Origin of the sequence: Salinivibrio sp. EAGSL, assembly GCF_013366455.1 — a bacterium.
In the GTDB taxonomy this organism is placed as follows: domain Bacteria; phylum Pseudomonadota; class Gammaproteobacteria; order Enterobacterales; family Vibrionaceae; genus Salinivibrio; species Salinivibrio costicola.
Window position 1 is genome coordinate 1 of the sequence record NZ_JABWMG010000003.1, and the last position, 190,941, is coordinate 190,941.

Here is a 190,941-nt window from a genome sequence, read left to right on the forward strand (position 1 = left end):
AAGCCCCGGGACATTGTTGGATAAGTGCACATTGTCAACGGGCGCCTGTCACGATCGGTACCAAATTTGACATCGAGGTTAATCTTTGGCTTTGATGTCGGATGGCGCGCGGCCCATATCGTGATAATGATTGGCACCGCACTGGCGCTTATGCCGACCTACGCCTGGTTTATATATCGGTGGTGCCATTGGCGACGATTACACAAGCCCCGGCTCGAGGATGGATATGTGCACATTGCCAACGGGCGCGCCGGCTACACCGAGTGACAAGATTAACATCGTCCCGGCGCTTATGCCGACCTACACCTGATTTGTATACTAATGCGCCTGTTTATCAAACGTCTGTATAGACGATGGCGCGTTACCCCAACAAGATCTGCAAATCATGAGTCGCTTGGTCGAGATCACCAATGTGCTCGCGTACCCAATCAGGGTTGTAATAGGTGTCTAGGTAGCGCTCGCCGCTGTCACACAGCAAGGTGACGATAGAGCCTTTCTCGCCGTTGGCGCGCATTTCATCCGCCAGCATCAAGACGCCGTACAGGTTGGTACCCGTGGACGCACCGGCTTTGCGGCCAAGCTGGCTTTCTAGCCAGTGAATGGTAGCGATACTGTGAGTGTCCGGTACTGTGGTCATTCTATCAATCACGCCGGGAATAAAGCTGGGCTCGACACGTGGCCGTCCAATCCCTTCAATCCGACTGCTCTCATTCGTCGTTAAGTTTTTATCGCCGGTGAGGAAGTAATCGTGAAATACCGAGTGCTCAGCATCGGCCACCATCAGTTGAGTGGGTTGGCAGCGATAGCGAATGTAGCGGCCAATGGTCGCCGAGGTACCGCCGGTGCCTGGGCTCATCACAATCCAGCGAGGGATCGGAAAGCGCTCGTACTGCATTTGCTCAAAAATACGGTTGGCAATGTTGTTATTGCTCCGCCAGTCCGTCGCTCGCTCGGCATAGGTAAACTGGTCCATGTAATGGCCATTAAGCGCTTTAGCAAGGCGGCGAGACTCGGCATAGATCTGGTCTGACCGCTCGACAAAGTGCGCTTCACCGCCATAAAAACGGATTTGCTCAATCTTCTTACACGCAGTGTTTTTGGGCACCACAGCAATAAACCGTAAGCCAAGTAGGCGAGCAAAATACGCTTCGGAAATGGCAGTACTGCCTGATGAGCTTTCAATGATGGTGGTGTGTTCATCAATCCAACCATTACATAAGCCGTACAAAAACAAAGAGCGCGCCAAGCGGTGCTTTAGGCTACCGGTTGGGTGGGTGCTTTCGTCTTTCAGGTAGATATCGATCTCCGCGAAGCTAGGGAGGTCGAGCTTGATTAAATGGGTATCTGCAGAGCGTTTAAAGTCCGCTTCAATGAGGCGAATCGCGTTACCGACCCAAGTATGGCAAGGATGTGGGGTTGTCATCATGCGTCTCCGAATACGTGATTAGTACCAGTTTACGCAAAGCGCAGGATAAAAACCTTGCTATTTTTACTCTATAATGACACTAAAATAGAAAATAAAACTCATATAAAACGATTAAAGAGAATATATTTTTATGGTTGTCACATTAGATGAGATAGATCGCACTTTACTCGCGGCGCTGCAGGAAGATGCCAACTGGTCTGTGTCCGCGCTGGCCGAACGGGTGAATTTAACCACGACTCCCTGTTGGAAGCGGCTGAAACGGCTGGAATCACAAGGCGTGATCCGTGGTCGGGTGGCATTGCTTGACCCCGAAACCGTTGGCCTCGCGTTTACCGCCTTCGTCCACATCAAAACTAATGATCACAGTGAGCAGTGGTACAAAACCTTTACGGAGGTGGTGACTGAGTTTCCTGAAGTGATGGAATTCTATCGCATGGCAGGTGAGTATGATTACATGATGAAGGTGCAGGTGGCTGATATGACTCGATTTGATCATTTTTATAAAAAGCTGGTCAATTCTGTGCCAAGTCTGAATAATGTGACATCAACGTTCGCAATGGAAGCACTTAAATACACCACCGCCCTACCGATCGGATAGGTCAGATAAATAATAAAAGGCGGGGAGAATAAGGAGCCCTCATGAAGGTGTTTTGGCAGTTAGGCTGGTTTTTTAAACGTGAATGGCGTCGCTATGTCGGCGCCATGATTATTTTGGTATTTGTCTCTGTCTTCGAGCTGATCCCACCGATGGCCGTGGGCCATGTGGTCGACGGCGTGGTTGCGGGGGATATTTCTACGCAAACACTGTTATGGCTATTAGCGGGCATGCTGGCTATCTGGGGGGTGGTGTATCTGCTGCGCATTGTTTGGCGAGTGTGGCTTTTCGGTGCGGCGGCGGAGCTTGGCTCTGTGCTGCGTAATCGGCTTTATGATCACTTTACTCGCCAATCTCCGCATTTTTTCCGTCGCTATCCGAGTGGCGATATCATGGCGCGCTCCACTAATGATGTGAAAGCGGTGGTGATGACCGCCGGAGAGGGAGTCCTGACCGCGGGTGATTCCATTATCACAGGTGCGGCGGTATTGATTGTGATGGTCAGCCAAATCAGTTGGCAACTGACGATTTTAGCGCTGTTGCCGATGCCGATGATGGCCTTTTTAGTCAATCGGTTTGGGCGCCGTTTACATCATACCTTCACCGAGTCACAAGCGGCGTTTTCTGAGCTGTCAGAGGTGAGTCAGTCCTCACTGTCTGCGGTTAGAATGGTACGTGCCTTTGGTCTAGAGCAGCACCAAATGAATCAGTTCGACCAGGTTGCGGATCGTACTGGGGAGAAAAACCTCGCCGTAGCGCGGGTCGATGCGCTGTTTTCGCCGGTGATTCAAGGCACCATTGGCGCGTCGTTTTTCTTTACCGTTTCCGGTGGTGGCTATTTGGTTGCTAACGGTGAGATTTCGTTAGGCGATCTGACGGCGTTTACCTTGTACCAAGGTTTGATGATTTGGCCGATGCTCGCGATCGCCTGGCTGTTCAATATTATCGAACGGGGCCGAGCGGCGTGGACCCGTATTGATGCGCTGATGCAAGAGCAGCCAGACATTGTTGGTGGTGACACACCGCTGCCTGACACCATGCAGCCGTTGACGCTGGCCATTGAGCAGTTTAAGTGGCAACCGGATGACAGTTTTGCCCTCAAAGATATCCATGTGATCCTCCCGCCTGGGGCAATGCTGGGGATTGCGGGCCCGGTTGGCAGTGGCAAATCCACCTTGTTACAACTTCTATTGCATCTGACTACGTTGGAAAAAGGCGATATTCGTTATGGTGATGTATCGATTGCGAACGCTGATTTGTCGTCGTGGCGACAACGTTTTGCGGTGGTGACGCAAACACCGTTTTTGTTCTCGCGCTCGATTGCGGAAAACATCGCCCTCGGTCGTCCCGACGCAACTCAAACGGAGATTGAACACGCGGCCCATTTGGCTTGTATTGACGAGGATATTCGTCAGTTGCCGCAGGGCTATCAAACGGCTGTTGGAGAAAAGGGGATTACTCTGTCCGGTGGGCAAAAGCAGCGGATTTCGATTGCTCGCGCATTATTGGTGGGTGCCGAGTGTTTGATTTTGGATGATGCCTTGTCGGCGGTTGATGGTGACACTGAGCATCGGATTTTGCAGAATCTACAACAACATCAACAAACGCGTACCACGATCGTGATTGCTCACCGCTTATCGGCCTTGGAAAGCGCCGACGAAATCGTGGTGCTTAGTCATGGCCAAATACGCGAGCGCGGTCAGCATCGTCAATTGATTCAACAGCCAGGATGGTATCAAGAAATGCATCAATATCAGCAGCTGGAAGCTGCACTGGATGCCGATGAGGAGCCGCGCAATGACTAAGCGAGAGATTTTATATCGGCTATTAAGCTATATGCGTCGCGATCGTCGCCAGTTTGTGATTGCCGCCATTTTCTTATTGGTAGCCGCGGTGGCGGAAGTGACCGGCCCTTATTTGGTGCAAATCTTTCTTGATAGCTATGTTGCCAAAGACCATTATCCGGCGATGATCATGTGGGCGCTTGCGGTGGGGTACATTGTATCCACCATTGTTTCGGCCGGCTTCCAGTATCAGTACGAGTTACGCTTTAACACCATGGCGGTGGCGATTATTCAGCGGATTCGAAAAACCGTGTTTGCCAACGTTATCAAACAGCCGTTATCCGCGTTTGACTATGTGCCGATGGGGCGGATTGTCTCGCGCTTAACCAATGATACCGAATCCTTGAAAGAGCTGTATGTGTCGGTGCTTTCGACTTTTTTACGCAACATCGCCTTGATTAGCGTGATGCTGGTGGCGATGCTGCTGCTCAGTATTGAACTGACGCTAGTCGTGCTGGTGTTATTGCCCTGTGTCATCTTGGTAATGGTACGGTATCAAAAACGCTCAGCGCCCGCCTATCGCCGAGCGCGAGACCGACTTGCTGATATCAACGGGGTGATGAACGAGTCGGTACAGGGCATGAATCTTATCCAATTGATGCAGCAAGAGCAGGCGTTTTCTTCCCGCTTTCAAACGATGACCGCGGATCACTTGGATGCCATGGTCACGATTCAGCGTCTCAATGGTATTTATTTGCGTCCCTTGATTGATTTGCTCTCCGGAGCCGCCTTGCTGTCCTTAGTGGCAATTTTCGGCGTCAGTGGAATGGAAGTGATTGGCGTCGGGGTGCTCTATGCTTTTTTGAGTTACCTGGGTCGAATCACTGAGCCGCTGATTGAGATGATGCAACAATTATCACTGTTGCAGCAGGCGATTTCAGCGGGAGAGAGATTGTTTGAGATGATGGATACGCCGCCTGAGCAATATGGTCATGACAGTACACCAATTCCTGACGGTGCCATTGCACTGCGTGATATATCCTTCTCTTATGATGGCGAAACGCCGGTATTGTCAGAGGTGAATGTCAATGTACCTGCTGGCGGCTTTCTGGCGTTGGTCGGTCATACGGGGAGCGGTAAATCAACCTTAGCGTCATTACTCATGGGGTTTTATCGCCCAGGAGAAGGCACGTTAACGCTGGGTGGTTTGCCGATTGAAACCTTAAGCCATCAAAGTTTGCGCGAGGGCGTGGCGATGGTGCAACAAGATCCGCACATGTTAACCGGCAGCTTAAAAGAAAACATCGCGCTGGGACAGACACTGGACGATGCTGTGATTTGGCATGCATTAGAGCAAGTAGCATTGGCAGAGTACGTGAAAGGCTTACCTGCTGGTTTAGAGACTCCATTGGGCGAGGGGGGAATGACGTTCTCAGCTGGGCAACGTCAGCTATTGGCTCTAGCGCGGGTGTTAGTCCGTCAGCCTAAAATATTGATCCTTGATGAAGCCACCGCCAATATCGATTCCGGTACCGAAGAGCTTGTTCAGCAAGCATTAAATAGGTTACGTCAGCAGATGACAGTGGTAGTGATTGCGCACCGTTTATCGACTATTGCCGAGGCCGATAACATCTTGGTCTTGCATCGCGCCGCGTGATTGAGCAAGGGCGTCATCAAAGCCTGCTACGCCAGCAAGGGCGTTACTGGCAGATGTACCAGCTTCAGCAAGCCAGCGCTCACTTGGCGGCGCTTGAGGAAGAAGCGCAGGCTTAGTCGTGTCATAGGTAAGAAAATTAAAAAGGGGCTCAGGCCCCTTGTTTGCAGCGAATAGCGTCGCTGAGCGCTAGGGGAGCTTACGCATTAACCCTTCTTGAGTAGCAGAAGCCACTAGGTCACCTTGTTGGTTAAAAAGCTCTCCGCGAACAAACCCACGTGCACCACTGGCCGAGGGGCTTTCAATTGCAAACAGCAACCACTCATCCATTCTAAACGGACGGTGAAACCACATGGAGTGATCAATGGTGGCCACTTTCATGCCTGGGGTCAGTAATGTTACCCCGTGAGGTTGTAGAGCAGTGACTAAAAACCCCCAATCCGCCGCGTAGCCCAGCAAGTATTGGTGGACATGGTAGTCATCGCCGACTTCACCGATAGCACGGATCCAGAGATATTGCTTCGCTGGGGCCGTCTCTGGCTTCAGTGGATTGATCACAGTCGCAGGGCGAACTTCTATTGGTTTATCACTGCCAAACGCTTTGACAACATTGGCGGGCAGTTTATGGGCAATATCTGCGACCAGTGATTGCTCCGAGCGCAAAGTTTCCGGAGCGGGTACGTCTGTCGGCATTGAGTTTTGATGCTCGAAACTTTCCTCTTCCTCTTGATACGATGCGGTAAGATAGAAAATCGGTTTGCCGTACTGTACGGCTTTTATTCGTCGAGTACTGAAACTTTTTCCATCTCTGAGTATCTCAACATCATAGATGATCGGTTGTTCCGGGTCGCCTGGACGCAGGAAGTAGCTGTGAAATGAGTGCAAAAAGCGATCGGCTTCGATGGATGTTTTCGCGGCAGAGAGCGCTTGACCAATCACTTGCCCGCCATACACTTGTGGCAGTCCAAGATTCTCACTTTGGCCGCGATATAGGCCGGTGTCTAATCGCTCAAGCTGCAGCAGTTGTAAGAGTTCTGTCAGTGGTTGGCTCATAAGTCCTTGATTCATGCTATGCTTCCATTGTTATTGTTCAAGCTATCATAACCTTAGCGTTTTTGCCGCATTCAAACGCGTTTCGGTGAGGATTCTTTAATGAAGAAACTAACGTTTCTGTTGTTCGCCTTATTTACTGCTCTAGTGTTTACCGCTTGCTCTGGTAATAGCCAACCCAATGATTTAGCGAATATTTCTGGTACTTTGGTCTATCGTGAGCGCCTTGCTTTACCCGAGACTGCCAGTGTCACTGTGCGTTTGGTAGAAATAAAAAAAATGGACTCGCCGGGTAAAGTGATTAGCCGACAGTCTTTTGTGACTGAAGGTCAGCAAGTGCCCCTCCACTTCGCGCTAAATTACGATCCAAGCCAAATTTCTGCTTCTCATGATTATGTGATCACCGCGCAAATTGATGTCAGTGAACGCCCGTTATTTATCACCAATACGGTTAATAAAGTGATCACGGATACGAATCACACCTATGATCCAACCATTACGCTGGTACGATCCGACAACTAGTCGCTACACTGGGAATCATGACCACAGCACAAGGAGTGTGCATGCGGATTTCCTCATTAGTTTGGCCCGCGATCGTGCTAGCGATTGCTATTGCTGCGAGTATCAGTGCCGGCGATGCCTTACATGGGTTAGCGATCATGGCGCCTACGTTGTTTTTCTTCTACCCAGACAAATTGGCGAGTTGGTTATTGCTGTTGGGAATGGCGGCCTTGGCCCTTTCTTTACCGCAGTTACCTGCTTTGCTTGCGGCAAGTACTTTGCTGATCTTGCCAGCGTTATCTTTATGGTTTAATCCTGACCGACATCCCCATGTTAAGTGGTTACTTGGGGCTGTGATGCTCGCTATTTTCGCAGGGATAATGGCTTTGCAGTCGGAAGCAAAATTAGGCGGGGCTCCCTGGTTTTTGGCTCTTCAACTTGCGGCGTTATGCGGGTTATGGCTATCGATGCAATATTGGCCGGGCTACCAACCACCTCGCCGTGGCGCTTGGCTAGTGCTTCCCATTCTGGCCGCGGCGGTTGGGTGGCCATCCGCGCTGTGGAGCGTGGCAGTGGTTGCGATGATTGGGCTGTTACAGTGGGTGGCGCTTACACCGCGTTTAGCCGCTTCACGTCACCTTGCGATGCACATTTTGCCGTGCGTGCCGTTTTTAGTTATTGCTTGGCGTGTTCCCTATCAATTAACGATGTCGTTACTGGTGGCGTGGGCCACTATGCTGGCGGCTATCTGGGTAGGTGAGTATTTACTCTTGGAAGACTCAGACGATAATTAAGTGATAATTGCTCATAAGATCAACAGTTAATCGGTAAGAAAACGAATCCTCCTTGCATTGCATCCAGCCTTGCCACATAATGCCCCGCAGTTAAGCAAGCTTAACGACATATCGATGGAGGCCTCCTTGGTTCTCCCGCAACACTATCTTGTGTACTGGGTCAGGTCCGGAAGGAAGCAGCCCGCGCTTGGGACGTGTGTGCCGGGATGTAGCTGGGGAGGTCTCCGCCCTTTCTGCTCCCCCCTAAAATCAAATGCTTCCCGAACAATACACCATCATTTTCCTGTGAATTCCACCGCCTATTTACACAACAAACTGATATGTGCACAACCAACTGATTTTTTGGGATGATATGAGAGTCTGTCTTCTATTATCGTCTGTTGACACCTGGGTGACACAGCCTGGCATGACTCGACTATGATCATTAAATATACAGGCAGCAGTGGGCCCAATGGAGGCGTGACGTGGTGATAAGGCGAATGTGGGTGGCATGGATAGCTATCTTGGTGAGTAGCCAAGTGATGGCGAGCGATCTACAAACGCAGCTTAAGGGGTTTTACGATGAAGCGTGGCAAGCAGGGACCCTGATGGTCGCTCAGCCGGCTTTAAACGCTTATCCTCAAGCGCTTTTAGTGAGCCAGGCACAATATCCAGATTTTGAACATTTTGATTGGCAAGATCTGAGCGCTCTCTACCAGGTCGTTCAAACCTGCCAACCTAATCCGCGCATTGTGGTACCAAGGCTGTTAGTTGCTCAGCGCTTCGAGCTTGCGCTTTGTCGAGAACAGCCTTTACCGGTTGAATGGTTTGAAAAAAATCCGCTGCTTCATCCTGCTGGGGGGAGTTACGCCGAGCGTTATTTAAGCCATTACGCAATAAAGACACCACCGCCTGAACTGGTAGAGCGTGTGACTCTCGCCAATAAAAATCACCCTTTGCATGACGCACTGGCCGCGCTTAGTCAGTCAGGGCGTGATGCCTTGCTTAACGGTTACCGTGCCTATTTGGATGGAGACCGTCTGTGGTTAAATGGGGAAGAAGGGTGGAAAGCGTTACCTCGTACACAATGGATGTCGATCGCCGATAATTATCGTTTGAGCCTATCGACCCACTCAACGGGCTGTGACTACCGATATGGTAATATTTGTAATCAGTTACATCCCGCTTATCGAGGCGTCATGATTGCTATTTTGGTGGCTATTTTTGGGGCGCTAGTGCTGGGGTTAGCGCGCAGTGTTTATGATAGGTACCAACAGCGGCGCGAGCGCCAGTTTATCCTCCAGTTACTCACCCATGAACTGCGAACACCCATTGCCAGTTTGGGTCTGACGGTTGAGATGTTGCGCAATCAATTCGATAAGCTGGATGACTGTACGCAAGATGTGTTGTGGCGTTTATTGGCCGACCATCAACGGCTCAACCAACTGACGGAAACCAGCAAGGGATATTTAAGTACCGATAAAAGCGAGCAGTTTAAAACCCAAACAGCCTCGTTATCCGAGTGGTTAGATAACGTGTGTGACTGCTATGACATTGACTACACGTTAAACCAAGACAAGACATTAACATTGCCTTTCTACTGGCTCTCTATTTGTTTGAAAAATCTGATACAAAATGCGCACCAACACGGTGGCAATAAAGTTTGGATCCGAGTACATGTCGGCAAGCGAATTCGAGTGTGTGTCTATGATGATGGCGCTTTTCCTTCATGGTGGCAACGCGTTTGGCGCCGCTGTAAAGCACCAAAGTCTGAGCACAATATGGGGATTGGATTATTTTTAGTCGCGCGGTTAATGCGGCAAATGGGGGGTAAACTTTTGATTAGACGTCATCCTACTTGCTGCATGTTGGAGTTACCCCAATGAGCCATTTGCTATTGATTGAAGATGACACCTTGTTGGGTGAGGGCCTACGTCAATTTTTTGAGAGCTACGGTTTCCAATGTACTTGGTTAGTTGATAGCCACAAGGTAGAGAAGCACTGGTATCACGCCGATCTCGTTATCTTAGACCGGCAACTGACCGACGGTGATAGCTTGATTCAGCTTCCTCACTGGCTTTCCTTAAAAGCGCTCCCTGTTATTGTACTGACCGCGAAAATTGAAGTAGAACAACGAGTTGAAGGGCTCATGGCAGGAGCAAAAGACTATGTGGTTAAACCTTTTTCACATCAAGAGTTGCTCGCGCGAATTTATGCCCAGCTTCGACCTTTGGGCGAGAGCCAGCTTTTGTATGGACCGATCAAGGTTGAGCCGGGATCGCGGAATGTTTATTGGCAGAATGAATCCGTGATGTTGAAACCGAAAGAATTTGACCTGTTATTATTGTTAATACAAAACCCAGGGCGAGTTTTTCATCGTGAAGAATTACTCAACAAGATTTGGGGTTATCAAGCGTTTCCCACCACTCGTACTGTGGATAATCATGTGTTGCGGTTACGACAAAAATTGCCCGATTTAGCAATAGAGACGCATCGTGGAGTGGGCTATCGATTGGTGATGCTATGACACGATGGGGACGCTTGCTGGTTCTCGGATTCGCGATGCTAAGCGTAAAAGTAAACGCTGAGCAAGCCTGGTTTGGTGATACGCCCATGCAACAGACCTACCAGGCATTAGCCGCCGACCGACCTACTGTTGCTTGGCAGGAGCTTATTTTTGCACTATCGCAAGAACAGATTGCTACCCAGCATTGGGCCGCGCTCAAACATGCGATCATCAATCAAACAGATTGTGGTCAACGCCTGACTGAGCCGAATGGAAAGGATATTCCACAAGGGCTTACCATTTCTTTTGTGCGACGCGCAGGAGCATCAAGCCTAGGTTATGAAATCAAACTATCGGCTGAGCATGTATCGCGTGCAACTTTGGTTACGCTCACTGATCCCAATGGTCAGACGGTGATCAGTGAAATATTAGGCGCTCAAACTGGATTTCAAGAAATTGAATCAGGACAACTTTTTACCCAAGTGGATCCAGGTGTTTACGAACTGCGTTTAGGTGGGCAGCACTACAGCTTGGTCGTTTACGGATTACCGCGGCGCCCTTGGGTGAAACTAATCGGCCATCCTGATCAACAATTAACGGTGGATTTGCCCAACACGCCAACCAGTTGCGCGCCGGCAGCCGCTTATTGGCTATGGCTAGATGATGCGTACCGATGGATCGAGCAAACGCCAATTTATGTGACAAGTAGCGCGGAAAACACACCGAGCCCGGTGAAGGTCTCGCTTCCCGTTAAACGTCCCGCTAAATCGGAACACTTGAGCGCGATCGTGACGCATTTTGAGTACCAAGGCGCTATCAAAGTGAATTACGTCGAACGGCTAGCTTTGCCTTTACCAGAAACACCTTACACCGCTGAATCAGTTAACGCCAGGCGAGTTAAATGACGCTAGGCGAGCGATCTATCAAACGTGTTTAAAGGCGAGAGACATAAAAAAATAGCCCGACAAAGCGGGCTATTTTTACGTTATCGAACAGGTGATTAGTTCAAGTATGCGTTGAACATCCAGAGTAGTTTTTCTTGTTCGCGGATGTAATCGCTCATTAGTGCTGATGTGCCTTCGTCGTCAGCTTCACCAGCGAGGCTCATAATGTCACGTTGTAGGCTAATTAATACACTAAACCCATCAACAATGGCGCGTAGACCGGCTTGACCGTTCGCCTCTGGTGCATGCTCTTTGATTTCACTGATTTTCAAATATTCACTGAAGCGGTGTTCAGCGGTACCACCAATAGTAAGAATGCGCTCGGCTACTTCATCGATCTTAGTTTGTAGATCGGTATAGATCTCTTCGAATTTTACGTGTAGCTCAAAGAAGTCGCCGCCTTTGATGTTCCAGTGAAAACCACGCACATTGGTGTACAGCACTTGGTAGTTTGCTAATAGCGTATCTAGGCGAGCTGCTAAATCTGCAGCTTTGGTGCTGTCCAATCCGATCAATGCTGATTGTTTACTCATCTAATGCCTCCTTAGTGGCAAAATCAATGTGTTAAATCGTCGCGCTATCGCGAAAATTGAACACTGGAAACTGTGTTGTTTCGATTGATGAAAATAGAATAACGTCCCGAATTAAAAAAGGAAAATGGAGTTAACCTATATACCTGATAGGTTAAGCCTATGATGTGATCGATGTATCGTCATGAACAATAAAATGCTCAGGAAGACGCTCGAGACCTGCGATTAACGCTTGTAGGCAGCGCGCGTCGATTGCCGTGCCAGTTTCTTCTTTCATGATGGATAAGGCTTTGTTCATTGGGATAGGGCCACGATAGGGACGCTCAGCAGTGATAGCATCAAAAATATCTGCGGTGGTAATAATGCGAGTGAGCAGGGAAATGTCATCGCCCTGCATGCCGTCTGGATACCCTGAGCCATCGAGCTTTTCATGATGGGCGCTAGCGAACTTGGCGAGGTGATCGAATTGGTGGATTTTCGATAAGATGGTTTTACTCAGTGCAGCATGGCGTTTAACGTGCTCCCATTCCTCGTCATCCAGTTTTCCCGGCTTATCGAGCACATTATTGCTTACGCCGAGTTTGCCAATATCGTGCAGTAACGCGCCACGCTTTAGCCATTTTTTATCATGTTCACTGATGTTTAACTCGTCAGCAATTAAGCTAGCGTATACGGAGACACGTTCACTGTGACCCGAGGTGAAAGGGCTTTTGGCATCAACAATACGCCCAAAGGCAGCTGCAATGTCATCCATATAATCATCATCGACCCAAATGCATGTGTTGGCAGGCGTCATCGACAGGACTTCTTCTTTTAATGTGGGGCTATCCAGTTGCTGCCAAAATTGCGGTTCGTGAGCCAGCTGTAAAAAGGTATCGACGAGGTCGGGGTCAAACCAAGTGCCGCGACGGTTTTTCAGCTCGCGGAGTGCGGCGTCGACACCGGACTCGGTTCGGAAGACATCAATGACTTGCGTCATCAATGCGATGCGCGAAAACAAGGGGATCTGATCGGCCTTTAACTGATCAGGACGCCCACCACCATCATAGTGTTCATCCAGCGCGTAGATGGCTTCAGCAACGCTTTCACTAAAACGTAAATCGCGTGCGACATCGGCACCACGGGTACATCGCGTTTCGATCAGCTCTTGCGCATACATGTCGCCATGACGAATGATATCGAGTGTGGTCGAGAGCTTCTGCATAAACCCACGCTTTACGCCGGTATTTTTTAGTACGAAATTCAGTACGCTGGATAAGCTACCGTCCACTACCTTGTAGCTTTGTTTAAATGCTAAATCATTGGTGAGGTACAGTTCGCAGATCCGTGCCGCATTGCTGCTGCAGCCCGCATCTTTTAGCAGCAACGTATAGAAAAGATCATGACGTTGTTGATCATCGAGCGCTAAGGCGTCAGCGAGTTTCATTCCTAACCACGTGCAGCGCATACAATGTTCGGGTGGCTGTCCTTCAGTCATATCGAGCGCCGTACTCAAGGCTAGGATTAGCTCTGACAACTTTAACGAAGTCACGTCATTTATATGGGGTTGCATCTTATTTTCTCATCCACTTTATTGGTCCATTACGCGTTGGTGGTGAAGGTCTACTTTTAATGTGTGAGACCGCGAACGGTTGCCGACACTTCTTCTGCACCTGCGTGAATATCACTCATCACGTTATCGGCTGCGGTGACTTTTTCTTGCCCCATGGTTGATTGTTCAGTGACTCTTTCCATTGCCTCACTCACCCCTTTGATCAGTTGTAGGTTTTCATCGACGACATCGGCAATTTCTGTGGTGGACTTGCTGGTGCGTTGTGATAAACCTCGAACTTCGTCGGCAACAACCGCGAATCCACGGCCTTGATCACCCGCGCGCGCTGCTTCTATCGCTGCATTGAGTGCGAGCAAGTTAGTTTGTTCGGCGATTTGTTTGATCGTGGTGACGATGTTTTCAATGCTCTGTGCATGCTCACTGAGCTGATTTACCTGATTAGCGGCTTCGACAGCTTGGTCGGTGACGTTTTGCGATAGCTGAACGGCTTCTTGTAGTAAGGCGCTACCGTTTTCACTATGCTTGAGTGTTTGTTCTGATGATGCTTGAGCAAGCTCTGCCGCCTGATTAACGGCTTGATTTTTCTTCACTGTATCAGTGATTGCAGTCGCGAACTTGATCACGCGATAGACTTTACCATTGACATCAAAAACGGGGTTATACGTTGCTTCGAGCCAAACTTCATTACCATGTTTATCACGACGCAAGTATTGGCCAGACGTGAATTGGCCGCTGGCTAGTGATGCCCAGAAGTTTGGGTTATCTTCATAAAACGCGTGATCACAAAATATCTCATGATGCTGGCCTGCAATTTCTCGTGCTTGGTAGCCCACCGCGGCCAGGAAATTATCATTTGCACGAACAATTGTGCCGTCAGGTTCAAATTCAATCACCGCCAATGAACGATCGATAGCAGCCAGAATAGATTGTTGTCGTAAGCTCTCTTTGTGCTGTTTAGTGACATCCGCTGCCAATTTTCGAACGCTGACTACTTTGCCGCTGGTATCTTTGATCGGTACATAAGTCGCTTCCATCCAAATTTCTTGTCCATGCTGATGGCGGCGACGAAATATGCCTTTCTGTGGTTTACCTTGCGCGAGTGATTGCCAAAATTGTTGGTAACTTGGGTCATTAACGGTTTCTTCGAAACAAACCGCGCGGTGATGCTGGCCGATAACCTCATCACGACCGTAACCAATAATACTTAGGAGTTTATCGTTTACACTAGTAATGGTGCCGTCAGGCGAGAAGGTAATAGTCGCAATATGTGTATTGATGGCATCGAGCTCAGCTTGGAGTGCGGCTTTTTCCGTTTGGCAGGTATCCAATTCTCGCTGTGTCTTTTTGAACATGACAGCAAACTTCCTTCTGTTCATTGGTTAGGTATGAGCGTATTCAACTTGTTGTGCAAAAAGTTTACGCACATGTGCTTATTATAGAGTGCAACGTTTGTTGCGTTTGATCTTTTCTCTCATGTCATCATGGAATCTAGCGTAGCCTGTGATTTTTGCTGTTTTGAGTCATGTTTAGAAACACAATAATTATGTGTATCTATGCGTCGCCGTGCTTCCTTTTCCCTGCGTTCTTACGTATTCTTTGTGATTAAGATCATGTTCACATATCAGCCTATGTAACATTTTCATAAAGCATCCTTACAGTTTGTAACTAAAGCCCTTTTCTATTTTCAATAATTTCTGAAAATTCCAAATTTTCATTGATCTCACGCAAAGAAACTCCGTATTATCCCTCAGACGCATTGTGAGGGAGATCAAAATGGAGTTGTCACAAGAATTACGCAACGTCGTGATGCACTTTGGTGAGATGGGAAGCCGTTGGGGCTTTAATCGCTCAGTCGGTGAAATGCTAGCGCTGATTGTGCTAAGCGAACATCCTTTAAGCGCTGACGACATTGTGTCTGCACTCAACATTTCTCGCGGCAACGTCAGTATGGCAACCAAAGAGTTGCAAGGCTGGAATTTAATCCGTTCACAGCGTACCCCCGGAGATAGAAAGGATTACTTCGTGCCCAATGGCACTATCTGGGAGTTGGCGCAGCAGGTGCTTGCTGAAAGGAAAAAGCGAGAAGTCGACCCCACCTTATCGATGTTGCGTTCACATTTTATGCGAAGCGAAGACGACGCAGACAGTCACGCGGTGACGCAGTTACATGAGATCCACGATCTTTTGGAGCTGTTCAACCATTGGTTTGATGATGTGCAGCAAATGAAACCTGAACATCTGAAAAATTTGATGAAGCTGGGTAGCAGTGTCGGTCGGCTTCTTGAGCTGTCGGGCAAGTTGTTTCACAGCAAGTCCAACGAAGAATCGGGTAAGTAACGTCCTGAGGGTAATGTCATGTTAGATACATTAATGTTGTCGCGAATGCAGTTTGCGGCCAACATCAGCTTCCATATTCTTTTTCCCACCATCACGATTGCACTCGGATGGATGCTGGTGTTTTTCAAATTCAGACACAATCGCACGGGTGAGCAAATTTGGCTCGACACCTATTATTTCTGGGTCAAAGTGTTTGCGCTGACCTTTGCGCTTGGGGTGGTCTCTGGTATCACCATGAGTTTTCAGTTTGGCACCAATTGGCCGGGCTTCATGGAAAAAGTGGGCAACATTGCGGGTCCTTTATTGGGCTATGAGGTGATGACGGCGTTTTTCATGGAAGCGACCTTCCTCGGTGTGATGTTATTCGGTAAAAACCGGGTGCCTAACTGGGTGCATACGCTGGCAACTTTGCTGGTGGCGATTGGTACCACGATTTCTGCTTTTTGGATCCTGGTACTCAATAGCTGGATGCACACACCAACCGGCTTTGAGATCATTGAAGGGGTGGTCCACCCAACCAGCTGGTTCGAGGTTATTTTTAACCCATCAATGCCGTATCGCTTAAGCCATATGCTATTAGCGTCAGGGCTGACCGCGTCTTTCTTAATTGCCGGTATTTCCGCCTATCAGAAATTGAAATCACCCACGTCCGGTGTATCAGACAAGCCACTGAAAGTGGGGATTACGGCGGCCGCTATTTTGATCCCACTGCAAATCTTTATCGGCGACATGCACGGGTTAAACACCCTAGAACATCAACCGCAGAAAATTGCGGCGATGGAAGGGGTCTGGGAGACCGAGCAAGGCGCGCCATTACTGCTTTTTGCGGTACCTAACGAACAAACACGTTCAAACGACTATGAAATCGGTATTCCGAATCTGGCCAGTTTGATTCTGACTCACAAACTCGATGGTGAAATCAAAGGCTTGGAAAGCTTTGAGTATCATCCACCGGTGAAACCACTCTTCTTTGGTTTTCGAATCATGGTAGGCGTAGGTGTGCTCATGTTGCTGGTGAGCTGGTACACCGCGTACCGTGTATGGCGAAACCAGCCAATGCCTAAGTGGCATCTGATGGGGCTTGTGGCGATGACCTTCTCAGGCTGGGTCGCTACCTTATCGGGATGGTATGTCACTGAGATTGGTCGTCAGCCTTGGCTTGTTCAAGGTGTATTGAAGACGGCGGATGCGGTGACGACAGTCGCCAGTTCTAATGTAGGGATTTCATTAACCATCTATCTCACCCTCTATGCCGTGTTGATGGTGGCCTATATTCGAACCCTGTTCTTCTTGGCGAAAAAACGTTTGCCAGAGTATCAATCTGACGACGCAAACACCGCGCAGTCAACTAAAGAGGTGAACGTATGACCATCACACCACATTTACCTGAAATCTATCTATTGCTCTTTGGGTTTACGGTATTTATGTATGCCGTATTAGATGGCTACGATCTCGGGGTTGGCATGTTGCTCCCGAGCTGTAACCAAGCACAGCGCGATCGCATGATTGCATCGATTGGCCCTTTTTGGGATGCCAACGAAACGTGGTTAGTGTTGGCGGTTGGTATTTTGTTGATTGCATTCCCAACCGCACATAGCTTGATTTTGACTGAGCTATACTTGCCGACCTCAGTGATGTTAGCGGGATTAATCTTGCGCGGGGTCTCCTTCGATTTCCGTGCCAAGGTGCGGCCTGAACGCAAAGATCTCTGGGATCGTTGCTTTAAAGCCGGCTCTTTTATTGCAGCGATGACCCAAGGCTACATGATAGGCCGTTATGTGTTGGCATTTGATGAAAGCATCGGGGCGTACTTGTTTGCCTTATTAAGTGGCCTTTGTGTGACCGCAGCTTACATCTATATCGGCGGAACCTGGCTGGTGATGAAGACTGAAGGCGATTTACAAAAGCGAGCGGCTAAATGGTCGCGTCGTGGTGGTTGGTTAGCCGCGCTAGGCGTCTTAGCCATTAGCATTGTGAACCCACTGGTAAGTGAAACGGTTGCCGCGCGTTGGTTTGGCTTCCCTGAGATCTTGCTGCTCGCCCCCGTTCCATTAGTGTGTCTGGCGATTATGGTGCTGGTCGACCGATATTTACGCCATGTACCGGTTGAAAATGACGTGGGATACCAATTCCCATTCATTGGCGCGATATTCTTGTTCGCATTAAGCTTTTTTGGCTTGGCCTATAGTTTCTTTCCGGACATCGTCCCAGGAGTAATGACAGCACAAGAGGCAGCGAGTGCACCAGGTACCTTATTGATTGTGGGTTATGGTGCCATGTTTGTGTTGCCGATGATCTTCTTGTACACCGTGTTTGTCTATCGTGTGTTCTCCGGTAAAGCAACGGATCTTAACTACGAGTAATCTCTCTCACCGTTAGCCGTTTAACTGTTTTATGAGCGCCCAGTCCATCTTGTGATGGCCTGGGCGCTTTTTTATCCCTACATATTTGTCATTAACGCAAAAAAAGATAGTCACCCTAAACATTGGCTGCGTTAAATATTACATCTCGCTGGATTAGCCCTCCTTTCTATCAAGCAAAGACTTGATTTTTTCTGAGACCATTACGTTAGAGCTTGGTGCTCGATTCCATTTTTGTCTTATTTTATCTGATGATCGGCGATATGAGCGGATTTTCGTTATTTTTTTACGCTTTTTAGCGTTTTTGATGATGATGTCGCTGGTAATGAGTCAGGCTAAATCATAGCGCTTCTCTTGTTTATGACCCTTAATAATCGCTTGTGATAGTTGTATTTGCGGTCATTTATTGAGCGATTTGGTGATAAATACTGCTATCAGTACAAACAATTAGGTGACAAAAGAGTGAAGTTAAAATTGACTTAAATCATTGTTTTTGCTTTATCTAGCTGTTTTTTCGTGGGGTGGGGTGTAGCGAATTGGTTAAAAATAATGTTTGAGATCTAATGATTAGCGTGTAAGATTATCTTTAACTAATCGTTCAATTAAAAAAACGAATGGAGACGTAATGCCTAAGGTAGGGATGCCGGAAGTACGGAAACCGCAGCTGGTTAAGGCCACGATGACGGTCATCGGTCGAGTAGGGCTGCATGCAGCCACGATTTCTTTGATCAGTAAGGAAGCCGGCGTATCAACAGGCATTATTAACCACTATTTTGGTGGTAAGCATGGCTTGCTAGAAGAAACCATGCGCGTGGTTCTACGTGAGCTATCGGCAACGGTGATTAGCGCATTGCGCGAAACCCCACGCCACCACCATCAGGCGCGCATCAACGCGATCATTAACGCCAACTTTGAAGGGTTTCAGGCCAAATCTGATGTGGTTAAAACGTGGTTAGCGTTCTGGTCGTATGCCATGCATGACGATGAATTATACCGTTTACAACGCGTGAACGAAAAGCGCCTACTGTCGCATTTGCGCATTGAGCTACGTGCATTATTGCCGCTTGATCAGGCGGTGATGGTCGCTCAGGGGATTGCGGCGTTGATCGATGGTATTTGGTTGCGCGGTGCATTGAACCCTAAAGGTATTGATGCCAACAACGCTCGGACCATCATCAATGATTATTTGGATAAGCAATTGACCTTTTATGGTCGTCCTCAGAGCTAAGGCCGCAAACGCCTGACATATACACTCGAACACAAAAGAATTCAGGATTAATTATGGACGCGAAAACGCTATTTATTAATGGGCAACTGACCGCTGCAACCAGTGGTGAGCACTTTGCAACCGTCAACCCGGCCACGGGTGAAACGCTTGCACAAATTGATCAAGCTTCGGCAGACGATGTACAAGCGGCTGTCGATGCTGCCAAACAAGGCTTTGCAGTTTGGTCGCGTATGACAGCGATGGAGCGTAGCCGTATTCTACTAAAAGCCGTTGCCCTGTTACGTGAGCGTAATGATGAATTAGCGAAGCTCGAAGTACTCGACACCGGTAAGCCGATGCAAGAAGCGGTCGAGGTTGACGTGGTCACCGGTGCGGATGCGATTGAGTATTTCGCCAATCTTGTCCCGTCCATGCAGGGCGAGCAACAACCGCTTTCTGAAAACCAATTCTTCTATACCCGTCGTGAGCCACTTGGCGTGTGTGCAGGCATTGGTGCATGGAACTATCCGATCCAGATTGCGATGTGGAAGTCAGCACCAGCATTGGCAGCGGGAAACGCTATGGTGTTTAAACCGTCCGAAGAAACACCGCTAACCGCCTTAAAACTGGCAGAAATTTTTGCCGAAGCAGGGATGCCAGCCGGTGTGTTTAATGTGGTTCAAGGTGACTACCGTGTGGGCCAAATGCTGACTGCACACCCTGAGATTGCCAAAGTCTCGTTCACGGGTGAAGTCGGAACCGGTAAAACGGTCATGGGTGACGCGGCTAAAACACTCAAGTCGGTCACTATGGAGCTAGGCGGTAAATCACCTTGTATCGTGTTTGATGATGCAGACCTTGATAATGCGGTATCGGCAGCTATGGTCGCGAACTTCTATACCCAAGGCGAAGTGTGTACACACGGCACCCGTGTATTTGTTCACGACAGCATTTACGACGCCTTCGTTGAGCAACTGAAAGCGCGTACAGAAAAGCTCGTTATCGGTGACCCAACCGATATGAACACCCAGGTCGGTGCGCTGATCTCGACTGAACACCTTAATAAAGTGATGACGGCGATTGAAACGGCAAAAGCAAGCGGTGCAACCTTGCTGACCGGTGGCTACCGCGTCACTGAGAACGGGCTTGATAAGGGTAACTTTGTCGCGCCAACCATCTTTACAGACTGTGATGACAACATGGCGCACGTGCGTGAAGAGATCTTTGGCCCCGTGATGTCGGTATTGCGTTTTTCTGATGAGGAAGAAGTCGTTGCCCGTGCCAACAATACCCATTATGGCTTAGCGGCAGGTATCTTTACGCAGAATCTATCGCGTGCTCACCGCATTATTCATCAGCTTGAAGCCGGTATTTGCTGGGTCAACACCTGGGGTGACTCACCCGCAGAAATGCCAGTTGGTGGCTACAAACACTCAGGTGTCGGTCGTGAGAATGGTGTCGAAACCCTCACACATTATACCCAAACCAAGAGTGTCCTGATTGAGCTTGGCGACTTCGCCAGCCCTTACGCCTAATTTCTAACGGAGCGACCAATATGTCACAACGCTACGATTATATTATCGTCGGCGCGGGTTCGGCCGGCTGCGCATTGGCCGATCGGCTGACCGAATCTGGCCAACATCAAGTGCTACTGCTTGAAGCGGGCGGTACCGATAAGAGTATTTTTATCCAAATGCCGACGGCTTTGTCGATTCCTATGAACACCAAGCGCTATGCCTGGCAGTTCGAAACATTGCCAGAGCCAGGCCTTGATGGACGTGAACTTCATTGTCCCCGCGGTAAAGTGCTCGGTGGCAGCTCATCGATTAATGGCATGGTGTATGTCCGTGGTCACGCTTGTGACTATGAAGAGTGGGTTGAGCACGGTGCCAATGGCTGGGATTACGCTAGCTGCTTGCCGTACTTTAAGCGTGCTGAAAGTTGGTCAGGCGGGGCAGATACCTACCGTGGTGGTAACGGTCCTGTCGGCACTTGCAACGGTAACGACATGAAATTAAACCCATTGTATCAGGCTTTTATTGATGCAGGGGTGGAAGCTGGGTATCCAGAAACCAAAGATTACAACGGTTATCAGCAAGAAGGCTTTGGCCCAATGCACATGACCGTCGATAAAGGTGTGCGTGCCTCAACATCAAACGCCTATCTGCGCCGTGCCTTGAAGCGTAGCAACCTCACCTTGAAAAAAGGCGTGGTGACGCGCCGTATCTTGCTAGAAGGCAAGCGTGCTGTCGGTGTGGAATTTGAAAAAGGCGGCAACATTGAGCATGTGATGGCGGATAAAGAAGTGATCTCCAGTGCCGGCTCTGTTGGGTCGCCTCAGCTTTTACAGCTATCCGGTATTGGTGCGCGTGACGTGCTCGAAAGTGCAGGTGTTGATGTTCAGCACGAGCTGCCGGGCGTCGGTGAAAATTTGCAAGACCACCTCGAGGTGTATTTTCAATTCCATTGTAAGCAACCCATCACGCTGAACAGCAAACTGGGCCTTATTAGCAAAGGCATGATTGGTACCGAGTGGATCCTGACCCGTAAAGGCTTGGGTGCCACCAACCATTTTGAATCTTGCGCCTTTATTCGCTCACGCGAAGGACTGAAGTGGCCAAACGTGCAGTATCACTTTTTGCCTGCTGCTATGCGTTATGACGGTAAAGCGGCATTTGATGGCCATGGCTTCCAGGTGCATGTTGGCCCTAATAAACCAGAAAGTCGCGGCCATGTTCGGATTCAGTCTGCCGATCCGCATGCTAAGCCGGCAATTTTATTTAATTACATTACGACTGAGCAAGACCGCCAAGATTGGCGCGACACCATTCGTTTAACCCGCGAAATTATGGATCAAAACGCGATGAACGCATTCCGTGGTGATGAGATCCAGCCGGGTAAGGATGTTCAGTCGGATGAAGCGATCGATCGTTGGGTGAAAGAGAATGTGGAAAGTGCTTATCACCCATCGTGTACTTGCAAAATGGGAGCCGAAGACGACGCAATGGCGGTGCTCGATGAGCAATGCCGTGTGCGTGGAATTCAAGGGTTGCGCGTGGTGGACTCCTCTGTCTTCCCGACGATTCCTAATGGCAACCTGAATGCCCCAACCATCATGGTAGCGGAGCGCGCCGCTGACATGATCCTTGAGAAGCCACTCTTACCTGCCGAGCAGGTGCCAGTATGGATTGCGGCTGAGTGGCAAGACAAGCAACGCAATCAAAACGCGCAGAGTGACGATGCCACCCAAGGGTGAGCACACACTAGAAACTAATTAGTAAGCATTACAAGGAAACTAATATGTCAATGAATAAACGTAACACCACCAAAACGCTAATGACTGCCGTTGGCCTGAGCTCAATGATGGCGTTCGGCGCTGCAGCGAATCAGTGTGAAACCGTGCGTTTCTCGGATATCGGTTGGACAGACGTCACTTCAACGACGGCTATCACCACGGAAGTGCTTAAAGGCATGGGTTACACCACAGAGACAGATTTACTGTCACTGCCTGTGACCTTCTCATCACTGGCGTCGGGCGACATCGACGTATTCCTCGGTAACTGGATGCCAACACAGACAGGCGATATTAAGAAGTACATTGATAACGGCACTGTCGATAGCGTTCGCGCTAACCTAACGGGGGCAAAATACACCTTAGCTGTGCCTAAATATGTGTACGATGCCGGTGTGACTAGTGTTGCAGATATCGCGGAATATGCTGACAAATTTGATTCACGCATTTATGGCATTGAACCCGGTAACGATGGCAACACGCAAATTCAAAAAATGATCGACACCAACGACTTTGATCTGGGTGATTTCCGCCTAATCGAGTCCAGTGAAGCGGGCATGATTTCGCAAGTCTCACGTGCCGTTCGTCGTGACAAATGGGTTGCCTTCCTCGGCTGGGCCCCGCACCCAATGAACAGCAATTTTGATATGAAATATCTATCTGGTGCCGATGAGTACTTCGGCCCGAACTATGGTGGTGCCACGGTTCATACCAACGTACGTAGCGGCTATGTCGAGCAGTGCGCAAACGTGGGTCAAATGCTCGAGAATCTTGAGTTTAGTCTCAAGATGGAAAACGAAATGATGGGCAAAATCCTCAACGACGGTGAGAAGCCACAAATGGCTGCACGTGAATGGCTACGCAACAACCCAAGTGTGTTGAACAAGTGGCTAGACGGTGTCACCACAGTTGATGGTAAAGACGCTGTTGAAGCGGTCACTGAATACCTAAAAAAGACTGAAGCGTAACTATAAAAGTGTAGAAGGAGAGGGCGGTGTTAACGCCGCCCCTAAGGTTTTATTGTGAATATTATTACAGATAACAAGATCCCACTCGGTCAATGGATGGAAAGCGGTGTTGATTGGTTGACCATGAATGCCGCCGGTTTTTTTGATGCGATTTCAATTGGGTTAGATACTAGCATCACACTATTGGTCGATATTTTTAAATGGATGCCAGCAGCTGGTCCGATTCTTATGACCGCGGCCCTTGCTTGGTACCTGCAACGTCGAATTTCTATCGTGATCTTTGTTGTGAGTGCGCTCTTGTTGATCCTCAACCTGGGCTACTGGCAAGAGATGCTGGAAACCTTTGTTCTGGTTTTTGCCGCGACAACGATTTCCGTATTAATTGGCATACCGCTGGGGATAATGGCGGCGCACCGGCCTTTGGTATACACCTTTATGCGGCCATTGCTCGATTTAATGCAAACTGTACCACCGTTTGTGTATCTCATCCCAACGCTGGTGTTGTTTGGTTTAGGGATTGTTCCGGGCCTTATTTCGACCATTATCTTTGCTATCGCATCGCCAATCCGCCTGACGTATCTAGGGATCACGCGGGTGCCTGAAGAATTGGTCGAGGCGGGACGTGCATTTGGTGCCACTCGTATGAAGTTGTTGTTTAAAGTGGAATTGCCGGCGGCATTGCCAAGCATTATGACAGGTGTGACTCAGTGTATTATGTTGTCGCTGTCGATGGTGGTTATTGCTGCGCTGGTGGGGGCTGATGGCCTGGGTAAACCGGTTGTCCGTGCACTGAATACAGTGAACATTTCTCAAGGGTTTGAAGCGGGTCTTGCGATTGTATTGGTCGCCATCATTCTTGACCGCTTGTGTAAAGCACCCAACCAAGGCAACGAATAAGAGGTAACCATGGACGCAATCGCAATTAAAAATTTAGATGTCGTGTTTGGCGATAACGTACAGCCAGCACTTGATCTGTTGGATAAAGGCCTTTCTCGGTCAGAAATTATTGAACAAACTGGACAAGTTGTCGGTGTCGATAATGTATCGCTCAATGTTAAAGAAGGCGAAATCTGTGTGCTCATGGGCCTTTCAGGCTCAGGTAAATCGAGCTTACTCCGTGCAGTTAACGGCTTAAACCCTATTAGTCGTGGTAGCCTCGAAGTCCGCGACGGCGATCAAATGGTCGATATGGCGACTGTTGATTCGCAGACATTGCGTCACTTGCGCACCAGTCGTGCTTCTATGGTGTTCCAAAAATTTGCCTTGATGCCTTGGATGACGGTTGTCGACAATGTGGCGTTTGGCTTGGAAATGAAGGGGATCAGCAAAAAAGAGCGCCGCAAGCAAGCGCTTGAGAAATTGGAGCTCGTTGGTCTAGATGAGTGGGCTAACCAATATCCTCATGAACTGTCTGGTGGTATGCAGCAGCGTGTTGGTTTAGCAAGGGCCTTTGCCATGGACAGCGATATATTGCTGATGGATGAGCCTTTCTCTGCGCTTGACCCACTGATCCGAGCCCAGTTGCAAGATGAGCTGTTAGAAATACAGAAAAAACTCAATAAAACCATTCTGTTCGTCAGTCACGACTTGGATGAAGCGTTGAAGATTGGTAACAACATTGCGATTATGGAATCGGGCCAATTGATTCAGCATGGCAAGCCGGAAGACATTGTATTACGTCCAGAAACTGACTACGTCCGTGACTTTGTGGCTCATACTAACCCATTGAATGTCTTAAAAGGACGCTCAATGATGAAAACGGCTGATAACTTAACGCGCGTTGAGAATCGTTGGAAAATCTGTGATCGACGTGAAATCTGGGTCACGGCTGAGCAAGGTGGCACTTTCTCTGCAACCGCGGGCAATCAACCATTGCGTGTGGTTGCGTGGGACAAAGACACGCTCGATTTCTCACAAGTTGGCGATAACACCATTGTTGTGGCCTCACCCGATATTGAGATGCGTGACGCGATTGAAATTCGCTATAACACCAATACGCCTGTATTGCTGGTAGAAAATGGTGAATTGCTCGGTACCTTGTCTGATCATGACTTCTATCATGCTTTATTGGGTAAATTTCAGAAAAAAGACACAGACCAAGCGGCATAACTCACCACGAGTCAGCTCCATGTCTAGCCATACAAAAGGCCTGCTCTTGAGCAGGCCTTTTCTGATCATTGCGAAGTTTGTTGATAACCGAATTAATACTACGGCATGATCACGGTATCAATCACGTGAATGACGCCGTTGGACGCCATGACATCAGGTTTCACCACAGTCGCGTTGTCCACTTTCACATCACCGTAAGAGACTTTGATCATCACATCGCTACCTTGCACCGTGGTTGCTGATGACATACCCATAACTTGCTCGGCTGTGACCTTACCGGGGACAACATGGTAAGTGAGGATATCGGTTAGTTTGTCTTTATTCTCTGGCTTCAGCAGTGTTTCTACGGTGCCATCTGGGAGCTTATCAAAGGCCGCATTGGTCGGCGCAAACACTGTAAATGGACCATCACCTTTCAATGTATCAACCAGATCAGCGGCTTTTACTGCTGCGACCAACGTTGAAAAGTCATCATTTTTCATCGCAGTATCAACAATATCATGATTACCCTTATGGTGAGCAGCGACCGCGGAGCCCATGCTTGCGAGGAACGTGGCAGTGACTGCAAATTTGGTCATTGTGTGTTTTAACATCATTGTTCTCCCTTTCATTTTTTACTCCCCACCATGACGGCGATGCAACATTGCAAACGCTTGGTGACTTCCTGGGAATGATTAATTGACTGCCTTGTAGAAAACGAAGAGAGAGATGAAGCCGATCACAGCGCCAAAAATATTCCTGGCCACGATTCCTTCTTTTACGCCTGATTACCTTGATATTCACGTGAAATTTTTCGAACAACTCATTCGCATAATTGTGATTGTCCGCACACTTTTATCGGCGTAATCTCGTGCTCGTTCCAACGCAATAACGCGAACATGCTGTCGATTCTAGGGAGTATGCTTTGTGAGCAAGTTTCTGCGAAAAATAGCATTTTCAAAAAATAGCCATTTTTCAAAATAGAGACAGTGAGGTGACAAAGCATCCGCGTTATTGGCGTTTAATAGCAGTCAACCCGATACGAAAGAGGAAATAACCATGAAAAAACTTGCAGCAATTTTCGCCCTGACGCTCGCTTCAACCTCTGTAATGGCTGGTGGTTTAAACCTCGATGTCACCCCAGCTGAAGGCGGCGCTTGGGTAACCGTTACCGAGCAAGGCCAAGCGGTTGAAGGTGCGAAAGTGACTAGCGAATCCGGTCTGGATGCGAAAGTCACTGACGAGTCTGGTCGTGTATTTATTCATGCACAAAACCAGAACAGCCGTTCAGTCAACTATGTCGCTAACACAGATCAAGGCCAGCACGCTGAAAAAGCAGCCTTTGTACGTGGCGACCATAGCTAAGCATTGTTCGTGAGCCATCGTGGACAAATCTTGTCCACGAGTCATTGAGCATAAAAAAGAGAGCATTACGCTCTCTTTTTTTATGCCTTTCGGTTAACCACAACCACGTTTTCAGATCAACCATGCTTTTAGATCAAAAAGTGACTCGACTTGATGGGTTGGCGTAATGCCTGCTGGTGACGGTGTGTTATCGCTATTAAGCCAGCATGTATCAATCCCTGCACGCATGCCACCCAGCACATCAGAATGTGGATTATCGCCAACCATTAAGATTTTGTCCTTGGGGGGATTTCCCATTTTTTCAAAGGCATGTTCAAAGATCCGAGGGTCCGGCTTGGCGATGCCCACTTGCTCGGATATCACTAAGGTTGAAATCGCAGACTTCAACCCGGTTCTTTCCAGGCGGATATCTTGGAGAGCGGTAAATCCGTTAGTAATGATACCAATATGTGCATGTGGCTTGATCGCACTAATAAGATCGCGCGCGCCTGGCAATGGTTCGCAAATCTCAGCCATTGCATCTAAAAAACCCTGGTTCAATGTTGCAGGCGCCACGTTAAGACGCTCTCCCCAACGCGTAAAACGCTCGGTTTGTAGCGTATGAGCATCAATTTCACCATCTTGATATTGTACCCACAAAGGCTTGTTTAGCTCTGAGTATTCCGCAAACGCGTGATGGTCAAAATTGACATTGTAGCGCGAAAACATACGTTGTAGTCCCGCAAACGCATCGAAGTGAAACAGGGTTTCATCCGCATCAAAAAGCACCCAAGGATATCGCATCGATTTAACTCTCTTAATGTAAAGTGAAAGAGTGTAACAGACCCAGAGGTTTGCTAGCGAGCCTCCACAAGCGACTCACCGTCCATGGTGATAAATAACGAAAACACAAAGTAATGTTGCTATTAAAGGGAGAGGTATAGCCCTGCCAAGGTGGCACTCATGAGGTTGGCTAAGGTTGCGGCAAGAATGGCGCGCATGCCTAATTTGGCGATATCACCGCGGCGCTCTGGGACAATGCCGCCCAAGCCACCCATTAACATTGCTATTGAGGTGAGGTTGGCAAAGCCACATAACGCAAACGTAACAATGGCTTGGCTATGGGGAGAGAGCGCTTCTTTTAGGTTCATAAAATCCGCAAACGCCACAAATTCATTCACAGCAATTTTCTTACCAATCAAGGTGCCTGCTGTCATCGCCTCTTGCCAGGGAATGCCAATCAGCCAAGCCACTGGTGCAAATAGGTAGCCGAATAGCCACTCAAGGCTTAGTTGCGGCAAGTTTAAAATAGGCCCCAGTTTCCCTAACCCACCATTAATCAGCGCAATCATACTGATCACGGCGAGTAAGCTGGCCCCCACGGCCATCGCAATTTGTAAGCCACTCAAGGCGCCTTGCGTGCCAGCATCAATCACATTCACTGGTTTATCTTGATCGTCTTCGAGCGCTTGGTGTTGAGCATGATTCATGGGGGATTCGGTCTGCGGTACCATTATTTTGGCCATCATTAACCCAGCAGGTGCCGACATAAACGCAGCCGCGATCAGGTATTTCATCTCTACCCCCAAGCCTGCGTAACCCACCATGGTGCCGCCGGCGACTGAGGCGAGCCCGCCTACCATAACAGCAAACAGCTCGGAGCGAGTCATGGTAGAAAGAAAAGGTTTTACAACCAACGGCGCTTCAACGGAGCCAACAAAGATATTGGCCGTGGCAGACATGGACTCAGTGCGAGAAGTGCCAAGTACGCGGCGCAATAAGCCACCAATGAGGCGAATGATCCAAGTCATGACCCCAATGTGGTAAAGCACAGCGATCAGTGCAGAGAAAAAAACGATGGTGGGAAGTACATTAAAAGCGAAAATAAAACCAAGTTTAAACTTAGCCAGATCACCAAACAGAAATTCAGCGCCAATATCGCCAAAACTAATAATCGCCGACACGGCTTCTGATGCGTTAGCTAGAATACGCTGACCAAGCGGAACAGAGATGATAAAGCCAGCAAAGACGATTTGTATTAGGAACGCACCTCCCACTGTGCGCCAATTAATCGCGGAGCGATTTTCCGAAAAGACAACCGCGATAAGGAAGAGGACACTAATCCCCAAAAGGCCAATGCCAAACTGCATGATGTTGCTCCGCAAACGTTAAACTTAGGATGGAAAACGATTGCGGCGGTATTGTACGCGATTTTAATAATGTGACAAGAGTCACTTTTTGTCCTCTTTGTGTTCATTTAATTGCACTTGTGTCTATATTGATAAAAGGTGTGTTGTAGCTCGTAAATGATGCGTGACATCTTGGTTATAAAAGGTGTCGAGACGGGTTCTTCCTATCAGCATTGTGAGTGAAGATTGCGTTGCATCAAAAGTGTTGATGGTGACTGTGTCTATTTTTCATGGGCATCTAGAATAAAACCCGGCTATGATTCGAATAGGCCAAGGATAGTGCTATTTCCTTAGCGACACGATTATTTATAGTTCTGAAATAAAGAGTTCAAATAACTCGCTGAGCGAGTAAGGACGCGGGATTCGGGCTGATTTTTTCTTAGTAGGTGGTCACAAAATGAACATTTGGTTAGGCCCCTAATTAAAAAATTTTCGAGATGTGTTAATGTAGCCGACTGTGTGGTGATGACTGATCTTTTATTGATGTTAAAGATGGCTTAAACATCAATAAATAATGAGCTCGCTACCAACACTCACAGGCTTCCGAATAAACGGACTAAGGAGTTAACTCGTGAGCGATAAAAGCCATGAAGATATGATGACACCAGACGGGAAGGTTAACCCGATCGATACTGACTATCAGGTCGGTCAGGATAACGTAGCGCTGAAACTCGGCCCGTTTGGTTTTGATATTCATAACCGAGTATTTATGATTTCCGGGCTGTCGATTTTGGCCTTCATTTTTGTCACCTTGGCATTTCAAAACCAAATCGGTCCTGTTTTTGGGGATTTGCGTGGATGGCTAACCTCAAATCTAGACTGGTTCTTCCTTTCTGCAGGTAATATTTTTGTTGTTGCTTGTCTAGTGCTGGTTGTGTCACCACTGGGTAAAGTCCGATTGGGTGGTACAGAGGCCAAACCGGATTACGGCTATGCGGGCTGGTTCGCGATGCTTTTTGCGGCCGGTATGGGCATTGGCTTGATGTTCTATGGCGTGTCTGAACCATTGACGCACTTCCAAACCGCGTTAGGTGGGACGGCAACCGGTGCTGACGGCCTTCGCACTGACTGGGCGCCTTTGGGGGCGGCAGCCGGGGATACGGAAGCTGCTCGTCGCTTAGGTATGTCTGCGACTATTTTCCACTGGGGTTTACACCCATGGGCGATTTACGCGGTATTGGCTCTAGGCTTGGCACTGTTTGCGTATAACAAAGGCTTGCCTTTGACCATGCGTTCTGTGTTCTACCCACTGTTCGGTGAACGTGTTTGGGGTTGGACAGGGCACGTGATTGACATTCTCGCGATCATTGCGACCTTGTTTGGTCTTGCCACCTCGCTAGGCTTGGGGGCATCACAAGCATCCGCCGGTCTGCACTATCTGTTTGACACGCCCCTGGGTAATACCACCGAAGTCATGCTGGTGATGGGTATTACGGGCGCGGCGATCCTTTCGGTTGTTGCAGGGGTAGACAAAGGGGTCAAACGCCTGTCTGAAATCAACATGATTTTGGCACTGTTGCTGCTAATCTTTGTTATTGCCGTGGGTCCAACGATTGCCATCTTAACCGGCTTCTTTGGAAACCTAGGGGCATATCTACAAAATCTGCCTGCGCTGTCTATGCCATTTGGCCGTGAAGATGCGAACTTTACCCAAGGCTGGACTTCCTTCTATTGGGCATGGTGGATTTCTTGGTCCCCATTTGTGGGTATGTTTATTGCGCGTGTTTCACGCGGTCGTACTGTGCGTGAATTTATCACCTGTGTGCTTATCATCCCTTCAGCGGCCTGTGTGCTTTGGATGACCGCCTTTGGTGGCACGGCGATTGGTCAGTTCGTTAATGAAGGCTATACCGCTGTTGCTGATGCGGAGCTTTCACTCAAGCTGTTTGCGATGTTGGATGACTTGCCGTTGGCATCAATCACCTCGTTTATCGGGATTATCCTGGTTATGGTATTCTTTGTGACCTCGTCTGACTCGGGCTCATTGGTTATTGATACCATTTCAGCGGGCGGTAAAGTGAATGTGCCTGTACCACAGCGTGTTTTCTGGGCGTCTTTCGAGGGCTTGGTTGCGGTTGCGCTGATCCTTGGCGGTGGCTTGGTTGCCCTGCAAGCGATGGCGGTATCAACCGGTTTCCCATTCACGATTGTGCTGTTGGTCGCGACGGTCTCCTTGTTTAAAGGCTTGATGTCAGAGCCGCGAGGCTAGTTAGCGAAATAGCGTTAATCTAGTCAATGATGAAAGAGGCAGCGCACCATGCGTTGCCTCTTTTTATTAGCGCTGTTTTATTGCCCTTTTTTTCAGCCCTCCTTTGCCGCTAATGTTCGTCTCTCGAGACGGAGCGTTATGGAGTGGTTAAATATTGACCAAGCTCGCCAGCCCTTTATTCACCTATTCATCTTGTGTGATATTCTTGCTGACTTTTCTGTCATTGCTTCTTTTTGCGTGCTGACGTTTACCTCGATATCGAGTGTCGTCCAGGCAGCGTTTAGCAATAATGACAGGTTGCCGAGTAGACGGAGTAAGGAGTTTACGTGTGAGCGATAAAAGCCATGAAGATATGATGACACCAGACGGGAAGGTGAACCCGATCGACACCGATTATCAGGTCGGTCAGGACAACGTTGCCCTCAAGTTTGGCCCGTTTGGCTTTGATATTCATAACCGTGTATTTATGGTCGCGGGTTTGGTGATTATGGCCTTTGTGTTTGTGACGTTGGCTTTCCAAAACCAAATGGCCCCGATTTTTGAGCAGATGCGCGCTTGGTTAACCGCAAATCTCGACTGGTTCTTTCTCTTAACTGGTAACGTCTTTGTCATCGCTTGCTTGGTGCTAATTGTCTCACCACTAGGCAAGGTACGGCTAGGGGGCACTGAGGCCAAACCGGATTACGGCTATGCTGGCTGGTTCGCGATGCTTTTTGCCGCTGGTATGGGCATTGGTTTGATGTTTTATGGTGTCTCTGAGCCACTAACCCATTTCCAAACGGCGTTACAAGGGACCGCAACGAGTACTGATGGTCTACGTACCGATTGGGCACCTTTGGGGGCTGCCGCCGGTGATACCGAAGCCGCGCGTCGACTGGGGATGTCGGCAACCATTTTTCACTGGGGCTTACACCCTTGGGCGATTTATGCCGTATTAGCACTCGGTTTGGCATTGTTTGCTTATAACAAAGGGCTTCCTTTGACCATTCGGTCGGTATTTTATCCGCTGTTTGGTGAGCGTATTTGGGGCTGGACCGGTCACGTGATTGATATCTTAGCTATCGTCGCGACGCTCTTTGGTCTTGCTACTTCGCTTGGCATTGGTGCATCACAAGCATCCGGTGGTTTGCATTATTTGTTTGATACACCATTGGGGGCCACCACTGAAGTCTTGCTGGTGATCGGCATTACTGCGTTGGCGATCTTTTCGGTCGTAGCGGGTGTGGATAAAGGGGTAAAGCGTTTATCTGAGATCAACCTAGGCCTGGCGTTCTTACTCCTCCTTTTCGTGATTATCGTCGGGCCAACGTTAGCGATTCTGACCGGCTTCTTTGGTAACCTTGGGGCGTATTTACAGAATCTGCCGGCGCTGGCTATGCCATTTGGCCGAGAGGATGCCAACTTTACCCAAGGTTGGACCGCGTTCTATTGGGCATGGTGGATTTCTTGGTCTCCATTTGTGGGTATGTTTATTGCCCGCGTCTCACGTGGTCGAACCGTTCGCGAGTTTATTACCTGTGTGCTGCTGATCCCATCCGCCGCGAGCGTATTGTGGATGACTTCATTTGGTGGCACCGCGATTAACCAGTTCGTCAATGAAGGGTATACCGCAGTGGTTGACGCAGAGTTGTCGCTGACCTTGTTTGCCATGCTAGAAGGGTTGCCGTTAGCAGAGATTACCTCGTTTATCGGTATTATCTTGGTCATTGTCTTCTTTGTTACCTCGTCTGACTCCGGCTCTTTGGTGCTAGATACCATTTCGGCAGGCGGGAAAATGGACGTACCGGTATCGCAGCGCGTTTTCTGGGCAACCTTCGAAGGCCTGGTCGCGATCGCACTGATCCTCGGCGGCGGGCTTGTTGCGTTACAGGCAATGGCGGTTTCGACGGGCTTCCCGTTCGCGGTGGTCTTGCTGGTGGCGACGCTCTCCTTGTTTAAAGGCCTTGCTTCTGAGCCGCGTGCAAAATAAAGAAGTGTGCTAACTGCTTGATAGTTAGCTAAGATAGAAAAGGCAGGCTTTCGAGGCTGCCTTTTTTTATGGCAAGTGATACGGCACACTGTGTCACAGCCAACGGACATTCTGATTCACTGTGTCCTACCACGATATTATCGCACGTTTAGGTGAGCGCTATGGAAGCTGAACAAATCGAGATTGCAACATTTCTTGCACAGTACGCCCCATTTGATTCAATGCCCGAAGAGGTGGTCGCAGAAGTGGCAACCAGCATTGAGATCAGTTATTTCCGTGCAGGCACCGATATTTTTGCTTACGGTGATGAAATTCACGACTTGGCGATCATGCGTAGCGGCGCTGTCGAGCTGTTTCGCCGTAATGGCACCCTGTATAACCGCATATCCGAGGGCGACATTTTTGGCCAAATGGGTCTATTGATGAACAATCGTGTGCGGATGCCAGCGAAAGCGATTGAAGACACTTTGATCTATTTTATTCCGGAAGCCACGTTTAATCGCTTGTTTGATGATTTTGAGCATTTTGCCGATTTTGTCGAGGTGGAAGATAGAACACGCTTGCGCCAAGCGGTATCAAGCCACAATGAAGCCAATGATCTCACCACCTCCAAAGTGAAGAAACTGATTATTCGCGACCCGGTGATGATTGCCAGTACTGACTCCGTGCAATATGCCGCGCAAGTGATGTCGCAAGAAACCGTCTCATCGATTTTGGTCATGGGTGATGAGCCCAATCCAGAAACAGGGCTCAAACCGGTACTGGGGATTATTACCGATCGAGACTTGCGTAACCGGGTGTTAGCAGAAGGTTTGCCTTATGAAACGCCGGTTCAGGAGATCATGTCGCCACAGTTGATTACCTTGGATCATAATGCGTATATTTTTGAGGCCATGCTGACCATTCTGCGCTCCAACTTGCACCATGTGCCGGTGCTACAGCACGGTAAGCCGATTGGTGTGGTTGCCTTGTCTGATATTGCACGCTACGAGTCGCAAAACAGCTTGTTCTTGGTGGCGAGTATTTTCCGTCAGCAGTCGGTCGAGGATTTGGTGATCTTATCTAAGCAGGTCAAAGATTGCTTTGTACGCATGGTCAATGAAGATGCCAACTCGCATATGATTGGCTCGGCACTGTCGGTGATTGGACGCAGTTTTAAGCAGCGTCTTTTAGAGCTTGCCGAAGAAGAGTTGGGTGAGCCGCCTGTGCCTTATTGCTTTTTGGCGATGGGCTCTATGGCGCGTGATGAGCAGCTGATTGTTACCGACCAAGACAACGCAATTATCCTTGATGACAACTACGATCATGGCCAACACAATGCGTATTTTGAAGCCCTGTCTAAGCGCGTCTCTGATGGCTTAAACGCATGTGGTTATACTTACTGCACCGGTAATATCATGGCGACCAACCCCGAGTGGCGTAAAACGCTGAAACAATGGGAGCAATGCTTTGCCGATTGGATAGATAATCCTAGCCCGCGTTCACTGCTCGACAGTAATATTTTCTTCGACTTGGATGGGGTGCATGGTCGCACGAACTGGGCCGAGCAACTTAAAGCTTTCGTGGGTCGTCGCGCCCGTCGCAATAATCGCTTTTTGGCGTCCATGGCGCGTAACGCCTTGAACCGCACTCCACCATTAGGCTTTTTTAAAGATTTTGTCATGGAGCAAGACGGTCGCCACAATAATTCGATTAACTTAAAGCGGCGTGGTACCGCACCCTTAGCCGACTTGATACGTGTTCATGCATTGGCGACCGATTCGCGCTCGCAAAACTCGTTTGAGCGTTTAGACGATATTATCGAAGCAGGGATCTTACCCAAAGGCCGCGGTCCCGATCTGCGCGATGCGATGGAGTTTATTTCGATGGTCAGGATCCGTCACCAAGCATTAGATATAGAAGCGGATCGTGAACCTGATAACAATATTGAGCCAGAGAACTTATCTGACTTTGAGCGCCGTAATTTAAAAGACGCCTTTCAGATTTTAAGTAATGCCCAGAAATTTTTGAAATTCCGCTATCAGCCCAATCGGTCGTAAAGGAAGGATATGTTCCACTTTAATCTTAGGAAAAAAGAGGATGCAGACCAGGTAGACTGGCGTGCGATGCTAGACACGAAACGCGAGACCGTGCAGCACGAAACCTTGCAGGCCTTTTATCAGCAAGGATGGGTGTCACCCGACACGCCCGTTTCGCAAGTGCCGTTTGTGGCGCTTGATTTTGAAACAACGGGGCTCGATAGCCAGCAAGATGCGATTGTCAGTATTGGCTTAGTGCCTTTTACTCTCAATCGTATTCGCTGCCAACAGGCACAGCATTGGATTGTGAACCCCAACCGACCACTTGCCGAATCGTCGATTGTCATTCACGGCATCACGCACTCCGACATTGTCAATGCACCGGATTTTTCCCATGTGATTGAGCCACTACTCAGCGCGCTGGCCGGTTCAGTGGTGGTGGTGCATTATCGCCGGATTGAACGCGAGTTTTTGGATCGTGCGATAAAAGAGCGGCTAGGCGAGGGCATTATTTTCCCCATGGTCGATACCATGGAATTAGAAGCCTGGAAGCATCGCACCGGCAAGCGTAGCTTCGCTGACTGGATAGCCCGTCGGCCGCCGGAATCGATTCGCTTGGCTGACAGTCGGCAGCGCTATCAGTTGCCGTTTTATCAAAGCCACCATGCGCTTACCGATGCAATCGCCACTGCCGAACTACTACAGGCACAAATTGCACACGACTTCTCGCCTGATACACCCATTAGTGAGTTATGGCGATAATAAACAAAGACACAATGAACGTTTCTCGTGTGGTTTCCGTATTCGTCGACAAGGCGTATAATTTGCGTGCTACAAGCCAGTGACGGAAAGTAAGAGGAACACAAATGACATTGATCCACGTAGTAGAGGGGCTGGCATTCGGTCTCGGGGTGCTGTTGTTATCATCGTCGGTTGGCTTTGCCTATTGGGGATTGACGCTCAAACCGGAAGAAGCAGAAGACATGACAGCGCGTAAAATTGAGTTGGGTTTTTACGCCGGTGCGTGTCTGGTTTTTACGCTATTAATCGGGTATTGGTTGAGCGTGTAAGTTCATCGCCTTAAAAAGTGAGCCCAATAAAAAAACCACCGAATCATCGGTGGTTTTTTTGTTCTATCGTCTTGGCATTACCAAACGTCTTTATCGATTTGCTTATCCAGTTTCGGGAATTTGGTACGATCAAAGGTCGGGTTTTTACCCGCACGACGCTGGTCTTCGTAGTCTTTCATCAAGGCGAACGCGACGCCAGACAGCAGCGCAATCGCGACCAAGTTAATCACGGCCATCATCCCCATTGATAAGTCAGCAAAGCTCCAAATCAGTGGCAGATCCATCACCGCGCCCATCAGCACCATTGCGAGCACCGCAATACGATACAACAAGATGGCTTTACGACACTTAAAGATATATTCGATGTTCGACTCGCCATACGAATAGTTAGCAATGATCGAGGTAAAGGCAAACAGCAGAATCGCGATGGCGATAAAGGCAGCGCCCCAATCACCGACTTGGCTGACCAAGGCTTCTTGCGTCAGTGCAATACCTGTCAGGCCGCTCTCAGGCTCAAGCATGCCCGAGATCAAGATAATCGATGCGGTCGCGGTACAAATGACAATGGTATCGACGAAGACACCCAGCATTTGGACGTAGCCCTGCGCGGCAGGATGATTCGGCTTGGTAGTCGCCGTTGCCGCAGCATTAGGGGCTGAACCCATACCTGCTTCGTTTGAGAACAAGCCGCGTTTAATCCCTTGCATCATTGCTTGCGCGATCGCATAGCCCATGGCACCGCCTGCAGCCTGCTCCAAGCCTAATGCGCTTTTGACAATGGTTGTAATCACGGCGGGAAGCTGTTCGATGTTCATGGCAACCACGACCAAAGCAACCAATAAATAAGCCAGTGCCATAAAGGGGACAATCAGCTCTGCAACGCGTGCGACTGAGCGCATGCCGCCAAAAATAACCGGTGCGGTGACCAACGCCAGACCGATACCGACAGCGAGATCATTAAAGCCAAACGCGGTGTCCATGGCTGCGGCAATGGAATTCGATTGCACCCCGTTAAAAGCCAAACCAAAGGCGATAATCAAGCAAATGGCAAATGCAATCCCAAGCCAACGTTGACCCAAGCCTTTTTCGATGTAGTAAGCCGGGCCTCCGCGGTAGGTTTTGTCGTTGTGGTTCACTTTGTACGCTTGCGCGAGAGTGGATTCGACAAAGCTGGTGGCCATACCCGCCAGGGCGGTTAGCCACATCCAGAAAATAGCACCCGGGCCACCAAGATACAGCGCCACCGCGACACCTGCCATATTCCCGGTGCCGACACGCGCGGCAAGACTGGTACTGAATGCTTGGAACGACGAGATCCCGCCTGATGCGCCATTACGGCTGTCTGCCATCAGTTTAAACATGTGGCCAAAGTTACGGAATTGAATGAAGCCTGATCGCACCGTGAAGTACAAGCCTAAGCCAATCAAAAGATAAATCAGTACGCTGCCCCAAAGGAGGCCGTTACCTGTATCGACTACGGACACAAATAGATTTTTAAGTAGTTCCATCATTAAACTCTGTTTTGTCTGTTGGGAGACGCCTTGCACGGTTGTTGCTCGGGCCATAACCCGATGATTACCGAATGCGAGGGTCGACAACCACTGTCCTTGTGAGATCGCTGCCATCCATGCAGGTGAGCAACGCGTCACTCGAGAAAGTCATGCATCAAGGCCTGATATGACGAGTGGACGTTGAGTCTGCAACAGCATTTTGAATCCATGCTCGGCTGTTGCCAGAGTGCGCTTTGATTAGCCATGCCGATGTTTCAACGCACCGGTACACTAATTGGAGCACGCCGGATAATACCGATATTTGTGAGACAAAACACTATATGATTAGCGAAGTGTTGGTTTTTTAATCGGTTGCATGTGTTAATAACAGCACTAAAAACTGTAACCAAAATGTAATGCTTTGCAGGCTAATTGCTTGATGTTAAAGCAGTCCAGGTTCAATTGGATAAATAATATAGCGTAAATAATGACTATTTATTCACATTGTTAAGACTGAACAAAATGTGATCGACAGCACGTAATATCAGCAAAATCGAGTGGTAAGCATGCAAGCCATTCGGAAACGCCAACCGTTTTTGTCAGAAAAAGTAGCGGCCGCATGCCTAATTGATTAGGGAGGTGAGTTTTTTTTCGCCAGCAGATCGCGTCTCACCATCTCAATCGCAGATAAAGCGGTATCTGGATCAATGGCATGGTTTTCGAGCAAGTAAATAAGATCGACAGCGAGTTTGACGTCATCAGGGGCGTTTTCTAAGGCGCTTGGTGTCGACGCGTGCGGGTCAGTCATGATACCTCCGAGCTGGATGCAAAATCAGCAAAGTGAATAAGGGCCGCTTGAATGAGTTGTTCGTGCAACGGCACCAAACTGGTGTGCGAGTCATGGTATCCGCCACCAATCACCGCGGCGACCGGAATATCATGCTTGGCACAGCGTGAGAGTACCCCGCTATCGCGTTGATAAATGCCCTCGGTCGATAACGCCAAATAGCCAAGCGCATCGGCTTGGTGGACATCGACCCCCGCATCATAAATCACCATATCAGGGCGGTATTGTGCGAGGGCGAGATCTAACAAGGGCAAAAAAGCGCTGAGATAGTCCTGATCGCCTGTGCCTGTTGGCAGGGGTAAGTCCAAATCGGAGGGCGGTTTGCGTGAGGGAAAATTTTTCTCGCAATGGACAGAAAACGTCACAATATCGGGGTGGTCGGCGGCCAAGGCGGCGGTGCCATCGCCATGATGTACATCACAATCGACAATCATCACCTTATCAATGCCTGGCTGGGTGAGCGCATGGCGGGCGGCAATCATCAAATCATTAAATAAACAAAAGCCGCTGCCAAAGTCGTAGTGCGCATGGTGATAGCCGCCGGTGAGATGAATAGCAAGGCCTGAATCCAGAGCGTGATCGACCGTCAGTGTGGTGCCGCCGAGCGAGGTTAAACTGCGCGCGATCAATGCGTCGCTCCATGGAAAACCAATCCGACGCATTTTGACTAAGGGGAGATCCCCTGCCAGCAACTGACTGACATACGCGGGATCATGAACAGCATCAATCACTTTCCGAGTGGCCGGGATTGGTTGATGAAATTCAACCGGTAACGCCAGGCGTTGTAACCGCTCAAACAACAATCGGTATTTTTGCAAAGGGTAGCGGTGGCCGTCGGGAAGGGGAAAGTCCGAGTACACCGGATGATAAATCAATGGCAGCACGTATCTCTCCTGGTTGAGCGCTCGGGTTTGACGCTTGGTGTGAGCTGAACGTGAATCACGATTTTTTTTCTCGGTAACTGATCGTGGTTTCGATACGCTCTCGCGCCTTGGTACAGCGTGCTAGGCGTTGTTCTAAGGCAAGCACTTGTTTTTGGTACTGCTGACGCACCGCGGGGGTCGATGCCATCTCGACGCTGGCATTGGCGTCTCGGAGTTTATCGGCCAATCGACGCTCCCAATCTTGGTGCTTGGCTAAGTCTTGATAAAGCTCACCAATCGCCTGGCGTCGTGGCCCGCGTTTGGCTTGCTCTTGCTTACGTAAAGGCTGTGTCGCCAGTTCACGTTGTAGCGCGGTGATTTGCGATAACAAGGTGTCGCAAATATGGGTCGCACGTGCATCGGTCAGCGCCCCTTGTTGGTGATCGCGCTGCATCACTGCCAGCAATCCTTGGGCTTCGTTCACACAGGGTGTGAGCAATTTGCCTTTGCAATGAAAAAGCGTTGTCGCGAATAAAGGCGCGCGGGCTTCGCCACGGCGTCGGTCGACCTCTGCGGCTTGATTGGCCAGTTGCTCAAGGTGTTGGGACATTGCATCGATTTGCGCTTTCATTATGGGTCTCTCAGTCACGCACAGCGGCGACGATAACGGCGATTAAAACCAAGCATCAACGGCCAGTTTACCGGCTAAAATCACCACCGCGGTCACAAAAATAGGTCGAATAAACTGACTGCCAAAACGAATCGCGGAGTGGGCGCCAATAAATGCCCCCAGCATCAAGCATACGCCCATGGTCAGCCCAAGCGCCCAGTTCACATGGCCCAAAAGCGCAAACGCCACCAATGAGGTAATATTACTGGTGAAGTTCATCGCTTTCGCCAATCCGGAAGAGAGCAAAATATTCATCCGATAGAGCGACATGGTAGACACCGTCCAAAACGCGCCCGTACCCGGACCGGCAACGCCATCATAAAAGCCCAACGACAGGCCTTGGCTCCATTGCTTCATCGGTAACTTAGGGCAGCGCGCGGGGAGCTGGTTGTTATCTCCCTTAGGGTGGGGATGCCAAACGGTGTAAATCGCTGCCACAAGCACCACCACGGGGATCGCTTTTTCTAACCATTCAGTGCTTAGCACATCAACCAGTAAAGTCCCTGCGGTTGCGCCAATCAAGGTGCCCCAAAACGCGTGTTGCCAAAATAAAGGCGAAAAAAGACGTTTTTTATAATAGGTAAAGGCGGCGGTGCTGGAGGCAAAGGTCGCGGCCAGTTTGTTGGTACCTAACGCCACATGGGGCGGCAAACCCAGTGATAACAGGGCTGGAACAGTCAGCATGCCGCCACCGCCGGCGACGGCATCGATAAAGCCGGCGACAAAAGCAGTCAGCCCTAGGATCACTAAGGTCGAAAGATCAATCAATTCAAGCATAGTCACTCGTTAATTTAAGGTTCGATCACGCGTTTGAATGGCGGCAGCGAGTCGAGTAAAGATTGGCCATATCTGCGGGTGATAATGCGCCGGTCAAGAAGCACTACCTTACCAGAGTCTTCCTCTTTGCGCAGTAGACGACCGACTGATTGCACCAGCTTTTTACTCGCTTCTGGGACCGCGATTTGTAAAAACGGATTGCCACCGCAGCGTTCAATGTACTCCGCGTGAGCTTCTTCCACTGGAGAAGTGGGGACCGCAAAGGGAATTTTCGTAATAATGAGATTAGTCAATAAGTTACCGGGCAAATCTAAGCCCTCGGAAAAACTGCCGGTGCCAAAAATTATACTGGTTTTGTCCGCACTGACTGCTTGCTGATGGGCCTTTAATAGTGCCGTGCGCGATTGTGTCCCTTGACAGAGCAGTTGCCAGCCGCGTTGTGTGACCGTTTGCTCAATGGCTTGGGTGACTTGTTTCATCTGCCAATAAGAGGCGAACAATACCAAGGACGCTCGCTCGCCCTCTAGGTGCTCAAGAATTTTCTCGCTCAGCGCCGCCGTAAAGGCACTGGCTTGCGGCTCACAAGGCATGGTTGGGATCACCAAGCGCGCTTTATTGGCGTAATCAAACGGCGAGGGCAAGGCTAAATAACGCGAACCATCGCTTTCACTGAGTCCGACTTGGCGGCAAAAATAGCTAAAGCGATTCAGGGCGCGCAAGGTCGCAGAAAACAGGCCAACCCCGGCGGCGCGAGACCAGAGCATTTGATCCAGACGCCAGCCTACTTCTAAGGGAGAGACATGCACCCAAAGATCCCCCTCGCGCTCACGGCAGGCTTGCACCCAACGGGCAAGCGGTGCGCCTTTATCGGCATTCGGTTGGGCCATTAAGGTCCAGACTTTTTCTAAATTTTCTAACCGTTGGAGGAAAAACGCGGTTTCGGCGAGCGCCGGATCAGCCAGTTTGGCAGAAATGTCATTTTCTTTCAGACGCTCATTGATCAAATCATGGATCTTTCCCAATGCCTGATGGGCTTTTTTGCTCGCGGTTTTAAGCTGCTCACTGGGCGCAATCAGGGCTTCGGGCAGTTCACCATCGGCAAAGCGATAACAACCGTCGTCGTTGAGCGACAGTTGACTGAGCATATTTTTTGCCTCGCGTAACCCTGGGATCAGAGTTTGTATCGCCTCGAGTAAGCTATCAACAAAGCGGTGTGCGCGCGTCATATCCGCGGTATTTCCCAACTTGGTAGCGGCTTGGTTCAGCTTTTCTAGCCAACCGACCACGCCGAGCAAACTGGCACTGGCGGCTGAGAAGTCACGCGCCACCGTGGGAAGGTGGTGCGCCTCGTCAATCATATACAGGCACTGCTCTGGCTCGGGCAAGATCACCCCGCCGCCGAGCTCGAGATCGGCGAGCAGCAAGCTATGATTGACCACCACCACATCCGCTTTATCCATTGCCTCGCGTGCTTTGGCAAAGGGGCAACCACGGTGAGCGGGCAGGCCAGCATGGCAGGTGTGTTTGTCAGAGGCGACCGCTTGCCATAGGTGATCGGCAATCGGTTTGGGCCAGCTGTCGCGGTCGCCATCCCATTTTCCTCGACTCAGGGCAACGTAAAGATCATTCAGCAACAATTGCTCGCTGCGCTTGGGCTTTTGGGCAAATAGCGCCCCTTGGATGCTCTCGGTATCTGCCACTGCACTCAGCTTGTGTGCACAGCAATAACGTTGCCGCCCTTTTGCCAAGATAAAATCAAACGGCTTGGGGCAGATACGATGAAAAAACGGGATATCTTTATCGGCGAGCTGCTCTTGCAACGCCACGGTTGCGGTCGACACCACCACTTTTTTATTGTTGTTAAGCGCAAACGGAATCGCGCCCATCAAATACGCCATTGATTTGCCCACCCCAGTGCCGGCCTCGGCCACCAGTAGCCGACGCTTGGGGTCATAATCACCCGCCAAGGTTTTGGCCAGCTCTGCCACTAAATAGTTTTGAGCTTTGCGCGGAATAAAGTGGGGAAGTTGGTCTTGTAGCGTTTGGTAGCACGCGCGAATGTCTGATTTTACGGCAGGGCTGAGCATCAACAGGTCCGAGTAGTAAAGGATAAGCCCCAGTATAACACGGGGAAAAAACGTGAAAACGATCGCGAAATGTAAGTTTTCCTTACAGATATGAGATCTTGGTCACGAATTTAATTTGAACCATTCGCTGCTATCTTGCTGATCTGCCGTTTGATCAACAAAAAGCCGTATTTAAGCTGTTGATTAGTTTTTTATTCTAAAAATTAAATAATAAAAGACATTAGTCAAAATTTTATATCGCAAAGGGTTGTTGTTAAATTTCATCAACGCACACTGCTAACGAGGTTTAAACTGTGATCTTAGTTCATTAGTTTTTCCTATCTGTTTGTTTTTAAGTGTTTTTTGTCTATTTTGTAATGCGCTTCCAGCCAGTTGACAGAACCTCAAATGTTCTGCACGATTAGCCACGAAGTTTCAGTGAACTGGCATTTTGTGCTTTGCAGCGTTTGCTGCCGGTAACAGAGTGACAGTCACCATAAAACAGAGTTCCATGAAGGAACTCATAATGACTAAATAGAAAAGGCAGTGGATTAACCATGAAAAAGACTATTCTAGCAATGGCAGTACCAGCTCTGCTGGCTGCTGGCTCAGCATCAGCAAGCATCAACCTGTATGACGCAGAAGGCGTTAAAGTAGACGCATCAGGTGCTGCTGAAGTTCAGTACATTCAAGAAATCGGTAACAACCAAGACGCGAAATGGCGTCTGGACGATGGCGACTTCGCTATCAATACTGAAATTGCTGTTTCAGACAAATTGACGGCAATTGCTGCGATGGGATTTGAGTTTGAAATGGCTGGTGGCGCTGACGGTGCTGATACTGGCGAATATCGTTCAAACGTAGAAAACGATGAGCTATATGTTGGCTTTAAAGGTGACTGGGGTCAGTTTACTGCCGGTCGTCAATACTTGCTGATGGACGATTCTGGTATCACTAAAGATTACGAGCTGTCAGTAAACAGCTTCGGTGTTGATATCAACCAAGCCACTCAAGTTGGTAAGTATGTATACGACAACGGTACTGTTTACGGTGCTGCAACCTACACTGACTTCAGCGACGGCTTTGACGATGATTCTTTAGGTGCAGCTGCTGATGCAGACAAAGGCTACTACGGCGGTGGGGATGACCTACGCATCTATGAAGCACGTTTAGGTTATCGTTTTGCAGACGTTGACGCGCGTGTATACTATCAGAAAGCTGATAACTTAGGTCGTACTGCTGACCTTGATTCAGACGCGTATAACTTCGAAATCGAATATGCGGGCATCGAAAACGTAGGTATTGCTGCATCTGTTGGCCGTACTTCTGTTGAAGACGACAAAACTGGTACAGTAATTGATACTGAAACGGACTACGTGTCTATCGCTGCTGACTACACCATGGGTAAAACCACCTTTGGTATCGGTTATGATAACAAAGACGTAGAAGGTAACACTTCAGACGTTAACGGTTACTACGCTAACGTGACTTATGCACTGCACAGCAACGCGCATGTGTACGCAGAAGTTGGCGACAGCGACGGTGATGACCAAGACTTTGGCTATGTAGCAGGTATGGAAGTTAAGTTCTAATTGAGCTTAAACCATTATTGCGAGATGTAGCACTGATTACTAAAGCCGCCTCAGGGCGGCTTTTTTCGTCTTACCGTTTGGAGTGACAATGAAAACTTTAACAAAGGCTGCGTGGGTGCTGGGTGCACTGATGGCATCGAGCGCCATCCATGCGGCGGAAATTACCTCAGCACGCCATATTGAATTTTTGGTGGTCGATGGCAGCAAAGTCAGTTTTGACAACTGGGCGCCGCAGCAGAGCATTGAGTTAGATAATGGTACCCATCAGTTGGTGATGCGCTTTGACGGCGAGGTGAAACGCGGCAGTAAAGAGGTGATTTTTACCTCGCGCCCGTATTTGTTTGAGCTGGACGTTGATGGCCGCGATGCCACCATTAACATTGATGCCAATCTAAGAGTGAAAACCCAGGCGACCAGCTATTTTGATGATAACCCACAATGGCAGGCTGAGTTTGATAATGGCGAGGTAATGCCGTTAGAGGCCGTCGAGCTTAAAGGTGATGGCTTTGGCGCCTATGCCGATATGGAAGCGCTGGTGGCCGAGTACAACCGCGAAAACGGTATTATTATCGACCAAGGTGAAAGCAAAAACCTTAACGACGTGTTAGTCGAGGTCGACGACCAAGGACAAGCCTCTATTAAAGGCGATGCCTTGTCGCAGCTTAAGCTTTGGTACACCAAAGCCAGCGACCAAGAGCGTAAAACCTTCCGTCGTTGGATCATTGATCAAGATTAAGCGCGTTCGGGGGAGGCGTGGTAGTCAGTATCACGTGCTTGACAGCCTTAAACGGTCAATAAAAAACGCGCCCAGCGGATGCTGGGCGCGTTTCGTTTAAGCCACGGTGAGACAAGCGAAAGTCGACCTTGGGCTCACACCGATTTACGGGGGCCCGTTGTCGCGCGGCGAGTGGCCGGATCGTGGTGATAATAGTTTGATGCGCGGCACTGCGGACAGCGCTGCTCCGCGGCATCCTTGATTAAATCATCGAGTGGAATGTCACTCTCACAATCGGCACATAATCCGTAAATTTCCAAATCCATGGCACACAAAGCCGCATCGACTTTTTCCAGACGTTCACCGAGGCAACGAATTGCGCCAGGCAGGCCTTGGCTTTCTTTGATCAGCTCTGTGACAGTCAGGGTGTCGCAATGCTTGTCCCAGTCTTCACGCAAACGCGTGGTTAAGGTGGCGATCAGCTCGGCACGCTCACGAGTGAGCTTACGCCGCAGCTGCGCAAGAGTATTTGTATCCATGGTCAGTTCGCTTGATTGGCTAAATGACGTTTATCATGACCCAATGCACCAAGTTGTTACCCTGATGTAAATCAATAATCGGATTAAAACCTTACAAAACGTCCGTTTTTAGCGGGGCCAAGCTAGGCTATAGTAACCGCTCACTGATGTTATGTTGTTGTGAGCGTTGTAACCTATGAGTCACGAATTTAAAGAACCTTATAACCTAAAGTATTTTATCGGCTTTTTGTTGGTCTTACTGATCCCCACCTTACCCGCAAGCCTCACTTGGCTCGGGATTGTATTTGGCGGTTAATTACCGCCTTATTCAATACTGCCTCATTTTTCCTCAGCTCGCCCTGTACCCATTGCGGCTGGATCACTACACTGGGGTAAGAGGGTCACCCAGGTGACGCGCAGCAATAAGGGCAAGTTGGCTATGCAGTCAAAAGCGGTGCAGTCAAACGCGCCACAGTCAAAAGCGCGACAAACAACACCCGCGCCGCCAGCTCCATCCGTCGCTTGGCGTTGGGCGTGGAACGGTTTGGGTTGGTTTTGGGTCGCACTCGGTGCCGCCGGGGCGTTTTTGCCTGTGTTACCAACAACCCCGTTTTTGTTGCTCGCAAGCGGCTGTTTTATGCGCGGCTCTCCCCGTATCGCCAATTGGCTTCATGCCCATCCAACGTTCGGGCCAATATTGACTGACTGGTATCAACAACGCGCCATCAGCCGGCGGGTCAAAACGCGGGCAACGGTGATGATCGTGGCCAGTTTCTCATTCTCAATGTACATGGTGCCAGCGCTCTGGTTAAAAGGCATGCTACTGCTTTGCCTGATTGTGCTCTTATGCTGGTTTCTCCGCCTGCCTGAGACGGAATCTGTTGCTGGTACGGCCGAAAATTCATAACATGGCGGTTTGCGTTTTTTACCGATGAGAATTGGCCATGAGCAACGACAACTTGGATGTGATTAAACAAAGCATTCAAACCATTCCTGATTACCCTAAGCCAGGCATCTTATTTCGTGATGTCACCAGCTTGATGGAAGACCCGACCGCCTACCAGGCCACCATTGATGCCCTGGTAGCAAAGTATCGGGATCAAGGCTTTACCAAGGTGATTGGCACCGAATCGCGCGGCTTTTTATTTGGCGCGCCCTTGGCCTTAGCGCTGGCATTGCCATTTGTGCCGGTGCGCAAGCCAGGCAAATTGCCACGAGCGGTGATCAGCGAAAATTACCAGCTAGAATACGGTGAAGATACGCTTGAGATCCACAGTGATGCCATTGATGACGGTGATAAAGTGCTGGTGATCGATGACTTGCTCGCCACCGGTGGCACCATTGAAGCCACGGTCAAATTAGTGCGTCGGTTGGGCGGCACCGTGGAACACGCCGGTTTTGTGATTAGCTTACCGGATATTGGCGGTGAGGAAAAACTGACGGCGCTTGGCGTTAGTGTGTACAGTTTGTGCGAGTTTGCCGGCCATTAATGGTGAACACGACGCTGGGCCTTGGGTCATTTATCAGCCACTAGGAAGCCAATTGACATGAGTTATCAAGTTCTTGCACGCAAATGGCGCCCCCATAACTTTGACGCGGTGGCGGGGCAAAGCCATGTGCTGACGGCGCTCGCCAATGCGCTCGATCATGACCGCCTGCACCATGCTTACCTGTTCAGTGGAACGCGGGGAGTGGGCAAAACCACCATCGCACGTATTTTTGCCAAAGGGTTAAATTGCGAGCAGGGCGTGTCGTCCTCACCGTGTGGCCAATGCGCAACCTGCCGTGAAATTGATGAAGGGCGTTACGTTGATTTGTTGGAAATTGATGCGGCGTCACGCACCAAGGTAGAAGATACGCGCGAGCTGCTTGATAACGTCCAGTATAAACCCGCACGCGGACGGTATAAGGTGTACCTGATTGATGAGGTCCACATGCTGTCGCGGCATAGTTTTAATGCCTTGCTTAAAACGCTGGAAGAGCCACCCGAGTATGTGAAATTTTTGCTGGCGACCACGGATCCGCAAAAGTTGCCGGTGACCATTTTGTCGCGCTGCTTGCAGTTTCATTTAAAACATTTTGACGCCAGTCAGATCCAAACCCAGCTCGATTACATTCTTGGCCAAGAGGGCATTGAAGCTGACGCGCGCGCGCTGATGCTACTGTCACGTGCGGCAGAAGGCAGTATGCGCGATGCGCTGAGCTTAACCGATCAAGCGCTTGCGCTCGGTAACGGTCAGATTAGCACCCGAGCAGTAGCAGAAATGCTAGGGACCTTAAGCAGTGACAATGCGTTGTTGTTACTGGAAGCATTAGTAAATCAAGATGCAGTTGAGCTGATGAATGGGCTGGCGCAGATTGCACAAATTGGCGTCGAATGGGATGGGTTGCTTAAAGAGCTCGCAGGCCAGCTTCATCAAATTGCGTTGGCGCAAACACTGCCACAAACCCGCGATGATGCAGAGGGTGATCACGCGCGCATACAGGCTTTAGCGTCGCGCTTAACGCCGCAAGATGTACAGCTATGTTACCAAATAGCGCTGCAGGGGCGACAAGATTTACCCTATGCCCCCGATGGACGTGCGGGGCTAGAGATGGTATTGCTGCGGATGTTGGCGTTCCAGCCGGTTAAAACGGTGCCTTATGAGCCGGTGACTATTGCCGTGCCCGAACACGCCCCAACGTCGCAGCCAAGCGCCTCAAGTATGGCGTCAGGCGCACAGCCCAAAGCGGCGAGCGAAAACCCTGATCCAACTCAAGCGATTAGTGCATTAAAAGCGCAAGTTGCCGCGTCGGATCGCCGTGGGCCTACCTCATCCGAATCATCTATCTCGGCGACACCCACTGCGCCTGACACCAGGCCGGCCGATCCGATCGCATCTGTGCCTGATCACGCTTCGTCGGCGGCTGATCACGATGACAGCACACCGATATCGCCTGCATCGGCTCCCGCGGCAGATACGACGCTAACAACGGACGCGGCTCCAGCTACGGACACGACGCCAGCAACGGACGTATCAGAGGTGCCAGCCAGTGAGGCGCCCGCGTCTGCGGCATCGAGTTTGATTCAAGCCCGCAACCAGCTGCGTAGCAGGATGAAGCGACAAACCAGTCAGACAGAGTCTGGCGCAAAAAAGGCGAGACAGACACCGGCCAAGAGTGATGCATTATCTGTGTTGGATCGCGTTGCGATCGCTGCAGAATCGACATCGCCTGTGTCTGACGCCAACTCAGTCGCGACCTCCACTGCAACGCCATCTGAGCCGGTGCCCGCACGGCAACGCGACACATCATTGGCGGCGACGGAGCCTTATCAATGGCGTCCTTCTCAGCCCCAAGCCAAGGCGCCAGCCACCGCGTCGTCGTTGACGCCAAAGGCGCTCAAACAAGCGCTTGAGCATGAGAAAACGCCAGCAATGCGCGATAAGTTGGTGCAGGAGACTAACCAACAAGATCCTTGGTGTGCGTTGGCCGATAGCCTTGAGGTCGAGCGGCTGGTGAAACAAATGGCGCTTAATGCCGCCATGGTGCGTGAAGGCGACCAGGTTCGGCTGACATTAAGGCCTGATCAATCACATCTGAATACCGAAAAAGCGCAGCAACAATTAACGCAGGCCTTGACGACGGCCTTGGGCGCCCCCATAACCTTGGAGGTACAGCTCGGCACGTCGGGAATCACACCGTTAGAGCGGCGCGAGCAACGCTATCAACAAAAATTAGCGCAGGCGACACACAGCCTGCATAATGATCCGAATGTCACTTTTATGCTTCAACGTTTTGCGGCGGAGTTAGAAGAAGACAGCATTCGACCAATTTAAGACACCTAACCAAGAGAGAGAATTATGTTTGGTAAAGGCGGAATGGGCAACATGATGAAGCAGGCGCAGCAAATGCAAGAGCGCATGCAAAAAGTACAAGAAGAAATTGCCAGCATGGAAGTGACAGGCGAAGCGGGCGCAGGCATGGTGAAAGTGACCATGACAGGCAGCCATAGCATCCGTCGTGTCGACATCGATGATAGCTTGATGGAAGATGACAAAGACATGCTGGAAGACTTGATTGCAGCCGCATTCAACGATGCTGCACGTCGTGTTGAAGAGCAACAGAAAGAAAAAATGGCAGACGTGACAGGCGGTATGCAGTTACCACCGGGCATGAAAATGCCGTTTTAATCTATGCGCACCAGCCAGTTACTTGAACAGCTGATGGACTCGCTGCGTTGTTTACCTGGGGTGGGTCCTAAGTCGGCGCAGCGAATGGCGTATCATCTTTTGCAACGTAATCGCCAAGGGGGGCTTGCCCTGGCGCAGTCACTGAGCACGGCAATGACCGACATTGGCCACTGCAGCCAGTGCCGGACATTTACAGAGCAAGACGTGTGTGCCATTTGTGATAACCCGAAACGACAAGCAACCGGACTGATTTGTGTGGTTGAAAGCCCGGCCGATATTGCCGCCGTTGAAGCGACCGGCCAATATGCCGGGCGCTATTTTGTCTTAATGGGGCACTTGTCGCCATTAGATGGGATTGGGCCGGCAGATATCGGTTTAGACGTTTTGGAAAAGCGCTTGCAAAGTGAACCGATTGAAGAGCTTATTCTGGCGACCAATCCTACGGTAGAAGGGGAAGCCACGGCGCAGTACATCGCCGAGCTTTGCCAAGAACACCAAGTGGGCGCGAGCCGTATCGCCCACGGTGTCCCCATGGGTGGTGAGCTTGAATTGGTGGATGGCACCACGCTGTCGCACTCCATTATTGGCCGCCAACAGCTTAAATATCGCTAACGGCGTCAATATCGCTAACCGCTTATCAAGCCTAACCGCCCGGTTAGGCTTTCTTTTTCTCAACTGATGTTTATTTGACCAGTCACACCTTGAAAGCGGCTGATGTGGCCCTTATATCCTGGGGTAGTGAATATGAATTCTTCGTGACGTGGGTCGATTACCCACTCAGCCTTTAAACATCATAGTGTTAGGTAGATTGACATGAGCGTGAAAACCCCAGAAAAACACCAGTTTGGTTCAGATACCTCCAAATTGCTGCAGTTGATGATCCATTCTCTCTACTCAAACAAAGAGATCTTTCTTCGAGAGCTGGTCTCAAACGCGTCGGACGCCGCGGATAAGCTGCGCTTTAAAGCGCTATCAGCGCCTGAGCTGTATGAAAACGACGGTGATCTGCGTGTTCGTCTGTCTTTTGATAGCGAAGCCGGCACACTCACCGTGTCTGACAACGGCATCGGCATGAGCCGTGACGATGTTATTGCCAATCTCGGCACCATCGCCAAATCAGGCACCGAAGAGTTTTTAAAACAACTGAACGAAGACCAAAGCAAAGATTCCAACTTGATTGGCCAGTTCGGTGTCGGTTTTTACTCCGCCTTTATTGTCGCGGATAAAGTGACGGTACGTACCCGTGCTGCAGGGCTTGGGGCTGACGAAGCGGTGCAATGGGAATCAACCGGTGAAGGTGAATATACACTTGAGCCTGTTAGTAAAGCGGAACGTGGCACCGATATTACGCTGTACCTCAAAGACGATGAGAAAGAGTTCCTTAACGACTGGCGCCTGCGTGAAGTGATCGGTAAATATTCGGATCACATCGGTATTCCGGTTGAAATGTGGACACAAGAAAAAGACGAGGAAGGCAACGAGACTGGCGAAGGCAAATGGGAGCAAGTGAACAAAGCGCAAGCGCTATGGACCCGTGCCAAGTCCGATATCTCTGCTGAAGAATATAAAGAATTCTATAAGCATGTTTCGCATGATTTTGCAGAGCCGCTAACCTGGAGCCATAACCGGGTTGAAGGTAAAAATGATTACACCAGTTTGTTGTATATCCCCTCTAAGGCGCCGTGGGATCTTTACAACCGCGAGCACAAACATGGACTGAAACTCTATGTACAGCGCGTGTTCATCATGGATGATGCGTCACAATTTATGCCAAGCTACTTGCGCTTTGTACGTGGTTTGATTGATTCTAACGATTTGCCGCTCAACGTATCGCGCGAGATCTTACAAGATAACAAGATCACCCAATCGCTACGGGGCGCGTGCACCAAGCGTGTTCTGTCGATGCTAGAAAAACTGGCCAAAAATGATGCCGACAAGTATCAAACATTTTGGCGTGAGTTTGGCTTGGTGATGAAAGAAGGCCCAGCGGAAGATTTCAGCAATAAAGAAAAAATTGCTGGCTTGCTGCGTTTTGCTTCAACCCAAGAAGACAGCGCTGAGCAAACCGTGTCGTTGGCCGACTATGTGTCGCGCATGAAAGAAGAGCAAGACAAGATCTACTACATCACGGCAGATAGCTATAACGCCGCGAAACACAGCCCACACTTGGAGCAGTTTAAAGCCAAAGGCATTGAAGTGATCTTGATGTACGATCGCATCGATGAATGGCTGATGAGCTACCTGACCGAGTTCGATGGCAAATCGTTCCAAGCGATCACTAAAGCGGATCTCGACCTCAGCCAATTCGACGATGAAGAGGCAAAAGCAGAGCGCGAAGAAACCGAAAAAGCGTTTGAATCTGTGGTTGAGCGGGTGAAATCTCACCTGGGTGAGCGGGTGAAAGATGTGCGCACCACGTTTAAGCTTTCAGACACCCCAGCTGTGGTTGTGACTGATCAGTTTGAAATGGGCACACAAATGGCGAAGTTGCTAGAAGCCGCTGGCCAGCAAGCGCCTGATGTGAAATACATTTTTGAGCTAAACCCAGAGCATGATCTCATCAAGCGCATGGCGGATGAAAGCGACGAGCAAAAATTTGGTACTTGGGTAGAAATGTTGCTCGGCCAAGCGATGTTGGCAGAGAAGGGCAGCATGGATGATCCGTCAGAGTTCTTGGCGTCGGTCAATCAACTTCTGACCAAGGTATAATCGACACAGGTCGAGTCAATCAACATACTCAGTGACGAACGACAAGCCCGGCCGGATGCCGGGCTTGATAGCGTTTGGCTAAGCGTGTATGTTTCGGGTCTTTGCGGCGATAGACGCAGTTTAACGAAACCTAAATAATCATAAAGGGGATCACTATGCGCATCATTCTTTTGGGTGCACCGGGCGCGGGTAAAGGGACGCAAGCGCAGTTCATCATGGAAAAATACGGGATTCCGCAAATTTCTACCGGTGACATGTTGCGCGCCGCGATTAAAGCGGGCACTGAGCTTGGTTTAAAAGCCAAAGCAGTTATTGATGCGGGCGAATTGGTGTCTGACGACATTATTCTTGGCCTAGTTAAAGAGCGTATCTCGCAAGATGATTGTGCCAACGGCTTCTTGCTAGATGGGTTCCCACGTACGATTCCGCAAGCGGATGGTCTTAAAGAGATCGGTATCGCGATCGATTACGTACTCGAATTCGACGTTCCGGACGACGTTATCGTAGAGCGTATGAGTGGTCGCCGTGCTCATCTGGCCTCTGGTCGCACCTATCACCTGGTTTATAACCCACCGAAAGAGGAAGGGAAAGACGATGTGACGGGCGAGCCGCTGGTGGTGCGTGATGATGATAAAGAAGAGACAGTGCGTGCGCGTCTAAACGTGTATCACAATCAAACGGCACCACTGATTGCGTACTATAAAAAAGAAGCCGATGCCGGCAATACCCAGTTTGTCACTTTTGACGGCACCCAAGCGGTTGAGCAGGTTAGCACCGAGATTCAAAAAGTACTCGGCTAATCAGCGCCACGCCCGATGCGGTGTAACCCTATGACGTCATCGGTATGACGGATAGCAGAAACCGGAGCAGACGATTAGTCGCTCCGGTTTTTTTATGGCAAGCTGCACGTCACTCATTACTATTATTCGCTCTTTGACTGAGCCGATGCCAAGGACAACCATCATGACAGAAAATAAACACCAAGTTGGCGTGCTATTGGTCAACTTGGGGACGCCAGATGAACCGACGCCCGCCGCGGTAAAGCGCTTTCTCTCTGAGTTTTTGCATGATCACCGAGTGGTCGATTTAACCCGCTGGTTATGGTGCCCATTATTGCACGGCGTGATTTTGCCGGTACGGTCACCCAAGGTCGCCAAACTGTATCAAAGTGTATGGATGGAGGAAGGCTCACCGTTAATGGTGTATGCCAAACGTCAGCGTGATGCGTTAGCAAAACAAGTAGATATGCCAGTTGCGTTGGGAATGACGTATGGTACACCGTCAATCATCCAGGGCATTGAGACGCTGGAGCAACAAGGCTGTGAAAAGGTTCTAATCGTACCGCTTTACCCACAATACTCGGCTACCACCACCGCGGCGGTCTTTGATAAGGTAGCCAAATCACTCAAAGGGCGACCACGTATTCCCGAATTGCGCTATGTGCATCATTATCACGATCACCCTGCTTATCAATCCGCGTTGGCGGCGTCGGTGAAACGCCACTGGGAGCAGCATGGAAAAGGGGATCGCTTGTTATGTTCGTATCATGGGATCCCGCAGCGTTTTGCCGATAATGGCGATCCGTACCCGCAGCATTGCCAACAGACCACCGCGTTGCTCCAAGCCGAATTAGGTTTGCCAGATGATGCCATTATGATGAGTTATCAATCACGGTTTGGCCGCGAAGAGTGGCTGAAGCCTTACACCGACAAAACCTTGGAAGGGTTGCCAGCCCAGGGGGTCAAAACGTTAGATATCATGACTCCCGCGTTCTCATCTGATTGCTTGGAAACCTTAGAAGAAATCGCCGGAGAGTGTCGTGATATCTTCTTAGAAGCCGGTGGCGAAGCCTTTCGTTTTATTCCATGCTTAAACGATGACAAGGCCCACATTGATTTACTTGCCGCGCTGGTGGCAGACCATACGCAAGGCTGGTAGGCGAGAAAATTCGTAGGCCAGACGCTACGCAGGCGCAAATTCTGTGATAGAATTCGCGCCTTCCTTCCATTAGCCAAGTTACACGAACCATGAAATTTCCAGGACAACGTAAGTCTAAACACTACTTTCCGGTTCATGCCCGGGATCCTTTGCTCAATCCTGCCACGGACCGCGGCTTTAAGCGCCCTCATGTCATCGGCATTGATCAAACCTTGGTCGATATAGAAGCGAAAGTAGGTGATGAGTTTCTGGAACGTTATGGTTTAAGCAAGGGCCACTCATTGGTGATTGATGATGAGCGTGCCGAAGCCTTGTATCAAGAGCTAAAAGATAACAACTTGGTGACGCATGAGTTTGCCGGCGGCACCATTGGCAATACCTTACACAATTATTCCGCATTGGCCGACGATCAGTCGATCTTGCTAGGGGTAATGAGCCAGGATATTCGTATTGGTAGTTATTCTTATCGGTATTTGTGTAACACCTCCAGCCGAATGGATCTGAACTACCTGCAACCGGTTCAAGGCCCGATTGGTCGTTGCTATGCGCTGATTGGCGATTGCGGTGAGCGCACGTTTGCCATCAACGAAGGCTTGATGAACCAACTCCATCCTGATTCGATTCCTGAGCATATCTTTGAAAACGCCTCGGCGTTGGTACTGACTGCGTATTTGGTCCGTTGTAAAGAAGGCGATCCGATGCCAGATGCGACCATGCGTGCGATCAAATATGCCAAAAAGCATAATGTGCCGGTAGTCATGACATTGGGCACCAAATATGTGATTGAACAAAATCCACAGTGGTGGCGCGATTTTCTCGCTGAACACGTCAGTGTGGTTGCCATGAACGAAGATGAAGGCGAGGCGTTGACCGGAGAAAGTGATCCGCTGTTGGCGGCTGACGCGACGCTACAATGGGTGGACATGGTGCTTTGCACCGCAGGCCCGATTGGCCTATACATGGCCGGCTACAGTGAAGACAAAGCCAAACGTGAAACGTCACTACCGCTGCTACCTGGTGCGATTCCTGAGTTCAATATGTATGAGTTCAGCCGTCCAATGATCAAAGCTGATTGCGAAAACCCAATAAAAGTGTATTCGCATATTGCCCCTTATATGGGGGGACCGGAACGGATTAAAAATACCAATGGCGCGGGTGACGGTGCCCTCTCTGCGTTGCTGCATGATATGTCAGCCAACCGTTACCACCGTGACAATGTGCCTAACTCGCGTAAACACCAGTATCCATTTTTGACCTACTCGTCTTTCTCTCAGGTGTGTAAATACGCCAACCGTGTGAGCTATGAGGTATTGGCGCAGCACTCACCACGTCTTTCTCGCGGGTTGCCAGAACGTGAAGATAGCCTGGAAGAAGCCTACTGGGAACGCTAAGGCGAGAGGCTTTGAATGCGAATAAAAAAACCGCCAATTTGGCGGTTTTTTATTGCGAGGATAAGGGTGTTGTTATTGATACGCCTTTTCATGGACAGTGCGTACGGCGCGGCCAGAGGGATCGGCTTGGTTTTTGAAAGATTCATCCCACTCAATGGCTTTGGCACTTGAGCAAGCAATTGATGGGCCGCCTGGAACGCATTTCGCCGCATCGTCGAGCGGGAAAAGCTCTGCGAAGATCTCACGATACATATACGCTTCTTTGGTGGTCGGCGTGTTGTATGGAAAGCGAAATTCAGCGGTGGCTAACTGCTGGTCGCTGACCTTTTCGTCGGCAATGGTTTTTAAGGTATCAATCCAGCCATAGCCAACCCCATCGCTAAACTGCTCTTTTTGTCGCCATGCCACTGATTCGGGCAGTAAATCGCCAAAGCACTCACGAATGATGTGTTTTTCCATTTTACCGTTACCGCACATTTTATCGTCCGGTTTGATTTGCATCGCCACTTCCAAAAATGCTTTATCGAGGAAAGGCACACGGGCTTCCACCCCCCAGGCGGCCATCGATTTGTTGGCGCGGGCACAATCGAACATGTTTAGCGCGAGCAGTTTACGCACGGTTTCCTCGTGGAATTCTTGTGCGTTGGGCGCTTTGTGGAAATACAAATATCCGCCAAAGACTTCATCGGCGCCTTCACCGGAGAGCACCATTTTGATCCCCATCGCGCGAATTTTGCGTGACATCAAATACATAGGTGTAGAGGCGCGAATAGTCGTCACATCATAGGTTTCAATGTGATAAATCACATCGCGAATGGCGTCTAGCCCTTCTTGAATGCTGTAAGTGAATTCGTGATGAACAGTCCCTAGATGATCGGCAACCTCTTTGGCTGCTTTTAAGTCAGGCGCGCCCTCAAGGCCAATCGCAAATGAGTGCAAACGCGGCCACCAAGCCTGGCTTTGGTCATCATCTTCAACGCGGTTCGCCGCAAACTGTTTGGTGATCGCAGAGATCACGGAAGAATCGAGCCCGCCAGAGAGTAATACGCCATACGGCACATCGGTCATGAGCTGACGGTGTACGGCACTTTCTAACGCCTCTTTGAGCGCGGCTTTATCGGTGCGGTTGTCTTTGACGGCATCATAGTCCATCCAATCGCGCTTATAGTAGCGGACAGGCTCACCCTGCTTACTCCATAAAAAGTGACCAGGAGGGAATTCGCTGATGGTTTTACATACCGGTGTCAGTGCTTTCATTTCTGACGCTACATAATAGTTACCGTGCTCATCATGGCCGTGATACAGCGGAATAATGCCAATATGATCGCGGCCAATCAAGTAGGCATCTTGCTCTTCATCGTACAAAATAAAGGCAAAAATACCGTTTAAGTAATCCAGCAGCTCAGCGCCTTTTTCTTGGTATAACGCCAAAATAATTTCGCAATCTGAGTCTGTTTGGAACGGATAATCCGCCGCGAATTCGGCACGAAGCTCTTTGTGATTGTAGATCTCACCGTTCACTGCCAACGCTTGGGTTTGTTGTGGGTTATAAAGTGGCTGCGCACCACTGTTAAGATCGACAATCGCAAGGCGCTCATGGACCAAAATAGCTTTATCTGATGAATAGATCCCCGACCAGTCAGGCCCTCGATGGCGCATGGTTTTTGACATTTTGAGCGCAACGTCACGCAATTGTTGCGGATCGGTTTTAATGTCGAGCGCTCCAAAGATTGAACACATAATTTTCCTCTCCATAGTGTTGATTGATGTGCTGTGGCAGCCATGTGCTGTGGCAGTCATATGGTGCCAACGTGGTGGCCACAATGTAGAGACACTGTGCCTTGGGGAGAGGAAATGCACAAGCAGGTAAAACAAATTCGTTATCTAAATCGTGCCCTTGATGAATATTATTTAAAAATAATGATAAATAGCGAATAAAAACTAAAAATAGCACAGATAACATACAAAAACGCACAAGAAGCGTCAGCGTCTTGTGCGTCATAAGAGAGAAACCGCGATAAAACGGCGCTAGTCAGCCGATGACGAAAAGCGCTCTCGCACATGGCGGGCAAAGCCACTGCCTGCTTCTTGGTAGATATTAAAGGCTTCGTCTACACCCAGAGCCTTAAGTTGCTCCAACTCATCTTGGTACTTAGCAATCGCGGCCACTTTGCCCTTAAAGGGCGTTTGTCGGATTTGTTCCAGTGCCAGTGTATTGGCTTGGCTATTGGGCATCGCAAGTAAAATCAGTGATACGTTGCCATTTGAGACCGCTCGGGACCAAAAGTCGGGATCGGTGGCATCACCCAGGATCACCTGCCGTCCTTCTTGCTGGTGGTGAGCGACGGATTCCTCTCGGGTATCAATCCCCACGATGGGCTGCTGGTGAGTGGTTGCCAATTCATCGTAAGCGCCCGTGCCGATACGCCCCATCCCCAATACCAATATGCTGGCGTCACCGAGATTAATGGGTTGTTCACTGCTGTGAAGTTTATCTGGAGCACGCTCGGGTAACCAGCGCGAGGCCCATGTATACAACGCGTTACTAAAGGTATTTAGCGGCGCAGAGAAGATAAAGCTGAGCGAGACCGCGATCGCAATAGAGACAAGAATCGGCCCAGGCATTAATCCGGTTTGGTACGCCAGTCCACCGACAATGAGACCAAATTCACTGAAGTTGAACAAGGTAAGGGTGGTAAACAGCGCGGTGCGCACACGATAGCGAAAACCACTAACGACCCAATAATACAAAATGCCTTTTATCGGCAGCAGCAACATTAAAATCAACGCAAAACTAAAACTTTGCCAAGTAGGTTGCTCGGATAAGCCAATATTGAGGAAAAAGCAGATTAAGAATAACTCTTTAATATTAAATAGAGATTTAGCCATTTCTGATGCGCGGGGATGACTGGCGAGTAACATTCCCAAGATGAGTGCGCCCAAATCAGGCTTAATCCCGACTGCGCCAAATAGCCCGGCGCCAGCAACCAGTGCAAGGAAAATAGCGTAGAGCACCAGCATTTCCCCATGGCCTGCCTTATCGAGTAGCTTGCTGAGTACGGGCTTGAGCAGAGGCAAAGCGAATAACAATAATGCGGTCAAATCAGGTGTTTTTCCTGAGGTGGCTGTCAAAAAGATCACCGCGAAGATGTCTTGCATGATTAGCATGCCAATCGCCAAGGTGCCATACGTCGCGTTGAATTCGCCTTTATCTTGTAAGGCTTTAATCGCAAAGACGGTGCTAGAAAAAGATAACGCAAAACCGAGTAGCAACATCTCTGACAGGCTCATGCTTGATAGCATGGGAAGGCTCATGGCTTTCAGGCCCATTAGCGCTAAGGTAAAAAAGCCGGTTGTCAGCACATTGTGCGCGGTGGCTCCAAACCAAATTTCTTTGGCAAACAGCGTTTTGACATCGAGCTTCAACCCAATTGTAAAAAGGAGAAGGGTGACCCCTAGTTCAGCCAGCTGGGTGATCACGGGGGTGGATTGATACCCCATTGCATGGAGAGCAAAACCGGCGAGCAGAAAGCCAACTAAGGGGGGAAGGTGGCAGCGCATTAATATGTAGCCACTAACAAAAGCGGTTGAGATAAAAACCAGTTCCATATTTTATACTTATTCCAGAGTTGAATGAGACAACGTCTTGTCTGTCACGTGGCTATAATGTACACGTTTTGTCGTCAGTCTGTGAATGTAAAATAGTCGCTAACTTGGCCGATGAGGGATAAATGTGAAAAGGGGAGAAAAACGGGCTTACAGAGGTGCAAGCCCGATAGCATTATTCTTCGAGTAACTGTTGAAGGAGTTCACCGTTTAGCATCGCACGCTTGACTAAAGCAAACGCCGCCATGGTTGGCTGAGTTTGTAAATCCGCGCTAACGATCGCCAGTTTTTGGTGGAAGCTTGGCAGTGACTGGTTTTCCACACAGCGCTCAATGGCGGGGAATACCACACTTTTGGCGGCGGTGATCTTACCCGCAATGACGACCAGCTGTGGGTTAAACAGGTTGACCGTCATCGCGATCGCTTTACCCAAATGATTACCGACTTTTACTAAGACTTGACGAGCTAGCTCATCGCCTTGCTCGGCGGCTTGGCAAATGGCCTCGATGGTTAACGTTTGATCGTGCGTTAGGCTGCTGGGGTGCCCTTGAGCCAATAATTGCTGCGCATGCTCGATGATGGCCTCGTTTGATGCGACGGTTTCCAGGCAGCCAAAGTTACCACATTGGCATTTTTTACCGAGAGGATCGATTTGAACATGGCCGAGTTCACCCACATTCCGGTTGTGACCGAGAAAAATCTGGCCATTGACGATAATCCCTGCCCCGGTTCCGTGATGCACACTGACCAGCATTGAATCGTAGTAGTCTTGACTGGCGCCAAAGTAGTGCTCAGCGAGTGCTTGTCCTCGAATATCGTTGCCAACAAAGGCTTGCACGCCAAACTCATCGCGCAGTGTATCGGCGAGCGCGAGTTGCTGAATATTAATATTGGGCATGTACTCGACCACACCAGAATCTGGGTCGACCAAACCTGGCATCACAACCGAAATGGCAATGAGCTCTCGAATGACATGTTGGTGAGTATCAATAAATTGGCTCACGATATCGATTAAGCCTTTGACCAACTGATCTTGATCTTGGTAATGAAAGGTTTCACCGTGCTCAGCCAGTGAGGCACCGCTTAAGTCATACAAAGATAGCTCAATAAAATGACGTCCCAATCGCACGGCAAGCGTATGAAAAGGGGCGCACTCGGTGGTCAGTGAAATGGCGCGACGTCCACCGGTTGAGGCCTGTTGCGCCACTTCTTTGATCAGGCCTCTTTCCAAGAGTTGGCGGGTTATTTTTGTCACACTTGCAGGAGCCAGTCGACTCACATCAGCAATTTGTATGCGTGAAATAGGCCCTTGTTGATCAATGAGTCGATAAACGGCTGCGCCGTTCAGTTGCTTTACGAGATCGACATTCCCAATTTTTCCGCCAGTCATAGGTGTCCTAGCTGTGTAAATAGTGCCCGTTTACGATCGTTGCTTGAATGTTGATTGAACGGTCAAAAATGGCAAGATTCGCGACTTTTCCGGGACGAATACTGCCATAGTGCTGATCAATGCCCATTGCGCGAGCAGGATAGAGCGTCGCCATCCGCAAGGCTTCATCCAAGGCGATCCCTACATGCTCAACACTGTTATGCACCGCTCGGTCCATCGTCAATGCTGAGCCGCCAAGTGTACCATTTTCATCAACACACTTACCGTCGCGGTAATATACTTTCTTACCTACAAAAATAAAGTGATCCATGTCGGCTCCTGCTGGTGCGACTGCATCGGTAACCAACACTAATTTATCCCTTTTTACTTGGTGCGCGAGTCGAATATTGGCATATGACACATGAAAGCCATCAGCAATCACGCCGGTATAAACATCGGGAGTATCATAAATCGCACCGACCATCCCAGGCTCGCGCCCTGTGATCGATGTCATGGCATTAAACAGGTGCGTAGCAAAGCCGATACCATTGGCGAAGCCCTCTCTTGCTTCAGCGTAGGTCGCATTGGTATGTCCTGCCGAGACAATGATCCCTGCCTTTGTCAGCGCCTGGATATGGGCGCGGGGGGTGAGCTCGGGCGCGACAGTAACTTTTGTAATGACGTCTGCGTTATCGCATAAGTAGGCAATCATGTCATCGCTACTTGGGCGAATATAATCAGCGCTATGAATTCCTTTTTTTTGAGTATTTAAATAAGGTCCTTCTAAATGCAACCCAACTGCTTGATGCGGGTGCTTGGCTTTATGGTCCCGCATTGCCGCGACAGCGGCTTTCATATCGGCATCAGAGCTGGTGATCAGGGTAGGCAGGAAATTAGTGCAACCTGATTTAAGATTCGCTTGGTGCATGGTATCGATGGTATCGGACGTAATGTCATCATTAAACATCACGCCGCCACAGCCATTCAGCTGCAGATCAATAAAACCAGGGCTAACCATCGCACCTTCTAGACTGCGTGTTTCAATATCAGTGGAAAGCGCATGTTGTGGGCATACGTCTGCAATCAGGCCTTCCCGAATGACGATGGCATGATCATCAAGTACCTCATGGCCAGTAAAAATCCGGCAGTGGGTTAGGGCATACATGCTTAAATTCCTTATAAATGATGGATATTTTGGGCTTCAAGCTCTTGAAAGTACTTCACCGTTTTGACTTTTAGCTCTGCGGTTGAGGGCGAGTCGCACACAATCATGGCCTTGGGATGAAGCTGCAGTGCCGAGACGGTCCAAAGATGATTGACGGACCCTTCTACCGCCGCTTCGAGCGCTTGCGCTTTATTGGCACCAGTAACCAGAATCATGACTTCTTCGGCATCGAGTAGCGTACCAACACCGATGGTGAGCGCGTGTTTTGGCACTTGATTGATATCATTATCAAAGAAGCGAGAGTTTGCCACACGCGTGTCTTCGGTCAAGGTTTTGATCCGAGTTCGTGATGCTAGCGAAGAGGCCGGTTCATTAAATGCAATGTGGCCATCGTTACCCACACCGCCCATAAAGAGATGAATTTTGCCGTAGGCTTTGATTTTTTCTTCATAGCGTTGGCATTCCGCCTCGATATCGGTCGCATTTCCATCAAGCAGGTTGATGTTTTTTTCCTGAATATCAATGTGGTTAAAGAAGTTTTCATACATAAAGGTACGATAGGCCTGCGGATGATTGGCCGGGATACCACAGTATTCGTCCATATTGAATGTCACCACATGTTCAAAGCTGATTTCGCCTTTTTTATGAAGTTTAATCAATTGGTTGTAGGTATTCAGTGGGGTGCCACCGGTCGGCAAACCTAACACAAAAGGGTGGTCTGCGGTCGGGGCAAACTGGTTAATGGTATCGACGATGTAACGCGCCGACCAAAGACCAACTTGCTGGCTGGTTTGTAAAGGAATGAGTCGCATGAGTCACCTCGGTAATCGGTTCCGGAATCTAGGCTCTAGCATAACGGATATGTGCATTTATTTTCATCATAAAATAAGTTTTATGATCAGACTAACAATTTTCTTCTGTTTTGGGGTTATTCGGTGATGACTCTCACAAATAGCACGGGTTTAATTTGCGAAGCGAATTTATTGACATAAACTGCGAGTGAGTAACATTGCTTTACAAAAGAAGTGATTTAATAAAAAGTCCTTGAGTGAATGCTCAAGTGGTGGTTCCAGCAAAGGCGCATAGACGCACAATTGCTGAACACAGAAAAATACACAGGGGGAACGACGGTGAATATTCTTGGTTATGCACAACGTATAGGTCGTGCGCTGATGGTGCCGGTAGCGGTACTACCTGCAGCTGCGATCTTAATGGGGGTCGGTTACTGGCTGGATCCAACCGGTTGGGGCGCAAATAATGCCCTTGCTGCTTTTATGATTAAGTCAGGCGCGGCGATCATTGATAACATGTCCGTCTTATTTGCCATTGGTGTGGCATATGGGATGTCAAAAGATAAAGACGGTGCGGCGGCACTGGCGGGCTTTGTTGGCTTTATGGTGATCACCACGTTATGTGCCCCAGGCGCGGTTAGCCAAATTGGTTTAATCGATATTTCTCTGGGTAACAATGAGTTAGCGTTTAGCAAAATCAATAACCAGTTTATCGGTATCTTGATTGGTGTGGTGTCGGCTGAGCTTTATAATCGCTATAGCGGCGTTGAGCTGCCAAAAGCGTTGGCCTTCTTTAGTGGTAAACGCTTGGTACCTATCCTGGTATCTGTGGTGGCTATCGCCATTTCGTTTGTACTGATGTTTGTCTGGCCTGTGGTGTTTGGTGGCCTGGTTCACTTCGGTGAAAGCATTACCAACTTAGGCGCCGCCGGTGCTGGTATTTACGGCTTCTTTAACCGCCTACTTATTCCAGTCGGGCTGCATCATGCGCTGAATGCGGTATTCTGGTTCGATACCGTCGGGATTAATGACTTGGGTCGTTTCTGGCTCGGTGCGCAAGGCCTAGAATCTGGTGAGGCGATTAAAGGCACTACAGGCATGTATATGGCCGGTTTCTTCCCCGTGATGATGTTTGGCCTACCGGGTGCAGCGTTGGCTATGTATCACACCGCTCGCCCAGAGAATAAAGCACGTGTGGCATCGATCATGATTGCTGCAGGCTTTGCGTCTTTCTTTACCGGGGTGACTGAACCGCTTGAGTTTGCCTTCCTGTTCGTCGCGCCAGTGCTGTTTGTCTTGCATGCGTTCTTGACCGGTATTTCGTTGTTCATTGCTGCAACGTTCAACTGGACGGCAGGCTTTGGTTTCTCGGCAGGCCTTGTTGACTTGGTGTTGTCTTCGAAAAACCCCGTCGCCAACGAGTGGTATATGCTTCCTGTCATGGGGCTGGTGTTCTTTGTGCTCTACTATGCCACCTTCCGAGCGGCTATCATGGCAATGAACTTGAAAACGCCAGGTCGAGAAGATGACGCGGTTGAAAGTGCGCCTGCCAACAACAATGGCAAGAGTGATAACCGTGAACTTGCGCGTCAATACTTGAAAGCATTAGGCGGCCATCAAAACCTGACTTCGATTGATGCCTGTATTACGCGTTTGCGTCTGTCAGTTGCTGACCGTGATATTGTTGATGAAGCGAAGCTGAAAGCGATTGGTGCGATGGGCGTGGTTAAACTCGGCGAAAATAACTTGCAGGTTATCCTCGGTCCATTGGCAGAGATTATTGCCGGGGAGCTCAAGCAGATCCCTGAAGATGAAGATCTCTCCAAGGTGTCGTTGCCTTAAACTTAGTTTGAATGATGAATAATGACGATGAAAACGCTCAGCGGGTTGCTGGGCGTTTTTTTTTATCCACGGAGCATGTTGGTTTCGTCTAAAAAAGTAACAATTAAGAGGGCGTAGCAAAGACAATCACAACAACGGGTTGAGTCAGAGGGCGGAATAGGCGATCATAACGTTTATGTAGCTTTAAAATTCGCATTTTTGATACGAGGTAACCTTGATGAGTGATGCTGAAGCTCGTCCCACTAACTTTATTCGCCAAATCATTGATAAAGATTTGGCGGAAGGGAAACACACAGCGATCGTGACACGTTTCCCACCGGAGCCGAATGGGTATTTGCACATTGGCCATGCTAAATCAATTTGTTTGAATTTTGGGATTGCGCAAGACTATCAGGGTGAATGTAACCTGCGTTTTGACGATACCAACCCAGAGAAAGAAAACGTTGAGTATGTCGCGTCAATCAAGCGTGATGTGCAGTGGCTAGGCTTTGATTGGGCGGGAGAGGTGCGTTACTCCTCAAACTACTTTGATAAGCTTTATGGCTATGCCATCGAGTTGATTAAAAAAGGATTGGCGTATGTTGAAGAGCTCACGCCCGATGAGATCCGCGAGTATCGCGGTACCCTGACGGCGCCGGGCAAACATAGCCCTTACCGTGAGCGTACTGTTGAAGAAAACCTCGCACTGTTTGAAAAAATGCGCGCGGGGGATTTCGAAGAAGGAAAAGCCTGTCTACGAGCCAAAATAGACATGGCATCGCCGTTTATGGTGATGCGTGATCCTGTGCTTTATCGCGTTCGTTTTGTCCATCATCACCAAACTGGGGATAAGTGGTGCATTTACCCAATGTATGACTTCACCCACTGCATTTCTGATGCGCTTGAGGGCATTACTCACTCACTTTGTACGTTAGAGTTTCAAGACAACCGTCGATTGTATGATTGGGTACTGGAAAACATCACCATTGATTGTACGCCTCATCAGTATGAATTTAGCCGTCTGAATCTCGAATACACGGTGATGTCGAAACGTAAACTCAATCAATTGGTGGAAGAACAACTCGTTAATGGTTGGGATGACCCACGTATGCTGACTATCTCTGGCTTACGTCGTCGCGGCTATACACCGGCGTCGATTCGTGAGTTTTGTCAGCGTATTGGTGTCACTAAGCAAGACAACACCATTGAAATGAGCTCTTTGGAGTCTTGTGTCCGTGACGACTTGAACGACAACGCACCGCGCGCAATGGCTGTTCTTGATCCCATTAAACTGGTGATTGAAAACAAAACAGACGGTGTTGAGTGGCTTGACGCGCCGAATCATCCGAACCAACCCGAAATGGGAACCCGCCAGGTACCCTTCTCGAGTGAAATCTGGATTGAGCGCGAAGACTTCCGCGAATCAGCAAACAAAAAATATAAGCGTCTGGTGTTAGACAAAGAAGTGCGTTTGCGTAATGCCTATGTGGTGAAAGCAGAGCGCTGTGACAAGGACGAAGACGGCAATATTACCACGGTGTATTGTCGCTACGATCCCGATACGTTAGGGAAAGACCCAGCCGATGGTCGTAAAGTCAAAGGCGTTATTCATTGGGTATCTGCCGATAAGGCGTTACCTGCTGAGTTTCGTTTGTATGATCGCCTCTTTACGGTACCTAACCCAGCAAGTGCAGATAACTTTGCCGAGACGATTAATCCAGAATCACTGCAAGTACAGCAAGGCTATGTCGAGCCAAGTATGCAGAATGCGCCGGCTGAAAAGGGTTATCAGTTCGAGCGGACGGGCTATTTCTGTGTCGATAACAAAGATAGCCAACCCGATGCACTTGTTTTTAACCGAACAGTGAGCCTAAGGGATACTTGGGCGAAAATAGAAGGGAAGTAATAAAAAGCCGGCGTGTTTATCACGCCGGCTTTTTTGTTGTTATGTCACACCGCTAGTCGGTGAGCATCGATTAATCTGCGTTGTGAATGGAAGGATCGGCTTTGCAGTCGCCCTCCTGACAATGGCCATACAGATACAGGCTATGGTTGGTTAATTTCACATTAAAGCGGGCGGCAATCTCTTTCTGACGCTCTTCAATTAAGTCGTCAGAAAACTCAATGACTTTACCGCAATCAAGGCAAACTAAGTGATCGTGATGATGCTGTGTCGCGAGTTCAAAGACCGATTTACCGCCTTCAAAATGGTGACGCGTTACAATGCCCGCATCATCAAATTGGTTTAATACGCGGTAGACCGTCGCTAGGCCAATTTCTTCGCCTAGATCAATTAACTTCTTATACAGGTCTTCGGCACTGATGTGCTGGCAATCTGGCTGTTGCAGCACTTCTAGGATCTTGAGTCGTGGGAGCGTGACTTTCAGCCCAGCTTGCTTCAACGCCTGGTTATTGTCTGACATGTGTATCTACCTGTTTTCTGTCTCTGTGAAGACAGTTGGATTAGCAAGGAAATATTCTATAAGACTATCAAAATTGCACTGCTCTCGCTACATCAGCCATGCTTTCTGCGTACGAAAATTGTTCATCTGTGGTTGCATCAATGTTTACAAGATGTGAATATTGCCTGGTTGGACCAGATAAGGAAGTCAATAGACCATGAATCGTTTCTATAAGCCACGAGTGGTGAAGTGGGCACTTAATAGCTGGCCACCGTTTTGGGGTGCCGGTATTCGTATTGAAAACATCAGCCCTGACTTTAAACGTGTCAATATGCGATTGAAGTTACGTTGGTGGAACAAAAATGCCAATCGTACTCAATATGGCGGCAGTATCTTCTCCTTAACTGATCCTGTTTACGCATTGATGTTAATGGGTATTTTAGGGCCACAGTACCATGTGTGGGACAAGCAAGCTGATATCAATTTTATCAAGCCTGGGACCACCGATTTATATGCAGATTTTGTGATCAGCGAAGCGGTATTAACTGATATTCAGCACAAGGCAGGGCGGGGTGACAAGGTGTTACCCGAATTTGTGGTACATGTGAAAGATGCACATGGCGAGGTGGTTGCAGAAGTCAAGCGCACGCTGTATGTGAGAAAGAAACGGCAATACCGTGATATCTCGCCCAAAGAAGCTGCGTAATAAAAAACGCCAAGGCTAAGCTCGCCTTGGCGTTTTTACGTCTCTCGAATCAGTGTGTTTTAGTCTTCGAGTTCGGCTAAACACATTTCTTCGTGAATTTGCTTAACCCATTTGCTCACACGTTCGTCGGTCAACTCTGGTTGGCGATCTTCATCAACGCATAAGCCGACAAAGTGGCTATCATCCACAAGGGCTTGCGAGGCTTCAAACTCGTATCCTTCCGTTGGCCAGTGACCAATGATGGTCGCGCCCTTGGCTTCAATAATATCACGCACTGTGCCCATTGCATCACAGAAGTACTCTGCGTAATCTTCTTGGTCACCACAGCCGAAAATGGCAACGAGTTTGGTGGAAAAGTCGATTTGCTCTAGCTCGGGAAAGAAATCATCCCAATCACACTGCGCTTCACCATAATACCAAGTTGGGATCCCGATCAGCAGCAGATCGAAGTTATCAATATCTTCTTTGCTGCTTTTCGCGATGTCTTGCACGTGGACCATTTGCTTGCCCAGCTGCTTTTGAATGCTTTTCGCAATTGCTTCAGTGTTGCCTGTGTCACTACCAAAGAAGAGACCTACACTCGCCATATAAAAATACCCGTTTTTGTCAGTGGGTTGCTGTTTGCAACTAACTCGAATTTAAGAAAAAGCCGTGCTTTTTCACACCCATATGCATAGGCGATTATTCTCCGTTGGGTTAGCCGATACCGACGCCTTCCCAAACCAATTGAATAACCCCTTTTACGATAAAGCCGACACAGCCTAGCGTGAGCACAAACCAGACGATTCGTCGACCGAATACTGGTACGTTGCCCTCACGTAACACGTCTTTAATTGCCATGCCGATAAAAAAGAAAATCGCGGCGAAGACGAGATCTAGACCAATTTTTTCGAGCAATTGAAAGTGCTCGTAAAGCATGCGTGCCTCCATTGAGCACCGACTTCTGCGGCGCAATATACCACAAGGGTTGCTTAACTGTTAACGCTCGCCCGGCATTAAAAAGCGTTCGATGACACTTGCGACCACGGCTGGCTTTTCTGCATGTAGCCAATGCCCTGTGCCTGCCACCATGTGCGCTTTTGAATGGGGGAACTGCGCGACAATGGTATCGCGATGCTCAGACTGGATGTATTCAGAGTTCTGTCCTTTAACAAATAATGTTGGGCCTGAATACGGTCCAAAGGCTGTCCACCCCATGATGTCACGATAACCGTGATAAAGATTATCAATATTAAAGCGCCAGTCGTAGTGACCGTGATCGGTTTTATAGAGTGATTTCAATAAAAATTGGGTCACACCTGGGTTTCGATCGATCGATTCATGATCGATTGCGCTTGCTGGCGATTTTCTAAGGTAACTGTTTGGGTCTCGCGTAGTGCGTTAAAGACATTGTCATGTCGGCTAACTTGATAGTCGACGGGGGCAATGTCCATCACAACCAGCTGCGAGACGCGCTCGGGAAAACGCTGGGCGATGGCCATAGCGACTTTGCCGCCCATCGAATGGCCCACCAGCGTGACCGTCTCAAGACGTTGCGCGTTCATCCAAGCAACCACAGCATCTGACTGGCTTTGATAATCCATACTCTTAGTATGATAGGACTGTCCATGGTTGGGGAGATCAATCTGATAGACACAAAAATGCTGAGCAAGGCTTTTAGCTAGCCCACCTAAATTATCCAGATCCCCAAATAAACCGTGGATTAATACGAGTGGTGACCCCTCACCACGAGATTTTCCATTTAACAACACGTTGCTTTTCTCTCAGATTACTGGCTTTAACGTAGAGTATACCTATCTATCTCTGTATAATCGCCCCGTCAAACGATAAACAGGACGCGATGAAAAACAATGAAAACGATTGAGGTTGACGACGATCTATACCGTTATATTGCCAGCCAAACCCAGCATATTGGCGAAAGTGCATCAGACATTTTACGTCGCCTATTACTGTCGGATGCGGCACCGCAGCCCAGTCAAGCTGCGCCGACGACGTCCTCTCGTTCTAGTGGCATTGTTGTCAGTAAAGATGCTGGACGGAGTGTGTCCACTGATCGTGTCAAAGCGATGCGAACGCTTTTGATCTCAGATGAGTTTGCCGCACAAGATCGTGCCATAGGCCGTTTTATGCTTGTCCTAACCACTTTATACCGTGTTGATCAGCAAGGTTTTGCTGATGGTATGGCGTTAAAAGGACGTACTCGTCTGTATTTTTCCGATAATCCACAAACACTGTTGGAAAGCGGCAAAACAACCAAACCTAAACAGATTCCAGATACACCTTTTTGGGTCATCACCAATACCAACACTGGTCGTAAACGCCAAATGGTGGAGCAGTTGATGGAAAAAATGCAGTTCCCCAGTGATTTGACCGAGAAGGTTGTGAACGCGATTTAATCTATGCCACTCATGGGAGAAGAGAAATATGGCAGTGCATCCCCAAGCAGGACAACGCGCACAAGCAGCAGACTTGTGTGATATTCCTGCGCTTGTTACGCGTTTTTTCCAAGCTCAACCTCGACCAGGGCAACCCGAACAACAAGTTGCTTTTGGTACGTCAGGTCATCGCGGGAGCGCATTAAGCACCACCTTCAATCGTGATCATATTTTAGCGATTGCGCAGGCAATCTGTGATGAACGCCAAGCCCGTGGCATCACAGGGCCAGTGTTTGTCGGTAAAGATACACATGCATTGTCTGCGCCTGCGTTTGGGGCGGTCATACAAGTGTTGGCGGCGAATCAGGTGCAAATTATCGCACAGGCAAATCAGGGCTATACGCCAACACCGGGCATTTCCCAGCAAATTCTGGCTTATAATCGTGATCATGCTGAACAAGCGGATGGCATTGTCATTACCCCTTCACATAATCCACCGCAAGATGGCGGCATTAAATATAATCCACCACATGGCGGGCCGGCAGAGGGAGAAATCACCAAGGCGATTGAATCCCGAGCCAATCGATACATCGATACCTATTTAGAGGGTGTTCAACACATCGATATTGATGCGGCGATGGCCAGCGACTATTACGTTGAAAAAGATCTCGTGACCCCTTATGTTGTCGGTCTGACGCAGGTGGTTGATATTGAAGCCATTCAAAAAGCGGGATTAAAGCTGGCTGTTGACCCTTTAGGTGGTGCAGGTATCGCCTATTGGCAACAGATTGCGACTCAGTATCAACTCGATATTACCTTGATTAACGATCATGTCGACCCGACGTTTGGCTTTATGCCGCGCGATAGTGATGGCGTTATCCGGATGGATTGTTCGTCTGCTTATGCGATGGCTGGGTTGCTCGCTTATAAAGACGATTATGACTTGGCTTTTGGTAATGATCCCGACTTTGATCGTCACGGCATTGTGACCCCCGCCGGTTTGATGAATCCTAATCATTACTTGGCGGTGTGCATTGATTATTTATTCCGACATCGTCAGCAGTGGCCTGCAGGGTTAGGTGTCGGTAAAACACTGGTGTCTAGTGCCATCATCGATAAAGTCGTCAATGACTTATCACGCCCGCTGGTTGAAGTCCCGGTCGGCTTCAAGTGGTTCGTGCCTGGTTTGCATGAGGGGACGCTTGGCTTTGGCGGTGAAGAGAGTGCGGGGGCGTCGTTTTTAACCTTTGATGGTCAGCCTTGGTCTACCGATAAAGATGGTATTATTCTTTGCTTACTGGCGGCAGAAATCCTGGCGGTGACGGGGCTGACACCACAGGCTTATTATCAAAAGCTGGCGGATAAACATGGGGATCCTGCCTATAACCGTTTGCAAGCGGTCGCCAACGCGCAACAAAAGCAGGTGCTGAGCCAACTGCGTCCGGAAATGGTGACAGCTGACACCTTAGCAGGGGATGTCATCACTGCTAAATTGACTCATGCCCCGGGTAACGGCGCGGCAATTGGCGGACTCAAAGTGGTCACGGATCATGGTTGGTTTGCGGCTCGTCCATCAGGAACCGAAGACATTTATAAAATCTACTGTGAGAGCTTTAAAGGCGAGCAACACTTGCGCTTGATTGAACAGGAAGCGCAACAAATTGTCGATCGCGTGTTTGAGCAACAGGGCGTCTAGCGCGCTGTTTCCGTTCTCCGTTTGCAAAAAGCGTGCACGATTAAGTGCGCGCTTTTTATTTTTTTGAGGCGGGCGAAGGTGCGTTATTAGGCCAAGTGTTCGGCACCACGAACCAAGGTGTTTGTGTGTTATCTAACAAATGACACGTGCGGTCTATGTTACCGAGACTGCCTGGGACAATGGGGGATAACTCACCAAACTCTGGCAGAGATAACCATTGATCGCGGGCCAACATGGCAAATTCTCTGTCTGTTGGCAGTTCGTCAGGCCAGCACCACCAACCACCGACACTTGCCGCATTAACGGGAGGCCAGTCGGGCAGGTCAGTATCCTGGCTGTAATGACGGTAAAGCCGGCCTTGAACCATTAAGCGTTTTTGGGTGGGACGCCAATGAGGAAACTGTTGGCAAAAGCTTGGATGACTCGACAGAGCCAATTGATGGTCAATCATGCGCGCAACTTTAATATCGAGTGCGTCCTTGGCGTTCGGACCCAGCCAGCGATTCTGATGAGCAAGATAAAATTTTACCGCGACTTCCCAGTGTTCTAACTGCCCTTGGTACTCAATCAAAAAATCAATGGCACCTCGTGTTTTTCCAGCCTCATTAACCTGTATTTCCTCTGCTTCTAGTCGCAAGTGAGGATGATGATGGATTAACTCAGTGAGCAACCATTGATAATAAAAGCCAATTCGCCTAGGGCCCGCGTACGGTTTAGATGCCGATACCGAGACGGCCGAGAAAAGTCCGTGCGGTACAAGCGAAAACTGCTCAGAAGACAACAACGGAAATTGGCGTTGTATCCATTTTATATCCGCTTGTATTTGTTCCCTATTGGCAAACAACGCGTCCGGTGAGTGGTGTGACCGCAGATAAGCCATAATGTAATTTAATTACCTTGTTAATCGTTTGTTAATGCCAAAAGCGCACTTTTAGGATAAAAAAGCAGCAAAATGTAGTAATACTACAAAACTAATGATAGACTTCACACATAACTGGTCAGATGAGTGAGGTTAGCTATGTATAAACCGTTCGATAAAACCCGTGTTGTTCTGCGTCGTTGTGTTGTCGTAGTGGCGGGCATCACTTGCCTGCCAACGCTGATTGCGCCATCGCTGGCTTCTCGTATTTATAGCCATTTGCACCAAGTATGGCTTAAAGACAGCACCAAACCTGTATGGCTGGCTGAGTCCGAGAAAGCTGGGGGCTATCTGTAACCCGCGAAGGTCTGATTTAAACGCACAACTTCGTGTGGTTGAAAAAGGCGGTTAGCATCAATGCTAGCCGCTTTTTTTATCTTTGCTTGTCAGGTTACACTGTTGCCATTGTCTCGCAAGTGAATGTGATTGCTATGAATAATCTCCAGCTAGAAGCCCTGCTTAACGCTGAACTGAAACCTGAACAAGTTAAAGACTACAGCCCAAACGGATTACAAGTTCAAGGCCGCGATAATGTACAAACCATTGTTACTGGCGTGACGGCCTGCCAAGACTTAATTGATAAAGCAATTGAATATCAAGCCGATGCTATCTTGGTTCATCATGGCTACTTTTGGCGTGGTGAGTCGCAATCAATACGCGGCATGAAGTATCAACGGATTAAGATGTTGATTGAAAACGGTATCAACTTATACGGTTACCATTTGCCGCTTGATATCCATCCCACATTAGGCAACAACGCCCAGCTAGCCAAACGATTGGGGATTGAGCTCATAGGTGGCTTGGAGCCCAATAATCCAGTCTCCATTCCTGTCTATGGCAAATTATCAACACCGATGACACTTGGCCAATTCGAGCAACAAGTTGCGACCGTGCTTAACCGAACGCCACTTGTCGTTGACGGTGGCAGGACAGCACGGATAGAGACCGTCGGCCTGTGCACGGGAGGGGCGCAAGACTTTATCGACTTAGCCGCCGAGCAAGGCATGGATGCGTATTTATCGGGTGAAATTTCTGAGCGAACCACGTTTTCAGCGCGCGAGCAGGGTGTGCATTATGTTGCCGCGGGGCACCATGCAACAGAGCGTTATGGAGTTAAAGCGTTGGGTGAGTGGTTAGCTGACCATCATGGGCTTACCACGCACTTTGTCGATATCGACAATCCCGCATAAAAAAAGCCGCCCATCGAGGCGGCTTCGTTAGCTCTATCATCAAGGTGTCGCAGTTAATCACGTTTATCCATTGGCGTGAATTCACGCTGGGTATAGCCTGAGTAAAGCTGGCGTGGACGACCAATGCGCTTGTGTGGATCCGTATGCATTTCGTTCCAATGAGCAATCCAACCGATCGTCCGCGACATCGCGAAGATAACGGTAAACATCGATGTGGGAATACCGATGGCTTTGAGGATGATGCCCGAGTAGAAATCGACATTCGGATACAATTTCTTGTCGATGAAGTATTGATCGGAGAGTGCGATGCGTTCTAACTCCATCGCCACATCCAATAACGGGTCTTGAATTTGTAGCTCTTCAAGCACTTCATGACATGCTTCGCGCATGACCGTTGCACGTGGGTCATAGTTCTTATAAACCCGGTGACCAAAGCCCATTAAGCGGAAAGGATCATCTTTATCCTTAGCGCGTTCAATGTACTCAGGAATGTTATCGACATGGCCGATTTGCTCGAGCATGCGCAAGCAAGCTTCATTGGCCCCGCCATGTGCCGGCCCCCACAAGGACGCGATACCGGCAGCAATACAAGCAAACGGATTGGCTCCCGATGATCCCGCTAGGCGTACCGTGGATGTTGAGGCGTTTTGCTCATGATCCGCGTGTAGGGTGAAAATCTTATCCATCGCGCGCGCAACTACCGGATTCACCTCATATTCTTCACATGGTGTGGCAAACATCATATGAAGGAAGTTCTCTGCGTAGTCCAGATCGTTACGTGGATAAATAAATGGCTGGCCAATCGAATACTTGTAACACATAGCCGCCAGGGTAGGCATCTTCGACAGCAAACGAAACGCCGTAATTTCACGGTGTTTATCATTGTTGATGTCGAGAGAATCGTGGTAGAACGCGGCAAGCGCCCCTACAACCCCGACCATAACGGCCATAGGGTGAGCATCACGACGGAAACCATGGAAGAAACTCGCGATTTGTTCGTGAACCATGGTGTGGCGCACGATCATAGAACGAAAACCATCGTATTGTTTTTTTGTAGGGACTTCGCCGTAGAGCAGGATGTAACAGACTTCTAAGTAATCAGCGTTATTGGCAAGTTGATCTATCGGAAAACCACGGTGTAGTAAAACACCCGCTTCGCCGTCGATGTAGGTGATTTGCGAATCGCAAGATCCTGTCGCAACAAACCCTGGATCAAACGTGAAGTAACCTTCATTGACTAGCTTGCGCACATCGATCACATCCGGGCCGACAGTGCCTCCGATAATCGGCAGTTCGATTGGTGCTTTCCCTTCGATATGTAGGGTAGCTTTCTTCTCTGCCATAACAATCTCCTTTGTTATTTTATAATCCCATCCAGGATACGGACCCGACCGTTTTACCGATCGACCTCTATTATGTCAATTTTTAACCTATCGATGTGTGCGTCAGTTAATAACTTATGTGCGTTAGTTAATAACTTATGTGCAATGGGGGTTAAATATCTGTTGTGAGATTCCGGTCAATTTTGTGCGTTTGTAATTGTCTGTTACGCCACGTATACTTTTTCGAGGTCTCTGGGCAAATCAGTATCCTAGAGCGTTTAGGGGCTCAAACACCTTTCCTAACTGACGTGATCCATTCACCGAAAATTGCAGTTATAAGCAATAAGGTACATGAAGCGCGTTACGCAGATGTTGCAGGTCTTACGCTTTGAGTACTGAGGTTCAGAGAGTGTAATAACTATAAATGCTCAATAGAGCTGAGTGGGCAATATCGTGAAAGAAAGAAAGTCAAGACCCGTAAACCTCGACCTTAAGACGATTCGCTTCCCCATTACAGCGATTGCGTCTATTTTGCATCGGATATCAGGTGTGATCACCTTTGTTTCGATCGCCATCCTACTGTGGCTGCTTAGCCTGTCTCTCTCTTCTCCTGATGGATTTCAATCTGCTGCTGCGATACTCGATACCTTCTTCGTCAAGCTCGTACTTTGGGGCATTTTGACGGCGCTGGCTTATCACATCGTTGGCGGGATTCGTCATTTAATCCAAGACCTGGGTTACTTTGAAGAGCTGGAGTCGGGGGCAAAAAGTGCCCAAGTCTCGTTTGTAATTGCAGGCGTGCTAGCTGTGTTGGCGGGGGTTTTAGTATGGTAACAAAAAATATTTCATCGGTGGGTCGCAACGGTGTGCACGATTATGTGCTGGTCCGAGCTACTGCGATTCTCATCACACTTTACACACTTTATATGGTCGGTTTTGCCGTCTTTGGCCCTGAGATTACGTATGCCTCATGGACAGCGTTTTTCGGCCAGACCAGCACGAAGGTCTTTACCATGTTGGCCCTGGTCTCTGTGCTGATCCACGGCTGGATTGGGATGTGGCAGGTGTTGACTGATTATATCAAGCCAGCCTTGCTGCGCGGTGTATTACAGCTTGCTGTTGTCGCCACGCTTCTCATCTATGTGTTTGCCGGTTTCTTTGTATTGTGGGGTGTGTAAGTGAGTATTCCAGTTCGCGAATTTGATGCAATCGTTATTGGAGCAGGTGGCGCCGGTATGCGCGCGGCACTGCAAATATCCGAGCAGGGCCTAACGTGTGCGCTGTTATCTAAAGTGTTCCCAACTCGCTCTCATACTGTGTCAGCACAGGGCGGGATTACAGTGGCACTGGGTAACTCGCACAAGGATAATTGGCAATGGCATATGTACGATACCGTCAAAGGCTCCGATTATATTGGTGATCAAGACGCTATCGAATACATGTGTAAAACAGGCCCGCAGTCAGTCATTGAGCTAGAGAAAATGGGATTACCCTTTTCTCGCTTTGAAGATGGTTCGATCTATCAGCGACCCTTTGGCGGTCAATCAAAAGAATTTGGGGGCGAGCAAGCGGCACGTACCGCCGCGGCAGCAGACCGAACTGGCCATGCCTTATTGCATACGCTTTACCAACAAAACATCAAAAACAAAACGACGATTTTTTCAGAGTGGTATGCCCTTGATCTGGTCAAAAACCAAGATGGAGTGATTGTCGGTGCAACGGCGATGTGCATGGAAACGGGTGAGATTTGTTACTTCAAATCGAAAGCAACCGTGTTGGCGACTGGGGGCGCAGGCCGTATTTATCAGTCAACCACCAACGCGCACATCAATACCGGGGATGGTGTCGGTATGGCGCTCCGTGCTGGCGTACCGATGCAGGACATGGAAATGTGGCAATTCCACCCCACAGGCATTGCGGGTGCCGGTGTCTTGGTGACAGAAGGCTGTCGTGGTGAGGGTGGCTATCTACTTAATAAAGATGGTGAACGCTTCATGGAGCGTTATGCGCCTAATGCAAAAGACCTTGCGGGTCGTGACGTGGTTGCCCGATCAATGATGATCGAGATCCGTGAAGGACGCGGCTGTGAGGGGCCATGGGGCCCACACATTAAGCTGAAGCTCGACCATCTCGGCAAAGATGTACTGGAATCGCGCTTGCCGGGTATCTTGGATTTGTCGCGCACTTTTGCACATGTCGACCCGATCAAAGAGCCTATTCCTGTTATCCCAACGTGTCACTACATGATGGGAGGCATTCCAACGCAAGTATCCGGCCAAGCCATTAAACAAGATCCACTGGGCAATGATATCGAAGTTCAAGGGCTTTTTGCCTGCGGTGAAATCGCCAGTGTCTCTGTACATGGCGCCAACCGCTTAGGGGGCAACTCGCTCTTAGACTTGGTTGTCTTCGGCCGAGCAACAGGGTTACACCTAGGGCAAACCTTGGCAGCGCAGGTGGAAGCAAGAGACGCCAGTGAATCAGACATTGAAGCCTCTCTGGCTCGCGTCAATCGCTGGAATAGTACTCAGCAGGGTGAAGACCCAGTAGAAATTCGCAAAGACCTTCAAGCGTGTATGCAAGAAAACTTTTCGGTGTTCCGAGAAGGTGAAGCGATGGAAAAAGGGCTGAAAGAGTTGGATGCTATCCGTGAGCGACTCAAAACAGCACGCCTTGATGATACATCAACAGAGTTTAACACCCAGCGCGTCGAGTGTTTGGAGCTGGAAAACCTGATGGAAACTGCCTATTCAACGGCGGTCTCCGCGTATTATCGGACGGAAAGCCGTGGTGCTCATGCGCGCTTCGACTACCAAGAGCGTGATGACGAGAATTGGTTGTGTCACTCCATCTATAACCCAGAAACGGAAACCATGTCCAAGCGCGACGTCAATATGGCGCCTGTGCATCGTGACGCTTTCCCACCGAAAGCACGTACTTATTAAGGGGGTCGAAACGATGAACGTTAATTTTTCAGTCTATCGCTATAATCCAGATGTGGACGATGCGCCATACATGAAGGATTACACACTCGACGTCCCTGAAGGGTCAGATATGATGCTTTTGGATGCGCTGTTTCAACTCAAAGAGCAGGATCCAACCCTGTCATTCCGTCGCTCGTGTCGAGAGGGAGTGTGTGGCTCTGACGGTGTCAATATGAACGGTAAAAATGGGCTGGCATGCATCACGCCTTTATCCTCGCTAATGGATAAGTCGGAGATTGTTATTCGTCCGTTGCCTGGTTTGCCCGTAGTGCGTGATCTCATTATCGATATGGGCCAGTTCTATGAGAACTACGAGCGCGTCAAACCTTATTTGATCAACGATGAGACACCACCGTCGCGTGAGAACCTTCAAGCGCCGGAAGATAGAGCAGAGCTTGATGGTTTGTATGAGTGCATCATGTGCGCTTGCTGTAGTACGGCGTGCCCATCGTTTTGGTGGAACCCTGACAAGTTCGTCGGCCCTGCAGGCCTTCTTGCTGCCTATCGCTGGCTAGCAGATAGCCGTGATACGGCAACTGAAGAACGGTTATCTGATCTAGACGACGCTTTTAGTGTCTTCCGTTGCCACGGAATAATGAACTGTGTCAGTGTATGTCCAAAAGGGCTTAATCCAACCAAGGCAATTGGGCACATTAAGTCAATGCTGATTCAGCGCGGCGTTTAAAACGCTGAACCAATAACGTAGATAAAAAATGCCCCGTTCTAGGACGGGGCTTAATAACAGGTAACCCGGCTTAGAACCGGTGTTTGGATAAATAACTAGTGGTTAAGGGATAACAATGCAAAATGGCGTGATGAAGGCTTGGTTAGAGTCTTCTCATTTGGCTGGCGCCAATGCAACGTACGTAGAAGATCTCTACGAAATGTACCTCAGTGACCCGGAGTTAGTTGATCAAGAATGGAGAGCGGTCTTTGACCAGCTACCAGTGGTGAGTGATACCGCGGTAGAACAACCCCACTCTCGAGTTCGCGATTACTTTCGACGCTTAGCTACCGATACATCGCGTGCAAGTGCTTCAGTCAATGATCCAGATGTAGACGCGAAACAAGTCAAAGTTCTTCAACTGATCAATGCGTTCCGTTTCCGTGGCCATCAACAGGCCAGTTTAGACCCCCTCGGATTATGGAAACGTAAACCTGTCCCCGATTTGTCACCTGACTTCCATTCTCTTAACGAGCAGGATTTTAACGAGACCTTTAATGTCGGCTCATTTGCAATTGGCAAAGACAATATGCAATTAGGTGAGTTGTATGACGCACTGCAAAAGACCTATTGCGGGTCAATTGGTGCTGAGTACATGCACATTACAGATACCGAAGAAAAGCGTTGGATTCAAAGCCGCCTCGAATCAGTTGTGGGACAGCCACAATTTAGCGAGGAAGAGAAGCTCACCTTTTTGGAAGAGCTAACGGCAGCAGAAGGCCTTGAACGGTATTTGGGGGCTAAATTCCCTGGGGCAAAACGTTTCTCGCTTGAAGGGGGCGACTCGCTCATTCCTATGCTCAAAGAGCTTATTCGCCATGCGGGAAGTAACGGTGGGCGTGAAGTGGTTGTTGGGATGGCTCACCGTGGTCGACTCAATGTTTTAGTCAATGTGCTAGGCAAAAAGCCGTCAGAGTTATTTGATGAGTTCGCAGGGAAACAAGATGAAAGCTGGGGAACCGGTGATGTGAAATATCATCAGGGGTTCTCATCTGACTTTGCGACCCCGGGTGGTGACGTTCATCTTGCTTTAGCGTTCAACCCGTCACACCTTGAAATTGTTAATCCAGTGGTCATGGGCTCCGTGCGTGCGCGTCAAGACCGACTCGAAGACAGCACAGGCTCAAGCGTACTGCCGATCACCATTCATGGCGATGCGTCGATTGCGGGACAAGGCGTGGTGCAAGAGACCTTTAATATGTCTCAAGCGCGGGGCTTCCAAGTGGGCGGCACGGTGCGGATTGTGGTGAACAATCAGATTGGTTTTACAACCTCAAATCCGGCAGATTCTCGCTCAACCCAGTACTGCACCGATATCGCGAAAATGGTTCAGGCGCCGATTTTCCACGTCAATGCCGACGATCCCGAAGCGGTAGCATTTGTGTCGCGTTTAGCGCTTGATTTTCGTAATGAGTTTCAACGCGATGTGGTCATTGATTTGGTCTGTTATCGCCGTCATGGCCATAACGAAGCGGATGAACCGAATGCCACGCAGCCGATGATGTACCAAAAGATCAAAAAACATCCGACGCCGCGCAAACTCTATGCGGATGTGCTTGATCAACAAGGCATTGCTAACCTAGAAAAAGCGACCGAATTGATCAACGAATACCGTGATCTGTTGGATAGCGGTGAATGCGTAGTGAAAGAGTGGCGCCCAATGGTGTTGCACTCGGTCGACTGGACCCCTTATCTCGGCCACGACTGGACGGTTGAGTGGGCGAACAAGTTCGATGCCAAACGGCTGAAAGAGCTTGGTAACCGTATCTGTCAATTGCCAGATAGCCATACGCTACACAGCCGAGTCGGTAAGCTTTACAAAGATCGTAAAGCGATGATTGATGGTGAAAAACCTGTTGACTGGGGTATGGCCGAGACATTGGCCTATGCCACGCTGGTGGACGACGGCAAGCGTGTTCGTATTACGGGCCAAGATACTGGTCGTGGTACTTTCTTCCATCGTCACGCGGTGTTACATAACCAAGGCGATGGCAGTACCTATGTCCCCCTTGCCAATATCCATAATAAGCAAGGGCCGTTCGAAATTTATGACTCTGTGTTGTCTGAAGCGGCCGTCGTGGCATTTGAGTATGGCTATGCGACCGCAGAGCCGGGTGGCTTAACGGTATGGGAAGCGCAATTTGGCGATTTTGGTAATGGCGCGCAAGTTGTGATTGACCAGTTCATCAGCTCTGGCGAGCAGAAGTGGCGCCGGATGTGTGGTTTAACCATGTTGCTCCCTCACGGTTATGAAGGGCAGGGCCCTGAGCACTCTTCCGCGCGCTTAGAGCGGTATTTGCAATTATGTGCCGAGCAAAATATGCAGGTCGTGGTGCCCTCGAGCCCCGCTCAGGTTTATCATATGCTACGCCGTCAAGTTGTTCGCCCGATGCGTCGACCATTGGTGGTTATGTCACCTAAATCCTTGCTACGTCATCCGCTTTGTGTATCCAGCCTAGACGATCTGACAGAGGGCGATTTCCAACCCGCTATCGGTGAAATGGATGATCTGGATCCAAGCAAGGTGAAACGGGTAGTTATGTGTGCCGGTAAGGTCTATTACGATTTGCTGAAAGCACGCCGCGAGCAAGAAATCGATGACGTAGCCATTGTTCGTATCGAGCAACTTTATCCGTTCCCGCTTGAGGCGGTGAAAGAAGTGATTGCGCCTTACGGCAATGCAAAAGACTTTGTATGGTGTCAAGAAGAGCCACAAAACCAAGGGGCTTGGTACAGCAGCCAGCACAACTTCCGTGCAGCTTTACCGGATGGTGCCACACTCAGCTACGCTGGGCGTGCCGCCTCGGCATCGCCAGCGGTAGGTTATATGTCTGTACACCAGAAACAACAAAAAGCGTTAGTACAAGACGCTCTGACCCTAAAGTAAGAACTAGAACATTAAGGATAAATACGATATGACAATCGAAATTCTGGTTCCCGATTTACCCGAATCTGTGGCTGACGCAACGATTGCCACATGGCATAAACAGCCAGGTGACTCGGTAACCCGTGACGAAGTACTGGTTGATATTGAAACAGATAAGGTCGTGCTAGAAGTTCCCGCTCCTGCAGATGGGGTACTGGAATCCATCATTGAAGATGAAGGGTCAACCGTGCTGGGTAAACAAGCGATCGCCAAGCTGAAAGAAGGGGCAGTCGCGGGTGAACCAACCAAAGATGTGCCCGCTGAATCAGAGGCATCACCGGATAAGCGCCACACTGCGTCACTAGAAGAAGAGAGCAATGACTCACTGAGCCCTGCCGTCCGTCGCTTATTGGCTGAACATGATCTTTCTTCGGATGCGGTGAAAGGCACGGGTGTAGGCGGACGCATTACCCGAGAAGATGTGGAAGCGCACCTGAAGAAGCAGCCCGCGCAAAGTAGTGAGCAGAAAGCGGCGACCCAAGATGTGCCGCCAGTGGCAGAGCGAGGCGAGAAGCGTGTGCCGATGACGCGTTTGCGTAAGCGCGTGGCAGAACGTCTGCTCGAAGCAAAAAACAGCACCGCGATGCTAACTACATTTAACGAAGTGAATATGAAGCCAATTATGGAACTGCGTAAGCAGTACCGTGATTCGTTTGAAAAGCGTCATGATATTCGCCTTGGTTTCATGTCTTTTTACGTCAAAGCGGTCGTTGAAGCCCTTAAACGTTATCCAGAAGTGAATGCGTCAATAGATGGTGATGAGATTGTGTATCACAACTATTTTGACGTCAGCATGGCGGTTTCTACTCCGCGTGGCTTGGTAACACCTGTACTGCGCGACTGCGACAAACTAGGTTTTGCCGATATCGAAAAAGGTATTCGTGACTTAGCCATAAAGGGGCGTGACGGCAAGTTGACCGTTGATGAACTCACCGGAGGTAACTTTACCCTGACCAATGGCGGTGTGTTCGGCTCATTAATGTCAACGCCGATCATTAACCCACCTCAAGCTGCCATCCTTGGCATGCATAAAATTCAAGATCGCCCAATGGCGGTAGATGGCAAGGTTGAAATCTTGCCGATGATGTACCTTGCGCTTTCCTATGATCACCGCCTTATTGACGGTCGTGAGTCGGTTGGTTTCTTGGTCACCATCAAAGAGCTCCTTGAAGACCCAACACGTCTGCTCCTAGACGTTTAATGGTGTTATCGACCTCTTTTTGAGGGAAATAAACCGTTTTGAAGGGGACGGAGGTCCCCTTCTTTGGAAAGCATAAAGATACAATAATGGACACTAACACGGATAGAACATCATGAATCTGCACGAATATCAGTCAAAGCAGCTGTTCGCTGAATATGGTCTACCAGTTTCAGAGGGCTATGCCTGCGATACACCACAAGAAGCTGCTGAAGCAGCCGATAAAATTGGCGGCAACAAATGGGTTGTGAAATGCCAAGTTCACGCCGGTGGCCGCGGAAAAGCGGGCGGGGTAAAACTCGCGAACTCAAAAGAAGAAATCCGCGAATTTGCACAGAAATGGCTGGGTAAAAACCTAGTGACATTTCAAACGGACGAGAATGGCCAACCAGTCAGCAAAATTTTGGTTGAGTCTTGCACCGATATCGCTAAAGAGCTTTACCTGGGCGCCGTGGTCGACCGTGGCTCGCGTCGCGTTGTTTTCATGGCATCCACCGAAGGCGGTGTTGAAATAGAAAAAGTGGCCGAAGAAACGCCAGAGCTGATTCACAAAGCATCGATTGATCCTTTGGTTGGCCCACAACCTTACCAGGGTCGCCAACTGGCATTTAAACTTGGCTTAGAAGGTGAGCAAATCAAGCAGTTCACTAAGATCTTTGTCGGGATTGGTCAACTGTTCTTGGATAAAGATGTTGCCTTGGTCGAGGTAAACCCGCTGGTGATTACTGAACAGGGCGATTTGCATTGCTTGGATGCAAAGCTAGCGATTGACAGTAATGCGGTATATCGTCAGCCGAAGGTGCGTGCGATGCACGACCCGAGTCAAGACGATGAGCGCGAAGCGCATGCGGCACAGTGGGAGCTGAACTATGTTGCGCTAGACGGCAACATTGGTTGTATGGTGAATGGTGCTGGCTTGGCAATGGGGACCATGGACATTGTTAACTTGCACGGTGGTAGCCCTGCCAACTTCCTCGATGTGGGAGGCGGTGCGACAAAAGAGCGTGTGACAGAAGCCTTTAAAATCATTCTGTCTGATAGCAACGTAAAGGCGGTATTGGTGAACATCTTTGGCGGCATTGTGCGCTGTGATCTGATTGCAGATGGCATTATTGGTGCGGTTGAAGAAGTCGGCGTTAAAGTGCCTGTTGTGGTTCGTCTTGAGGGGAATAACGCAGACTTAGGCGCCAAAAAACTGGCCGATAGTGGTTTGAACATCATTGCGGCAACATCGCTAACCGAAGCCGCACAGAAAGTCGTTGCTGCCGCGGAGGGTAAATAACAATGTCAGTGCTGATCAATAAAGAAACCAAAGTTATCTGCCAAGGATTTACGGGCGGTCAAGGAACCTTCCATTCCGAGCAGGCGATTGAATATGGAACTCAAATGGTCGGTGGCGTATCACCGGGCAAAGGCGGCACGACTCACCTCGGCCTTCCGGTCTTTAATACCGTGGCAGACGCGGTTGAAGCGACCGGCGCCACTGCCTCGGTCATTTATGTGCCAGCGCCTTTTTGTAAAGATGCCATTTTAGAAGCGATTGACGCCGGGATTGAGCTGATCGTCTGTATTACCGAAGGTATTCCAACGCTGGATATGCTGGAAGTGAAAGTGAAACTGGATCAAGCAGGGGTGCGAATGATCGGCCCTAACTGCCCCGGTGTGATTACCCCCGATGAGTCTAAGATTGGCATTATGCCAGGACATATCCATCAGTCGGGTAAGGTAGGCATTGTTTCACGCTCAGGCACCTTGACTTATGAAGCGGTAAAACAAACAACCGATGAAGGCTTTGGCCAATCAACGTGCGTTGGAATTGGTGGTGATCCGATTCCAGGCTCCAACTTTATCGACATCCTCGCGATGTTCGAAAAGGATCCAGCCACCGAAGCAATTGTAATGATTGGTGAAATCGGTGGTACCGCCGAAGAAGAAGCCGCCGCGTACATTAAAGCGAATGTTACCAAGCCGGTTGTGGCTTATATTGCTGGTGTGACTGCGCCTCCAGGCAAACGTATGGGCCATGCGGGTGCAATCATTTCTGGTGGTAAAGGTACCGCAGACGATAAATTTGCGGCCTTGGAAGCGGCAGGCGTGACAACAGTGAAAAGCTTGGCCGATATTGGCAAAGCACTACGTGAAAAAACCAACTGGTAATGTAATTTTCCAGTCACGTAAAGCCCAAAGCCGCTCATGTGAGCGGCTTTTGTCGTTACAGGGAAAACGTTAAGGCGTTAGTAAAGGCCTGCGCGTTTTCACAGCATAAACGTGTTTAACGTTTAGACTCGTTCAGACTATGATCGTCTTCAAGCTATGATCGTATTCAGGCTATGATCGCATTCAGAGCATCATCGCATTCAGGCCGTGGTCGCAGATACTCAGGTAACGGCGCGAGAGGGGACCAGCTGCGTAAGCATAAATACACTGGCTGCAGCAACCACTACTGACGGCCCTGCGGGCGTATCATAAAACCAGGATCCAGCCATACCCAGCATCACGGCGAACATACCAATCAGGCTAGCAAAAGCAGCCATTTGCTCTGGCGTAGACGCCAGTCGGCGGGCTGTTGCAGCGGGAATGATCAGCATGGATGTAATAATCAGCGCGCCAACAAACTTCATCGCCAATGCGATCACTAAACCAATCAATAGCATCAATAAAAGCCGCAGTTTTTCGACCGCTATCCCTTCGACTTTAGCCAGCTCTTCACTGACGGTCATCGATAGAAGTTGTTCCCAATAATATCCCAGTACAGCAAGCGTAAAGCAGGCGCCGACCGCGAGCCAGGTAAGGTCAGCAAATGAAACCGCCAGCAGATCGCCAAACAAATAGGCCATCAAATCAACCCGCATGTTGTCTAAAAAGCTGACCGCCACTAAGCCCAAAGACAGAGCGCTGTGTGCCAATATCCCGAGTAAGGTATCGGTAGAAACCAAATGTTGGCGTTGCAGACCAACCAACAAGATCGCGAGAAGCAAACACGTCACAACCAGCGCAAGATTTAAGTCAATTTGGAGCAAAAACCCAAGCGCGAGCCCAAGTAATGAAGCGTGTGCTAAGGTATCGCCGAAATAGGCCATCCGACGCCAGACCACAAAAGAGCCTAATGGCCCAGCAATGGCAGCGATAAGTAGGCCACCCATAATAGGGGCAAGAAGGAACTCAATCATGGTGGTGCTCTTGGTGATCACAGCTTACAGGCTGGCCTGCAAGATCATGTTGGTGATGATGGTGGTGATGATATAACGCCAGTTGTTCACTGGTTTGACGACCAAACATCGCGACATACGATGGATGCTGAGATATGGCGTCGGGTGCGCCAGAGCAGCACACATGGTGTTGAAGGCAAATGACGTCATCGGTCTTGGCCATGACTAAATGCAAATCGTGTGACACCATTAATACCGCGCATTTTAGTGTATCGCGCAGGTGAGCGATGAGGCTATACATTTCTAATTGGCCGCTGACATCGACCCCTTGCACCGGTTCATCTAACACCAGCACATCCGGCTGTTTTAAGATCGCACGCGCCAAAAGAACACGTTGTGTTTCACCGCCCGAAAGCGTGTGCATATTGGCGTATTGCAATGATTCTGAGTTGACGGTTTTCAACGCGTGATCAATTTGGGAATTGGTATAGCGTGTTCCTAGGCGAATAAATCGGTCAACCGTCAAAGGCAGTGTCTGGTTAAGCTGAAGTTTTTGTGGCACATAGCCTATCTTCACCCCTTTAGCGATGTGAACTATACCCGCTGCGGGCTTCACTAAACCAATTAATGCTTTGACTAAGGTTGATTTCCCCGCGCCATTTGGACCAATGAGCGTGGTAATCTGTCCTCGTTTTAATTGCATAGAGACCTTGTCCAGCACATTTCGGCCGTTATAGGTCACCGTCACCGCGTCAAGCGAGACTAGCGAATTTGTCATAGTGAAAAAAAGCATTGTGAATTGGAATTGTTATAATATAACATTTCTGCCCGTCGAGAAAACAAAAGAATGAGAGGAATGATGACAGCTCGTATTATTGGTGGACTTTTTGCGCTATTGCTGGTGATGCCGGCTCACGCGATCACGGTGATGACAACCATTAAACCGCTTCAGCTTATTACGGCAGGACTCATTGCCGATGATGATCGTTTAGACGTGCTGCTACCTCCTGGCGCATCACCGCATGGCTACGCCCTGAAACCTTCGGATATTCGCGCGTTGAATCAAGCCGATATTACCCTATGGGTCGGCCCGAACTCGAACTGTTTCTCGATAAGTTATTAGCCGATAAGCCCTCGGTGCTGACGCTATCTCAGATCGAGGGGATGCCACTGCGTGATTTTGACGGCGCCCATGATCATCATGGCCATGATCACGGTGAACATAACATCGACCCTCATCTGTGGTTGGGTCCAGACACCACACGGGTAGCCGCGCAAGCGATTACCGCGGCTTTAATTGAGGCGGCGCCGGATAAAGCGGCGATCTATCGGGCTAACCTTAACCGTTTTAATACCCAGCTAACCCAAACCGTCGCGGATATTGAAGATGAGTTATCCACGCATATGCAGTCAGGCTACTTTGTCTTTCATGATGCCTATGGCTACTTTGAAACGGCCTTTGGCCTCGAGAAAACCGGCCATTTTACCGTGGATCCAAGCCAAAAACCGGGCGCTAAGACGTTAGTAACCATTCGCCGAGGATTGCTTAATCATGATGCGACCTGTATCTTCACTGAGCCGCAGTTTAATCCTGCACTGATTGATGCTGTGACCCGACATAATGACGTCAATGTCCTCGAACTCGATCCATTGGCGACGTCAATTCAGGTAACGCCTGATGCTTATCAGGTGTTTTTAAAAGATATGGGAAATCGTTTCGCACGTTGTTTAAAGCATGAAACTACTCACTAACTGGTTAGCTGCTACGGCTCGGCTACCACGCCAGCACAAGCTAGCACTCGCATCATTATCTCTTTTAGTTGGCGCTGCCTTGATGTGGCAGCCCCATCCTTTTTCCTCTTCACGTGATCGCCAACCGATACCTATCCCGAACGATACGCAAAATATCACCTCCGTCGAGCACAGTGAGCCTATCGAACAGGGTCTGGATGCCGATGATCCTGCACTTCGCGTACCGGAAGATGCATTAGAAAAAGACATCACCTCGGAAGCACCGCGCACCCACCAACACACGGTGGCTGCCGGCGATACGTTGGGAGGTATTTTTTCCCAATACGGACTTCCGATCAGCCAGCTTTATCAAATGCTTGATGAAAATGAACGCGTGGGTGACATCCGTCGTGGTCAAAACATGGAATGGCAGGTCGATGAACAAGGACGGTTATTAACGTTCACCCTATACCAATCGCTCAAATACCGGGATCAGTATCGTTTTGAGCAGGGGAAGGTAGCGTATGCGCGTTTAGAAACCAAAGGGGATCGTGAAAAAGTCACCGTGATTGGTCGTGTCAACAGCAGTTTTTACCAACAAGCTCGCCAAGCGGGGCTAACCCCTAATCAAATTCAAAACCTGGTTTCGGCATTACAATGGCGGTTTGACTTTGGACGCCAATCGCATCGAGGCGATCAGTTTGCGATTCAGGTGGATAAAGAGTTTATTGACAATAAACCGGTCTCATCTGGAGATATATCCGCCATGCTCTATCGAGCGGGAGATCGTGATATCTTCATTTATCGACATACGGATGGCCGTTTTTATGATGAGCAAGGGCAAAGCTTAGATCGTGCCCTGCGCCGCATCCCTACGGCGAAACGCTACCGGATTAGCTCATCGTTTGATCCTCACCGCAAGCATCCCATTACGGGGCGTATTTCTCCGCATAACGGGACCGACTTTGCTACCCCCGTTGGGACGTCGGTGCTAGCGGCAGGTGATGGCGTGGTGGTGAAAGCGCGCAAACACCCGTTAGCAGGAAACTATGTTGTCATCAAACATGGTCGTGAATACTCAACCCGTTATCTCCATTTACACCGGATTTTGGTGAAACCTGGCGACCACGTATCAATGGGACAACGGATTGCGCTCAGTGGCAACACGGGACGCTCGACCGGCCCACACCTGCATTTTGAGTTATTAAAGTACGGCCACCCTGTGAATGCCATGAAAGTGCCGTTGCCCGAAGCTCATCCCGTGCCGAGTCAGGAGAGAGGTGAGTTTCAGCGTCAAGCAAAACATGCGCAGCAAGCATTGGAGCAGCGTCTTAATGGGTAATAAATATTAAAAATGTGAGGACTCGCTCACATTTGGGGAGGCAGGGTTTTCTTTCGTAGTGACTAGCAGGACACTACAAGGCTTAACCCTGCAACCCTGTCTCGCATTTTATACATGAAACGCCAATGTCTTTGTTTTTTATGGTTGGCTCTTGTTCTCCTTTGTCTGCCTTTGCATGCGCACGAACCACTACAAACGTCATTTCAATCTTATCCGGGGCTCAGTGCGCTTGGTGATGTGCGTGATGTCGCGGTCCAACCCTCAGGCGGTATGTGGCTGCTTAATAATCAAGGCGATATTTATTTCTTCGATGGACAACAATCCCACCCTCTAGACGAAACGCTGACCTTACCTGACGAAAAAATAGTGACCATTGCCTATGCCCACCAAACGTTATGGCTTGCGGGCCAACGAGGTATTTACCGCTTTCGAGCGGGTGACAATACACTAATCCAATATAAGTTGTCAGACAGCGGCAAAGACACTCGTGGCGAGAGTCAACCTCGATTAGCCGCGGTGAATAACACGCTGTGGTATATCCAAGATGGACAATTAAGCCGTTATCACGTTAAAGAGAATCAATTTCGTATTTGGCGAGCTGGTCAATGGCGTGCGGACCATACTTGGCTTACCGCTGAGCACCGATTAGTCGCGATCGGCAAAGGTTTGTATCAGCTTACCGATGACGGTATTCGCCAACTCACGCGCTTTACAAGCTCTGTGACTGCGATAACGGCAAAGGGAGATAGAGCTTGGGTCAGTACTGAACGAGGTGTCTACCTCTTAGCGTTATCAGACCGTGCGGTTCAAGCACAGCATCTACTTAATACCCAAGGGGGTTACCAGCGCCTAACGGTTGGCTCCGGTGGGCTTTGGGCGGCGCGTGCCGATGGCGTCTATTTTCTCTCTATTGGCGGGGAAGCAACGCCCGTGTGGCAGCCCGGCGCTCGGTTAATACCGGGAAAGTCAGTCACCTTTTTGTGGGGCGACTTTGAGGGCGGCGTCTGGTTTTCAACCGATAAGACAACCCGTTATCGCGCGCCTGGGCAACGCTGGATTTCGCATCAACATCAGGATGTGCCAACAGCGATGACACAAGGTTTTCTGGCCAGTAGTGATTGGCGGGGGCTGTATTCAGGCGGTTGGCGGAATTTAAGCGCTGACCTCACGCTCCCCGAGTCTCTCTCGTCACTCTCGGCTCAGCATTTATATGTCGACTCAAATGGCGTTATGTGGCTGGCGTTCAAGGATCGCCTCATTCGCTATTGGCCTGAATCTGAAAAGGTTATCGATTATGGCACCGACTGGCAATCTGATGCGGGCGATATATTAGGCTTTTATGATGATGGCAGAGGGAGTGTTTGGATTCGTCATCGCCAAGGGCTGACGCGTTATCGTCATGATCAGTTCCAGCCGATACCGCTCATGGATGCCTTACTACCCATCGTTGATCTCTATGCCGATGAGCAAGGGCGGGTATGGTTGGTGAATAACAAGGGGCTATATCAATACAACCCAAACTTATCTGATTCAACCTCGGTGGCGTACCTAGCATTGGAGAATGAAGCCTTTCGCTGTATCACTGGAAATCGAGATGGTATCTGGGCGTATAGTAATCAGGCTTTAATCCACATTGCACCACGAGGTTTTATCCGCACTTTCCGACTGCCTTCTGAGTCTGAGCAAGTGGCTTGTTTTGCGTCTCGCCCGCATCAGTTGACCATTCTGGACGCTGAAAATAAGTACGTGATTGAAACCGACCAACTCGCGTTTTCGCTGCGTAAACCGCCTCAGGTGGTGATCGGGGCTCTGTGGCAGCAACATAAGCGCTGGCGTGTTGGCCCACGCCAGCAGACCGCAATCACACTGCTCGAAAAAAGCCCGGTTAACGTGTCTTGGGGAAGCTGGCCGCCAGAGCGTCAGGTCTCTCGTATTCATTACCAATTGGTCCCTTACCGACAATCTGGCCAGTCTTTGGCTAAACCGCTGGCCGCTTGGCAGCAAACCGGAAGAGAAACCTTCTCGTTAGCGAATATGGTCGGAGGGCACTATCAGCTTCGGATTGCCATTCCGCGTGATGGCGCGTCGCATACTGTACTGGATATGAGGGTCTCTATGCCGATATTGCCTCACCTGGTGAGCGGTGTCATGCTGATACTCTTTGTCAGTATTGTATTAGCCGCAGTTAGGTTAGCGTTCAAACAACGGCACCAGGTTGGGCAGCATACTGATTTTCCCTTGGATCATGCCGGTGCATATCCGCTTTTTCAGTCCACGTTGAAACCCATGTGGACTGAATACCAAGCGCTCGCTGTGCCGAGTGAAACTAAAAAACGAGAGGGTGCAACGGAGGCCTTGGCGGAATCCTCGGATGCTGGGTGACGTGATCACGACAAAACCGTTAATCCTTGAGTAACAAGCGCCTCTCTAAACTGACTCACAAGTGCTGTTTGCTGTGACGGTGAGCGCGGCGTCGCCTGGAGGTGCCCCCAGATTGGATTGGGCCATACTGCATCGTCGCGAAATCGCGCAACATGATGGAGATGAAGCTGCGGGACCAGATTACCAATTGCTGCAATATTGAGCTTATCGGGAGCAAAAAGAGATTCTAGACAGCTTGCGACCAGGGCGGACTCTTGCCAGAGTGTTTGTTGATCGCTTGGGCTGAGATGATGGATTTCTTCGATGCCACTTACCCGAGGGATAAGCAAAAGCCATGGACCAAAATCTGCGCCTGCAAGGCGTAATTGGCATAATGCAAAATCGCCGACATACGCGCTGTCAGCGGCTAAACGAGGGTGAAGACAAAAAGACATAGCCACTCCGTATTGAAATGAATCTCGCCAGCTTATATCACAACCGACGAGTGGGTCACGGCAAATAAAAAGCCCACCGACAAGGTGGGCTTCACTATTAGGTTATCTCGTCCGCTTAGCCATTACATGCGTTCAAGCGTATTGATGCCCAATAGCGCCAAACCTTGCTTGATGGTTTTCGCAGTGAGTGCGGCCATGCGCAAGCGGCTTTGGCGAGTGTGTCCTTCTGAGAGCAGGATTGGGCAAGCTTCATAAAAGCTAGAGAACAAGCCTGCAAGCTCAAAGAGGTAACTACACATTAAGTGCGGCTGTCCTTCTCGGGCTACAGATTTCACGGCTTCTTCAAATTGCAGTAGCTTAGCAACCAATGCTTTTTCTTTTTCGTGCTCAATGATCATCTCACCGTCAAGCGCATCCCGATCGACGCCTGATTTTGCAAAGACTGAGGCAACGCGAGTATATGCGTATTGCATGTAAGGCGCGGTATTCCCCTCAAAGGCCAGCATATGATCCCAGTCGAAAATATAATCGGTAGTACGGTGCTTGGAGAGATCGGAGTATTTTACCGCTGCCATCGCAACCGTCGTCGCGATATTCGCTTGCTCGGCCGCATCCATATCAGGGTTCTTTTCAGCAATCAGTGCTTTGGCACGCGTTTCTGCTTCGTCCAATAGGTCAGCAAGACGCACTGTGCCGCCCGCACGTGTTTTAAACGGTTTGCCATCTTTACCCAGCATCATGCCGAATGCATGGTGCTCCAAGCTAACGGTTTCCGGAACATACTCGGCTTTACGAACAATGGTCCAGGCTTGCATTAGGTGTTGATGCTGGCGTGAATCAATGAAATACATCACGCGATCAGCGTTAAATTGTTCATAGCGATACTTGGCGCAAGCAATGTCGGTGGTGGTATAAAGAAAGCCGCCATCACGTTTTTGGATGATCACACCCATCGGCTCGCCATCTTTATTTTTATATTCGTCGAGAAAGACCACCTGAGCCCCATCGTCTTCGACCGCGATGCCTTTCGCTTTTAAGTCTTCAACAATACCCGGCAGCATATCGTTATAAAGGCTCTCGCCCATGACATCTTTTGGTGTCAGGGAAACGTTTAGACGGTCATAGTTCTGCTGGTTCTGCTCTAACGTGACTTTAACGAGCTTTTCCCACTTCTCTTTGCAATAGGCATCGCCACGCTGCAATCGCACCACGTAGTCACGTGCGGTGGCGGCAAAAGCTTCGTCTTCATCGTAGCGCGCTTTAGACTCACGATAGAAGTTTTCAATATCGCCCAGCTCCATAGAGATATCATCACCGCGTGACTCGTGCAGCTCGAGGTTAGCAATCAACATACCGAATTGCGTTCCCCAATCACCTAGGTGGTTGGCCCGTGTAACCTTGTGACCCAAAAACTCTAATGTACGCACCACCGCATCACCGATAATGGTGGAGCGTAAATGACCAACGTGCATTTCTTTAGCAACGTTAGGTGCCGAGTAATCGACGACAATATTTTGCTTATCTTGTTTCTCGATACCTAAGTGCGCGTCGGACAGGGCGATATCCGCCTGTTTAGCCAGCCACTGATCGTTTAAAAAGATATTGATAAAGCCTGGACCGGCAATCTCTGCGCGACTTGCCATATCACCGAGATCAAGCGCATCCAATACCTTTTGGGCAAATTTACGCGGGTTCGTCCCGATCTTTTTGGCTGCACCCATCACACCATTGGCCTGATAATCACCAAATTGTGGTTTTGCAGATTGACGCACTGCTGCTGGTGTGCCCTCAGGCGCACCCGCCGCAACCATGGCGGCAGAAACTTTTTCGTTAAGAAGACTTTGAATATTCACTTGCTTACCTTTACTACTAGCCGGGCTGATTATGAATGACCCGTTATGTGGGTTTCCAGCTTATCAATACAAGAATCCGCCAACACTGCATTGCGCGAGAATGAAGCGTGCAAACACAGTGTTGGCGGGATGCTGTATTGTCGCGAACCATGACGTTCATCGACGCGGATGATCCCTAATGATACCCATAAAACAGCAGGCATTGGCAATAGTTATTCACCGCCTTCCTTGATATCTTTACGCGCCGGAATACAACGAGCCTTTTTTCCCTCTCGGAGGTTACCAATTATGATGCCATCAAAGGAAAAGTCGTAGTGCGAGATGACGCCACTTTTTAGATAAAATCAACCAGTTGCTTACACAGGTTCTTATGATCTCACCAATGAGGTAGAGGCCAGCGCCGGTGCGCTGGCAATCGATGGCGGTTTGGTGGAAATAAGGAGGCTGAGCTACAAGATCACGGTTTTATTGCCGTGTACGAAGACGCGATCGTCGATAACGCGAGCGATCGCTTGGCTGAGCACGCTTTTTTCTACGTCCCGGCCAGCTTTTGCCATATCTTGTGCGCTAAAGCTATGATCAACATGAATCACATCTTGGCCAATAATAGGGCCCTCATCCAAATCGTTGGTCACGAAATGGGCGGTCGCACCAATGATTTTGACCCCGCGCTCGAAGGCTTGATGATAGGGGCGTGCACCAATAAAGGCAGGCAAAAAGCTATGGTGAATATTAATAATGCGATGCGGATATTGGGCGACAAAATCTGGCGTTAGCACCCGCATATATTTGGCGAGAATAATATAATCAGGCTGGTGGCCTTGAATGGCCTTAATCATCGCTTGCTCGTGCTCGTCGCGACTTAATCCTTCATGGCTAACAAAGTGAAACGGGATATCAAACCGCTCGGTTAAAGGCTGTAACTTATCGTAATTCCCTACCACAGCGGCAATCTCTATATCGAGCGATCCGTCATACGCTTTCATCAAAATATCGCCGAGACAATGCGACTCTTTGGTGACCATGATCACCACACGTTTGCGACGCGAACTGACTAATTGACGCTGACTGCCGGGTGGTAATGCGTGGTCAAGATCCAATAGCAAGGTATGATCGTTGAAAATTCCCTCCAGCTCGGTGCGCATATAAAACTGACCGGTGGCGTGATCAACGTATTCGCGGTTATGAATAATATTGAGTTGGTGTTTGTAGCAAATATTGGTAATGGTAGCGATTAAGCCTTGAGCGTCAGGGCAATCCGTGAGTAGTGTTTTTCGTTCCATGCTGATACTGTGCTGCTTATTATTAAACCCTCGGTTTTACCCTGTCTGGCGGGCTAGGTCAAAGTGATTTTCGCAGTGATCTTGGCTTTCGACCCTGAATGGTTTGATCCATTTTGGGGGTTTGGCATAATGCTCTCTTTCCCCTGTGTATTTATCCAATGATCCGTAAGGTTTTCTCAGAGACGGGCGCGCTGGCTAAAGCCATTAACGGCTTCGTGCCTCGCCAACCGCAAACAGATATGGCGATCGCTGTCGATACGGCCATTCGTGAACAAGGCCAGTTAGTGGTTGAAGCGGGCACAGGAACCGGGAAAACCTATGCCTATCTGGCCCCGGTGTTGTTAAGCGGCAAAAAAGCGATTATCAGTACCGGGTCGAAAAACCTGCAAGAGCAGCTCTACCATCGCGATTTACCCTTGATGAAGTCTGCGCTGGGCTATACCGGTACCACGGCGCTACTCAAAGGCCGGGTCAATTATCTTTGTCCTGAACGTTTAGAGCGGCAAATCAGCGAGTGTCACCGCCCAGATAGTGAACCGGGACAACTGAGTCAGTTGGTCAAAATTCGTGAGTGGTCATCGTATACTGAATCAGGCGATTTGAGTGAATGCGAGGCGCTTGCCGAAGACAGTCCGCTCATTCCTGTTGTGACCTCTACCAATGATAACTGTCTGGGGAAAGACTGCCCGAGCTATGAAGATTGTTATGTAGTGAAAGCGCGGCGCCGCGCGATGGATGCCGATGTGGTGGTGGTTAATCATCATTATTTTTGGCAGATGTCGCCATCAAAGAAACCGGCTTTGGTGAACTGATCCCAGATGCCGATGTGATGGTGTTTGATGAAGCGCATCAACTGCCCGATATTGCCAGCCAGTATTTTGGCCAGTCTTTGTCGAGTCGCCAACTCCAAGACGCGGCCAAAGACATTCATATCGCTTACCGGACCGAACTTCGTGATACCCGCCAACTGGAAAAAGTGGCCGATCGTCTCTCGCAAGCGGCGATGGATATGCGGTTAGTAATGGGGGAGCCTGGTTTCCGGGGCAATTGGCGCGAGCTTCAAGCGTCACCCGTGGTTGAAAAAGAACTGGTGCGACTGTCCGATGCCCTCGATTTAGTTCATGACGTTGTCAAGTTGTCGCTTGGGCGAAGCCAGTTATTGGATGCCGCATTTGACCGTATTACGCTGTTTAAAGCCCGATTAACGCGCCTTCGCGATACGTCGATAACCGGATATTCCTACTGGTATGAATGTACACGCCATCATTTTAGCTTGAATATTACGCCATTATCCGTAGCGGACCGTTTTCGTGAGCAAATGGCCGAACAAGGCGGTGCATGGATATTCACCTCGGCCACCTTGGCCGTAGAGGGGGATTTTGGCCACTTTAATCACCGATTAGGGATCGATGCCAAACAACAAATGACGCTGGAAAGCCCGTTTAATTATCCAGAACAAGCTCGATTGTGTGTGCCACGTCATGTCCCTGAGACCAATAGTTATCGCCGTGCGAATAAATTGGCCGCCATGCTCGGGCCGGTGATTGAACGTAACCAAGGCCGTTGCTTTTTTCTCTGCACGTCGCACCAAATGGTCCGTGAGCTCTCGGCGTTATTTCGCGAGCAGTTGTCATTACCGGTGTTGATGCAAGGCGAAATGCCTAAACAGCGCCTACTGGCAGAATACTTGTCTTTAGGTAACGCGCTACTGGTGGCGACAGGGGCATTTTGGGAAGGCATTGATGTACGAGGCCAGGCCTTGAGTTGCGTTATCATTGATAAGTTGCCGTTTGCGTCGCCGGATGATCCTTTATTAAAAGCACGCATTGAAGACTGCAAATTGCAAGGTGGCGATCCCTTCGCTCAGGTACAAATTCCCGAAGCAGTGATCACGCTTAAACAAGGCGTGGGGCGATTGATTCGTGATCAACAAGACTATGGCGCATTGATTATCTGTGATAACCGCTTAGTCACCCGTGCCTATGGCGCGACCTTTTTACGCAGTTTACCTGCTATCCCACGGACACGGGAGCTTAACCATATTGACGATTTTTTGTCGCCCTCAGAGGCGGACAATAAAACCGTTCACTCGCATTTATCACATCAACCTATAGAGGGTTAAATGACGCTAAAAATACTTGCCGTCGATACGGCGACGGAGAATTGTTCAGTGGCACTTAGTTGTGGCGATCATGTTATTTCACGCAGTGAAATCGCCCCACGCGAACACACGAATAAGATCCTGCCGATGGTTGATGAAGTCCTGGCAGAAGCCGGCGTCGCACTCAGCCAGGTGGATGCGTTGGCGTTCGGCCGCGGGCCGGGCAGTTTTACCGGTGTACGCATTGGTATTGGTATTGCCCAAGGACTCGCTTTTGGCGCGGATTTGCCCATGATTGGCGTGTCGACGCTAGAGGCGATGGCGGCACAAAGCTACCGACTGAGCGGCGCAACCCGTGTCCTCGCTGCGATTGACGCGCGGATGGGCGAGTTATATGTCGGTCAGTACCAACGCACACAAACAGGTCGTTGGCAGTGTTTAGGTGAGGAAATGGTCGTCGCACCTGATGCGCTTTTACCTCACTCTAACCAAGGTGTTTGGACATTGGCAGGAACCGGCTGGCCTGCCTATCCTGATCTAGAGATCCAGTTGGGATTGCAAAGCGTCAGGTCAGATGTGTTGTACCCGCAAGCGCAAGATATGATCGCGATTGCACAACACGCGTACCAGTCAGGAGAAGCGGTGGCCGCCGAGCTAGCCAGCCCTACCTATTTGCGAGATAAAGTCACGTGGAAGAAATTACCCGGGCGAGAGTAGGCCGGTAGTCGGTCGGTGAGCATAGGAAGCGAATATGGTATCGATTAACGGTGTACCGTCCCCACAGACGACCCGATCTAATCAATCCCAGCGTGCGGCAAACAAACAGAAAGCCACACGCAAGCAAACGCCGAAGACGACGCAAGTTGCCAACGCGGTTCGCCAGCGCGTTGACCCAGTGTCGGTTGCGCAAGCTGAGCAAGCGCAGCAACAGGTACAATATGATTTACCTGATGGTCGAGGTCGGCAGGCAATGGAATCTTACTTCGCCGTGTTAAACCAAACACGGCGAGAGGAACTGTTGAGCTTGGTTGGGGTCGATATATACGTTTAATGGCGCACAAAAGGAGCGTGTTGTATGAAACCCTATTGGCTAGTCGTTCTTGGTGCCTTGGTTTTAACCGGCTGCTCAACGTTGCCGGAGACACTCAAAGGACGCATGGATCAGCCCGTGACTGAATATCCAGTTGTGGCGAAAATGACTGAGGCGCAACGAGGCGAAGAAGTGCGCTTAGGCGGGATGATTGTCGGTGTCAACAACCGGGAGTCTGACTCGGTTGTAGAAATCGTAGCTTTACCAATCTCAGATGTGGGGCGTCCCGATATTAAGGCCTCATCCCTCGGGCGTTTTAAAGCCGTTTTTGATGGGTTTGTGGAGCCTGCTGATTATGCCAAAGGGCGGCCGATTACCATTCTCGGCGACTTTGACTCACGCCAGCAAGGTATGGTCGATGCGTACGCCTATGATTACCCAGTGCTTAAGGTGAAAGGACATCAATTATGGAATATTGAGCAACAAGTGATTGATGATGACAGGCCGTATTGTTACGGGTCGTATTGTTCTCGACTTCGTATCGGTGTCGGTACCGGGCATGTGCAAAGCGTGATTACCCTTCCTTAACCCATAACGGGTCGCCATGCTATCCACACCGTTAAGTGCAAAGCTTGATGCTTTATTGGCCCAGCCCCCTGAGCAAGTGGGCCTTTGCTCGGGGTTGGTCACCACATCTATCCCGCTTGCAGACATTCAGGTAGCGGCGGCTGTGCGTACGCCCAGCCATGGCGCACCGACATTAGTGTTCATGCACGGTTGGCAAGATAATCTCGCGAGTTTTCATTCGCTGCTTCCTTTATTGCCGCAAGATTTTGGGCTCATTCTGTTTGATTGGCCAGGGCATGGTTTATCGGAACACAAACCCGGTGATTATTATTATCCGTTTTTTGACTATCTTGATGATCTGCACCAAGTGCTGAACCACTCATCGCTCTCGCTGCTCGGTCACACAGGGCCGGTGGTGCTGGTGGGTCATTCACTGGGTGGGGTGGTCGCTAGCTGTTATGCGGCCAGTTTCCCCGATAGTATTGATGCCATGGTGACCATTGAAGCGCTCGGCCCGATCGCGGAACCTGAGCAGACGGTCACTGAACGTTTTGCGAACAGCTTGAATCAACGGGCCATTTTACGAGCAAAGGCCCCCCGTTACTTTGATTCGGCGCTTAAGGCGCTACGGTTACGCGCCTCGATAAATAAAGTGTCGCTTGAGGCACTTCTGCCTTTGGTGGCTCGAGGACTTTCGGTGGGTACACAAGGCGTACGCTGGCGTCATGACCCCAAATTAGGCGCAGAAGCGCTTTATCGGATGTCGCCAGCTCACAGTGAGTCGATTATTCGAGCGATCAATTGCCCAGTACTGGCGATTCGGGCGACAGATGGGTATCCTGCATTTCGCTCAACAGATGCGGCCATCCGGGCAACGTGGTTTCAACAACTCACCCTCGCTGAGCTTCCCGGAACCCATCATTGCCACCTTCAACAACCGCAACAAACTGTGTCGTTGATAACGGATTTTGTGACCAAAATTCAAACGCGCACTTAAAATGCTCGTGTAAAAATAATGTTAACGTTATGGTAGGCAGGTTAAACACTTGTTTGAATTATACCTTGCGTCGATCGAAGTGGGCAAAATAGCCGACCAGCAGAAATATAGGAGAAAGCCAGTGGAAAAGGTATGGCTTAATCGTTACCCGTCGGATGTGCCGGCGGAAATAGATCCAGATGCTCATCGCTCCCTTGTTGAAATGTTTGAACATTCTGTTCAACAGTACGCCGACCAGACTGCCTTTATTAATATGGGGCAGGTGATGACGTTTCGTAAATTGGAAGAGCGTAGCCGCGCGTTTGCGGCCTATTTGCAAAATGAGCTGAAGCTGAAAAAAGGCGATCGCGTTGCGATCATGATGCCAAACCTGCTGCAATATCCGATTGCTTTATTCGGCATTTTACGTGCCGGTTGTGTTGCTGTTAACGTCAATCCGTTATATACCCCTCGTGAGTTAGAGCACCAGCTGACGGACGCGGGAGCAAAGGCCATTGTGATTGTCAGTAACTTTGCCCATACATTAGAAAAAGTGGTCGACAATACCCCAGTCAAGCATGTGATTTTGACCAGCTTAGGCGAGCAACTCCCGCGCGCCAAAGGAACCTTGGTGAACTTTGTGGTCAAATACGTGAAGAAAATGGTACCCAAGTATCATTTACCTCATGCCACATCGATGCGCCAAACGCTGAGTCGTGGTCGCCGAATGCAATACGTTAAGCCTTTCTTGAAAGGCGATGATGTCGCTTTCCTCCAGTACACGGGTGGCACCACTGGATTGGCGAAAGGCGCTATCTTAACCCACCGCAATATGTTGGCGAATGTCTATCAAGCAAAAGGTACCTACCAGCCGGTGCTTAATGCGGGTGAAGAAGTGGTGGTAACTGCATTACCGCTTTATCACGTCTTTGCGTTGACCGTAAACTGCCTGTTGTTTATCGAGATGGGGGGGCAGAACTTACTGATTTCTAACCCGCGTGATATTCCAGGCTTTGTGAAAGAGCTACAAAAATATCCATTTACCGCGATCACCGGCGTAAATACGTTATTCAATGCCTTACTCAACAACGAAGATTTCCATGAGCTCGATTTCTCGAACCTACGCTTGACCGTGGGAGGAGGCATGGCGGTACAGCGTGCAGTGGCTGAAAATTGGAAAAAACTGACGGGTAAGCACTTACTCGAAGGATATGGGTTAACCGAATGCTCACCTTTGGTTGCCGCGTATCCGTACGATCTGCGAGACTACAATGGCTCAATTGGTTTGCCCGTGCCCTCGACTGAGGTCCGTATTGTCGATGATGAAGGTAACGATGTCGCCGATAATCAACCCGGTGAGCTTCTAGTACGTGGCCCACAGGTGATGCAAGGCTACTGGAATCGGCCTGAAGCCACACGGGAGAGCATTGATGAACATGGCTGGTTAGCGACCGGTGATGTGGTGCAGTTTGATGATGATGGTTTCTTGCACATTGTTGACCGCAAAAAAGACATGATTTTGGTATCAGGCTTCAATGTTTACCCAAATGAAGTGGAAGACGTGGTCGCCCTGCACGAAAAAGTGCTCGAGGTTGCAGCGATTGGCCAGCCTGATGAGAACTCAGGCGAATTGGTGAAGATCTGTGTGGTGAAAAAAGATCCTTCGCTCACGCGAGATGATCTCGTTGCCCACTGTCGTAAGCATCTTACGGGCTATAAGGTACCGCGTGTGGTGGAATTTAGGGATGAATTACCTAAAACCAATGTTGGCAAGATTTTGCGTCGTGAGTTAAGGGACGAGCCTGAAGCGCCTGCGCAAAAAGCGTCGGCTTGATGCGAACCGACCCAGAAAAGGGTAAACTAGCGATAACGAATCACGAAATGCCGGCATCGCCGGCATTTTCTTTATGGGCTTTTTTGTGAACTATCAACTGATCACCTCTTCTCAACAACTCGTGGCTATATGCACGCGTCTTCGTCAGCAAGCAACCGTGATGGTCGATACTGAGTTTGTCCGCACTCGCACTTTCTATGCTCAGCTGGGCTTAGTTCAGCTTTATGACGGGGAGTGCCTCGCGCTGGTCGATCCTATCGCGATTGACGATTTATCGCCTTTGTGGGCACTAATGGCCGACGTCAGCGTGACCAAGGTGCTACATGCGAGCAGTGAAGACTTAGAGGTGTTTCTACACCATGCGGGTGCGCTACCGACACCAATGATTGATACCCAAATCATGGCAGCATTTTTAGGCCATGGTGTATCGGAAGGGTTTGCAAGTTTAGTTGAGCGTTATGTCGGTGTGGCGCTGGACAAGGGTGAGTCACGCACTGACTGGTGTGCACGACCACTGACCGACAAGCAAAAGCACTACGCCGCAGCAGATGTTTACTATTTGATGCCACTTTATCAGGCGTTGTCTGACGCCTTAGCGCAGACACCGTGGCAAGATGCTATCGTCGAGGAGTGCGCACTGCTTTGCCTGAAAAAACAGCAGCCAAAGGCGGATGATGCCGTCTATCGAGAGATTAAATATGCTTGGCAGTTGAATCCACAACAATTGGCAGTATTGCAAGCGTTGGCAAAATGGCGAGCCAAAGAGGCACGACGTCGTGACATGGCGCTTAATTTTATCGTCAAAGAACAGCACCTTTGGAAAATGGCGCGATACGATATACGTACAGTAGAACAAATGCAGGAACATGGGTTTGATCGCTTTGAAATTCGCTATCATGCACAAACACTGATAAAAATCGCAAAACAGGCTGACAAGATGACTGCGGATAAATGCCCGCCAGCGCTGACACGATTGGTCGATGAACCAGGCTATAAAGCGGTGATCAAAGCAATTAAAGAAAAAGTGCAAGAAGCGGCTGATAACGCTGGATTAGCGCCAGAGTTTATTGGCTCCAAAAAGCAGCTGAATCAGCTGATTACTTGGGTATGGCGAGACGATTGCCAAGAAGAGAAACGCCCCGAATTAGCAAAAGGATGGCGTTACACGTTAATTGGCTATGCTCTGTTAGCGGTTATTCCCAAAAAGCCAACCGCCTAAACCTAAAAAGCGGTGCTTGTGCACCGCTTTCGTGTTTTTGAGAAAAAGGGGCCGTATTAGTGGTCCTTTCCCTCCTCGGGGAGCGTCACATTTAGCTCTAAAACAGACAGATCATCATCCCCTTGCTCGAGGCTAACCGATACCTGGTCTGGCGCAATATCGACATATTTCCGGATGACATCTAAGATATCTTGCTTAAGCTGAGGCAGATAGGTTGGAGCAGGGCTATCGGCACTACGACGCTCGGCAACAATAATCTGTAAACGCTCTTTCGCGATGTTGGCGGACTTTTTCTTAGTGGGCCGGAAGAATTCTAGCAATGCCACATTAGCCTCCAAATAAGCGTTTTAAGAAACCTTTACGCTCTTCCTCAATAAAGCGGAAGGGGCGCTCTTCACCCAGCAAACGAGCGATGGCATCTTCGTAGGCCTGGCCTGCGTCAGACTCTTGGTCAAGCACAACAGGCTCACCTTTGTTCGAGGCGTGTAATACCGACTGGCTTTCCGGGATCACGCCCAGCAGAGGAATGCGTAGAATATCTTCAACGTCTTCGACACTTAGCATTTCGCCATTGGTCACACGTGCAGGGTTATAACGAGTGACTAATAAATGGTGTTTAACCGGCTCCTCACCGTTTTCTGCGCGGCGTGATTTAGAGTCAAGAATACCAAGAATACGGTCAGAATCGCGCACAGATGACACTTCAGGATTGGTAGTGACAATTGCTTCATCAGCAAAATACAGCGCCATTAATGCGCCAGCCTCGATGCCCGCAGGAGAGTCGCAAATAATGTATTCAAAACCAAGCTCGTCCATGTCTTTTAAAACACGTTCAACCCCTTCTTTGGTCAGCGCATCTTTATCGCGTGTCTGAGAAGCGGGTAGAATAAACAAGTTTTCTACTCGTTTATCTTTAATCAATGCTTGATGGAGATTCGCCTCACCATTAATGACATTAACAAAGTCGTAGACAACACGGCGTTCACACCCCATCACCAAGTCCAGGTTACGTAAACCGATATCAAAATCGATAACCGCTGTTTTTTTGCCTGTTAATGCTAATCCGGTCGCTAATGCTGCACTTGAGGTGGTTTTTCCCACGCCACCTTTGCCGGAAGTAATTACAATAATTCGTGCCATTCCTCGTCCTTATTCTGTTATAGCGTGAGGGGGTCAATCTGTAAGCTTTCTTGATTAAGCGACACCATGGCTGGCCGCTCAACATGTTCTGGTGGAATCTTATCATTCAGCCAATAGCTACCTGCCACTGACAATAATTCTGACTGAAGGTTCTGACAATAAATGCGTGCTTGTTTTTGTCCGCATGCGCCGGCAATTGCTCGGCCTCGTAGCACGCCATAAATATGAATGCTGCCATCGGCAATCACTTCTGCCCCGGCGCTAACATGATTCAAGATGACCAAATCTGCGTTTTTAGCATAAATTTGCTGGCCGGAACGAACAGGCGCGGTGACCACTTTTGCTGGCGTTTGTATCGGATCTGCGATCCGTGACTGCTTACTTGATTTAAGCACGGCCAGTCCCGAATCTAGCGCAAGTTGGCGTGTATGGTTGTGCGTGACCCCAGTCAGTCCGATAAGAATCATTCCCGTTGCCTGTAAACAGCGCTTTAACGCACTGATGTCAGGACATTGAGAAAGGCGTTGAACATCAGCCACAACGGGGGCACCTTCAAAAAAACCAGGTGCTTGAGTGACCTTCTCGGCCAGCACATCAGCCGCCGCGGCGAAGTTATCGTCAACAAGATGGAGGACGGATAGGGTGAAAGTAGAGCCTTTCAACTCCGGTTGTTTAAGCATGTGATTCGATCCCGGTTCTGTCGTTAAAACACGAGTCAGACGCGCATTATCAGACGTTGAATAGCATGGTATATTCACAGCACGGATGCGGCAAGCAAGGTTTGCTTTTCGAGTCAGATTTCTCGTTTTAATGATGTTTTTTAGCTTTATAGTGAGAAACCACCGCAAATACGTGTTTTGATACACTTTGCGGTAAAGTTTAACAAACCTTTGCCCGAGGATGACAATTTATCGCCTGTTTTATGGCATGCTCGTGAGGACTTTTGAGATGTATTGCGCAATTTATCGAAGCAAAAAGAAAGAAGGCACCTATCTTTATCTTGCAGAGAAAGATAAATTTGATGATGTGCCAGAGGCGCTGATGAACAGCTTTGGGCAACCAGAGTTCGCAATGATGATTGACTTAGACAAGCGTGAAAAGCTTGCGGTGGTCAATATCACCAAGGTAAAGCAAAGCCTGCAAGAGGAGGGGTTTTTTGTACAGCTGCCCCCACCTCCGGACGTAGCGCTGCAGGCTATTCGTAATAGAAACGAAAAACTGTAAAAGGAAGACTATGCGCAAAGGTATGATTTCAGCCTGTATGGCGGCTGCATTAATCGTTAGCCCAGTGATGGCCAAGCCAGGATTTGAACAATATGTGGCCTCATTAAAAGATGAAGCTCGTGAGGCAGGGATTAGCGATGCATTGCTCGAGCGAGCGTTTGACGGGATTGAATATCATGAACGTGCGGTGAGCTCAGATCGAAATCAACCCGAGCGGCGCCTTACTTTAGACGAGTATATTCCTCGAGCGGTACCAGACTGGAAAGTGGCGCAAGCGAAAAAGCTCTACAATCAGCATTATGACGCATTAAAAAAAGTGGGTGAACAATACCAGGTGCAACCACGTTTTATTGTTGCCCTGTGGGGCGTTGAAAGTAACTTTGGTAAGCTCCAAGGCAGTTATAATGTGATTGAGGCATTGTCGACATTGGCATTTGATGGCCGTCGAGAAGCTTTTTTCCGTAAAGAAACCATGGCAGCACTGACAATATTACAGCAAGGTCATATTGCCCCCGAAGACATGAAAGGATCATGGGCGGGAGCAATGGGGCAATCTCAGTTTATGCCCAGTTCGTTTATTAATTATGCTGTGGATGGCAACCAAGATGGTAAAAAGGATATTTGGCAAACGGAGGCCGATGTTTTTGCATCGGCAGCGAATTATCTGAAACAAGCTGGCTGGGATGATACCTACACATGGGGTCGGCAAGTTGAAGTTCCAGAACAGCTTGATCGGTCTCTACTCGGTACCGGAGCAGACAAGGGCTTATTGTTAAGTGACTGGCAGACGAAAGGCGTAAGACGCATGAACGGCCAAGCGTTACCCAAGGTCGACATCAAAGCATGGCTCATTCAGCCTGATGATGAAAAGGGGAGAGCGTATTTGGTCTACAATAATTATCAAAGCTTATTGAAGTGGAACCGCTCGCATTACTTTGCTCTGGCGGTTAGTCATTTAGCCGATAGAATTAAATTTGATTGATACCCTATAACAAAAAAAGAGGCCTTGGCCTCTTTTTTCTTTTTCCTTGGTAAAAAGTTTATGCTTCTTGACCAGGGATGAGGAAATCGTCGAGTGTTGCAGAACCACTTTCCGTCGCTTCGCGAATAACCTTAGGCATACGGCCTTGACCTGTCCATGTTTTATGTGAACCGTCATTATCAGTATATTGGTATTTAGCTGGACGTGCTGCGCGCTTTCCTGGTGTTTTCGCTTTAGTGCTGCCACCTAATAGCTTCATGAGCTCTTCTGGCTCAATGCCATCGGCCACTAACATTTCGCGGTATTTCTCTAGCTTTTCTAAACGCTCTTGTTCTTTTGCTTCTTCTTCGCGATCAATTTCTTTACGTTCTTCAACCACGGTATGTAGTTTCTCTAACGCTTCGTTTAGTTGCTCGGTTGACATCTCTTTGGCAAGAGCGCGTAAGCTACGCAGGTTGAGTAACGCTTTCATTGCATCAGACATTATTGGTTCCTGTTTAATTTATTTGTTAATAGAAGGATGATAGCAGTATAAATGAAATATACAATATTACATATATTAATACGCCACATTGTTCATTATTTGCAAGTTATTCGCAATCCTAGCGTATAGTTTTATTGGCGTTTTGATTCTTGTGTCTAAAAAAATAGAATGCGCGTCGTTTATCATTGGCATGGAAAAGGAATAGAACGCCTGACAACGAGCCGATGATTTTTCAAACATAAACAGTTGCGATAGTGAGCACGATGTGTAGAATGCACTTCGCTTAACGTAGAGGTGCGTTGTTTATGAGTCATGCGCAAGAGGGTGATACCGATGAGGGCGCATAAAAGGAAACAATGCCGAAGCCAATCAGGTCATCACACCGATTGAGCTGGGGCTGTTACCGAATAGGGGCAGCACTGCCATAGTACTTAGAAACACACTATGGAGCGCTACTGTATGTAGGAGGCAAGTTGTTTGCCGTGTAATACCACGCCTTACCGTCTTCGTTTCTGCAGTAGATCTCCAACCACCTGGTTGATATTGAGATCATGAACTTAACAGACTTTTCTTCATCCGCTTTATCACTGCTTCCTCCGTTGCTGGCCTTGGGTCTCGCGATTGCAACTCGACGTGTCTTATTGTCGTTGGGTATGGGGATAATCCTTGGCACCGTATTACTGACGGATTTTTCACTTGTGCCCGCTAGTCAGTATTTACTGGACGTGATCACTGGCTTATTTATCGCTGATGGCGGTTTAAACAGCTGGAACTTGAGTATCCTCGCCTTTTTAATATTATTGGGCATGATTACCGCGTTATTATCCTTATCAGGGGGGACGCGCGCGTTTGCGAATTGGGCACAAAGCCGGATTAAGAGTAAACGTGGTGCGAAGTTACTGGCTGCTTTTCTTGGGGTATTCATCTTTGTTGATGATTACTTTAATAGCTTAGCGGTGGGGGCCGTTTCTCGCCCAGTCACGGATCGTTTTCATGTTTCACGGGCAAAACTTGCCTATATTCTCGACTCGACAGCGGCGCCTATGTGTGTGATTACACCGGCTTCCAGCTGGGGAGCCTATATCATTACCGTTATTGGCTCTATCTTGGTTGCGCATGGTGTTACCGATTACACCGCACTGGGTGCGTTTGTCATCATGATTCCGATGAACTTTTATGCCATTTTTGCGCTGCTGTTAGTGTTTGCCGTGGTCTGGTTTCAGCTTGATATTGGCCCCATGCGCCAATTTGAATACCAAGCAAAAAAAGGCAGCCGATTAGGTGATGAAAGCGAACATTGTGCTGATATTTGCGATGATTTAGGCATCGAAGAAAGTGAAAATGGCAGTGTAGCGGATCTGGTGGCCCCGATAGTCGTGCTAGTGATCGCCACGATTAGCGCCATGCTTTACACCGGTGCGCAATCTTTAGCCGCTGATCATCATGCATTCTCTATACTGGGAGCGTTTGAGAATACCGACGTCGGCATGTCATTACTGTGGGGCGGACTGGCCGGCCTGTTTGTTGCGCTAGTGATGACGGTTAAACAAGGCATTGCTAAGCCCGATATTGCGAAGACGTTATGGGTCGGCGCTAAATCAATGTTTGGTGCGATTCTTATATTGCTATTTGCTTGGTCGATTGGCCATATCATTGGTGATTTACAAACGGGTAAATATTTATCCTCGTTAGTGCAAGGTAACCTACCTGCTCAATTGTTACCTGTGGTTTTATTTTTATTGGCGGCAGTGATGGCATTCGCCACGGGCACGTCGTGGGGCACATTTGGTATTATGCTCCCGATTGCGGGGGATCTTGCGGCAGCGACGGATATTGCGCTGATGTTGCCGATGCTGTCTGCGGTATTAGCCGGTGCTGTATTTGGCGATCATTGTTCTCCTATCTCAGATACCACTATTTTATCCTCAACAGGGGCGCGCTGTGGGCATATTGACCACGTCGCCACGCAGCTACCTTATGCAATCGGGGGCGCAGTCGTTGCGACATTTGGCTCTTAGTGCTTGGCTTTACCGCCTCTTTGTTATGGTCATTAGCCGCGTCGACGCTGGCGTTCATTCTTTTGTGCTCGGGGTTACTTTGGCTTAAAAAGCGGCCCTGTCAATTGAAAGGATAGTCCTTCAAGCCCCGCATAAACGGGGCTTTTCTTTTTCTGCGGGTTCGGTAGCATGCCGGTGTATTGAATGATGTTGGCCCTGAAGTAGGGCGTTACGTGTAGAGACAGTTATGGCCCAGTTATATTTTTACTATTCGGCAATGAATGCCGGTAAATCGACCACCTTGTTGCAATCTGCGTTCAATTATCAAGAGCGTGGGATGCAGCCTTTACTGTTCACCGCCGCGATCGATAATCGCTACGGGCAAGGTAAAATAAGTTCACGTATAGGCCTGGACGCGGATGCACATCTGTATGACAACCAAACGTCGTTGTTTGAGCATGTGGCGGCCATTTTATCTCAGGACAAAGTCGACTGTTTGTTAATTGACGAGAGCCAGTTTTTAACCAAGCAGCAAGTACTGGAACTGACCGATGTCGTGGATAAATTGCGGATCCCTGTCCTATGTTATGGTTTGCGTACCGATTTTCGTGGTGAATTGTTTGAAGGGTCACAGTACTTACTCGCGTGGGCTGACAAATTGGTGGAGCTTAAAACTGTGTGTCATTGTGGACGTAAAGCCAGTCGTGTCATTCGGCAAGACGCTGAAGGCAACGCGATTGCAGATGGCGATCAGGTTGTGATTGGGGGCAATGAACGTTATGTCTCTGTTTGTCGTCGCCACTACAAGCAGATGCTCGGACTGCTCTGAGCAATGGAACCGGTGTGACACACTGAAAAGACAAAAAAGGCGAGCAACAGCTCGCCTTTTCTTCAATTTGGCCGATCGGGATCAGTGCTATTTCACTGCCTCTTGATCGACTGGCACAATTTGGCTGGCATGGTAGCCTTTAGGTCCTTCCTCGACTTCGTAGCTGACGGTTTGCCCCGCTTTTAATGTCTTATATCCATCCATTTGAATCGTAGAGTAGTGAGCGAATACGTCTCCTTCCCCTTCTCCTGGACAAATAAAGCCAAATCCTTTTGCATTGTTAAACCATTTTACTGTACCAGTTTCCATGCGACACATCCTTCTTGCATCAAACTTTGCATACCTCGTGATAAACGCCTTGTCACCTTCTGGTTAGCCTTGAGCTTGGGATTCCCCCTAGCGCAGACTGACCGAAGCCAGCTTGGTCATTTACCTACCACACAATCCACTTTAGTAGATACTTTTAGGCAGTCAAGCGCTGGCTATAACATATAACAAGAATGTAATAATAAATCGAAAAAGTGTGAGGGAGTGACGATAATTCATTAAAGAACAGACATGTCATTTGCATGAATGTCGGACTGTTATCGATGCTTTTTCGCTCGTGATAAGTGTTGTTTTTATGGTTTGTTTTATATAACACATTGTTTAATAATATTTTGTTTGAGAATTTTGTTTTTTTGTTGTGATTTGACGTTGTTTGCCGGCGCGGTATCGAGTTTACGAATGAGTGTTAGCGCCAAATGCGTAAACATGAAGGTTTATTGAATAATTGTAAGAAGAAAGAACACAGGATAAGCGAACATATGATCCTGCTTGCGTGGTGATAGCCCATCGGGTAGGTGTATGTCTGCCTTTTTTTTTGTGCACGCATACAGGCACCCGGTTGGTAACACATTTTCATGGGCTTTGGCATAGTCAGTGAACGAATTTGCGTGTTTCACCCTATATATATGTGCAACGATAAAGCACTACCATGATTAACAATTGCTCAGACAAACGATGTTCGCATTGAAAAGGTTGCTGGAATACAATCTGTAGCTTAACTTTAAAGACAGGTGGACGGGATTCGTGGATGGCAGTGCTGCCCCGCCACACAATGAGCCTTGATACCCTAACAATGCATTGAAGTGGTTATGAGTAATTGGAATCAATGGGGTTTGCCTGACGCAGAGCTTGAGGCGTCAGAAAAAACTAAGTTACAACCGCCATCGATGTACAAGGTGGTGCTCAACAATGATGACTACACTCCCATGGAGTTTGTTATCGAAGTGCTCCAGACGTTTTTTGCCATGGATGTGGACAAAGCGACACAAGTCATGCTGGCGGTGCACTATGAAGGAAAAGCGGTCTGCGGTGTGTTTACTGCCGAGGTCGCTGAAACGAAAGTGGCACAGGTAATGATGTATGCCAAAGAGCATGGCCATCCGCTACTGTGCACGATGGAGAAAGCGTAAGCTGCTTCATCACGCTTTAGCGCGGTTTTTGAGGGAGGTGCCTTTATGCTTAACAAAGAACTTGAAGCAAGTTTGAACGGCGCGTTTGCACGTGCGCGTGAAAAACGCCACGAATTTATGACGGTGGAGCACCTGCTTCTCGCGTTAATCGAAAATGCGGCGGCGCATGAAGCGCTGGTGGCATGCCGAGCTGATCTGGAGGCGCTACGCAAAGAACTCGACGCGTTTATTGAACAAACCACACCGCTGATCCCGGCGGATGATGAGTCGCGAGAAACACAACCCACGTTGAGCTTCCAGCGCGTCTTGCAACGGGCCGTGTTCCATGTTCAGTCATCGGGGCGCAGCGAAGTCAGTGGTGCGAACGTGCTTGTCGCTATCTTCAGTGAGCAAGAGTCGCATGCGGCTTATTTGTTGAAGAAAAATGATGTCAGCCGCTTAGACGTGGTGAACTATATCTCCCACGGCACCACCAAAGACGACGGTGAAGATCTTCCCAGTAGCGATATGGGGACAGAAGAAGCGGGCGCCGACCCAGGTGAAGATCGCTTAGAAAACTTTGCTACCAACCTAAACCAGTTGGCGCGCGTCGGTGGCATAGATCCCTTGATTGGTCGTGACAAAGAGCTTGAGCGAACCATTCAGGTGCTGTGCCGTCGTCGCAAGAACAATCCATTGCTGGTGGGGGAAGCCGGCGTGGGAAAAACAGCGATTGCCGAAGGGCTGGCGTGGCGCATTGTCGAAGGCCAAGTGCCCGATGTCATTAAAGACTGCGTCATCTATTCGCTAGATATTGGCTCGCTCTTGGCGGGGACCAAGTATCGCGGTGATTTCGAGAAACGCTTTAAATCAATTTTAAAGCAGCTTGAGAAAGAAGATCATGCCGTACTTTTCATTGATGAGATCCACACTATCATTGGCGCGGGTGCGGCAAGTGGCGGCCAAGTCGATGCTGCAAACTTGATCAAGCCGCTACTGAGCAGCGGTAAGTTACGTTGTATTGGTTCGACAACCTACCAAGAGTACGGCTCTATCTTTGAGAAAGAGCGTGCATTGGCGCGTCGCTTCCAAAAAATTGATGTGTTGGAGCCGTCTATCGACGATACCACCAAGATCTTGATGGGCTTGAAACCGAAATACGAAGCTCATCATGAAGTGCGGTATACCAACAAAGCGATTCGTGCGGCGGTTGAGTTGTCGGCAAAATACATCAATGAGCGCCACCTTCCTGACAAGGCGATTGACGTGATTGATGAAGCGGGCGCGCGATGCCGAATGGCACCTGCGAGTAAGCGTAAAAAAACCGTCAACGTGCCTGATGTTGAAACCATGATTGCAAAAATGGCACGGATCCCGGAGAAGTCGATATCTTCTTCCGATAAAGATGTGCTGCAGTCGCTAGACGACAAACTTAAGATGTTGGTGTTTGGGCAAGATACTGCGATCACGGCATTGTCAGAGGCGATTAAACTCAGTCGTGCCGGCTTGGGTGATGATAACAAACCCGTGGGGTCGTTCTTGTTTGCTGGGCCAACAGGTGTGGGCAAAACAGAGGTGACCGTGCAGCTTGCGCGTGCCATGGGCATTGAACTCCAACGTTTTGATATGTCCGAATACATGGAGCGTCACACCGTCAGCCGCTTGATTGGTGCACCACCAGGTTATGTTGGCTACGATCAAGGCGGCCTGCTGACGGATGCGGTGATTAAGCATCCTTACAGTGTGGTGCTGCTTGATGAGATCGAGAAAGCGCATCCTGACGTGTTTAACTTGTTACTCCAAGTCATGGATAATGGCACACTGACTGACAACAATGGCCGCAAAGCCGATTTCCGTAATGTTATCTTGGTGATGACAACCAACGCCGGGGTGGCGGAAACGGTACGTAAGTCCATCGGTTTGATTCAGCAGGATCACAGCCATGATGCAATGTCGGAAATTAAAAAGGTATTTTCACCTGAGTTCCGTAATCGTCTCGACAATATCATCTGGTTCAATCACTTGGATGAGCAGGTCATTTTGCAAGTGGTGGATAAATTTATTGTTGAGCTGCAAGCGCAACTGGATGCTAAAGGTGTTTCACTCGAAGTGACATCGGAAGCCAAACAGTGGTTGGCAGAAGAGGGCTACGATAAGGCGATGGGTGCGCGACCGATGGGGCGTGTGATTCAAGATAATCTGAAAAAACCATTAGCGAACGAACTGCTCTTTGGTTGTTTGATCAATGGAGGAACGGTTCGAGTGGTATTGAAAAATAACCGCTTGGACTTCCAGTTCAGTGATCAAATGGAGCCCGCGTAACGGCAGTTGCTCACGTAAGTGTTCATTAAAGCAAGCGTTCACCAAAAGCAAAACCCGGCCTGAGAGCCGGGTTTTTTTGACCGCGTTCGGAGGATTAACGCGAACGGAAAACGATGCGACCTTTCGACAAATCGTAAGGGGTCATTTCAACAGTGACTTTGTCGCCGGTCAGGATGCGGATGTAGTGCTTACGCATCTTGCCTGAAATGTGGGCAGTCACCACGTGACCGTTTTCTAGTTCTACGCGGAACATAGTGTTAGGCAGCGTATCCAATACGGTGCCTTGCATTTCAATTACGTCTTCTTTTGCCATTGAATCCTCTTAGGCTTATTCTGATAGCCAATTTTTTGACCGACAGATAATGCCTCTATTCTGAAAGTCTGTAAAGTTCGGGTGCGAATTTTACCCTGTTGGGGCGCACCTTGCTAGAAAAAATAGCGACTATTGTGGAATAACTGGCCAGGAAAAGGCCCGCCACTGCTGATTAATAAAGCGTTGGTGGGGATAATAGTCCGCTTTATAGCGCATCGCGGCGCAGGCATCGATTTGGTAGCCCAAATACAGCCAAGGTAACTGCATCGATTTTGCTAGCTGGAGTTGCGCTTGAATACTCACACGTCCTAATGAAAATCGGTGCTGGGGGTCAAAAAACGTATATAAGGCACTAAGGCCGTCATCCACCACATCGATCACTGCCACGGCGATCAAGCGTGAACGCTGTTCTTCATTTTGATACAGATGAATAAAGCGCGGGGTTAGCCAATCACTATGGATAAAATCTAAGAAGTCTTGCCGTTTGGCCGGGTACATGTTGCCCTCTGAGTGACGGGCGGTAATATAGCGGTCATACAACTCGAACCAGTGGTCATCTAACTGGTCACTGACGTGCATAGTGAGGCGCTTGAGCTGGCTGCGATGCCGCTTTTGACTTTTTGATGGGCGGTAATGGTCGACATCGACTCTCAACGCTTGGCAAGCCTGACAAGAAGGGCAATGAGGACGGTAGATGAGATGACCGCTTCGCCGAAAGCCTGCCGCTAACAGCGCGCCATAACGTTCGCGTTGATGGTATTCTGGAGACATCACCACCGCGAGTTGCTCAGTTTGATCAGTAAGATACTGGCAATCAGCGCCTGGTGTGACACCAACTTGGATTCCAACACTCATGTTATTCTCCAATCGGCAAGACGTTGCGGTGGGTAGCCATCAGCAATAGGGCGGTCACGATGTGCGTGAAGCGCGTCGATAAACGTATGACGTGACCAAGGTTGCGCACCTAATGACGCTAAATGGGGTGTCATCATTTGGCAATCAATATATTGCCCTCCTTGGTGAGCAAAATATTGGCTGAATTGCCACAGCGCGAATTTAGACCCATTCGTTGTGCTTGAAAACATGGACTCACCGCAGAAAATGGCCCCCACCGACACACCGTATAATCCGCCGACTAATGTATTGCCTTGCCATACTTCCACGCTGTGGGCATCACCTTGATGATGAAGCTGGCAATAGGCCGCTTGCATTTCGTGCGTGATCCAAGTTTGCTCCGGCCCTCGAATCTCGGCACAGATAGCAATAACGCGCTCAAAGGCCTGATTCAAGGTAACCGTCATTCCGGACTTTCTCGCTGCTTTTTGTAAGCTTCTGCTGGCGTGAAACTCGGTTGGCTGAATGATGGCCCGCTCACTGGGTGACCACCATAACAGCGGGTCATCTTCACCAAACCACGGGAAAATCCCATTGCGATACGCAGACATTAGCCGAGCAGGGCTAAGATCCCCCCCGATGGCAAGCAAGCCATCGGGATGATCTAGCGCCTCGGTGACGGGAGGAAAACGAACGTCATGTTGCGCTAAAGGAGGCAAATAGAGGGTCATCGTGTGCTCTCTGATTTACAGCCGATGCATCAATTGTGCATAGCGTCCATTGGCATCGATCAATGACTGATGCGTCCCTTGTTCAACAATCTGACCGGCATCCATTAAGCAGACAGTGTCCATCTGCTCCAAGCCAACAAGACGATGGGTAATGAGCACCACTGTTTTATCTTGGCAATGGGTTTTCAATAAAGACAGGATTTCGGCTTCAGTTTGCACATCTAAGCCTTCTGTCGGTTCATCTAAGAGCATAATCGGGGCCGAATGCAATAAACCACGCGCGATACCTAAACGACGGCGCTCACCGCCTGATAACTGGCGTCCACCATCGCCTAGCCAGGTGTCTAAGCCTTGCCCTTCTAATAGGCGCGCTAACCCGACCTGCGTCAATGCCTGAGATAATGCCGAGTCTGAGGCATTTGGACGGGCGAGAATGAGATTATCGCGGAGTGAGCCGTTAAAGAGATCAACCCGTTGCGTCACCACAGACATAGCATCACGTAACCTAGACTCATCCCACTCGCTCAACGGAACACCATCGAGTGTAATTTGCCCCTGAGTCGGATCCCATGCACGCGTCAGCAAGCTCATAAGGGTCGACTTACCACAACCTGTACGACCTAATAGCGCGACGGTTTGCCCTGCTGTGATGTCCAGCGAGACCCTTGATACCGCCTCTTGTGCCGCCCCAGGGTATTGATAGCTCACCTTATTCAAGCCAATTGATCCTGTTACCGGTCCTTTGTGGCCATCGAGAGGGAAAGGAACACTGGGTGGGCGTTCTGTGATGGCGTTGAGCCGTTTTGCGGCCGTGAGCGTTTTGCCTAAATATTGGAAAGCTGCCGTAATCGGCATCATCAGCTCAAAGCTTGCCATGGTCGTAAACGCTACCATGGCGATGAGGGGGCCTGGTGCACGATCGCCAACGCCATCGGCTGCCAGCCAAATCATCAAGACTAACGTGAGTCCGGTGGCTGCGATTAGCACGGCGTTAGCCCATCCTGTGATACGGGCCATATTCGCTTGCGCGTTGAGCATCGCTTGTTCGCTGTCGTCAATGCGCGCACGATATCGCTCACGAGCGCCAAATAAGGCTAATTCTGCATGGCCTTGCAGCCAATCTAGCAGGGCAACGCGGGTTGCGGCATTTTGTTCTAGTTGATCTCGGCCCTGATCCTTGCCCAGACGATAGAAAACGATCGGTAGACTGACAAGCAGTACCAGCAAACTCAGACCCAAGGCAATACCAAGCGTCGGATCAAACCAGCCCAAGAATAAGCTCACGGCTAATACGCCCAGTACACCCACAATCATGGGGCTAATAAGGCGTAGATAAACATGATCCATGGCGTCGACATCCGCCACCATGCGGTTAAGCAAATCACCATCACGCATATTCAGACGATGGTCGGGGACTAACGGCGCCAATTTACGGAAAAACGACACGCGGAGATCAGCAAGCAACTTGAAAGTAGCGTTATGGCTGACCACACGTTCCGCCCAGCGACCAAAGGTGCGCCCAATAGAAAACCCACGCACGCCCGCGGCTGGCAACATATAGTTAAAGGTGGCGATGCCTGCGATACCGGCCACTGCCGCTGCGGCAATGAACCAGCCAGAGAGAGTGAGCAAGCCAATGGCGGCAAATAAAGTGGCAAACGCGAGGACAATGCCCAAACTTAAGCCAAACCAATGACGTTTATACAAGCGTAGATACGGCAGGAGTTCACGCATCAAGATTTCTCCTATCGGCTGAAGCCAGCATCTCTGCCAGCGGCCCTGTGTGCGCTAATTGATGATACTGGCCTTGTTGAACCAGCTTTCCGTCGGCCATCAACCAGACTTGATCACTGTTAGCCAGTGCATCTAGACGGTGAGAGACCTGGATGCAGGTTTTAGCTTGAGTGGCAGCGTGTAAGCTTTCAATGACCAGCTTTTCACTGTGTGCATCCAGGCTCGCAGTCGGTTCATCTAGCACCCATAACGCACCGTCTTGCAACAAGGCGCGTGCGACAGCGACACGCTGCGCTTGGCCGACGGATAAGCCGCCATTGCGATCACCGACGGCGTGCGCAAGGCCATTTTTTAACCGCATCACGAATTCATCCACATAGGCTTGTGTCATCACCTGGTTAATCGTTTCTGGACTCGCATCGGGGTTGGCGAGCGCGATATTATCGCGAATACTGCCATGGAACAGTTGTGGATTTTGCCCTACCCAGCTAATGGCTTGTCGCCAATGCGAAAGTGCCAGCTCACTGCGTTCACAGCCATTAATGGTCAAGCTACCTCGGTAGGGAAGAAAGCCGAGTAACGCATTGATTAAGCTAGATTTTCCGGCGCCACTCACGCCAACCAGTGCGATATGTTCACCGGGCTTAATATGAAAACTCATGGGACCGGCGAGTACCTGGCCATCTGGGCTGAGCACTTCGAGAGCCTCGGCAGTGATGGTGACCGTGGCCAAGTCGGGAGTTGCTTCTCCTTGCGTGCCTGTATCAGGCTCAGCGTTTAAAAATGTGACAATCGATTCAGCAGCCCCAATCGCTTGCGCTTTGGCATGATAAAAGGTACCGAGATCGCGAAGCGGTTGGTAAAACTCCGGTGCCAACACCAGCACAAACAAGCCGGTAAAGAGCGAAATAGGCGCTCCGTAATGACCAAAGTCAAGCTCACCGATAAAACTAAAACCAAAATACACCGCCACAACCGCAATCGAAATCGCCGTAAAAAACTCAAGCACCGCAGAAGATAGGAACGCGAGACGTAATACTTCCATCGTTCGTTGACGGAACGTATGTGACGCCAGGTGTAACTGATCGGCTTCGGCATCAACGCGATTAAATAGTTTTAGTGTGGGTAGGCCACGTAAACGATCGTAAAAATAGCCGGATAAACGCTGCAGTGCTTTAAAATTCTTGCGGTTAGCATCGGCAGCTTTCATCCCGACCAGTGCCATAAACAGGGGAACCAGCGGTGCTGTGATTAAAAAGATCAGCCCAGATGCCCAATTGATTGGAAACACGACGACTAAAATCACTAAGGGGATCAAGACTGCGATCGCCATTTGGGGTAAGTAACGAGCGAAAAAGTCCTGTAACTCCTCAACCTGCTCAAGGATCAGGCTTGCCCAGCTCCCCGCGGGTCGCCCTTGAATACTCACAGGTCCAAGCGCATGAAGTCGGTTGAGTATTAACTGGCGGATGTGTTGCCGAATGACCTCACCACAGCGATAGCCAGTTTGTTCTTTGGCCCAACTACACCCAGCACGGGCTAAAACAACGCCGACCAATGTGAGAAAACTTGGCAGTAAGGCGTATTTATCGGTTTGCTCAATAATCAGTTGATGCAGCAGGTGGGCAAGAAGTGCTGCTTGGGCAATCAAAAGCACACCAGAGAGGAGTGCAATGCTAATCGTCGCAACTAACCAGGGTTTGGCTAACGTGCTCTGCGACTTGAGCCATTGGGTTAGCGCCCGCTGTTTAGATTTATCCATATCATCTTATTATTTTATCAAAGCCTGCCAACAGGCTGGGCAGGCCATCGAATGATAGCCTGCATGAGCGCGAGAAATTACTGATTCGCGAGTGCGTCGAGATAACGCTCGGCATCTAGAGCCGCCATACAGCCGGTCCCTGCAGAGGTAATCGCTTGACGGTATACGTGGTCCATGACATCACCAGCCGCAAATACGCCTTCGACGCTTGTCTGGGTTGCATTGCCACTTAGGCCTGATTCAACCTGGATATAGCCGTTTTCCATTTTCAGCTGGTCAGCAAAGATGTCTGTGTTAGGTTTATGGCCAATCGCAACAAAAACACCCATCACATCAAGGGTTTCGGTCTCATCGCTTTGTGTGTCTTTTAAGCGCGCTTGTGTCACGCCCATTTCATCGCCCAACACTTCATCCAATACCCGGTTAGTGTGCAGGACAATATTACCGTTCTTCACTTTGTCCATCATACGATCGACCAGAATTTTCTCAGCACGGAAGGTATCGCGACGATGGACAACATGCACTTCAGAGGCGATGTTAGAAAGGTATAAGGCTTCTTCGACTGCCGTATTACCGCCACCAATTACCGCCACTTTTTGGTTGCGATAGAAAAAGCCATCACAGGTCGCACAGGCGGATACGCCACGTCCCTTGAACGCGTCTTCAGACGGTAAGCCAAGGTATTGCGCAGACGCTCCCGTCGAAATAATCAAGGCATCGCAAGTGAACTCGCCGTTGTCGCCTTTTAGGCGGAAAGGGCGTGAGGATAAATCCACGTCATTGATGTGATCAAAAATAATCTCGGTATCGAATTTTTCTGCGTGGGCTTTCATGCGATCCATTAATGCGGGACCGGTTAGTCCTTCCGGATCGCCAGGCCAGTTTTCAACATCCGTGGTGGTGGTCAGCTGACCCCCTTGTTGCATGCCTGTTACCATAACAGGGTTTAAATTGGCACGAGCCGCGTAAACAGCCGCGGTGTAGCCCGCTGGGCCTGAACCAAGAATCAATAGGTTCGCATGCTTAATGTTACTCATTCACGTCTCCGAGCAGGAAAGAGGTTCGTTTTTTTGAATGGAGTGATTGTAGGTAAATTGGAAGGCTAAAGAAAGGGCACCGTGATGGTGCCCTCTATTTCTATCATTGATATTGCCGATTAATGGGCTGACTTCAGCGCATCCAGGGCATCAACGTATGGAAGATCAAAGCCTTCGGCCACTTCTTTGATGGTAACGTGGCCACTGATCACGTTAAGACCGTTACGCAAGTGCTCATCTTGAACTAAAGCATCGCGATATCCCTTGTTCGCCAGCTTCACAATGTAGGGCAGTGTTGCGTTATTTAAGGCAACCGTCGAGGTGCGCGCGACAGCGCCAGGCATGTTTGCCACACAGTAGTGGACAACATCATCAACGATGTAGGTTGGGTCAGCGTGGGTCGTTGCATGTGAGGTCGCGAAACAGCCACCTTGGTCGATAGCGACATCGACAACCGCAGCGCCTGGTTTCATTCGCTTGATATGGTCTTCGTTGACCAGTTTCGGTGCAGCAGCACCTGGGATAAGGACAGCACCGATAACTAAATCAGCGTTAAGTACGTGCTGGTCTAATGTTTCCTCGGTTGAGTAGACGACTTTGGCGCGGCCTTGGAATTCTTCGTCCAAGCGACGCAATGTATCGACATTTTTATCCAAAATAGTGACGTCAGCTCGGAGGCCAACCGCCATGCGCGCGGCGTTTGAGCCAACCACGCCACCGCCAAGTACGACGATTTTAGCGGGTTCGACACCAGGAACACCACTGAGCAGCATGCCCGAACCGCCGTGTGATTTTTCTAACGCTTGTGCACCTGCTTGAATAGACATACGGCCGGCGACTTCAGACATTGGCGCTAATAGTGGCAATCGACCTTTAGAATCTGTTACCGTTTCATAGGCAATGCAGATAGCTTTACTTTTAATTAAGTCTTCTGTTTGCGGAAAATCTGGTGCAAGATGCAAATAGGTGAACAAAATCTGTCCTTCGCGCAGCATGGCACGCTCGACAGCTTGCGGTTCTTTGACCTTGACGATCATGTCTGCTTTCGCAAATACGTCAGCGGCGGCAGGGAGAATGGATGCCCCAGCGGCTTTATAGTCATCGTCAGAGAAACCAATACCGTTACCTGCATTGGTTTCAACATAGACCGAGTGGCCGTGAGAAATAAGCTCACGGACACTTGCTGGAACCATACCCACGCGGTACTCATGGTTCTTGATTTCTTTTGGAACGCCAATGATCATGCTGTCACCTCTTGTTTATTTAGTGTTATCGGCTGGCTTGTTATTGAAATTGTCAATTTTCAGGCTAGTATAAAGGCAATAAACCAGCATTTGATGCTAAAGATTGTTTAGATGTTATTTAATTTGGTATATCTTTTTGCAAGGAAGTAACAAGGTGGAATAAAAAATGGTAGATACCAAAAACAAGCCCTCCAAGGAATTGGACCGTATTGACCGCAACATCCTAAATGAGCTCCAAAAGGATGGGCGAGTCTCCAACGTTGAGTTATCAAAACGTGTCGGTCTCTCTCCAACCCCCTGCCTAGAACGTGTGCGACGTTTAGAGCGTCAGGGCTATATTCTTGGCTACACGGCACAGCTTAATCCCCAGTATTTAGATGCATCACTGCTCGTTTTTGTGGAAATCACACTAAACCGTGGCGCACCTGACGTGTTTGAGCAATTTAATAAAGCGGTGCAGACACTAGAAGACATCCAAGAATGTTCGTTAGTGTCCGGTGATTTCGATTACCTACTTAAGACACGAGTAGCTGACATGTCGGCTTATCGCAAGTTATTGGGTGAAACCTTGCTACGTTTGCCCGGCGTGAATGACACACGCACTTACGTGGTAATGGAAGAGGTAAAACAAAGTAATCATCTGGTGATCCACACGCGTTAAGTGTTGGCCATAGGGTGAAGCAAAACATAACTAAAGCCGGGCATTGCGCTCGGCTTATTTTTTGTACGCCATGATTTAAAGAATGTGATATCTCGGTAAAGATTGAACGTAAACACGCATCATGCCTGCCGTCACGGCATGAATGTGATAAAGTCAGGGCAATCAGAGCAAGCCTCCATTCAGGGTGAGGAATGCGATTAACGAATAATATTAAACAGGTAATGATGGAGTTTTCTTTACGTCGAGAGCCGAAAACGGCTCAGCCGAAAGCGCGTTTAGATGGCGGTCAACGTTTAAAAGAGTGTGGATTCATCTTGGTCCTCGCCGCTGCTGTGTTTACCATGGTGGCATTGTTATCTTTTAATCCGGCTGATCCTTCGTGGTCGCAAACCGCATGGCATGGTGACGTTCATAATGCGGCTGGCGCGATGGGTGCATGGATAGCAGACAGCTTTTTCTTCTCGTTTGGGATCTTGGCGTATCCATTACCCCCTGCTGCTATTCTTGGCGGTTGGGTTTTTTTGCGGCGGCGTGGTGATAATGAACCCATTAATTACACCATTATTGGCGCACGTCTATTGGGGCTTCTGGTCCTTTTCCTGACCAGTTGTTCGTTGGCTGATCTCAATTTTGATGACTTTTGGCATTTTTCATCGGGTGGCGTGATGGGAGATGTCACCAATAGCCTTGCTTTGCCCTTGTTTAATGTCTTAGGGACCACCTTGGTCATGTTGTTTGGCTGGGCGGCCGGTTTCACCTTATTCACGGGAATTTCATGGCTCACGATCGTGGATCACCTCGGCGCGGTGACGCTAAATGGTATCACCTGGCTGGTTAATCGCGTGCGTGGCGATACCCCGACACAACTTGGTGCGCCTGGCTCATCGGCCCCCGAGCGCACAGACGTGACGCAATCGCGTGAGACTTGTGAACCGATGGAGCTGAGTGATTTACGTCGATTGACGCCGACATCGCCTGAGAAAGCGTCCGTTTCTGAGAAAAAATCCGTCGCTGAAAAAACGACAGAGACGGAAAAGGAAACCGTTGATCACAGCGCGCACGAGAGTGAAAGGTCGATCATCTTTGGTGGACATGCCACCGCTGAGCAAGCCGGTTCGACGCAGTCCGAATCCGCGCTGTCAGAGAGTGCGGATGAACCGGCATTGGGACAATGGCAAACCGCTGTTGCTGATGATGAGCCCTCTGCGTCGGTATTCAGCGCAGACACCGACTCAGACCCGCAAGCCCAAACACCGACTCAGCATGATCGTGAGTCGGTCGCAGCTTACGTGTCGACAGATTCAGAGCATTCAGAGACAAAGCTCTCAGAGACAAAGCATTCAGAGCCAGAGCACTTAGAGACAAAGCTCTCAGAAACAAAGCACTCAGAGTACGCTGATACCACCTATGGCAATCAAGATGGACTCTCGGAGCTAGAGCGCGCGGAGCAGGCAAGCAAGTTGGCCGATGATGACGAGGATCCTTTCCAAGAAACGATTCGCCAAGCACAAAAATCCCAACAGCAAGCGGCCGGGCTCGACCATCCTTTTTTAGTGAAAGATGAGCCCAATTTGCCTAAACCGGCAGAACCTTTCCCAACCCTCGATCTGTTGGATCCTGCGCGCCATACCGCGCAACAAGCCACGCGCGAAGAGCTAGAGCAAATTGCGCGCTTGGTTGAGGCGCGCTTGGAAGATTTTAAAGTGCAAGCACGCGTGGTGGGCGTGTATCCAGGGCCGGTGATCACGCGTTTTGAGCTTGATTTGGCGCCGGGCGTTAAGGTCTCACGAATTTCAGGTTTGTCTAAAGACTTAGCGCGTGCGCTATCAACCACCGCGGTGCGCGTGGTCGAGGTGATCCCAGGTAAACCTTATATTGGCCTTGAACTGCCGAACGAGCATCGCGAAACGGTGTTTATGTCAGAAGTGATTGGCAGTGAGCGATTTAAAAACAGCCAATCGCCGATCTCCGTAGTCTTGGGAAATGACATTGCCGGCGAAGCCATTATTACCGATCTTGGCAAAGCACCGCATATGCTGGTGGCAGGGACGACAGGGTCGGGTAAATCTGTGGGCGTGAACGTGATGCTGGTTAGTATGCTCTATAAGGCGTCTCCTGAAGATGTGCGCTTTATCATGATCGACCCTAAAATGCTGGAGTTATCGGTCTATGAGGGCATTCCGCATTTGTTGTCAGAAGTTGTCACCGATATGAAGGATGCGGGGAATGCGCTGCGTTGGTGCGTGGGTGAGATGGAACGACGTTACAAGCTGATGTCAGCCCTTGGCGTGCGCAACCTTAAAGGTTTTAACGAAAAGGTCAAAGCAGCAGAAGCCGCGAATAATCCGATCCCTGACCCACTATGGAAATCGGGCGACAGTATGGATGAATCGGCGCCTAAACTGGAAAAACTGCCCTATATCGTGGTGGTGGTAGATGAATTTTCCGATCTCATGATGGTGGTTGGTAAAAAAGTCGAAGAGTTGATCGCACGATTAGCACAAAAAGCACGGGCCGCGGGTATTCACCTTGTGTTAGCCACCCAACGTCCTTCTGTTGATGTGATTACGGGGCTGATTAAAGCCAATATTCCAACGCGTATGGCGTTTACTGTCTCGACCAAAACAGACTCGCGCACCATCCTTGACCAAGGCGGCGCTGAGTCGTTGCTGGGAATGGGGGATATGCTCTTTATGCCGAATGGTTCCAACCATCCGATTCGCGTGCATGGTGCCTTTGTCAGTGATGAAGAAGTGCATCGGGTGGTTAATAATTGGAAAGCGCGAGGCAAGCCGCAATATATCGATGAAATCACCCAAGGCGATCAAGGTGCAGATAGCTTATTACCTGGTGAAGCGCCGACCGGCGGCGATGGCGAAGAGCTGGACCAGTTGTTTGACCAAGTGGTTGAATTTGTGACCGAAAGTCGTCGTGGTTCCGTGTCTGGTGTCCAGCGTCGATTTAAAATTGGTTATAACCGTGCGGCGCGTATTGTGGAACAACTCGAAGCACACGGTGTCGTAAGTTCACCAGGCCATAACGGTAATCGCGAAGTAATCGCACCGCCGCCACCGAAAGATTGATCGAATGGAAGGTTCAATGACTCGATTTGCTGCTGTCCGCCACCTGTTGGCGGTGATATCTCTCTTGGTTGTTGTCAGCGCGCAAGCGCAAACAGAGGCGCAACAACATTTAATCGAAAGACTGAATAAGGTTGATGCGTTCAGCGCACAGTTTGAACAAAAGGTCCAAAGCCCAGAGGGTGACGAGATTCATCAAGCGAAAGGGACCTTGGCTATCCAACGCCCTAATTTGTTTAACTGGACCACCACGTCGCCGGACGAAACCATCATGATTTCTGATGGTGAAACCTTGTGGTACTACAGCCCCTTTGTTGAACAAGTAACTGCCATGTGGTTAGAAGACGCAACAGCACAAACACCCTTCGTGCTATTGACCCGTAACCAACCGAGTGATTGGCAGGATTACCAAATCACCCAGGAAGGCAATACCTTCACGCTCACGCCAAAAACCACCGGCACCATTGGTCAGTTTGATGTCACGGTCAAGCCCGATGGTACCTTGACTGGCTTTAGAGTCGTTGAGCAAGATGGGCAACAGAGTCAGTTCGCACTGAGTCAATTTAGCCGACAAACGCCAGACGCGGACTTGTTTTCGTTTACTCCGCCTGAGTCGGTCATGGTCGACGATCAACGCCAGTCACGTTAACCGCATCGGAGGATGCCTTGCCTACCTTGCCGCTCGATTTCGCTGAGGACTTCCGCCCACTGGCCGCGCGTATGCGGCCCGTCACCTTGGACCAATATATTGGCCAGCGCCATCTGCTTGGCGAAGGCAAACCGCTACGCCGTGCCATTGAGTCGGGGACGCTTCATTCCATGATTTTTTGGGGGCCACCGGGCACAGGCAAGACCACACTGGCCGATATTGCTGCGCGTCAAGCTAATGCTGAGCTGGAACAAATTTCTGCGGTGACCTCCGGAGTGAAAGAAATCCGAGATGCGATTGGACGTGCAGAGCAAAACAAGCAAGCCGGTGTACGCACTGTCTTATTCGTTGATGAGGTACATCGCTTTAACAAAAGTCAGCAAGACGCTTTTCTGCCTCATGTCGAGTCGGGGACCGTCACCTTTATTGGCGCCACGACGGAAAATCCATCGTTTGAGCTTAACAATGCCTTATTATCGCGCGCCCGCGTCTACCGACTGACAAGCCTGGATGATCGCGATCTTGAAGCCGTGATTGATCAAGCCCTTGCCGATTCGCAACGCGGGTTAGGTGAACAAACACTCACCTTCGATAAAGGCGTTAAAGCGGCGTTAACCGCGGCGTGCAGTGGCGATGCGCGCATGGCGTTGAATCTTCTGGAAATGCTGGCAGATATGGCCGATGGCCAAGTGACGCTGTCGATGCTTAAAGACGTTGCCGGTGAAAAAGTGGCACAATTCGATAAGCAAGGGGATGCTTGGTACGATTTGATTTCTGCGTTTCATAAATCCGTCCGTGGCTCGAGTCCTGATGGCGCCCTGTATTGGTACGCACGCATTGTCAGTGCCGGTGGCGATCCCCTTTATGTGGCGCGCCGCTTATTAGCTATCGCCTCGGAGGATATTGGCAATGCGGATCCACGTGCCATGCAGGTGGCATTGAATGCGTGGGATTGCTTTACTCGCGTAGGGCCGGCAGAAGGCGAGCGTGCGATTGCTCAAGCCGCCGTATATTTAGCCAGCGCGCCCAAAAGCAATGCTGTTTACACCGCATGGAAACAAGCGTTGCGAGACGCTAAAGAAACCGCCAACGTGCCTGTTCCCATGCACTTGTGCAATGCGCCGACCGCATTGATGGAAGATATGGGGCATGGGAAGGGCTATCGATATGCCCATGATGAGCCCAATGCTTATGCGGCAGGAGAGCGCTATCTACCGTCCGAACTTGGCGATACTCGCTATTATCAGCCCGTTAATCGTGGGCTAGAAATTAAAATCGCCGAAAAGCTCGCCTTTCTGGCCGAGCAGGATGCAAAAAGCCCGCAAAAGCGCTAGGCAAATTTACCCTTTTTGGGTAAGGTTTAGAGTGCAGCGACGCCATGAAGACGCAGTCTCCTCGTCGTGGTGACATCCACCGTCACCCTTGACCAATCGCGTAATACAATACGCAGTATCGACGCTTGTTTTCAAACGTGATGACAAGTGATAACCAACTAATCAACCCGAAAAGCACAGGATTAGCATGCTGGATTCCAAATTACTTCGAACTGAGCTGGAAGAAACCGCTCAACAACTCGCTCGTCGTGGCTTTACGCTTGACGTTGACGCTATGCGTGAACTTGAGGAACAACGTAAGGCGCTGCAAATTCGCACCGAACAACTGCAAGCAGAGCGTAATTCCCGATCGAAGTCCATTGGCCAGGCTAAAGCAAAGGGTGAAGACATTGCGCCATTGCTAGAAGAAGTGTCAAACCTTGGTGATGAGTTGGACGCAGCGAAAACAGAGCTCGCGGCGCTGCAGCAAAAAGTCAACGACGTGGTGATGAGCGTGCCTAACTTACCGGCGGAAGACGTCCCAAGTGGTAAAGATGAGTCTGAGAACCAGGAGATCATGCGCTGGGGTGAACCGCGTCAGTTTGATTTTGAGGTCAAAGATCATGTTGATTTAGGTGAGCTGTCCGGTGGTCTCGACTTTGCCAGTGCGGTAAAACTATCTGGCTCTCGCTTTATCGTGATGAAAGGGCAGATGGCGCGCATGCATCGTGCTTTAACCCAGTTTATGCTCGATTTACATACCAACGAACACGGCTATACCGAAATGTATGTGCCGTACTTAGTCAATGCCGACAGCCTCTATGGCACCGGCCAATTGCCTAAGTTTGGTGACGATTTGTTTAACACCAAGCCGGCCACCGAAGAAGGGATCGGCATGTCGTTAATCCCAACCGCGGAAGTACCTCTGACTAACATGGTACGCGATGAGATCATCGATGAAGCAGATCTGCCGCTGTGCATGACCGCACACACACCGTGTTTCCGTTCAGAAGCCGGCTCCTACGGACGTGATACGCGTGGGCTGATTCGTATGCATCAGTTTGATAAAGTCGAGCTGGTGAAAGTGGTGAAGCCTGAAGATTCTATGGCAGCACTCGAATCACTCACCGCCGATGCCGAAAAAGTATTGCAGTTGCTGAACCTGCCTTACCGAAAAGTACTGTTATGCACCGGTGACATGGGCTTTGGCGCGGCCAAAACCTATGACCTAGAAGTTTGGTTGCCTGCGCAAGATACCTATCGTGAAATTTCATCATGTTCAAATACTTTGGACTTCCAAGCGCGTCGTATGCAGGCGCGTTTCCGCCGTAAAGGTGAGAAGAAGCCTGAGCTGTTGCACACGCTCAATGGGTCTGGCCTCGCTGTGGGTCGTACCTTGGTGGCCATTTTGGAAAACTATCAGCAAGCGGATGGTCGTATCGAAATCCCTGAGGTATTACGTCCGTATATGGGTGGACAAACGCATATAGGCTAATGGGCTCACCGTGTGCTTAATAACCATGAAGCCGGCACGATTGTCGGCTTTTTTTATGCTTACATAAACGTGGGGATTATCGGTTAAGCACTGTCTGTCACGCACTGTCTGTCACGCGCTGTTTGTTTAGCGCTATCTGTTAAGCGCTATTTCGCGGCTCATGCAAGGGCGATAAGGTATTAAAAATATCGTCCTGTGGTGCAGGAAAGCCTGCTAATAGGTCGGCAAGACAATTATCGAGCACGGTGAGTATCACTGCATTGACGCGCTGAGACAGCGCGAGGCGACTGGCCAGTGGTGTCTCATTAGCTAACGGTTTCTCAGTTGCCAACGATTTCTCAGTTGCTAACGGTGCCTCAGTCGCCAAGGCCCGCTCAGCGTCGTTACTGAGTTGGGAGATAAGACGATCAATCTCTGTGTTTAGCGAATCCTCTAGGTTAAGGTGCTGGAGCTGGCATAAGCGTTTCACTAAAATTTGCTGTTGCAGGTTTAATGACTGGCTCGCGTTTGGCGTCGCTTTGTGTAACTGAATACTGGCGTAAGAATATCGCTGACGTGCTTGTAATAATTCTAAAACGGCATACCACACGTGTTGATAATGCGACAAGCTGGCTTCGTCATTGTGGGCTATCAGGAAGGGGGGCACCGCCTCGTCAACAAGATAAATAATATGTTGTAACGCGCGGTTTTTCATCCGTGCTTGTGTGACTTCATCGTATTGCGGTAGCGCATGTAAATGATGAAATAAAAGCCGATACATCGGTTTTTGTGCCTGAGGCGCTAAGTGGTGCAATTGACGAATTTGACTGAGTAAATGTTGGTAGTCACTGGAAGCAATATGTGTTTGAGCGGCCAGCTCACGTGCGTGCTGCAGCAGCGCACGTAATTCATGTAGCTGATGTAACGGCCAATCTGGGCGTTGACGGTAAAGTACGACGGCGACGACGACCGCTATTCCGAGCGCCAGTGCGCCTACCATGACTAACCATCCCATATGCTCTCCTTGCGATCGCGACTCTCCGTTATCAAGCTCAGCATGAACTGTGCCAAAGATGAGAAGCGGGTCACATCCTATGAAAGCGGCGTTAAGGGCATCAAGATCAGATAAAAACGCACTATGATAGCGCTTGAGCGCACTCAAACGGTGCAAACTATCAAACGCTGCAAACTAAGAGAGTCGCAGGCAAAAAAAAGAGCCCTGGTTGGGCCCTTTGATGTTTTAGCTATCGCGCTGTTTTACATGACGCGCATGCCAGGTTGAGCCCCTTCATGCGGCTCTAAAATCCAGATTTCTTTGCCACCCGGACCCGCCGCGAGGATCATGCCCTCTGACATGCCGAATTTCATCTTGCGAGGCTTTAAGTTGGCGACCATGACGGTGTGCTTACCCACGAGATCTTCCGGCTTGTAGGCCGATTTGATCCCAGAGAACACCTGACGCGTTTCACCGCCAATATCAAGCTTAAACTTCAGCAGTTTGTCCGCTTTTGGCACCGCCTCACACTCAACAATTTTAGCGATACGCAGATCGACCTTAGCAAAGTCACCAAATTCGATTTCATCGGCAATCGGCTCGTTCGCTAACGGCCCTTGTGCTTTGGCCTTTTCTGCTTGTTCAGCGGCAGCATCTTCCTTGCTCGCGGCGATCATGGCGTCGACGGCTTTCGGATCGATACGGTTAAACAGTGCCTTGAACTTGCTAATGCGATGGCCGGTCAGTGGCGTCGCAATGCTTTCCCACGTCAAGGTATCATTCAAAAAGCCTTCCGTGCGCTCTGCCAGCTTAGGCATCACAGGTTTGAGGTACGTCATCAGCACACGGAATAGGTTAATCCCCACAGAGCAAATCGCTTGTAGTTCGGCGTCTTTTCCTTCTTCTTTAGCGATCACCCATGGCGCCTTTTCGTCCACGTATTGGTTGGCTTTGTCGGCCAAGCCAATAATTTCGCGGATGGCGCGGTTAAACTCTCGGGCTTCGTAAAGCTCACCAATGTATTCAGCTTTGTCGATGAACGATTGATAAAGCTCGGATTCGGCGCACGTATCAGAGAGCTGACCATCAAAGCGCTTAGTGATAAAGCCAGCGTTACGTGATGCCAGGTTGACGACCTTGTTGACAACATCCGTGTTCACACGCTGAATAAAATCATCCAGGCTTAAATCCAGATCATCAATGCGGCTATTGAGCTTGGCCGCGTAATAATACCGCAGGCATTCTGGATCAAGATGGTCCAAATAGGTACTGGCTTTGATAAATGTCCCTTTTGACTTGGACATTTTCGCGCCATTGACCGTGACATAGCCGTGCACGAAGACGTTGTTAGGTTTACGGAAGCCAGCACCGTCCAGCATGGCAGGCCAGAACAGACTATGGAAATAAACAATATCTTTGCCGATGAAATGGTATAGCTCGGTGTCGCTATTAGCCTTCCAGTATTCATCAAAGTCGATATCACCGCGTTTGTCACAATAGTTTTTAAACGACCCCATATAGCCGATCGGTGCATCGAGCCAAACGTAGAAAAACTTGCCGGGTTGGTCGGGGATTTCAAAACCAAAGTAGGGCGCATCGCGGGAGATATCCCACTGCTGAAGACCGGTTTCGAACCACTCATTCATCTTGTTAGCGATTTCGCTTTGCAGCGAACCAGACTTGATCCACTCGTTAAGCATTTGCTCGAACTGTGGTAAATCGAAGAAAAAGTGCTCTGAATCACGCATCACCGGCGTGGCACCGCTGACTGCGGAACGAGGATTGATCAATTCAGCCGGCGTATAGGTTTCACCACAGTTATCACAGTTATCGCCGTATTGATCGTCGGCGTGACACTTCGGACATTCGCCTTTGACAAAGCGATCCGGCAAGAACATTTCTTTTTCCGGATCAAACAGCTGAGATATCGTGCGGCTGGTGATATAACCTTTATCACGAAGTTGCGTATAAATGAATGACGCTAATTCGCGGTTTTCATCACTGTGGGTGCTGTGGTAATTATCGAAGCTGATATCAAAGCCATCAAAATCTGCCTGGTGCTCTTGTTGCACGCCGGCGATCATGGCTTCTGGCTCGACACCCATTTGCTGCGCTTTTAACATGATAGGTGTGCCGTGAGCATCGTCAGCACAAATAAAGTGAGTGGTGTTGCCACGCAGGCGTTGATAGCGAACCCATACATCTGCCTGAATATGCTCGAGCATGTGGCCCAAATGAATCGAGCCGTTCGCATAAGGCAGCGCACAGGTCACCAGAATTTTCCGTGGGTTTGCAGCCATAATCTTGTTTATTCGCTCTTATGATATGAATGGAATGATTGCGGAAATCTTACCTGATACGATATGCCTTGCCTAGTGTAAGGCCGGGTCCTCATGCGTTTATCCGTTAAAGACGCACACGAGCGGCTAACATATTTCAATCAACGGGATGGTGCTGGATGTTTTTTGGGTCCAAAAAGAAAAAAACAAAAAAAGAAGACACAGCTGCTTCGCTCTCAAACCTTGATGATGCGATCGCGTTACTTAATCAATTCTCATACCCGCAGTTGGTCGAGCAGTGGGCAAGCCAAACGGGGTGGGTGAGAACCGCAGATCATGGCTTTAGGGTCACGTTCCCCTTTGCGGCGCACTCTATCGCTGAAGCGCTTAAAGATTGGCTCAGTGCGCAGTCTGATGCCCTTGCCAACCAATTTGAACTGATACAACGGGTAGCACCGTTAAAAACGGGCGAAAAAACGCCGGTGAAAGGGGTGAAAAACCTGATTGTTGTGAGCTCAGCGAAAGGTGGCGTCGGTAAATCGACTACCGCTGTAAACCTAGCGCTTGCGTTGCACGCGGAGGGCGCTGCAGTCGGCATTGTTGATGCGGATGTGTATGGGCCGTCTTTACCTATCATGTTGGGCGCCAAAGATAGTGAGCCACAAACCCATGATGGCAAGTTAATGGAGCCTGTGACGCGCCATGGTATCGCCTCAAATTCGATCGGTTATCTGGTGCCCGCAGAGAACGCGACTGTTTGGCGAGGTCCTATGGCCTCAAAAGCGTTTGCACAGCTGATCAACGAAACACGGTGGCCCGAGCTGGATTATTTAGTCGTCGATATGCCGCCTGGTACCGGTGACATCCAACTGAGTTTGGCGCAACAGTTTCCGGTGACAGGCGCGATTGTGGTGACAACGCCACAAGATTTGGCATTGGCCGATGCGGTGAAAGGGGTGGCGATGTTTGAAAAAGTTCACGTTCCCGTGTTGGGCGTGGTAGAAAACATGAGTTATCACATTTGCTCGCAATGCGGCCATCATGAAGCCATTTTTGGCTCAGGGGGTGCCGATAAAATGGCGCAAGAGCAGGGGACGCCAGTGCTTGCACAGGTACCGCTTCATGTCGCGATTCGGGAAGATATTGATGCCGGTGTGCCAAGCATGGTCGCGCGCCCTAACAGTGAGCATGCGGCGGTTTATCGACAGATGGCAGCGACGGTCGCCAGTCAGCTCTACTGGCAAGGTGAAACACGTCCTGAACAGATTAGCGTACAAACTGTGTCGCCCTGATTGCGCAACCGGCCGTGATTTATCGGCTAAAGCGGCCGGATGCACAGACAAGCGCGATTTTCTCTGGCGCCAGCTGCTTCAACTCCCTATAATCAGGCGGTTTATGTTGATTCCGCCAAGCTTCCCCTGGGTATTCATATTATGAGTGACAACAACCACCACTGCGTTATTATCGGTATTGCAGGTGCCTCTGCTTCCGGTAAAAGCCTGATCGCCAGCACCATTTATAAGGAATTAAAGGAAAAAGTCGGTGATCATCAAATCGGCGTGATTACAGAAGATAGATATTATCGTGATCAGAGCCACCTCAGCATGGAAGAGCGCGTAAAAACCAATTATGACCACCCTCAGGCACTGGATCACGATCTTTTGTGTGAGCATCTTGAAGCATTGGTCGCCGGTCAGCCGGCTGATGTGCCGGTTTATAGTTACTCCGAGCATACCCGTATGGGAGAAACCACGACGATGACGCCCAAAAAAGTGATCATCCTCGAAGGTATTCTGCTTCTCACCGATCCCCGTCTTCGCAATTTGATCCACGCCAGCGTCTTTATGGACACGCCACTTGATATTTGTTTACTGCGTCGGATGAAACGTGACGTTGCCGAGCGCGGTCGTACCATGGATTCGGTGATGGAGCAGTATCAAAAGACGGTCCGCCCTATGTTTATGCAGTTTATTGAGCCGTCGAAGCAATATGCCGATATCATTGTCCCGCGCGGGGGTAAAAACCGCATTGCGATTGATGTACTAAAAGCGCATATCGCGCGTTTACTTAAAGCGTAAGGCATGATCTCCCATCACATGATGGGGCAATGACTGTGTCTCTAGGTAATCAGTCGTGGTTTAATCCATAATGTGTGCGCGAATATATCGAATGTGTGCGCGAATATATCGAATGAGTGCGGTGCATAAAGCAAAACACCGCGTGAGTAAATAACCGTGAGGAATGTTAGATGCGACTGTGCGACAGGCATATCAAAGAACACCTTGATGATGGCCGCATCAAAATTGATCCCCGTCCTGCCGCAGACGCGATTTCGGGCGTGACTGCGGATGTGACCCTGGGTAACCAGTTCCGTGTGTTTAACGATCATGGGGCCGCTTATATTGATTTATCGGGGCCGAAACAAGAAGTGAACGCCCAGCTTGAGCGTGTTATGAGTGATGAAATAGAAATCGCTGACGGCGACCCTTTTTATCTTCATCCGGGTCAATTGGCCTTGGCAGTCACGCATGAGGCTGTGACATTACCCGATAATATTGTCGGTTGGCTCGATGGCCGTTCATCGTTGGCGCGGTTGGGTTTGATGGTCCATGTCACGGCACACCGAATAGATCCGGGCTGGTCAGGGCGAATTGTTCTAGAGTTTTATAATAATGGGCGTCTACCGTTAGCGCTACGTCCCGGCATGCCGATCGGCGCCTTAAGCTTTGAGCCCATGTCAGGGTCAGCGGACCAGCCTTATAATAAACGGGACAATGCCAAGTACAAAAATCAGCAAGGGGCAGTCGCCTCTCGTATTAGCCAAGACAAGGCTTAATGAGTGAAATGCGCCTGAGGGCGCATTTTTTTTCTCACCAGGAACTCGACGGTTAAATCGTGGTCGATAACGCGTCTGACACACAAGGAGCATCTTGCAATGATAAAAAAAATCGTCCTTATTCTCGCAGCATTTGTCGTGGTGTTGATTGGCGCCGTCGCGACTTTAATTGCCACGGTAAACCCCAATCAATTTAAACCCTTGCTGGTGGAACAAGTCGCAGAGCAAACGGGCTATGAGGTCGTTATCGGTGGCGACATCGAGTGGCAGTTCTGGCCGAGTTTGGGCTTTTCCATTGCTGAGGTGGCGATCAAAAACCGACCTGGTTTTGATGAGCCTGATTTACTCCGTTTGTCCCGCGCGCAATTATCCGTTGATGTGTTGCCATTGATGTCTCAGACATTACAAGTGGGTGAAATTGTCTTACAAGACCCGCATGTATTTATCCAAACGTTGGCGAACGGCGATAGCAATGTGACGCCAACTCAAACAGTGACGCCAACTCAACCAAAAAACGTTGGCGCGTCGGCAGAGCGACAGACAAGTTCGACGTCGTCAGAGCCGGCTAGCCAGCAAGATACAGTGAGTGGGACGTGGCAAGTTTCTTTACAAGGTCTACGCGTCACCAATGCCAGTGTCGTGATTAAAGATGATCAGGTGGGTACGCAAACGGCCTTACGAGATGTTGATCTCCAAGTGGGCAATATAGCAACCGATATATGGACGCCACTGACCGTATCACTGCGTGGCGAACAGGATGGTGCGACCTTCAGCGCGCAAGGGCAGGGTGAACTGAAGCTTGCCGCGGATCCACAACAAAGTCAGTTACGAGAACTTGCGCTAAATGTTTCGGCACAACAAGGCGAGATGACCATCAATGAAGCCAATATTACCCTCGACCGTGCCGCCTTGGGTCAAGCGGCTCAGCTCGGCTTTAATATCAATGCGCAGACGTCAGAGCTAAAGGTTGAAACCTCTGGAAACGCACAAGTTACTGTGGCAGAAAGCCAAGACAAGGTCACAGTGCAGGGGTTGGACATGCTCACTCAGCTCTCGGGTGACGCATTACCCGGCGAGTCGCTGACTCAAGAGCTGGCGGCAGATATCGTCTTCGATGCCAAGCAGCAAACGTTAGATATCACTGAGATGACCAGCCGTCTTAATACTGACGAGGTGGTCATAGACGGTAAAGTGGCCATCAAGCTGGCAGATATCCCGCAAATTCGTTTTGCACTCAATACCAATCACATCGATCTCGATACCTTGTTACCGACAGACAATGCAGCGCCTCGTCAATCTGCAAACGAAAGTCAGTCTGGGTCCAATGATGGATCCAGCCCCAGTACGCAAACTGGGTCACTTAGCCAAGAAGAGCCTGATCTGAGAGTGTTGAAGACGCTGGATATTGCCGGCTCATTGGCGATGAAAGGGCTTACCGTGAGTAACGTTACCTTAGGACAAACACGCGCCACGGTTGCTATCAACCGTGGCAAAGTCGACGTGTCCGAGCTGATCACGCAAGCCTATGAAGGCAGGGTAGTTGTGCAAGGGATGTTAGATGCCACTCAAACCCCCGCGCGCTATCAAGTGAGTAAAAAAGCACGCAACATTGCCATCTTGCCGTTATTGGAGGATGTCGCACAGGTTGATCTGCTTGAAGGCAAAGGCAATGTGGATATTAACCTCCAAGGTCAAGGTTTATCGCCTTATGCTCTCCGTCAGGCGATTCAGGGCAGTGCTGCGATTTTCTTTGAGGATGGCGCGATCAACGGCATTAACTTGGCACAAATGCTGAGAGAAGCAAAAGCGACGTTGAAAGGAGAAGCGACCAGCAACGCTGCCAACGATGTGCGCAAAACCGACTTTAGTGCGCTCACCGCCAGTTTTACCATCGGAAATGGCATGGCACGTACCAACGATTTGCTACTAGAAGCCCCAGCGCTGCGAGTCAGAAGTGAGGGGCAAACTGATTTGCTGAAAGAAACGTTAGATTTTGATGTGTTCACGTCTGTGGTTGAAACCAGCAAGGGTCAAGGCGGCAAAGATATTGATGAACTTCGTGATGTGACCATCCCAGTGACGGTGGCCGGTACCTGGCAATCGCCGAGTTATCAATTAGATATCAAGCAGCTACTCAGCAGCAACAAAGTCTTGGAAGAAAAGGCACGCAAAGAAGCACAGCGTGGGATTAAAAAGTTACTGGGTGATAAAGCGGATGATGACAAGGTCAAAGAGGCAACCGATAAACTGCTTAATTTATTCCAGTGATCGGTTTACAACTTTTTACGCTAATAAATCAAAACCTTGTTAAAGGATAAGCGATGGATTCTATTACCCAGGCGGCACTGGGCGCGGCGGTTGCTGGGTTAGTCTCGGGCAAGCGCTGTTCTCCAAAAGTGCTTTTGGCCGGTGCTGCATTGGGCACCTTACCTGACTTAGATGTGCTGATTGATTATGGCGATCCGGTGGCGAATACGGTCAACCACCGTGGATTCAGTCACTCATTATTTGTGCTGCCTTGGGTTGGTGCAATCATCGGATGGTGCGGGTGGCGATGGCGTCGTCAATGGCCGCTGTGGCAAGTCATGACGCTGGTGATCGCGGTGCTCGTGACACACCCGTTGTTGGATGCGATGACGGTTTATGGTACCAAGCTTTTTTGGCCGTTAGACGTGCCTTCGGTAGCAGTCGCCAGCCTGTTTATTATTGACCCACTTTATACGGTGCCCTTATTGGTCAGTGTTATCGCCGCGTGTATTTGGCGACATCGGGGCGCCAAAGCATGTGGTATCGGGTTGGCAGTCTCTACGCTCTACCTGGCCAGTTCGGTCTATCAGCTTGAAAAGATTGAAGTACGTGTTGCAACCCAAACCCAAGGAACCGACTTGGCAGGGCGACCGCATATTATTATGCCCACCCCGTTTAACACGCTGCTGTGGCGAGTGGTGATTATCGGCGACGACCACTACTGGGAAGGACTCGCGTCACGCTTAGACAAAGATAAGCATATTCAATGGATCACGCGTCCTCGCGGACAATGGCCACTAGCGGGCTCGGAAACATTAATGGCACTTCGCACGTTTTCGCGTGATTTTATTCGCTTTGAAAATCGGAATGGGCAGCAGGTGGTGACCGACTTACGTTTTGGCGTAGCAAACTATCAACCCTTTCAGTTTTTGCTTGCCGAGCAAGACGCCGAAGGGCAGTGGCAGCCAGTTATGCCTAAGCAGCTTGAGCCAGGGCCGCTACGAGACAGCGCCTTGCCAACCCTCTGGCAGCGATTGCTGGGTGATCAATCGATTGATGCGCGTTTGTGTCGCCAGTCTTGCCAAGAGGATGCCGTGGACAAGACGCAGTCGATATCGTTAAACGCGAAGCCCTGAGAAAAGCGGCGCTCAGGTTAACGTCAGCCACGGCTTTCTTTGTTTTTACTCGGTAGCTTACCAGTCAATGCCTTGGCGCGCTTTCACGCCGGCGTCGAAGGCATGCTTAACGTTTCTGACTTCCGAGACGGTATCTGCTATCTCAACTAAGCGGCGGTGTGCGCCACGCCCAGTGATGATAACGGATTGTTCGCTAGGGCGTTGTTGCAGCGCATCAATGACTTCATCGAGGCTGATATAGTCGTACGTGATCATGTAGGTGATCTCATCCAGTACCACTAAATCGTAGCGGTCATCCGCAAGCATCGCCTGACACGCTGCCCATATTTGCTGAGCGGCTTGGGTGTCTGCGGTTTTGTCCTGCGTATCCCAGGTAAAACCGGTACTCATCACGTGAAAGTCGACACCATGTTGGCTCAGTAAATCCCGCTCTCCACAAGCCCACGTGCCCTTGATGTACTGAGCTACGCCACACTTTAGCCCATGGCCGGCGGCCCGCGCCACTGTGCCAAACGCGGATGTCGATTTACCTTTACCATTACCCGTTATGATCAGGAGGAGCCCTTTTTCTTGTTGCGCGGCTTCAATTCGAGCATCAACTTTTTCTTTTAACTTTTGCTGACGCTGTTTGTGTCCTTGTTCTGACATACGATTTCTAACCCCAAATAAACGTTACACCATAGTAAAGCGACGTCATGCTTCATGCTACCCATAACAACGCAAAGGCAAGCAGATTGAAGCGACTAGGCATCCGAGTGTCGACTTGATAGAGTAAAACTTTACCAATAAGGAGACTCTATCGATGACACCCCCAAAAAATGTGCCGAGTCTATTGGTGGTTTGCTTAGGCAATATTTGTCGTTCACCGACGGCAGAAGCGGTATTACGCGCCCGTGCCCAGACGAGAGGGATCATGGTGAACATTGATTCTGCGGGGACAGCAGGTTATCACCAAGGTAATCCGCCAGATAAGCGGAGCCAACAGGCAGGTCAAGCGAGAGGGTACTCGTTTGCCGGTATTCGAGCCCGTCAAGTGCGGCAGGAAGATTTTGCGGATTTCGATATGATCTTAGCGGCCGATGAAAATAACTTGGCCGACCTGCACGCACAATGCCCGGCTGATTACCAAAACAAACTGTCTCTGTTTCTCAGTTGGGGAGAGCAGACGGAGGGTGCGATCCCTGATCCTTATTACGGCGGCGACGATGGATTTGAGCACGTACTGGACTTATTGGAGCAAGCGGCAGACGGTGTGTTAGACCATATTGTTGCAAAGACCAACGCGCAATAGAAGCAGTTAAGACCACAGCCAGTTAAAACACGCATAGACACGCGGGGCATGAAAAAAGGCGCTGTCATCAAGCGCCTTTTGGATTTGTGATGAGAGACGCTACCATTTTTTCTTGGGGGCAAATAGCTCGTCCAATTCGCTTTTCTCTTCTTCTTGCTCGGACTGCAATTTCTCATGACCGCTGTTTAGCGTATGAGTGATATCGCTGTGCATTTTTTCAAGATGCTGTTTCATCTCTGACGAGTATTCATCGGTCTTTGGACTGACGACATCGATCGCTTTTTTCAGTAATTGCTGCGCCGTGCCCATTTGACCTTTATTTTTCGCATCGTTGGCACGTTTAATCACGTTCTCAATATTTATCTTGAGCTGCATTTGCTCTAGTCGCGCGTTTTCCGATACAAAAGCTTGCGTTGCCAAGCGGCCTTTCGAATGCTCGGCTTTAACCACTGAGCGCAAGCGCTTGACGAGTTTGAGCATCGATATTGCCTCTCGGTCGTTATGAGGCACTTTAAACGATGTCGAGTCTCGGTTGGAGTAGCTTTGTTTGACCTGATCGATTTGAGCCTGGGTCGCACTAATTCGTTGCTTAATTGACTTATCCGATGGATCGACCTCGTACATGGCTTTCAAGGAATCCAAGATCTTTTTGTTCAAGCACGCCAGTAACGTCCCGCTATAGGGTAGATTATGCGCATTGCCAATCAGCTCTTCTGTCGCATCGATGACGGCAATGTGCTTCGCCATTTCTTGGCGCTTGTGAGACTCGATTTGCTTTCGTTGTTGAGCCAATATGTTGTAGCCGACAATCAGGCCGAGCAATATGACACAAAGGCCAGCTATCAAGGCAATATTCATAATTTAGCGTCGATGTTCCTTGCAATAAACTCAACTGGTTAAGATACACCATCTCGACTGACAGAGATAGCATCAATCGAAAGGTGAAAGCTGCATGAGTGATCCGCCTCTAACTCTGAGCGTTGCGGCCTCGTCGAATGCGCCTTTATGAGTGTGGCCCATGATCTCGCGATCTGCGATAAAGTTGTTGCAATAAAATACTATTTGCGATCGAGTCGGTTAGAATGACAGGGTAAATTGCTTAGTGAATGTGCAATCGCTAACGTTTATATAACCAAAGCCTATTAAATAGTCGAATTTGGGTATATAAATGAGTGATATAAAACCATGCTGCCACTTAACCCACGAGGCTGACGCGTCTGCACTATGAAATTACAACAGCTTAGATATATCGTTGAAGTCGTTAACCACAACCTTAACGTATCTGCGACGGCGGAAAGTTTGTATACCTCTCAACCTGGGATTAGCAAACAAGTCAGGCTGTTGGAAGATGAGCTAGGCGTACAAATATTCGAACGAAGTGGTAAGCATTTAACGCAAGTAACACCAGCCGGTGAGGCGATTGTCGAGATCTCACAAAGCATTTTATCACGAGTAGAAAGCATCAAAGCGGTCGCTAGTGAGCATACTCATCCTGAAATGGGGAACCTCAATATATCGACCACCCATACGCAAGCGCGTTATGCATTACCCGACGTGATCAAAGCCTTTACCAAGCGGTACCCGAAAGTTTCCTTGCATATGCACCAGGGGACACCGACGCAAATATCCAGTTCAGTGGCAAAGGGGACGTCTGACTTTGCCATTGCAACCGAAGCATTTCATCTCTACGAAGATTTGGTGATGCTGCCTTGTTATCACTGGAACCGCTCGATCATTGTCACGCCCGATCATCCTTTAGCACAAAAAACGGATCTCAGTATTGAGGATCTCGCGGCCTATCCGCTCGTAACGTATGTGTTTGGGTTTACAGGGCGATCTGAGCTGGATGAAGCCTTCCATCGCGCTAACCGCACACCGAAAATTGTATTCACAGCAACGGATGCGGATGTGATTAAAACCTATGTGAAGTTAGGCCTAGGTGTGGGCGTGATCGCGAGCATGGCCATGGATAGTCATGCTGATGCAGATTTGGTTGCCATCGATGCGAGTCATATTTTCGGTGCGAGCACCACCAAGATAGGCTTCCGTAAAGGAACCTTTCTTCGTAGTTATATGTATGACTTTATTGAGCGTTTTGCGCCGCATTTGACCCGAAATGTGATTGACCAAGCGGTTGCACTGCGTACCAATGAAGAAATTGATGCTATGTTCAAGGACATTCCGCTTCCGGTTCGATAAACTGTTTAAAACGACGAGGCTGCTGAGGCAGCCTTTTTTGATCACGCACTCATCAATACCTTCATGCTAATCATGTCATCTTTATCGTTCAGCGACCAATTTAATCAGTTAACCAATCTGTTGATACAGCACCAAAATCTGTGGCGACCGATGCCGATGGCGCATACTCAGCTTCCGTGGCAAGACGACGGGCCGCTTTGCCAATGGCTCGCCACGTTGGATAATACGCAGCTCGCGGCGTTAAACGCGGATCCAGACGCTGTGATAAAAAAACTCGCGACCTGGTGGCCAGCGTTAAACCAGTTACCTGCGTTAGTCTCAGTACCGATGGCGCAATATACTGATATTGAAATTGATTCGCGCTTGAATGTTGGTGTGCCGGGACGCAAATGGGCGCAAATACAGGCGTATTTAGGCGCGATGCCGCAAACAAAGACGGCGTGTTATTTAGAGTGGTGCGCTGGAAAAGGATACTTAGGACGCGGTGTCGCGGCGATCACAGGTAAACCAGTAGAAAGCGTAGAATGGCAATCGGAACTGTGCGAACAGGGACAAACTTTCGCGGATCAAAAGGCGCTCCCGATGCAGTTTTACTCGTTAGATGCAATGAGTGAGGCGGCAACAGTCGTCATTGCCGGTTGTGAGCACGGGCTGGCGTTGCACGCGTGTGGCGACTTACACGTAAAGCTTCTTCAAAAGGCGGTCGCAACGGGTATGCGTGCACTAACGGTTTCACCTTGTTGTTATCATTTAATTCGCGGAGATAGGTATCAACCTTTATCCGCACAGGCGCAGGAAGCCGCCCTGACGCTTTCAAAAGCAGATTTAAAGCTCGCGGTTCAAGAGTCCGTCACTGGCGGGCAGCGGGTGCGCCGTCAACGCGAGCAGGAGGTCACTTATCGGTTGGGCTTTGATGAATGGCAACGTGACTATCAACAATCTGATCACTATTTACCGCTACCCGCACTCAAAAAGTCACAGCTTACCCAAGGGTTCGCTGCCTTTTGCCGCTGGGGGGCCGCGCAAAAAGGGCTCACATTCCCCGGCGACTTTGATCAGACTCACTACTTGGCTCGAGGCGAAGCAAGGTTTCTCGTGCTGGAGAAAATCAATCTAATTAAAAGTGCATTTCGGCGCGCCATGGAGCTGTGGCTAGTGCTTGATCGTGTTTTATATCTTCAACAACATGGATACCGTGTCACGCTAACCCAGTTTTGTGAACGCGAACTCACGCCAAGAAACCTCCTTATTCATGCAGAGCGTACTCATGGCGACCATATTCACATAAAAAAGAAACGACGTAATAACAATTAAGCACGTGCATAACGTGTTACGCCTAGTTGACAATATCTAGCGCGCCAAAGCCGGATGGTACTCGCTGCCGCGACTGAAAATGGGTACACTGGCGGTAAATAGTTTAATGTGAAGAAACTTTATTATGCCAGATATTGGTGTGTCGATTGCGGTGGCTCTGATCTTAGGGTTAGGGTGCTTTGTGCAGAGTTTGATTGGCTTTGGAATGGCGATCGTAGCGGCGCCGCTTTTATTGATGATTGATCCGAAATTGGTACCAACGACAATTTCATGGTGGGGCTGACATTAGCCAGTATTAACGCTTGGCAATATCGTCATCAGTTGTCTTTTCGTGATTTGAGTTGGGCGTACTTCGGCCGAGTGCCAGGCACCGCGGTTGCGGGCGGGATCATGTTGGTAGTCACAACACAAATGCTTGAAATTATTATAGGTGCTGCCGTCTTGCTCGCTGTGTTTGCCAGTGTGATGCGCTTTAATATTGCCCCCAACCGGCGTAACTTTTTTATCGCTGGGTTTACGTCGGGAGTCATGGGAACAACGACCAGTATCGGTGGTCCACCGATGGCGCTTGTGTTACAGCATGCAGAGGTGAATAAAATGCGCGCCTGTTTGGCAGGCTACTTTGTTGTGAGCTGCATTTTGTCTTTAATCGCCTTGAGCGCGACCGATTATCTAACCTGGTGGCATGTCAAACAAGCGGCATTTGCCGTTCCTGCCGTATTGCTGGCGACCTGGTTGGCTTACCGTATTGCGCCACGTGTTAAACCGCAATTTGTTCGCCGAGCGATGCTAATACTCTGTACATTGGCGGGGATAAGTACATTGGCGCGCGGACTTATCGGTGCTTAAAGGTCGCACCCCATTAGCGTGGGGTGCGACCGATGGTGTGAATCAAGGTCGGCCTCGGTGTGTTATCCGATAAATTGCGCCGCGACAACCGTGATACCGCCGACCATTGCCAGGCTCAATCCAAGATTACCGCCAATGACTTGATAGTGCTCGTCAGTTGAGACCGTCTGGCGTGCCTTACGCACCATCAAAACCGGGAGTACCACGGCAAGAATGACGAGTGCGATCGCAGCGTATCCTAACGCTGTGATAAAACCCTGCGGATAATACAGCGCAAAGACCAACGGTGGGAGGTAGGTAATAGCCGCTGTTTGTAAGCGCCCGCGCACGCTATCTTGGCGGTTAAAGCTGTCGGAGATAAAGTCAAACAAGCCTAAACTGACGCCGAGAAAAGACGTAGCTAGTGCTAAATCGGCGAACAGTGAGATGCTTGAAGCGATATAGTCTTGTTGAACCACTGATTGGATAATTGCCACAAATTGGGACAGTTCACCGTTTTGTACCAAGGTAGACTGTGCCACCGTACCGAGGCTGGCTACTTGCCAAAAGATATACAAGGCCAACGGAAGGGTTGAGCCAACAATCATGACCTTTCTTAGCGAGGGTAAGTCGATCCCGACGTATCGCACAATAGAAGGAATACTGCCGTGGAAGCCAAAAGACGTGAAAATGACCGGTAACGCGGCAACCAGCAAACCTCGTTCAACGGGCATTTCGACTAAGTTAATGCTAGAGACATGAGGCGTCAGTAGGGTTAAGGCCAAGATTAAGAATAATAACTTAATGGTGAATAACCCGCGGTTAATTAAATCCACTTTACTGGTGCCCAATGTCACCACAAGACCGAAAACCAGCGTAAATAAAACGGCGCCTGCCGCAGGTGGTAGCTCAATGGCCGACCATTGCGCCAGCTTTTCATTTAATTGGCTGCCCCCACCTGCAATATATGCGGCACAAAGTGAGTAGAATAAAAAGAGCATCGCAAACGACGCCAGCCATTTTCCTTTATTCCCCAAAAACTGTTTCGCTAAACTGTGCAATGTCGCGTCGGCCTCTGCGAACTGATGCACTTCTAACATCAGTAAGGCGGTATAGGTCATTAAGGCCCACATCGCACCCATGAGTGCCATCGATGCGCCAAACCCGATGCCGGCAGAGGCAAGAGGCAACGCCAGCATACCGGCGCCAATGGTTGTGCCCGCAATAATGAGCGAACTTCCGAGTACTTTATTCATATTATGTTTAACCAATGTTAATAAATAGTTAATTATTGTGTTCGCACAAAAGATAACCTGAATTTATTCGTATTGTGCATCGTCTAGACAGATAAAAAAACGGCTTTGTGTAATGTTACAGGTACGGTGTTGTAAAATAAAGTGTACGGTGAGGGTGGGGTAGTGCATTGTGCCGTCTAATGTCATAATCAAGGTCGGATGATCGCGACAACAAGGAGCGGCAAGGTGGACAAACAACAACATGAAACCCCATTGCCACGGATCGCAATGCTCTCGACAGGTGAAGAGGTATTGCTGGGTGATATTACCGATACCAACGCCGCTTGGCTTTCAAGAGTATTATTTGAAAACGGGCTGGCGATGTCTCGTCGTGTGACTATCGGCGATGAACTTGATGATATGGCGATTGAGCTTGTACGCCTGTCACAAACGGAAGAGGTCGTGATCGTAAATGGCGGATTAGGACCGACCACGGATGATTTAACCACGGCGGCCATGGCTGCTGCGATGGGGGTAGAGTTAACCCTCAATGAAGCGTGGTTAGACGAGTTAAAACAGCGGTTTGAGCGTCGAGGCCGGCCGATGGCCCAAAGTAACCTCAAGCAGGCGATGCTGCCAGAAGGCGCAAGGTTAATTGATAACCCCAAAGGCACTGCTTGTGGCTTTCACTGTGAGCTCAACGGATGTCACTTTTACTTTACGCCCGGAGTGCCTTCTGAGTTTTTCTCAATGGTTGAACAGCAAATTCTTCCTGAGTTGTTACATAATTACCCAGCTAAAGCGCGATCGTGTTACCGTTTATTTACATTTGGGCTGTCAGAGTCGGGGATAAGCGATGTGATGGCATCGTTAGTGCTTCCCAATAGTGCAACACTCGGATATCGCTCCAGCTTGCCGTTTATTGAAGTTAAGTTGTTCATCGAGGCGGATCATGTTGAAAAAGATGCGGTTCTGGACGCGTTACGGCATCGTCTTGCGGACTATGTCGTGTCCTTTTCTGAGCCGATGACGGCGGCATTAGCTGCGGATATCAATCATCACGGTGTGGTGTTAAAAGTTGCGGAACAATTCACTGGTGGTTGGCTGGCGAGCACTTTAAACGGTCAGGCGGCACATCTGGTTGAGCAGGGTTGGGTAATGTCGAATGCGCATGTGCCAGAGCAAGCGGTCGCTAATCCCTTAGCCGCGTCATTAGCGATGGCAAGTGCGACGACGTCGCCAGGACAGCGTCAAATCGGACTTGCCTGCGGGCCTGAGCTTCACGGCCAGATATGTGTGGCGATTTCTACCCCAGAAGGTGAATGGGGGCAGCGGCTTAGTTTTAAGCGACACCTTTCAAATGACGATGCACGTTGTTATATGGCGACGGTCTTATTAGACATGCTACGGCGTTATCTTAGTGGTGAAGCCGTTATTGCGGATTATGCATCCTTAACTCGCCACGACGACATTTTTATCGATGCACAGACGCTGGCGTAGAGAAGGTTACAGAAAAGAAGAACACGCCACGAGGCGGTGACTGTCGGTCACGCCTCGTTCACTTGTTTTTTAATGCATGCCGGTTGGTAGTCAAAGACAATTGAGACGTTAGTTTGTGGGGCACTTTGGCAGGCAAGGATTTCCCCGGGCATCACGAAAGCCATGGCATCGTGTTGAGTGACCGAACCTTGATTAAGTTTACAGCGACACGCACCACACAGACCACTTCGGCACTGATATTCAGGCTGAATGCCAGCATTTTCGAGCTGTTCAAGCAAGTTTTGGTGGGTGTTGCCACCCACCTCCACGCCATTCACGTCGATAGTGATACGGGTCATAGTTCAAAATCACCGAAGTCTTCAACGCTGACTTCATTGTCAATCTGTCCCACCAAGTAGGAGCTAATCTCCGCTTCTTGTGGGGCAACTTGCACGTTATCCGATGACAACCATGCATTAATCCAAGGAATGGGGTTTTGGGTTGCATCGTCGTACGCGGGGGCGAGGCCAACAGCGGACATACGCAGGTTGGTAATGTATTCCACGTATTGACACAAGATGTCTTTGTTCAACCCAATCATGGAGCCATCACGGAATAGATACTCGGCCCAATCCTTCTCTTGCTCGGCGGCTTTTTTAAACAGGTCAAAGCATTCTTGCTCGCATTCTTTTGCGATCTCAGCCATTTCAGGATCGTCCTGACCGCTACGCAGAATATTGAGCATATGTTGCGTGCCGGTCAGGTGCAGCGCTTCGTCACGCGCGATAAATTTAATGATCTTGGCGTTACCTTCCATTAATTCGCGCTCGGCAAACGCAAACGAACAGGCAAAGCTGACGTAGAAGCGAATCGCTTCAAGTGCATTCACTGACATTAAACACAAATACAACTGACGTTTTAGGGCACGCAAGCTCACGGTGACGGTATGACCGTTAATGGTATGTGTGCCTTCACCAAGCTGATGATAGTAGTTGCTTAGTTGAATAAGATCGTCGTAATACTGCGCAATATCTTCGGCGCGCTTTTGAATGTGTTCATTCATCACAATGTCGTCAAAGACAACCGCTGGATCAGCGACAATATTACGAATGATATGCGTGTAAGAGCGCGAATGAATGGTTTCTGAGAAACTCCACGTTTCAATCCAGGTCTCTAGCTCCGGAATGGACACCAATGGAAGCAGTGCCACATTTGGGCTACGACCTTGGATAGAATCCAATAATGTTTGATACTTCAAGTTACTGATGAAAATATGTTTTTCATGTTCAGGTAGCTTGTTGTAGTCAATACGGTCGCTTGATACATCGACTTCTTCTGGGCGCCAAAAGAAAGACAGCTGCTTTTCGATCAGCTTTTCAAAAATCTCATATTTTTGCTGGTCATAACGGGCAACGTTGACCGATTGGCCCAAGAACATCGGTTCTTTAAGCGGATCGTTGTTAATTTTAGAAAACGTACTGTAAGCCATGAATCTTATTAACCTCTAGAAAAGGGCCCGGGTGGGGCCCTTCGCATATTGTGTTAGATCTTACATGCGCCGCCGGCACAATCATCATCGGCAGCTTGTGCCGCGCTTGAGTCGGATTGACCGTCTGTCGCGCCATCACGGGTGTTGTGATAATACAGGGTTTTTACCCCTAATTTATAAGCTGTGAGCAGATCTTTAAGCAGTTGGTTCATAGGAACTTTACCGCTTGCATGTCGGCTCGGATCATAATTGGTGTTGGCAGAAATCGCTTGGTCAACGAATTTTTGCATGATACCCACTAACTGTAAGTAACCCTCATTGCTACCAATGTTCCAGAGCAGTTCGTAGTTATTTTTATATTTATCATACTCCGGTACCACCTGCTTCAAGATGCCATCTTTTGATGCTTTGACCGAGACAAAACCACGCGGTGGCTCAATGCCATTGGTGGCATTTGAGATTTGCGAAGACGTCTCAGACGGCATCAGCGCTGTCAGGGTCGAGTTACGCAAACCATGGGTTTGAATATCCTTACGTAGGGTTTCCCAATCCAGATGAAGCGGTTCGTCGCAAATCGCGTCTAAATCTTTTTTATACGTATCAATAGGGAGAATGCCCTGTGCATAGGTGGTTTCATTAAAGGCTGGACATGCGCCTTTCTCTTTCGCCAGCTCTACCGATGCACGCAATAAGTGGTATTGGATGGCTTCAAAGGTACGATGCGTGAGGCCATTCGCACTGCCATCCGAATAACGCACGCCATGTTTAGCCAGGTGGTATGCGAAGTTAATGACACCCACACCGAGCGTACGACGGTTCATGGTCGCTTTACGTGCGGCGGGCAATGGATAGTCTTGGTAATCCAACAACGCATCCAGTGCACGAATGGTCAATTCAGCTAGCTCACCCAACTCATCGAGTGATTCAAGCGCACCCAGGTTAAAGGCCGAGAGGGTACACAGTGCAATTTCACCGTTCTCGTCTTCAACATTATTCAGTGGCTTAGTGGGGAGGGCAATCTCCAGACACAGGTTCGACTGACGAATCGGCGCAACAGATGGATCAAACGGGCTATGCGTATTGCAATGGTCCACATTTTGAATGTAAATACGACCTGTTGACGCACGCTCTTGCATCATCAGTGAGAACAAATCCACGGCTTTAACGGTTTCACGCTGGATTGATTCATCTGCTTCGTACTGGGTATACAGACGCTCAAATTCTTCTTGGTTTTCAAAGAATGCATCATAGAGCCCTGGCACATCTGATGGTGAGAACAACGAAATGTTGCCACCTTTAAGCAAACGGGTGTACATCAGCTTGTTAATTTGTACCCCGTAGTCCATATGGCGGACACGGTTCTCTTCGACGCCTCGGTTATTTTTCAATACCAGCAGCGATTCAACTTCACGGTGCCACATCGGGTAGAACAAAGTCGCTGCACCACCACGTACGCCACCTTGTGAGCAACATTTCACCGCGGTTTGGAAATACTTATAAAAAGGGATACAGCCGGTGTGGAAAGCTTCACCGCCACGAATAGGGCTACCCAGTGCACGAATGCGGCCTGCGTTAATGCCAATCCCTGCGCGCTGTGACACGTAGCGAACAATGGCACTGGACGTCGCATTGATTGAATCCAAGCTGTCGTCACACTCAATCAGCACGCAAGAGCTAAACTGGCGTGTTGGTGTCCGTACGCCTGACATAATCGGCGTTGGCAGCGAAATTTTAAACTGCGACGCGGCATTGTAGAAGCGGCGAATATAGTCAAGACGCGTTTCTTTGGGATAAGAGGCAAACAAACAGGCAGCGACCATCATGTACAAGAACTGCGCGCTCTCGTAAATCTCACCGGTGACTCGGTTTTGTACCAGGTATTTACCTTCCAGCTGTTTGACGGCCGCATACGAGAAGTTCATATCACGCCAGTGATCGAGATAGCCATCCAGGGTCTCGAGCTCTTCGAGGCTGTAGTCTTCCAAAATGTGTTTATCGTATTTGCCTTTCTCAACCATGCCTTTTACATGATCAACCAGCTTAGGTGGCTCGAATTGGCCATAGGCTTTTTACGTAAATGGAAGACAGCCAAACGCGCCGCGAGATATTGATAATCCGGGCTTTCTTCAGAGATAAGGTCGGCAGCGGCTTTGATGATTGTCTCGTGGATATCTTCAGTGCGCATGCCATCGTAAAACTGGATGTGAGAGCGCATCTCAACCAGAGAAACGGAAACGTTTGAGAGGCCTTCGGCAGCCCAAGTCACAACGCGATGGATTTTGTCGAGGTTTAAGTTTTCTTTGCGTCCATCACGCTTTAATACGGTAATTTCTTGGTTCATTTGTATGCTTTCCCAATATTTCCTTGCCAAACTGCTCTTTTTGCAAGTTCTTATAAAATGCTGATGATTTTTTGGTCGGCCTCTATGCGGACGTTGCGTCGTTCATACACTATATATAGGGGTCGGCGTGTAAGTCGGTTACAAGATAGTGATATAGGCGCACTTTTGCAAGCCAATCTGACGGCCTTAGGGTGTGGATATCTTGGGGATGTTATCCTTAAAGTTAGTAACTACCAACCTACTGGCTCAAGGCCGCCAAGATTAATGAAAATTTCAATCACTGAAAGGCAAAAATTAGCAATAAAAAAAATTTATTTTGGTTGATCTTAGTCATGATCAGTGATCGGTTTTAACTGATTGAAAAGCCAGCAAACCCCACAAAATGTGGGGTGTGACTAGGATCCAAGAAAGGCGCTAAGCTGTGTTGGTGTGGTAAAAATATGATCTGCTTCCCAATTGCTAATTAGCGCCGGATCACCCACATATCCCCAGCCAGCAACAATCGACTTCATATTCGCTGCATGAGCCGCCCGAGTATCATTTTCGATATCTCCGACGTAGAAGCAGCACTCTGGCGCACAATCAAGCGTTTTGGCCGCTTCTAAAAGAGGTAATGGATGCGGCTTAGCGTGCGCATAAGTATCGGCACCCACAATCACTTGTGCCGCTTGCAGACGCGGAAAGTGGTCGAGTAACTGATGAGTGAGCCCTTCAGGCTTATTGGTCACAATGCCCCAACGCATCGCTAAATGCGCCAACTTATCCAGCAGTGCATCAATACCTGGATACACCTGCGTCCCTTGGCAAATCGCTTGGCCATAATGATAAAGAAAGCGCGCACGTAAGGCGATAGGATCTTGATGTTTTGCTTGCTCGCCAAATCCGGCCGTGAGCAGCCCTCGCGCCCCAAAACTGGTGTGGGTGTATATTTGCTCCGCGGTCAAAGGCGGCAGGTCAAATTCGGCTAAAACACGATTCGCAGCTTCACCCATATCGGGCGCAGTATCGAGCAGGGTGCCATCAAGATCAAAGAGGATGGTCGACGGAGTCATGCCAGCTTGCTTCCTTTTCAGTCGGTTAGGGGGCCTGAGTATGAACGAGATAATTCACATCGACATTGGTATTCGACAGCTTATAGGTGTCGAAAAACGGATTATAGTGCAACCCAGTCATATCTTGGGCATTAAGCGAGGTGTTATCAATCATTGTCATCAGCTCTGAGGGCCGAATAAATTTATGATGCTCGTGGGTGCCTTTCGGGACTAACTTCAGAATGTGCTCGGCACCGACAATCGCAAATAGCCAGGATTTTGTATTGCGATTTAAGGTTGAGAAAAAGACATGGCCACCCGGTTTAACCATTTGGGCACAGGCGTGAATGACAGAGGCGGGCTCAGGGACATGCTCTAGCATCTCCATACATGTCACTACATCGTATTGCTGGACAAAGCTACTGGCGTGTTCTTCGGCTGTTGATTGGATGTATTGAACATCGACGCCCGCTTCAAGCGCGTGGAGTCGGGCAACGGTGAGTGGCTCTTTACCCATATCTAAGCCGGTGACGTCGGCGCCTTCTTGCGCCATGCTTTCTGCAAGGATCCCGCCACCGCAGCCGACATCGAGCACCTTCTTACCAAATAGTCCACCGGCTTTGGCCATCACATAGTCAAGACGCAGAGGATTGATTTGGTGTAGAGGCTTAAACTCACCCTCTAAATCCCACCAACGTGATGCCATGTCTTCAAACTTTTGAATTTCTGCCGGATCGACATTTGATACCTGAGTCATAACTACAGCTTCCTTATCGGTTTTGCTGCATTATAGCGAAATCCAACACGATAAAAAGAAGCCTATCTATCAGCGCGACGTGATACATCAGGCCAGCGCGCTCAGACACCTTGTGGGCTTATATTCTTAAAAATGCATAGCCAGATACGGAAGTGGTGGGTTTTTATCCGTATAGACGCATTCAGAGCGTCTACTAACGAGATCCGTGATACATCTTGGCCATATTCACGTGTCTCGTAGAAGGCTTTGTGTTATTCTCCGTAGTCACGTATTTGAATACGCAAACATTATTTTGAGGGATGTTGGCTCCATGAGCGATCTTGCTAAAGAGATCACGCCAGTCAATATCGAAGAGGAGCTGAAAAGCTCATACCTCGACTATGCAATGTCCGTCATTGTTGGCCGAGCTCTTCCTGACGTGCGTGATGGCCTAAAGCCAGTACACCGCCGCGTATTATTCGCGATGAACGTACTAGGCAACGACTGGAACAAGCCATATAAGAAATCGGCCCGTGTGGTCGGTGATGTGATCGGTAAGTATCACCCACACGGTGATAGTGCGGTTTACGACACCATTGTGCGAATGGCGCAGTCATTCTCGCTACGCTACAGGTTGGTAGATGGTCAAGGTAACTTCGGTTCTATTGACGGCGATTCTGCGGCGGCGATGCGTTACACCGAAGTGCGCATGGCAAAAATTGCCCATGAACTGCTCGCCGATCTTGATAAAGAAACCGTGGATTATGTGCCAAACTACGATGGCACCGAACAAATCCCGGATGTGTTGCCAACACGCGTACCTAACCTGCTCGTCAACGGTGGGTCAGGCATTGCGGTCGGGATGGCAACCAACATCCCACCTCACAACTTAACCGAAGTGGTTAATGGTTGTCTGGCTTACATCGATAACGAAGATATTACCATCGACGAGTTGATGGACTACATCCCAGGCCCTGACTTTCCAACCGCGGCAATGATCAATGGCCGTAAAGGGATTGAAGACGCTTACAAAACGGGCCGTGGTAAAGTTTACTTACGTGCCAAAGCGGATATCGAAACAGAAAAAATGGTAAAGAGACCATCGTTGTTAACGAGATCCCTTACCAAGTCAACAAAGCGCGTTTGATTGAAAAAATCGCCGAGTTGGTAAAAGACAAAAAAATCGATGGTATTTCTGCACTGCGTGATGAGTCGGATAAAGACGGCATGCGGATTGTCATCGAATGTCGCCGCGATGCGGTTGCGGAAGTGGTTCTAAACAACCTTTACGCGCAAACGCAATTGCAGACATCGTTCGGTATCAACATGGTGGCGCTGGACAACAACCAGCCGAAGCTTTTCAATTTGAAAGAAATGTTGAAATGCTTTGTCAATCACCGCCGCGAAGTGGTTACACGTCGAACGGTTTACGAATTACGTAAAGCACGCGATCGTGCCCATATCCTGGAAGGGCTCGCGGTCGCGCTTGCTAACATCGATGAAGTGATTGAACTGATTCGTCAAGCACCAACACCTGCTGTTGCCAAGCAAGAGTTACAAGACCAAGGTTGGAAACTCGGTGGCGTATCGGCAATGCTTGAAGCGGTTGGGGGCGAAAATGCCCGTCCAGAGTGGCTTGCGGCAGAATTTGGTGCCCGCAACGATGGGTCTTATTATCTCACTGAGCAACAAGCGCAAGCGATCTTGGATCTGCGTTTGCACAAGCTTACTGGGCTTGAGCACGAAAAGATCTTAGACGAGTACAAAGGGCTTCTAGAGCAAATCGCGGAGCTATTACACATCTTAGCGAGCACTGAGCGCTTGATGGAGGTCATCCGTGAAGAGCTGGAAGCGGTGCGTGATAGCTATGGTGATAAACGTCTAACTGAGATCACTGCGGCAAGTGCCGACATTGATATCGAAGATCTGATCAACCAAGAAGATGTGGTAGTGACGTGGTCACACGACGGGTACGTCAAGTACCAAGCGTTGAGTGACTATGACGCGCAACGTCGTGGTGGTAAAGGCAAATCGGCGACGCGTATGAAAGATGAAGACTTCATCGAGCGTCTATTGGTGGCAAACACCCACGACACCATCTTATGCTTCTCCACCCGTGGCCGCATGTACTGGCTGAAAGTTTATCAATTGCCGCATGCGTCACGTAATGCCCGTGGTAAGCCGATTGTTAACTTACTCCCGCTTGAAGACGGTGAGCGAATTACCGCTATTCTACCGGTGCGTGAGTACGAGGAAGACAAGTATGTCTTTATGGCAACCGCACACGGCACGGTGAAGAAAACGCCGTTGACTGACTTTAGTCGTCCACGTAGCGCCGGTATTATTGCGGTGAACTTACGTGACAACGATAGCCTGATTGGCGCGCAGCTCACCGACGATAGCAGCGAAGTCATGTTGTTCTCGCAATTCGGTAAAGTCGTGCGGTTTGTCGCTTCAAATGACACCGTGCGTGCAATGGGTCGTACCGCTGCAGGGGTGCGAGGTATTCGATTGGCCGAGAATGACCAAGTTGTCTCGCTGATTATCCCGCAAGCCGGCGCTGAGATCCTAACCGTCACCGAAAATGGCTTTGGTAAACGTACCGCTTTGGATGAATATCCGACCAAGAGTCGTGCAACCAAAGGGGTGGTATCGATCAAAGTCTCCGAGCGTAACGGTGATGTCGTGAGTGCCATTCAGGTGTGTGAAGGCGACGAGCTGATGATGATCACCAATGCGGGCACACTAGTACGTACTCGCGCCGAAGAAGTGAGCCAAGTGGGTCGAAATACCCAAGGTGTTCGTCTGATCCGCGTCAGCGATGACGAGAAAGTGGTTGGCCTACAGCGTATTGAAGAGCCTGATGAAGAAGAAATGGAAGCGCTGGCGAATGAAGCTGCTGCGACCCATAAATCAGAGGGTGTCGACACGTCGGATGAGGATGTTTCACCTACGGTGAATGATGATCAAGACGACGCGCCAGCGTCGGATGAGGATTCAAACACCTAATCGTGACTCGGTGTAAGATTAAAAAGGGTGCAGTGAACTGCGCCCTTTTTTATTGCCTATTGATTGGGTAGCGCTAAAAATATCCAGGCGTGCCAAGAAATCAGGGTGGAATGTGTCTTGGTGCTTTCAAAATGTGCGTGAAACGTGTTAAATCAATCACACGCCTTTTAAAACGAACGGCTTAAAACGTCTTTTTAAAACAACGAGTATTCTTGCCGTCCAACGGACGCGGGAGATGACAAAAAGCAGGAGCCCCTCCCCAACATGGATAACGTCTATAACTTCTCAGCTGGCCCGGCGATGCTGCCGCGTGAGGTCATGCTTAAAGCCCAAAAAGAATTCATGAACTGGCAAGGCCTTGGCACGTCAGTAATGGAAGTTTCGCATCGCAGTGAGGCATTTTTATCTTTAGCTCGCCAGTCTGAGCAAGATCTGCGAGAACTGCTGGTTATTCCAGAGAATTATCACATTCTATTTTGCCAAGGTGGCGCACGTGCGCAATTTGCCGCAGTACCCATGAACCTCATGGGCAACCATACCATTGCTGATTACGTTGATGGCGGTTATTGGGCCGAGAGTGCCGTCAAAGAAGCAAAGCGCTATTGCACACCGAATGTGATTAACGTTCGACGCGAGCGTGACGGTAAGCGAGCTATCTCGCCAGCCAAAGATTGGTTGCTCAGTAGTGACGCTGCGTATGTGCATTTTTGCCCGAATGAAACCATTGATGGCATTGAAATTAACGATCTGCCCGACACCCATAAGCCGATTGTCGCCGACATGTCATCGACCATTTTATCACGTCCGATCGACGTGTCTCGATATGGTGTTATTTATGCGGGTGCACAGAAGAATATTGGCCCTGCTGGACTCACACTGGTCATCGTGCGTGATGACTTACTGGGCTTGGCAAAAGATGTATTGCCAAGTGTGCTCAATTACAAAGTATTGGCCGATAAAGACTCCATGTTTAACACACCACCGACCTTTGGCTGGTATCTTGCGGCTGAAGTGTTTAAGTGGTTAAAACAACAAGGTGGTATTGAAGCGGTGTACGCGCGTAACCAACAAAAAGCGGCGTTGCTATACGATGCCATAGACCAGTCAAGCTTGTACCGGAACCAGATTCATCCTGACAACCGATCATTGATGAATGTGCCGTTTCAACTGGCCAATAGTGAGCTGGATGAAACCTTCCTCGCGGAAGCGACAGCGCAAGGCCTACATGCACTCAAAGGCCACCGTGACGTGGGTGGGATGCGAGCGTCTATTTATAACGCGATGCCACTAGAAGGGGTGCAAACCCTCGTGGACTTTATGCATGAGTTTGAGAAAACGCACGGCTGATTCACTGTGTCCAGGTAAGATTTATCGAAAAAGACCGCTTTTGTCGTGAAAGCGGTCTTTTTATTTCCCTTCTCGACACTTTGATAAAAATAATAATTGTGAGACCGCTTGTATTTTGGTTACTCTGGGGACACTAAGCATCACGGATATAAACCAGAATGGAGCAACTGACACTTTCCCCCATCTCTCATGTTAATGGTCAAATTCACCTACCTGGCTCGAAAAGCGTGTCTAATCGCGCCTTGCTGCTTGCCGCGTTAGCGTCAGGCACCACACGATTGACCAACCTACTCGATAGTGATGACATTCGGCATATGCTTAATGCATTTACCGCGTTAGGTGTGTCGTATCAACTGTCTTCGGATCGCACCGAATGTGTGGTAGAAGGGCTGGGACAAGCTTTTCAGGTCGACACCCCGCTTGAGCTATTTTTGGGCAATGCCGGCACAGCGATGCGGCCTTTAACTGCGGCACTGTGCCTGGGTAAAGGCGAGGTGACCTTGACTGGCGAACCAAGAATGAAAGAACGCCCGATTGGTCACTTGGTCGACGCGCTCAATGCGATCGGCGCTGATGTCCGTTATCTCGAGGCCGAAGGTTACCCGCCATTGCGCATCAAAGGTACAGGGTTAGCTGGCGGTGATGTCAACATCGATGGCAGTATCTCCAGCCAATTTCTGACCGCGCTGCTGATGGCTGCTCCGTTTGCGCGCCAAGAAACGCGTATTACTATCAAAGGCGATTTGGTCTCTAAGCCTTACATTGATATTACCCTTGCTATCATGGCGCAATTTGGCGTCGAGGTGCAAAACGACAACTATCAGCGCTTTGTCGTGCCGGCTGGTCAGCACTATTGCTCGCCTGGGCATTTTATGGTTGAAGGCGATGCATCGTCTGCCTCTTATTTTCTTGCGCCGCGGCAATCAAAGGCGGTGAAGTTAAGGTCACAGGCATTGGACGGAAAAGTGTACAAGGTGATATCCAGTTTGCCGATGCGCTAGCCGCAATGGGCGCGGATATAGAGTGGGGCGACGATTACGTGTTAGCGCGCCGCAATACGCTACAAGGCGTGGATATGGATTTTAACCATATTCCCGATGCCGCGATGACCATTGGTGTCGCTGCGTTATTCGCAAACGGACCGACGCGCATTCGTAACGTGTATAATTGGCGAGTCAAAGAAACCGATCGACTTTATGCCATGGCAACGGAGTTGAAAAAACTCGGCGCCGTGGTCGAAGAAGGTGACGATTATCTGTATGTTGAGCCACCTAAGCAACTTAAGCATGCGGCAATCGACACGTATGACGATCATCGCATGGCGATGTGTTTTTCGCTGGTGGCACTCAGTGATACGCCCGTTACCATCAATGACCCGGGTTGCACCTCAAAAACCTTTCCTGATTACTTCGACAAGCTAGCGGCAATCAGCGCTGACTGATGATAAAGCGTGAGGGTTTTTTATTGCTGCTGATATTGAGTCAGCAGCAATGATTTCCTTGTCCATTTCTTCTATAATGTGCACCGAATTATACAACCGCCCGTTTTCGTTAAAGCGTGATGCAAGCAAAAGCCTGATGCGACTAACAAGCATCATGTGACTAACAAGCCTGATGCGACAAAACGGGCGCGTTGAGCGATCGAGACCAACGTGGAGAGATTTATGCCGATACAGGCGCCTGTCATTACAGTAGATGGACCAAGCGGTGCAGGAAAAGGAACCCTATGTATGCGACTGGCTGAAAAGCTCGGTTGGCACCTGCTCGACTCAGGAGCTATCTATCGGGTACTGGCTCTCGCAGCGATTCATCATGACGTTGATACCGAATCTGAAGAAGCACTGGTGCCACTGGCCGCCAACTTAGACGTGCAGTTTTTGGCCGAAGGAGACTTGGTGAAAGTGATCCTGGAAGGCGAAGATGTGTCCGGGACCTTGCGGACCGAGCAGGTAGGCAACCAAGCCTCAAAAGTGGCTGCGTTACCCCGGGTTCGTGAAGCATTATTACGCCGCCAGCGCGCCTTTGTTGGTGAGCCGGGGTTGATTGCTGACGGACGTGATATGGGAACGGTAGTGTTCCCGAAAGCGGCGGCTAAAATCTTTTTGGATGCCAGTGCAGAAGAACGCGCGCGTCGCCGTCAGCACCAGTTGCAAGGTAAAGGGGTTAATGTTACCTTTGAGCAACTTTTAAGTGAAATTCAAGAGCGTGATGATCGCGATCGCAACCGAGCGGTGGCACCATTGCGTCCTGCGTCTGACGCCTTAGAGCTAGATTCTACCTCGTTATCGATTGACGAGGTGATCGAGCAGGCGTTAGCGTTTATTGAAAGCAAATTATCGGCTGCATAAGCAGTCTATAACCGTTAGCTGCAAGGATGATAGCTGACATATTTTACAACCCCATGCGGTAGGATACCCGTGGACGTTTATCAAATTGAAGATTTTAAATATAATGACTGAATCTTTTGCTCAACTCTTTGAAGAGTCTCTAAAAGAAATCGAAACTCGCCCAGGTTCTATTGTTAAGGGTACTGTTGTTGCTATCGAGAACGGTTTCGTTCTGGTTGACGCAGGCCTGAAATCTGAATCGTCCATTCCGGCTGACCAATTCAAGAACGCTGCTGGCGAACTTGAAATTGAAGTAGGCGGTGAAGTCGATGTAGCCCTGGACGCAGTGGAAGATGGTTTCGGTGAAACTCAGCTTTCTCGTGAGAAAGCTAAGCGTCACGAAGCTTGGATCCAGCTAGAAAAAGCGTACGAAGAAGCTGAAACCGTTAACGGTGTTATTAACGGTAAAGTGAAAGGTGGTTTCACCGTAGAACTGAACGGCATCCGTGCGTTCCTACCGGGTTCACTGGTTGACGTTCGTCCAGTACGTGACACTTCTCACCTGGAAGGCAAAGAGCTCGAGTTCAAAGTAATCAAGCTTGACCAGAAGCGCAACAACGTTGTTGTTTCTCGTCGTGCGGTTATCGAGTCAGAAAACAGCGTTGAGCGTGACGAGCTGCTAGCTTCTCTGCAAGAAGGCATGGAAGTTAAAGGTATCGTTAAGAACCTGACTGACTACGGTGCGTTCGTTGATCTGGGCGGCGTTGATGGCCTGCTTCACATCACTGATATGGCGTGGAAGCGCGTTAAGCACCCATCAGAAATCGTTAATGTTGGTGACGAAATCAACGTTAAAGTTCTGAAGTTTGATCGTGAGCGTACTCGTGTATCACTTGGTCTGAAACAACTGGGTGAAGATCCATGGGTAGCCATTGCTAACCGTTACCCAGAAGGTCACAAGCTGACTGGTCGTGTAACTAACCTAACTGACTACGGCTGCTTCGTTGAAATCGAAGAAGGCGTTGAAGGTCTGGTACACGTGTCTGAAATGGACTGGACCAACAAAAACATCCACCCATCTAAAGTGGTTAACGTGGGTGACGAAGTTGAAGTTATGGTTCTGGACATCGACGAAGAGCGTCGTCGTATCAGCCTAGGTCTGAAACAGTGTAAAGCCAACCCATGGCAGCAATTCGCTGAAACTCAGAACAAAGGCGACCGTGTTACTGGTAAGATCAAGTCAATCACTGACTTCGGTATCTTCATCGGTCTAGACGGCGGCATCGACGGTCTGGTTCACTTGTCTGACATTTCTTGGAACGCAACAGGCGAAGAAGCCGTTCGCGAATACAAGAAAGGCGACGAGATCTCAGCAGTGGTTCTTCAGGTTGACGCAGAGCGTGAGCGCATCTCACTCGGCATCAAGCAGATGGAAGAAGACCCATTCAACAACTACCTGGCAGCCAACAAAAAAGGTGCTATCGTTAATGGTACGGTAACTGCTGTTGACGCGAAAGGCGCAACGGTTGAGCTAGCAGAAGGTGTTGAAGGTTATCTGCGTGCTTCTGAAGCATCGCGTGACCGTGTTGAAGACGCGACGCAAGTGCTTTCAGTTGGCGACAGTGTTGAAGCGAAGTTCACCGGTGTTGACCGTAAGAACCGCGTTCTTAACCTGTCTGTCCGTCTGAAAGACGAAGCTGACGAGCAAGAAGCAGTAGCGAGCCTGAACAAAACCGAAGAAGGTTCTATCGGCAACGCTATGGCTGACGCGTTTAAAGCAGCGAAAAGCGAATAATGTATACGTTGAGGGGGAAATTTTCCCCCTCTGCACTTATACTGTTGAGAAACATACTAAAGCGGGGTGTTTATGACCAAATCTGAGTTGATTGAAAGACTCTGTAGTCAACAAACCCATCTATCTGCGAAGCAGGTAGAGGATGCCATCAAGGAAATCCTTGAGCATATGGCAAGCACACTAGAAAGCGGTGATCGTATCGAAATCCGTGGTTTTGGTAGTTTCTCACTACATTATCGCGCGCCTCGTGTGGGGCGTAATCCTAAAACAGGCGAAAAGGTCGAGTTAGACGGCAAGTACGTCCCTCACTTTAAACCTGGTAAGGAGCTTCGTGATCGCGTTAACATTTATGGTTAATCGATAGACGCTGAAAAAAACGGCATGCTGCAAGTATGCCGTTTTTTTATGTCCGCTGATCATAGCTTGCGTGACGAATTTCCTGCATAATCATACCTCCTGTGTAAGATCTTATACCTACGACGACACGTTGTTATTCGGATTAACCTTAGCCTGAATAAAGCGTAAGCTAGGGGAAGGGTAACGACGACGTTTGGTATTGAAATCAAGCGTCAATGTTCACAATGGCAGGTGCCTCGCACTTTGTCTATCTACCATCACTGATCGGGCATTCGGCCTTTCGCAATGAGGGAATACTTGTGAAAATACTCGGCATTCTGTTTCTGGTATTATGCTTTTTGATCGCCTTGGCGCTAGGAGCGCAAAACCAAGCTGTGGTCAATTTTAACTATTTAATCGCTCAGGGTGAGTTTCGTTTATCCGTCATCTTGGGTATTGTCTTTGTCATCGGGTTTGGCATTGGCTGGCTCGTTTGCGGCGCACTATATCTCAAAGCCCGAATGACGGCTCGAGGACTACGTAAACAGGTGGAAAAGCAACGCAAAGAACTTGATAAGTTGCGTACGGACCCGCTTAAGGAACAATAATTCATGCTAGAGCTGTTGTTTCTGTTACTCCCGATTGCCGCCGGTTACGGCTGGTACATGGGTAACAGGAATGCTCGTCATCGACGGCAAGAACAGTCCCATCATTTGTCTCGCCAATATGTGGCGGGGCTCAATTTGCTGCTGTCTGAGCAATCAGATAAAGCGGTCGACTTATTTATCGAGCTTTTGCAGGTCGATAACGAAACCATTGATACTCACCTGGCGTTGGGCAACCTTTTTCGCTCTCGGGGTGAAGTCGACCGGGCAATCCGAATTCATCAAAACCTAATCGCTCGGCCCAATCTCACCTTAGATCAGCGCAACCTCGCGATGCAGCAGCTGGCTAAAGATTATATGGTTGCCGGCTTTTTTGATCGCGCCGAGAAAATCTTTGCAGAGCTGGTTGATGAGCCCGATTATCGCGAATTTGCCCTGCAGCAATTACTTGCCATTTCGCAACAAACGCGAGAATGGGAGCAAGCAATCGATACCGCAGCGAAGCTGGTCAAAATGGGCAAACATAAGCTGCGTAAAGATATCGCACATTTCCACTGTGAGCTTGCGATGCAGCAACTCGCTGAGGGTGATGAGCACAAGGCACGGCAATTGTTACGTCGTGCTTTGTCTTACGATAAAAGCTGTGTCCGAGCGAGCTTAAAATTGGCAAGACTCGACATTCAGCATGAAGATTACAAAGGGGCGCTCAAACAGCTCGAGAACATCTTAGAGCAGGATGCTGATTTTGTCAGTGAAGCGCTACCTTTGCTTGCAGAAAGCTATCGCGCCTTGGGACGAGAGATGCAGTTGGTGCGTTTTTTAAAAGAATGTATTGAAAAGAATGCAGGCGTCAGCGCCGAGCTAATGCTCTCTGAAGTGATTGGCAGCAACGAGAATATCGCCATGGCGCAGAGTTTTCTTACGCGCCAACTTACGCGTAATCCGACCATGCGCGGCTTTTATAAGTTAATGGAATACCATGTTGAGCAAGCCGAGGAAGGGCGAGCAAAAGCAAGCTTGAACACCTTAAAAGGCTTGGTCGCTGAACAAATGAAAGTGAAGCCTCATTACCGATGTCGTAAATGTGGTTTTTCCACGCATGCGCTTTATTGGCAATGCCCATCTTGCAAAAGCTGGGGCGCTATCAAGCCAATTCGAGGGCTTGATGGGGAGTAATGGCGATGCTTAGGCATCGCCGTTTTTTTATCGGTTAGTGCGGCATTATGCCGTTTATAAGCATTCAACGAGGAACGAGGAAACAACATGCACGACCCAAAAGTCATCGTGGCACTTGATTATGCAGATATGAACCAAGCGTTATCCTTTGCGGATAAAATCGAGCCAGGTTCATGCCGTTTAAAAGTGGGCAAGGAAATGTTTACCTTGTTTGGCCCAGTGCTTGTCAAACAGCTTCATGCAGGCGGACACGACGTCTTTCTCGACCTCAAGTTTCATGATATTCCCAATACCTGTGCCCGTGCTGTAGCGGCTGCGGCAGAGCTAGGCGTGTGGATGGTCAATGTGCATGCATCAGGAGGCGAGCGCATGATGAGTGCAGCACGCGAGGCGCTTGAACCATATGGAGGCAACCGCCCATTGCTTATCGGTGTCACCGTGTTGACCAGCATGACGGATGCGGATTTACGCCAAATTGGGGTACAACGCTCACCACAAGCGCAGGTGCAGCATCTTGCCAAGCTGACGCAACAGTCGGGTTTGGATGGTGTGGTGTGTTCAGCACAAGAAGCCAGTTTGCTTAAAGCGCAGTGTGGTGACACCTTTAAGTTGGTGACTCCAGGGATCCGTCCGGCTGGCAGTGCCGCAGGCGATCAGCGCCGAATTATGACGCCAGAAGAAGCGGTAAATGCAGGTTCGAATTACCTTGTCATTGGTCGACCTGTCACCCAAGCTGCCGATCCAGCCGCTGTGTTACATACGATTAATCAATCCCTACGCACTTGATGTGCCAGCTATCTAAGTCTTACTAGAGAAGGCACTAACAGATAAAGCACCAACAGAGAAAGCATTCAAAGAGAAAGCATTAACAGAGAAGCATCAAGCAAGGAAAGCATGAGCGGCGGGCAGAGCCGGCCGCTCATGCCTGTATTACGATCGTGCACCTGAGGATTTGCGAGAGCGCCTGTCTAATACCGGAGCGGTAAAGTGGCTATCGATAAGCCTTTGGGTGAGGCTATGCTGTGGGTTAGCAAACAGTGAGGCGGTATCGCCCGATTCAACCACTTCGCCTTTTTGCATCACCATCAACTTATCCGTCACATGTTTAATCACGCCCATGTGTTGCGACACATAGACATAAGATAACCCCATTTCTTCTTGTAGCTCGAGCAGCAGGTTGATGATCTGCGATCGCATTGACATATCCAAGCCATTTAATGCCTCATCGGCAACAATCACACTGGGTTGCAAAATTAACGCCCTTGCAAGCGAAACACGTTGCTTTTGACCGGTAGCAAGCATTTGCGGATAAAAATAAGCGTGCTCCGGGATTAGCCCGACCCGTAATAAGGTGTCTTTAATCCGTTTCCCACGCTCTTGGGGTGTCATATTGGTATTTCGACGCAAAGGCCCTTCCAATATTTGTCCAATTTGGTTGCGTGGGTTCAGCGAGGTATTCGGGTCTTGAAAGATCATCCGTATGAGCTTGCAGCGTGTTTGATAATCTTTATAGCGGAGCGGATCGCCATTAACGCGGATTTGTCCCGCGGTCGGTTCAATCACGCCAGCAATCATTCGTGCTAAGGTTGACTTACCTGAGCCATTTTCCCCGACAAATGCAATTGTCTCGCCGACATCCAATGAAAAGGACACCGGCTTCACCGCATGGGTGACGCGCTTTTTTAGCCAACCAGACCGGTGATGATAGTCTTTCGATAGCCCATCAATTTCAAGAAGAGCGGCCATGCTTGTTCTCCATGTTGAGCGGGAAATGACAGGCAAATTTATGGTTTTTCACTTTCTCGGTTCGCGGTACTTCTACGCATTTACGCTGCGCATAAGGGCAGCGCGGGCCAAGTCGGCAACCAATAGGTAAATGTTGTAATGGCGGTATTGAGCCAGGCAGAGTTTCTAGTTTGCTTTTATGCGGGATCTCGCGGCTAAAATCCGGCATGGTCCGTAATAATGCGTCTGTATATGGATGATGGGGCGTGGTGAGTATTTGTTCTCGGTTTCCCGACTCCACAGACTGGCCACAATACATCACGGTAATTCTATCCGCCCAACGCGTAACCAAAGTCAGATCATGACTAATCAACAAAATGGTCGTGTTCGACAGCTGATTGGTGCGGCTGAGCAGTCGGAAAATTTGTGCTTGCGTGATGGGATCCAAATCATTGGTTGGTTCATCGGCAATTAATAATCGAGGGCGGTTAGCGATCGCCATTGCAATCATCACCTTTTGACATTCGCCATCGGTGAGCTCGTAAGGATAGCTGTCCATCACCCGCCGATGATCTTTTATCCCAACCTTATGGAGTAGGGCGATGGAATGCTGTTTACGCCAGTTTAAACGCTGCCACCAACTGCCAGAAAACGACGCGGGAGGAATCGCTTCTTCAAGCTGATGGCCCACCACTTCAGAGGGGTCAAGACAGGTCGATGGCTCTTGAAAGATCATCGCAATATCTTTACCCACTACGTGGCGACGCTCTCTGGCTGGTAGCTCCAGTAAATCAATATTGCCCAGCCTCAAACGGTCGGCGCTGACATGCCATTGATCTTTGGTCACACCGCAAATGGCCTTAGCGACCAAGCTTTTGCCTGAGCCCGATTCTCCTACCAGGCCACGAATTTCACCGTCATTAATGGTCAGGCTCATTCTATCAACCGCTTTCACCATCCCTTGAGGCGTTTCAATTTCGATGGTTAGGTGTCGAATATCTAATAACGGCATTATTCAGTTCCTGCGTTGATGGCTTGGCTGACGCCCTCACCGACAAGGTTAACAACCAACACGCTAAACGCAATGGCTATGCCGGGCAGAGTCACTGTCCAGGGAGCGGTAAAAATAAGCTCAATGGAATCACCGAGCATAGCGCCCCATTCGGGGGCTGGGGGTTGAGCCCCTAATCCCAGAAAACCCAGCGCGGCAACATCCAAGATCGCGACCGAGATTGCACGGGTTACTTCAGTACTCAATACGGTGACAATATTCGGCAAAATAGAATGGTGTAACAGATAGATATTATTCGCGCCATCCAAGCGTGCGGCGATGATGTAATCTTTCTCTATTTCATCGTGGACCGCGGTATACACCGCACGAATAATTCGAGGGATCAGTGACAACCAAATCGCGAGCAATATCTGGGTTTCACCGACACCGAGAAAGGCGACCACAATGATCGCCAATAGCAGCGAAGGGATGGAAAGAATGCTGTCAAGAATGTGGTTTAACACACTGGACTTCAGGCCCTTGGTCATGCCTGCCAGCACACCAATAGCGATGCCGACCAACGACGCGGTTAATGCCGTTATCAGCGCCAATCCAAAGGTCAAGCGAGAGCCGGCAATTAAGCGCGATAGCATGTCGCGGCTCAAATCATCGGTGCCGAGAAAAAACTCAATCTGCCCAGACTGCACCCAAGAGGGTGGCATCAAAAGCTGACCCGTTTGATGTTGCGGGCTCCAAGGGGCGAGCAAGGGTGCAAAGAGGGTCACTAAGAGAAGCCCGGCTAGACACCAAAACCCAATCACAGCTAACTTATTGCGGCGAAAGGCAGTCCAAGTCCGCTCAAACTGAGTGGGAATATGCTGTTCAACGTAGACACTATTTGAGGGCATACCATTTCTTCCTTACCAGCGGATTCATAAACGCCCCTAGCACATCGGAGACAATATTAATCAATAAGACAAATCCACCAATCGCGAGCACGCCCGCCTGTACAGAGGTATAGTCTTTGACAAGGAGCGCATCGAGTAACCAACGCCCAATGCCTGGCCAGTTAAATACAGATTCGACAATAATCACAAAGGTCACCATGGTGGAAACCAATAATCCAAAATTGGGAATAATAGGCGGAATCGCGTTTTTCATTCCATGCCGAAGCACAATCTCGGTTTTCGATAGCCCTTTAGTGGCCGCGGCTTTAATGTAATTCTGACTCATCACATAGGCCATTGAGTTTCTGACCATCTTAATAATTTCAGTTGTCGGAACCACGGCAAGCGTCAGTGTCGGGAGAGCAAGATGACGCATAATATCGGTCGCGACTTTTCCCTGGAGCGGTAAATCCGAGAGCCATAAATCGACTAACGCAAACCCAGAAATATGCGGAATCTCATACAAAAGGTTGTAGCGGCCTGATACGGGGAACCATTGTAAGTCGAGTGAGAACACCATAATCAGTAAGATGGCTAACCAGAATGTCGGAATCGAAAATACCACGACAGCGAGGGATGAAATCACTTTATCAGTGGGGCCTTGACTACGCAGCCCTGCAAGCGTGCCGAGCGGTACGCCGACCATCACGCTAATGACCAGCGCTGAAATACAGAGCTCTAAAGTCGCCGGTGCGACATGGGCAAGAATATTGACTACTGGCTCCCCGTTAGCCGCAAGCCCTAGGTTTCCATCAATGAGTTGGCGTAGATAATAAACCCACCCTAACCAATAGTCATATTGGTGCCATCCTGAATCAGGCGACAATAAAATGATGTTATAAGCGACCAAGGTGAGGATCACCAAGGTGATCAAAAATAAGTTGAAGCGTCGTAAGGTATAAATCAGCATGGTTTAGCGCTCCCGTGACACATCAGCAAAACTGTCTGCCCCAAAGGGGGTCATCGTGAGCCCGGTTAAATGTGCATCACGGACTTGGTGTTGAATACCATGGGCAAGTGGCACCACCGGCATCCGACGGTCAAGAATGGTTTGTGCGTCCTGGTATAAGGTTTTGCGCATGGCCATATTGTCTGTCGCAATTGCCTCATTTAAGGTTTGATCGAAAAAGCGGTTACACCAATTGGCGATATTCCACCCCGTGAACTTGGCATTGCAAGTCAGTAATGGGCGTAAAAAAGCATCAGGATCCCCATTATCGGCCACCCAACCGGTAAGCACCATACCGTGACTGTCATCGCCTTCCCGAATCGATGCGCGGTTAACGGTTTTTTCTGGAATGATATTTACGTCTATGCCAATTTCTCCCAGATCGGCCTGGATCAGTTCGGCGGTTTTACGCGGACTTGGATTAAACGCCGTGGGCTTTAATGGCACCGTTAAATCAACACTGAACCCATGGCGATACCCGGCTTTGGCGAGCAGAGCCGCTGCGAGCTTGGGATCATGTTGGCTTTGCTGATTAGGGTCATACGCCCAGGACATCGGCGGCAACAAGCTGGTGGCAGGTGTGCCTGTGCCATAGTACACCGAGCTTAGTAAGGCGCCGCGATTAATCGCCAGATTGATCGCCTGACGAACCGCCACCTGCGAAAGCGCTGGATGGCGGGTGTTGAGCGCAATAAACGCCACGTTCATCCCCGTTTGAGATGATAAACGAAAGCGCGGATCATTCACCACGACGGGTAACTGACTGGCAACGGGAGAGGCGAGCACATCACATTCACCCGTCAGCATTTTTGCCAAGGTGCCAGTCCCTCGGGTTGAAATATCAAAGACCACCTGCTCCATCGGGGCGGGACCTTGCCAATATTGCCAGTGGCGGCGCAGACGAATTAATTCACGAGGCTGATACTCAGCCATAGCAAACGGGCCAGTGCCAACCGGGTAGGCGTCGATCTTTTCCGGTGTACCGGCGGCTAATAATTGGTTGGCATATTCTTTTGAAAGAATCACCGAAAATTTGGTGGCCAGTGTAGAAAGAAACGACACATCGGGTCGCGAGAGGGTAAATTGCACACGATAGGTATCGGTCGCTTTGACACTCGAGACTAAACTTGAAAAATCCATGCTATCGAACCATGGATATTGGCCGCCAGAAATGCGATGAAAAGGGTGACGGGGGTTAATCAAGCGCCGAAAAGAGAAAACAACGTCCTCAGCATTGAGGTAACGAGACGGCGTAAAGGTCACACTGCGATGAAAAGCCACACCACGACGGAGCACAAAGGTATAGGTTTTACCGTCATCACTGACCTCCCAACTTTTCGCGAGCATGGGCTCGGGTTGGTAGGTGTCAGGGTTCAGCTGAAGCAGGCGATCGTACAGCTGGCTCGATAAGGTGTCTGCGGTCAGGCCGCCATCGGTCAACTGAGGGTTAAATGTGTTCGGTTGGCCTGGGCCACAAAACACAAAACCACGGTTGTCGGCCGCACGTTGATCGTTAGCCGCATCACAACCTGCGAGAAGCAGACCGCTCACGCCCAGGATCAAAAACTGGAAAAAAACGCGCATAAACCAAGTAAAATCAGCTATCAAAATGAATCCCGTAATCTACCACCGAAACGGTCTTACCACCAAGTAAAGTAAGGGTTATCTTGCGTTTCTGTGTCCGTGAGTTGTCCCTGTGCCGATAAAGGTTGAGCAACCACAAGATTAGTTATCTTGTCCCACGTTATGCTTGCGCAACAGCCCCCTGAATTGATGGTAGCTTAGGCCGAGTAACTGCGCGGCCTTCCTCTGATGATAGTTGGCTTGCGACAACGCCGCTGTGACCAAATCGCGTTCTTGTGTGGTTTGCCACTCACGCAGATCAAGAGGAAAGGCTGGCAGTGAACCTTTGACCGCTGAAGGAGCATGTGTGGATTGCTGAGACTGCCAAGGCGGTGAAAATGGGTCAAGACAAATCGTATCGATGGGTGTGGTGGCATCATTATGGCGAGAGAGCGCCCGCTCAACTGCATTTTTCAGCTCTCGCACATTACCTGGCCAGGAGTGTGTTAGCAATTGTGCTTGGGCCGGTTGCGAAAAGCCCGCAAATAATGGATAACCGAGCTCAACCGCCATTTTCATGGCAAAGTGCTCGGCCATGATCAAGATATCCTGCTGGCGCTCGCGAAGCGGGGGAAGATGGATAACGTCGAAGGCGAGCCGGTCCAGCAGATCAGGACGAAATTGGTTGTCTTGCGCAAGCGCGGGTAGATCTTCATTGGTGGCGCACACCAGCCGAACATCTGCGCGCAAAGGCGTGGTGCCGCCAACACGTTCATATTCGCCATACTCAATCACACGGAGTAACTTTTCCTGAACGCCCTGAGGCGCGGTAGCAATCTCGTCCAAGAATAGAGTTCCGCCCTCAGCGCGCTCAAATCGGCCCGCATGTCGGCCTTTGGCACTGGTAAAAGCACCGGCCTCATGGCCAAAGAGCTCAGAATCGATCAGCCCCTCGCTTAGCGCCGCACAGTTCAAGCTCACAAGCGGTTGTGACCAACGGGTTGAGAGGTAATGAAGACGCTGCGCGATTAACTCTTTCCCGGTGCCGCGCTCACCCATAATCAGAACCGGACGGTTGAGCGGGGCCAGCCGACTAACATGGTCTAACACGGCTAAAAAACGGTCGGACTCCCCCAGTAAGTTATCTTGTTCTCGCATGGCGATTTTTACCAAATAGTGGTTTTATTCATCATGAACGGTTTAGAAGGCCGACGCAACTGCTTTTAACCGATTGAAAAATAGTGCATAAAAAGTTGGCATACCGTTTGAATAAGTGTGAGCAGGTTTAAACAAACTTGAACAAATAGAAGGAGTCAGTGATGGGAATCTTTTCTCGTTTTGCAGATATCGTCAATGCCAACGTCAATGCCTTGCTCGATAAGGCGGAAGATCCACAAAAAATGATCCGTTTGATCATTCAAGAAATGGAAGACACCTTGGTAGAGGTGCGGACATCATCAGCGAAAGCGCTGGCAGATAAAAAAGAAGTCGCGCGTAAGATTGAAAACATCGAACGCCAAATTCAAGACTGGCAGGAAAAAGCCTCGCTAGCGCTGCAAAAAGATCGTGAAGATCTCGCGCGCGCTGCATTGATCGAAAAACAGAAAGCGCATGATGTGAAAGTCGCACTCGATGAAGAGCTGAGTTTAATTGCGGAAAGCGTTGAAAAACTGAGTGGTGAAATTGCAGCGCTTGAGACCAAGCTGAGCGAAACGCGGGCACGTCAGCAATCGCTGAGCATTCGCCGTGAGACTGCGGGCAATCGTCGTGATGTACGTCGTCACCTCGGCAGTGGTCGTGCGGACGAAGCAATGGCGAAATTTGAACAATACGAGCGCCGTATTGACGAACTTGAAGCGGAAGCCGACAGTTATCAAGTTGGCAAAGGCAAAGGACTAGACGACGAGTTCGCGGATCTTCAAGCCCAAGACGAAATTGAGAAAGAGTTGGCGTCTTTAAAAGCCAAAATGAAAGATAATCAATCATAACCAATACGACGAGGAGCGGACATGTCATCACTATTTCTTGGCTTTCCACTGGCGATATTTTTACTGTTCGTCGCCCCGCTATGGCTGTTGCTGCATTACCGCAGTAAACGCCAAGTTGAGCAGGGCTTAAGTGGGCAAGATTACGAAACGTTACAGCAGCTGGCTCAGCGCGCTGAAAAACTGCAAGCCCGTGTGGATAACTTAGAGCGCTTGCTTGATGCTGAAGCGCCACAATGGAGGCAACGCGCATGAGGGGAACCTTATATCGAGATCCAGACAACGGCCGCATTGCCGGTGTGTGCGCCGGCCTTGCCAACCACTTTGGGATGGAAACCTGGTTAGTGCGGATCCTGACGGTCTCCGCGTTTTTGCTCGGCTTCGGTTTTTTTGTGGTGGTGGCCTACATCGCCGCCGTGCTGATCTTAGATAAAAAACCGGCGCAAGAACACGAAACGGTTGAGCCGGCTCAGGCGGCGCCAGCGCATCAGGTGAAACAAAAGCCATGGCAGTCGGGCAAGTCAGCCAGCCAACTGATCCGTGATCTCAACGGCGAGTTCACGCAAATGGAAGACAAGATCACTCAGATGGAAGCCTATGTGACATCATCAGCGTTTAACGTTGATCAAGCGTTTAAAAAGCTATAATCCGCCTCAACTTATCAGAACACGCATTTAACCATGCACAGCGGCTGCCTGTCGTAGGCAGCTTGGCTGATCAAGGAGCCATAAAAACTTATGCCATCAGTGAAAAGGCGCGTAAAGCAGTGGGCCAGCCGAGGCGCTGACCGTCATGTTCGTCTTGCGGTCACTGGCCTCTCGCGTGCGGGAAAAACGGCCTTTATTACCTCACTCATTAACCAGCTGACGCATTTGGGGACCGAGCCTAATTTGCCGTTAATGCAACTGGTGCAGCAGGGACGTGGATTAGGGGCGCGTCGAGAGCCACATCCACATATGCACTTGCCCGCGTTTGATTACGACTCTGCCATGCAGGCGCTACATAGTACTCCGCCGGCGTGGCCGTCACCCACGCGTGATGTCAGTGAAGTACGCCTAGCCGTGCGGTATCGACCCCAGTCTGCCGCACTGAGAGCGATTAACGACATGGCGACCTTGTACGTTGATATTATTGACTATCCCGGAGAGTGGCTGCTCGATTTACCCTTGTTGAGTCAAACCTACTCGCAATGGTCAGCTAAACAGTCGGGATTATTGACCGGGCGTCGTGGCGAGCTTGCTGGCACGTGGACAACCAAAGCCGCGGCACTCGACCCGTTTGCACCTGCAGATGAAAAAAAGCTGGCTGAGATTGCTGCCGACTACACGGCCTTTTTACACCAGTGTAAAGCACATGGCGGGCTGCATTGGGTGCAACCTGGCCGGTTTGTGCTTCCCGGGGAACTGGCTGGTGCACCTGTGGTGCAGTTCTTTCCTTGGGTTGGCTCGGACAATGAACAGGATTTGGCCAAAGCAGGGAAAAACTCCAACTATGGGGTACTCAAAGCACGCTACGACTATTACTGTGAACATGTGGTTGCCCATTTCTACCGCGAACACTTTGCCAAAATTGATCGCCAAGTCATCTTGGTCGACACCTTACAACCGTTGAACGCTGGGCCCGCTGCGTTTCACGATATGCGCCTCGCCGTTGAGCAGCTCATGCAAAGCTTTAAATACGGCAAGTCAGGGTTACTCAAACGGCTGTTTTCGCCCCGTATCGATAAAGTGTTGTTTGCCGCCACCAAAGCCGATCATGTGACCCCCGAGCAACATCCAAACTTGGTGAGCCTGTTGCAACAAATTGTTCATCAAGCATGGCAACAGGCGGCGTTTGAAGGCATTGATATGCGCTGTCAAAGTGTCGCCGCGATTGAAGCAACCACACCGGGCTATGTCTCGGTAAAAGGCAGCACCCAAAGCGCGTTAAAAGGCCATTTGGCCGATAACAGCCCAGTGACGTTATACCCGGGAGAGGTACCGGCTCAGTTACCGGAAGATGCCTTCTGGCAGGATCAAGGGTTTGACTTCCCGTCGTTTCGTCCGCAACCCGCGCCGCTCGATGCCCCCTTGCCACATATCCGCATGGATAAAGCCTTGGATTATTTGCTTGGCGACAAATTTCGATAAATGAGGTAGTCATGACCCAATACAAGCCAAAACAAACCTTTGCACAGGATGCCGAGATAGACCAGACGGCATTAGATAGCCGGATACAACAAGGCACCACGTTTGAATCGGACCATGATTTTACGCCGGCGGCGAGTGATGAATGGGAAGCCTCGCTTGATGCAACGCTCGCCCCCTCGTCACGCAAGCGACGCCGAGTGTGGCCATTTCTTATGTTGGCAACCATGCTACTGGCATTGTGGCAATCCGCTGACAGTGTGTATCAAAGCTGGCTAACGCAAGATTGGCTTAGCCTTGGCTGGCAAGGTTTGTTGATCGCCATCGCCACGACTGGATTGGTGATGCTGGGTAAAGAATGGCGCGCGATGCGTCGTTTGCTGCAACGCGATGCTGTCCGCCAACAGGCTGAGCAACTGCTGGCCAGTGATGCGGTCGGGCAGGGCGAACACTTTTGTCGTCAGTTAGCGGAGCAAACCGGACAAGTACAACGTCCAGCTTTTACACAGTGGCAGCAAGCGATCACGGCAACCCATAACGACAGCGAAATTTTAGGCCTTTATGAGCAACAGGTACTCAGCGCTCAAGATAAGGCAGCGCGCGCCTTGGTGACGAAACACTCGCAAGAGGCGGCCTTAATGGTGGCCGTTAGCCCATTGGCGGCCGCCGATATGTTACTGGTTGCGTGGCGAAATTTTCATTTAATGACCAAGATTGCCAACGTGTATGGCATTCAACTTGGGGTCAAAGCCCGATTGAGTTTACTTAAAATGGTTCTCACCAACATGGCGCTTGCCGGCGCGAGTGAGGCCATGACCGATGTCGGCTTTGATGTCCTTTCAGTGAACCTCGCTGGACGTGTTTCTGGTCGCGTCGCCCAAGGGTTGGGGATTGGTTTGCTCACGGCTCGCCTTGGATTAAAAACCATGACCCTGATGCGGCCACTGCCTTGGCATGGGCAAGCGGCCCCGAGCTTGTCACAGTTGCGGCGCGAGCTGGTAAAACGGCTAATGGGTAAAAGCCCAACCCCCGGCGAATCACCCCACTGACGCGAATGCGTGTAGCACGCGTGGTGACACGTTCTTGGTGACGCCCTTGGTGGCGCCCTTGGTGACGCTCTTGGTAACATGCTCTTAGTAACAGGCTCTTGGTGACATCGCAGCCCATTGCGCTCTGTCACCTTATGTTTTTATTTATAATATAATCAAAAGTTTAAACGGCAAAAGTCTGTGCTACAAACGTGATGTCGCAAGGCAAAAATGGCATCAGGGCTTGACTGTTAACCCTAACCCGCTCAAACTTCGCCTCAGTGTCAACTTATCCTGACAGCTAATCCGGCGCATGAAAAAATACTGACGATTGCTTTTGTAACGTCTTGATCAGAGCAGGTTTTAATCACCTCATCCCATCTTGTTCTGCGCCGGTATTGGGTATCACTGTCACGTTACAGGAATCCATTATGAGACTGAAAGTCTGTTGTGAAGATAGGATCGGACTGACCCGCGAACTGCTTGATATTCTGGTTCGCCGCGATATTGATCTACGCGGGATCGAAATCGACCAAGTCGGGATTATCTATCTGAACTGCCCTGAAATTGAATTTGAAGCCTTTAGTCAGTTGATGTCTGAAATTCGACTGATTTCTGGGGTCACCGATGTGCGCAAAGTCCAGTTTTTGCCTGCCGAGCGCGAGCATAAAGAGCTACGTGCCTTGGTCGAAAGCCTGACCGATCCTGTGGTCTCGATCAACCTCGACGGCTACATCGATATGGCCAATAAAGCGGCACAAGATCTGATTGGATCCAGTGAGCATCAGCTTATCGACGAGCATGCGAACACCGTGTTTCCTGACTTTCAGTTTGCCCATTGGCTGGAAAAAGAAGAAGCCAGCCAAAGCTGTAGGATGGTGGTGATGGCTGGCCTCGACTTCCTCATGGAAGTGATGCCTGTTCATATCAACGATGAAAGCGAACAGCCTGTGCTCGTGAGCGCCGTGGTCCAACTGAAACAAGTGGCGCTGAATAACACCCCGCAAACGGTTTTCCGCACGCCTAGCGACCATGGTTTTGAGCACCTCGTTGGCCAATCCAACAAGTTTAAGCAGCTGATGAGCCAAGCTAAAAAATTAGCGATGCTCGACGCGCCACTGTTGGTACAAGGCGAAACCGGAACAGGCAAAGAGATGATTGCGCGCGCTTGCCATCGGCATTCACTGCGGGCAGACAAACCCTTCTTGCTGGTGAACTGCGTGTCGATGCCTGATAACGCCGCTGAAACCGAGCTGTTTGGCATGGCCGCCGCAGAAGAGGGCGGTAGCGCGAAAAAAGGGATTTTAGAGCAAGCGGACGGCGGCACCGTCTTCCTATATGAAGTCGGTGAAATGAGCCGTCACCTGCAGGTAAAACTGCTGCGCTTTATGCAAGACGGCACCTTCCGTCGGGTCGGTGAAGAGCGTGAAATGCAGGTCGATGTGCGGGTGATTTGCTCAACGCAGAAAAATTTACCTGAGCTGGTGGCCGCGCATCAATTCCGCGAAGACCTCTTTTATCGCCTTAATGTCTTATCGCTGACGGTTCCACCGCTGAGAGAACGTTCTGCGGATGTGATGCCACTTGCGCAGCTATTTATTAAACAATTTGCCGCCGATTTGGGCCAATCCAAGCCAAGCATCGATGACGCGCTTGCAGACTACCTGACCCACTATGCATGGCCGGGTAATATCCGCCAGCTTCGCAATGTGTTATTGCATGCGATGACCCAAATCGATGCCGACGTGATGACGATAGACGATGTGCAGTTACCAGAAATCGAAAACACTCAGTTTATGAGCGAAGAGTCGATTGATGGATCGTTGGACGAAATCATGAAGCGTTATGAGTCTGGCATATTGCATAACTTGTACCGAAGCTACCCTTCCACGCGTAAACTGGCTAAGCGGCTGGATGTCTCGCATACCGCTATCGCCAATAAACTGCGCGACTATGGCATTGGTAAGAAATAACGCGGGCCAAGACAGTGACTATGTACGAACCCTCGGTGAGTGATTTGCCGCGATTATCCGTGGATGAACTGCGCATTGATGCCATCAGCCATGAAGACGTCATGCGAGTTGTGCAATACTTTCAGCGCAATCGTGCCTTTCTTGCCCCCTGGGAGCCGGCGCGAACATCGGGCTTTTACTCCGAGCAGGGCTGGAAACGGCGGGTGCTACAGCTGATGGAGTTACAAAAGCATCAGCTGGCATATTATTTTTTAATTGCCAAGCAAGATTCTCCCACGGTATTGGGAGTGATCTCTTATACCAGCATGATGCAGTATCCTTCGTATTCTTGCACCGTCGGTTACTCGTTAGACCAAGCGGCACAAGGGCAGGGCATTATGCGCCGCGCATTGGCGACCACCAATCAATGGTTATTCGATAATATCCATATTCACCGCGTCAATGCCGCTTATATGCCATGCAATGCGCGCAGTGCCAAGGTGTTAGAGGCCGTTGGATTTGAACGAGAAGGACGAGCACGGGATTACCTGCTCATTAATGGTCAATGGGAAGATCACCTGTTAATGGCACATATTAATCCCCACTGGCGCCCTAAATCGTCGTCCTAAAGGAAGGTTCCATGAAAAAAGGCGATCGATTGCGATCGCCTTTTGCGTTGCTGTTTTTGCTCGTGCCCTCATGGACATTCGCTATTTCACTGTTAAGACTCGCATCGTATTGGTTGAGCCAATCACTTCCATTTGGTCACCTTGGGTCATGATCACCTGATCGCCTTCATTCAAAAACCCACCCGCTTTCAGTGTCTGCAGGGCAAGCTCGGCCACTTGCGGACCGGCACCACTGTTGCTGTCGAAATACACGGGGGTGACGCCGCGATACAATGCTGCACGATTCAGCGTTTGTTCATGGCGAGACAAAGCGAAAATGGGCTTACCCGATGAAATACGTGACATCATCAACGCGGTGCGGCCTGACTCAGTCAGCGACACCATGGCTTTAATCCCTTTCATATGGTTTGCCGCATACATGGTTGCCATCGACACCGTCTCTTCTTGGCTATCAAACTGACGATCCAAGCGATGGTTAGACACATTCACCGACGGCATTTTTTCCGCACCGACACACACTTCTGCCATGGCGCGTACCGTCTCAACCGGATACTGTCCTGCTGCGGTTTCTGCTGATAGCATTACCGCGTCGGTACCATCTAACACGGCGTTAGCGACATCCATCACTTCTGCACGGGTTGGCATCGGGGCTGTGATCATCGACTCCATCATTTGTGTGGCAGTGATCACTAAGCGGTTCATACTGCGTGCGCGTCGGATCAATTGTTTCTGTACCCCGACTAACTCAGGGTCACCAATTTCGACGCCAAGATCGCCACGTGCCACCATCACCACATCAGACGCTTCGATAATGTCATCAATACTGGCATCGCTCACCACGGTTTCTGCGCGTTCAACCTTGGCGACCAAACGTGCATCCAGACCAGCCTCGCGTGCTAATGAGCGGGCATAATGCATGTCTTGACCGTTGCGAGGGAACGAGATAGCCAAAAAGTCGACCTTGATTTTGGCGGCGGTGAGAATGTCTTGTTTATCTTTTTCGGTCAACGCAGGCGCAGACAGGCCACCGCCTTTCTTGTTGATCCCTTTGTTGTTTGATAGCTTCCCGCCCACCGTGACTTCGGTGTGCACTTTGGTGCCGTCAACGGCCAATACTTTGAGCTGTACACGGCCATCGTCGAGCAGCAAAATGTCGCCATGGGTGACATCTTGCGGTAGCGCCTTGTAGTCCAGCCCCACAGCGTCTTGATCGCCCATTCCCGGAGAAAGATCGCTGTCTAGGGTAAATTTATCACCCACCGCAAGCACAATAGCGCCGTCTTTAAACGTGGATACGCGAATCTTAGGGCCTTGTAAATCGCCTAAAATCCCCACATGGCGACCCAATCGTGCGGCGATAGCACGCACCTGTTCGGCACGCTTAATATGATCTTCTGCACTGCCGTGAGAGAAGTTGAGGCGAACGACATTGGCACCCGCCTGAATGACGGCCTCTAACACACTGTCTTTATCCGTTGCCGGGCCCAAGGTGGTGACAATTTTCGTTCTTCTCAATTTTGCAGACATGATTAACTCCTGTAGACAGGGTGATGCGCAAGAAGCGTGTTACAAGGCAAGCATCACCGCTTAGTAATAAACCAATAAAACGCTGACATCAGTGTAGCGCACGGAAAATATCAACGAGATGACACAAAAAAGGAGTGCCATGCACTCCTCGGGATTAGGTCAATGATTCTTTATGAAAACGTGAATCGCGAATGGCTTCTTTGACACGTTTCAAGTTATCTCTAAAGCCGGGGCCGCGGCGTAGGGTAAAACCGGTAGCCAAGACGTCGATGACGGTCATTTGCACCACGCGGCTTGCCATTGGCATGTATTCATCGGTATCTTCAGGGACATCGAGTTGAATGGTGTGCGAGCAAACCTTATCGAGCGGTGAATCGCGCTGGGTAATACCAATCACGGTGGCGCCATTTTCTCGGGCCAAGTTCGCTACGTCGACCAGGCTTTTGGTCCGGCCTGTGTGTGAGATCATCACCACCACGTCGCCGTCATTGCAGTTAATACAGCTCATGCGTTGCATCACAATATCGTTAAAGCAGACGACAGGGATGTTAAAACGGAAAAACTTGTTCTGCGCATCGTGGGCAACAGACGCTGACGCACCCAAACCAAAGAAAGAAATTTTCTTTGCTTGGGTCAACATATCAACAGCACGGTTAATTTGGTGTGTATCAATGCTGTTCTTCGCCACATCTAAACAGGCCATGGTTGACTCGAAAATCTTGGCTGTGTAAGCATCGGCACCGTCGTTCTCTTCAACGTTACGGTTCACATAAGGCGTACCGTTTGCCAAGCTCTGCGCTAAATGCAGTTTAAAGTCGGGAAATCCTTTGGTGTCTAAACGACGACAAAAGCGATTCACCGTTGGCTCACTCACATCAGCCATTTTCGCTAACGTCGCAATGCTTGAGTGGATAGCGGTTTGAGGCGAGGCGACAATAATTTCAGCAACTTTTCTTTCAGATTTGCTGAAGTTTTCAATATTTTTTTGTATTTTTTCCAGAGTATTCATCTGAGTTACCGCTTACGTTCAAGACCAAATTAAAAACTATCGCTCCCTGAGAGCGAACAAAATGCAGTGTTTAAGTACGTCAATCATCACGGTTTTTGACCACCGTTTAATGATGAATAGTCTATCGTCTCACGCTTTGTAATGACATTATTATGACTATCTGAGAATGAAAACTTTGTCACCATTCACGCTTTTGGTTATTTCCTTACACAATGAAGGAATATATTTACAGCGTGAAATAAATAATCGGTCAAAAATGGGGCAAAAAGCGGTGTGAAGCCGATTACATTGAAAAATAATTACGTAACCCTAAGGAGTGCTTGTGTCAGGATTGAAAGTCGGAATTTGTGGTTGTGGTTGGTTGGGTACCCCCCTTGCGTCGCACTTGCTAGCGGCAGGGCATCAGGTGGTGGGGACCAAGCGCCAATCGGATGCAGCGCAAGCATGGAGCCAGTCACTAGGTGCGCCAATGGTGCCTTTTGATGTCATGGCGCCCGATTACCACCACGCGCAGCCATTGCTTGATTGCGACATTGTGGTGATCAATATCGCGGCAGGGCGACGTAATGCCGATTTTGATGCCTACCGCAGCGCGATGACCGCCTTTATTGATCATCTGGCACAAGCGGGCGTTGAACATGTGCTCTTTATTAGCACGACGTCTGTGTATGGAGAGCTTAAAGGACAAGTCACAGAACAGACACCGACCGCCGCGACAACGGCATCCGGTCAAGCGCATGAAGCCATTGAAGCCCATGTTGATCGCGTGTATGGCGAGCGGGGCAGTGTGCTGCGCTTGGCAGGTTTAATTGGCGGTGAACGTCACCCATCAACCATGTTGTCAGGGCGTACAGGGCTGTCTGGCGGTAGCGAGCCGGTTAACCTTATCCATCGTAGCGATGTTATGGCTGCAATCAGTGCAATGATTCATCAGCGCCAATGGGGACATGTTTTCCATTTGAGTGCGGATCTTCATCCATCCAAAAGCGTTTATTACAGCTGGGCTGCACGTGAAATGGGATTAACGCCACCTGAGTATCACCCAAGTGCTGGCGATGGAAAATGGATTGATGCCTCGCATACGCTGGCGCAGCTGGGACTCACCTTACGGTATGCGTCGCCCTATCAAATGATTGCCAATGGCCAGGTAACGTCTGATGACCCTGCACCAAAATAAAAAAAGCCCACACAAGGTGGGCAAAATAAAGGTAGAGACAAATAAACTCTAAAGTAAGTAGAAAAAGCAGCAGCAGTTCGGAAAGAAAGGTGAATCATGCACCTCAATCGCTGAGGGGGACAAGGCATTTCTTACCGATGCACCCATTAGGACTGGGCGATGACCAAGAAGTTCCTGATGATTTAAAAAAGTCGCTAAATCTTGTCAATGGGCGACGATTTCGTGATTCTTATCACAAACTTAGCGGCAATAAACGCCGCCATCTCGTTAAATTGAAACAGATATAAATTATTTATCCTGCGTGTAATTGGTGTAGCACTACACGGCCCACTGGCGTTGTTTGAGCCACTGGAATAAGCCACCTAGACCCACTAAGCATAGCCCGAGGCCAATGAAGGACAAAGCTCGCATTAGCCCCTCCAAACTTGCCATATCAACCAAGAAAACTTTCAATATCACTAACGCCAAAGTCGCCATGGCACCTTGCTGCACACGTACCGATTGTTGCCAGTATCCACCGAGCAGAGTCAGGCTGCCAATTACTAACCAAACCAATGAATAAGTGTAAAGCTCTGCGTTTGATGTTGGCAGTGAAAGCACAATGGTGTCACCTTGCCAAGCTTGGCGGATTAATCCGTTGACGAGCAAGAACCCAAAAAATGCCGCAGCGGTACCCGTAAGCAGTTGTACTCGCGCGTTAAACGCCAGGCTCGATGAGGATCCCTCTCGGCCCAGCCAAAGACAAACCAGCAAGGGGACGCCCCACCAAGGCCAGAGCAAACTGGAAAGTGGCGAATAACCAATAGATACCTCTTCAAAGTAGGGATTGTGGTCGACAAACAGGATCAGTTGGATGAGTATGCTCAATGACAGCAGTGCTATCCCGCTAAAGCGGTATAAAAAAGCGCACGTCTGCGCGAGGCGATAGCGATAAAGATAAACACAAGCTAACAATGACCAGTTCATACTCATTACCACAGCGCCTGAGACGGAATAGATGACACCGCTAAGGCCTTGAAGATCACACAGCCAAATTGTCGTGCTGGTCAGCCACAGTGCGATGAGCTGTAACTGGGCACCCGTGAGCCAAGCGGGCAGTGTTTGGCTTTGTACCCAACGCTGACTGCCATAAATCAACAGACTAAGCGACGGATAAAGCCACAGTGTATCGGGCACCGATGTCATGTGATTGGTTGTGAGCAATAATAAGGTCGCGCGAGCGAGCACAATACTGACCAGGGCTTGAATAATCCAATCAGCGAGTGTAATCCTGTATTTATGGGTAAGCCAAAGCATCACCACGGCTTGAAGGGCGATCGCCAAGGTTAGCGCGTAATTGCTCAATAGTAAGGTCAGCGCAAGCGCAAGGTGTGCATTCACCCCACACCATAGGCTTAACCGGACTAAATGTTGTGTCTGGTCTGTTCCTTTAAAATAACGAGTAAATGCCGCTAATATCGCCGCGCCACCGGCTAAACATGCTGACCATAATAGGGTGCTATATGCGTGAGGAGGTTGCCCACCCCAAAACGGATCCGTCACTACCGAGTTTAGGCTCACCATTAATGGTGTCGCTAGGCACGCCAACCAGATAAAGTGAATGCTTTTTGGCGAACGCTTACCCAAGGCCAAACTATATAACAGGGTAAACACACCGATACTTAAACCCATATGTTGGGCAAGTGCAGAGCCATCAAGATCACTTGTCAGTAGCCAAAGCGCGGCCCAAATTAAGCCCAGAGCAGGCCAAGCACCCCAACGCACAGAGAATAGGGGAGCGAGGTAAAGCCACCCCACTAGTGCTGCGATCAATGGAATACCAGCGGTGATAGATAATGGAAATGCCGCCATTGATGCAATCAGCATAATGGCAAGCATCAGCCAGGTGTCGAGTGCGTGATGGTGCCATGATCGAATATCAACAAGAATACGCCAAGATAGTGGCCCGTCAGATGTTGGTTTAAGCAACCAACCCAATCTTGGTACTGCAATCAGCACGTAGACTGAGCCGACAGCAAATCCAGTGACGATAAGCAGGGGCGCCGAAAAATGGGCAAAAGCAAATAGCCAAGCAAGATGCATCCCCCACAAGCTATGCCACAGCCATCGGCGCTCGACACGTTGAGCCACATAGGTGATGGCGGCGGCGACGAGTAAAAAATAGCTGGCGAGCAACCCGTAGCTGGGGGTGGCGCTGGTAGAGAACAGTGGCGCGCCATACGCACCGATGAGCCCGACTACGGTCAGTAGTGGGCCAAACCTAAGCCCGTAGAAGGTCGCAGCGAGCGAGATCAGCGCCAGCATCACAACAGCGATAGGATCAGAAATAAACTGATAGGGCGTCGCCGCCATCAAGGTCAGGCCAAACAAGCTGATAAAGCCCGCACTCGCAATGGCAGCGGGCACATAGCTCGGCCAATCAATTTGCGTATAACAGCGCAACTTATCGTGCAACCACTCACTGCTTACAATCAAACCGACGCCAAACAGCGCTCCCAAGCCAAGACGGGCAAGAGGGGGAAAATAGCCTTCGCTGATCAGGTAGGAAATTAAGAAAAGTCCACCGAGGGTAAAAATGCCGGCGCCACTCCAAACCAGCCATTGCTGTTTCGCGCGCTCAAGCCATGCCATCGCATGTCCTTTGGTGGCACGCATGGCGTTATCGTCGTGAAGAGGGGGGGCATCTGTGGGCTGGAGAGTATGATGCTCGCGGTTTTCCTCTAAAGCATCCGATTCCGTTGATGACTTTACTGAAGGTTCATTGCTCGAACGCATACTTGATGACGTGTGGTTCTCGCTGGAACTTGTCGTGGTCTCTTGCCTCTGACGCAACTGCCTCAGTGCATGTTGGGTCGCCTCAAGATCATGACGCAAGGAACTCACTTTAATGATCGCAACAACGCCGCAAATACTGCCGACCATAATGATCAACGCCATAGCGACAAGAAAAGTGAAATACATAATAGGGTGACCACATCTGTTAGCGAACGCAGACACACTTTACTGTGGATAGACATTAAATCATCGAAATCGGGCGAAAAGAGCCCAGATTTGGGAGTAAGCGCATAAAAAAGCCCACAAGCAACGAGCAAGTGGGCATAGAAGAAAAGTCTTCTAGAAAAAGCAGTGGCACAAGGTGTGACTAGCAAAAATGCGAATGGGTTCCCACATTGGTATAAAAAAAGCGCCGCCTATTTTTGCGGCCGTACGGGCTTACTGGCTTAGTCTCTGATATTCAATACGTTACATATCATCTTGCCCCTCCTGCCTCAGACGGATCATTTACCAAACATTATACGGTGACAACAAACGGGCGCTGAACGTCAGTAATGGCCTGATCACCTTGTCATCACTCAATAATGTGATGTTGCTCATGCGATACATAGGTGTTTCTTACTTGTTAAATAAGGCTTGTCGGTATAAAGTTAAACAAGCGTTTAAATCAGGTGAATGAATAATGGCAGGACGAGGCGACACCAAAGCGAAAATACTGGATGCCGCGGAGCAGCTCTTCGCCGAGCATGGCTTTAAAGAAACATCGTTGCGCACCATCACCAGCAAAGCAGGGGTTAACCTTGCCTCGGTGAATTACCATTTGGTGATAAAAAATCATTGGTGCGCGCAGTGCTTGGACGTTATCTCGAGGCATTTATGCCCGCACTTGGCGAACAACTGCAAACGTTGTTAAGCCAGCGTGAATGTACGATGGCCCAAGTGTTTTCTTGTGCCAAACAGCCGGTACTCGCACTTGACCAATACCGGCCTCATGGCGCGGCCACCTTTATGCAATTAATTGGTCGAGGCTACACCGATGTGCAAGGGCACTTGCGTTGGTTTATTACCACGCGCTATGAGCACGTTTTATCCTTGTTTAACCAAGCGGTGCACAAAGCCAACCCGGCACTCACCCCCGAAGCCGTCTTCTGGCACATTCATTTTACGCTCGGCGCTGCCATTTTCACCATGGCATCGAGCGAGGCACTCCGTGATATTGCCGAAAATGATTTTGATCGCACGTTAGACACCGAAGCGATCGTTGACCGCCTCATCCCGTATTTAGCAGCAGGGATGAACGCCGAGCCAGCAGTGATGCAGCAAGGCCAAGTGCTTCCGTTTGCGGCGGAATCGCAGGCCGACTAGCGCAACAACGTATGGGCGTGGTAGGCGTGGAGCCAGCCCTCATTTATTCGCCCACGTTATTGTCGATGTCTGACAATGCGTGGAATGCAATGTAAAACCCGTTCTGGTCGCACAATAACAGCAACAAGAGTGCAACCATGATCAACAAAAGGACCTGAATCATGAGCTCTCAAACTTCATTACGTCGTTCACTGATTAGTGACAAAGCGTTTACTTTCTTCAAAAAGGTGCTGCCACCCTTATCAGCGACAGAGCGTGAAGCGATGGAAGCGGGCAGCGTTTGGTGGGATGGCGAACTCTTTTCCGGATCGCCAGATTGGAAAACCTTGCACAGCTATGGCAAGCCAACGCTCACCGCTGAAGAACAAGCTTTTATTGATAACCAACTCGATACCTTACTGGCCATGCTGGACGATTTTAAAATCGTGCAAGAGCAAAAAGATTTGCCGGAAGAGGTGTGGGATTATTTGAAGAAAGAACGCTTTTTCTCGCTGATCATCCCCAAAGAATACGGCGGCCTCGCGTTCTCGGCGCTGGCCAACTCCACCATCGTATCGCGCATTGCGACGCGCAGTTTAAGCGCGGCGGTCACTGTAATGGTGCCGAACTCACTGGGCCCAGGTGAACTACTGACGCACTACGGCACCCAAGAACAACGCGATTACTGGCTGCCACGTTTGGCCGATGGCCGTGAAGTGCCTTGCTTTGGTCTCACAGGCCCGGAAGCAGGCTCGGATGCAGGGAGCATTCCCGACCATGGCGTTATTTGCATGGGTGAGCATAATGGCGAAGAGGTTCTCGGGATCCGCTTAAGCTGGAACAAGCGCTATATCACCTTAGCCCCCGTGGCCAGTGTCGTTGGGCTTGCCTTCAAACTCGGCGATCCTGAAGGGTTGTTGGGTGACAAAAAAGATCTCGGCATCACCTGTGCCTTGGTCCCGGCAGACCATCCAGGGGTGGAAATTGGCGATCGCCACAACCCACTCAATATGGCCTTCATGAATGGCACCACCCGTGGTGAAGACGTCTTTATTCCGATTGATTGGGTCATCGGCGGGAAAGACTACGTAGGTCGAGGCTGGCGTATGCTGGTGGAATGCCTGTCTGCCGGACGTGGGATCTCGCTGCCTGCGCTCGGCACGGCGGTCGGCCACTTAGCCACACGCACCACAGGCGCTTACAGCTATGTACGTAAGCAGTTTGGTATGCATATTGGCCGCTTTGAAGGGGTCGCCGAAGCACTGGGTCGCATGGGCGGGTTGAACTACTTGATTGAATCGACCCGTACCCTGACCACCACCGCGCTTGACCAAGGTGAGAAACCGGCGATCATCACCGCCATTTCTAAATACCACATGACCGAGATCGCGCGCACCATCTTAAACGATTCGATGGATATTCACGCGGGTCGTGCCATTCAATTGGGGCCACTCAACTACATTGGCCACCATTACTTTGGTATTCCTGTCGCGATCACCGTGGAAGGGGCGAACATTCTTACCCGCAACCTGATGATCTTTGGTCAAGGGGCGACCCGTTGCCACCCTTATGTACTTAAAGAGATGGAAGCGGCGGCTAACCCAGACCAAGAGCAAGGCGCACAAGCATTTGATAACCTGCTGTTTAAACACATTGGTCATGCCACTAAAAACAGCATCATGGGGTTAGTGAATGCGTTAACCGGCTCGCTGACTAACCGTGCACCGGTTAGTGGTGAAACGGCCAAATACTATCGCCACTTGACTCGCATGAGTCGTGCACTGGCGGTAACCACTGATGTGGCGATGTTGTCACTAGGCGGTGAGCTAAAACGCCGCGAAATGCTTTCAGCGCGCCTTGGTGATGTATTGAGTCACCTTTATATGGCATCGGCAACCCTGAAGCGCTATGAAGATGAAGGGCGTCCAAGCCAAGATCTGCCAATGGTGCACTATGCGCTGCAATACTGCTTAGCCCAGTGTGCCAAAGCCTTTGATGGCGCCTTTAACAACTTCCCGGCCAAAGGCGTGGGTCGTAGTTTACGGGTGCTACTGTTCCCATTAGGCATGCGTTATACGATGCCGTCCGACAAACTGCTTAACCAAATCGCCGAGCAGTTAATGACCCCAAGTGCAGAGCGCGACCGTTGGACGCATCTTTGCTATGTCGGGGAAAAAGCCGACGATCCGGTGGCGGTAATGGAACGCGCCTTCACAGCCATGTGGGCGTGTCGTGATACCGAAAAAGCCCTGATCAAGGCAGTAAAAGCCAAGAAAATCAATGGTAAAGCCAGCCTGGCCGACCGCTCACAACAAGCGGTAGAGCAAAATATTATCACCGCCGATGCGCGTGAAAAATTGCTTGAGGCCGATGCGTTGCGTGCTTACGCCGTACAAGTGGATGACTTTGAGGCCGATTGGTTTACCTCAAACCAGTTACAAGGGGGCGCTATCGACAAAGCCAACCCAAATAAAGCCGCTTAAATGCTGTGATTACGCTAATGAAAAGCGTCTGTGATGAGCAGACGCTTTTTTGTTGGCTCGCTCATGGAACCGATTTACACTGCGATCTTGCCCACTATTTTTGCCTGCAACACCTCCAACCACTGGGTATTTTTGCCCTTTTTCCATAAAAGGGGATGCATAGGCAGGCGTTAGTATTTATCCTAGCCTCAATTTTGTGAGGGACGTTGAATATGATCATCAAACCTAAAATTCGCGGATTTATCTGTACAACCACCCACCCAGTGGGATGTGAAGCGAACGTAAAAGAACAAATTGACTACACCAAAGCGCAAGGCCCGATTGCCAATGCGCCAAAACGTGTGTTGGTCGTGGGTGCATCCAGCGGCTATGGCTTGTCCTCACGCATTGCAGCCGCCTTTGGTGGCGGCGCAGCAACCATAGGCGTGTTCTTCGAAAAGCCAGGCACCGAGAAAAAGCCAGGCACCGCAGGCTGGTATAACTCAGCCGCGTTCGACAAGTTTGCCAAGCAAGAAGGCCTGTATTCAAAAAGCCTGAACGGCGATGCTTTCTCGCACGAGGCCAAGCAAAAAACCATCGATTTGATCAAACAAGACTTGGGTCAAATCGACATGGTGGTTTACTCACTGGCCTCGCCAGTCCGTAAGCTACCTGACAGCGGCGAGCTGGTACGTTCATCACTCAAACCTATCGGTGAGACGTACACCTCAACCGCCGTCGATACCAACAAAGATCAACTTATCGAAGCGAGCGTCGAGCCTGCTACTGAGCAAGAGATCCAAGACACCGTCACTGTCATGGGCGGTGAAGACTGGGAACTTTGGATTAACGCACTCAATGACGCCGGCGTATTGGCCGAAGGCTGCAAAACCGTCGCCTACAGCTACATTGGCACAGAGCTCACTTGGCCAATTTACTGGGAAGGGGCACTAGGCAAAGCCAAAATGGACTTAGACCGTGCCGCCAACGAGCTAAACCAGACGCTTGCCACCAAAGGTGGTAGCGCCAACGTCGCCGTATTGAAAAGCGTCGTGACCCAAGCAAGCTCGGCTATTCCCGTTATGCCGCTTTATATCGCCATGGTGTTCAAAAAAATGCGCGAAGAAGGGGTCCATGAAGGCTGCATGGAGCAAATCCATCGCATGTTTACTCAACGCCTCTATCAAGCCGATGGCAGCGAGCCTGCCGTTGATAGCGAGCGTCGCTTGCGTTTAGACGACCTAGAGTTACGCGAAGACATTCAGCAGCACTGTCGCGACTTGTGGCCGCAAATCACCACTGACAATCTCACCGAGCTAACCGACTACAACGAATACAAAGCCGAGTTCTTGAAGCTATTTGGCTTTGGCGTAGACGGCGTAGACTACGACGCAGACGTGAGCCCATTGGTAGAATTTGATGTCGAAAACATCTAAAACTGTTTAGAAAACAGACGAAAGAGGTCAGCCAAACGCTGGCCTCTTTTTTATTGCACGAAAGCTAACCAAACAAACCAAAATCGTCGCTTTTTACTTTACAAGCGAAGCCTAAGCCAATAATATACGCCGCTTTCCGGAGAGATGGCTGAGTGGTTGAAAGCACCGGTCTTGAAAACCGGCAAGGGTTAATAGCCCTTCTAGGGTTCAAATCCCTATCTCTCCGCCACATATAGAAAAGCCGCTGCTCAGTCAGCGGCTTTTTTGCGTTTATACCCCCAAAAACTTCTAAATTCTGACCCCGCCAACATTTTAGACTCCTTTGCCTAAACACACTGCCCAGCGTCTGATAACCTAGCCCGCAAAAAATTGCCCTGTAAGGCCTTTTGGATGCCGCTAACCAAAGGGCGGTAGCGTGGGTGTTAAAGCAAATCCTTAATGCGTAACCTCAAGCACTCATTGATGCGTAGGCCACTGCCGTACATAAGCCCACAAATCAGCTTATCTCTTGCGTTAAGGTAGGTAAAAATTTTGGCAACTTCTTCTTTACTGAGCACAATTGGAATTCGCGGCGATTTTTTGGACGGACTAAACGCAATCTTACCTAGCGGTTGGTTTAAAAACTGGTTGTAAAGAAAGGCTAATGCATTGAGGGCAACCTTTTGTGTGTTTGGTGAAACTTGCTGCGCATTCGCCAAATAAGACAGAAACGTTTTTACATCCTCGTCACTGAGCTCTGTAGGGTGTTGCTTGTGATGGAAAAGGATAAATCGACGAACCCAGTACAAGTAACTTTTCTCGGTTCTAATCGCATAGCCTCGTCGCCTAATCTCGTGCTGAAGGCTTGCCATAAACGGACTTTTGGTCATGATCTTTTCCCTCCCTCTAAGACTGTTTATTCATACAGCTTATTGGTAAGGAAAGCCAAATGGTGTGCACGCTTTTTCGAGGCACATTCACATTATCGCCGAAAGAGGAAATATTAATACAATATAATCATAGGGTTACAATTTATCCTTTGGGGATAATGTGAACGCCTTGGCCGGGATAGGCGGCATGCACACTTTTGCAGGCAAAGTGATTGCCTCAATCGCTAAAAATGTGTTTAATTATAAGTAGTTAGTTAAAAAATGACGCGTATAACGGGTTTGACAAATCGAGCACGCGCACTAATACAATGTTACATTTCTTGAGAGGGATTAGTGGTCAACTTGAAGGATTTTCTAAAGTACGTTGATGCGGCGCATTTACACGACAAGATTGGTAAATTTCGTGATTTAGACTTCAAACGAATGTCATACCAGGAAGTCCAAAAAGCCATAGCTGATGTGATTACTTTTAGCACACCGCATGGCAATATTTCAGTATTTATGCCTATGAATGCTAATTATCCTGCTGGTACAAGGTTTTACCGAGTTCGGGCATTACCTGAGGATGATAGAAAAATTCCGCTACAAACTATGTCTAAGGTGTCTGATTGCTGGGAGCCTCCGGAACATATTGTGAAAGCGGGAAGGCTAAATCGAGACAATGAAGCTTTGTTGTATACAGCGCCTATTTCACCTTTTGTAGCAGTAGAGGAAATGAAGATTCCAGATGGTGAGCTGTTTTCACTTATTGTCTACGAAGCGCTGGAACAAATTAATGTCACCATGATTGGGGCACAGCCAAATACTGAAGGGCTAAATGCAGAGGAAGTACTCAAATCCAAAATGATTCAGGATTTCTTGAAACATGAGTTCATAAGAGATGTTGGTGTGGGTACAGAGTACCTGTACAGAATCTCCGAATCGATAACTAAGGACTACTTTGATTTACCGCCTGACTTTCAAGATGCTTGGTGCTACCCGTCTGTTGCAAAGAAAGGCCATTTCAATGTGTGCTTTCGTAAAGATAATAGATCCAAACTTAAGTTGGTTGGCTCCCAAATTGCTAGTGTTACTCGAGAAAAAGGTGACTATCTGTTTCAAGCAAAGCTGGTAACCAAGGTTGGAGCTGATGGTGAAAGTCTTACTTATCATAAAATAGGGTCTGACGAGCAACGGGAGATTTTTCCCGAAATTATGTTGGCAGAAATGTAACAAGCGCATGTTGTCGGATTGGTTTTCCGCTGTGCTACAAACCAACCGCAAATGCTAGGCGTTATGTAACTAGGAGAAAAAATGAACATCAGTGAAATCAATGGTTTTGAAGTTACGGGGTTCGTCGTTCGTACGACTAATGCAGATGAAATGAATCCTATGACTGCAAAAATCGGAAATCTTTGGGAAAAATTTTACTTAAATGCAGCTCCAAAGTTAACCGACAAGTCAAAAGTGTATGGTTTATACACAAACTATGAATCTGATTTTACTGGAGCTTTCGATGTTATCGCTTGTTCGGACACATTATCAGCACAATTATTGTCAGAATCAGTAAAAACGAATGTTTCCTCTGGTAAGTACGTGACTTTTTCAGCGACTGGTGAAATGCCACAAGTAGTTATCGATTTGTGGAATGAGGTTTGGAATTATTTTGCTTCTGAACACTGTCCTCACGAGCGAGCGTATACAACAGACTTTGAGTATTACAAAAGTGCTAATTCTGTAGAAATCTCTATTGCCGTTAGATAGTTACATAACAAACGAGTATGTCGTCAATCCTAAATTTTAGCGAGATTTTTATCCCACATCACGCCGTCTCTGAGCATCGAATTTAAGATCACTACCATCTTGCGCACACAGGCAATAATGGCGACTTTTTTCGGCTTTCCAGCGGCGACTAATCGGGTATACGTCGCTTTAAAAACAGGATTACATTGCATCGCAGACATCATCGCCATATACAACACGG

At 49.5% G+C, this 190,941-nt stretch carries 160 protein-coding genes, 1 tRNA gene, 1 other RNA gene, 8 pseudogenes and 1 riboswitch; of the genes and pseudogenes, 105 read left to right on the forward strand and 65 right to left on the reverse strand.

Annotated elements, in window-relative coordinates; translation table 11 throughout:
• Window positions 1-361: 361 nt before the first annotated feature.
• On the reverse strand, window positions 362-1,426 hold the full coding sequence (locus tag HLG76_RS02465) for a PLP-dependent cysteine synthase family protein (protein ID WP_175993008.1): 1,065 nt from the start codon (window positions 1,424-1,426) through the stop codon (window positions 362-364).
• Window positions 1,427-1,556: 130 nt separating this feature from the next.
• Here HLG76_RS02465 and HLG76_RS02470 point away from each other — a divergent pair, with 130 nt between their 5' ends.
• From HLG76_RS02470 to HLG76_RS02480, 3 genes are read left to right on the forward strand one after another with little or no spacing between them, the layout of a single operon-like run.
• The gene (locus tag HLG76_RS02470) at window positions 1,557-2,024 is read left to right on the forward strand and encodes an Lrp/AsnC family transcriptional regulator (protein ID WP_021023823.1); all 468 of its coding nucleotides are present in this window, start codon (window positions 1,557-1,559) and stop codon (window positions 2,022-2,024) included.
• A 41-nt stretch (window positions 2,025-2,065) separates the two neighbouring features.
• Window positions 2,066-3,826 (forward strand): ABC transporter transmembrane domain-containing protein, encoded by a 1,761-nt coding sequence (locus HLG76_RS02475; protein WP_175993009.1) that lies wholly within the window; start codon window positions 2,066-2,068, stop codon window positions 3,824-3,826.
• A complete protein-coding gene (locus tag HLG76_RS02480) occupies window positions 3,819-5,462 on the forward strand; it encodes an ABC transporter transmembrane domain-containing protein (RefSeq protein ID WP_368656334.1) in 1,644 nt (547 codons plus the stop codon). The genes HLG76_RS02475 and HLG76_RS02480 overlap by 8 nt, the downstream gene beginning before the upstream one ends.
• Before the next feature lie 186 nt (window positions 5,463-5,648).
• On the opposite strand, the gene tesB is transcribed toward HLG76_RS02480, so the two are convergent.
• On the reverse strand, window positions 5,649-6,512 hold the full coding sequence (gene tesB / locus HLG76_RS02485; protein WP_175993050.1) for an acyl-CoA thioesterase II: 864 nt from the start codon (window positions 6,510-6,512) through the stop codon (window positions 5,649-5,651).
• A gap of 99 nt (window positions 6,513-6,611) precedes the next feature.
• Between tesB and HLG76_RS02490 the strand changes: the two genes are divergently transcribed.
• From HLG76_RS02490 to HLG76_RS02515, 6 genes are all read left to right on the forward strand, one after another.
• Window positions 6,612-7,031, forward strand: a complete 420-nt coding sequence (locus HLG76_RS02490) for a YbaY family lipoprotein (RefSeq protein ID WP_021023827.1) — start codon at window positions 6,612-6,614, stop codon at window positions 7,029-7,031.
• A 41-nt stretch (window positions 7,032-7,072) separates the two neighbouring features.
• Complete coding sequence (locus HLG76_RS02495; protein WP_077460128.1) at window positions 7,073-7,804, forward strand: hypothetical protein; 732 nt, start codon at window positions 7,073-7,075, stop codon at window positions 7,802-7,804.
• A gap of 124 nt (window positions 7,805-7,928) precedes the next feature.
• An RNA gene (gene ffs, locus HLG76_RS02500) (signal recognition particle sRNA small type) lies at window positions 7,929-8,025 on the forward strand.
• 264 nt (window positions 8,026-8,289) lie between these two features.
• The gene (locus HLG76_RS02505; RefSeq protein WP_236719486.1) at window positions 8,290-9,669 is read left to right on the forward strand and encodes a DUF3404 domain-containing protein; all 1,380 of its coding nucleotides are present in this window, start codon (window positions 8,290-8,292) and stop codon (window positions 9,667-9,669) included.
• Entirely contained in the window at window positions 9,666-10,310 is a 645-nt protein-coding gene (locus HLG76_RS02510; protein WP_077460130.1) for a response regulator transcription factor, read from the forward strand. The genes HLG76_RS02505 and HLG76_RS02510 overlap by 4 nt, the downstream gene beginning before the upstream one ends.
• Complete coding sequence (locus HLG76_RS02515; RefSeq protein WP_021023830.1) at window positions 10,307-11,194, forward strand: DUF2861 family protein; 888 nt, start codon at window positions 10,307-10,309, stop codon at window positions 11,192-11,194. Before HLG76_RS02510 ends, HLG76_RS02515 begins: the two co-directional genes overlap by 4 nt.
• Window positions 11,195-11,289: 95 nt before the next feature.
• Here the strand turns inward: HLG76_RS02515 and HLG76_RS02520 are convergent, their stop codons facing one another.
• From HLG76_RS02520 to HLG76_RS15090, 3 genes are all read right to left on the reverse strand, one after another.
• Entirely contained in the window at window positions 11,290-11,766 is a 477-nt protein-coding gene (locus HLG76_RS02520) for a Dps family protein (protein ID WP_021023831.1), read from the reverse strand.
• A 157-nt stretch (window positions 11,767-11,923) separates the two neighbouring features.
• The gene (locus HLG76_RS02525; protein WP_077676830.1) at window positions 11,924-13,315 is read right to left on the reverse strand and encodes an HD-GYP domain-containing protein; all 1,392 of its coding nucleotides are present in this window, start codon (window positions 13,313-13,315) and stop codon (window positions 11,924-11,926) included.
• 56 nt (window positions 13,316-13,371) lie between these two features.
• Window positions 13,372-14,667, reverse strand: coding sequence for a PAS domain-containing methyl-accepting chemotaxis protein (locus HLG76_RS15090; RefSeq protein ID WP_077668866.1), 1,296 nt, complete (start codon window positions 14,665-14,667; stop codon window positions 13,372-13,374).
• A gap of 421 nt (window positions 14,668-15,088) precedes the next feature.
• Between HLG76_RS15090 and HLG76_RS02535 the strand changes: the two genes are divergently transcribed.
• The 9 genes from HLG76_RS02535 to choV all read left to right on the forward strand — a co-directional run bounded on the left by HLG76_RS02535 (window position 15,089) and on the right by choV (window position 25,588).
• A complete protein-coding gene (locus tag HLG76_RS02535) occupies window positions 15,089-15,652 on the forward strand; it encodes a GbsR/MarR family transcriptional regulator (protein ID WP_021022513.1) in 564 nt (187 codons plus the stop codon).
• A gap of 18 nt (window positions 15,653-15,670) precedes the next feature.
• Window positions 15,671-17,020, forward strand: a complete 1,350-nt coding sequence (locus HLG76_RS02540) for a cytochrome ubiquinol oxidase subunit I (protein WP_021022512.1) — start codon at window positions 15,671-15,673, stop codon at window positions 17,018-17,020.
• A 2-nt stretch (window positions 17,021-17,022) separates the two neighbouring features.
• Window positions 17,023-18,015: a cytochrome d ubiquinol oxidase subunit II gene (gene cydB / locus HLG76_RS02545; RefSeq protein ID WP_101494530.1), complete on the forward strand. Its 993-nt coding sequence runs from the start codon at window positions 17,023-17,025 to the stop codon at window positions 18,013-18,015.
• A gap of 622 nt (window positions 18,016-18,637) precedes the next feature.
• Window positions 18,638-19,240: a transcriptional regulator BetI gene (gene betI / locus HLG76_RS02550; protein ID WP_021022510.1), complete on the forward strand. Its 603-nt coding sequence runs from the start codon at window positions 18,638-18,640 to the stop codon at window positions 19,238-19,240.
• A gap of 53 nt (window positions 19,241-19,293) precedes the next feature.
• Complete coding sequence (gene betB, locus HLG76_RS02555) at window positions 19,294-20,754, forward strand: betaine-aldehyde dehydrogenase (RefSeq protein WP_021022509.1); 1,461 nt, start codon at window positions 19,294-19,296, stop codon at window positions 20,752-20,754.
• 20 nt (window positions 20,755-20,774) lie between these two features.
• Window positions 20,775-22,475 (forward strand): choline dehydrogenase, encoded by a 1,701-nt coding sequence (betA, locus tag HLG76_RS02560; RefSeq protein ID WP_077660936.1) that lies wholly within the window; start codon window positions 20,775-20,777, stop codon window positions 22,473-22,475.
• Between the two features lie 44 nt (window positions 22,476-22,519).
• The gene (locus HLG76_RS02565; RefSeq protein WP_241824037.1) at window positions 22,520-23,479 is read left to right on the forward strand and encodes a choline ABC transporter substrate-binding protein; all 960 of its coding nucleotides are present in this window, start codon (window positions 22,520-22,522) and stop codon (window positions 23,477-23,479) included.
• A 54-nt stretch (window positions 23,480-23,533) separates the two neighbouring features.
• Window positions 23,534-24,376: a choline ABC transporter permease subunit gene (choW, locus tag HLG76_RS02570; RefSeq protein WP_021022506.1), complete on the forward strand. Its 843-nt coding sequence runs from the start codon at window positions 23,534-23,536 to the stop codon at window positions 24,374-24,376.
• A 9-nt stretch (window positions 24,377-24,385) separates the two neighbouring features.
• The gene (choV, locus tag HLG76_RS02575; protein ID WP_077668865.1) at window positions 24,386-25,588 is read left to right on the forward strand and encodes a choline ABC transporter ATP-binding protein; all 1,203 of its coding nucleotides are present in this window, start codon (window positions 24,386-24,388) and stop codon (window positions 25,586-25,588) included.
• A 98-nt stretch (window positions 25,589-25,686) separates the two neighbouring features.
• Here choV and HLG76_RS02580 read toward each other — a convergent pair whose 3' ends face one another.
• Window positions 25,687-26,127: a fasciclin domain-containing protein gene (locus HLG76_RS02580; RefSeq protein ID WP_254877611.1), complete on the reverse strand. Its 441-nt coding sequence runs from the start codon at window positions 26,125-26,127 to the stop codon at window positions 25,687-25,689.
• Between the two features lie 499 nt (window positions 26,128-26,626).
• Here HLG76_RS02580 and HLG76_RS02585 point away from each other — a divergent pair, with 499 nt between their 5' ends.
• Window positions 26,627-26,932 carry a hypothetical protein gene (locus tag HLG76_RS02585; RefSeq protein WP_021022504.1) on the forward strand — a complete coding sequence of 102 codons (306 nt, stop codon included), beginning with the start codon at window positions 26,627-26,629 and terminating at the stop codon, window positions 26,930-26,932.
• Window positions 26,933-27,043: 111 nt separating this feature from the next.
• Here the strand turns inward: HLG76_RS02585 and yjjG are convergent, their stop codons facing one another.
• Both yjjG and HLG76_RS02595 read right to left on the reverse strand, forming a co-directional pair.
• A complete protein-coding gene (gene yjjG / locus HLG76_RS02590) occupies window positions 27,044-27,715 on the reverse strand; it encodes a pyrimidine 5'-nucleotidase (RefSeq protein WP_077668862.1) in 672 nt (223 codons plus the stop codon).
• 122 nt (window positions 27,716-27,837) lie between these two features.
• Complete coding sequence (locus HLG76_RS02595) at window positions 27,838-29,061, reverse strand: NupC/NupG family nucleoside CNT transporter (RefSeq protein ID WP_077460139.1); 1,224 nt, start codon at window positions 29,059-29,061, stop codon at window positions 27,838-27,840.
• A 610-nt stretch (window positions 29,062-29,671) separates the two neighbouring features.
• Between HLG76_RS02595 and HLG76_RS02600 the strand changes: the two genes are divergently transcribed.
• From HLG76_RS02600 to HLG76_RS02620, 5 genes are all read left to right on the forward strand, one after another.
• Window positions 29,672-31,309, forward strand: a complete 1,638-nt coding sequence (locus HLG76_RS02600) for a BCCT family transporter (RefSeq protein WP_077460140.1) — start codon at window positions 29,672-29,674, stop codon at window positions 31,307-31,309.
• 352 nt (window positions 31,310-31,661) lie between these two features.
• Window positions 31,662-33,278 carry a BCCT family transporter gene (locus tag HLG76_RS02605; protein ID WP_254877612.1) on the forward strand — a complete coding sequence of 539 codons (1,617 nt, stop codon included), beginning with the start codon at window positions 31,662-31,664 and terminating at the stop codon, window positions 33,276-33,278.
• 161 nt (window positions 33,279-33,439) lie between these two features.
• On the forward strand, window positions 33,440-35,317 hold the full coding sequence (locus HLG76_RS02610) for a DUF294 nucleotidyltransferase-like domain-containing protein (RefSeq protein ID WP_021022499.1): 1,878 nt from the start codon (window positions 33,440-33,442) through the stop codon (window positions 35,315-35,317).
• Between the two features lie 9 nt (window positions 35,318-35,326).
• Entirely contained in the window at window positions 35,327-36,058 is a 732-nt protein-coding gene (locus tag HLG76_RS02615) for a 3'-5' exonuclease (RefSeq protein WP_077575881.1), read from the forward strand.
• A gap of 104 nt (window positions 36,059-36,162) precedes the next feature.
• Window positions 36,163-36,366 (forward strand): hypothetical protein, encoded by a 204-nt coding sequence (locus tag HLG76_RS02620; RefSeq protein ID WP_021022497.1) that lies wholly within the window; start codon window positions 36,163-36,165, stop codon window positions 36,364-36,366.
• 77 nt (window positions 36,367-36,443) lie between these two features.
• Here HLG76_RS02620 and HLG76_RS02625 read toward each other — a convergent pair whose 3' ends face one another.
• From HLG76_RS02625 to dinG, 6 genes are all read right to left on the reverse strand, one after another.
• Window positions 36,444-37,874 carry a sodium:alanine symporter family protein gene (locus tag HLG76_RS02625; protein ID WP_175993051.1) on the reverse strand — a complete coding sequence of 477 codons (1,431 nt, stop codon included), beginning with the start codon at window positions 37,872-37,874 and terminating at the stop codon, window positions 36,444-36,446.
• A 613-nt stretch (window positions 37,875-38,487) separates the two neighbouring features.
• Window positions 38,488-38,664, reverse strand: a complete 177-nt coding sequence (gene rsmS, locus HLG76_RS02630; RefSeq protein WP_021022495.1) for a pleiotropic regulatory protein RsmS — start codon at window positions 38,662-38,664, stop codon at window positions 38,488-38,490.
• Entirely contained in the window at window positions 38,661-39,587 is a 927-nt protein-coding gene (locus HLG76_RS02635; RefSeq protein WP_077668860.1) for a histone deacetylase, read from the reverse strand. The genes rsmS and HLG76_RS02635 overlap by 4 nt, the downstream gene beginning before the upstream one ends.
• Before the next feature lie 55 nt (window positions 39,588-39,642).
• Window positions 39,643-40,197, reverse strand: coding sequence for a primosomal replication protein (locus HLG76_RS02640; RefSeq protein WP_241827350.1), 555 nt, complete (start codon window positions 40,195-40,197; stop codon window positions 39,643-39,645).
• Between the two features lie 42 nt (window positions 40,198-40,239).
• On the reverse strand, window positions 40,240-41,013 hold the full coding sequence (locus tag HLG76_RS02645) for a TSUP family transporter (protein ID WP_021022492.1): 774 nt from the start codon (window positions 41,011-41,013) through the stop codon (window positions 40,240-40,242).
• Window positions 41,014-41,027: 14 nt separating this feature from the next.
• Complete coding sequence (dinG, locus tag HLG76_RS02650) at window positions 41,028-43,100, reverse strand: ATP-dependent DNA helicase DinG (protein WP_175993012.1); 2,073 nt, start codon at window positions 43,098-43,100, stop codon at window positions 41,028-41,030.
• 536 nt (window positions 43,101-43,636) lie between these two features.
• Between dinG and HLG76_RS02655 the strand changes: the two genes are divergently transcribed.
• Together HLG76_RS02655 and HLG76_RS02660 are read left to right on the forward strand one after the other, a co-directional pair.
• Window positions 43,637-44,671 carry a porin gene (locus tag HLG76_RS02655; protein ID WP_175993013.1) on the forward strand — a complete coding sequence of 345 codons (1,035 nt, stop codon included), beginning with the start codon at window positions 43,637-43,639 and terminating at the stop codon, window positions 44,669-44,671.
• A gap of 88 nt (window positions 44,672-44,759) precedes the next feature.
• Window positions 44,760-45,407 (forward strand): DUF2057 domain-containing protein, encoded by a 648-nt coding sequence (locus tag HLG76_RS02660; protein ID WP_175993014.1) that lies wholly within the window; start codon window positions 44,760-44,762, stop codon window positions 45,405-45,407.
• Between the two features lie 134 nt (window positions 45,408-45,541).
• Here HLG76_RS02660 and HLG76_RS02665 read toward each other — a convergent pair whose 3' ends face one another.
• Complete coding sequence (locus tag HLG76_RS02665; protein ID WP_021022488.1) at window positions 45,542-45,925, reverse strand: conjugal transfer protein TraR; 384 nt, start codon at window positions 45,923-45,925, stop codon at window positions 45,542-45,544.
• A 418-nt stretch (window positions 45,926-46,343) separates the two neighbouring features.
• On the opposite strand from HLG76_RS02665, the gene HLG76_RS02670 reads away from it, so the two are divergent.
• The 9 genes from HLG76_RS02670 to HLG76_RS02710 all read left to right on the forward strand — a co-directional run bounded on the left by HLG76_RS02670 (window position 46,344) and on the right by HLG76_RS02710 (window position 56,114).
• The gene (locus HLG76_RS02670) at window positions 46,344-46,811 is read left to right on the forward strand and encodes a YbaN family protein (RefSeq protein WP_175993015.1); all 468 of its coding nucleotides are present in this window, start codon (window positions 46,344-46,346) and stop codon (window positions 46,809-46,811) included.
• 37 nt (window positions 46,812-46,848) lie between these two features.
• A complete protein-coding gene (gene apt / locus HLG76_RS02675; protein ID WP_021022485.1) occupies window positions 46,849-47,394 on the forward strand; it encodes an adenine phosphoribosyltransferase in 546 nt (181 codons plus the stop codon).
• A 57-nt stretch (window positions 47,395-47,451) separates the two neighbouring features.
• A complete protein-coding gene (gene dnaX / locus HLG76_RS02680) occupies window positions 47,452-49,722 on the forward strand; it encodes a DNA polymerase III subunit gamma/tau (RefSeq protein WP_175993016.1) in 2,271 nt (756 codons plus the stop codon).
• A gap of 24 nt (window positions 49,723-49,746) precedes the next feature.
• Complete coding sequence (locus HLG76_RS02685; protein WP_021022483.1) at window positions 49,747-50,076, forward strand: YbaB/EbfC family nucleoid-associated protein; 330 nt, start codon at window positions 49,747-49,749, stop codon at window positions 50,074-50,076.
• 3 nt (window positions 50,077-50,079) lie between these two features.
• Window positions 50,080-50,688, forward strand: coding sequence for a recombination mediator RecR (gene recR, locus HLG76_RS02690; RefSeq protein ID WP_021022482.1), 609 nt, complete (start codon window positions 50,080-50,082; stop codon window positions 50,686-50,688).
• Between the two features lie 201 nt (window positions 50,689-50,889).
• Window positions 50,890-52,785, forward strand: a complete 1,896-nt coding sequence (htpG, locus tag HLG76_RS02695; protein ID WP_077676843.1) for a molecular chaperone HtpG — start codon at window positions 50,890-50,892, stop codon at window positions 52,783-52,785.
• Between the two features lie 155 nt (window positions 52,786-52,940).
• On the forward strand, window positions 52,941-53,585 hold the full coding sequence (gene adk, locus HLG76_RS02700; RefSeq protein ID WP_021022480.1) for an adenylate kinase: 645 nt from the start codon (window positions 52,941-52,943) through the stop codon (window positions 53,583-53,585).
• A 163-nt stretch (window positions 53,586-53,748) separates the two neighbouring features.
• Complete coding sequence (gene hemH, locus HLG76_RS02705) at window positions 53,749-54,723, forward strand: ferrochelatase (RefSeq protein WP_021022479.1); 975 nt, start codon at window positions 53,749-53,751, stop codon at window positions 54,721-54,723.
• An 89-nt stretch (window positions 54,724-54,812) separates the two neighbouring features.
• Window positions 54,813-56,114 (forward strand): inosine/guanosine kinase, encoded by a 1,302-nt coding sequence (locus HLG76_RS02710; RefSeq protein ID WP_077460153.1) that lies wholly within the window; start codon window positions 54,813-54,815, stop codon window positions 56,112-56,114.
• Window positions 56,115-56,186: 72 nt separating this feature from the next.
• Here the strand turns inward: HLG76_RS02710 and asnB are convergent, their stop codons facing one another.
• The 5 genes from asnB to nagB form a co-directional block, all read right to left on the reverse strand.
• The gene (gene asnB, locus HLG76_RS02715; RefSeq protein WP_175993017.1) at window positions 56,187-57,854 is read right to left on the reverse strand and encodes an asparagine synthase B; all 1,668 of its coding nucleotides are present in this window, start codon (window positions 57,852-57,854) and stop codon (window positions 56,187-56,189) included.
• A 288-nt stretch (window positions 57,855-58,142) separates the two neighbouring features.
• Complete coding sequence (locus tag HLG76_RS02720) at window positions 58,143-59,723, reverse strand: cation:proton antiporter family protein (RefSeq protein WP_175993018.1); 1,581 nt, start codon at window positions 59,721-59,723, stop codon at window positions 58,143-58,145.
• Between the two features lie 172 nt (window positions 59,724-59,895).
• Window positions 59,896-61,110: an ROK family protein gene (locus HLG76_RS02725; RefSeq protein WP_175993019.1), complete on the reverse strand. Its 1,215-nt coding sequence runs from the start codon at window positions 61,108-61,110 to the stop codon at window positions 59,896-59,898.
• A 7-nt stretch (window positions 61,111-61,117) separates the two neighbouring features.
• Window positions 61,118-62,254, reverse strand: a complete 1,137-nt coding sequence (nagA, locus tag HLG76_RS02730) for an N-acetylglucosamine-6-phosphate deacetylase (protein WP_077676846.1) — start codon at window positions 62,252-62,254, stop codon at window positions 61,118-61,120.
• 11 nt (window positions 62,255-62,265) lie between these two features.
• Window positions 62,266-63,066 (reverse strand): glucosamine-6-phosphate deaminase, encoded by an 801-nt coding sequence (nagB, locus tag HLG76_RS02735; protein WP_077460159.1) that lies wholly within the window; start codon window positions 63,064-63,066, stop codon window positions 62,266-62,268.
• Between the two features lie 318 nt (window positions 63,067-63,384).
• Between nagB and nagE the strand changes: the two genes are divergently transcribed.
• Window positions 63,385-64,887, forward strand: coding sequence for an N-acetylglucosamine-specific PTS transporter subunit IIBC (gene nagE / locus HLG76_RS02740; RefSeq protein WP_077460160.1), 1,503 nt, complete (start codon window positions 63,385-63,387; stop codon window positions 64,885-64,887).
• A 217-nt stretch (window positions 64,888-65,104) separates the two neighbouring features.
• Complete coding sequence (gene glnS, locus HLG76_RS02745; protein ID WP_175993020.1) at window positions 65,105-66,772, forward strand: glutamine--tRNA ligase; 1,668 nt, start codon at window positions 65,105-65,107, stop codon at window positions 66,770-66,772.
• Between the two features lie 70 nt (window positions 66,773-66,842).
• Here the strand turns inward: glnS and fcrX are convergent, their stop codons facing one another.
• Window positions 66,843-67,289, reverse strand: a complete 447-nt coding sequence (gene fcrX, locus HLG76_RS02750; protein WP_021022470.1) for a ferric iron uptake transcriptional regulator FcrX — start codon at window positions 67,287-67,289, stop codon at window positions 66,843-66,845.
• Between the two features lie 196 nt (window positions 67,290-67,485).
• On the opposite strand from fcrX, the gene HLG76_RS02755 reads away from it, so the two are divergent.
• Entirely contained in the window at window positions 67,486-67,974 is a 489-nt protein-coding gene (locus HLG76_RS02755; protein ID WP_077460162.1) for a DUF4442 domain-containing protein, read from the forward strand.
• Between the two features lie 59 nt (window positions 67,975-68,033).
• Here HLG76_RS02755 and fldA read toward each other — a convergent pair whose 3' ends face one another.
• From fldA to HLG76_RS14890, 4 genes are all read right to left on the reverse strand, one after another.
• A complete protein-coding gene (gene fldA, locus HLG76_RS02760; protein ID WP_077460163.1) occupies window positions 68,034-68,561 on the reverse strand; it encodes a flavodoxin FldA in 528 nt (175 codons plus the stop codon).
• 109 nt (window positions 68,562-68,670) lie between these two features.
• On the reverse strand, window positions 68,671-68,892 hold the full coding sequence (locus HLG76_RS02765) for a DUF2788 domain-containing protein (protein WP_021022467.1): 222 nt from the start codon (window positions 68,890-68,892) through the stop codon (window positions 68,671-68,673).
• Window positions 68,893-68,952: 60 nt separating this feature from the next.
• The gene (locus HLG76_RS14885; protein WP_254877609.1) at window positions 68,953-69,270 is read right to left on the reverse strand and encodes a hypothetical protein; all 318 of its coding nucleotides are present in this window, start codon (window positions 69,268-69,270) and stop codon (window positions 68,953-68,955) included.
• Window positions 69,267-69,725, reverse strand: coding sequence for an alpha/beta fold hydrolase (locus HLG76_RS14890; protein ID WP_368656335.1), 459 nt, complete (start codon window positions 69,723-69,725; stop codon window positions 69,267-69,269). Before HLG76_RS14890 ends, HLG76_RS14885 begins: the two co-directional genes overlap by 4 nt.
• 99 nt (window positions 69,726-69,824) lie before the next feature.
• On the opposite strand from HLG76_RS14890, the gene seqA reads away from it, so the two are divergent.
• The gene (seqA, locus tag HLG76_RS02775; RefSeq protein WP_021022465.1) at window positions 69,825-70,370 is read left to right on the forward strand and encodes a replication initiation negative regulator SeqA; all 546 of its coding nucleotides are present in this window, start codon (window positions 69,825-69,827) and stop codon (window positions 70,368-70,370) included.
• A 28-nt stretch (window positions 70,371-70,398) separates the two neighbouring features.
• Window positions 70,399-72,045, forward strand: coding sequence for a phosphoglucomutase (alpha-D-glucose-1,6-bisphosphate-dependent) (gene pgm / locus HLG76_RS02780; protein ID WP_077575872.1), 1,647 nt, complete (start codon window positions 70,399-70,401; stop codon window positions 72,043-72,045).
• Window positions 72,046-72,100: 55 nt separating this feature from the next.
• On the opposite strand, the gene HLG76_RS02785 is transcribed toward pgm, so the two are convergent.
• Window positions 72,101-72,925, reverse strand: a complete 825-nt coding sequence (locus HLG76_RS02785) for a DUF1853 family protein (RefSeq protein WP_175993021.1) — start codon at window positions 72,923-72,925, stop codon at window positions 72,101-72,103.
• 138 nt (window positions 72,926-73,063) lie between these two features.
• Here HLG76_RS02785 and HLG76_RS02790 point away from each other — a divergent pair, with 138 nt between their 5' ends.
• A complete protein-coding gene (locus HLG76_RS02790; protein ID WP_021022462.1) occupies window positions 73,064-73,261 on the forward strand; it encodes a DUF2517 family protein in 198 nt (65 codons plus the stop codon).
• A 134-nt stretch (window positions 73,262-73,395) separates the two neighbouring features.
• Window positions 73,396-74,154, forward strand: a complete 759-nt coding sequence (locus tag HLG76_RS02795) for a Nif3-like dinuclear metal center hexameric protein (RefSeq protein WP_175993022.1) — start codon at window positions 73,396-73,398, stop codon at window positions 74,152-74,154.
• A 53-nt stretch (window positions 74,155-74,207) separates the two neighbouring features.
• Here the strand turns inward: HLG76_RS02795 and HLG76_RS02800 are convergent, their stop codons facing one another.
• The gene (locus HLG76_RS02800) at window positions 74,208-75,497 is read right to left on the reverse strand and encodes a citrate synthase (protein ID WP_077575870.1); all 1,290 of its coding nucleotides are present in this window, start codon (window positions 75,495-75,497) and stop codon (window positions 74,208-74,210) included.
• A gap of 420 nt (window positions 75,498-75,917) precedes the next feature.
• Here HLG76_RS02800 and sdhC point away from each other — a divergent pair, with 420 nt between their 5' ends.
• The 8 genes from sdhC to sucD all read left to right on the forward strand — a co-directional run bounded on the left by sdhC (window position 75,918) and on the right by sucD (window position 85,465).
• Window positions 75,918-76,310 carry a succinate dehydrogenase cytochrome b556 subunit gene (gene sdhC / locus HLG76_RS02805; protein WP_021022459.1) on the forward strand — a complete coding sequence of 131 codons (393 nt, stop codon included), beginning with the start codon at window positions 75,918-75,920 and terminating at the stop codon, window positions 76,308-76,310.
• Window positions 76,304-76,654 (forward strand): succinate dehydrogenase, hydrophobic membrane anchor protein, encoded by a 351-nt coding sequence (gene sdhD, locus HLG76_RS02810; RefSeq protein ID WP_021022458.1) that lies wholly within the window; start codon window positions 76,304-76,306, stop codon window positions 76,652-76,654. Before sdhC ends, sdhD begins: the two co-directional genes overlap by 7 nt.
• Window positions 76,655-78,421, forward strand: a complete 1,767-nt coding sequence (gene sdhA / locus HLG76_RS02815; protein ID WP_175993023.1) for a succinate dehydrogenase flavoprotein subunit — start codon at window positions 76,655-76,657, stop codon at window positions 78,419-78,421.
• 13 nt (window positions 78,422-78,434) lie between these two features.
• A complete protein-coding gene (locus HLG76_RS02820) occupies window positions 78,435-79,145 on the forward strand; it encodes a succinate dehydrogenase iron-sulfur subunit (protein ID WP_077460168.1) in 711 nt (236 codons plus the stop codon).
• Between the two features lie 115 nt (window positions 79,146-79,260).
• Window positions 79,261-82,071, forward strand: coding sequence for a 2-oxoglutarate dehydrogenase E1 component (sucA, locus tag HLG76_RS02825; protein WP_077668843.1), 2,811 nt, complete (start codon window positions 79,261-79,263; stop codon window positions 82,069-82,071).
• A 28-nt stretch (window positions 82,072-82,099) separates the two neighbouring features.
• Window positions 82,100-83,311 carry a 2-oxoglutarate dehydrogenase complex dihydrolipoyllysine-residue succinyltransferase gene (odhB, locus tag HLG76_RS02830; RefSeq protein ID WP_021022454.1) on the forward strand — a complete coding sequence of 404 codons (1,212 nt, stop codon included), beginning with the start codon at window positions 82,100-82,102 and terminating at the stop codon, window positions 83,309-83,311.
• 112 nt (window positions 83,312-83,423) lie between these two features.
• Window positions 83,424-84,590 (forward strand): ADP-forming succinate--CoA ligase subunit beta, encoded by a 1,167-nt coding sequence (gene sucC / locus HLG76_RS02835; protein ID WP_077460170.1) that lies wholly within the window; start codon window positions 83,424-83,426, stop codon window positions 84,588-84,590.
• 2 nt (window positions 84,591-84,592) lie between these two features.
• On the forward strand, window positions 84,593-85,465 hold the full coding sequence (sucD, locus tag HLG76_RS02840; protein ID WP_021022452.1) for a succinate--CoA ligase subunit alpha: 873 nt from the start codon (window positions 84,593-84,595) through the stop codon (window positions 85,463-85,465).
• A 221-nt stretch (window positions 85,466-85,686) separates the two neighbouring features.
• Here the strand turns inward: sucD and znuB are convergent, their stop codons facing one another.
• Window positions 85,687-86,478 (reverse strand): zinc ABC transporter permease subunit ZnuB, encoded by a 792-nt coding sequence (znuB, locus tag HLG76_RS02845; protein ID WP_077460171.1) that lies wholly within the window; start codon window positions 86,476-86,478, stop codon window positions 85,687-85,689.
• Window positions 86,471-87,235, reverse strand: a complete 765-nt coding sequence (znuC, locus tag HLG76_RS02850; protein WP_175993024.1) for a zinc ABC transporter ATP-binding protein ZnuC — start codon at window positions 87,233-87,235, stop codon at window positions 86,471-86,473. Before znuC ends, znuB begins: the two co-directional genes overlap by 8 nt.
• Window positions 87,236-87,385: 150 nt before the next feature.
• Between znuC and znuA the strand changes: the two are divergent.
• From znuA to HLG76_RS02865, 3 genes and pseudogenes are all read left to right on the forward strand, one after another.
• Window positions 87,386-88,209: pseudogene (gene znuA / locus HLG76_RS02855) on the forward strand (zinc ABC transporter substrate-binding protein ZnuA).
• A complete protein-coding gene (gene mepM / locus HLG76_RS02860) occupies window positions 88,193-89,530 on the forward strand; it encodes a murein DD-endopeptidase MepM (protein WP_077676855.1) in 1,338 nt (445 codons plus the stop codon). The pseudogene znuA and the gene mepM overlap by 17 nt, the downstream one beginning before the upstream one ends.
• A 114-nt stretch (window positions 89,531-89,644) precedes the next feature.
• Entirely contained in the window at window positions 89,645-91,912 is a 2,268-nt protein-coding gene (locus HLG76_RS02865; RefSeq protein ID WP_175993025.1) for a hypothetical protein, read from the forward strand.
• A gap of 5 nt (window positions 91,913-91,917) precedes the next feature.
• Here HLG76_RS02865 and HLG76_RS02870 read toward each other — a convergent pair whose 3' ends face one another.
• The 3 genes from HLG76_RS02870 to purU all read right to left on the reverse strand — a co-directional run bounded on the left by HLG76_RS02870 (window position 91,918) and on the right by purU (window position 95,482).
• A complete protein-coding gene (locus HLG76_RS02870) occupies window positions 91,918-92,346 on the reverse strand; it encodes an HIT domain-containing protein (protein WP_077575864.1) in 429 nt (142 codons plus the stop codon).
• 122 nt (window positions 92,347-92,468) lie between these two features.
• Entirely contained in the window at window positions 92,469-94,199 is a 1,731-nt protein-coding gene (gene argS, locus HLG76_RS02875; protein WP_175993026.1) for an arginine--tRNA ligase, read from the reverse strand.
• A gap of 449 nt (window positions 94,200-94,648) precedes the next feature.
• Entirely contained in the window at window positions 94,649-95,482 is an 834-nt protein-coding gene (purU, locus tag HLG76_RS02880) for a formyltetrahydrofolate deformylase (protein WP_021022444.1), read from the reverse strand.
• Window positions 95,483-95,640: 158 nt separating this feature from the next.
• Here purU and HLG76_RS02885 point away from each other — a divergent pair.
• The 7 genes and pseudogenes from HLG76_RS02885 (at window position 95,641) to rnd (ending at window position 103,209) form a co-directional block, all read left to right on the forward strand.
• Window positions 95,641-97,604, forward strand: a pseudogene (locus tag HLG76_RS02885) (ATP-dependent DNA helicase).
• Window positions 97,605-98,300 carry a tRNA (adenosine(37)-N6)-threonylcarbamoyltransferase complex dimerization subunit type 1 TsaB gene (gene tsaB / locus HLG76_RS02890; RefSeq protein ID WP_175993027.1) on the forward strand — a complete coding sequence of 232 codons (696 nt, stop codon included), beginning with the start codon at window positions 97,605-97,607 and terminating at the stop codon, window positions 98,298-98,300. It abuts the pseudogene before it with no gap.
• Between the two features lie 34 nt (window positions 98,301-98,334).
• Entirely contained in the window at window positions 98,335-98,634 is a 300-nt protein-coding gene (locus HLG76_RS02895) for a hypothetical protein (RefSeq protein ID WP_021022441.1), read from the forward strand.
• A 24-nt stretch (window positions 98,635-98,658) separates the two neighbouring features.
• Window positions 98,659-99,201 carry a Slp family lipoprotein gene (locus HLG76_RS02900; protein WP_175993028.1) on the forward strand — a complete coding sequence of 181 codons (543 nt, stop codon included), beginning with the start codon at window positions 98,659-98,661 and terminating at the stop codon, window positions 99,199-99,201.
• A 16-nt stretch (window positions 99,202-99,217) separates the two neighbouring features.
• Window positions 99,218-100,177 carry an alpha/beta fold hydrolase gene (locus HLG76_RS02905; RefSeq protein WP_241833876.1) on the forward strand — a complete coding sequence of 320 codons (960 nt, stop codon included), beginning with the start codon at window positions 99,218-99,220 and terminating at the stop codon, window positions 100,175-100,177.
• 121 nt (window positions 100,178-100,298) lie between these two features.
• On the forward strand, window positions 100,299-101,990 hold the full coding sequence (fadD, locus tag HLG76_RS02910) for a long-chain-fatty-acid--CoA ligase FadD (RefSeq protein ID WP_077661359.1): 1,692 nt from the start codon (window positions 100,299-100,301) through the stop codon (window positions 101,988-101,990).
• Between the two features lie 85 nt (window positions 101,991-102,075).
• Window positions 102,076-103,209, forward strand: coding sequence for a ribonuclease D (gene rnd, locus HLG76_RS02915; protein ID WP_077679042.1), 1,134 nt, complete (start codon window positions 102,076-102,078; stop codon window positions 103,207-103,209).
• A 56-nt stretch (window positions 103,210-103,265) separates the two neighbouring features.
• Here the strand turns inward: rnd and minE are convergent, their stop codons facing one another.
• The 3 genes from minE to minC are packed head-to-tail and all read right to left on the reverse strand — an operon-like array spanning window position 103,266 to window position 105,029.
• Window positions 103,266-103,535, reverse strand: a complete 270-nt coding sequence (gene minE / locus HLG76_RS02920) for a cell division topological specificity factor MinE (RefSeq protein ID WP_021022437.1) — start codon at window positions 103,533-103,535, stop codon at window positions 103,266-103,268.
• A 1-nt stretch (window position 103,536) separates the two neighbouring features.
• Window positions 103,537-104,349 (reverse strand): septum site-determining protein MinD, encoded by an 813-nt coding sequence (gene minD, locus HLG76_RS02925; RefSeq protein ID WP_077460182.1) that lies wholly within the window; start codon window positions 104,347-104,349, stop codon window positions 103,537-103,539.
• A gap of 17 nt (window positions 104,350-104,366) precedes the next feature.
• On the reverse strand, window positions 104,367-105,029 hold the full coding sequence (minC, locus tag HLG76_RS02930) for a septum site-determining protein MinC (protein WP_077460183.1): 663 nt from the start codon (window positions 105,027-105,029) through the stop codon (window positions 104,367-104,369).
• Window positions 105,030-105,297: 268 nt separating this feature from the next.
• Here minC and HLG76_RS02935 point away from each other — a divergent pair, with 268 nt between their 5' ends.
• On the forward strand, window positions 105,298-105,573 hold the full coding sequence (locus HLG76_RS02935) for a YcgL domain-containing protein (protein WP_021022434.1): 276 nt from the start codon (window positions 105,298-105,300) through the stop codon (window positions 105,571-105,573).
• 10 nt (window positions 105,574-105,583) lie between these two features.
• A complete protein-coding gene (locus HLG76_RS02940; RefSeq protein WP_077661360.1) occupies window positions 105,584-106,555 on the forward strand; it encodes a lytic transglycosylase domain-containing protein in 972 nt (323 codons plus the stop codon).
• A gap of 58 nt (window positions 106,556-106,613) precedes the next feature.
• Here the strand turns inward: HLG76_RS02940 and HLG76_RS02945 are convergent, their stop codons facing one another.
• Window positions 106,614-107,039 carry an H-NS family nucleoid-associated regulatory protein gene (locus tag HLG76_RS02945; RefSeq protein ID WP_021022432.1) on the reverse strand — a complete coding sequence of 142 codons (426 nt, stop codon included), beginning with the start codon at window positions 107,037-107,039 and terminating at the stop codon, window positions 106,614-106,616.
• A 281-nt stretch (window positions 107,040-107,320) separates the two neighbouring features.
• A riboswitch (Lysine riboswitch) is annotated at window positions 107,321-107,502 on the forward strand.
• Between the two features lie 88 nt (window positions 107,503-107,590).
• Between HLG76_RS02945 and HLG76_RS02950 the strand changes: the two are divergent.
• Window positions 107,591-109,173: pseudogene (locus HLG76_RS02950) on the forward strand (Na+/H+ antiporter NhaC family protein).
• Between the two features lie 110 nt (window positions 109,174-109,283).
• Window positions 109,284-109,865 carry a thymidine kinase gene (locus HLG76_RS02955; protein ID WP_021022430.1) on the forward strand — a complete coding sequence of 194 codons (582 nt, stop codon included), beginning with the start codon at window positions 109,284-109,286 and terminating at the stop codon, window positions 109,863-109,865.
• An 87-nt stretch (window positions 109,866-109,952) separates the two neighbouring features.
• On the opposite strand, the gene cspD is transcribed toward HLG76_RS02955, so the two are convergent.
• Window positions 109,953-110,174 carry a cold shock domain-containing protein CspD gene (gene cspD / locus HLG76_RS02960; RefSeq protein WP_021022429.1) on the reverse strand — a complete coding sequence of 74 codons (222 nt, stop codon included), beginning with the start codon at window positions 110,172-110,174 and terminating at the stop codon, window positions 109,953-109,955.
• A gap of 827 nt (window positions 110,175-111,001) precedes the next feature.
• Here cspD and clpS point away from each other — a divergent pair.
• Complete coding sequence (clpS, locus tag HLG76_RS02965; RefSeq protein ID WP_021022427.1) at window positions 111,002-111,322, forward strand: ATP-dependent Clp protease adapter ClpS; 321 nt, start codon at window positions 111,002-111,004, stop codon at window positions 111,320-111,322.
• Window positions 111,323-111,367: 45 nt separating this feature from the next.
• Entirely contained in the window at window positions 111,368-113,623 is a 2,256-nt protein-coding gene (gene clpA / locus HLG76_RS02970) for an ATP-dependent Clp protease ATP-binding subunit ClpA (protein WP_175993029.1), read from the forward strand.
• 94 nt (window positions 113,624-113,717) lie between these two features.
• On the opposite strand, the gene infA is transcribed toward clpA, so the two are convergent.
• The 7 genes from infA to ald all read right to left on the reverse strand — a co-directional run bounded on the left by infA (window position 113,718) and on the right by ald (window position 121,278).
• Window positions 113,718-113,936, reverse strand: coding sequence for a translation initiation factor IF-1 (gene infA / locus HLG76_RS02975; protein ID WP_021022425.1), 219 nt, complete (start codon window positions 113,934-113,936; stop codon window positions 113,718-113,720).
• A gap of 129 nt (window positions 113,937-114,065) precedes the next feature.
• Window positions 114,066-114,791, reverse strand: coding sequence for an arginyltransferase (locus tag HLG76_RS02980; protein WP_077575858.1), 726 nt, complete (start codon window positions 114,789-114,791; stop codon window positions 114,066-114,068).
• Window positions 114,788-115,501 carry a leucyl/phenylalanyl-tRNA--protein transferase gene (gene aat, locus HLG76_RS02985; RefSeq protein ID WP_175993030.1) on the reverse strand — a complete coding sequence of 238 codons (714 nt, stop codon included), beginning with the start codon at window positions 115,499-115,501 and terminating at the stop codon, window positions 114,788-114,790. Before aat ends, HLG76_RS02980 begins: the two co-directional genes overlap by 4 nt.
• A 15-nt stretch (window positions 115,502-115,516) precedes the next feature.
• A complete protein-coding gene (gene cydC, locus HLG76_RS02990) occupies window positions 115,517-117,235 on the reverse strand; it encodes a cysteine/glutathione ABC transporter ATP-binding protein/permease CydC (protein ID WP_175993031.1) in 1,719 nt (572 codons plus the stop codon).
• On the reverse strand, window positions 117,228-118,997 hold the full coding sequence (gene cydD / locus HLG76_RS02995) for a cysteine/glutathione ABC transporter permease/ATP-binding protein CydD (RefSeq protein ID WP_175993032.1): 1,770 nt from the start codon (window positions 118,995-118,997) through the stop codon (window positions 117,228-117,230). The genes cydC and cydD overlap by 8 nt, the downstream gene beginning before the upstream one ends.
• Before the next feature lie 77 nt (window positions 118,998-119,074).
• Window positions 119,075-120,034 (reverse strand): thioredoxin-disulfide reductase, encoded by a 960-nt coding sequence (gene trxB, locus HLG76_RS03000; RefSeq protein WP_077460191.1) that lies wholly within the window; start codon window positions 120,032-120,034, stop codon window positions 119,075-119,077.
• Between the two features lie 119 nt (window positions 120,035-120,153).
• Window positions 120,154-121,278: an alanine dehydrogenase gene (gene ald, locus HLG76_RS03005; RefSeq protein WP_021022420.1), complete on the reverse strand. Its 1,125-nt coding sequence runs from the start codon at window positions 121,276-121,278 to the stop codon at window positions 120,154-120,156.
• Between the two features lie 166 nt (window positions 121,279-121,444).
• Here ald and lrp point away from each other — a divergent pair, with 166 nt between their 5' ends.
• The 5 genes from lrp to serS all read left to right on the forward strand — a co-directional run bounded on the left by lrp (window position 121,445) and on the right by serS (window position 128,476).
• On the forward strand, window positions 121,445-121,939 hold the full coding sequence (gene lrp / locus HLG76_RS03010; protein ID WP_077460192.1) for a leucine-responsive transcriptional regulator Lrp: 495 nt from the start codon (window positions 121,445-121,447) through the stop codon (window positions 121,937-121,939).
• A gap of 224 nt (window positions 121,940-122,163) precedes the next feature.
• Window positions 122,164-125,022, forward strand: coding sequence for a DNA translocase FtsK (locus HLG76_RS03015; RefSeq protein WP_175993052.1), 2,859 nt, complete (start codon window positions 122,164-122,166; stop codon window positions 125,020-125,022).
• Window positions 125,023-125,038: 16 nt separating this feature from the next.
• The gene (gene lolA / locus HLG76_RS03020) at window positions 125,039-125,668 is read left to right on the forward strand and encodes an outer membrane lipoprotein chaperone LolA (RefSeq protein WP_175993033.1); all 630 of its coding nucleotides are present in this window, start codon (window positions 125,039-125,041) and stop codon (window positions 125,666-125,668) included.
• Between the two features lie 71 nt (window positions 125,669-125,739).
• Window positions 125,740-127,002 carry a replication-associated recombination protein A gene (locus tag HLG76_RS03025; RefSeq protein WP_303245977.1) on the forward strand — a complete coding sequence of 421 codons (1,263 nt, stop codon included), beginning with the start codon at window positions 125,740-125,742 and terminating at the stop codon, window positions 127,000-127,002.
• Between the two features lie 187 nt (window positions 127,003-127,189).
• On the forward strand, window positions 127,190-128,476 hold the full coding sequence (gene serS / locus HLG76_RS03030) for a serine--tRNA ligase (protein WP_077460193.1): 1,287 nt from the start codon (window positions 127,190-127,192) through the stop codon (window positions 128,474-128,476).
• A 139-nt stretch (window positions 128,477-128,615) separates the two neighbouring features.
• Here the strand turns inward: serS and HLG76_RS03035 are convergent, their stop codons facing one another.
• Window positions 128,616-129,470, reverse strand: a complete 855-nt coding sequence (locus tag HLG76_RS03035) for a hypothetical protein (protein ID WP_175993035.1) — start codon at window positions 129,468-129,470, stop codon at window positions 128,616-128,618.
• 242 nt (window positions 129,471-129,712) lie between these two features.
• Window positions 129,713-131,749, reverse strand: coding sequence for a methionine--tRNA ligase (metG, locus tag HLG76_RS03040; protein ID WP_175993036.1), 2,037 nt, complete (start codon window positions 131,747-131,749; stop codon window positions 129,713-129,715).
• A gap of 158 nt (window positions 131,750-131,907) precedes the next feature.
• Here metG and apbC point away from each other — a divergent pair, with 158 nt between their 5' ends.
• The 5 genes from apbC to HLG76_RS03065 all read left to right on the forward strand — a co-directional run bounded on the left by apbC (window position 131,908) and on the right by HLG76_RS03065 (window position 137,947).
• A complete protein-coding gene (gene apbC / locus HLG76_RS03045; RefSeq protein ID WP_175993037.1) occupies window positions 131,908-133,020 on the forward strand; it encodes an iron-sulfur cluster carrier protein ApbC in 1,113 nt (370 codons plus the stop codon).
• A gap of 141 nt (window positions 133,021-133,161) precedes the next feature.
• Window positions 133,162-133,806 carry a uridine kinase gene (gene udk / locus HLG76_RS03050; protein WP_077460248.1) on the forward strand — a complete coding sequence of 215 codons (645 nt, stop codon included), beginning with the start codon at window positions 133,162-133,164 and terminating at the stop codon, window positions 133,804-133,806.
• Window positions 133,807-133,976: 170 nt separating this feature from the next.
• Entirely contained in the window at window positions 133,977-134,564 is a 588-nt protein-coding gene (dcd, locus tag HLG76_RS03055) for a dCTP deaminase (RefSeq protein ID WP_021022410.1), read from the forward strand.
• A gap of 99 nt (window positions 134,565-134,663) precedes the next feature.
• Complete coding sequence (locus HLG76_RS03060; RefSeq protein WP_175993038.1) at window positions 134,664-136,832, forward strand: AsmA family protein; 2,169 nt, start codon at window positions 134,664-134,666, stop codon at window positions 136,830-136,832.
• Window positions 136,833-136,885: 53 nt separating this feature from the next.
• Window positions 136,886-137,947: a metal-dependent hydrolase gene (locus HLG76_RS03065; RefSeq protein ID WP_077460198.1), complete on the forward strand. Its 1,062-nt coding sequence runs from the start codon at window positions 136,886-136,888 to the stop codon at window positions 137,945-137,947.
• A 57-nt stretch (window positions 137,948-138,004) separates the two neighbouring features.
• Here HLG76_RS03065 and cobO read toward each other — a convergent pair whose 3' ends face one another.
• Window positions 138,005-138,595: a cob(I)yrinic acid a,c-diamide adenosyltransferase gene (gene cobO, locus HLG76_RS03070; RefSeq protein ID WP_077460199.1), complete on the reverse strand. Its 591-nt coding sequence runs from the start codon at window positions 138,593-138,595 to the stop codon at window positions 138,005-138,007.
• Between the two features lie 154 nt (window positions 138,596-138,749).
• Here cobO and HLG76_RS03075 point away from each other — a divergent pair, with 154 nt between their 5' ends.
• Window positions 138,750-139,238, forward strand: a complete 489-nt coding sequence (locus HLG76_RS03075) for a low molecular weight protein-tyrosine-phosphatase (RefSeq protein ID WP_077647408.1) — start codon at window positions 138,750-138,752, stop codon at window positions 139,236-139,238.
• Window positions 139,239-139,337: 99 nt separating this feature from the next.
• Here the strand turns inward: HLG76_RS03075 and HLG76_RS03080 are convergent, their stop codons facing one another.
• On the reverse strand, window positions 139,338-140,096 hold the full coding sequence (locus HLG76_RS03080; protein ID WP_077575847.1) for a DNA repair protein: 759 nt from the start codon (window positions 140,094-140,096) through the stop codon (window positions 139,338-139,340).
• A 366-nt stretch (window positions 140,097-140,462) separates the two neighbouring features.
• On the opposite strand from HLG76_RS03080, the gene cysB reads away from it, so the two are divergent.
• The 4 genes from cysB (at window position 140,463) to HLG76_RS03095 (ending at window position 143,600) form a co-directional block, all read left to right on the forward strand.
• Entirely contained in the window at window positions 140,463-141,437 is a 975-nt protein-coding gene (cysB, locus tag HLG76_RS03085; protein ID WP_021022404.1) for an HTH-type transcriptional regulator CysB, read from the forward strand.
• A 72-nt stretch (window positions 141,438-141,509) separates the two neighbouring features.
• On the forward strand, window positions 141,510-142,751 hold the full coding sequence (locus HLG76_RS03090; protein WP_175993039.1) for a methyltransferase: 1,242 nt from the start codon (window positions 141,510-141,512) through the stop codon (window positions 142,749-142,751).
• Between the two features lie 124 nt (window positions 142,752-142,875).
• A complete protein-coding gene (locus HLG76_RS15145; RefSeq protein WP_368656336.1) occupies window positions 142,876-143,034 on the forward strand; it encodes a hypothetical protein in 159 nt (52 codons plus the stop codon).
• Window positions 143,022-143,600 carry a sulfite exporter TauE/SafE family protein gene (locus tag HLG76_RS03095; protein WP_368656337.1) on the forward strand — a complete coding sequence of 193 codons (579 nt, stop codon included), beginning with the start codon at window positions 143,022-143,024 and terminating at the stop codon, window positions 143,598-143,600. The genes HLG76_RS15145 and HLG76_RS03095 overlap by 13 nt, the downstream gene beginning before the upstream one ends.
• 62 nt (window positions 143,601-143,662) lie before the next feature.
• On the opposite strand, the gene tyrP is transcribed toward HLG76_RS03095, so the two are convergent.
• Window positions 143,663-144,835 carry a tyrosine transporter TyrP gene (tyrP, locus tag HLG76_RS03100; RefSeq protein WP_021022402.1) on the reverse strand — a complete coding sequence of 391 codons (1,173 nt, stop codon included), beginning with the start codon at window positions 144,833-144,835 and terminating at the stop codon, window positions 143,663-143,665.
• A 225-nt stretch (window positions 144,836-145,060) separates the two neighbouring features.
• Here tyrP and HLG76_RS03105 point away from each other — a divergent pair, with 225 nt between their 5' ends.
• Complete coding sequence (locus HLG76_RS03105; RefSeq protein ID WP_236719548.1) at window positions 145,061-146,314, forward strand: CinA family nicotinamide mononucleotide deamidase-related protein; 1,254 nt, start codon at window positions 145,061-145,063, stop codon at window positions 146,312-146,314.
• Window positions 146,315-146,361: 47 nt separating this feature from the next.
• Here HLG76_RS03105 and yfaE read toward each other — a convergent pair whose 3' ends face one another.
• The 5 genes and pseudogenes from yfaE to ubiG form a co-directional block, all read right to left on the reverse strand.
• On the reverse strand, window positions 146,362-146,652 hold the full coding sequence (gene yfaE / locus HLG76_RS03110; RefSeq protein ID WP_021022400.1) for a class I ribonucleotide reductase maintenance protein YfaE: 291 nt from the start codon (window positions 146,650-146,652) through the stop codon (window positions 146,362-146,364).
• Window positions 146,649-147,782 (reverse strand): class Ia ribonucleoside-diphosphate reductase subunit beta, encoded by a 1,134-nt coding sequence (nrdB, locus tag HLG76_RS03115; RefSeq protein WP_021022399.1) that lies wholly within the window; start codon window positions 147,780-147,782, stop codon window positions 146,649-146,651. Before nrdB ends, yfaE begins: the two co-directional genes overlap by 4 nt.
• A 53-nt stretch (window positions 147,783-147,835) precedes the next feature.
• Window positions 147,836-150,123: pseudogene (nrdA, locus tag HLG76_RS03120) on the reverse strand (class 1a ribonucleoside-diphosphate reductase subunit alpha).
• Window positions 150,124-150,518: 395 nt separating this feature from the next.
• The gene (gph, locus tag HLG76_RS03125; RefSeq protein WP_077460204.1) at window positions 150,519-151,175 is read right to left on the reverse strand and encodes a phosphoglycolate phosphatase; all 657 of its coding nucleotides are present in this window, start codon (window positions 151,173-151,175) and stop codon (window positions 150,519-150,521) included.
• Window positions 151,176-151,200: 25 nt separating this feature from the next.
• The gene (gene ubiG / locus HLG76_RS03130) at window positions 151,201-151,911 is read right to left on the reverse strand and encodes a bifunctional 2-polyprenyl-6-hydroxyphenol methylase/3-demethylubiquinol 3-O-methyltransferase UbiG (RefSeq protein ID WP_021022396.1); all 711 of its coding nucleotides are present in this window, start codon (window positions 151,909-151,911) and stop codon (window positions 151,201-151,203) included.
• A gap of 310 nt (window positions 151,912-152,221) precedes the next feature.
• Here ubiG and gyrA point away from each other — a divergent pair.
• From gyrA to pyrF, 9 genes and pseudogenes are all read left to right on the forward strand, one after another.
• Window positions 152,222-154,899: pseudogene (gene gyrA / locus HLG76_RS03135) on the forward strand (DNA topoisomerase (ATP-hydrolyzing) subunit A).
• A gap of 264 nt (window positions 154,900-155,163) precedes the next feature.
• Entirely contained in the window at window positions 155,164-156,246 is a 1,083-nt protein-coding gene (gene serC, locus HLG76_RS03140; RefSeq protein ID WP_175993040.1) for a 3-phosphoserine/phosphohydroxythreonine transaminase, read from the forward strand.
• A gap of 158 nt (window positions 156,247-156,404) precedes the next feature.
• A pseudogene (aroA, locus tag HLG76_RS03145) lies at window positions 156,405-157,687 on the forward strand (3-phosphoshikimate 1-carboxyvinyltransferase).
• A gap of 222 nt (window positions 157,688-157,909) precedes the next feature.
• Entirely contained in the window at window positions 157,910-158,593 is a 684-nt protein-coding gene (gene cmk / locus HLG76_RS03150) for a (d)CMP kinase (protein WP_077460208.1), read from the forward strand.
• A 103-nt stretch (window positions 158,594-158,696) separates the two neighbouring features.
• On the forward strand, window positions 158,697-160,367 hold the full coding sequence (gene rpsA, locus HLG76_RS03155) for a 30S ribosomal protein S1 (protein ID WP_021022391.1): 1,671 nt from the start codon (window positions 158,697-158,699) through the stop codon (window positions 160,365-160,367).
• A gap of 72 nt (window positions 160,368-160,439) precedes the next feature.
• Window positions 160,440-160,724 (forward strand): integration host factor subunit beta, encoded by a 285-nt coding sequence (gene ihfB, locus HLG76_RS03160; protein WP_021022390.1) that lies wholly within the window; start codon window positions 160,440-160,442, stop codon window positions 160,722-160,724.
• Window positions 160,725-161,023: 299 nt separating this feature from the next.
• On the forward strand, window positions 161,024-161,311 hold the full coding sequence (locus tag HLG76_RS03165) for a LapA family protein (protein WP_021022389.1): 288 nt from the start codon (window positions 161,024-161,026) through the stop codon (window positions 161,309-161,311).
• Between the two features lie 3 nt (window positions 161,312-161,314).
• Window positions 161,315-162,484 carry a lipopolysaccharide assembly protein LapB gene (lapB, locus tag HLG76_RS03170; RefSeq protein WP_021022388.1) on the forward strand — a complete coding sequence of 390 codons (1,170 nt, stop codon included), beginning with the start codon at window positions 161,315-161,317 and terminating at the stop codon, window positions 162,482-162,484.
• An 87-nt stretch (window positions 162,485-162,571) separates the two neighbouring features.
• The gene (gene pyrF / locus HLG76_RS03175) at window positions 162,572-163,270 is read left to right on the forward strand and encodes an orotidine-5'-phosphate decarboxylase (RefSeq protein WP_175993041.1); all 699 of its coding nucleotides are present in this window, start codon (window positions 162,572-162,574) and stop codon (window positions 163,268-163,270) included.
• A gap of 144 nt (window positions 163,271-163,414) precedes the next feature.
• On the opposite strand, the gene HLG76_RS03180 is transcribed toward pyrF, so the two are convergent.
• From HLG76_RS03180 to pspF, 6 genes are all read right to left on the reverse strand, one after another.
• Window positions 163,415-164,230, reverse strand: coding sequence for an ATP-binding cassette domain-containing protein (locus HLG76_RS03180; RefSeq protein WP_175993042.1), 816 nt, complete (start codon window positions 164,228-164,230; stop codon window positions 163,415-163,417).
• A complete protein-coding gene (locus HLG76_RS03185) occupies window positions 164,214-165,221 on the reverse strand; it encodes an oligopeptide/dipeptide ABC transporter ATP-binding protein (RefSeq protein ID WP_021022385.1) in 1,008 nt (335 codons plus the stop codon). The genes HLG76_RS03180 and HLG76_RS03185 overlap by 17 nt, the downstream gene beginning before the upstream one ends.
• Window positions 165,221-166,108: a putrescine export ABC transporter permease SapC gene (sapC, locus tag HLG76_RS03190; protein ID WP_021022384.1), complete on the reverse strand. Its 888-nt coding sequence runs from the start codon at window positions 166,106-166,108 to the stop codon at window positions 165,221-165,223. Before sapC ends, HLG76_RS03185 begins: the two co-directional genes overlap by 1 nt.
• Entirely contained in the window at window positions 166,095-167,057 is a 963-nt protein-coding gene (locus tag HLG76_RS03195) for an ABC transporter permease subunit (RefSeq protein WP_021022383.1), read from the reverse strand. The genes sapC and HLG76_RS03195 overlap by 14 nt, the downstream gene beginning before the upstream one ends.
• A 3-nt stretch (window positions 167,058-167,060) precedes the next feature.
• Window positions 167,061-168,680, reverse strand: a complete 1,620-nt coding sequence (gene sapA, locus HLG76_RS03200) for an ABC transporter substrate-binding protein SapA (RefSeq protein WP_077677567.1) — start codon at window positions 168,678-168,680, stop codon at window positions 167,061-167,063.
• A gap of 141 nt (window positions 168,681-168,821) precedes the next feature.
• The gene (gene pspF / locus HLG76_RS03205) at window positions 168,822-169,817 is read right to left on the reverse strand and encodes a phage shock protein operon transcriptional activator (protein WP_175993043.1); all 996 of its coding nucleotides are present in this window, start codon (window positions 169,815-169,817) and stop codon (window positions 168,822-168,824) included.
• Between the two features lie 161 nt (window positions 169,818-169,978).
• Between pspF and pspA the strand changes: the two genes are divergently transcribed.
• The 7 genes from pspA (at window position 169,979) to HLG76_RS03240 (ending at window position 176,379) form a co-directional block, all read left to right on the forward strand.
• On the forward strand, window positions 169,979-170,647 hold the full coding sequence (gene pspA / locus HLG76_RS03210; protein ID WP_021022380.1) for a phage shock protein PspA: 669 nt from the start codon (window positions 169,979-169,981) through the stop codon (window positions 170,645-170,647).
• Between the two features lie 21 nt (window positions 170,648-170,668).
• Window positions 170,669-170,899 (forward strand): envelope stress response membrane protein PspB, encoded by a 231-nt coding sequence (gene pspB / locus HLG76_RS03215; RefSeq protein ID WP_021022379.1) that lies wholly within the window; start codon window positions 170,669-170,671, stop codon window positions 170,897-170,899.
• Entirely contained in the window at window positions 170,896-171,291 is a 396-nt protein-coding gene (gene pspC, locus HLG76_RS03220; protein ID WP_021022378.1) for an envelope stress response membrane protein PspC, read from the forward strand. Before pspB ends, pspC begins: the two co-directional genes overlap by 4 nt.
• A 90-nt stretch (window positions 171,292-171,381) precedes the next feature.
• Window positions 171,382-172,773, forward strand: coding sequence for a YcjX family protein (locus HLG76_RS03225; protein WP_175993044.1), 1,392 nt, complete (start codon window positions 171,382-171,384; stop codon window positions 172,771-172,773).
• An 11-nt stretch (window positions 172,774-172,784) separates the two neighbouring features.
• Complete coding sequence (locus HLG76_RS03230; protein WP_077678805.1) at window positions 172,785-173,819, forward strand: YcjF family protein; 1,035 nt, start codon at window positions 172,785-172,787, stop codon at window positions 173,817-173,819.
• A gap of 410 nt (window positions 173,820-174,229) precedes the next feature.
• Window positions 174,230-175,771: a transcriptional regulator TyrR gene (gene tyrR / locus HLG76_RS03235; RefSeq protein WP_077677569.1), complete on the forward strand. Its 1,542-nt coding sequence runs from the start codon at window positions 174,230-174,232 to the stop codon at window positions 175,769-175,771.
• Window positions 175,772-175,791: 20 nt separating this feature from the next.
• A complete protein-coding gene (locus HLG76_RS03240; protein WP_077669753.1) occupies window positions 175,792-176,379 on the forward strand; it encodes a GNAT family N-acetyltransferase in 588 nt (195 codons plus the stop codon).
• 81 nt (window positions 176,380-176,460) lie between these two features.
• Here HLG76_RS03240 and pyk read toward each other — a convergent pair whose 3' ends face one another.
• Window positions 176,461-177,906 (reverse strand): pyruvate kinase, encoded by a 1,446-nt coding sequence (gene pyk / locus HLG76_RS03245; protein ID WP_021022373.1) that lies wholly within the window; start codon window positions 177,904-177,906, stop codon window positions 176,461-176,463.
• A 154-nt stretch (window positions 177,907-178,060) separates the two neighbouring features.
• The gene (locus HLG76_RS03250) at window positions 178,061-178,915 is read right to left on the reverse strand and encodes a MurR/RpiR family transcriptional regulator (protein ID WP_021022372.1); all 855 of its coding nucleotides are present in this window, start codon (window positions 178,913-178,915) and stop codon (window positions 178,061-178,063) included.
• A 322-nt stretch (window positions 178,916-179,237) separates the two neighbouring features.
• Between HLG76_RS03250 and HLG76_RS03255 the strand changes: the two genes are divergently transcribed.
• Complete coding sequence (locus HLG76_RS03255) at window positions 179,238-180,092, forward strand: SDR family oxidoreductase (protein WP_175993045.1); 855 nt, start codon at window positions 179,238-179,240, stop codon at window positions 180,090-180,092.
• Window positions 180,093-180,410: 318 nt separating this feature from the next.
• Here HLG76_RS03255 and HLG76_RS03260 read toward each other — a convergent pair whose 3' ends face one another.
• Complete coding sequence (locus tag HLG76_RS03260; RefSeq protein ID WP_175993046.1) at window positions 180,411-183,053, reverse strand: DUF2339 domain-containing protein; 2,643 nt, start codon at window positions 183,051-183,053, stop codon at window positions 180,411-180,413.
• 496 nt (window positions 183,054-183,549) lie between these two features.
• Between HLG76_RS03260 and HLG76_RS03265 the strand changes: the two are divergent.
• The 4 genes and pseudogenes from HLG76_RS03265 (at window position 183,550) to HLG76_RS03280 (ending at window position 188,338) form a co-directional block, all read left to right on the forward strand.
• Window positions 183,550-184,232, forward strand: a pseudogene (locus HLG76_RS03265) (TetR/AcrR family transcriptional regulator).
• Between the two features lie 161 nt (window positions 184,233-184,393).
• On the forward strand, window positions 184,394-186,694 hold the full coding sequence (locus tag HLG76_RS03270; RefSeq protein WP_077669750.1) for an acyl-CoA dehydrogenase: 2,301 nt from the start codon (window positions 184,394-184,396) through the stop codon (window positions 186,692-186,694).
• 212 nt (window positions 186,695-186,906) lie between these two features.
• Window positions 186,907-188,109 (forward strand): enoyl-ACP reductase FabV, encoded by a 1,203-nt coding sequence (fabV, locus tag HLG76_RS03275; protein ID WP_175993047.1) that lies wholly within the window; start codon window positions 186,907-186,909, stop codon window positions 188,107-188,109.
• 138 nt (window positions 188,110-188,247) lie between these two features.
• Window positions 188,248-188,338, forward strand: a tRNA-Ser gene (locus tag HLG76_RS03280).
• 193 nt (window positions 188,339-188,531) lie between these two features.
• Here the strand turns inward: HLG76_RS03280 and HLG76_RS03285 are convergent.
• Complete coding sequence (locus tag HLG76_RS03285; RefSeq protein WP_175993048.1) at window positions 188,532-188,978, reverse strand: phage integrase N-terminal SAM-like domain-containing protein; 447 nt, start codon at window positions 188,976-188,978, stop codon at window positions 188,532-188,534.
• A gap of 342 nt (window positions 188,979-189,320) precedes the next feature.
• Between HLG76_RS03285 and HLG76_RS03290 the strand changes: the two genes are divergently transcribed.
• Complete coding sequence (locus tag HLG76_RS03290) at window positions 189,321-190,190, forward strand: hypothetical protein (protein WP_175993049.1); 870 nt, start codon at window positions 189,321-189,323, stop codon at window positions 190,188-190,190.
• An 81-nt stretch (window positions 190,191-190,271) separates the two neighbouring features.
• The gene (locus HLG76_RS03295) at window positions 190,272-190,721 is read left to right on the forward strand and encodes a GyrI-like domain-containing protein (protein ID WP_061893179.1); all 450 of its coding nucleotides are present in this window, start codon (window positions 190,272-190,274) and stop codon (window positions 190,719-190,721) included.
• Window positions 190,722-190,750: 29 nt separating this feature from the next.
• Here HLG76_RS03295 and HLG76_RS03300 read toward each other — a convergent pair.
• Window positions 190,751-190,941 (reverse strand): annotated as a pseudogene (locus HLG76_RS03300) (IS110 family transposase); the annotation flags it as partial.

What these genes read in the sequence shown, in the direction of transcription:
- HLG76_RS02465 (WP_175993008.1), bottom strand. Translation starts at nt 1,426, where the DNA reads ATGATGACAACCCCACATCCTTGCCATACTTGGGTCGGTAACGCGATT.
- HLG76_RS02470 (WP_021023823.1), top strand. Translation starts at nt 1,557, where the DNA reads ATGGTTGTCACATTAGATGAGATAGATCGCACTTTACTCGCGGCGCTG.
- HLG76_RS02475 (WP_175993009.1), top strand. Translation starts at nt 2,066, where the DNA reads ATGAAGGTGTTTTGGCAGTTAGGCTGGTTTTTTAAACGTGAATGGCGT.
- HLG76_RS02480 (WP_368656334.1), top strand. Translation starts at nt 3,819, where the DNA reads ATGACTAAGCGAGAGATTTTATATCGGCTATTAAGCTATATGCGTCGC.
- tesB (WP_175993050.1), bottom strand. Translation starts at nt 6,512, where the DNA reads ATGAGCCAACCACTGACAGAACTCTTACAACTGCTGCAGCTTGAGCGA.
- HLG76_RS02490 (WP_021023827.1), top strand. Translation starts at nt 6,612, where the DNA reads ATGAAGAAACTAACGTTTCTGTTGTTCGCCTTATTTACTGCTCTAGTG.
- HLG76_RS02495 (WP_077460128.1), top strand. Translation starts at nt 7,073, where the DNA reads ATGCGGATTTCCTCATTAGTTTGGCCCGCGATCGTGCTAGCGATTGCT.
- HLG76_RS02510 (WP_077460130.1), top strand. Translation starts at nt 9,666, where the DNA reads ATGAGCCATTTGCTATTGATTGAAGATGACACCTTGTTGGGTGAGGGC.
- HLG76_RS02515 (WP_021023830.1), top strand. Translation starts at nt 10,307, where the DNA reads ATGACACGATGGGGACGCTTGCTGGTTCTCGGATTCGCGATGCTAAGC.
- HLG76_RS02520 (WP_021023831.1), bottom strand. Translation starts at nt 11,766, where the DNA reads ATGAGTAAACAATCAGCATTGATCGGATTGGACAGCACCAAAGCTGCA.
- HLG76_RS02525 (WP_077676830.1), bottom strand. Translation starts at nt 13,315, where the DNA reads ATGCAACCCCATATAAATGACGTGACTTCGTTAAAGTTGTCAGAGCTA.
- HLG76_RS15090 (WP_077668866.1), bottom strand. Translation starts at nt 14,667, where the DNA reads ATGTTCAAAAAGACACAGCGAGAATTGGATACCTGCCAAACGGAAAAA.
- HLG76_RS02535 (WP_021022513.1), top strand. Translation starts at nt 15,089, where the DNA reads ATGGAGTTGTCACAAGAATTACGCAACGTCGTGATGCACTTTGGTGAG.
- HLG76_RS02540 (WP_021022512.1), top strand. Translation starts at nt 15,671, where the DNA reads ATGTTAGATACATTAATGTTGTCGCGAATGCAGTTTGCGGCCAACATC.
- betI (WP_021022510.1), top strand. Translation starts at nt 18,638, where the DNA reads ATGCCTAAGGTAGGGATGCCGGAAGTACGGAAACCGCAGCTGGTTAAG.
- betB (WP_021022509.1), top strand. Translation starts at nt 19,294, where the DNA reads ATGGACGCGAAAACGCTATTTATTAATGGGCAACTGACCGCTGCAACC.
- betA (WP_077660936.1), top strand. Translation starts at nt 20,775, where the DNA reads ATGTCACAACGCTACGATTATATTATCGTCGGCGCGGGTTCGGCCGGC.
- HLG76_RS02565 (WP_241824037.1), top strand. Translation starts at nt 22,520, where the DNA reads ATGTCAATGAATAAACGTAACACCACCAAAACGCTAATGACTGCCGTT.
- choV (WP_077668865.1), top strand. Translation starts at nt 24,386, where the DNA reads ATGGACGCAATCGCAATTAAAAATTTAGATGTCGTGTTTGGCGATAAC.
- HLG76_RS02580 (WP_254877611.1), bottom strand. Translation starts at nt 26,127, where the DNA reads ATGGGCTCCGCGGTCGCTGCTCACCATAAGGGTAATCATGATATTGTT.
- HLG76_RS02585 (WP_021022504.1), top strand. Translation starts at nt 26,627, where the DNA reads ATGAAAAAACTTGCAGCAATTTTCGCCCTGACGCTCGCTTCAACCTCT.
- yjjG (WP_077668862.1), bottom strand. Translation starts at nt 27,715, where the DNA reads ATGCGATATCCTTGGGTGCTTTTTGATGCGGATGAAACCCTGTTTCAC.
- HLG76_RS02595 (WP_077460139.1), bottom strand. Translation starts at nt 29,061, where the DNA reads ATGCAGTTTGGCATTGGCCTTTTGGGGATTAGTGTCCTCTTCCTTATC.
- HLG76_RS02605 (WP_254877612.1), top strand. Translation starts at nt 31,662, where the DNA reads ATGATGACACCAGACGGGAAGGTGAACCCGATCGACACCGATTATCAG.
- HLG76_RS02610 (WP_021022499.1), top strand. Translation starts at nt 33,440, where the DNA reads ATGGAAGCTGAACAAATCGAGATTGCAACATTTCTTGCACAGTACGCC.
- HLG76_RS02615 (WP_077575881.1), top strand. Translation starts at nt 35,327, where the DNA reads ATGTTCCACTTTAATCTTAGGAAAAAAGAGGATGCAGACCAGGTAGAC.
- HLG76_RS02620 (WP_021022497.1), top strand. Translation starts at nt 36,163, where the DNA reads ATGACATTGATCCACGTAGTAGAGGGGCTGGCATTCGGTCTCGGGGTG.
- HLG76_RS02625 (WP_175993051.1), bottom strand. Translation starts at nt 37,874, where the DNA reads ATGGAACTACTTAAAAATCTATTTGTGTCCGTAGTCGATACAGGTAAC.
- rsmS (WP_021022495.1), bottom strand. Translation starts at nt 38,664, where the DNA reads ATGACTGACCCGCACGCGTCGACACCAAGCGCCTTAGAAAACGCCCCT.
- HLG76_RS02640 (WP_241827350.1), bottom strand. Translation starts at nt 40,197, where the DNA reads ATGAAAGCGCAAATCGATGCAATGTCCCAACACCTTGAGCAACTGGCC.
- HLG76_RS02645 (WP_021022492.1), bottom strand. Translation starts at nt 41,013, where the DNA reads ATGCTTGAATTGATTGATCTTTCGACCTTAGTGATCCTAGGGCTGACT.
- dinG (WP_175993012.1), bottom strand. Translation starts at nt 43,100, where the DNA reads ATGCTCAGCCCTGCCGTAAAATCAGACATTCGCGCGTGCTACCAAACG.
- HLG76_RS02655 (WP_175993013.1), top strand. Translation starts at nt 43,637, where the DNA reads ATGAAAAAGACTATTCTAGCAATGGCAGTACCAGCTCTGCTGGCTGCT.
- HLG76_RS02660 (WP_175993014.1), top strand. Translation starts at nt 44,760, where the DNA reads ATGAAAACTTTAACAAAGGCTGCGTGGGTGCTGGGTGCACTGATGGCA.
- HLG76_RS02665 (WP_021022488.1), bottom strand. Translation starts at nt 45,925, where the DNA reads ATGGATACAAATACTCTTGCGCAGCTGCGGCGTAAGCTCACTCGTGAG.
- HLG76_RS02670 (WP_175993015.1), top strand. Translation starts at nt 46,344, where the DNA reads ATGCAGTCAAAAGCGGTGCAGTCAAACGCGCCACAGTCAAAAGCGCGA.
- apt (WP_021022485.1), top strand. Translation starts at nt 46,849, where the DNA reads ATGAGCAACGACAACTTGGATGTGATTAAACAAAGCATTCAAACCATT.
- dnaX (WP_175993016.1), top strand. Translation starts at nt 47,452, where the DNA reads ATGAGTTATCAAGTTCTTGCACGCAAATGGCGCCCCCATAACTTTGAC.
- HLG76_RS02685 (WP_021022483.1), top strand. Translation starts at nt 49,747, where the DNA reads ATGTTTGGTAAAGGCGGAATGGGCAACATGATGAAGCAGGCGCAGCAA.
- recR (WP_021022482.1), top strand. Translation starts at nt 50,080, where the DNA reads ATGCGCACCAGCCAGTTACTTGAACAGCTGATGGACTCGCTGCGTTGT.
- htpG (WP_077676843.1), top strand. Translation starts at nt 50,890, where the DNA reads ATGAGCGTGAAAACCCCAGAAAAACACCAGTTTGGTTCAGATACCTCC.
- adk (WP_021022480.1), top strand. Translation starts at nt 52,941, where the DNA reads ATGCGCATCATTCTTTTGGGTGCACCGGGCGCGGGTAAAGGGACGCAA.
- hemH (WP_021022479.1), top strand. Translation starts at nt 53,749, where the DNA reads ATGACAGAAAATAAACACCAAGTTGGCGTGCTATTGGTCAACTTGGGG.
- HLG76_RS02710 (WP_077460153.1), top strand. Translation starts at nt 54,813, where the DNA reads ATGAAATTTCCAGGACAACGTAAGTCTAAACACTACTTTCCGGTTCAT.
- asnB (WP_175993017.1), bottom strand. Translation starts at nt 57,854, where the DNA reads ATGTGTTCAATCTTTGGAGCGCTCGACATTAAAACCGATCCGCAACAA.
- HLG76_RS02720 (WP_175993018.1), bottom strand. Translation starts at nt 59,723, where the DNA reads ATGGAACTGGTTTTTATCTCAACCGCTTTTGTTAGTGGCTACATATTA.
- HLG76_RS02725 (WP_175993019.1), bottom strand. Translation starts at nt 61,110, where the DNA reads ATGACTGGCGGAAAAATTGGGAATGTCGATCTCGTAAAGCAACTGAAC.
- nagA (WP_077676846.1), bottom strand. Translation starts at nt 62,254, where the DNA reads ATGTATGCCCTAACCCACTGCCGGATTTTTACTGGCCATGAGGTACTT.
- nagB (WP_077460159.1), bottom strand. Translation starts at nt 63,066, where the DNA reads ATGCGACTCATTCCTTTACAAACCAGCCAGCAAGTTGGTCTTTGGTCG.
- glnS (WP_175993020.1), top strand. Translation starts at nt 65,105, where the DNA reads ATGAGTGATGCTGAAGCTCGTCCCACTAACTTTATTCGCCAAATCATT.
- fcrX (WP_021022470.1), bottom strand. Translation starts at nt 67,289, where the DNA reads ATGTCAGACAATAACCAGGCGTTGAAGCAAGCTGGGCTGAAAGTCACG.
- HLG76_RS02755 (WP_077460162.1), top strand. Translation starts at nt 67,486, where the DNA reads ATGAATCGTTTCTATAAGCCACGAGTGGTGAAGTGGGCACTTAATAGC.
- fldA (WP_077460163.1), bottom strand. Translation starts at nt 68,561, where the DNA reads ATGGCGAGTGTAGGTCTCTTCTTTGGTAGTGACACAGGCAACACTGAA.
- HLG76_RS02765 (WP_021022467.1), bottom strand. Translation starts at nt 68,892, where the DNA reads ATGCTTTACGAGCACTTTCAATTGCTCGAAAAAATTGGTCTAGATCTC.
- seqA (WP_021022465.1), top strand. Translation starts at nt 69,825, where the DNA reads ATGAAAACGATTGAGGTTGACGACGATCTATACCGTTATATTGCCAGC.
- pgm (WP_077575872.1), top strand. Translation starts at nt 70,399, where the DNA reads ATGGCAGTGCATCCCCAAGCAGGACAACGCGCACAAGCAGCAGACTTG.
- HLG76_RS02785 (WP_175993021.1), bottom strand. Translation starts at nt 72,925, where the DNA reads ATGGCTTATCTGCGGTCACACCACTCACCGGACGCGTTGTTTGCCAAT.
- HLG76_RS02790 (WP_021022462.1), top strand. Translation starts at nt 73,064, where the DNA reads ATGTATAAACCGTTCGATAAAACCCGTGTTGTTCTGCGTCGTTGTGTT.
- HLG76_RS02795 (WP_175993022.1), top strand. Translation starts at nt 73,396, where the DNA reads ATGAATAATCTCCAGCTAGAAGCCCTGCTTAACGCTGAACTGAAACCT.
- HLG76_RS02800 (WP_077575870.1), bottom strand. Translation starts at nt 75,497, where the DNA reads ATGGCAGAGAAGAAAGCTACCCTACATATCGAAGGGAAAGCACCAATC.
- sdhD (WP_021022458.1), top strand. Translation starts at nt 76,304, where the DNA reads ATGGTAACAAAAAATATTTCATCGGTGGGTCGCAACGGTGTGCACGAT.
- HLG76_RS02820 (WP_077460168.1), top strand. Translation starts at nt 78,435, where the DNA reads ATGAACGTTAATTTTTCAGTCTATCGCTATAATCCAGATGTGGACGAT.
- sucA (WP_077668843.1), top strand. Translation starts at nt 79,261, where the DNA reads ATGCAAAATGGCGTGATGAAGGCTTGGTTAGAGTCTTCTCATTTGGCT.
- odhB (WP_021022454.1), top strand. Translation starts at nt 82,100, where the DNA reads ATGACAATCGAAATTCTGGTTCCCGATTTACCCGAATCTGTGGCTGAC.
- sucC (WP_077460170.1), top strand. Translation starts at nt 83,424, where the DNA reads ATGAATCTGCACGAATATCAGTCAAAGCAGCTGTTCGCTGAATATGGT.
- sucD (WP_021022452.1), top strand. Translation starts at nt 84,593, where the DNA reads ATGTCAGTGCTGATCAATAAAGAAACCAAAGTTATCTGCCAAGGATTT.
- znuB (WP_077460171.1), bottom strand. Translation starts at nt 86,478, where the DNA reads ATGATTGAGTTCCTTCTTGCCCCTATTATGGGTGGCCTACTTATCGCT.
- znuC (WP_175993024.1), bottom strand. Translation starts at nt 87,235, where the DNA reads ATGACAAATTCGCTAGTCTCGCTTGACGCGGTGACGGTGACCTATAAC.
- mepM (WP_077676855.1), top strand. Translation starts at nt 88,193, where the DNA reads ATGAAACTACTCACTAACTGGTTAGCTGCTACGGCTCGGCTACCACGC.
- HLG76_RS02865 (WP_175993025.1), top strand. Translation starts at nt 89,645, where the DNA reads ATGAAACGCCAATGTCTTTGTTTTTTATGGTTGGCTCTTGTTCTCCTT.
- HLG76_RS02870 (WP_077575864.1), bottom strand. Translation starts at nt 92,346, where the DNA reads ATGTCTTTTTGTCTTCACCCTCGTTTAGCCGCTGACAGCGCGTATGTC.
- purU (WP_021022444.1), bottom strand. Translation starts at nt 95,482, where the DNA reads ATGGAACGAAAAACACTACTCACGGATTGCCCTGACGCTCAAGGCTTA.
- tsaB (WP_175993027.1), top strand. Translation starts at nt 97,605, where the DNA reads ATGACGCTAAAAATACTTGCCGTCGATACGGCGACGGAGAATTGTTCA.
- HLG76_RS02895 (WP_021022441.1), top strand. Translation starts at nt 98,335, where the DNA reads ATGGTATCGATTAACGGTGTACCGTCCCCACAGACGACCCGATCTAAT.
- HLG76_RS02900 (WP_175993028.1), top strand. Translation starts at nt 98,659, where the DNA reads ATGAAACCCTATTGGCTAGTCGTTCTTGGTGCCTTGGTTTTAACCGGC.
- HLG76_RS02905 (WP_241833876.1), top strand. Translation starts at nt 99,218, where the DNA reads ATGCTATCCACACCGTTAAGTGCAAAGCTTGATGCTTTATTGGCCCAG.
- minD (WP_077460182.1), bottom strand. Translation starts at nt 104,349, where the DNA reads ATGGCACGAATTATTGTAATTACTTCCGGCAAAGGTGGCGTGGGAAAA.
- minC (WP_077460183.1), bottom strand. Translation starts at nt 105,029, where the DNA reads ATGCTTAAACAACCGGAGTTGAAAGGCTCTACTTTCACCCTATCCGTC.
- HLG76_RS02935 (WP_021022434.1), top strand. Translation starts at nt 105,298, where the DNA reads ATGTATTGCGCAATTTATCGAAGCAAAAAGAAAGAAGGCACCTATCTT.
- HLG76_RS02940 (WP_077661360.1), top strand. Translation starts at nt 105,584, where the DNA reads ATGCGCAAAGGTATGATTTCAGCCTGTATGGCGGCTGCATTAATCGTT.
- HLG76_RS02945 (WP_021022432.1), bottom strand. Translation starts at nt 107,039, where the DNA reads ATGTCTGATGCAATGAAAGCGTTACTCAACCTGCGTAGCTTACGCGCT.
- HLG76_RS02955 (WP_021022430.1), top strand. Translation starts at nt 109,284, where the DNA reads ATGGCCCAGTTATATTTTTACTATTCGGCAATGAATGCCGGTAAATCG.
- cspD (WP_021022429.1), bottom strand. Translation starts at nt 110,174, where the DNA reads ATGGAAACTGGTACAGTAAAATGGTTTAACAATGCAAAAGGATTTGGC.
- clpS (WP_021022427.1), top strand. Translation starts at nt 111,002, where the DNA reads ATGAGTAATTGGAATCAATGGGGTTTGCCTGACGCAGAGCTTGAGGCG.
- clpA (WP_175993029.1), top strand. Translation starts at nt 111,368, where the DNA reads ATGCTTAACAAAGAACTTGAAGCAAGTTTGAACGGCGCGTTTGCACGT.
- infA (WP_021022425.1), bottom strand. Translation starts at nt 113,936, where the DNA reads ATGGCAAAAGAAGACGTAATTGAAATGCAAGGCACCGTATTGGATACG.
- HLG76_RS02980 (WP_077575858.1), bottom strand. Translation starts at nt 114,791, where the DNA reads ATGAGTGTTGGAATCCAAGTTGGTGTCACACCAGGCGCTGATTGCCAG.
- aat (WP_175993030.1), bottom strand. Translation starts at nt 115,501, where the DNA reads ATGACCCTCTATTTGCCTCCTTTAGCGCAACATGACGTTCGTTTTCCT.
- cydC (WP_175993031.1), bottom strand. Translation starts at nt 117,235, where the DNA reads ATGCGTGAACTCCTGCCGTATCTACGCTTGTATAAACGTCATTGGTTT.
- cydD (WP_175993032.1), bottom strand. Translation starts at nt 118,997, where the DNA reads ATGGATAAATCTAAACAGCGGGCGCTAACCCAATGGCTCAAGTCGCAG.
- trxB (WP_077460191.1), bottom strand. Translation starts at nt 120,034, where the DNA reads ATGAGTAACATTAAGCATGCGAACCTATTGATTCTTGGTTCAGGCCCA.
- ald (WP_021022420.1), bottom strand. Translation starts at nt 121,278, where the DNA reads ATGATCATTGGCGTTCCAAAAGAAATCAAGAACCATGAGTACCGCGTG.
- lrp (WP_077460192.1), top strand. Translation starts at nt 121,445, where the DNA reads ATGGTAGATACCAAAAACAAGCCCTCCAAGGAATTGGACCGTATTGAC.
- HLG76_RS03015 (WP_175993052.1), top strand. Translation starts at nt 122,164, where the DNA reads ATGGAGTTTTCTTTACGTCGAGAGCCGAAAACGGCTCAGCCGAAAGCG.
- lolA (WP_175993033.1), top strand. Translation starts at nt 125,039, where the DNA reads ATGACTCGATTTGCTGCTGTCCGCCACCTGTTGGCGGTGATATCTCTC.
- HLG76_RS03025 (WP_303245977.1), top strand. Translation starts at nt 125,740, where the DNA reads ATGCGGCCCGTCACCTTGGACCAATATATTGGCCAGCGCCATCTGCTT.
- serS (WP_077460193.1), top strand. Translation starts at nt 127,190, where the DNA reads ATGCTGGATTCCAAATTACTTCGAACTGAGCTGGAAGAAACCGCTCAA.
- HLG76_RS03035 (WP_175993035.1), bottom strand. Translation starts at nt 129,470, where the DNA reads ATGGGATGGTTAGTCATGGTAGGCGCACTGGCGCTCGGAATAGCGGTC.
- metG (WP_175993036.1), bottom strand. Translation starts at nt 131,749, where the DNA reads ATGGCTGCAAACCCACGGAAAATTCTGGTGACCTGTGCGCTGCCTTAT.
- apbC (WP_175993037.1), top strand. Translation starts at nt 131,908, where the DNA reads ATGTTTTTTGGGTCCAAAAAGAAAAAAACAAAAAAAGAAGACACAGCT.
- udk (WP_077460248.1), top strand. Translation starts at nt 133,162, where the DNA reads ATGAGTGACAACAACCACCACTGCGTTATTATCGGTATTGCAGGTGCC.
- dcd (WP_021022410.1), top strand. Translation starts at nt 133,977, where the DNA reads ATGCGACTGTGCGACAGGCATATCAAAGAACACCTTGATGATGGCCGC.
- HLG76_RS03060 (WP_175993038.1), top strand. Translation starts at nt 134,664, where the DNA reads ATGATAAAAAAAATCGTCCTTATTCTCGCAGCATTTGTCGTGGTGTTG.
- HLG76_RS03065 (WP_077460198.1), top strand. Translation starts at nt 136,886, where the DNA reads ATGGATTCTATTACCCAGGCGGCACTGGGCGCGGCGGTTGCTGGGTTA.
- cobO (WP_077460199.1), bottom strand. Translation starts at nt 138,595, where the DNA reads ATGTCAGAACAAGGACACAAACAGCGTCAGCAAAAGTTAAAAGAAAAA.
- HLG76_RS03075 (WP_077647408.1), top strand. Translation starts at nt 138,750, where the DNA reads ATGACACCCCCAAAAAATGTGCCGAGTCTATTGGTGGTTTGCTTAGGC.
- HLG76_RS03080 (WP_077575847.1), bottom strand. Translation starts at nt 140,096, where the DNA reads ATGAATATTGCCTTGATAGCTGGCCTTTGTGTCATATTGCTCGGCCTG.
- cysB (WP_021022404.1), top strand. Translation starts at nt 140,463, where the DNA reads ATGAAATTACAACAGCTTAGATATATCGTTGAAGTCGTTAACCACAAC.
- HLG76_RS03090 (WP_175993039.1), top strand. Translation starts at nt 141,510, where the DNA reads ATGTCATCTTTATCGTTCAGCGACCAATTTAATCAGTTAACCAATCTG.
- HLG76_RS15145 (WP_368656336.1), top strand. Translation starts at nt 142,876, where the DNA reads ATGCCAGATATTGGTGTGTCGATTGCGGTGGCTCTGATCTTAGGGTTA.
- HLG76_RS03095 (WP_368656337.1), top strand. Translation starts at nt 143,022, where the DNA reads ATGGTGGGGCTGACATTAGCCAGTATTAACGCTTGGCAATATCGTCAT.
- tyrP (WP_021022402.1), bottom strand. Translation starts at nt 144,835, where the DNA reads ATGAATAAAGTACTCGGAAGTTCGCTCATTATTGCGGGCACAACCATT.
- yfaE (WP_021022400.1), bottom strand. Translation starts at nt 146,652, where the DNA reads ATGACCCGTATCACTATCGACGTGAATGGCGTGGAGGTGGGTGGCAAC.
- nrdB (WP_021022399.1), bottom strand. Translation starts at nt 147,782, where the DNA reads ATGGCTTACAGTACGTTTTCTAAAATTAACAACGATCCGCTTAAAGAA.
- gph (WP_077460204.1), bottom strand. Translation starts at nt 151,175, where the DNA reads ATGACTCCGTCGACCATCCTCTTTGATCTTGATGGCACCCTGCTCGAT.
- ubiG (WP_021022396.1), bottom strand. Translation starts at nt 151,911, where the DNA reads ATGACTCAGGTATCAAATGTCGATCCGGCAGAAATTCAAAAGTTTGAA.
- serC (WP_175993040.1), top strand. Translation starts at nt 155,164, where the DNA reads ATGGATAACGTCTATAACTTCTCAGCTGGCCCGGCGATGCTGCCGCGT.
- cmk (WP_077460208.1), top strand. Translation starts at nt 157,910, where the DNA reads ATGCCGATACAGGCGCCTGTCATTACAGTAGATGGACCAAGCGGTGCA.
- rpsA (WP_021022391.1), top strand. Translation starts at nt 158,697, where the DNA reads ATGACTGAATCTTTTGCTCAACTCTTTGAAGAGTCTCTAAAAGAAATC.
- ihfB (WP_021022390.1), top strand. Translation starts at nt 160,440, where the DNA reads ATGACCAAATCTGAGTTGATTGAAAGACTCTGTAGTCAACAAACCCAT.
- lapB (WP_021022388.1), top strand. Translation starts at nt 161,315, where the DNA reads ATGCTAGAGCTGTTGTTTCTGTTACTCCCGATTGCCGCCGGTTACGGC.
- pyrF (WP_175993041.1), top strand. Translation starts at nt 162,572, where the DNA reads ATGCACGACCCAAAAGTCATCGTGGCACTTGATTATGCAGATATGAAC.
- HLG76_RS03180 (WP_175993042.1), bottom strand. Translation starts at nt 164,230, where the DNA reads ATGGCCGCTCTTCTTGAAATTGATGGGCTATCGAAAGACTATCATCAC.
- HLG76_RS03185 (WP_021022385.1), bottom strand. Translation starts at nt 165,221, where the DNA reads ATGCCGTTATTAGATATTCGACACCTAACCATCGAAATTGAAACGCCT.
- sapC (WP_021022384.1), bottom strand. Translation starts at nt 166,108, where the DNA reads ATGCCCTCAAATAGTGTCTACGTTGAACAGCATATTCCCACTCAGTTT.
- HLG76_RS03195 (WP_021022383.1), bottom strand. Translation starts at nt 167,057, where the DNA reads ATGCTGATTTATACCTTACGACGCTTCAACTTATTTTTGATCACCTTG.
- sapA (WP_077677567.1), bottom strand. Translation starts at nt 168,680, where the DNA reads ATGCGCGTTTTTTTCCAGTTTTTGATCCTGGGCGTGAGCGGTCTGCTT.
- pspF (WP_175993043.1), bottom strand. Translation starts at nt 169,817, where the DNA reads ATGCGAGAACAAGATAACTTACTGGGGGAGTCCGACCGTTTTTTAGCC.
- pspA (WP_021022380.1), top strand. Translation starts at nt 169,979, where the DNA reads ATGGGAATCTTTTCTCGTTTTGCAGATATCGTCAATGCCAACGTCAAT.
- pspB (WP_021022379.1), top strand. Translation starts at nt 170,669, where the DNA reads ATGTCATCACTATTTCTTGGCTTTCCACTGGCGATATTTTTACTGTTC.
- pspC (WP_021022378.1), top strand. Translation starts at nt 170,896, where the DNA reads ATGAGGGGAACCTTATATCGAGATCCAGACAACGGCCGCATTGCCGGT.
- HLG76_RS03225 (WP_175993044.1), top strand. Translation starts at nt 171,382, where the DNA reads ATGCCATCAGTGAAAAGGCGCGTAAAGCAGTGGGCCAGCCGAGGCGCT.
- HLG76_RS03230 (WP_077678805.1), top strand. Translation starts at nt 172,785, where the DNA reads ATGACCCAATACAAGCCAAAACAAACCTTTGCACAGGATGCCGAGATA.
- tyrR (WP_077677569.1), top strand. Translation starts at nt 174,230, where the DNA reads ATGAGACTGAAAGTCTGTTGTGAAGATAGGATCGGACTGACCCGCGAA.
- HLG76_RS03240 (WP_077669753.1), top strand. Translation starts at nt 175,792, where the DNA reads ATGTACGAACCCTCGGTGAGTGATTTGCCGCGATTATCCGTGGATGAA.
- pyk (WP_021022373.1), bottom strand. Translation starts at nt 177,906, where the DNA reads ATGTCTGCAAAATTGAGAAGAACGAAAATTGTCACCACCTTGGGCCCG.
- HLG76_RS03250 (WP_021022372.1), bottom strand. Translation starts at nt 178,915, where the DNA reads ATGAATACTCTGGAAAAAATACAAAAAAATATTGAAAACTTCAGCAAA.
- HLG76_RS03260 (WP_175993046.1), bottom strand. Translation starts at nt 183,053, where the DNA reads ATGTATTTCACTTTTCTTGTCGCTATGGCGTTGATCATTATGGTCGGC.
- HLG76_RS03270 (WP_077669750.1), top strand. Translation starts at nt 184,394, where the DNA reads ATGAGCTCTCAAACTTCATTACGTCGTTCACTGATTAGTGACAAAGCG.
- fabV (WP_175993047.1), top strand. Translation starts at nt 186,907, where the DNA reads ATGATCATCAAACCTAAAATTCGCGGATTTATCTGTACAACCACCCAC.
- HLG76_RS03285 (WP_175993048.1), bottom strand. Translation starts at nt 188,978, where the DNA reads ATGACCAAAAGTCCGTTTATGGCAAGCCTTCAGCACGAGATTAGGCGA.
- HLG76_RS03295 (WP_061893179.1), top strand. Translation starts at nt 190,272, where the DNA reads ATGAACATCAGTGAAATCAATGGTTTTGAAGTTACGGGGTTCGTCGTT.